Source organism: Polaromonas sp. P4_F4, from assembly GCF_056401355.1.
The window spans coordinates 1-189,597 of sequence record NZ_JBFUJO010000009.1 but is presented as its reverse complement, the minus strand read 5'-3'; the positions used below and the strand labels follow the sequence as shown (position 1 = coordinate 189,597).

Below are 189,597 nucleotides of genomic sequence, written 5' to 3'. Positions count from 1 at the left end.
ATGCGGCCTTCGCGCCAATGCCAAAGCGCCGACACAGCTCGCGCCGGTTGGCGCCTTCTTGCAAGGCCAGTGCCACGAATTCGCGTTTGATGTCCATCAGGTCTCTCGGTTGCCAAGGCATGCCCTTCTCCTTGCGCCAATGGCGCTGAAGAAGTGTTTCCTATGTCTCCGAACACCTGTTGCGTATGTGCCCAGTCCATACAGCGAAGCAAAGAAAAGTAAGTCGCCCGCCGGGGCGAGTCCCGGCCTGCAGCCTCAGGAAGTCCACCCGTCAACATAAAGCCAGCGCCTCCAGACACAACCGCTTGTGTGCCTCACCGCTCGCAGGCCTGATCTCCAGCGCAGGCAAACGCAAGCCGTAGTCCAGCCCCAGTTTGTCGGCCAGCAAAACCCACGCGCAAAGCCGCGAAAGCTTTTGCTCGACACCCGCAGAACCCGCCTGCATGAAATCCAGCCAGAGCTCATGGCGTTGGGCCTGCTGGGTGTCGCGCACCACCAGGCCGTTGCCCTGCTCGTCGGCCTTCGCCGCTTTTTTCCAGACCACCAGTTTCATCGGGTCGCCGCGCCGGTAGCTGCGGATGCCGTCGAACTCGCCCGTGCTCTGCGCCCGCGCGGCGGCTGCGGCACCGCCGGAGCGCGGCTCGCCCGGGGGCAGTGGCGGCGGGTGCAGTTCAGGCGCGGGGTAGACCAGGAGCTGGGCCGCCGGCCGCCAGACCGTCCAGACCCGGAAGGTGCCGAGCGGGAAGCGTGTTTCCGCTGTTAGTGTGGGCAAGCGGTGCACACCGCGCCGCGGCGGCGTGAAGGCCACCTGCACCACGCTGCTGCCTTGCGCCGGCACATCGGTCCAGGCCCAGTGCTGCTTGCGGCCTTTATGTGCATCCACATCGTGCGGATTGAGCACGCTCAGGCCGATGCCATGGCGCGCGGCCCGCCTGGTGTTTGTGAGTTTGATGTCAAAGGAGGCGGTCGCTCCGGCGTATTGAGCGGGTGGCGCCATCAAATTCATGGCAAGCCCGCGCAGGGTGCCATGGCACACATGCATGCCCACCAGCGCACTGCCGGCCAGCAAAAACGTCAGCAGGTAGCCCAGGTTGAGCTGGTAATTGATCGAGGCGACCAGCAGCACCAGCAGGGTCACGCCCAGCATCAACCCCGCACGCGTGGGCAGGATGTAGACATTGCGCTGTGTCAGCATGACGCTGTCGGTGAAGGGCAGCTTGCCCTGCCACCATGTCTGGAAACGGCCCCTGATAAAAGACAGGGGGTTGGGGATGAGCGCCAGAGCGGCCATGAAGAACGGGTTTTCCTGATTCGGGGGTCAGGGCAAGGGCACGGCTTCCAGCATCGCACGTACCTGCTCCACAGAGCCGCGACCGGCGTCGCTCACGGGAAGGAGGCGGTGCGCGGTGGTCTGCGGCAGCACGGCGGCGATGTCGTCGGGGGCGACATAATCGCGGCCGTCCAGGAATGCCTGCGCCTTGGCGGCGCGCATGACGGCGATGCCCGCCCGCGGGCTCAGGCCCTGCAGAAACCAGCGACCCGAGCGCGTGGCCGCCACCAGATCCTGCAGGTAGTTCAGCAAGGGGTCCGCGGCATGCACCTGCGCGACCAGCTGTTGCAGCTCCAGCAGGTCGTGCGGGGCCAGCAGCGTCGGCAGCTTGTCGACCATCTCGCGCCGGTCGTTGCCCCGGAGCAGTTCCCGTTCGGCGGCGCGGTCGGGGTAGCCCAGCGAGATACGCATGTGAAAACGGTCCAGCTGCGACTCGGGCAGGGCATAGGTGCCCAGCTGGTCGTGCGGGTTTTGCGTGGCAATCACAAAAAACGGCACAGGCAGCGGACGCGTTTCGCCCTCCACCGTGACCTGCTTTTCCTCCATGGCCTCCAGCAGCGCACTCTGCGTTTTCGGGCTGGCCCGGTTGATTTCGTCGGCCAGCAGCACCTGGGCAAACAGGGGACCGCGATGAAAGACAAAACTTTCTTTCTGGCGCTCGTAAATCGAGACACCCGACAAATCGCTGGGCATCAAATCGGCTGTGAACTGCACGCGGGAAAACTGCAGGCCGAACGAGCGCGACAGCGCATGGGCGAGGGTGGTTTTGCCCACCCCGGGAACGTCTTCAATCAGCAGATGGCCTCCCGCGAGCAGGCAGGCGACGCAGTCCTGCACCTGCGCGTGCTTGCCGACAATGACCGTGTTAAGCTGATTCAGGAGCGCTTGAAGTTTTTCTTTGACATTCATGTCGTCAACCTTACCGCAAAATTTTCATGCTATGAACGCGACTGGTTATTTCACTCACAAAGACTGCCGGATGCACGAGATGGGTCCGGGGCATCCTGAATGCCCCGAGCGGCTCGACGCCATTGAAGACCAGCTGCTGGCCTCGGGCGTTGGTGATGCGCTGGACCGGCGCGAGGCGCCGCTGGCTGCACTGGGCGACATCGAGCTGGCGCACGACCGCATGATGGTGGCGGCGATCCGCGGCCTGAGCGATCACTTGACCGATGACATTGACGCGGGCGGTCCGGCCTACGCGCAGATTGATCCGGACACCGCCCTCAACGTGCATACCTGGAACGCCGCCTTGCGGGCTGCGGGCGCCGCGCTCGCGGCCACCGACAGCGTGATGGCCGGCGAAATCGAAAACGCCTTTTGCGCCGTGCGCCCGCCGGGGCACCATGCCTGCCACAACAAGGCCATGGGGTTTTGCATTTTCAACAGCGTCGCCATTGCGGCCAAATATGCCCTGGAGCGCCACGGGCTCAAACGCGTGGCGGTGGTCGATTTCGACGTGCACCATGGCAACGGCACCGAAGACATCCTCAGCGGCGATGAGCGTGTACTGATGGTGGGTTTTTTCCAGCATCCCTTTTACCCCTACAGCGGCGCTGACACGCATGCCAGCAACATGGTCAACCTGCCAGTGCCGGCCTACACCAAGGGAATGGAGGTGCGCGAACTGATCGAGGCGCACTGGATCCCGCGCCTGGAAGCCTTCAGGCCCGAGATGATTTTCATCAGTGCCGGCTTCGATGCACACCGCGATGACGAGCTGGGCCAGCTGGGACTGGTGGAGCAGGACTATGCCTGGATCACCCAGCGCATCAAGGATGTGGCCAGGCGCCATGCGCAGGGCCGCATCGTGTCGTCGCTCGAAGGCGGCTACAACCTGCGGGCGCTGGCGCGCAGCGTCGAAGCGCATATCCGTGTGCTGGCCGATTTGTAGGCAGCCTCGTGCGCGCCGCCCATCGCCGCGCGCTGAGCCGTGTGAACGGATTCCCGGCCTCGGCGAGGGAACTCCCGGCTTCATTGAAAAAGTTGAACAACGTTGAATCAAGTTGAACAAAGGAAACCGCAATGGCCAGCGCCGGCGCCCTGAATCCTGCCAATGCCTCACTCGTCCGTCCAGCGGCCCGCATCGACAACCTGGATGCCTGGTTCTCAGCCCTGACCCAGTCCTCCGCGCTGACTGAGCTGGCTTCGCTGATCGCCTGTGCCCTGCTGGCCTGGTTGGTGGTGCGGGTGGCCAGCCGTGCGCGGCACAGTGCTGATGAGTCGTCCATCCTGTTTGGCCGGCGCATTGTTGACGGCGTGCTTTTCCCTCTGCTGCTTTTGTTTTTTGCCTATGCGGTACAGGCGCTGCTGGCGCGGATGTTTCCGCTGGCGGTTTTCAGGGTGGCCATTCCGGTGCTGCTGGCGCTGGCGCTGATTCGCCTGGGCGTCAAGGTGCTGCAGGTGGCATTCAAAAATGCGCCGCTGGTGCGGGCGATGGAGCGCACGTTTTCATGGTTGGCCTGGATCGCCATGGTGCTCTGGGTCAGCGGCCTGCTGCCGGTGATTCTCGAGGAGCTGGACGGTATCAAGTGGAAGGTCGGCAACTCGACCCTGTCGGTGCGCACCATGCTCGAGGGCACGCTGACGGCAGGGGTGGTGCTTTTGATCGCGTTGTGGATTTCCTCGGCGCTGGAGGCGCGCCTGCTGCGCTCGGCCACTGGCGGCGAGTTGTCCCTGCGCAAGGCGGTGAGCAATGCCGTGCGGGCGGTGCTGATGTTTGTGGGCCTGTTGCTCGCGCTCTCGTCGGTGGGCATTGACCTGACGGCGCTGTCGGTGCTGGGCGGTGCGATTGGCGTCGGTGTGGGCTTTGGCCTGCAAAAGCTGGCTGCCAGTTATGTGAGCGGTTTTGTGATGCTGGCCGAGCGCAGCGTGCGCATCGGGGACAACGTGCGTGTCGATACCTTCGAAGGCCGCATCACCGACATCAACGCCCGCTACACCGTCGTGCGGGCACCGTCCGGTCGCGAATCCATCGTGCCCAACGAGATGTTCATCAGCAACCGCATCGAAAATCTTTCGCTGAGTGATTTGCGGGTACTGCAGTCCACCGTGGTGTCGGTGGGCTATGACAGCGATGTGGCGCTGGTGATGCGTTTGCTGGCCGAAGCGGCGCTCAAGCAGGAGCGCGTGCTGCGCGATCCCGTGCCTTCCGTGAACCTGACCAATTTCGGGGCCGATGGGCTGGAGTTCACGCTGAACTACTGGATGACCGACCCCGAAAATGGCCAGCAAAACCTGCGTTCCAGCATCAACCTCGCGGTGCTGAAGGCCCTGCGTGAGAACGGCGTCGAGATTCCATATCCGCAGCGGGTGATTCACACGCGTGCCAGCGCCGCGGAGGGCGTCAGGCCTTCCTGAGGCGCCGGAGCGCGGGAAGGCCGGTGCCTTCGGGGTGCTTCCAATTGACGCCTGCACGACAGTTGTTTGGTGGAGATGCTCTAATTCCACAGGGGGAGCCATTTATAATGAAATAGAACGACCGTTCTTTTTTTTGCTTGCTGCCGTGGCGGATAACCCTCCGGGCAACAAGTTGGCCGCCCGCACCACGAAGGCCGCAGCATAGAATGCAAGGCTTACGTTTACGTCAACGTCAATTAACAAACTCTGGAGCCCTGAAATGAAGGTCTTGGTACCCGTCAAGCGTGTAGTCGATTACAACGTGAAAGTCCGCGTCAAATCGGACGGCACCGGCGTCGACATCGCCAACGTCAAGATGAGCATGAACCCGTTTGACGAGATTGCCGTCGAAGAGGCGACCCGCCTGAAGGAAAAGGGCGTCGTGACCGAAGTCATCGCCGTGAGCTGCGGCGTGCTGCAGTGCCAGGAAACCCTGCGCACCGCCATGGCGATCGGCGCCGACCGCGCCATCCTGGTCGAGACCGCCGAAGAGCTGCAGCCGCTGGCCGTGGCCAAGCTGCTGAAAGCCCTGGTCGACAAGGAGCAGCCCCAACTGGTGATTCTGGGCAAGCAGGCCATTGATGATGACTGCAACCAGACCGGCCAGATGCTCGCCGCCCTGCTGGGCTGGCCCCAGGCGACCTTTGCCTCCAAGGTCGAAGTCGAAGGCGGCCAGGCCAAAGTGACCCGCGAAGTCGACGGCGGCCTGGAAACGCTGGCCCTCACGCTGCCCGCCATCATCACCACCGACCTGCGTTTGAACGAGCCGCGCTATGTGACGCTGCCCAACATCATGAAGGCCAAGAAAAAGCAGCTCGACAACTTCAAACCCGAAGACCTGGGTGTGGACGTCAAGCCGCGCATCAAGACCCTCAAGGTCAGCGAGCCGCCCAAGCGCAGCGCCGGTGTCAAGGTGGCCGACGTGGCCGCCCTGGTGGACAAACTCAAAAACGAAGCGAAGGTGATCTAAATGACCGCACTTGTAATTGCCGAACACGACAACGCCAGCATCAAGCCCGCCACCCTCAACACCGTGACCGCCGCTGCCCAGTGTGGTGGCGAGGTGCATGTGCTGGTCGCCGGCAAGGGTGCCGAAGCTGCAGCCCAGGCCGCCTCCAAAATAGCCGGTGTCGCCAAAGTCATCCACGTCGATGGCGTGCACTTTGAGCACGGCCTGGCGGAAAACATGGCCGCGCAGGTGGTCGCCATCGCCGGCAGCTATTCGCACATCCTGTTTCCGGCCACCGCCTCGGGCAAGAACATCGCCCCCCGCGTGGCCGCCACGCTGGACGTTGGCCAGATTTCCGACATCACCAAGGTCGATGCGGTGGATACCTTTGAGCGCCCCATCTATGCCGGCAATGCGATTGCCATTGTGCAAAGCCTGGACGCCACCAAGGTCATCACCGTGCGCACTACGGGCTTCGATGCGGCAGCGGCCACGGGCGGCTCGGCCGCCGTGGAAACGCTGGCCGGCGTGGCCGACAGCGGCAAGTCGTCGTTTGTCGGCTCCGAGATCGCCAAGAGCGACCGCCCCGAGCTGACCGCCGCCAAGATCATCGTGTCGGGCGGCCGTGCGCTGGGTTCTGCCGAGAAGTTCAACGAAGTCATGATGCCGCTGGCTGACAAGCTGGGCGCCGCATTGGGTGCCAGCCGCGCCGCGGTCGAYGCGGGCTATGCCCCCAACGACTGGCAAGTGGGCCAGACCGGCAAGATCGTGGCGCCGCAGTTGTACATCGCSGCCGGCATCTCGGGCGCCATCCAGCACCTGGCCGGCATGAAGGACAGCAAGGTCATCGTGGCCATCAACAAGGACCCGGAAGCGCCTATCTTCAGCGTTGCTGATTACGGGCTGGAGGCTGACCTGTTCACCGCTGTACCGGAACTGGTTGCAGCTTTGTGACCCCTTAACTCCCTCCCCCGCTGGGGGAGGGCAGGGGTGGGGGCAGTGCGGCGCCAGGCCCCCATCCCAACCTTCCCCCAGCGGGGGAAGGGGAAAAAACGGAGACAAAAAATGAGCTACATCGCCCCTCTTAAGGACATGCTGTTTGATATCAAGCACCTGGCCCGCATCGACCAGGTCGCGCAAATTCCCGGCTTTGAAGACGCCGGATTTGAGACGGCGCAGGCGGTGCTTGAAGAGTGCGCCAAGTTCAACCAGGACGTGCTGTCGCCGCTGAACTGGGAGGGCGACAAAAATCCTTCGAGCTGGAAAGATGGCGTGGTCACCACCACCCCTGGCTTCAAGCAGGCCTTCAAACAATACGCGGAAGGTGGTTGGCAGGGCCTGCAGCATCCGGCCGAGTTTGGCGGCCAGGGCCTGCCCAAGACCATAGGCGCGGCCTGTGGCGAGATGCTCAATTCGGCCAACATGAGTTTTGCCCTGTGCCCGCTGCTCAGTGACGGCGCCATCGAAGCCCTGCTGACGGCCGGCTCCGATGATTTGAAGGCGGTCTATCTTGAAAAGCTGGTCAGCGGACAGTGGACCGGCACCATGAACCTGACCGAGCCGCAGGCGGGCTCTGATCTCGCCATGGTGCGCAGCCGCGCAGAACCGCAGCCCGATGGTACCTACAAGGTGTTCGGCACCAAGATATTCATCACCTATGGTGAGCACGACATGGCCGAGAACATCGTGCACCTGGTGCTGGCGCGCGTGACCGGCGCACCCGAAGGCGTGAAGGGCATCAGCCTTTTTGTCGTGCCCAAGTTTTTGGTCAACAAGGACGGCTCCCTGGGTGCGCGCAACGATGTGCACTGCGTCAGCATCGAGCACAAGCTGGGCATCAAGGCATCGCCCACGGCCGTGCTGCAGTATGGCGACCACGGCGGCGCCGTCGGCTACCTCGTCGGTGAAGAAAACCGCGGGCTTGAGTACATGTTCATCATGATGAATGCGGCGCGCTATGCCGTTGGCATGCAGGGCATTGCCGTGGCCGAGCGTTCCTACCAGAAGGCGGTGAGCTTTGCCCGGGAGCGCGTGCAGAGCCGCCCCGTTGACGGATCGATCAAAGCCAGTGCGCCCATCATCCATCATCCCGACGTCAAACGCATGCTGATGACCATGCGCGGCTACATCGAAGGGTGCCGCGCCATGGCCTCGGTCGCGGCAGCGGCCTACGATGCATCACACCACCATCCCGATGCCGAGGTGCGCAAACAAAACCTGGCCTTCTACGAATTTATGGTGCCGCTGGTCAAGGGCTACAGCACCGAGATGAGCCTGGAAGTCACGTCGCTGGGCGTACAGGTTCACGGCGGCATGGGTTTTATTGAAGAAACCGGCGCTGCGCAATACATGCGCGATGCAAAAATCCTGACGATTTACGAAGGCACGACGGCCATCCAGGCCAACGACCTGGTGGGCCGCAAGACATCCCGCGATGGCGGCCAGACAGCCAAGGCGATTGCCAAGCAGATTGAAGCGACCGAAAACGAACTGATCCGGCAGGGCAATGCCGATGCGGTGGCGGTGGCCAGACGGCTGAAGGCCGCCCGGGAAGCATTTGTGGATGTGGTCGAATTTGTCGCGGGCAACACCAAGGCCAGCCCGAACGCCGTTTTTGCCGGTAGCGTTCCCTACCTCATGCTGGCAGGCAATGTGGTGGCCGGCTGGCAGATGGCGCGTTCGATGCTGGTGGCCCAGGAGCAGCTTGCCCAGGGCGTGGACGCCGATTTCATGAAGGCCAAAATCACCACCGCCCGTTTTTATGCCGACCACCTGCTGACCAAGGCTCCCGGTGTGCGCGACAGCATTGTTGAAGGTGCGGACTGCGTGACTGCACTGGCGCTGGAAGCGTTTTAAAACCTCAATCGCTATTACGCTATCACGCTATTAATGTGATAGCTATCTGCGCCTGTTTCTTGCCTGTTTCTCGACTGTTTTCAATGGGCCAGAGACCTGTTTTTTTAATATTTCTGCTTCACTGACCTGTTGAAAGACGCCATGTCCAGACTCCCCGCGCCGCTGAACAATCTGCCGCTGCCCATCATCGGTTCGCCGCTGTTCATCATCAGCAACCCCAAGCTGGTGATCGAGCAATGCAAGGCCGGCGTGGTCGGCGCCATGCCCGCGCTCAATGCACGTCCTGCCGCGCAGCTCGAGGACTGGCTGGCCGAGATCACCGAGACCCTGGCGGCGTACAACAAGGCGAATCCCGACAAGCCCGCCGCGCCGTTTGCCATCAACCAGATCGTGCACAAGTCCAACGACCGGCTGGAGCACGACATGGCGCTGTGCGTGAAGTACAAGGTGCCCATCTACATCACCAGCCTGGGCGCGCGCGAAGACATCAACGCCGCAGCCCACAGCTACGGCGGCGTGGTGCTGCACGACATCATCAACAACAAGCATGCGCGCAAGGCGATTGAAAAAGGTGCGGATGGCCTGATCGCCGTGGCGGCCGGCGCCGGTGGCCATGCGGGCGTCAAGAGCCCGTTCGCCCTGATCCAGGAAATTCGGCAGTGGTTTGACGGCCCGTTGGCGCTGTCGGGCTCCATCTCCACCGGTGGCGCAGTGCTGGCCGCGCGCGCCATGGGCGCCGATTTTGCGTACATCGGTTCGGCGTTTATCGCCACGGAAGAAGCCCGGGCCTCCGACGCCTACAAGCAGGCGATCGTCGAAGGCAATTCTGACGACATCATTTACAGCAACCTTTTTACCGGCGTGCACGGCAACTACCTGGCCCCGTCGATTCGCGCCGCGGGCATGGACCCCGAGAACCTGCCCGAGAGCGATGCGAGCAAGATGAACTTTGGCGGCGACAAGTCCAAGGCCTGGAAGGACATCTGGGGTTGCGGCCAGGGCATCGGACCGGTCAGCAAAGTGCAGAGCGCCGCCGGTTTCGTCGCCCAGCTCAAGCGCGAGTACGAAGAAGCGCGCATTCGGCTGGCGCTCTAGTCCCCGTCACGCTCGCTGGCGTTCATCCCGGCCTTCATGCGTTCAACCGACCAGCGTCTGCACGGTATTGATACCCTCAAGGGCATTGCCTGCGCACTGATCGTCTGGCACCACCTGGCTTTTTATGGGCCGATGTCGGACGTGGTTCACACGGCGGTGCCGGGCCTGATAGGCTGGCTTTACGACTATGGCCGCATGGCGGTGCAGGTGTTCCTGGTGGTGGGCGGCTTTCTGGCTGCCAGTTCGCTGGCACCCGAGGGCAGCGCGGTTTTCTCGCAACCGGGCCGGCTGATGCTTCGCCGATACCGCCGGCTGGTGCCGCCCTATCTGGTGGCGCTGGCTGTGTGCGTGCTGGTGGCCGCGTTGGTGCGGCCGTGGTTTGCGCACCCGTCTGTGCCTGCTGCGCCGAGTTTGCTGCAGGTGGTCGCCCACGTGCTGCTGCTGCAGGATGTGCTGGGCCAGGAGGCCCTGTCGGCGGGTGTCTGGTACGTGGCGATCGATTTTCAGCTGTTCGTCAGCAGCGTGCTGGTGTTCGCTTTTGCACGCAGGCTGCAGCAGCGCTGGTCGCAGACGCCTGCGCACCTCGGCGTGGGCCTGATGCTGTTGCTGGGAGCGGCGTCGCTGTTCTTCTTCAACCGCCACGCCGGGCTGGACGTCACAGCGCTGTATTTTCTCGGCTCTTACGCCCTGGGCATGCTGGCTTTCTGGGCGTCGCGGGTGGCAGGCAAGGCCCAACAGGCGCAGTGGCTGTTGGCCATTGTCCTGCTCGGCGTGGCGGCTTTGCTGCTTGATTTCAGGGGCCGTATTGCCCTGGCGCTGGTGGTGGCGCTGGGCCTGGTGTGGCTGCAAACAAGCGCTGTTTCCCGGCAATGGCGGGAGCCCCGCTGGCTGTTGCAGCTTGGCCAGATCTCGTACTCGGTGTTTCTGATTCACTTCCCGGTGTGCCTGCTGGTCAATGCCGTGGTGAATTATTTCTGGCCGACCCAGTTGATCGCCAACACGCTGGGCTTGTTTATCGCTTTCCTGCTGTCTCTGCTGGCGGGCGCGGTGCTGTACAGAAGCGTTGAATCCCGCCAGCTACCTGCACGCGGCGCGGTCAAGGCGCGACCCCTTTCACCATAACTCCCGCATCTGAGGCTTTTTCTCGCTCCCTCGCCCTTTGGGAGAGGGTTGGGGTGAGGGCCAGCAGCGTATAAAAAACCGCAGTCTTTCGCATCGGCCGCAGCGCTGTCAAATCAATAGCAATTGCATTTCCGGCTCTCCGCTCAACGCCTGAACATGTCCAGCTTCAATTCAGAGGGCTCGCCCAGCCATGAGGCATGGGTCGTGTGATCGGCCAGGTTATCGCCCGTGACGCCATGCACGAACACATCAAGCCCGTTGCGGTGTTGCTCCAGCCACGGGATCAGGCGCTCAAACTGGACACGGTCAAATGCCAGCTGGCAGCTCCAGTGCGGGTGCGGTCCAATCTCACGTTCATGCACACGGCCGACGGCCACCCCGAACAGCTCACCTGCCTGCTCGCACAGCGCTCGGGCCTGCGCCACGGTGGCGGGGCCAAAATAAACATGGGCGTGGTAGCGGTCGTGGACGTTTTCGGGGCGCTTGGTCATGGTTGGTGGCCAAAAAGTGAATGCATGGGCAATTGTCCTGTCATCCGCTTTCCCCGCCGCGACCGCGGGGTTTACAGGCCCGCCAGAAAGGTCATCTCGGGCAGGTGCGCAGCCGGATCTTGCTGCCGGGCCTGCGCGTGGGTTGTTTTCACGAGTTGCCGGCAGTGGTCGAGGTCCGTCACCTGAAAAAGAAACAAAACCTCGGCGGGATCTTCGGCGTTTTGCCACAGGTGCTCCAGGTACATGCCCTGCTCGGCATGGCTGGCTGCATCCTTGTCGAGCTGCGCCTTCACATCCGCCAGCCGGGCGCCGCGCAGTTTTGCCAGTACATGAGCCATGTGAACCTCCGGTACAAATCAGCATTATGAAACCGCTCCAGGCGGGCTGCAGGCCGCTTGCCGGCTGGCAGAGAATTCAATATACTGTACATAAATACAGTATTTATCCAGCTGCCCAAGTGCTTGTTTATTGACGCCAAAAACACGGCCAGCCAGGCCGTTTGAGTCCCATGACCGAGGTCAAAATCCCCCTCCATGCCATCAAGGGCCGGGGCAGCGCCACGCGCATTGCACACCGGTTCGAGAAAAATGCGCGCGATGCCTACGACGATGGCTGGGGCACCTTGCAAGATGCAACAGGCGATGCAACCGGCGATGTGATCGGCGAGGTTCCGCGTATTGAGACGGAAGTGATGATGGAAGACGCCCGCAGCGCCATTTCGCACAACGATTCTCCCGACATCTTCTTCGACTACGGCCTGAACCCCTACCGGGGCTGCGAGCATGGCTGCGTCTATTGCTATGCGCGGCCCACGCACAGCTACCTCAACCTTTCGCCCGGCCTGGACTTTGAGACGAAGATCATCGCCAAGCGCAACATTGCCGCGGTGCTGCGAGCCGACCTCGGCAAACGCAGCTACGTGCCCAAACTGCTCAACATCGGTTCGGCGACAGACTGCTACCAGCCCGTGGAGCGCGAACTGCGGCTCACACGAGGCGTGATCGAAGTCCTGCAGGAGGCGCGCCATCCGTTTTCACTGGTCACCAAATCCAGCGGTGTCGAACGAGACCTCGATTTGATCGTGCCCATGGCGGCCGATCGGCTGGCTGCCGTCTATGTGACCATCACCACGCTGGACGGCGAACTGGCACGCAAGCTGGAGCCGCGCGCCGCAGCGCCACACCGCCGGCTGCGCACCATCGAGAGGCTCGCCGCCGAAGGCGTGCCGGTGGGCGTGAGCGTGGCGCCGCAGATTCCCTTTGTCAATGACGACATGGAGCAGGTGCTCACGGCCGCCTGGCAAGCGGGCGCGCGCACCGCGTTCTACACCGTCATTCGCCTCCCATGGGAGGTCGCGCCTATCTTCAAGGAGTGGCTGGAGCTGCACTACCCACAGCGTGCCTCACGCATCATGGCGCGCATTCACGAGATGCGCGGCGGCAAGGACTATGACAGCGATTTCGCTTCGCGCATGAAGGGTGCGGGCCTGTGGGCCGACCTGATACGCCAGCGTTTTGAGAAAACCTGCAGCCGGCTGGGCTTTAACCGCCAGCGCATTGAACTGGATTTGAGCCAGTTCAGGCCGCCGGGGGCGGCGGGGCAGGGCAGCCTGTTTTGAGGCGGCGCGCCGGCAATTCGGTGCGCGGGCTATAGTCCAAAAAGTGTCTGAAAAAGCAGCGTGCGTTTGGCCGACCTGGCCTGCAGGGCACGCCACCGTTTGAAAGTAAAAGGAGTTCACCTTGGCGCTCGAGTGGAAGTATTCATCGGAAGGCATGCATGGGGAGGACTGGGAAGCGCTCTCCAACCTTTACCGGGTGGCGCCTCTGGGCGAGAAGAAACCGGCCGACCTTCAGGTCGTGTTTTCCAACAGCATGTTCAAGTGCTTTGTGTATGACGCCGGCACGCTGATTGCCGCCGGCCGCGCCGTGGCGGACGGCAAGGACTGCTCTTACATCTGCGACATCGCGGTAGCGCCGGAGCGGCAGGGTTCCGGCTTGGGCAAAGAGATGGTTGCGGCGCTGGTGCGGCTTTCCAAAGGCCACAAGAAGGTCATCCTGTACGCGGTGCCCGGCAAGGAGCCGTTTTACCGCAAGCTCGGGTTCAAGCGCATGGCGACGGCCATGGCCATTTTTGCGAACCAGGAACAGGCGCTCAAGGACGGTTTGCTCAATGAAACCTGAAAGCGCATTGCCGGGCAGCACCCCGACAAGCTTGCGCAGGTTGTGATGTGACACGACACGTGGAAAGCCTTCGAATCCTTGTCAGCCTTCACGACCAGGCGCTGCGCCTCTACTGTGGCGGTGTGCTTGTGCGCGCGTATCCGGTATCGACCGCCAGGAACGGCCCCGGCGAACTGGAAGGCAGCGCCTGCACGCCGCGGGGCGCTCACGTCATTCGGGCAAAGATAGGCGCGGGCTGCGAGGCAGGGACAGTTTTTGTCGCACGCAGACCCACGGGGGAGATGTTTTCAGCAGGGCTGGCCGAGGCGAATCCGGACAGGGACTGGATCCTGACCCGCATTCTCTGGCTCTGCGGCCGCGAGCCGGGCAAGAACCGCTTTGGCGCGGTCGACACCATGCGCCGGTACATCTACATCCACGGATGCCCGGACGGCCTGCCCATGGGCGAGCCCTTGTCTCACGGTTGCGTGCGCATGAGAAACGCGGACATCATGGAACTGTTCGACCTCGTGGAGCCCGGCACCGAGGTATGGATTCAGGCCGGGCCGGCTGCTGATGCCGATCCGCCCGGCACCCCGGCGCCACGCTAGCGCAGGTAGCTGCGGTTCAGCCGCACTTCCAGCTTTTTCTGCAGCGTTTCAAACGATGCGCTCATGGCCCAGTAAATCGCAGCCGCCGCCAGGTACAGCGGGAAGGGCTGGAAGGTGGTGGCAATGACTTCCTTGGTGGCCAGCATCAGTTCGCCCACGGCAATCACCGAGACCAGCGAGGTGTCCTTGATCAGGCTGATCAGGCTGTTGGACAGGCTGGGAACGGCCAGCCGCAGGGCTTGCGGGCCGATGACGTAGCGCAGCGTTTGCGCCTGTGTGAGGCCCAGGCTGCGGGCGGCATTCCACTGCCCGTGCTCCACACCATTGATCGCCCCACGAATCGTTTCCGACAGGTAAGCGCCGACGTTGAGGCTCAACCCCAGGATGCCCGCCGTGATCGGGTCGAACTGGATACCAATGCTGGGCAGGCCGAAGTAAATCACAAACAGCTGCACCAGCAGCGGCGTGCCGCGCATGCAGCTGACATACAGCGCGGCAAACTGCGCCAGGCCGGGCATCTTCGCCAGCCGTGTGATGGCCACAAAGGTGCCGATGACGGCACCAAAAAAAACCGACGCCACGGCCAGCAGCAGCGTCCATGCCGCGCCCTTGAGCATCAGTGGTAAAGCGTCCCCCAGCAGCTGGGTCACAGCAGTCAAGTCCATGGCAGTCTCCGCAAATAAAAACCCCGGCATCATGCCGGGGTGCTTCAGACATTGGGTGCGCTCGGAGCGCACGCTGAATGAATGTTACTGGGTTCTGATGGGATCTTGCAGGGGCTTACTTGGCCACGGGTGGTTTGCTCACGTCACGGTCAAACCATTTGTTCGAAATTTTGGCGAAGCTGCCGTCTGCCTGCAGATCAGCCAGCGCCTTGTCGATGGCGGTCTTGAACTTGGGGTTGTTCTTGACGAAAGGAATGCCAGATTTCTCCAGCTCGCCCACGGGCGCACCGGGCTTGAGGGGCAGCTTGGTCTGCTTGACGATATAGGGAATCAGCAGGCTGTCGTTCAGCGCCGCGTCGATGCGGCCCAAGGCCAGGTCCTGCAGGTATTCCTGCGCGCCGGGATAGGTTTTGATGTCGATGTCGCCAACCTTCTTGGCCATGTCGGCAAAGTTGGTGCCCTGGCCCAAGCCGAGCTTTTTGCCCTTGAGGTCAGCCAGCGTCTTGAAGACGCGCTTTTCGTCCTTGCGGATGATCAGCTGCGGGCTGGAAATGGTGTAGGGCTCGGAGAAATCAAAGGTTTCCTTGCGCTTGTCGGTGATCCCGACCTGGTTGATGACCACATCGTATTTGCCGGCCTGCAAGCCTGCGAGGATGGCGCTCCACTCGCTGGTGGTGAATTCGGCTTTGACGCCGAGCTTTTGCGCCAGCGCATTGGCAAGCTCCACTTCAAAACCGGCGAGCTTGTCGTTTTCCTTGTAGTTGAAAGGCGGGTAAGTGCCTTCCAGCGCCACTTTCAGCGTGCCGCGCTGCTTCACGGTGTCCAGCAAATCGGCGGCGCTGGCAATGCTGGCGCCCAGGGCCAAGGTGACAAGAAGTGTGGAGGCGAGCGCTTTGCGGATATTCATATTCTTCATTTGAATAATGTATTTTTAGTTGAGATGAAAATGAATATTAAATAAATGCGCAACAAGCGGCTGCTGCTGGCCTAAAAACCCTATGCCGCGCCAGGATGATTCGTCAGGACGAATCAGGACGAGTTAGTGCGCAACGTCTGCGCGTGCACACTGCCGGGACCACGGTTGGCGCAGCCGGCATAGATATCGAGCGCGGGCTGGTAGACGCTGGTCTGCACCTTCATCAGGCCCAGCACCGAGTGAAAGTAATTGTCATGGCTCACCGGCGCATCGAGCTGCTGCTTGAGGCAGGCTGTGGTGATACTGCTGCGCTGTTCGAATTCCGGTGACAGCCAGGTGATCCAGGGCACGCGCTTTTGCACGTCGGGCGCCATCCCGTAGGGCATGCCGTGCAGGTAGAGGTTGTTTTCGCCCAGGGACTCGCCGTGGTCGGCCACATACAGCATGGCGGGCGAGTTGTGCGCCTCCTGCGTTTTGAGCCACCGAATGGCGGACCCAAGCAGATGGTCGGCGTAGACAACGCTGTTGTCATAGGCATTCATCAGTTCATCGCGTCCGCAGCTTTGCAGGGCGTTGTTAATGCATTCGGGCAAGAATTTTTTGAAGGCCGGTGGTGAACGCTGGTAGTAAGCCGGGCCGTGGCCGCCGATCTGGTGCATCACCACAACCACACCCCTGGCCCTGCGTTCTGCGGGCAGGGTAGCGATGCGTTCATCAATGTTTTGCAGCATCACCTCATCAAAGCATTCCCCGCCGTCGCACAGGCTGGGCACTTTCAGGTTGGCGGTGTCCACGCTGGCGACCCTGTCGCATACCCCCTTGCAGCCCGACTGGTTGTCAATCCAGAGCACGGCCAAGCCGGCATGCTGCAGGACGTCGAGCAGGCCTTCGTAATTGGCCGGCCGTGAGTCGTAAGCTTCGCGCCCGAAGTTGGAAAACATGCAGGGCACCGAAGCCGCTGTGCTGGTGCCGCAGGACCAGGCGTTGCGCTGGCTGGCAATGTTTTCCCGGGCCAGCTCCGGTGTGGTGGCGCGCCGATAGCCATTGATCGCGAAATTGCCGCTGCGTGCGGTTTCACCCAGCACCAGCAGCAACAGCGGCGGTTTGGTGGTGGCCGTGTCGCTGGCAGCGAGCCTTGCGTCCTCGCCCAGGGGCAAGACGATGGATTCATTGCGCTGGAAGGGCTGGGCTGCAACCCTTCCCAGTGCGTAAAAGGAATTGAGTGGATTGATCAGGTAGCGCACATGCGTGTAGTTGCGCATGACCGAAGCGATGCTCTGGAAGAAGAGCATCACAACGAGCACCAGCACGGCGCATGCGGTGACCAGGGTCATGGCGTTGGACAGCAGCTGACGCGCGGGGCTTTGCGTCCGGATTTTTTGCCGCCACAGGAAATAGCCGGGCAAACCCGCCAGTGCCAGCACAGTCGCCGGCAGGTGCCAGTTCAGCAGGTCGCGTGTTTCGCGCACATCGGTTTGCAGCAGGTTGACCATCATGGTCTTGTCGATGACCACGCCATAGGCCAGCATGAAGTAGGCGCCCAGGGCGGCAGACACCAGAAAGAGCGTGATGGCCGGCTTCAGGGTCCAGCGCCAGGCCAGCAGGCTGAGCAATGCGGCTGTCGACAGCGCGATCACCAGCGCCAGCGCCAGGCTGATGGTGAGAACCTCGCCCCTGCTCAGGTCGGGCAAGCGCGCGAGCTCACGCCACAGTGCGATGTTGCAAACGGTGGCGATCCAGAGGCTGGACAGGATGACCATCCACAGCGGCCGGATACCCGCGCGCGAGGGGGCGGCGTTTGCAGGCATTGACCTGGACACCGGACTGAACGCAGACGCAGAGCCCGAGGGGAGGGAGAGCAGCGGCATAGCGCCGCAGTGTATTTTGGGCGACTTAAGAGACGCTTAAGAGAGGCTCAGAGACGTCGGAAGGAGCCGAAGATGCCCGGAAGGTGCCTGGAAAGTACCCAAGAAATGCTTGGGGCCGGTCAGGGTCAAGGCAGTAGCTGGCCGGCATGGTGTTTCAGGTGGTCGGCCATGAAGGAGGCAATGAAGTAATAACCGTGGTCGTAGCCCGGGTGCCGGCGCAGGGTCAGCGGCTGTCCCGCAGATGTACAGGCGGCTTCAAACAGCTGCGGGTGCAACTGCTCGGCCAGGAATTTGTCGGCCAGGCCCTGGTCAATCAGGATGCCGCCGGGGTAAGGGGCGGTAGGGGCGGTACGCAGGCTGCCCATGAGCGCCGTCGCATCGTGCCGGGCCCAGCCGGACTCATCGGCACCGAGGTAAGCCGTGAAGGCCTTGCGTCCCCACGGGCACTGGCTGGGAGCGCAGATGGGGGCGAAAGCCGACACCGACCTGAAAAGATCGCGGTGCCTGAGTGCCAGCGTCAGGGCGCCGTGGCCGCCCATGGAATGGCCGAAGATACCGATGCGGTCCGCGTCCAGCGGCAGGGCGCTGGTCAGCAGCGGCAGCAATTCTGCCGTGAGATAGCTCTCCATGCGGTAATGGGTGGCCCACGGCGCCTGCGTGGCATCCAGGTAAAAGCCGGCCCCGACACCCAGGTCCCAATTAGCAGTTTCGCCCGGTACGTTGGCGCCGCGCGGGCTGGTGTCGGGCGCGATCAACGCCAGGCCCAGCTCGGCCGCCATGCGCTGCGCGCCGGCCTTGACCATGAAGGTCTCCTCGTTGCAGGTCAGGCCCGCGAGGTATATCAGGGCCGGCACCGGGCCCTGTTGCGCCTCGCGCGGCAGGAACACCGAGAAGCGCATCGGCAGGCCGATCTCGCGCGAGGCGCGCTCGTAAAAGCTTTGCGTGCCGCCGAAGCAGCGGTGTTCGGAGAGGGTCTTCAGGCTGTCGGTCATTGGCCGATGTTGCCATGCACGAGGTCGCGCACGGCATCGACAAAGGCCTGCGGTTTTTCCTGCGGCAGGTTGTGGCCGGCGCCCTGCGCGACGCGATGCTCGTGCCGGCCGATGAAATGGTGGCCGAGGTCGGCGGTGCCGCCGACCGGCATCACGCCGTCATCGGTGCCGTCGAAGGTGATGCTCGGCACGCTGATGTCCGGCAGCTCAGCGAGGCGGGCTTGCAAAGCCGCGTACGCCGGATCGCCGGCCACCAGCCCATGGCGATGGCGGTAGGAGTGGATCACGATGTCGACGAAATCGGGGTTGTCGAAGGCGGCTGCGCTGCGCTCGTAGGTCGCGTCGTCGAAGGGCCAGATCGGCGACCACATGCGCCACAGCAGCTTGCACAGCGCGCGCCGGTTCTGCGCCAGCCCGGCGCGGCCGCGTTCGGCATGGAAGTAGTACTGGTACCAGTACCGCGCCTCGTTTTCCGGCGCAATGGGCTGTTTCGCAGCGGCGATGTTCTGGATCTTGTAGCTGTTGACCGAGATCAGGCCGGCGCAGCGCTCGGGCCACAGTGCCGCGGCCACGCAAGCTGCGGTTCCGCCTCAGTCGTAGCCTGCGAGCACCGCGCGCGGGATGACCAGCGCATCGAGCAAGTCCCGCACGTCRGCACCGATCGCGGCCTGCTCGCCCGAGCGCGGCGTGTTTGCATCGGCGAACTGGGTCGGGCCGAAGCCGCGCAGGTAGGGCACGACGACGCGGCAGCCCTCGGCCGCGAGCTGCGGCGCCACCTCGACGTAGGACTGCACGTCGTAGGGAAAGCCGTGCAGCAGCAGCACCGGTGGCCCGTCGGACGGCCCGCTTTCATGGAAGGCGACATTGAGTACGCCGGCCTGCACGCGGCGCAGGCTGCCCAGAGCGTTTTCATTCATAGAGCACCACTCCCCGGATCGACTCGCCGCGCTTCATCAGGTCGAAACCCTTGTTGATGTCTTCCAGCGGCATGGTGTGGGTGATCAGGTCGTCGATGTTGATCTTGCCCTCCATGTACCAGTCGACGATCTTCGGCACGTCGGTGCGGCCACGCGCGCCGCCGAAGGCCGAGCCCTCCCACTTGCGGCCGGTGACCAGCTGGAAGGGGCGCGTGCTGATTTCCGCACCGGCCTCGGCCACGCCGATGATGATGCTGCGGCCCCAGCCCTTGTGGGTGCACTCCAGCGCCTGCCGCATGACTTTCGTGTTGCCAATGCATTCAAAGCTGTAGTCGGCACCGCCGTCGGTCAGTTGCACGATGGCATCGACAATATTTTCATGGTCTTTCGGGTTCAGGAAGTGGGTCATGCCGAACTTGCGGGCCATGGCTTCCCGCGCCGGGTTCAGGTCCACACCAATGATCTTGTCGGCGCCCACCATCTTCGCGCCCTGGATCACATTCAGGCCGATGCCGCCTAGGCCGAACACCACCACGTTGGCGCCGGCTTCCACCTTGGCCGTGAAGATCACCGCGCCTATGCCGGTGGTCACGCCGCAGCCGATGTAGCAGACCTTGTCAAACGGTGCATCCTCGCGGATTTTGGCCAGCGAGATCTCGGGGGCGACGGTGTAGTTGCTGAAGGTGGAAGTACCCATGTAGTGGAAGATGGGCTGGCCGTCCAGGCTGAAGCGGCTGGTGGCGTCGGGCATCAGGCCCTTGCCCTGGGTGCCGCGGATCAGCTGGCACAGATTGGTTTTGCGCGAGAGGCAGAACTTGCACTGGCGGCATTCCGGCGTGTACAGCGGAATGACGTGGTCGCCCTTCTTGAGCGTGGTCACGCCCGGGCCGACATCCACCACGATGCCCGCGCCTTCGTGGCCCAGGATGGCCGGGAAGATGCCCTCCGGGTCGGCACCCGACAGCGTGTAGTAATCGGTGTGGCAAATGCCGGTGGCCTTGATCTCGACCAGCACCTCGCCGAACTTCGGGCCTTGGAGGTCGACGGTTTCAATGGTGAGGGGCTGGCCTGATTTCCAGGCAACGGCGGCTTTGGTTTTCATGGTGATGGGGCTTGCGTTGGGGGTGGGCGGAGGGGCGTTGCAGTGCGTAAGGCACTATAAGCCAGTCCCCCGGCCCGGGGCCTGAAAGGTGTTTCATTTTGAGAAAACCCGGGGCGGCGCCGGCCCTCAAAAAAGAAATGCCGCCTGGCTCCCGGAAAGGGAGCGCAGGCGGCCATCGATGAGAGGGCCGGCAAGCAAAAAGGCTTGCCGGTCGGGGCGGGCCTGAGAACCTGTTTACGATCTAAACGAGGCCGCGTTGGGATGCAATCGGGATGAGTGGGCCGCCCGGGACCGCCGCATGGGGCTAATGCCCATGCAAGGGTCTGGGTGGCTCAATCGCCCGACCGCACAGCCGGCCGGCTGTGCGTCGTGCGGCTGCCCCCATGGGGATGCAAACGCGACCGCGTTTGCGTCACCCCAACCCGAAGGGCAAGCGCCTTCTCGGGCGGTCTGCGGCGTTGCGGCGCTTACCCATAGCCCAAGCTATGGGCGGCGCACCGCGCCTTGCATCCCATCCCGAGAAGGTGCTTGCGCGGCCCCGTTTAGATCGTAAGCAGGTTCTTACCGGCCGGCTTCTTTCAGGTATTGCGTACGCGCGGCGATGGCGGTGTCGGTGAAGTCGGTGAACACGCCGTCCACGCCGAGCTGGTAATAGGCCAGGTACTCGTTGGCGCCATCACCCTTGTAGTCGGCAGCCAGGCGGCGCGACTCGTTGCGGAAGGTGAAGGGATGGACAAACAGGCCGGCCTTGTGGGCGTCTGCAATGAGGCTGGTGGCCTGGGTTGAGCTGGCATCGGCATCGTTGACCTTGCCGTCGCCATTGATGTCCATTGCCTTGCCGTTCGCGCCCATCGTGCCCTTGATGCCGATGATGAAACGCTTCCAGGGGCCGATGCCGTCGGCATAGGTCTTGATCTCGGCCAGGCCCGCAGGCGTGACCATGGCGTCAAAAAAGCGCTTGTCGCCCGCCTTGGTCCAGTCATAAGGGCGGTCGCTCGGTACGGCAAAGGTGACGGTGCCGGTCTTCATGTCAACGCCATCGCCGTCGATGAGCTGGATCAGGCGCGTGTTCAGGCCCTTGCTCTTCATGTACTTCAGGCTGCCCGGTTCAAACGACTGCACGAAGATGGGGGCCGTCTTGCTGTTCCAGCCTGCGGTGTTGATGATGGCGATCAGCTTGTCTTCCAGCGGCAGGCCCAGTTCGCGGAAATAGGTCGGATTTTTGGTTTCCGGATAGACCGCAATCGTGCGGCCGGTCTTGATGGATTGGGCTTTGGCCAGATCCACCACGTCCTGGAAGGTCGGCACCTTGTACTGGCCGTTGAACTGCTGGGGGCGCTCGGCATCGGTCGAGATGGCGCCCAGCGTCCGGATTTCGGCCAGCGTGAAGTCGTTGCTGAACCAGCCGGTCTGCGTCTCGCCGTCCACCTGGATAGTCTTTTTGCGTGAGGCAAATTCGGGGTGCTTGGCCACGTCGGTGCTGATGGCCAGGTTGGGGTCATGGCGGGTGATCAGTACGCCGTCTTTGGTCGAGACCAGGTCCATCTCGATCACATCGGCGCCGAGTTCAATGGCGCGCACGTAGGCTTCCAGCGTTTCTTCCGGTACATAGCCCGACGCGCCGCGGTGGGCAATCACCAGAGGCGCCCTGCCATCGAGTGTGGGCGGGCCGGCGCTGGGGTGTGTGCCCGGCATGCTGCAGGCGCCCAGCATGACGCTGGCGCCTGCCAGTGTGAGCCAGCCGATGTATTGCCGTGTGTGAATTTTGGTCGATATCGCCATGACGTCCTTCCCTGGTTAAAAAGGCGATCGTAGGCGCGGTATGACGACAGCGGTGTGACAGTCACAAGGCGTTGCAGATACACATGCAGATACGCGGATACGCATTCGCAGGAGACCCCATGAAAAATGCCGGAACAAGTCCGGCATGTGGATGGGGTAGGGCGGGGGCGGCTGAAGTCAGCGCTGCAGCCGACGCCCGGGTCGCGCCGGCGATGGGCGATGGATCAGGCGCTGAAGAAATTCTTCAGCTTGTCGGCCCAGCCCTCTTCGCTGGGCGAATGCCTGGCGCCGCCTTTTTTCAGCGATTCGTCGAGTTCCTTCAGCAGCTTGCGCTGGTGCTCTGTGAGCTTCACCGGCGTCTCTACCGTGATGTGGCAGTACAGGTCCCCGGGATAGCTGGAGCGCACCCCTTTGATGCCCTTGCCGCGCAGCCGGAACTGCTTGGCGGCCTGGGTGCCTTCCGGAATGTCAATCGCGGCCTTGCCAGCCAATGTGGGCACTTCGATCTCTCCGCCCAATGCCGCGGTGGTGAAGCTGATCGGCACCGCGCAGTGCAGGTCGTCACCGTCGCGCTCAAAAATCTCGTGCTTCTTGATCCGGATTTCAATATACAGGTCACCGGGCGGGCCGCCATTGGTGCCCGGTTCGCCGTTGCCGGTGGAACGGATGCGCATGCCGTCATCGATGCCCGCCGGGATTTTGACTTCCAGCGTTTTGTTGTTCTTGGTCTTGCCAACGCCGTGGCAGGCCACGCAGGGTTCGGGAATCAATTTACCCGTGCCCTTGCATTGCGGGCAGGTCTGCTGCACGCTGAAAAATCCCTGGCGCATCTGCACCACGCCATGGCCATGACAGGTCGTGCAGGTCACCACTTTGGTGCCGGGCTTGGCGCCCGAACCGTGGCAGGTGTTGCAGTCGTCCCAGCTGGGAATGCGGATCTGGGCTTCCTTGCCATGCGCTGCTTCTTCCAGTGTGATTTCCATCGCGTAGCTCAGGTCGCCGCCACGGTACACCTGGCGGCCGCCGCGTTGATGCCCGCCGCGCTGGCCACCGAACACATCGCCGAAGATGTCGCCGAACGCCTCGGCAAAGCCACCAAAACCTTCAGCACCAGGGCCGCCGCCCCGCATATTGGGGTCCACACCCGCATGGCCGTACTGGTCGTAGGCCATGCGTTTGTTTTCGTCGGAAAGTACCTCGTAGGCCTCTTTGGCTTCCTTGAATTTTTCTTCGGAAATCTTGGTGTCACCCTGGTTGCGGTCAGGATGGTGCTTCATCGCGAGCTTGCGATACGCTTTCTTGATGTCGTCGTCACTGGCGTTCTTGGGGACGCCCAGCGTGTCGTAATAATCTTTTTTGGCCATGGCAGGTGGGTCAGGAAATCTTCGTTAACAGGGTTCTTGGGCTGTCAATCACAACAGTGCACAAAACAACAGGGCACAAAACAACGGTGCACAAACGCAGCGGACGAGGCAAACGAGACAGAAGCCGGAATCGGTTGACGCTGCATGAATGGGCCGAAAACGCAAAAGCGGAAATCCGGGATTGCTCCTGGTTTCCGCCTTGCAGCATGCAGTTATCGCGCCAATTCAGGGCCGCCTGTCGTCAGGTCTTGTTTCTTCTCAGCCCTTTTTGACTTCCTTGACTTCGGCGTCCACCACGTTGTCGTCGGCCGGTTTGGCATGGGCCTGCTCGGCACCTGCCCCGCCTGCCGCTGCCTCAGCGCCAGCTGCCTGGGATGACTGCATGTCGGCGTACATTTTTTCGCCCAGCTTCTGGCTGGCTTCCATCAGGGCCGTGTTCTTCGCTTCAATGGCGGCCTTGTCGTCGCCCTTGAGTGCTTCTTCCATGTCCTTGATGGCGGCCTCGATTTTTTCCTTCTCGCCGGCTTCCAGCTTGTCGCCATACTCGCCCAGCGATTTGCGCACGCTGTGCACCATGGCTTCGGCGTTGTTCTTGGCCTGCACGAACTCGACTTTTTTCTTGTCTTCTTCGGCGTTCAGTTCGGCATCCTTCACCATCTGCTGGATCTCGGCTTCAGACAAACCGGAGTTGGCCTTGATGGTGATCTTGTTTTCCTTGCCGGTGCCCTTGTCCTTGGCGCCGACGTGCAGGATGCCGTTGGCGTCGATGTCGAAGGACACTTCAATTTGCGGCGTGCCGCGCGCTGCCGGCGGAATGCCTTCGAGGTTGAATTCGCCCAAGGCCTTGTTGCCCGAGGCGATTTCACGTTCGCCCTGGAACACCTTGATGGTCACGGCAGGCTGGTTGTCTTCAGCCGTCGAGAAAGTCTGTGCAAACTTCGTCGGGATGGTCGTGTTTTTCTTGATCATCTTGGTCATCACGCCGCCCATGGTTTCGATACCGAGGGAGAGCGGGGTAACGTCGAGCAGCAACACGTCGGTGCGGTCGCCCGACAGCACCTGGCCTTGAATCGCGGCACCCACGGCCACGGCTTCGTCGGGGTTCACGTCCTTGCGCGGCTCCTTGCCAAACAACGCCTTGACCATTTCCTGCACCTTGGGCATTCGCGTCTGGCCGCCGACCAGAATCACGTCGTGGATGTCGGAAATCGACACGCCCGCATCCTTGATGGCGGTACGGCAGGGCGCAAGGGTGCGCTCGAGCAGCTCTTCCACCAGGGCTTCCAGCTTGGCGCGGGACAGCTTGATGTTCAGGTGTTTGGGGCCTGAGGCATCGGCGGTGATGTAGGGCAGGTTGATGTCGGTCTGCGCGCTGTTGGACAGCTCGATTTTGGCTTTCTCGGCAGCCTCCTTCAGGCGCTGCAGGGCCAGCACGTCCTTGCTCAGGTCCACGCCTTGCTCTTTTTTGAACTCGGCAATGATGTGGTCGATGATGCGCTGGTCGAAGTCTTCACCGCCCAGGAAGGTGTCGCCATTGGTGGACAGCACTTCAAACTGTTTTTCACCGTCAACGTCGGCAATTTCGATGATGGAGATGTCGAAGGTACCGCCGCCCAGGTCATACACGGCAATCTTGCGGTCGCCCTTTTCCTGCTTGTCCAGTCCGAAGGCCAGGGCTGCAGCGGTGGGCTCGTTGATGATGCGCTTGACTTCCAGGCCGGCAATGCGACCGGCGTCTTTGGTGGCCTGGCGCTGCGCGTCGTTGAAATAGGCCGGCACCGTGATCACGGCTTCGGTGACGGGCTCGCCGAGGTAATCTTCGGCGGTCTTTTTCATTTTGCGCAGAATGTCGGCGCTGACCTGCTGGGCCGAGATCTGCTTGCCGCGCACTTCGACCCAGGCATCGCCGTTGTCGGCAGCCGCGATCTTGTAGGGCATGAGGTTGATGTCCTTCTGGACTTCCTTCTCGGTAAACTTGCGGCCGATCAGGCGCTTGATCGCGTACAAGGTGTTCTTGGCATTGGTGACCGCCTGGCGCTTGGCCGACGCACCCACCAGCACCTCGCCATCTTCCTGGTAGGCGACGATGGACGGGGTCGTGCGCGCGCCCTCCGAGTTTTCAATCACGCGGGGCGTGTTGCCTTCCATGATGGACACGCAGCTGTTGGTGGTGCCCAGGTCGATGCCGATGATTCTTCCCATGATTTACTCCTGCTTTTTTGATTCGTTGACGATTGGATAGTGGTGTGGCTGATGGCTCAGCCGTGTGAACGACTATGTTGATGACTTGTGGATAACTTGTGCGAGTTCAAGTGCTTCAGCCTGATTTATGCGTTTATTTCGGCGCGGTTACGGTGACCAGGGCGGGTCGCAGCACGCGGTCCGAAATCAGGTAGCCTTTTTGCAGCACGCTGACCACGGTGTTGGCTTCCTGCTCGGCCGGCACCATGCTGATCGCCTGGTGCTGGTGAGGGTCGAACCGGCTGCCGCTGGTGGGGTTGATTTCCACGACCTTGTTGCGCTCGAGGGCGGTTTTGAGCTGCTTGAGCGTGGCGTTTGCACCCTCGTGGATCTGTTCGGGCGTGGCGTCCTTGTGCGCCAGGCCGGCCTCCAGGCTGTCGATGACGGGAAGCAGGCTTTCCGCAAAGCTTTCGAGGGCGAATTTGCGCGCCTTGGCAATTTCGTCTTCAGCGCGGCGGCGGGCATTTTCCGTCTCGGCCTTGGCGCGCAGGTAGCTGTCGGCCAGGTCGGTGTTTTTGGCCTGCAGGGTGGCCAGTTCAGCCTGGGCTTGGGTCAGTGCATCAAACTCGTTGGCGGCTTGGGCGGCTTCCAGCTCTTCGGGACTCGGAGCTCCGGTAAGTGGTTGATTTTGCTCGGGTTGGGTATTTTCAGACATGCTCGAAGACAAGGTTTAAGCTAACAAGCGGGTTAGCTGGGGGTTACAAAGCCCTTTTCAAGACAAGGGATTCGGTTTTAGGGCCGAAATTTTGGCGATGTGGCGGGCGCGGCCCCGTTCCGGGTGGCCCATCCTTGATCCGCTGCTTCAGCGGGGCTGCCGGGAATTGTAATTGCCAGGCGGGCGGCAGCGGAAAAGTTCCGGTTTGTGCCCGGTTTGGACGTGTGCGCGCCATGCGAACAAAGCCCCTTCACGCCTGAAAAATGGGTCGCTGCCCACAGGGCTCAGCCGGGTGAAGGGTTTTGCATTCGCATGATCAGTTCGCGCTTGTTGTCGCGGCTGCGGTGGGCATGCTCGCGCATCAGGGCTTCGGCACGTCCGCCTTCACCCGCGAGCAGCGCAGCCAGTACGTCTTCATGGTCGCTTTGCGCCCGCGCGATGAACCCGAATTCAAGCAGCGGCAGCATGCCGTTGAGGCTCAGGGCGCCGGCGCCGGCCATGGGTGTCTTGCTCACATGGGCCAGCGCAGAGGTGAGGGTGCTGTTGCCGGCGGCCTGTACCAATGCATTGTGAAACCGCGCATTCATGGGCACCCAGCGGGCCGCATCAATGACATGGCCGGCGGCTTGGGCGTGTTGCAGCAGCAGCCGGCCTTCGTCCACGCAGGCCTGCAATTCGTCACGGACGCTGGCCTTCAGGCCGCGCTCGGCCACCGTTCTGGCGGCCATTCCTTCGAGCACGCCACGCACATCGACGGCGTTGGCGATTTCGTCTACCGTGAACTGGCGAACCCGAAAGCCGCGGGTGGGCAGGCGCTCGAGCAAGCCTTCCTTTTCCAGTTCGCCGAGCGCGATGCGGATCGGGGTGCGCGACACCGCCAGTTGCGCCGACAGCTCCAGCTCAACCATGCGATTCCCGGGGGCTACCTCGCCACTGAGGATTTTTCGCCTCAGTTCACGGGTGGTGTAGTCGATCTGGGATGACATCGGCGGGCCTTCATAAAGTGTGGTGTGGTGTGGTGTGTGGGTCGGAAGTCGCCATACCGATAAGAAAAAGAAAGAAGGCATTATTGCATGCAATAAATCGGAAAATAAGGGTTTAACCGGATAAAAACACAGATATTGCATGCAAAAATATAAGGTAACTAAGAATAGTTTGTGCCCACCTGGGCCCAGCCCAGTGATTACCAGTCCTTTCGGAAGACGCCATGACCCCGCCCCACTTCAAGCAGCTGCAACTCCCAATCAAATCCATCACCCAATCCATCACCCGCCTGGCCTGGGTCTGTGGTGTGGCGCTGGCCACGCTCGTGCCTGCCGTGCAGGGCCAGCCGGTCGCCGCTTATCCCAACAAGCCCATCAGGCTGATTGTTCCGTTTCCTGCCGGTGGTGGTGGCGACACGCTGGCGCGCCTGGTCATGCTGCGCGCCGCCAAAGAACTTGGCCAGCCCATCGTGGTGGAAAACCTGGGGGGTGCGGGCGGTAATGTAGGCAGCGTCACCGCCGCGAAAGCCCCTGCTGATGGCTATACCCTGCTGTATGGCACCAACGGTACGCATGCCATCAACCATGCCATCTACAAGTCGCCAGGGTTTGATCCGGTGCGCGATTTTGAACCGGTGAGCCAGCTCACGCGCATTGCCGCCATGGTGGTGGTCAGGCCCACGCTGCAGGTCAACTCGATGGCCGAACTCACCCGGCTGCTCAAAGCCCACCCCGGAAAATACACGTTTGGTTCCGCGGGCAATGGCACCACCTCACACCTCGCGGGTGAAATCTACAAATCCCGTGCGGGACTGGCTGTCGTCCATATTCCCTACCGCGGCGGTGCGCAGGCCATGACCGACCTGATCGGTGGACAGGTGGACCTGATGATTGAGGTGATGCCCAATGCGGCGCCACAGGCCAAAAGCGGGCGCGTCAAGCCCCTGGCCGTGACCACTGGCACGCGCGTTGCCGGCTGGCCCGATCTACCCACCCTGGCCGAGTCGGGTCTCCCGGGCCTGGACGTCAGCGCCTGGGACGCGATCTTTGTACCGGCCGGTACGCCGCGGCCTGTGGTTGATCGCCTGAATCTGGCTATTCATAAAGCGCTGGCCGACCCTGAACTGCGCAACCAGCTGCAGTCGCGCGGGGCCGAAGTGGCGCCCGGCACACCCGAAGAGCTGGCCCGGCACATGGCCAGCAGCCGGATGCTCTGGGGCGATGCCGTCAGACGTTCGGGCGCTGCGCTTGACTGAGCCTTTATTCCTTGATTGATTGATTCCTTGATTGATTCCCTGTATTCCGTTCAGACCTGATTGCCATGAAACCTGCCTACTCCGAAATCGCATCTTCCGGCCGCGCTGCGGGCGACCTGTTGGCTGGATTGCCGCAGCCCCTGAATCCCGTCATCACGCAGACAAAAAATTATTTTGCCGCGCTGGAGAATTTTCAACGCACCTTTGCCTTCAGGCAGGGCGACAAAGTGCTGTTGCTGACCGACCCACTGCTCGACACGCGGGTGGCCGATGCTGTCATGGGCCTGGCGCGCGCGCGTGGCGCGACGGTACGGCAGTACATGGAAACCACCAGTCAGGTGACCGAGGTGCCCGAGTCGGTCAAGGTGCTGGTGGCCGAGGCCGACTTTGTGGTGTCGACCTGGTTCTGTTCGATTTTCGATCCGTTTTTTATTGCCCGGCGCGCGGCGGGCCAGCGCTGGGTCAAGATCACGTATTTCCGCGATCTCGATCTGCTGCATACACCGCAGGCGCGTTTTCCGGCGGAGTTGATCGGCGAAATCATTCGCGCCACAGCCAGGCGTTATCCGGCCGGCCAGGATTTCACGGTAAAGTTTTCAGATGTGCGGGGCAGCGATTTTTCCATTCAATACACGCCCGAGATGCGCGAGTTGCTGCTCGCCCACAACCGCTGGCGCGGCAAAATGTTTGCCGACGAGCCGGGTTGCTATGTGCATTACCTGCCCACCCATGGCCCCAACCTGTGGGACCGCACGGCGCATCGTAACGACGCACAGGCGCCTGTCGCAATGTCGGGCACGTTTTACCCCCAGTGGGCGGTTGGATTTGAAAAACCGTTCGAGGGACGCATAGGCTGCCGGTTTGAAAGTGACACCATCGTGGAAGTCACGGGCGAATGCCGCGAAGCCGGCATCCTGCGCGAAATGCTGGTGGGCGGCCGGTTGATCGAGCTGGGTTGCGGTTTCAATCCGAAGGCGCCGCGCCACACGATTTACCCCGCCGGCTCCAACGCGCCGGGAGCGCTTCACTTTGGCATTGATCTGGCCCGCCCAAGCGACTACATATTGCGCACCATGCCTCAGTGGGAAGAGCCGCCCGTTCACATGGATCTGGTCGCGCTGGACAGCACGGTGACAGTGGGGGACGAGCCGCTGATCGACGGCGGTTTTTTATGTGGACTGCGCGACCCGGCCGTCAGGGCGGCGGCTGAAAAATTTGGCAATCCGGTCGAGCTGCTGGAAACCGCTGTCTGAGAAACCGCGGTCTGAATTACGAGGTCAAGACAGGGGAAGGCGCACGGCCTGCCTCGTCAAGGCTCGTGGAGCCGCCCTGGACGCGCCGCGCGCAAGGGCTGTTATGGTCTGCTATTTTTTCTTGACGATGCTGACTTTGGTCTGGTTGACGACCCACTTGCCGGCGAACGCCTGCAGGTCGTTCAGGCGCTTGAGCAGGTCGGCGCCCAGCGTGGTCACCGTGTAGCCATCGCTGCCGTGGCCGAGCAGGCCGGCGGCGCGCAATTCCTTGATCCGGGTGTTGAGGGTGTTGGGGGTGATGCTGCCAATGCTGTCTTGCAGAAGGCGGAACGTCTGGGGGTGGCCGTCTTTCAGGGCCCACAACACGCGCAGTGCATAGCGTGCTTCCAGCAGTTCAAGCAACTGGCTGACAGCTGCATTTTCTTTGGCGCTCATTGTTATCTCCTCTGGTCACAATCGGGTCACGGTCAGGCTGCGGCAGCCTGGCAAGCAAAAAGCTTGCGCCAAATATAACGCAATTTCTGCGCTGCTACTAGTTTTATAGCTACCTATGCCCGTACAGTTTAGCCTTGCAGCCGAAAAGACTTGAAAAGTTGCGGCGAATGCGCTTGCGTTTGTGTTTTCTGGCACGGCATGCCAGGCGCCCGGCTTCCAGGCATCACAGATAGATTTTCTGCAGCAGGCGGAGCAGGGTTTTGCGCTCTGCCGCCGTCAGGCGGGCGGCGGCGTCGGACTCCAGCGCCTGCGCCGTGCGTTCCGCGTCATGCATCAGCGCCTGTCCGCTGGCGGTCAGGTGCAGGCCCACTGCCCGGCCGTCATTGGGATGGGGCTGGCGGGTCAGCAGTGAGCGGTTTTCCAGCGACTTGATCATGCCCACCAGATTGGGCGGCTGGATGTTGAGCGTCGCGCAAAGCTGGCGTGACGTGATGCCGGGGTTGTGATGAATGAGGGAAAGGACCGAAAAGTCCACGGGTCGCAACCCATAGACGGCCATTTGTTTCAGGAATGCGTCGATGATGACCAGCGCCGCGCGCCGTGCGTTGTAACCGATCAGGCCTTCCAGGTAGGTGGTCTTGACCTTTTCGACGGCGGGGGCGGGAGATTTTTCGGGCATGAGCTTGAAGGTGAAGAAGGTTCCGGCCGGTCCAGTTTCAGATTTGCGTGGTGTCCAGCCTGTCCCTGATGATACGCATGCGCATGTCGAATTCCGGGAGCACCCAGCGGCGCAGGGCAGTTGCGGGCGCCGTCCAGCGCCCGGCATCGTCGCCGGAGGCCGGAGGCGTCACGGTTGATTCGATCTGGTCCCAGGCCCAGCCCAGCAGTGCCAGTGTGAGCGCGCGCAGGTAGTCATCCGCAACCCAGTAGGGCAGTTCGGGGCTGCCGGGAGCGGCCTGCGCCAGTTCAGCAGCGAGCAGGCGCAGCCCAGCGAAGCGGCCCAACAGCTCGGCGTGCGCGGCGTTACCGGCATCCAGTTCGTCACCCAGCTCCTGTAGCAGCGCCGACAGGGCCGCGCCGCCATCCGGCAACACTTTGCGTACCAGCAGGTCAATGGCCTGGACCTCGTTCGTGCCTTCGTAGATCATGGTCACGCGCGAGTCGCGCACGATCTGCTCGATGCCCCATTCCTTCACGTAGCCATGGCCGCCGAATACCTGCAGGCATTCGCTGGCGCCGTGGAATGCCTGGCTGGTGAGTGCGGCTTTGAGCACCGGCGTGACCAGGCTGCACCAGCGCTGGGCACTGCCCTGGCGCGCGGCATCGGGATGGTGCCTGGCGATGTCGAGTTCGATGCCGGTCTTGTAGGCCAGCACGCGGCCGCCGTCGATCCACGCGCGCTGGGTGTCCAGGATGCGGCGGATGGCGGGATGCCCGGCAATCAAATCAGCAGTCATTGGCGCCCCCACGCTTGCCGCTTCGCGTGCTGCGCTGCCCCCCGAGGGGGCCTGAGCGCCTTGGGGCGGCCCGGCGACGCTCAACGCCGAATTGCCGCGCCCGGGTACGCGCATCTGGCGGCGCTCACGGGCGTAGGCGCCGGCCTTCTGCCACGCGGCGTCGAGCAGGCCGATGCCCTGCAGCGCCACATGCAGCCGTGCCGCGTTCATCATCACGAACATGGCGTTCAGGCCGCGGCCGGGCTCGCCGACGATCCAGCCCTTTGCGTCGTCAAAGCGCATGACGCAGGTGGGGCTGCCGTGCAAGCCCATCTTTTCCTCGATGCGTTCGCAATGCACCGGGCTGCGCGTGCCATCGGGCATGAACTTCGGCACCAGGAACAGCGACAGGCCTTTCGGGCCGGGTGGCGCTTCAATGCCAGGTCCATGCAGGCGCGCCAGCACCAGGTGCACGATGTTGTCGGTCAGATCATGCTCACCGCCGGAGATGAAGATTTTGGTGCCACTGAGCAGGAAACTGCCATCGGGCTGCGGCAGGGCCTTGGTGCGCAGCAGGCCGAGGTCGCTGCCCGCGTGGGGTTCCGTCAGGCACATGGTCGCCAGCCATTCGCCGGTGGCGATTTTGGTCAGGTAACGCGCCTTCAGGTCGTCGCTGCCGTGGTGCTTCAGGCACTCGTAGGCGCCATGCAGCAGGCCCGGCGCCATGGTCCAGCCGTGGTTGGCGGCGCTGAGCATTTCATAGAGCACGGCTTCGAGCAGGGCGGGCAGGCCCTGGCCGCCATCTTCGGGCGCGCACGCCAGCGCGGGCCAACCCGCTTGCCAGAAAGCCTGGTAAGCGTCCTTGAACCCGGGCGGTGCGATGACTGTGCCATCCACAAACTTGCAGCCGATGGCATCACCGACACCTTGCAGCGGCGCGACCTCTTGCGTGACGAATTTCCCCGCCTCGTCCAGCACCTGCCGCATCAGCTCGATATCGCAGTCCGCATGGGGCTCAAGCGCCTGCAGCTGTGCAGGGGCTTTGAGCACATCGTGAAGAATGAAGCAGATATCGTGCAGATGGGGCTGGTAGTTCATGCGCAAAGGTCTCTACGCTTAGAACCTGTGGTTGATGCCCACCATCGTCCCGGTCTGCGATCCACCCAAAGCGGGGTTGCTGCCCGGTGCACCGCCACTTACAGAAACGTTGGTCAGGCTATCGTTGCGAATCGTGCCGATTTGAGCGTACAAGGTCGTACGTTTCGATAACTTGTACAGCGATCGCACCGCCAGCAGGGTGGAGTCAAAGTTGTCGACATTCTTGTAGTTCAGCTTGGCGAGAGTTCCGTCAATCGTCCAGGCCGGAGAGACCGGGTAAGAGGCTGCGACGTACCAAAGGTCGCTTTTGGGTCGCGTCGCGCTGCCGTCGTTGTTGCGGCGAATGACACCACCGCCGACTTTGACGCTGGCCAGGTTCACGTATCCGTTCACCATCAGCCGGGAGTCGGATTTGGAACTGCTGGTCAGGCCGGCAGGCAGCACCACATCCGTAGCGCTGGCAGGCGTGCGGCCGTTCAGTTCGTCATAAGCCAATGCTGCACCCCAGGTCGTGGTGTCGTATTTCACCATGGCCGACCACTCGCGGCATGCCTTGGAATCAGCCCCGCTTTCGCCTGCGCAATTGGTTCCAGCAGGCGATGGACCTGCATTGACGGTGTCACGGCCCAGGCTGTAGGTAGCGCCTACGGTGAAGTCGCTGAATTTGCCTTTGTACGCAATCGAATTGTCGATGCGTGAATTGGGGATGTAGCTGTCCAGAGAGCCGAGTCCATAGATGCTGGGCCCCACAATATCCGAATCCAGCAGGGACCAGAACAGCATGGTCCATTGACGGCCCAGCGTGACCGCGCCCCAATCACCACTGAGTCCCACCGTCGACTGGCGTCCGAACAGGCGGCCACCTTGGCCCGAAGCGCCTGTGTCCGGGGCAAAACCCATTTCAAGCGTGTAGATGGCGCTCAAGCCGCCGCCAAGATCTTCCGTGCCACGCATGCCCACCCGGGAAGGAAGGATGCCGGTATTGGAGGGCATGCGCGTGATGCGGCCGCCGGCCGGCGCGACGTTGCTGACAGACTCGACGCCAGCATCGATGATGCCGTAAAGGCTGACGCTTTGCGCTTGAACGGCACCTGCGGTGGCCAGTCCGGCCAGTCCGGTCAGGGTGATGAGGGAGGAAATTTTCATGCTTGTCTCGTGGTGGTTGTGGTGGTTGATTTTTCGACCAGGCCATTCCCGGAATGTCGTTGCTCAGTGGCGACTGAATCTTTCAGCGGATTCACAAGTTCCCGGAATGTCATTGGCCTCTAACAGCTGAAATTTGAACCCCCTGCAGCATCGCAACAGTGGGCTGGTAGTGCATGGATCGCCGTCGCGACTCGTCAGTCAGGCATCAGGATTCGGCAGTGAAGCCGATTTTCTTGATCAGCGGACCCCAGCGGTCAAACTCAATTTTTTGGCTGCGCGCCATGTCTTCAGGGCTGCCACCAAACGGGATCAATCCCACCACCGTCAACGAATCAATGACGGATTTGTCCTTGATCGCGAGGTTGATCGCGGCATTGGCTGCGGCAACAACAGCCGTAGGGGTTTTCGCAGGCGCGTAAAAACCGAACCACTCTTCGACTGTCAGGTCGGCAAAGCCCTGCTCGGCGAAGGTCGCGACTTCGGGTACGAACGGCGAACGCTGTTTTCCGGATGTTGCCAGGAGGCGCAGCTTGCCGGCCTTGTGGTTGGGAATGAAATCGCCGTGCGGTGTGACCATCGCGGCGAGCTGTCCGCCAACAACATCGGTCACACCAGGCACTGACCCACGGTAGGGCACGTGCTTGAGCTCAACGTTGTTGTTCATGCCCAGCAAGGCACCAATGAAGTGAGGGGTTGAGCCGGCCGCGGGTGAGCCATAGCTGGCGTCTTTCGGGTTGGCCCTGGCCCATGCGAGAAAGTCCTGGACGTTCTTGACCGAGGCAGGCACAAGGGGCCCGACGGCCAGGCCATGATGCATCACGGAGGCGGTCCCCACGGGTACAAAGTCCTTGAACGGGTCATAAGCCAGTTTTTTGTAGATGTGCGGATACAGCGACATGCATGAGAACGGTGTCATCGCCAGCACAGACCCGTCCGCCGCGGCCATCTTGAGCCCTTCCAGCGCAATGCGGCCACCGGCTCCGGCCTTGGTGTCCACGATCGCGTTGGTTTTGGCGTAAGCGGTACCGCCGAGCCTGTCGCCTACGCGGCGCGCGCAAATGTCGCCTGAGCTGCCGGCCGGAAAGCCGTAAAGAATCTTGACCTGCTCCAGCGCCTGCGCGAAGGCGGAAAAAGGCGCGAGGCCGGCGGTCGCTGCTGCGAGCGCCGCCGAGGTCTGAATGAAATTGCGACGTGTTTGCATGAAATGTCTCCTTGTAGTTAGGTAGGCGAGGGAAGCGAATGGATCAGTGGAAGGCAAGCGCATCAAGACTCGGCGAAGAGCCCGAGGGTCTTGATCAGGCGGCGCCATTCCTCTGCGTCCGTCCCGAGCAGGTCGGCCGATTGCGCCATGCTGCGCGCCACGTCTGGTTGCGGGCAGGCGGCGGCGCGGTGTGTCGTCATGGGCTTGTCTCGTTGATTTAAAAATGCAGGTTCTTGAAGATCAATGGGCTCAGCTACTCAACGCACCTGGCCTTGATGTCGTCCGGAATCGGGATGGCCTTGATGCGGTCGGGTTCGCCCGCTGGGCGTACCACGAAGGCGCGGGTTTCGCGGCCTTCGCATAACACCTCTTCGCCGCGCTTGACGATGTGTTTCTGGATGAACACCTTGTCGCGCCACTCCTCGACGCTGGTGTGGATGTGCAGCGTCTGGCCGTAGGTGGCGGGGCGCATGAATTTGGTGTGGATCTCCAGCAGGGGCGTGCCGACGATGCCGGTGGTCTTGACGAGTTCACGCCAGGGCGGCACGCCGCATTCCATGAAAAAGTGCAGCGAGGCGGCGTCCATCCACTTCGAAAAGTTGGGGAAGAACACGATGCCGGCAGGGTCGCAGTCGCCGAACTGCACCTTGATGTCGTAGACGGTGGTTTTGCTCATGAGGGGCTCCCGGGTCAGCGTGGCGCCATGCGCAGAGCGCCGTCGAGACGAATCACTTCGCCGTTCAGGTGCATGTTGGTGACGATGTGGCTGGCCAGTTGGGCGAACTCTTCCGGTTTGCCCAGGCGTGGAGGAAACGGGATGCTCTCGGCCAGCGACTGCTGCACCGGCTCGGGCAGGGTTCGCATCAGCGGTGTCGCAAACAGGCCGGGGGCGATGGTGCAAACCCGAATGCCGTGCTGCGCCAGATCGCGGGCCATGGGTAAGGTCATGCCGACAACGCCGCTCTTGGATGCGCTGTAGGCTTGCTGGCCGACCTGGCCATCAAAGGCGGCCACCGAGGCGGTGAATACCATCACGCCGCGCTCGCCGTCTTCCAGCGGTGCCAGCTTGGCGCACTCTGCCGCAAACAGGCGGGCTGCGTTGTAGGTGCCGACCAGATTGACGCTCACCACGCGCACAAAGTCCTCCAGCGGGGCGGGTGAGCCGTCGCGGCCGACCACGCGCCTGGCAGTGCCAATACCGGCAATGCTCATCAGGATGCGGGCCGGGCCATGCGCGGCAGTGGCTTTGGCCATGGCTGCCTGCAGGCTTTCGGTGTCGGTGATGTCGCATTGGCAGGCGACGGCGCTGCCATCCCCGTGCGCCGCGTTGATCCCGGCGGCCACCTTGTCGGCGTTGGCGAGGTTGACGTCAAGCACTGCGACTTTTGCGCCCAGGCCGGCGAGTTCGCGCGCAGTGGCTTCGCCGAGCCCGGAGCCGCCGCCCGTGACAAGGGCGGCTTGTCCTTGAATATTCATGTCAGGCTTTCAAAAATTCTGGTTTGCTACTGGTTTGCTATTTAGTGACGCAAGGGCATTTACAGGAGGAGATGTCCAATGCGTCCAATGCTCGTCAGGCCGCGCCCGGGTTTTCCAGAAGCAGCGCAATGCCTTGTCCACCACCGACGCAGGCCGACGAGATGCCGTAACGCACGCCGGCACGCTGCATCTCGCGCGCCAGCGTGATGGTCAGGCGCACACCGGTAGCGGCCAGCGGGTGGCCCAGTGCGATGGCGCCGCCGTTGACGTTGAGCCTGGTCATGTCCAGCCCCAGTTCGCGGCCCACGGCCAGCGTCTGCGCACCCTGGGCTTCGTTGATCTCGAAACGGCCAATCTGGTCCAATGTGAGTCCGCAGCGCGCCAGCAGCAGGCGGATCGCGGGTGCCGGGCCTATGCCCATGATCTCGGGCGGCACGCCCACGGCGGCTGCGGCGACCACGCGTGCGAGTGGCTTTTTGTCATGGGCCCTGGCATAGTTGCCAGACGCCACGATGGCCGCGGCAGCGGCATCGACCAGCGCCGCGCTGTTGCCGCCGGTCTGCACGCCGCCTTCATACACGGGGCGGAGTTTGGCCAGCACTTCGGGCGGGGAGATGCGGGCGTGGGTGTCCTGCGCCACCTCGGTGATCTTGCCCTGCAGCGTGATGCCGCGCGGCTTGTAGCCTTCGAGTTCAAATTTTTCGGTGACCACGGGTGCAATTTCGCCGGCATGAAAGCCCGCCTGCTGCGCGGCGACAGCCTTGGCAAATGACTGCGAGGCGAATTCGTCCACCTGCTCGCGCGTGATGCCGTATTTCTTCGCCAGGTTCTCGGCGGTCTGGATCATGTTGATGCCGGCCGCCGGGTCTTTGAGCGCCTCCCACATGAAGTCCTTGAAGCCCACTGGCGCGCCGAGCTTGAAGCCGTTGCGGTGGTCAAACGCTGCAATCGGGTTGCGTGTCATGCTCTCGGTGCCGACCAGCAGCGCGGCCTCGGCAGTGCCGCTCTGGATTTGTTCCCCCGCCTGGCGAAACAGCTCAAAACCCGTTCCGCAAATGCGCTGCACCATGATGGCCGGCACTTCCATGGGCACGCCGGCATACAGGCCGATGTGACGCGGGAGAACAAACTGGTCAAAGTCACCGGGTGCCATGTTGCCGGCAATCACCGAATCGATGTGCTCAGCGCTGACGCCCGCGCGGTGCAGCACGGCGCGTGCTGCCTTGATACCCAGATCGGTCGGCGATACGTGGCCCAGGGCACCGCAGTAATCGACCAGGGGGGTGCGAACGCCATCGAGCATCCAGACATCGTCGAACGCGTTGAAAAATCCTTTGGAGGTCATGAGCGGCTTTCGATGTTTTCAGAGGGAGGGCTTGACGATGTAGCGCAGTTCATCGGCATGCAGGGCCACCACGGTTTCGGCCCGATGCGTCAGCACGGCGCGCTGGTTGATGGAACCCTTGTCGGTGATCTCGCCGCGGTCAATGGTGGGAGGGTCTGGCAGCAGACACAGGCGTGCGATGCGGTTGGCGCTACCGGTAGCCGATCGTGCGAGCTCATCCACCACCTTCTGGAATTGCGCCAGCACGCCGGGGCTGTTCAGTACATCGGCCATGGGCGCGTTGGCGTCCAGGCCACTCAAGGCCCTCACGGCCTGGGTAGGAAACACCATGGCGCCCACCTCCTTCATATTGAGCCCAGTCAGTACCGCGTCCTGAATGTAGGGCGCACCGGCCGCAATGATTTTTCCGCGCAGCGGCCCCACGCTGACGAAGGTGCCGGTGGCGAGCTTGAAGTCCTCGGCGATGCGGCCATCGAACCTGAGGCCCAGGTGGATGTCGGTCTCGTCAATCCATTTGACCGCGTCGCCAGTGCAGAGAAATCCTTCTTCATCAAAGGCCTTGGCGGTCTCCGTGGCGTCGCGCCAGAAGCCCGGCGTGATGTTGGGGCCCTTGTAGCGCACCTCGATCTTGCCTTGCACGTCTACCAGCTTGAGTTCCATGCCGGGTGCCGGCACCCCGATGTCGCCGGCTTTCACGCTGGAGTTGGTCACGAAGATCGCGAACGGCCCGGACTCGGTCATGCCAAGGCCCGTGGCCATCACGATGCGCTCGCCGATTTCCTTTTCCTGGGATTCATACAGGCTGTCCCACACCGCCTGGGCCAGCGCGGCGCCTGCGTAGAAGAACATGCGGACGCGCGACAGCAGCTTGCCACGCAAGGCGTCGTCCGTCTTCATCGCGTCGGCAATGGCCTCGAAGCCGGTCGGCACGTTGAAATAGATCGTGGGCGCAATTTCGCGCAGATTGCGCAGCGTCTCATGCATCAGCGCTGGCGTGGGCTTGCCGTCGTCGATGTACAGGGTGCCGCCATGGAACACGACCATGCCGAAATTGTGGTTGCCACCAAAGGTGTGGTTCCAGGGCAGCCAGTCCACCAGCACGGGCGGCGCCTCGGTCAGCACCGGCATGGACTGGGCCATCTGCTGCTGGTTGGCGCACCACATACGCTGCGTGTTGATCACGGCCTTGGGTAGTTTGGTCGAACCGCTGGTGAAGAGAAACTTCACAATCGTGTCCGGACCGGTAGCCTGCATGGCCTCATCCACGGCCGGCGTGGCCATTGTTTCAACCAGGTCAGAAAACGGCGTTGTCTCACGCCCGGCGACCTTGCCGGCCGTCAGCACGACCTCCACGTCGGCGCCGACTGTGGCCGTGATGGCCTTGCCATAGCGTGAGGCATCCGCAGCAAAGACCAGTCCCGGCGTGACCGTCTTCAGCACATGGCGCAGTTTGGCGTAGTCCTGGCTGACGAGGGAGTAGGGGGGCGAGGTCGGCACGAAAGGCACGCCGGCCACCATGCAGCCCAGCGCCAGTAGCGCGTGTTCGAGGTCGTTCTCGGACAGGATGACCACCGGGCGTTCCGCGCTCAGGCCGCGGTTGACCAGCGCCTGGGCGATACTGCGTGCGCTGGCCCAGGCTTGTGCGTAGCTCACATGCCGCCAGTTACCCGTGCTGCCATCGGCAAGCTTTTCGCGACGCGCCATGAAGATGCGGCCGGGCGCCACCTGCGCCCAGTACTGCATGCGGTCCGTCATGCGGATGGGGTAGTCCAGCAGGGGTTGCTCGGCGCGCAGGTAGTGCACGCCAGGCGCACCGTCGCGCAGATTGACGCGGGTGACGCCAAAAGTCAGGGGGCGAAATTTCGGGCTCGTCATGCTTGTCTCTTCCGGGGGCGTTGCGTTTTATTTTTTTGCTGTTGGGTTGGGTTGGGTTGTGTGGTCGCGTTGTGCCGCGCTGTGTCAGGTTTTTTGCACCTTGTCGGCCCGGCCCTCGAGGAAGGCGCGAACACGGTCCTTGGCCTCCGGCGCGCTTTGGGCAATCGCCGCCATCAAGGCTTCCGTCAGGTAGCCCTGCTCGGCCGGCTGCTCGGCAATCCGGGGCAGGGCATGCATCAGTGCGTAATTCGTCAGAGGGGCGTTTTGCGCCACACGCGCGGCCAGTTCCATGGCCTTGTCAAAGGCCTGGCCTTCGGGCACCAGGTACTGCGCGAAGCCGGCGCGTTCGCCGTCTTGCGCGGTGTAGACCCGGCCGGTCAGCATCATGTCGGTCATGCGTGCGACGCCGATCAGTTTGGGGATACGGACCGATCCGCCGCCGCCGACAAAAATGCCACGGGAACCTTCCGGCAGCGCATAGAAGGTGGACTCGTCGGCGACGCGGATGTGGCAGGCGCTGGCCAACTCCAGCCCGCCGCCGACCACGGCGCCTTGCAGCGCGGCAATCACCGGAACCGGGCCGAACTGCACCCGTTCGAGCGCGGCGTGCCACATGCGCGAATGGTGCATGCCCTGGCCCGCGTCGCGCTCCTGCAGTTCGCCCAGGTCCAGGCCGGCGCAGAAGTGCGCGCCTTCGCCGTGGATCACGGCAGCACGGATGGTCGTGGGCAGTTTTTCGAAGATGTCACGCAAGGCCAGGATCAGGCTGTCGTTGACGGCGTTGCGTTTGGCAGCGCGGCTCAGGCGGATCACCGCGATCTCCTGGTGGTCGCCGCGAATGTCAAGCTGGATGTCGGTGGAAGAGGTGTTGGACGTCATGGTCAGATTTTTTTCGAAGTGAATGAATTGTGGTTATAAAACATAACTAATTCAATTGTCTTTCTTGCTTGTTTTCTCGGTGTTTACCCGCAGATCGAGTAAAGATCCGGACCCGGTCATCGGAGGGAAGCGCGGCGACCAGGGGCGGGGCGGCTCGTATGAGCCGGGCGCAAATGCCCTTGGGATGAATCGGGGGGAGGGGGGGCGTGCTTACGCAGGAGACGGGAGCGAAACGCCGGTGTTCATCTCCATCACACCCCCGGTACGGAAATGCAGAAATGGGGCAGTTGATTTTTGCCTGCCACTTGTTCGCTGGCGCCGCTACCTGACCGATGAAGCAGCCCTGAAATCAAACGCCGCGGACACAGCGGGGCCAGCGGGTGATTCGCCGTATTTGATGAAATCGGGACGTTGGGGCCCGCGGAACTGCGGCAGTGTTTGGAGGCGGGGCAGGGCCGATGGTGGTCGGCGGATGAAGTCACTTAGTTGTATGTTGTCGTACAACGTATAGACTTCGCACACCCACCAACCGTTATGCCCTCATAAGTGCCGCCGTGACGGTACCGCCGCGACGAGTCAGCCCTGGGTCGTGCGCCCCTCCGGGGTCTGCATCGCGAGCACGTTGTTGCCTCGGCGCAGGCGTTCGCGGCTGTTGGACAGGTGTGTCCGCATGGCGGCGCGTGCGGCCTCGGCATCCTGATTGCTGATCGCGCTGTAAATGCTTTCATGCTCGCTATGGACGCGCTCCAGGTAATTCAGGCGGCCCTCTGGCGCCTGGTGCACGATGCTCACGCGCGTGCGCGGAATGATCATGGTGCCCAGGTAGGTCATCAGATCGGCAAAGTGCCGGTTGCCTGTGGAGCGGGCGACTTCCATATGAAACTGGAAGTCGGGCGGCACCGCGTCGGAGTCATCGTTGATGGAGTCCTGAAAGGCGCGCAGTGCATTTTTCATGGCCAGCAGGTTTTCAGGCGTTCTCCTCTGTGCAGCCAGGCCTGCAGCCTCGGTTTCAAGGCTGATGCGCAACTCCAGCACCGAAATCACATCGGCCACCGTGGCGAAGTCTTCCGCCATGATCTTGAAGTTGCCGGTCTCTTGCGGCGGTAGCACAAAGGTGCCTATGCCATGCCGGGTTTCGACCAGGCCAGACGCCTGGAGCCTGGACAGCGACTCCCGAACCACGGTGCGGCTGACATCGAACCGGGCCATGATTTCCGCCTCGGTGGGGAGCTTGGCGCCGGGCTTCAACTGCCCGTCCCGGATGCTGGCGGCCAGGCTTTCAACGATTTCGCCGACCAGCCCGCGCGGGCGGCGCATGCGAAGCGGCGCCTCGTGAGGGGGCGGCATATCGGGCTCGGGTTGGCTAAGGGTTTTCCTTGAATTCATTAAAAAACCGTTGACAAGCTAAAGAAGGGATTGGAGAATTCCAGTCGTCAGACAACCTATGACTGATGAGATGTTGGGTTGACTTTAACAAACTTCAAAAAAAAGTCCAGTTGCAATTGGCAATTGGATCCGGAATGCCAAAAATGACCATCAAAGTTCATGAAAAACTGCTGTTGACCGGCGCCGCGGGCGGTTTGGGCAAAGCCCTGCGCGAGCGTCTCAAGGCCAATTGTTCGGTGCTCCGGCTGTCCGATGTCCAGCCTTTCGGCGATGCCGCTGCGGGCGAAGAAGTGGTGCTGGCCGATCTGGCCGATGCGGCGGCCGTCAATGAGATGGTGAAGGGGGTGGATGCCATCGTTCACCTGGGCGGCGTGTCCGTCGAAGGGCCGTTCGGGCCCATTCTGCAGGCCAATATCCTGGGCGCCTACAACCTCTACGAGGCTGCGCGCAAACACGGCGTCAAACGCGTGGTGTTTGCCAGCTCCAACCACGTCACCGGCTTTTACCGCCAGGACCAGACGATCACTGCGGATCATCCGCCGCGGCCCGACGGCTTTTATGGGCTGAGCAAGGCTTTTGGGGAAGACCTGGCACGCCTCTACTTTGACCGCTACGGCATTGAAACCGCCTGCGTGCGCATCGGCTCTTCATTTCCCGAGCCGAGGGACCGCCGCATGCTGGCCACCTGGCTGAGCTATGACGACCTGCACCGCCTCATCACGGCCTGCCTGACAACGCCGGTGCTGGGCCACAGCATCATCTTCGGCATGTCGGATAACGCGGTCACCTGGTGGGACAACAGCCGCGCACGCCATATCGGCTATGTGCCGAAAGACAGCTCGGATGTTTTCCGCGATGCGGTTTACGCGCGCACTCCCCAGCCGGATCTGAACGATCCGGTTGCCCAGTACCAGGGCGGTGGTTTTGTCGTGGCCGGTCCTTTTGGCGATTGAAGGCATGAGCATCATCACGAGTGCGACGCAGGCCGAGCTACTGCTCGATGCGCGCAATGCCACGGGCGAAAGCCCGGTATGGCGTGCCGACGAGCAGGCGCTGTATTGGGTCGATATTCCTGCGCGCACGCTGTGCCGCTGGCAGGCCGACACAGGGCGTACCAGCCACTGGCTGGCGCCCGAAATGCTGGCCTGCATCGCCTCGCGGGGTCCGCAGGCCGGCTGGGTGGCAGGCATGGAAACCGGTGTGTTTGAACTGCAGCCGCATGAAGACGGCCGTCTGGATGTCCGGCTGCTGGCCGGGGTGCGGCATGCGCAGGCCGGCATGCGCTTCAACGATGGCCGCTGCGACCGCCAGGGGCGCTTTCTGGCTGGCACCATGGTGCTCGACATGGCATTGGGGGCTGCGGCAGGGTGCCTCTACAGCCTCGAAAAGAACAGCGAGAACAGCGGACCAAAAAAACTCCTGGGTGGCTTCATCACGCCCAATGGCTTGGCTTTCAGCCCGGACGGGCGCACCATGTACCTGTCGGATTCCCATCCATCAGTGCAGACCATCTGGGCATTTGATTACGACACTGATAGCGGCACACCGTCTAATCAGCGGGTGTTTGTTGACATGAACCCGCTGCCGGGGCGGCCCGACGGCGCCGCTGTCGACGAGGATGGCTGTTACTGGATTTGCGGCAATGACGCCGGTCTGGTTCACCGCTTCACGCCCGCCGGCAAGCTGGACCGCTCCATTGCAGTTCCGGCCGCCAAGCCTGCGATGTGTTGCTTTGGCGGCCCTCGCATAGACCAGCTTTTCATCACCACGATCACCCCTGCGCAACCCGTGGCGGGCTATGACCCGGCACTGGCGGGCGCGGTGTTCGTGGCTCATCCCGGCGTTCGCGGCATTGCCGAAACGCCGTTTTCGCAGTAGCTTTCCCATTTCAACGCGCAACCATAACTCAGGAGACATCGCATCATGACAAACAGAACTCCCCGCATTTCGGCTATTCGCTCGGCCGCCCTTGCCGCTTTGCTGGCGGGCCTCGGCATGGGTGCTGCCCAGGCCGTCGAGTTCCGCTCGGCCGATACGCACAACGCCGATGACTACCCCACCGTGGCCGCTGTCAAGTACATGGGTGAACTGCTCGAGAAAAAGAGCGGCGGCAAGCACAAGATCAAGGTCTTTAACAAGCAGGCCCTCGGCAGCGAGAAGGAAACCATCGACCAGGTCAAGATTGGCGCGCTCGACTTCACGCGCGTCAATGTCGGCCCGATGAACGCCATCTGCCCGTTGACCCAGGTGCCGACGATGCCGTTTTTGTTCAGCTCCATTGCGCACATGCGCAAGTCGCTCGACGGCCCGGTCGGTGACGAGATCCTGAAGAGCTGTGAGTCCGCCGGTTTCATCGGCCTGGCGTTTTATGACAGCGGTGCGCGCTCGATCTACGCCAAAAAGCCGATCAAGACCGTCGCTGATGCCAAGGGCCTGAAGATCCGCGTCCAGCAGTCGGACCTGTGGGTCGCGCTGGTCAGCGCGATGGGCGCCAACGCCACGCCCATGCCTTATGGCGAGGTCTATACCGGCCTGAAGACCGGCCTGATTGACGCCGCCGAGAACAACATTCCGTCGTTCGATACGGCCAAGCACGTGGAAGCCGTGAAGGTCTATTCCAAGACCGAGCATTCGATGGCGCCCGAGATCCTGGTGATGTCGAAGGTGATCTATGACAAGCTGCCCAAGGCCGAGCAGGACATGATCCGCGCGGCGGCCAAGGAGTCGGTGGCATTTGAGCGCCAGAAGTGGGATGAGCAGGAAGCGAAGTCATTGGCCAATGTCAAGGCTGCTGGCGCCGAGATCGTGGAAGTGGACAAGAAGTCGTTCCAGGCCGTGATGGGCCCGGTCTACGACAAGTTCATGACCACGCCAGACATGAAGCGCCTCGTCAAGGCGGTTCAGGACACCAAGTAAACCTGCGGGGCAGGCCACGCCTCCTGCCGCAAGGCGRGGGGCTCCTGTCTTCCCTTCCTTTGCGGGGAGGTGGGACGGTCAGGTCAGAAAAAGATTAATCCATGTACACAAAATTTTGCGCGACGCTGTCCAAAGTCAGCCTGGCTCTGGCTGTGATCGGACTGCTCGCGGTTGTCCTGTGCGTCCAATGGCAGGTGATCGGACGCTACATTCTCAATGACACGCCGACCTGGGCCGAGGCACTGGCCCTGTTGCTGGTGCTGTTCGTCACCGCATTCGGCCTGGCGGTCGGCGTGCGCGACGCCGGCCACATTGGCCTGGAGTCCCTCGTCGTGCTGCTGCCCGAGAAATGGCAGCACCGCATCGAAATACTGATTCATTTTCTTGTTGGCAGCTTTGGTGCGCTGATGGTCTACGGCGGCTGGTTATGGATGGCCGCGAAATGGGACGAAAAGAAACCCATGTTGCCCGTCCCGGACGGAATCGACTATTTGCCGATGGTGATTGCCGGCGTGCTGATCGTCCTGTTTTCAATTGAACATGTGATCGCGCTGCTGCGCGGCCAAGTAGTGGAGCCCGCATGGAACTGACCGTACTCGCCCTGAGCTTCACGCTCTTCCTCGTGATTGGTGTGCCGGTCGCGTTTGCGATCGGTCTGTCATCCGTGGCCACCATCATTGCCGCGGGTCTTCCGGTTGCGGTGGTGTTCCAGAAAATGGTTGGCGGCATGCAGGTGTTCTCGTTCCTGGCCATTCCGTTTTTTGTCTTCGCCGGCGAGCTGATGCTCTACGGCGGCATTGCCGAGCGCATCGTGCGCTTCGCCAACAGCCTGGTCGGCCACGTGCGCGGGGGCCTGGGCATGAGCAACGTGATCGGTTGCACGCTGTTCGGTGGTGTCGCTGGCTCGCCACTGGCTGACGTGTCGGCGATGGGCTCGGTGATGATCCCGCTGATGAAGAAGGAAGGCTATGACGCCGACTATGCGGTCAACGTCACCACGCACGCCGCGCTGGTCGGCGCCATCATGCCGACCTCGCACAACATGATCATCTTCACGCTGGCCACCTCCGGGATCGCCTCGGTCAGCGTGCTGAGCCTGATCCTCGCGGGCCTGGTTCCTGCGGTGATCCTGACCCTGTGCAACCTCGGCGCGGCTTACTACGTGGCCGTCAAGCGCGGCTACCCCACACGCGGCGCTTTCCCCGGCTGGGGTGAGGTGTTGCGTGCCTTCGGTGCTTCGCTGCCGGGCCTGCTGGTGGTGGTGATCATCCTCGCCGGTATTTTGTCGGGCGCATTCACGGCCACCGAGTCGGCATCGATCGCCGTGGCCTGGGCGCTGGCGATCACGGTGTTTGTCTACAAGACGCTGACGTGGGAGAACTTCCTCAAGGCCTGCACCAAGGCTTGCAAGACGACCGGTGTGGTCCTGCTGCTGATTGGCATCTCGGCCGCCTTTGGCTACTTCATGGCGCTGTACGAGGTGCCGCAGCTGACCGGCGAGCTGATGAAGTCGGTGAGCAGCGAGCCCTGGGTCATCTTCCTGATGATCAATGTGCTGCTGTTCGTGCTCGGCACCTTTCTCGACATGGCGGCGACCATCCTGATCTGCACGCCGATCTTCATGCCGATTGCGATGCAGTTCGGCATGGACCCGGTGCAGTTCGGCATCGTGATGCTGATCAACTGCGCGCTCGGGCTGAACACGCCGCCGGTCGGGACGGTGCAATTCGTCGGCTGCGCCATCGGCGGCATCTCGGTCGGCCAGGTGATGCGTTCGATCGCCCCCTTCTACGGCGCGCTCGGTCTCTGCCTGCTGCTCGTGACTTATGTGCCGGCTTTCTCGTTGTGGTTGCCGGCGCTGTACAAGTAAGCGTTTTCGTTTGAAGATAGTCTCACCATGACCAATCCTCCTGCACAGGCCGCATCGCAGGCCACATCTCAGGCTGCGTCGCGGGCCGAGCCGCAGGCTGTCCCGGGCACCGCGACAAAGAAGGTCCCGCTGTACATCACCATGCACGATCACGACAACGTCGCGATCGTGGCCAACGACGGCGGGTTGCCGGCCGGCAGCGTCTTCGCCAGCGGCTTGCGGCTGTGCGAGCAGGTGCCGCAGGGGCACAAGGTCGCGCTGGTCGACCTGCCCAAGGGCACCGCGGTGCTGCGTTACAACGTGCCGATCGGCTATGCGCTCAAGGACATCCCGGCCGGGAGCTGGGTGCATGAGCGGCTGCTTGAGATGCCCTCGGCACGCGAGCTCGACAATTTGCCCATCGCCACCGTGCGGCCGCCGGTGCTGCCACCGCTGGAGGGCTATACCTTTGAGGGCTACCGCAACCCGGACGGATCGGTCGGCAGCCGCAACATCCTTGCCATCACCACGACCGTGCAGTGTGTGGCGGGCGTGGTGGAATTTGCCGTCAAGCGCATCAAGGATGAATTGCTGCCGCGCTTCCCGAACGTGGACGACGTGGTGGGCCTGGAGCACACCTACGGATGCGGCGTGGCCATCGACGCGCCGGACGCGATCATCCCGATCCGCACCTTGCGCAACATCACGCTCAACCCGAATTTCGGTGGCGAGGTGATGGTGGTGAGCCTGGGCTGCGAAAAGCTCCAGCCCGAGCGCCTGCTGCCGCCCGGCACCATCCAGATCGTCGACGAACGCAATGTGGCCGATGTCGGCGTCAGCGCCGAGGCCGAGCTGGATGTGGTCTGCCTGCAAGCCGAGCATCACGTGGGCTTCATGTCGATGATCGACTCCATCATGGACACGGCCTTGCTGCACCTGGAGCGGCTCGATGCCCGCCGGCGCGAAACCGTCCCCGCCAGTGAACTGGTGGTGGGTGTGCAGTGCGGCGGCAGCGATGCCTTTTCTGGCGTGACGGCCAATCCGGCAGTTGGTTTTGCCACCGATTTGCTGGTGCGCGCCGGTGCCACGGTGATGTTTTCCGAGACCACCGAGGTCCGGGACGGCATCGACCAGCTCACCTCGCGTGCCGCCACGCCCGAAGTCGCCGAAGCGATGATCCGGGAGATGGCCTGGTACGACGCTTACCTGCAAAAGGGACGGGTTGACCGCAGCGCCAACACCACGCCCGGCAACAAAAAGGGCGGCCTGTCCAACATCGTCGAAAAAGCCATGGGCTCCATCGTGAAGTCGGGCACGGCGCCGATTAGCGGCGTGCTGTCGCCGGGTGAAAAAGTCAGGCAGAAAGGCCTGATTTATGCGGCCACGCCGGCCAGTGACTTCATTTGCGGCACGCTGCAGCTGGCGGCTGGCATCAACCTGCACATTTTCACAACGGGACGCGGCACGCCGTACGGGCTGGCGGAGGTACCGGTGATCAAGGTGGCCACGCGCAGCGACCTGGCCCGGCGCTGGCATGACCTGATGGACGTGAACGCCGGCCGTATTGCCGACGGCGAGGCCACCATCGAAGAGCTTGGCTGGGAGCTGTTTCACCTCATGCTGGAAGTTGCCAGTGGCCGCAAGAAAACCTGGGCGGAGCACTGGAAACTGCACAACGCGCTGGTTCTTTTCAATCCGGCGCCCATTACCTGAACCTGAACCTGAACCTGAATCTGAATCTGACGCTTCACAGGAAGAATTCACATGACCCAAACCACACCTTACCAATCCTTTCCCAACAGTTTCAAACGCGACCTGCTGGCCGGCAAGCGGCTGATTGGCTGCTGGTCGTCGCTGTCCAACGCCATCACCACCGAGGTCCTCGGCGTGGCCGGCTTCGACTGGGTGCTGCTGGACGGCGAGCATTCGCCAAACGACGTGGCCACCTTCATTCCGCAGCTGATGGCGCTCAAGGACAGCGTGACCGCGCCAGTGGTGCGGCCTTCGTCCAACAACGTGGTCGAAATCAAGCGGCTGCTGGACGCTGGTTTCTACAACTTTCTCATCCCCTTCGTGGAGAGCGCCGATGAAGCGCGCCGCGCTGTTTCTGCCACGCGTTACCCGCCGCAGGGCATCCGGGGCGTGTCGGTGTCCCAGCGCAGCAATCGTTATGGCACGGTGGTCGATTACTTCAAGCTGGTCAACGAGCAGATCTGCGTGATGGTGCAGATCGAGAGCCGTGCCGGCATCGCCGCCACGCGCGAAATTGCCGCGCTGGACGGGGTGGACTGCATCTTCGTCGGCCCCTCGGATCTGGCGGCCGGCCTGGGCCACCTGGGCAACGCGGGCCACCCCGACGTGCAAGCCGCCATTGCCGCCGTGTTTGCCGATGCCAAAGCCAGCGGCAAGCCCATCGGCATCCTGGCCCCCGTTGAAGCCGATGCGCGCCGCTACATGGAGATGGGCGCCACGTTTGTGGGTGTCGGAAGCGACCTGGGCACCTTCCGCTCGGCCACGCAGGCCCTGCGCGACCGTTACCGCGCCTGACGGACACTTTTTTAAATCACTTTGACTGGAGTCATTCAATGAGCAAGCTTGGTTTTATCGGCCTGGGCATCATGGGAGCGCCGATGGCGTCCCACCTGATCAATGCAGGGCATGAAGTTTTTCTGCACACGCGCAGCAAGGTACCTGCCGACCTGCTCACGGGCAAGGCGAAAGCCTGCGGTTCCATCCGCGAAGTGGCCGAGCAGGCCGACATCATTTTTCTGATGCTGCCGGACACACCCGATGTGGCCAAAGTGCTGTTTGGTGAAAACGGCGTGGCCTCCGGTTTGACCAAAGGCAAGACGGTCGTCGACATGAGTTCCATCTCGCCGATGGAGACCAAGGAATTTGCCAAGAAAATCAATGCACTGGATTGCGACTACCTCGATGCGCCGGTATCGGGCGGTGAAGTGGGCGCCAAAGCCGCCAGCCTCACCATCATGGTGGGTGGTCCCGACGCGGTATTTGAACGCGTGCGGCCGCTGTTTGAGTTGATGGGCAAGAACATCACGCTGGTGGGTGGCAATGGCGACGGGCAAACCTGCAAGGTGGCCAACCAGATCATTGTGGCGCTGAACATCGCGGCTGTCGGCGAAGCGTTGCTGTTTGCCAGCAAGGCCGGGGCCGACCCTGCCAAAGTGCGCCAGGCGCTGATGGGCGGTTTTGCTTCTTCCCGCATTCTGGAGGTGCACGGCGAGCGCATGATCAAGCGGACTTTTGCGCCTGGCTTCCGGATTGGCCTGCACCAGAAGGATTTGAACCTGGCGCTGGCCGGCGCGAGAACCCTGGGTGTAGCCTTGCCGCAAACCGCAGGGGCGGCGCAACTGATGCAGGCCTGCAGTGCCAACGGCATGCAGGACCTCGACCACTCCGCGCTGGTACGCGCACTGGAACTCATGGCCAATCACCAGGTCGCCTGAGTTCAAGGATTTCATGACCGCAGGCTGAGGCCGGGAGCGGTTTTTTCAAACAACGAGCAGGAGACGTCATGTCCATTAATCGAAGAGAACTTGTCGGTGCTTCCCTGGCCCTGGGTTGTGGTGCGCTGGGGCTCGGCGCGGCCAGCGCGCAAACGCCGAACTGGCCACTCAAGCCCATCAGGCTGGTGGTTCCCTACCCGCCGGGCGGATCGTCGGACATCATTGCGCGTGCGATTGCCCAGCCCTTGTCCGACGCCCTCAAGCAAAGCGTCATCGTTGACAACAAGGCCGGCGCCAATGGCAATCTGGGCGCGGATTTTGTGGCGAAGTCTGCACCCGACGGCTATACGCTGCTGCTCTGCGACACCGGCGCGCTGGCCATCAGCCCGTCGGTCTACACCAAGCTGGGGTTTGATCCCTCCAAGGATCTGCGCGGCGTGACCATGCTGGCGTATTCACCTCATTTGCTGGTGGTGCACCCCTCCGTGCCGGCCAACAACCTCAAGGAGCTGGTGGAGTTGTCGAAGCGGTCGAATATCAATTTTGCGGTGACCGCCATGGGCAGCGCGCCGCACCTGGCGGGGGTTGCGGTGGAGCGCGCCAGCGGCGCCAAGTGGCAATACATCCCCTACAAGGGTGGCTCGCAAGCGATCACCGACACCATCGCCGGCCAGACGCAGGTCCTGATGAATGGCATGCTGGCTACCTTGCCGCACGTGCAAAGCGGCAAGCTCAAGATACTGGGTGTTTCCAAGAGCACGCGCATGCCGCTGATCGGCAACGTCCCGACCTTGTCCGAGCAGGGGATCACCAATTTTGAATCCGGAACCTGGCAGGGACTGCTGCTTGCCAATGGCACACCAGCCGCCATCGTGAGCCGGCTCAATACTGAGCTCATCAAGATCATCCGCAGCCCGGACATCCGTGCCAAACTGGCGGGCCAGGGCGCTGAGGTGGTGACCATGACGTCGGCCCAACAGGATGACTTTTTCAACCGAGAGAAAAGCCGTTGGGCCAAGGTCGTCACGGACGCGGGCATCAAGCTGGACTAGTTGCTGGACTCGCTACTGGCCGGGTTGCAGTGACCGTCGATTGACATTGCGCCGAAGGAGAGTTGCCATTTCTCAGCACAACAACAGCGTCTCATCATCACCGCCGCTCGCCGCAGCATTGCTGGATCCGGCACGCTTTGACGGTGAAGTCGTTGGCAAACCCGTCCGTTTGTTCACGCTGCGCAATCGGCGGGGCATGGTGGCGGGCATCACCAGTTATGGCGCCAAGATTGAGCAGTTGCTGGTCCCGGACCGCGCTGGCCGGCTGGACGACGTGGTGCTGGGCTACGACTGCCTGGATGCCGTGGTGAAGGGCGCTCCCTCCATGGGTGCATTTGTGGGGCGTTATGCCGGGCGCATTGAGAATGCCCGCTTCACACTCGCCGGAACCGCGCATGTGCTGACGGCCAACAACGGCAGACATTGCCTGCACGGCGGGCTGAAGGGGTCGCGCTTTCGCGTCTTCGATGCCGTGCAGCACGACGACGCCAGCGTTGAAATGCGCTATCTATTCGCCGATGGCGAAGAGGGCTTCCCCGGTGCGATGGCGCTGCGTCTCGTGTACAGCCTCACCGAAGCCAATGAGCTGCAACTGGACTACGAAGCCCTGGCCCTGGACAAACCCACGGTAGCCAGTTTCACCACACATGCTTTTTTCAACCTGAATGGCGAGGCCAGCGGCAGTGCTCTGGGCCATGAGGTGATGATTTGTGCGGAGCGTTACTTCGGGATGACGGCGGACCTCATCGCAACGGGGGACATCCTGCCGGTGGCCGGTACGTCCTTTGATTTTCGCCAGGCCACCGTGCTCAGTACGCGGGTGCACGGCGCGCCGCTGCAGGCTGGCGCCAGAATGCCGGCAATCGATGCGGTCGATGGCTACGACAGCTGTTTTTTGCTGGACCACCCCGCCGACGGCACGCTGGCCCTGTGCGCCCGCGTTCGCGCACCGGAAAGCGGCCGCGTGATGGAAGTCTGGTCAACCGAGCCGGCCCTGCAGTTCTACAGCGGCTTGCAGCCGCAAGAGCCATTGGCGGGAGGCCCGGGCAAGGGCGGCCGGACTTACTTTCAGCAGCAAGGACTGTGCTTTGAGCCGCAGGCTTATCCCAACGCACCCAACAGGCCGGCATTTCCTTCGGCGGTGTATGAGCCCGGTCAACGCCGTGCGGGCCGTACGGTTTACCGTTTCAGCACGGACTAGGGCCACCGTAGACACCTGCAATACCAAGGCCTACAAGGTCTGGAAACCGATGAACCCGGGCGTGAGATGACTTTGTTGCTTCATCTCCCGGCAACGACTTGCCACAATGCTTCCGCCGGCGCGGCCAGGGCGGCGCGCTGGCGGTAAAGGCGGATGTCGACGGGAATATGCCATTGGGAGCTGCCGGCCGCCAGCAGTTTCCCGGTACTGAGTTCGTCCTTGATCAGACTCTGGGGCAGCCACGCAATGCCTCGTCCTTCCATCACCATGGTTTTCAGCAGCACCGCGTGGTGGGCGGTGAACACGGTGGTAAACGGTTCTTCTTCAAGGGCCGAAGGCATCAGGGCGCGCATGATGCGCCCCAGCCCGGATTCCTGGCTGTAAGTCAGGATGGGTTGAGTTTTTTTCAATGAATCGTCGATCCAGTACTGCGGTTTCCCGCTGGCAAGAGGTGCCGCCACAGGAAGCAGGACGTCGTCGCTGACGCGCGCAAACGCAAACTGGATGTCGTCGAGACGGCAGGGTACCGACGAATGGCCGTGGCAGAGCAAAAACTGAACGCGCCGCTGCAGCATCAGTTCCTCGCAGGCAACCAGGTTGTCTGAAATCATCTGGATGGGCCCCAGCCGCAACTGCGCCTCGATGCCGCTGAGCCAGCTGGGGAAAAACGTCAACGACAGGACGTGCGTGGCGGCAAAACGCAGGCTGATGGCGGCCTGCTCATGGGCCGCACGGGCCTTGAGTCGCGATACCTCCAGCCGTTGCAGCAGGTCGTCCACGGAAGGGTGGAAGCGTTTGCCCGCTTCGGTCAGCGATACCGGGTGGGCACTGCGGTCAAACAGATCAACGCCGACCCATTCTTCGAGTGATTTGATGTGACGGCTGAACGCGGGCTGCGCGATGGCGCGCACCTGCGCCGCGCGGGAGAAATTGCCGCTGTCGGCCAGCGCCAGGAAGTCTTCCAGCCATTCAAGATCAAGCGGTCGGTTGCCGGGGCCCATAAATGAATAGTTCTATGCGTTTCGAGTATTGGACGTGTTGCACGGGCTGGCTGATCATTCGGCATCTTTTCATCAATCTACAACTCAGGAGCTTCCATGCCAACCATCGCCAATTATCGGGGGATTATTCCCGCCATCGCCTGCCCGTTTACCCCCGACAACCGGATTGACGAACCCGCTTTGCGCCGCCTCGCCTCCTGGCTCGCCAGCCACAAAGGTGTGGTGGCCGTGATGACCAATGGCCACACCGGTGAAGTGTTTTCGCTCACACCGATTGAACGCGCCCAGGTCACGCGCATCGTGGCCGACGAGCTCAAGGGACGCATGCCCGTCATTTCCTCGATTGTCTGCGAAGGCCTGACAGAAGCCGCAGAGCATGCGCGGCTGGCCAAGGAAGCAGGCGCCCAGGCACTGGATGTGATGCCGCCCCACCACTGGTTGCGTTTTGGTTTTCATTCGGATCACGCGCTGCAGTACTTCGATGCCATCTGGCAAGCCTCGAAGCTTGACCTGGTGTGCCACGTTTATCCCGCCCGGACTCAGGCCTCGTATTCGTCGGAGTTGCTGGCCGATCTGGCGCGCCTGCCCTACGTGCAGGCCTTCAAGGTAGGCCAGCGCGAGATGAGCAAATATGCGCGCGACATCAAGGCGATCCGCGATGCCGACGCCTCCAAGGCGATTCTGACCTGCCACGACGAGTACCTGCTGGCCTCCATGGTGCAGGGCGTGGACGGCGCGCTGGTGGGTTTCGCCAGCTGCATTCCCCAGCTCATCATCGACCTGTTTGAAGCCGTCAAGGAAGGCGACCTGCACAAGGCCATGAAGATCCAGGGGCTCATCACCCCGATCAAGGAGGCCGTCTACGGCGCGGGTGAGCCTACCGGCGAAGCCCATGCCCGCATGAAAGCCGCCATGAAATTTGCCGGTGTGCTGGAGAGCGCGCATGTGCGCCCACCAACCCATGCACCGTCTGCCGCAGAAAACGAGATGATCCGCCTGGCCGTCGCCAACGCGGGTCTTCTCAGGTAAGTTTCAGCCCCGCCATTCGAGGAGACACACACCATGAAACGCCAACAATTCCTTCGCACCCTGATCGCCACCGCCTTGCTCGGTGTCAGCGCCGCCTCCATGGCACAAGCCTGGCCGGCCAAGTCGGTCAAGCTGATCATTCCGTTTCCGCCGGGCGGCACGCTGGACACCGTGGGCCGCATGCTGGCCCAAAAGCTGACAGAGCAGACAGGCCAGAGTTTTTTTGTGGAGAACAAGCCAGGCGGCCAGGGCATGATTGGCGGCGATGCGGTGGCCAAGGCGCCGGCCGACGGCTACACCCTGCTGTTTAACGCGTCCACTTTCACCACCGCCCCGATGACGGTCAAGTCGGCGCCCTACGACGTGACGCGCGACTTTGTGCCGGTGGCGCTGGTCGCCAAGGCGCCGCTGTCGATCGCCATCAACAAGAACCTGCCGGTGCAAGACCTCAAGGGTCTGATCGCCTACGGCAAGGCGAACCCCGGCAAGCTGTCGTTTGCCATCGGCTCGACCGGTTCGGCCGGGCACTTGTCCACCGAACTGCTGCGCCGCTCGGGCAACCTGGACTTGCTGATCGTGCCTTACAAAGGCACGGCGCCCGCATTCCAGGACCTGATTGGTGGCCAGATCAGCGGTTTTGTGGACCCCATCCTGGGCTCGTTCAGCTTCTACAAGACTGGCATGCTCAAGGTCATTGCCGTGACCTCGGCGGCGCGGGTGTCCACCCTGCCCGAGGTGCCCACGGTGGGCGAAACCATCCCCGGTTACGAGTTTTACAGCTGGTACGGCGTGTGGGGTCCGGCCAAGCTGCCGGCTGACATTGCACAGCGTCTGAACGCCGAGGTCAACAAGGCGCTGAACGGCGAGATGCGCGAGAAGCTGGTGCAGCAGGGCCTGCTGGTGGGCGGCGGCTCGATGGACGACTTTGCGCGCTTCCAGCGTGACGACATGGCCAGGTCCGCCAAGATCATTGCCGAAGGGGGCATCCGTGCCGAGTGACATGCCGGCTCAAGCCGCTACCGGGTCCCACGTGCTGGTCACCGGCAGCAGCTCGGGCATTGGGCTGGCGATTGCACGGCACTTGCTGGAGCAGGGGTGGCGGGTCAGTGGCTGGGACCTGGCGGCGCCTGCGCTGGTGCATGCGAACTTCACACCTGTCACTGTGGACCTGGCGAGCGCCGACAGCATTGACCAGGCTCTCCAAGCGCTCCAGGCCTTGCCAACCCAGCCGCCGGTGACGGCACTGGTACATGCGGCGGGCTGGATGCGCACGGCCCCACTGGGCGGGCTCGACTTGCAGGCCGGCGAAGCCATGTGGCGCCTGCACGTGCAGGCTGCTGCACAGCTGGCGCAGGCACTGGTGCCCGCCATGGCCAGCCGTGGCCTGGGTCGGGTGGTGCTGATCGGCAGCCGTGTGGCTCAGGGCATGGCCGGGCGCAGCCAGTATGCGGCGGTAAAAGCCGCGTTGATTGCGATGGCGCGCAGTTGGGCCGCCGAGGTGGCGGCCAGCGGCGTGACGGTGAACGTGGTTTCTCCGGCTGCCACGCAGACCGCCATGCTGAGCGACCCGGCGCGCGCCGGCAGCGCGCCCCAGCTACCGCCCATAGGCCGCTACATCGACCCGGCCGAAGTGGCCGCCCTGGTGTCTTTTCTGCTGTCTTCCCAGGCTGCGGCCATCACCGGGCAAGACCTTCAAATTTGCGGCGGCGCTTCGCTGCCGCGCTAAGGAACTTATTTCATGAAAATTATTGACATCATCGAATCGACCCGACCCATCAAGTCGGACATCCGCAACGCCTACATCGACTTCTCCAAGATGACACTCAGCCTGGTGGCGGTGGTGACGGACGTGGTGCGGGACGGCAAGCCCGTGATTGGCTATGGCTTTAATTCCAACGGCCGTTATGGCCAGGGCAGCCTGATCCGTGAACGGTTTCGCCCTCGCGTGCTGGAGGCGGCGCCGGCCACGCTGCTGGATGAAAGTGGTGGCAACATCGATCCGCACAAGGTCTGGGCCTGCATGATGTCCAACGAAAAGCCTGGCGGCCATGGTGAGCGTTCCGTGGCCGTGGGCACCATCGACATGGCGGTGTGGGACGCTGTGGCCAAGATTGAACAAAAGCCGCTGCATGAACTGCTGGCGCAGCGCTACGGCAACGGCCAGGCCAATCCGCGCGTCTTCGTTTATGCGGCGGGCGGTTACTACCATCCCGGCAAGGGCCTGGACGGCTTGCGCCGCGAGATGATCAGTTACCTGGAGCGCGGCTACTCGGTCGTCAAGATGAAGATTGGCGGAGCCTCTCTTGCGGAAGACATGGAGCGCATCGAATCCGTGCTCAAGCTGCTCCAGCCGGGGCAGCAACTCGCGGTCGATGCCAACGGCCGTTTTGATCTGCCCACGGCCATCGCCTATGGCAAGGCGCTTTCCGCCTACCCGCTGTTCTGGTACGAGGAAGCGGGCGACCCGCTGGATTACGAACTCCAGGCTCGGCTGGGCGAGGTGTACCAGGGCAGCCTGGCCACCGGGGAAAACCTGTTCTCCATGCAGGACGCGCGCAACCTGATCCGGCACGGCGGGATGCGGCCCGACCGCGATTGGCTGCAGTTCGACTGTGCGCTCAGCTATGGCCTGGTCGAGTACCTGCGCACACTGGACATGCTGAAGGCTCATGGCTGGTCGCCCAGCCGCTGCATTCCGCATGGCGGCCACCAGATGTCGCTGGCCATTGCCGCCGGCCTGGGCCTGGGCGGCAACGAGTCCTACCCGGACCTGTTCCAGCCCTACGGCGGCTTCCCGGATGGCGTGAAGGTCGACAAAGGCTACGTGACACTGCCCAGCTTGCCTGGCATCGGGTTCGAGGGCAAGGCGGATCTGTACCGTGAAATGCGCGCGCTATCCAACTGAACAGCGAAGCCGGCTCACCCTCACCCCAACCCTCTCCCAAAGGGCGAGGGAGAAAGAAAAGCGTATTGCACGTATTACTGAGCCGAGTAGTTACCTGGCCAGCGGGTCGTATTCAGGTGGTTCATGGGGCTTATGGGGCTTATGGGGCTATTCGCCCAGGTTCGGCGTGAGGAACGCCCCCCGGGCAATGGAGGGGGACGAAGGCTGCGCATGCACTGTTGCAGCATCGTCACCCTTGAGTGTCCCGACCGAGTACAGCGCGCCGGGCGCATTGCGTGTTTGCTGGAATTCGGCCAGGCTCTGACCGCGCATGGCGGCGTAGATATGCAGGTTGCTGATGCCCAGAACCGCGCCCCACTTTTCCAGCACGAAAAAAATCACGCCGTAATGGATCAGGCCGCGCCAGTCGCGCGCGCGCAGCAGGCCGCTTTCCTCATCGGTCAGGCCTGCGGCGGCATAGGCGGTTTCTTCATCCTGCAAAAAGGCCTGCCGGTGGGCCGGCTGCGTCATGGCATGCAAAAAGCGGTTGATGCGAAGCGCCTTGACGCTGCGTGCCAGCGCGTAGGGGTAGGTGCCGGCCAGTTGTTCGGCGCCCTGCAGTTGCAATTGCGATTGATGCAAGTGGCGCTGTACTTCACCCGCCACGGGTGGGTGGCTGCGGTTTTCGTAGATGGCGGTGGCGATGCCCGTCATGGACGGCAGGTAGTAGCTTTGGTGGACTTTGCGTACCGATGCGGACAAGGCTCCGCGCATCACCAGCCACATGATGACTTCGGCCCCTTCCGCGCCCCCCAGCTCGACCAGTTCGGCCTGGGTCAGGTCGGCCAGGCGCTCGGGGTCGTGCTCGATGAGATCCAGAAACGTCTGGTCCCAGGCCGGGTTGTTGAAGCCCGCGCGCTCGCCGTGCACCTGGTGCGACAGGCCGCCTGTCGCCACGATGGCGATGCGCAGTGGCTCGGGGTAACTTTCGATCGCGCGGCGCAGCGCCTTGCCCAGCTCGAAGCAGCGCCGCGCAGTCGGCATGGGAAACTGCAGCACGCCCACCTGCAGCGGGATGATCGGAAGCGGCCAGCCACCCCCTGGACCCGGTTCGTGGGGCAGCAGCAGCGACAGCGGTGAAAAGCAGCCGTGGTCCAGCGCCCGGCCCTGGAAGAAGGACAGGTCGAAGGCATCGGCCATGACCGACTGGCCAATGTGCGCGGCAAGCAGCGGGTGGCCGGCAATGGGCGGCAGGCCGCGGGTGCCGCCCCCTTCGTCGGCCACCGGATACTGCTCCCCCACGCCCAGTGAAAACGCCGAGTAGTGGTCCAAAAAGAAGGAGCTGATGTGATCGTTGTAGATCACCACCAAGGCATCGGGTTTTTGCTCGGCAAGCCAGCGGCGCGGCGGCTCGAAGGCCTCGAAAATGGGCGCCCACACCGGATCCGCCTGCTTGCCGCTGTCCAGCGCAAAGCCGATGGTGGGCGTGTGTGAGGCGGCAACTGCGCCAAGTAGGGTGGCCATGGGGAATATCTCTGTGAAACGTCGCGTGAGTGGGGGGAGCGGGGGTGTGAGTGGGGTGTCCTGTCAGTCCAGCGATGCCCTGGTTTTGCGGATCACCTCGGCAAAACGGGTGGACTCGGCCTGGATGTATTGGCCAAACTGCTCGCGTGTCTGCGGAAACAACTCGTAGCCGAATGACAGGTACTTTTCCTTGATGTCCGGCTCGGACAGGGCTTTTTCAATGTCTTTCTGGATTTTCTCGGTCACCGCCTTGGGCAGGCCACGTGGCGCTGCAATGGCGGTCCAGCCGCTGACCTCGAATCCGGCAGGTCCGCCCGCTTCTGCGACTGTCGGCACATCGGGGTAGGCGGGAATCCGCCGAGGAGCGGCGACCGCCAGGAAGCGGAGTTTGCCGGCCCGGTAGAGCGGGCCTGCGGTGGCGCTGGTGCCTAGCGAAAACGCCAGATCACCGGTTGCAACCGCGGTGTAGAGCTGTGACGTTTCCTTGAAAATAATGTGCTCCATTTGGGTTGCGGTCACGGTGGTAAACAGCGCCGAGCCAAGATGGACCGGATTGCCTACAGACCAGGAACCGTAGTTGAGTTGTCCCGGGCGGGCCTTGGCGTCGGCGATCAGGTCACCCACATTTTTGTAGGGGCTGTTGGTGGCAACCGTCGCGAAAAAGTAAGTCTTGAACAGCGGCAGGATGGGATCAAAGTCCTTCTGCGCGTCATACGGCAGTTTCTTGAACAGATGGGGATAGGCCGACAGGTGGACGTTGTCCAGCTGGATCAGGTCGTGCCCATCGGACGCTCCCCGCTTGAAGGCATCAATGGCAATGAAACCGTTGCCGCCTGGCTTGTTTTCCACGATGACGGGCTTGCCCCAGGTACGCGACAGCTTGTCAGCCACCATGCGCAACACCCCTTCAGGTCCGCTGCCCACGGGGAACGGCGTGATGATGCGGACAGGTTTGGTCGGGAAGTCCTGGGCGCCCACATGGCTGGCCGCCAGCAAACCCAGGAATGGCAATAGCAGGCAGGCTTTAACACGACGGTTCATGCCGGGTCTCCAAAAATATTGAGATGAATGCGGGGTTGACATTGCCCCATATTGTGAGAAGTCCGCCTTCCGCTGATAAGCGCTACGGGACGCTAGCAGTTATAGCGATTTGGAATAGTCAAACTTCAGCCATTCAATAAATCAGAGGTATGCCCTGGTTTGATGCCTTGATTTTTAAATGCGATAGTCCTGTTTGGCTATCCATTTTGCTATGTTTTTGATAGCTGTCTACGCCCGCAACTGCCGGGCTATAGGATCAAAATCATGATGAAATTGCCCGTGCCGATGACATCGGGTAGGGCGTCAGGCACGTTCCAGCCGCTCAGAGGTCTCTCAGAGGTATTTGGCAGCGACCTCTCGCAGCAGTCGCTGCGAGGTTTGTTGCGTCAGGGTGGACGGGCGGCGTGCACTGGTGGCAAGCGACACCTCGATGCGCAATGGGGCATCGCCAATCTGGCGCAGCGTAAAAGCCGACGGCCGCAGCGAACTGGCCACCGCGTTACGGCTCAAAATGGCATGGCCAGCGCCGTCAGCCACCAGGTCCAGAATGGCCGAGACGCCATCAATTTCAAGTGCAATGGTCGGCCTTAAGGCTGCTCCGGCGAGTTCAGACTCCACCCGCATCCGGATGGCGTTGGGCCGACTCGGGATCACCAGCGGCAAGCTCGCCAATGCCGGAAGGGTGATGGGCTGGGAGGGCGGGTCCTCATGCGGCCCCGGTGGACGGGCCTGCACCAGCAACAGCTCCTCCTCCATCAGCGGGCTGATCTCGATGTCGCCCGTGGGCTGAGCGTTGTACAGCACGGCAAGGTCGAGTCGACCGTTAACCAGGTCTTCCTGGAGGGCCACTGACAAGCCTTCGCTGATCGAAATGGTGGCGTCCGGCATTTGCGCACGAAACGCGCGTGTCAGCGGCACCGTCAGCGCCCGCGCCAGGCTGGGGGGCAAGCCGATGGCCACGCGCCCGTCGAGTGCGCCGCGCACCCGGCCCAGTTCTTCTCTCGCACGCGCCACCTGGTGCAGAATGCCGCGCGCATGCGCCAGCAGTAGCTGGCCGGCTTCGGTGGGCGCCGCGCCGCGGCCGTTGCGTATCAACAGGTTCTGGCGCAACTCCACTTCCAGCAGGCGCACCTGCCGGCTCAGCGCCGGCTGAGCAATGTCCAGCGCAAGGGCCGCGCGGGTGAAGCTGCCGAGTTCGGCCACCCTGACAAAGTATTCGAGCTGTTTGAGGTCCATGGGTTGTTTGGATGGCGAGACAAACATTATGCTGGTTTGTTATAGCTGCTAGCGGGCGTGGCGGCTTTCCCTGGTGCGGCGCTGGCGACAAAATCAGCCCCATGGTTGTTGGACTTCAAGCTGTCGTTGCCCCCACGCGGGGCGTACCCGTATGAGCGCCGCTCTCCGTGGAATCTCTTCCATGGCCACCCGCCAGCTGCTGGCCGAGTTGACGGCGGCCTGGGAGCAAAGCTCGGGCTGCGCCACCAGCATCGAATCGGTCGGTGGTGTGGATGCGGTGCGCCGCGTCCAGGCCGGTGAGCCTTTCGATATCGTGGTCCTTGCATCGGACGCCATCGACAAACTCACCGCCGGCGGATTCCTGGTGGCCGGCAGCAAGGTCGACCTGGCCGACTCGGGCGTGGCCGTCTGCGTGCGCGCCGGCGCGCCGTGGCCTGACATCAGTTCCGAAGATGCGTTGCGGCGCGCCGTGCTGGCCGCGCGAAGCATAGGCTACTCCACCGGGCCCAGCGGCGTTGCGCTGATCGAGCTGTTCGAGCGCTGGGGCATGGCCGCCGATGTCCGGCAAAAGGCCGTGCAGCCGTCCGCGGGTGTGCCGGTTGGCGGGTTGGTGGCGCGAGGCGAGGTCGAGCTGGGTTTCCAGCAATTGAGCGAGTTGATGCATCTCGAGGGAATCGCCGTGGTCGGCCCGCTGCCCGACGCCGTCCAGATCACCACCACCTTCTCGGCAGGCCTGGGGCCTGCCTCCACGCAGCGCGACGCCGTGCGCCGGATGCTGGCCTTCATGGCTTCGCCGGAGGCGGCAGAGGCGAAACGCCGCCATGGCATGGCCCCGCCTGAATCCCGCTGATCCACACCCACTGAACCCCAAGGAAAAAAATGAGCCTGATCATTGACTGCCACGGCCACTACACCACGGCCCCCAAGGCGCTGGAGAACTGGCGTAACCGGCAAATCGCCGGCATCAAGGACCCGTCCCTTAGCCCCAAGGTGAGCGAGCTGAAAATCAGCGACGACGAATTGCGCGAGAGCATCGAGCAAAACCAGCTGCGTCTCATGAATGAGCGCGGCTCCGACCTCACCATCTTCAGCCCGCGCGCCAGCTTCATGGCCCACCACATCGGCGACTTCAATGTGTCGGCCACCTGGGCGGCGATTTGCAACGAGCTGTGCTTTCGCGTGAGCCAGCTCTTTCCGGACCACTTTATTCCCGCCGCCATGCTGCCCCAGTCGCCCGGCGTGGACCCTGCGACCTGCATTCCCGAGCTGGAAAAATGCGTCAGGGAATTCGGCAATGTCGGCATCAACCTGAATCCGGATCCGTCTGGCGGCCACTGGACCTCACCGCCTTTGAGTGACAGGCAGTGGTATCCCCTCTACGAAAAAATGGTGGAATACGACATCCCCGCCATGATCCATGTGTCCACCAGCTGCAACGCCTGCTTTCACACCACCGGCGCGCATTACCTGAACGCCGACACCACGGCTTTCATGCAGTGCCTCACGTCGGACCTGTTCAGGGACTTCCCCACGCTGAAGTTCCTCATTCCCCATGGCGGCGGTGCTGTGCCTTACCACTGGGGGCGTTTCCGTGGCTTGGCCCAGGAACTCAAAAAACCTTTGCTCACAGAGCATCTGCTGGGCAACATCTACTTTGACACCTGCGTGTACCACCAGCCGGGCATTGATCTGCTCAACACCGTGATTCCGGTCAGGAACGTGTTGTTTGCCAGCGAGATGATCGGCGCCGTGCGTGGCATCGACCCCGAAACCGGCCACTATTACGACGATACCAGGCGCTACATTGAAGCGTCAAAAATTCTGAGCAACGAAGACCGTCACCAGATTTACGAAGGCAACGCGCGCCGCGTGTTCACGCGTCTGGACACGGCTCTCAAACTGAAAGGCAAATGATCATGAGCATGTACCAGTTAGGCATTGTCAAGCGCAACATCGTTCGCGCCGACAAGGCTGCCGTCGAAAAGCTTTCGCGTTTTGGTGTGGCGACCCTTCACGAGGCCATGGGCCGCATCGGTTTGATGAAGCCTTACATGCGTCCTGTTTACCCAGGCGCGCGCCTTTGCGGCACGGCCGTGACGATTTTGCTGCAGCCCGGCGACAACTGGATGATGCATGTGGCGGCCGAGCAGTTGCAGCCCGGCGATGTGGCCGTGGCCGCCTGCACCACCGACAATCTCGATGGTTTTTTTGGCGATCTGCTGGCCACCTCGTTCCAGGCACGCGGTGCCAGGGGGCTGATCATTGATGGCGGTGTACGCGACATTGACGAACTCGAAAAAATGCGCTTCCCGGTATTCAGCCGCGCCATTCACGCCAAGGGCACCATCAAGGCCACGCTCGGCTCGGTCAATATTCCGGTGGTGTGCGCCGGTGCCCTGGTCAATCCGGGTGACGTGGTGATCGCCGACACCGATGGCGTGGTGGTGGTGCCTGCCGCCATGGCCCGGCAAGTGGCGGATGCGGCGGAGAAGCGCGAAAGCTTCGAAGGCGAAAAACGCGAGAAGTTCGCCGCTGGCGTGTTGGGTCTGGACATGTACAACATGCGCGAGCCGCTGGAAAAGGCCGGTCTCCGGTACATCGATTGAACACCATGACATGGCAAAAATTCTCCTGCCGCAGCGGCCTGGCCGTCGTGACGGTTGTTCACTCTCGTTCCTTGTTTACCCGGAAATCAGCATCATGAAAATTACATTTCTTCGCTCCGGCCTTATTGGCCTGATGGGCCTGCTGGCCGCTGCCACGGCTGCGCTGCCACTGCAGGTATCGGCACAAGCCTTTCCGTCCCGGCCCGTAAAAATCGTCGTCGGTTATTCCGCCGGCGGTGCGGTGGACATCGTCGCGCGCACCCTGGGCCAGAGTCTGGCCGGCAGCCTGGGCCAGCCCTTCATCGTAGACAACAAGCCGGGCGCGGGCACCAACATCGCGGTGAAGCAGGTCATCGATGCGCCGGCCGACGGCTACACCCTGATGCTGGCGGCCAATGCGCTGGCGGCCAACATGGCCTTGTACCAGCCCGCACCGTTTGACGCCGAGCGTGATCTGGTGGCGATCTCGCTGGTGGGCCGCGTGCCTGTGGTGATTGCGGCCAACACCGGCGTTGCTTATGCCTCGGTCAGCAAGCTGATCGACGCCGCCAAAGCCAAGCCGGGTTCGATTGCGTTTGCCAGCCCTGGCAACGGTTCCACACCGCACATGGCGGCGGAGCTGTTTGCGCGCGCGGCCGGCCTGCAGCTGCAGCACATTCCTTACCGGGGCGGGGCGCAGGCCATCACCGACGTGATCGGTGGCCAGGTGCCGCTGCTGGCCATGAATGCGCTGGAAGTGCGCCCGCATGTGATCAGCGGCAAGCTCAAGGTGCTGGCCGTGCTCAGTGCGAATCGTTCGTCGATTTTCCCCGACGTTCCAACAATTGCCGAGTCCGGCTTTCCCGGTTTCGAAGCCTCCGTCTGGTATGCGCTGATGGCGCCGGCTGCCACGCCCAAAGCTGTCGTGGCCCAGCTGCACGCCGAGGTGCAGAAAGCCCTCAAGACCCCCGAAGTGCAGCAGCGCATGACGGCCGTGGGTGGCGAGGTCCTTCCCGGCAGCATGGCCATGGTTGCCGGCCTGATCCACAGCGAGCGCCAGCGTTACGACAAGCTGGTGCGTGAAGCCGGCATCAAACCCGATTGAGGCCAGATGATGGTTTTTGACAAAACGCCGGGCTGGCTGGACTGGTACGCCGGCCCCAGCAAACCACACTTCCAGTTGCCGCCAGGCAGTGTGGACGCGCATTGCCATGTGTTCGGCCCGGGCAGCGAATTTCCGTTCGCAGCCGGGCGCAAGTACACGCCTTGTGATGCGGGCAGGCAGCAACTGTTTGCCCTGCGCGACCAGTTGGGCTTCGATAAAAACGTGATCGTGCAAGCCACCTGCCACGGCGCCGACAACCGTGCGCTGCTGGATGCGCTCAGGCATTCGGAGGGCCGCGCGCGCGGCGTGGTCACGGTCAAGCGCAGCATCAGCGACGAGGAGCTGCTAAACATGCACACGGCCGGCGTGCGCGGCGTGCGCTTCAATTTCGTCAAGCGCCTGGTGGACTTCACGCCCAAAGACGAGTTGATGGAGATCGCCGCGCGCATTGCGCCGCTGGGCTGGCACGTGGTGATTTATTTCGAGGCGGTGGATCTGCCCGAACTGTGGGACTTTTTTACGGCGCTGCCGACCACGGTGGTGGTGGACCACATGGGCCGGCCTGACGTGAGCCAGCCAGTCGACGGCCCGGCGTTCGGGCTGTTCATGAAGTTCATGACCGACCACCCTCATGTCTGGTCCAAGGTGAGCTGTCCGGAGCGGCTCAGCGTTGGCGGCCCGCCCGCGCTGAACGGCGAGCAGCACGCCTATAGCGACGTCGTGCCGTTCGCCCGCCGCATCGTTGAGACCTTCCCCGACCGTGTGCTCTGGGGCACCGACTGGCCGCACCCCAACCTGAAGGACCACATGCCCGACGACGGCCTGTTGGTGGATTTCATTCCCCACATTGCCCCCACGCCGGAACTGCAGAAAAAACTGCTGGTGGACAACCCGACCCGGCTGTACTGGTCCTGAGAGCGGAAGTGGGCGCGCCGCGATTGCTACGGTTTTGATAGCCGCTTGCGCCCATCGTGAAAGGGCTGGAGGCTGAAGGCTTGTAATTCCCCATGAAAAAAGCCGCAGCCCGTTAAAACGGAGTGCGGCTTTTGTTTTGGCGCGTTCGATGCGTTTTAAAGCGTGTCGATAAAGCTGCGCAGCTTGTCGCTGCGGCTCGGGTGCTTGAGCTTGCGCAGGGCCTTGGCTTCGATCTGGCGGATGCGCTCGCGCGTCACGTCAAATTGCTTGCCGACTTCTTCCAGCGTGTGGTCGGTCGACATCTCGATGCCGAAACGCATGCGCAGCACCTTGGCTTCGCGCGGTGTCAGGCTGTCGAGGATGTCTTTCACCACATCGCGCAGGCCGGCCTGCATCGCGGCTTCCAGCGGTGCGGTGTTGGCGCTGTCTTCGATGAAGTCGCCCAGGTGCGAATCGTCATCGTCACCGATCGGCGTTTCCATGGAGATCGGCTCCTTGGCGATCTTCATGATCTTGCGGATCTTGTCTTCAGGAATCTCCATCTTCGCGGCCAGGATGCTGGCGTCGGGCTCAAAGCCGAACTCTTGCAGGTGCTGGCGCGACAGGCGGTTCATCTTGTTGATGGTCTCGATCATGTGCACCGGGATGCGGATGGTGCGGGCCTGGTCCGCGATCGAGCGCGTGATGGCCTGGCGAATCCACCAGGTGGCGTAGGTCGAGAATTTGTAGCCGCGGCGGTACTCAAACTTGTCCACGGCTTTCATCAAACCGATGTTGCCCTCCTGGATCAGATCCAGGAACTGCAGGCCACGGTTGGTGTATTTTTTGGCAATCGAGATCACCAGGCGCAAATTGGCCTCGATCATCTCTTTCTTCGCATCGCGCGAGTTGGACTCGCCTTCGTTCATGCGCTTGTTGATGTCCTTGAGCTGGCCCAGGGGCACCACCACGCGGGCCTGCAATTCGGCCAGCTTGGTCTGCAGTTCCTGAATCGGCGGAATATTGCGCGCCATCACGACAGACCAAGGTTTGCCCGAGGCGACCTGTTTTTCAACCCACTTGAGGTTGAGCAGGTTGGGCGGGAAATCCTTGATAAAGGTTTCCTGCGGCATACCGCACTTCTCGACGATGATGCGGCGCAGCTCGCGCTCTTTCTTGCGTACGTCCAGCACCTGGCCGCGCAGCATGTCGCAGAGCTTTTCAATGGTCTTGGCGGTAAAACGCACGGTCATCAGCTCGTCGCTCAGGGCCTTTTGCGCCTTCACATAAGCCGGCGTGCCGTAGCCTTCCTTGTCGTAGGTCTTGTGCACCTTCTCGAACAGGCTGGCGATTTTGTCAAAGCGGCTGAGGGCTTCTTTTTTGAGCTCTTCGAGTTTCTTGGTCAGGGCCTTGGAGCCGCCCTTGCCATCGTCGTCGTCTTCTTCGTCGAACTCGTCAAAGTCCTCTTCGGCCACATAGTCGTCGGCTTCGTTGGGGTTGGAGAAACCGTCAACCACCGTCGAGATCACGATCTTGCCTTCGCGGATTTCCTCGCCCAGCCGCATGATTTCCGCGATGGTGGCAGGGCTCTCCGAGATGGCTTCCATCATGCGCATGAGGCCGCCCTCGATGCGCTTGGCAATCTCGATCTCGCCTTCACGGGTCAGCAGCTCGACCGTGCCCATTTCACGCATGTACATGCGCACAGGGTCGGTCGTGCGGCCGAATTCGCTGTCCACGGTGGACAGGGCGGCTTCGGCTTCTTCTTCGGCTTCTTCTTCCGTGGCCACGGTCGGGCCGGTGTTGTTCAGCAGCAGGGTTTCGGCGTCCGGCGCCTGCTCGTACACGGCCACGCCCATGTCATTGAGCATGTTGACGACGACTTCCAGCGTCTCGGCGTCGACCAGCTTGTCAGGCAGGTGGTCGGAAATTTCGCCGTGCGTGAGGTAGCCGCGGGTCTTGCCGAGCTTGATCAGGGTTTTCAGGCGCATGCGGCGCTTGAGCATGTCTTCTTCCGACAGCACCGTCTCGTCCAGGCCGAATTCCTTCATCAAGGCACGTTCTTTGGCCTTGCTGATTTTCATGCGCAGCGGCTTGACCTTTTCGGTGGTCTCCGCGACGGGCTCGCCGACCAGATCGTCTTCAATGTCGGACAGGTCGAGGTCTTCTCCCACCTTGGCTGCGCCCGCGTTCTTGGGCTTGCGGCCGCGCTTGGCGCCGGTGCTTGCAGGTGCGCTATCGGCTGCTGCGGGGTTTTTCGGCGGGCGACCGGGCTTTTTCTTCACGGGCACGTCGGCAACGGCTGCAACAGGCTTGGATTCGGGGCTGGACTTTGTCGGCACGGCAGGGACTTTCTTCAGGGACGTATCAGGTTTCGCGGATTTCAGGGGCGTTTTGCTCACCGGGGCATTCGGGGTACTGGCTTTAGCAGATATGGCGGGTTTTCCGGGTTTTTCAACCTTGACGCTCTGGGGGGCATGCCTTGCGGCCGGTTTGGCAGCGGGTTTCGCTGTCGTTTTGGCTGTCGGCATCACGGCAGCTTTGGACTGCGTGGTTTGCGGCTTTTTTGGCTTCTTGGACTTGCCGGACGTGGCACTAGGCATGAGACCTCCAGATGGCGGGATTGTTATGAAATATCTATCAGCTACCAGTCAACAAAAATGCGCCGCGCGCCTGACCGCAGTCAAAGCACAGGTGGCAAAAATTCAGAGTCAAAAAAAGAAGATTGAAAAACAGGCCAGCCGGGGACCGGAGCACGCGGCTGGTTGCGTTTTCAGGCAAGTTGTTTGGGCGAACATTTGGTGTGCAGTCCTTGCGGGAAGGTGGCCGTCTCGTGTCTGAGTTCCCTTGGTTGAAGGGGGCCGGTGCCGGAGGTGTTGCTGTCGCGCTTGCCGTCGAAAGTCGGATTATACCCTGATGCCTGTTTTTTGGGCAATAAAAACCTGTTTTTTCAGCTTTTTTTGAGGTTGGCTTCCAGCAGTTCCTGGTAGCGCTGTCGGGCTGCAGGATCTTTCGTGACCAGCGGCACCAGCTCGTCCATTTCGCGCTGGCGTTCGAGCCTGACAAGCTGATCCAGGATGCTTCTGACCTCATCCCAGTCGCATTCGATACCTTCCGGTATTTGCGCGATTTGCGCGATGGCGTGCTTTTCGTGGGGGTGGTCACGCAGGCCTTCGCGCAGCGCGGCCCAGGGTTGCGGGCCGTGCTCGTGAAGCTGGCTTTCCAGCCACACAAACAGCGGCCCGTGCGGCGCCGGCAACGCCAGCAGCAGGTGATGCTCTTCGGTGCTGAGCTGGTCCCAGCTCTGCGGCTCGGTCAGCAGCAGCCGCAGGACGCGGTCTTCACGGCTGGCCGGCAGGATGCGGCCCGCTACGCGGCGTGGCGCCCGGCTGGCGCCGCCCGACGACCGCCCGGCGCGCTGCGCTGACATGGCGGGCGGCGGGAAATACGGCTCGGAAGAGGCATAGTCGGCCTCCTCGCGCAGGTCCGGTACGTAGCCTGCATAGTCGGGGACGTCGTGGCTTTTGCCGGAATCCGAGGGCAAATCCGGTCTATGGTCTTTATTGGGCGGGCGCTTGCTGCTATTGTTTTTATAGCTGTTTTTGTAACCTGCGGAGGCGGGCTGCCAAAGCTGCAGCAACTCGCGGCTGTCAATCATCACCTGGTCGGCGATTTCGGCCAGCAGCTGGCGCTTCAGGGCGCCGTCGGGCAACAGGCTCCACAGCGGGCGGGCGTTGCTGGCCATGTGGGCGCGGCCTTCCGCCGTGTCCAGGTCGCAGCCGTCGGCAGCGGCTTCGAGCAGGAAGCGGCTCAGCGGGACGGCCTTGCTGACGTAAGCCGCAAAACCTTCCTTGCCGTGTTCGCGGATGTAGCTGTCCGGGTCGTGCTCGGTTGGCAGGAACAGGAATTTGACAGTGCGTACGTCAGTGGCAAAGGGCAGGGCCGCGTCCAGCGCCTTGCGCGCGGCGCGGCGACCGGCGCCGTCACCATCGAAGCTGAAGACGACCGAGTCGGTGAAGCGAAACAGCTTTTGCACATGGTCGGCGGTACAGGCCGTGCCCAGGGTGGCCACGGCATTGGCAAAACCCAGCTGGGCCAGTGCGACCACGTCCATGTAACCTTCGGTGACCAGTGCGTAACCGTGCTCGCGCAGGGCCGTGCGGGCTTCAAAGAGACCATAAAGCTCGCGCCCCTTGCTGAACACCGGGGTTTCGGGTGAGTTCAGGTATTTGGGCTTTTCGTCACCCAGCACGCGGCCGCCAAAGCCAATGCATTCGCCCTTGACGTTGCGGATGGGAAACATGACCCGGTCGCGGAAGCGGTCATAGCGCTTGGCTTCACCGCCCGCGTTTGCCTCGCCCGCCTCGCCGGTGATCACCAGGCCGCTTTCCACCAGCAGCGGGTCGTTGTAGTCGGGAAATACGCTGGCCAGGCTGCGCCAGCCCTCCGGTGCGTAACCGAGCCCAAAAGTCCTGGCGATCTCGCCCGACAGGCCGCGGCCCTTGAAGTACGCGATGGCCCGCTCGGAGCCGCGCAGGTGCTTGATGTAGGCCATGGCGGCTTTTTCCAGCACGCTGGTCAGGGTGGCCTGCTGTTCGCGCATCTGTGCCGCCTTGGCCCTGTCCTGGGGCGACACGTCATCTTCGGGCACCTGCAGGCCGTATTGCTGGGCCAGGTCCTTCACGGCTTCGATGAAGCTCATGCCGGCATGCTCCATCAGGAAGCTGATGACATTGCCGTTTTTGCCGCAGCCGAAGCAGTGGTAGAACTGCTTGGACGGGCTGACGCTGAAGGAGGGCGACTTTTCCCCGTGAAACGGGCACAGGCCCATGAAATTGGCGCCGCCCTTTTTCAGCTGGACGTGGCGACCCACAATGTCCACCACGTCAGCCCGCGCGAGCAGCTCCTGGAGGAATGATTGGGGAATGGCCATGGGACGATTGTAGGGAATGGCCCCACGCTCCGCCGCTGCGCGGGTCGCTGCCCCCCGAGGGGGCCGTCTTTTCCTTGGGGCGGCCCGGCGGAAGAGTGATCCCAGGGCCGCCCGAGGCTCAATCCCCCATCACCACGCCTTCGCGGCGCGGGTCGGCGCCGCCCAGCCACACCGGCGTGCCATGGGCCTGGCCGCCGTGTTCCGTCAGGAATTTGATGGCATTGCCACTCGCGCCGTAGCCGAAGCAGTGGTAGAACTATTTGGTCGGGCTGACTGAAAACGAAGGTGATTTTTCGCCGTGAAAGGGGCACAGCCCCATGAAATTGGCGCCGCCTTTCTTGAGCTGCACATGGCGGCCAACAATATACACGATGTCGGCGCGAGCCAACAGCTCCTGGATGAATGATGAGGGAATGGCCATGGGTCGAAAAAAGTGAACACCAATTTAAACATAGGTGTGGGGATGCGATGCACGACAGGCCGGCGGGTAAGGCCGGCCGCGCATAATGAACTCAACCACTTATTCGCCCTGCGCACTGTGGGGCATCTCATGATGACTCTTGGACCGCAGGCCGCCTATGTGCTCAGCCATCCCGGCGCCTTTGCGCTGCGGACACTCAAGGGTTTTCGTGCCAATCAGGGTCTGCTGCTGGCCGGCGCCGTGGCTTATTACGCCCTGCTGTCGATTGTTCCGCTGCTCATCCTCATGGCGATTGCGCTGTCGCATGTGATTGAGCAGTCGGCACTGCTGGAAGCGCTGGGCCGTTACATCGGCTGGATCGCGCCGGGACAGTCCGAATTCATTGTCGGCGAACTGGCCAATTTTCTGGCGCATCGCGAAGTCATGGGTTGGCTTTTGCTGGGCACCATGCTGTTTTTCAGTTCACTGGCGTTCACCGTGCTTGAAAACGCCATGTCGGTGATCTTCTTGCACCGCGTGGCCATTCGTCGGCGCCATTTTCTGGTTTCTGCCGTGCTGCCCTACTGTTACATCCTGTGCCTGGGGCTGGGCCTGCTGCTGGTGACGCTGGTCTCGGGCAGTTTGCAGGTCCTGGGTGAAAAAAGTCTGGAATTTCTGGGTTACAGCTGGTCGCTCGACGGATTCTCGGGCGTGCTGCTGTACCTGCTCGGCTTGGGCGGCGAGATACTTCTGCTGACATCGGTGTACATGGTGATGCCGGTGGGCAAGCCGTCACTGCGCCACGCGCTGATTGGCGGGGTCACGGCTGCGCTGCTTTGGGAAGTGACGCGCCATGCCTTGGTCTGGTACTTTGGCACGCTGTCGCAAGTGGGTCTGGTGTATGGCTCACTGACCACCGCCATCGTGGTTTTGCTGAGCCTGGAAATCGCCGCCACGCTGTTGTTGCTGGGCGCGCAGGTCATTTCCGAATATGAGCGCATCGGCACAGTCGGGCAAAACGCCCCGCCTGTACCGATGCGGACGGGTTAGGGCCCTAGTCCGCAAGTCGCCGCTTCAGCCGCGACCGCGACAGCCTCGCCCGCTCAATCCCCCATCACCACGCCTTCGCGGCGCGGGTCGGCGCCACCCAGCCACACCGGCGTGCCATGGGCCTGGCCGCGCGCGATGGCCTGCAGGCCGCTGGTCATGTTCATTTCGCGCACCTCGGCGCCGCGTGCCCTCAAGGCCTCAACGGTGGCGGGTGCGAAACGCTTTTCTTCCAGCAGGCTGGGGCCATTGAGCGAGCCAAAGTTGGGCAGGTCAATCGCCTGCTGCGGCAGCAGGCCCCAGTGCAGTACGCCGTACAGCGTTTTGGCCGTGTAGTGAATGATCAGCGCGCCGCCCGGGCTGCCGCCACTCATCACCAACTGGCCGGTGGCTTTGTCAAACACCAGCGTCGGTGCCATCGACGAGCGGGGGCGCTTGCCGGCCTGCACGCGGTTGGCCACCGGTTTGCCTTCGGCATCCGTCGGGGCAAAGCTGAAGTCGGTCAGTTCATTGTTCAGCAAAAAGCCACCCGCCTTGCCGGTGCCGCCATCGGTCATCAGGCGCGCGCCAAACGCGTCTTCAATCGTCGTGGTCATGGCAATCGCATTGCCATAGCCGTCAACGATGCTGATGTGCGAGGTGCCGTACTCGGGCTGATCGGGCATGGGCGCGTAGGCGGTTGTGATCGCACCCGGCACGCCCGGTTTGGCTGTCTTCATGCTCTGGCCGCCCGCTTGCTGCTGGATCAGTTTGGCGCGTTCGCTCAGGTAGGTCGGGGCCAGCAGGCTCATCCAGCTGCCGCCGGGGGGCTGCACAAAATCGGGGTCACCGAGGTACTGACCACGGTCGGCAAAGGCCAGGCGCGCGGCCTCGGTGTAAAGGTGCAACCAGTCGGCCGACGGCGTGGGCGCCACCGTGCCAGGCACACCGCCCATGCCACTGGCCAGTGGCAGCGTAGCGGCGTTGGTGTTGCCCAAAATCCCGAGAATCTGCCCCACGGCGATGGCACCGGAACTCGGTGGCGGCATGCCGCAGAGGCGATAGGTCTTGCCGGCAGCGCTGTAGTCCGAGCAGATCGGGTCGCGCTTTTTGGCCTGGTAGCCGGCCAGGTCGCTCAAGGCCAGTTTGCCGGGGTTGGTCGGGTGGCTCTGCACCTTGCTCACGATGGCCTGCGCGACCGGGCCTTGCAGCAGCGCGCTGGAGCCCTTGCCGGCGATCTGCCGCAGCACATCGGCGAATGCCGGGTTGCGCAAGGTGGAACCCACATCCACCGGGCTGCCATCAGGTTTGTAGAAGTAAGCTGCCGCAACCGGATCGTTCTTCAGGTATTTTTCATCCTTGAGCAAGGTGTTCAGGCGCGCGCTGACCTTGAAACCGCCTTCGGCCAGCTGGATGGCGGGCACAAAGAGCTGGGCCCAGGGCAGCTTGCCGTACTGCTTGTGCGCCATCTCCAGCATACGCACCGTACCGGGTGTGCCGACCGAACGGCCACCGACCACGCCCTCATAAAACTGCATCGGCTTGCCGTCGGCGCCGAGAAAGAGCTTTTCGTCCACCGCCGCAGGCGCGGTCTCGCGGCCATCAAACGCCTCGACCTTGCTGCCACTGGAGTGCAGCAAAAACGCGCCGCCGCCAATACCGCTGGACTGCGGCTCCACCAGACTCAGCACCATTTGCACCGCAATGGCCGCATCGATCGCCGAGCCGCCGGCTTTCAGGACCTGGTAACCGGCGTCGGTGGCCAGCGGGTTAGCCGCGGCCACCGCAAATTTGCTGGTGGCCCAGCCGGGTTTTTGGGTGTAACCCGATGAACCTTCAGGCTGTGCCGGGACGGTGTAGCTGAACTGGCTGGAGGGGCTGGGAGTACTGGCACAAGCCGCAAGCAGGGCGGCAAGCGCGACGGAGGTCAACAGGCGTTTCATGCATTCTCCTCTGGGTTTTTGATGAGCTGCCATGTTACGCCTGCCGGGCCGTCTGCCCGCGATGTCCGACCTCAGCGGGGCGCCAGCCGGATCGCCCCGTCGAGGCGGATCACCTCGCCGTTGAGCATGTCGTTTTCGATAATGTGCTTGGCCAGTCGGGCGTAGTCCTGAGGGGTTCCCAGGCGCGAAGGGAAGGGCACGCCGGCGGCCAGCGAGTCCTGCACCTCCTGCGGCATGCTGAACAGCATGGGCGTGCCGAAGATGCCGGGGGCAATCGTCATGTTGCGGATGCCGTTGCGTGCCAGGTCGCGGGCAATCGGCAAGGTCATGCCGACGATGCCGCCCTTGGACGCGCTGTACGCTGCCTGGCCAATCTGCCCGTCATAGGCCGCGACCGAGGCGGTGGAAATCAGCACGCCGCGCTCACCGGTCGCTTCTGGCTCGTTCTTGCACATCGCGTCGGCCGCCAGCCGGATCATGTTGAAGCTGCCGATCAGGTTGACGGTGACGGTCTTGCTGAACAGGGCCAGGCCGTGCGCGCCATTTTTGCCCACGGTTTTTTCGGCAGGCGCGATGCCGGCGCAATTGACCAGGCCCATCAGCTTGCCCATGGATACGGCCTTGGCCACCACGGCCTGGCCGTCGGCTTCCTGGCTGACGTCGCAGGGCACAAAGGCGGCTTTGCCTTCCCCGAGTTCTTTGGCAATCGCCTCGCCCTTGTCGGCCTGCATGTCGGCAATCACCACCTTGGCGCCGTTGGCGACCAGCATGCGTGCCGTTCCTTCGCCCAGACCTGACGCGCCGCCGGTGACGATAAATACTTTGCCTGCGATATCCATGGCTTGTTCCTTGAAATAAAAGAATGGAAAAAAGAGAAGGGAAAACGTTGACGTTGACGTAAACGTCAATTATGGCCCATGAAAAAAGCCCGGTCACCAAAAAGATGACCGGGCTTTGCCGGGTAACTGCGCCCTGGGGCTTGCCTAGCTTACTTGTAGCCTACGCGATCAAGCATCTGCTGCACCTTCAGCTGGTTGCCGCCCACGGCGCTGATGGGAATGGTTTCCGACTTGAAGTTGCCGCCCGTCATGGCTTGCAGCGCCGGGTTGCTGACTTTCACGCTGGCCACGGCGGGCCATTCGTTGTTGCCGTTGGCAAAGTAGTTTTGCGCATCGGCGCTGGCCATGTATTCCATGAACTTGATGGCGTTGGCAGTGTTCTTTGCATTTTTGGCAACGGCTGCGCCCGCAATGTTCACGTGCGTGCCCCAGCTGTCCTGGTTGGGAAACACCACGCCGACGCGGTCGGCCACCACTTTGTCTTCAGGTGCGCTGGAGCGCATGATGCGCGCCAGGTAATAGGTGTTGGTCAGCGCAATGCCGCACTCGCCGCTGGCCACCGCCTTGATCTGGTCGCTGTCGCCGCCCTTGGGGTCGCGTGCCATGTTGGCCACCAGGCCCTTGAGCCAGGCCTCCGCTTTGGCCTCGCCCAGGTGCTCGGTCACGGCGCCAAACAGCGAGAGGTTGTAGGGGTGTGAACCCGAGCGGGTGCACAGCAGGCCCTTGTTTTTCGGGTCGGCCAGCTCTTCGTAGGTGTCCACGTCTGCTTTCTTGACCTTCAGCTTGTCATACACCACCACGCGCGCGCGGGTGGAGAAACCGAACCAGGTCGTGCCTTCGGCCGTTTCCTTGGCGCGCAGCTTGGCCGGAATGGCGGCTTCCAGCGCGGGGGACTTGATGGGCTTGAACAGGCCGTCCACGTCGCCTTTCCAGAGGCGGGCAGCGTCAACCAGCAAAATCACGTCGGCGGGGGAGGCCGTGCCTTCAGCCTTCAGGCGCGCCAGAATGCCCGCATCATCGGCATCCACACGGTTGACCTTGATACCGGTGGCCTTGGTGAAGTTGGTGTACAGCGCTTCATCGGTCTGGTAGTGGCGTGCAGAATACAGATTGACGACCTGTTCCTGGGCACTGGTCTGGGCATTGACACTGGCTGCGGCGCCAAAGAAGGCTGCGGCGGCCAGCGCAAGGCAGGCCAGTGAAGGAGCTTTTTTGAGCATGTTGGGAAAATCCTGAAAGGTTGGAACGGAGTGAGTGTAATACAAACGCGAATTATTCTCAATTGCCTTGGCTTCGGACGCAAGGCTCGCGGCAGCGCTGCTTCAGGTCCACGGGGGTGGAGGAGTGGGCCTGGCTGGCGCATGGCGCTGGCTTGGGGCATGGTGCTGCTGGCCGGTTGTGCAGCGCCACCCGGACCGCCGGGCCGGGCGCCCGCGCCACCCGCACCAGCGGCTGAGGTCGTGACCAAAAAGCCCCTGAAAATCGGCCTGGCGCTGGGCGGAGGCGCGGCGCGGGGATTTGCCCATGTGGGGGTGATTGCGGTGCTTGAAGAAGCCGGGCTCAAGCCCCACTACGTGGTCGGCACCTCGGCCGGCAGCCTGGTGGCTGCGCTTTATGCCAGCGGCAAAACCAGTGCCCAGTTGCAACAGACCGCCTTGAACATGCAGGAGGTCGCCATCACCGACTGGATGCTGCCGATTGTGGGGCGGGGCATGTTTCGCGGCGAGGCCCTGGCGCGCCATGTCAATGAGTTGCTGGCGGGCCGTCTGATTGAAGACATGCCCGTTCCGCTGGGTATTGTGGCCACCGACCTGAACAGCGGTCAGGCCGTGCTGTTCCAGCGCGGAGACACCGGCACGGCGGTACGGGCATCGAGCGCTGTCCCGGCGGTCTTTGTGCCCGTCAGGATCAATGGCCGTGAATATGTTGATGGCGGCCTGGTGTCGCCGGTGCCGGTGCGTTTTGCCCGGCAGATGGGTGCCGACGTGGTGATTGCGGTTGATATTTCCAGCCCGCCGGAGGCCAACCCGGCCGGCGATACGCTGCAGATCCTGCTGCAGACCTTTGCCATCATGGGTAAAAGCATCAACCACTACGAACTGAAGGACGCTGATGTGGTGGTGCGGCCTTCGCTGGCCGGCCTGAAGAGCGCCGACTTTTCAGCCCGGCAACGCGCCATCGATTCGGGCCGGGCCGCCATGCTCGCGGCGCTGCCTGCGCTGCGGGCCAAGCTGGAGGCCGGGGTGGTGCCGGCGCATTGAGGAAGGCTGCTTATTGAGCTTATTGAGCTTGTCGCGAGTGGCCGGGTGACCCTTGCGGCCGCAGGAGGCGGTTGCAGGAGGCGGTTACGGGAGACAGTTTCAAGCCCGTTGGAACAAAAAAAAAGCCCCGTCTTTCGACAGGGCTTCAAGGGGTCCGTGAACTGAATTTCTGAAAGGACCCGAGGAGACAACTGGTTGGAAGTGCTGCTTGGTCAAAAGGCCAAACAGGTTTTCGGTAGCAGGCTCCGTGAGAGTGGGCGTTTGCGCTGCGAAGTGTTTAGCCCCGCAGCGCAACATGCGCCGGTCTCGACGAATTAACGCTTTTTGGAGACAGTCTTGGAAGCGTTCACGGCAGAGGTAGCCACCGTGTTGAAGTTGGCTTCAGCGATGTCGCTGGCTTGTTTGACGGCTTTTTGCACGGACTCAAACGCGTTGTTGGCAGCAGCCACGGCGCTTTTCATCACGGCCACAGCGGTCTCGGAGCCAGCAGGTGCGTTCTTGGCGGCGTTGTCAACGATGCCAACAAATTTCTTCTGTGCGTCGGCAGCCTGGCCTTCAAAAGTCTTGCTCAGTTCAGCGCCAGCGGCAGAAGCGATGTCATAGAGGTGGCGGCTGTAAGCGGCGGTTTTCTCGGCCAGGGGCTGAACCAGGCCAGCTTGCAGGGCCAGCAGTTCCTGTGCGTCTTTGGCACCGAGGACGGCTTGCGTGTGGTTGGCGGTTTCAGCCAGGGCAGCCTTGGTGGCTTGCACGTTCAGTTCGACCAGTTTCTCAACGCCTTCGAAGGCTTTGTGGGTCAGACCAAACAGGGTTTCGATGTTTGCTTTGTGGGATGCCAGGATCTGTTCAGCGGTCAACATAAATTAATCTCCAATAAGGTTGATGAGGGACGGTAGTTGCTTTGCGCTGAATTGCTGCACTGCAACATAGGCTCAATTATAGGGAGCGGCCGCACGATGGCAAGCATTTTTTGCTGCAGTGCACCATTTTTTTAGGGGCAATGCCCTAGTTTGGGCTTTTCCCATATCCATGGGTCTCATGCTCCGTGGGCCTCATGCCGGGGGCCTTTCACGCGCTCGCGCGCTTCAGGCCACAATGGCAACTCGGCGCTGTGCGCTCGACGACGCAGCAACGGTTTTTTTTGCGCTCCTCTCTGGCCTACTCCCATCTTGCAAGCTTTCTACGCCGACAACTTCGTGCTGCCGCTGCCGCCCGGGCATCGGTTTCCCATGGGCAAATACAAGTTGTTGCGGGACCGTCTCATCCATGAGTTGCCCCGTGTGCAAATGATGCAGGCGCCGGCCGCCAGCGACGGCGAACTCGCCCTGGTGCATACGCCTGCCTACATAGAGGCCATCACCCATGGCACCTTGCCGTCGCCAGCCCAGCGCGAGATCGGATTTCCGTGGAGCCCCGGGATGGCCGAACGGGCACGCCGCTCGGCCGGAGCCACGGTGGCTGCGGCGCGGGTTGCGCTGGGGCTGGGCGCAGATACCCAGCGGCAGGGCATTGCCGCCAATATGGCAGGCGGCACGCACCATGCCTATGCGCACAAGGGCAGTGGTTTTTGCGTGTTCAATGACTCGGCGGTGACGGCCCGGCTGATGCAGGCAGAGTGGGGCCGCCGGAATCGCTCTGAGCGCAAGCCCTTGCGGGTGGCCGTGATTGATCTGGACGTGCACCAGGGCAACGGTACCGCCCACATCTTTGCCAACGATCCCAGTGTTTTCACGCTGTCATTGCACGGCCAGAAGAATTTTCCGTTCCGCAAGGAGGCGAGCGACCTGGATGTGGAGCTGCCCGATGGTTGCACTGACGCGCCGTATCTGCATGCGCTCGAGCATGCGCTCGACGAACTCGATCGGCGCTTTGAGCCCGGCCTCGTGGTGTTTCTGGCCGGTGCCGATCCATTTGAGGGTGACCGGCTGGGGCGTCTGGCGCTGAGCTTTGATGGGCTGGAAGCCCGCGACCGCCGCGTCTTTGACTGGGCCTGGCAGCGCCGCATTCCCCTGACCTTTTCAATGGCAGGCGGCTATGGCGTGAACATTGATGAAACCGTGCAGGTGCAGATGAACACCTACCGCGTGGCGCTCGAGTACTGGGCCAAATGGAATCCCTGATCAATCCCCTGAAAGGTCAACCGGGGCGGCAATATCAAGTGAGGTCTTCACCAGCAGGGGCCGCGGAACCGGCTCAGCCGGGCCGCAGGCGCAGCGCCCCCTCGGGGGGCAGCGAACCACACGAAGTGGGGAGCGTGGGGGCTGGCAAAATAACCCTCATGACGTCCCCGATGCGCCCCCAGGCAGAACTCCGCAGTGCATACAAAGCTTTTCGCGACATCGGCACGCGCTGGTCGGACAACGATCTGTATGGCCATGTCAACAACGTCATTTACTACAGCTGGTTTGACACGGCCGTCAACGGCTTGCTGATTGAACGCGGCGCCCTGGACATCCATGCGGGCAGCGTGATTGGCCTGGTGGTTGAGACCCAGTGCAATTACTTCGCCCCTCTCGCGTTTCCCGAGCCGGTGGTGGCGGGCATTCGGGTGGCCCACCTGGGCGCGTCCAGTGTGCGCTACGAAGTGGCGCTGTTCCCGCAGGATGATGCGCAGGCCTGTGCGGCCAAAGGCCATTTCATCCATGTGTATGTCGACCGTGCCACGCGCCGCCCGGTACCCTTGCCCCCTCAATTACTCTGCGTACTGGAGACCCTCAAGTGAAGCAAGCTGTTTTTCCTTCCCCTCCTGTTGTGGCCGGCGACTTTGCCGCAATCGACGCCTCCGGTAGCGTGTTTGCCCATCCCGTCAACGCGGTGGACCACGCCATCGAAAGCCGCCAGTCGATGCGCGACTTCCTGCCGACGCCGGTGCCCCGCGCCACCATCGAGCACCTGCTGGAGATCGCCAGCCGCGCGCCCTCGGGCACCAATACCCAGCCGTGGAAAGTCTATGTGCTGCAGGGCGCCGCCCGCAACACGCTGGTGGACAAGGTCTGCCGCGCCCATGATGCCCTGCGGGCCAATCCTGAACTGGCCGCCGAGTACAAGGAGGAATACGACTATTACCCCGAAAAATGGGTGTCGCCCTACATCGACCGGCGCCGTGAAAACGGCTGGGGCCTGTACGGGCTGCTGGGCATCACCAAAGGCGACAAGGACAGGATGCATGCGCAGCACCAGCGCAACTTCCGGTTTTTTGATGCACCGGTGGGCCTGATGTTCACGCTGGACCGCGTGATGGGGCGCGGCTCGCTGCTGGACTATGGCGCCTTCCTGCAAAGCCTCATGGTGGCCGCGCGCGGCCATGGCCTGCACACCTGCCCGCAGGCGGCGTGGAACGGCTTTGCCAAAATCATCCTGCCGCACATCGGCGCGGGGGCTGACGAGATGCTGGTCTGCGGTATGTCGCTGGGTTATGCGGACGAGGCGGCGCTGGTCAATACCTTCCGCACGCCGCGGGTAGCGGCTTCTGAATTCACGACCTGGCTTGATTAGTGGCCCCCACGCTTGTCGCTTCGCGTACTGCGCTGCCCCCCGAGGGGGCCGCTGCGCCTGCGGCCCGGCAAAGCCGGTTCCGCGGCCCCGGCTTGATCTGGATTGAAGCCCACGCTTGCTCACGGCGTGTAGCTATCGAGGCCTTGCAGGCCGCGGCTTGCGAGACGCTTCGCCTCCTATGTGCTCCAGAGAAGTGATCGCGTGACGGTTTCCGTGGTCCAGCTGCTGGGCGGGCTGTCGTACGCGACCACGCTGTTCCTGATGGCGGCGGGCCTGACGTTGATTTTCGGCGTCACGCGCATCGTCAATTTTGCGCATGGCAGTTTCTTCATGCTGGGTGCGCTGTTCACGGCGCACTGGGTCACCGAGTGGTTTCCCGCCTGGGGAGACAGTGCGCCGCTTTATCTGCTGGCCATTCTTTTGGGCGCCGCCTGCGCCGGACTGGTAGGCGCTCTGGCCGATTTCCTTCTTCTGCGGCGGATGAGCGGGGCACCGGAGTTGTACCAGCTGGTTGCCACGTTCGGCCTGACGCTGGCGCTGCATGACGCCATGCAGTGGGGCTTTGGCCCCGACGAGGTGTTTGCGCCGCGCTTTCCGGGGCTGAAAGGCTCACTGCAGATCGGCGAAGAGTTCTTTCCGGTGTACCAGCTCGTGATGATTGCGTTGGGCCCCCTGGTGTGGCTGGGCCTGCACCTGCTGCTGCGTCACTCGCTGTTTGGCCGGCGCCTGCGCGCCGCCACGCAAGACCGCGCCATGCTGGCGGCGCTCGGTGTCAATCCCAAACCGCTGATGCTGGGTGCGGTGGTCCTCGGCTGCACGCTGGCGGGTCTGGGCGGGGCCTTGCAGTTGCCCCGTGAACCGGCGCACCTGCAAATGGACATGAACGTGATTGTGGAGACCTTTGTCGTGGTCGTCACGGGCGGCCTGGGCAGCATAGGGGGTGCGTTTGTGGCGGCCTTGCTGATCGGCCTCGTGCATGCCCTGGGCATCGCCGTGCTTCCGCAGGCCACGCTGGTCATCGTCTTTTTGACCATGGCGGCGGTGCTGGTGCTCCGGCCCCAGGGGCTCAATGGTCTGTCGGTGGCTTCGCTGGAGGGCGTGCGCGAGCCGGCGCAGCGGTTTCGCGGCCTGGGTCTGGGGCGCTTCTGGACCGGCGCCATTGTCGCGGTGGTGGCGCTGCTGTCGGGCCTGGCCTGGCTGGGTGGGCCTTACTGGCAAACGCTGGCCGCCGATGCCTTGATCCTCACGATTTTTGGCATCAGTTTGCAGTCGATGATGGCGCTTGGCGGCCTGGTCAGCTTTGGCCATGCCGCTTTTTTTGCACTGGGCGGCTATGGTGCGGCCCTGTCGCACAGCCTGTGGGGTGCATCGCTGCCGGTTGCCCTGGCGACGGGTTGCGTTGCGGCCCTGGTGGTCGCCGCCGTGTTTGGCGCTGCGGTGGTGCGCAGCGCCGGGGTGTACCTGGCCATGCTGTCGCTGGCGCTGGCACAGGTGATCTGGGCCGGGGCCACCCAGTGGGTCAGCCTCACCGGAGGCGACAACGGCCTGATCGGGCTGGCCCTGGTGGAAGAGGAGGGCCGGCCGCTGTTTTTCGCGCTGCTGGTGGTGCTGGCGCTGGCTTGCGTGTTGGCGCTGCGCCTGCTGAGCCGGTCGGTCATGGGGGCGGCGCTGCAAGCTGTGCGCGACGCGCCCGCGCGGGCGGCCGCTTCCGGCTTGCCCGTGGGCTGGCTCAAGTACCGCGTCTTTCTGGAGAGTGCGGTGCTGGCAGGCCTTGCCGGCGGCCTGTTTGCCGCGCACAAGGGCGCGGTGTTTCCCTCCATCGCCGCGGTGGCTACCTCGGTGGATGCCTTGCTGGTGGTTTTGCTCGGCGGCGTTCACCAGCTTTGGGGCGCCGTGGTGGGCAGCGCCGTGCTGAGCTACGCCAGCGCCGAACTGGGCCGTGAAGTGACGTACTGGCGCGGGTTGTTGGGTGTCTTCATCATGCTGGTGATGGTGGCCTCACCGTCGGGTTTGCTGGGTCTGCTGGGCAGCCGTACCCGCCCCCGCCCCGCCGACCGTGCAACAGGGAGGGCGGGCTGATGCTGCAGGTTCAGCAACTGGTCAAGCACTTTGACGGTATCCGGGCGGTCGATGGCGTGAGCTTTCAGGTCTCGGCAGGCGAGTGCGTGGCGCTGATCGGGCCCAACGGGGCCGGCAAGTCGACCTGCTTTGCCTGCATTGCAGGCCAATATCCGCTCACCGGCGGCCACATCATGTGGAACGGCCAGGCGCTGGATCGGCTGGCGCCTGCTGCCCGTCTGGCGCGCGGCGTGGCACGCACCTTTCAGGTCGCGCAGGTTTTCGAAGCCCTCACGGCGCTGCAAAATGTGCAGCTGGCGGCGCAGGCGGGTCAAGCGGGTCAAGTGGGTCAAGTGGGTAAAGGGGGGCACGCGATTTCCGCGTTCAAGCGCCTGGATGGGCAGTCCCGCGAGGCGTCGCAGGCGCTGCTGGCGCAGACCGGCCTAGGGGCGCTGGCCGATGCGCCGGTGCTGAGCCTGCCTTATGGCGCCAAAAAGCGGCTGGAACTGGCTGTGGCGCTGGCTGCACGCCCACGGCTGCTGCTGCTTGACGAACCTGCCGCCGGCCTGGCCGAGGAAGAGCGGGCGGGCCTGATGCATCTGGTCAAAAGTCTGGCGGCTCAAGCCGGGCAGGGGATGGCCGTGCTCTACACGGAGCACAACATGGATGCGGTGGCAGGTGTGGCCGACCGGGTGCTGGTGCTGATAGAGGGGCGGCTGGCGGCGCAGGGTTCATTTGAGGAGATCTCCCGCGACAGCACGGTGCGCAGGCGCTATCTGGGTGAGGGTGCTGCTCATGCCTGAGGTGCGCACGGATGTTCCTGCTGACGTGTCGCTTGGCTTGCAAATTGGCGTGCAAACGGGGCAGGCAGACGTGCAAATGGACATGGACGTGCAGATGGACGTGCAAATGGACGTGGAGGGGCTCAATGCCTTTTATGGCCCTGCGCAGGCGCTGTTCGGCATTTCGCTGCAGGTCCGGCAGGGGGAATTTGTCGTGCTGCAGGGCCTGAATGGGGCCGGCAAGTCGACGCTGCTGAAAGCCTTGATGGGGCTGGAGGTGCGCACCGAGGGCCGCATCAGTTACCAGACGGAAGCGGGCCGCGCCGACATTGGGCGCTGGGAGACATACCGGCGGGCGCGCGCAGGCCTGGGCTATGTGGCCGAGGACCGGCGGCTTTTCACCGGCCTCACGGTCCGCGAGAATCTGGCGGTGGCCGCAGGCCGGGACGCGGCGGCGCATGAGGCCAGGGCGCTCGATTTGTTTCCGGTGCTCAAGACCATGCTGAAGCGGCCCGCAGCCCACATGAGCGGTGGCGAGCAGCAGATGCTGGCCATTGCCCGCACGCTCATGACCGGGCCGCGAATCCTGCTGCTCGATGAGCCTTGCGAAGGCATTGCGCCGGTGCTGGTGGAGTCCATCCGCGATGCCTTGCTGGCCCTCAAGTCAAACGGCATGCCCATGCTGGTGGTGGAGCAAAACCAGCTGCTGGCCGCCAGCGCCGACAGGGTGCTTCGGCTGGTTGCGGGTAAAGTCAGGGGTTCGTGAAAATACGCCTGTGCTCTTCCATGGGTTTTTCTTTTTTTTTCGGGATTTTTGGCTGCTTCCCCTCTTTTTCCTCCTCATTTTTTTCCATTTTCAAAAGGACATCGATATGACTACCACTACCACTTCATCAGGACTGCAATATGAAGACACCGTGCTGGGCACCGGTGCCATTGCCAAGGCGGGGCAGCATGTCAAGGTGCATTACACCGGCTGGCTCTACAACGGCGGCGTGCAGGGCGCCAAGTTCGACTCCAGCAAGGACCGCGGCCAGCCTTTCGAGTTCTCCCTCGGTGCGGGCCAGGTCATCCGCGGCTGGGACGAGGGCGTGCAGGGCATGTCCGTGGGGGGCACGCGCCGCCTGATCATTCCGGCAGACCTGGGCTATGGTGCGCGCGGCGCCGGCGGGGTGATTCCGCCCAACGCCACCCTGCTCTTTGAAGTGGACCTGCTCGGCACCTGACCATCTCCATTTCGATCCCGTCACGCGGCAAAGCCTTCACCATGATCATCACCAGCCTGCTCGACACCGACCTGTACAAGTTCACCATGATGCAGGTGGTGTTGCACCAGTTTCCCGGTGCCGAGGTGGAGTACCGGTTCAAGTGCCGCAATGCCGGCGCGTCCGGCATAGGCGACCTTGCACCGTATGTGAACGAGATTCGCGAAGAAGTCCGCGGGCTGTGCAGTTTGCGCTTTCAGGATGCCGAACTAGCCTACCTGAAAGCCATGCGTTTTATCAAGAGCGACTTTGTCGATTTTCTCGGCATCTTCCGGCTCAACGAGAAATACGTGAGTGTGATGGCCCTGCCGTCCGGCGAGATCGAGGTGTCCATCAAGGGCCCGTGGCTGCACACCATCCTGTTTGAAATTCCGGTGCTGGCCATCATCAACGAGGTCTACTTTCGCAATACGCAAAAGCAGCCCGACTTGACGGAAGGCCGCAAACGCCTGGACACCAAGATACTGGAGTTGCAGGCAGACGGCCTGCGCGAGCTCAAGATCGCCGATTACGGCACGCGCCGGCGTTTCGGCAAGGTCTGGCACGAGGAGGTGTTGCGCACGCTGGTGACCCGCCTGGGCACGGGCATGTCGGGCCAGCTTGCGGGGAGCAGCAATGTGCTGTTTGCCATGAAGCTGGGCCTGACGCCGCTGGGCACCATGGCGCACGAGTACCTGCAGGCGTGCCAGGCACTCGGGCCGCGGCTGCGGGACAGCCAGGTCTTCGGTTTTGAATCATGGGCCCGGGAGTACCGGGGCGACCTGGGGATTGCGCTGTCGGACGTGTACGGCATGAGTGCCTTCCTGCGCGATTTCGACATGTACTTCTGCAAGCTGTTTGACGGTGCCCGCCATGACAGCGGCGACCCGTTCGAGTGGGGCGAGCGCATGCTGGCGCACTACGTCAAAAACCGCGTCGATCCCAGAACCAAGACGCTGATCTTCAGCGACGCGCTCACCGTGCCGCGCACCATTGAGCTGTACCAGCAGTTCAGGGGGCGCTGCCAGCTGGCTTTCGGCATAGGCACCAACCTGACCAACGACCTCGGTTACGAGCCGCTGCAGATCGTCATCAAGATGATCCGCTGCAATGGCCAGCCGGTAGCCAAACTCTCGGACACGCCGTCAAAAAACATGTGCGAGGACGAAAAGTACCTGGCCTATCTGCGTCAGGTCTTCGAGATTGGCTGATGCCGGTATCCGGCGTTTCGCCAGGCGCAATGGCTACCTGGCGAGGGCCTGGCTTTGCCCGCTGGCCAGCGAGCGCGGGGGCATGCCTGCCACGAAAGCTCTGGTGAGAAGTTGAATAAATGAATAAAAGAATGAGGAGACAACAATGAGAGTTTTGCGCTGGTGTGCCGCCCTGGCCCTGCTGTGCTGTTTGCCCGGGCTGGCATTGGCCACCGAGATCGACGGTACCAGGCTGCCCTGGATATGGGCGATCCCCTTTGTGGGCATTTTGCTGTCGATTGCCGTGATGCCGCTCGTGCTTCCGGATTTTTGGCATCACCATTTCGGCAAGGTTTCCGCGGCCTGGACGCTGGCATTTTTTCTGCCGTTTGCCGCCGTATTTGGTCCGGCTCTGGCGGGCAGCAGTTTTGTGCATGCGCTGCTGGCCGAATACATTCCCTTCATCGTCTTGCTGACCGCGCTGTATACCGTCTCCGGCGGCATTTTCATTCGTGGCAACCTGCATGGAAGCCCGGGCCTCAACACCGCGATTCTGGCAATCGGCACCCTGCTTGCCAGCCTGATGGGCACCACCGGCGCGTCCATGTTGATGATCCGCCCGCTGATTCGGGCCAATGACAACCGGGTTCACAAGGCGCATGTGGTGGTGTTCTTCATTTTCCTGGTGTCCAATGCCGGTGGCTCGCTGACGCCGCTGGGAGACCCGCCCCTGTTTCTCGGTTTTCTGAAGGGCGTCGATTTCTTCTGGACCGTCAGCCACATCTTTCCGGAAACGTTCTTTTTGGCGGGCAGCCTGCTGGGTATTTTTTACCTGCTGGATCGCTGGTATTACAGCAAGGAGGGGGTGCTGCCGGTCGATCCCACGCCCGACACCCGTGCCATCGGCTTTGACGGGACGCCGAACTTCGGCTTGCTGGCCGCCATCGTGGCGCTGGTGCTTCTCAGCGGCTTCTGGAAGTCTGCCGTGGTGTTCAATGTGCTGGGCACCGAGGTGGGCCTGCCGGGCCTGCTGCGCGACGCCGGCCTCGTGGTGGTGACCTTGATATCCCTGCGCATCACGCCGGCCAGCGTTCATGAGGACAACCAGTTTTCATGGGGGCCGATGCAGGAGGTTGCCAAGCTGTTTGCCGGCATCTTTTTGACCATCATCCCGGTCATCGCCATGCTCAAGGCGGGCATCCATGGCCCGTTCAGCGCAATCATCTCGGCCGTGACGCGGCCCGATGGTCAGCCTGATCCGGCCATGTACTTCTGGGCTACTGGGGCGCTGAGTTCTTTCCTGGACAATGCGCCGACCTATCTGGTGTTCTTCAACACGGCGGGCGGCGACCCCCAAGCGCTGATGACAGCGATGGCTCCTACGCTGGCGGCCATTTCGGCCGGCGCGGTGTTCATGGGTGCCAACTCCTACATTGGCAATGCGCCCAACCTGATGGTCAAGGCCGTCGCAGAAGACCGCGGCGTGCGGATGCCCGGCTTTTTTGGCTATATGGCCTGGTCGGGCGCGGTGCTGATTCCGCTGTTCATCATCATGACCTTCATCTGGTTCTAGTCAACCATTTCAGATTGACCATTCAAGCCAACCATTCAACCGTTCAAGCAAAGAAAGTCGAGATATTCTCATGAGCAAACCCAAAATTCTGGTCGCACGAGCCGTCTTTCCCGAGGTGATCGCCCGCCTGGAGCAGCATTTCGAGGTGCAGGCCAACCAGGACGATCAAACCTGGTCCAAGGCTGAACTCACTGAACGTCTGCGTGACAAGGACGGCGCCTTCACCACCGGCGGTGACCGCATTGACGCAGAGGTCCTTGCCGCTTGCCCCCGGCTCAAAATCTGCGCCAACATGGCGGTGGGCTATAACAACTTTGATGTCGATGCCATGACAGCGGCCAAGGTGCTGGCCACCAACGCGCCCGATGTCCTGACGGAAACCACGGCGGACTTCGGCTTTGCATTGCTGATGGCCACCGCCCGTCGCATCACCGAGAGCGAACACTACCTGCGGGCCGGCAAGTGGACCAAGTGGAGCTACGACATGTTTGCCGGCTCCGACATTCACGGCGCCACACTGGGCATTCTGGGCATGGGCCGCATCGGGCAGGGCATCGCCAAACGTGGCGCGCTCGGGTTTGGCATGAAGGTGATTTACCACAACCGTTCGCGCCTGGAGGCCGCACTGGAAGCTGAATGCAAGGCCAGCTATGTGAGCAAGGAGGAGCTGCTCAAGACCGCCGACCACCTGGTGCTGGTGCTGCCATACTCGCCGGCCTCCCATCACACCATAGGCGCGGCCGAGCTGGCCCTGATGAAACCGACGGCCACGCTGATCAACATTGCGCGCGGCGGCATTGTGGATGACGCCGCCCTGGCCGCCGCCCTGCGCGACAGGCGCATCGCCGCTGCCGGTCTGGATGTGTTCGAAGGCGAACCCAAGGTGCATCCTGATCTGCTGACCGTGCCCAATGTGGTGCTGACGCCCCACATCGCCAGCGCCACCGTGCCCACACGACTGGCGATGGCCAACCTGGCGGCAGACAACCTGATCGCTTTCTTCGATGGAAAAAAGCCCCTGACTCCGCTGAATCCTGCGGTGTTGACTGTCCAATAAATAGCAACATAAATAGCGAACTGCAGACCCGATGGACTACTGGTTGATGATCATTCTGCTGCTGGCCAACCTGCTGTTGCTGGTCTGGCTGCTGGTGCGCAAGCCCGCCGACAGTGGCCGTACCGAATTGCTGGCCGGCATGGCGGCGGGCCACGACCGCGTGGAGCGTGAACTGCGGCGCGAAATCACCGACAGTGCGCGCAACGGCCGCCAGGAACTTGCGAGCACCTTTGCCACTTTTCAGCAGACGCTGGTGCAGCAGAGCGCCGAAGCCATACGCACGCAAAACACGCAGATCGATGCGTTTGCGCAGCAACTTGCGCTGCTGCAAAAAACCTTGTCGGATACCCTGACGACGCAGCTGCAATCCGTCAGCGAGTCCAATGCCCGGCGCATGGTCGAGGTGCGCGAAACGCTGGAAAAACAGCTCGCGCAACTGCAGCAGACCAACTCGGCCAAGCTCGACGAGATGCGCAAGACGGTGGATGAAAAGCTGCAGACCACGCTGGAGACGCGACTGGGCGAGAGCTTCAAGCAGGTGGCAGATCGGCTTGAGCAGGTGCACAAAGGATTGGGCGAGATGCAGACGCTGGCGCAGGGCGTGGGCGACCTCAAGCATTTGCTGACCAATGTCAAGACGCGCGGTATTTTTGGCGAGGCCCAGCTGTCGGCCCTGCTGGAGCAGGTATTCACGGTCGACCAGTACGCGGCCCAGGTGATTACCCGGCGTGGCGGCAAGAACCCGGTCGACTTTGCCATCAAGCTGCCGGGCCGGTCCGACGCCGGCGATCCCCTGTGGTTGCCGATTGATGCGAAATTTCCCAACGAGGACTACGAGCGCCTGCTCGATGCGCAGCAGCGCGCCGATGTGCTGGGCGCGGAAGTGGCCGGCAAGGCGCTGGAAGTCCGGATCCGGCTTGAAGCCAGGTCGATATCTGAAAAATACATTGAGCCGCCATACACCACCGACTTCGCCATCCTGTTCCTGCCCACGGAGGGCCTCTACGCGGAAGTGCTGCGCCGCCCCGGCCTGATGGAGAGCCTGCAGCGCGACCACCGCATCACCCTGGCCGGCCCCACGACGCTGCTGGCCATGCTGACCTCCCTGCAGATGGGCTTCAGGACGCTGGCCCTTGAAAAGCGCTCCAGCGAAGTGTGGCAGGTGCTCGGTGCGGTGAAGACCGAATTCAGCAAGTTCGGTGATGTGCTGGCCAAGGTGAAATCGCAAACCGAAACCGTCCTCAACACCTTGAGCAGCGCCGAGCAGCGCAGCCGTGTGATGGGCAAGGCCCTGCGCAATGTCGAGGCCTTGCCGGACGCCGAGTCGGCCCGGCTGATTCCGATGGACAAGGATTTGGATGAGAGTTGAGTTGCGTTGCCTTGCGTTGCATGACCCGTCCCCTATGACCGGTCCTGCATGACCCGTGAATTGGCCCGCCTGATCCTGGCGCAGATCTGCCTGCATGCCTGCATGGCCGGCACACGCATGGCGGCACCGCTGCTGGCGCTGCGTGAAGGCTATAGTCCTGCGGCGGTTGGTGTGTTGCTCGCGCTTTTTGCCGTGACCCAGGTGTTTCTGGCCCTGCCTGCAGGCCGCTTTGCCGATCGGCACGGCCTCAAGCGCCCCATGGGCTTCAGTGTGATGGCCGCCGTGGCAGGTGCCAGCGCCGCCGTGGCCTTTCCGGTGTTCCCGGTGCTGTGCTTGGCCGCATTGCTGACAGGCGGTGCTACGGGGGCCGCGGTTATTTCACTGCAACGCCATGTCGGGCGCGCGGCATCCGGGCCTTTGCAACTGAGGCAGGTTTTCAGCTGGCTGTCGATTGGCCCCGCCGTTTCCAATTTTGTCGGGCCTTTCACGGCCGGGCTGCTGATCGACCATGCGGGAGCCGCGCCCGGCAGCCTGGAAGGCTATCGGGCGGCTTTTTTCCTGATGGCGGTGTTGCCCATCACCAGCTGGTTTCTGGTCCGGCGGACGCGTGAACTGCCGCCGGTGATCGCGGCGACCGGTGGCACGCAACCCAAAGCCTGGGACCTGCTGCGCGAATCCACGTTTCGCCGACTCATGCTGGTGAACTGGTTTTTGTCGTCCTGCTGGGATGTGCACACCTTTGTCGTGCCGGTGCTAGGTTTTGAACGAGGCATCAGCGCCTCGGTCATCGGCTCCATCCTGGGGGCCTTTGCCGTCGCCGCGGCTGTCATCCGCATGCTGATGCCCCTGTTGGCCGCCCACCTGCGGGAGTGGCGCGTGCTGGCGGGCGCCATGCTGGCGACGGCAGTCCTGTTTGCGATTTACCCCTTGATGCAGTCGGCGCTTGGCATGGGTATCTGCTCGGTGCTGCTGGGCTTTGCCCTCGGCACGGTACAGCCCATGATCATGAGCATGCTGCACCAGATCACACCGGAAGCGCGCCACGGCGAGGCGCTGGGGCTGCGGCTGATGGCGATCAATGCCTCCAGTGTGCTGATGCCCATGCTGTTTGGTTTCGCCGGCGCCCTGGTAGGCATTGCGGGTGTCTTCTGGGCCACCGGTGCGCTGGTGGGAGCCGGGTCGCGCACGGCCTGGCTGCTGCAGCACAGCCTGCCATCCCATGACGGGCACTCCGGGCAGAGTCCGCCTCGGCGGTGACCCGCGTGACGCACCGTCTTACACGAAGTGAAAGAGCGGGGCGGTGTTTCTGCGCCGCGCATCGCCGCGGGGAACAAGCGCCGCCGGGCGAACGCGAAAGCACCGGCCGTCGTTATAGCTGGTAAAAGCCCTTGATCGCGTCCCAGGCGGCCTGCGGCTCGTCGACATACTGGAACAGCTTGAGGTCTTCCGGTGAAATCGCGCCTTCTTCGATCAGTACGTCAAAGTTGAAGAGCCGCTTCCAGTACTCGGAACCGAAGAGCACGATGGGTACCGGCTTGGCCTTGCCGGTTTGCACCAGCGTGATGACCTCGAACAGTTCATCGAGCGTTCCGAACCCCCCTGGAAAAGCCACCAGCGCCTTGGCGCGCATCATGAAATGCATTTTGCGCAGGGCGAAGTAGTGGAACTTGAAGTTCGCTGAAGGTGAGATGTAGGGGTTGGACGATTGCTCGTGGGGCAACACAATATTGAGTCCCACCGTCAGCGCTCCCATTTCCTGGGCACCGCGGTTGGCCGCCTCCATGATGCCGGGGCCGCCACCGGTACAGATGAAGAGTTGCTCGGATGGCGGGCGATGGTTGCTGTAGGTCGCAACCAGGCGCGCGAACAGGCGTGCCTGGTCATAGTAGTGCGCATTGCGCGCATGGCGGCGGGCCAGCGTGAGCGCCGCCTCGTCGCCGCTTTCCTCGGCCAGTTTCACGCTCACACTGGCCTGTTCGGGTGCGGGGAATCGCGCACTGCCGAACACCACGATGGTGTTTTCAATGCCTTGCTCGTGCTGCTCCAGGTCGGGTTTGAGCAACTCCAGCTGAAAACGGATACCGCGGGTTTCGCGCCGGAGTAAAAATTCCGGGTCGGCAAATGCCAGCCGGTTGGCATCTGCGTGTAGGGCATAACCCTGGTTGGAATGCGCCTGCAGCTCCGCCCAGGCATCAGCCAGCCGGCTGCCGGATAAGTCTTGTGTTTGGTCCATAAGCCATTGTCAACGATTGGGGCGGCGGCGTGCAGGGTCAGCCTGAAGTAAAAAAGGCTCCGTGAGGAGCCTTTTTGAGCCGAGGGCAAGCCCTCTTTTTACACGCGCTTGCGGTACTCGCCGGTGCGGGTGTCGATTTCCACGACATCGCCTTGCGCCACAAAAATCGGCACACCGATTTCAAAGCCGGTAGCGATCTTGGCGGGTTTCAGGACCTTGCCCGAGGTATCGCCTTTGACGGCGGGCTCGGTCCAGGTGATTTCGCGCTGGACGCTGGTAGGCACCTCGACGGAAATGGCCTTGCCGTCATAGAACACCACTTCGAGTTCCATGCCGTCTTGCAGGTAGTTCAGCGAGTCGCCCATGTTTTCGGCTTCGACTTCGTACTGGTTGTACTCGGAGTCCATGCAGATGTACATGGGGTCGGCGAAGTAGGAGTAGGTGCAATCCTTCTTGTCGAGGATGACCTGGTCCATCTTGTCATCGGCCTTGAACACGACTTCGGTGTTGAAGTTGGCGATCAGGCTTTTGAGCTTCATGCGCACGGTGGCGGAGTTGCGCCCACCGCGGCTGTATTCGGTCTTGAGCACCACCATCGGGTCTTTGCCGTGCATGATGACATTGCCAGCGCGTATTTCTTGAGCGATTTTCATAGCAGTTCTACTTGAGGGTAGGCCGCCGAACGCTTGCACCTGTGTGCGGTTCTGCGGCGGGTTGTGCGGCTCGCCCAACAGGCTGATCCGCAAAGCCTTTGATTTTAACGGTTTTTTGCCACAAATTCGAGCAGGCGGCAACCCAGATCATCCTGCGCCAGCAGGCGGGACCGGGCTGCCAGTGTGGTTATTTGCCACGCCGGCAAGTCCGGCGCCGGGCAGGCACCGCCGGCCAGTTCGATTTCGTCCGCATTCCAGTGCGCATGAAAGGCCCGCAATGAAGGAGGGGCATCCAGCATGTCGAGAAAGGCGTGCAGCTTGGCCTGGTGTGCGTCATCGTGCTGTGGGTAGATTTGCCAAATGAAAGGTTTGCCGGCCCAGAGGGCGCGCACCACGGAGTCTTCACCGCGTACAAAATTTAGGTCGCAGGCCCACAGCAGGTGGTCGAACTGCGCTTGTGGCAGCAGCTTCAGGTGTGAAATGGATAGCAATTTGTGACCGTTTGCCACGGGTTGGGGCCAATTTTCATGACTCAAAGCGGCTTTCACGGCATTCCCCGCCCGTCCGGCCGCTACCAGCAGGCGCACCGGCTGGCCCTCAAGGCCGTGCGCCGCAAAATGCGCCAGCAGGCCTGGGAGCGCGGACGGCTCGTAACAAAACAGCGAAACCAGCTTTTCGCCGCGCCATGGGATGGACTGGGCTGCCAGCCAGGCAGCGCGGTCAAACCCGGCCTGGCGTTCAGCCAGGCCGGGCTCGCGCAGCAGGCCTCCGGTCGAAGGAGTGAAGCCGGGGTAAAAAAACCATTTGATCCAGCCGGCGGCCGGTCCGCCCTGCACGGGTGAAGGCATGGCGTGGCAGCGTTCCACATAGGGCTCGGCGGACAGGTATTCGAGGTTGATCCAGACAGGTTTTTTGCCGCCAGCCCCTGCACGCCGGGCGCAAGCAGTTATGAATTCAGGCGCAATTTCGCAGCCGAAGGCTTCGATCATCACGTCGGATGGCTGGTGGTCAAGCGCGGCCGTGGCCAGGTCCAGCGGCTCGCGCCAGGGCAGCACGCGAACGCCCTCGCAACCGTCGGGGGCCATCCAGCCCAATGCCGACGCATCATCGACCCATAGCCGCACCTGGTCGCCGCGCAAGGCCAGGTCGCAGGCCAGGCGCCAGCACACGCCGATGTCCCCGAAGTTGTCGATGACCTTGCAAAAAATATCCCAAAACCGCACGTCAGCCATGCAGGTATTGTGATGCCAGGCGGAGGGCCCCCACTGCCCAACTGCGCAACTGCCCAATGGCGCCACGGGCTGGCTGCGTCCGGTCTGCCGGTGAATATTGCCCGAACGGCTTGAAGCGCAGGCGTGGACGCTGTAAACACCGGGTCTGTGGCTATGCTTGCGTGCTGTAGTGCAATGCGATGGGGATGCGAAGTCCAGTGTGGCAAGAGGAGGAAAGCCCATGACACCCAGGCAATTGATCGTTTGCTGCGACGGCACCAACAACAACCTCACGGGTGGCAGCCACGACACCAACGTGACCAAGCTGTGCGACCTGCTGGCACCTGAAGCCGGCGGCCAGCTCCTCTATTACGACCCCGGCGTGGGCAACCCGGGCGAGTTGCCGGGCGCGACGGTGTCGGACAGCATCAGTCGTCGCTACGAACGTCTGTACGGGCTGGCGTTTGGCAAGGGCATCTACGAAAACATCGCCGAGGCCTACCTGTTTCTCATGCGCCACTACCGGGCCGGTGACCAGATTTTTTTGTACGGATTTTCACGCGGCGCCTTCACCGCGCGCTGCATTGGCGGCCTGGTCACGCAATTCGGTCTGCTTCGGCCCGAAATGGACGGCCTGGTACCCACGCTCCTGCATGTCTATTTTTCCGACCGGGAAAAAGGCAAAGACGAGTACCGGCGGATCAGGGACCAGATCAGTGAGCTGTTTTGCGCCGGTGACAGCCGGTTTGCCCCGATCTGGTTTGTCGGCGTGTGGGATACCGTGGCATCCGTCGGTGCGCCCTTCCTCAGCCGGACCATCACCGCGTCGCCCACCATCGTGGGCAAGCGCTTCCATCATGTGCGCCAGGCGCTGGCGCTGGACGAGTACCGGCGCTCCTTCGAGCCCCGTCCCTATTACATCGACCCGGCTTTCGACTATGCGGCGCACGGGCAAAGCATCCGGCAGCTGTGGTTTTCAGGCGCGCACTGTGACGTGGGCGGCGGCTACGTCACCTCGGCCGCGCGGCTGTCCAATGAGTCGCTGCAATGGATGCTGGAAGAGTCTGTGGCGTGCGGGCTGCGCTTGCCGGCCAGCCTGTTGACCGCATTGGGCCAGGTGGATGCCCAGGCTGTGCTGGACGCCCAGAGAACGACGACCGGTTTGCCGCCTTTCATGGCCGTGCCGCAGGTGCACAGCGAGACCCGCGAGACACCCCTCTGGGCGTTGACCGGCCTGCAACAGCGCAATCCGCATGGGGTGGAAGACCCGAGCGGAATCACCTTGCCGGCCTACCCGGTAGAGCACCCCTGCGTCGCGCAATTGAAGCTGTCCTTTCCCGCCGACACGGTGTGGGTCAAATCGCGCCCGCTGTTCGGGTTGGCCGTCGCGGCGTTGTTGCTGCTGGCTTTCTGGTCAGCGGCCGGCGGGCTGTTGAGCGGGGGCATCTCCCCGGGCACGATGTCCCTGTGGCAATGCCTGAAGGTTCTTGTCACCGCGCTGCCGGAGGCCGCAGCCGCCAACCTGGCGCTCGCGCGCTGGCAGGTCGGCTGGTGGCTGTCGTGGACCTACCCCACGGCAAGCCTGCCTGCCTTTGGGTCCGTGGCGGGGGCACTGTTGGCCGATCTGGGCGTGATCGCCGCCTACGCCTACCTTGTTTCGCGCGGGATGACCTGGGCGTTTGCCCGCGTGGCCGGGCTGCGCCGGGCTTTTCAGCGGCCGTCGGCGGCGCTCAATCTCCTGGGCCTGAGCGGCTTGCTCATGGTTGCGGCCGATCTGGCAGAAAACCTGTTCACCGTGATGATTGTTTGTTGGTTTCCGGCTTCATTTCTTCCCCAGGCAGAAGTGTTGGCGGGGCTGGCAATGACGGCCGCCACGCTGGCCAAGTGGGCCGGACTGGCAGGCTGCGCCGCGTTGCTGGCCTGGGGCGCTGCCAGCCAGTGGCGTGCCGGACGTCCCGCCGAGAGCTGAAAAGCCACGGGGCAGCGGCAAGCCGGCGGCATAACGGGCCGCGCATCTGGCAGTGCTTGTCTCGTCCGCAGTGCGGGATTGCCGCGCACGGCAAAATACAGGTATGCCCCAAAACACGACCGCCGACCATACCCCCGAGCTGCTCGCCGAAGTGGCGGCATTGCCTGCGATGCCCGGCGTGTACCGTTACTTCGACGCTGACGGCGGCGTGCTCTATGTTGGCAAGGCGCGCAACCTGAAGAAGCGGGTGTCCAGCTATTTCCAGAAAAACCATGGCGCCACGCGCATCGGCCACATGGTGACCAAGATCGTTCGCATGGAAACCACGGTGGTGCGATCGGAGGCCGAGGCGCTTTTGCTGGAAAACAACCTGATCAAGACGCTCAACCCGAAATACAACATCCTGTTTCGGGACGACAAAAGTTACCCCTACCTCAAGCTGACCGCGACGCAGAAGAAGGAGGAGGGCAGTGCCCCGGCGGCAACGGCTTTTCCGCGCATTGCCTACTACCGCGGCGCGGTGGAGAAGAAGCACCATTACTTCGGCCCTTACCCCAGCGCGTGGGCGGTGAAGGACACGATGTTGCTGCTGCAAAAAGTGTTCAGGCTGCGCACCTGCGAAGACACGGTATTCAACAACCGGACGCGCCCCTGCCTGCTGTACCAGATCAAGCGCTGCTCGGCGCCGTGTGTGGGCCATGTGTCGCCCGAACAGTACGCGCTGGACACGGCCAATGCCGAGCGGTTTTTGCAGGGCCAGACGCAGGAAATCCTGACCGAGCTGGAAAAGAAAATGCTGGCACATGCCGACCGGCTGGAGTTTGAGCAGGCTGCCGAGCTGCGCAACCAGATGTCGGCGCTGTCCAAGGTGCTGCACCAGCAATCCATGGAGATCGGCGGCGACAAGGATGTGGACATCCTGGCGGTGAAAGTGCAGGGCGGCAAAGCCTGTGTCAACCTGGCCATGGTGCGTGGCGGCCGTCATCTGGGCGACCGGCCCTACTTTCCGACGCATGTGGAGAACGCCACCGATGTGGCCGCGCTGGATGCGCAGGTCGATGAAGCAGGCGCCGGCAGCGAGGGGCCTGAAAGCGATGTGGCCAGCGAAGCCGTTGCCAGCGCGCCGACGCGGCCCGTCAAGACGCTTGAAGCGCTGGTGCTGGAGGCTTTCATTGCACAGCACTACATTGACGTGCCCGTGCCGCCCACCCTGGTGTGCAGCGAGCCGGTGGACAAAGACCTGATCGCCGCGCTCATCGCGCAAACCGGCAGCAAGATCACGGCCATTCACCAGCCGCGCGAACAGCGCCGCATCTGGCTCGACATGGCCCAGAAAAATGCCGCCCTCCAGCTCGCGCGCCTGCTGGCCGAGCAGGGCTCGCAACAGGCGCGCACACGCGCCCTGGCCGAAGCGCTGGACCTGTCGCTGGACAACCTGGATGCCCTGCGCATCGAGTGCTTTGACATCTCGCATACCGCGGGAGAGTCGACGCAGGCTTCGTGCGTGGTGTTTCAGGGGCACAAGATGCAGAACAGCGAGTACCGCCGCTACAACATCGAAGGCATCACCCCCGGTGACGACTACGCGGCCATGCGGCAGGTGCTGACGCGCCGCTACACCAAGCTGGCCGAAGCCGCGCGCAATGGCAACGCCAAGCTGCCCGACCTGGTGCTGGTCGATGGCGGCAAGGGGCAGGTGTCTATGGCGCGCGAGGTGTTTGCGGAGTTGGGCCTGGACCTGGGGCTGATCGCCGGCGTTGAAAAAGGCGAGGGTCGCAAGGTCGGGCTGGAGGAGCTGGTCTTTGCCGACGGGCGCGAGAAGGTCTACCTGGGCCGTGATTCCGCCGCGCTGATGCTGATTGCGCAGATCAGGGACGAGGCCCACCGCTTTGCCATCACCGGCATGCGCGCGAGGCGGGCCAAGGTCCGCGTGGGCGGCAGCAAGCTTGAAGACATTGCGGGCATTGGTCCCAAGCGGCGCGCCAGCCTGCTGCAGCGCTTTGGGGGTATTCGCGGCATTGCGTCGGCCAGCGCCGAAGACATTGCCACGGTGGACGGCATTTCGAAAGACCTGGCTGAGGAAATCTACCGCGCCCTGCATTGATGGCGTCGCCTGGGGCTGTGCAGACCTGTGCAGATGTTTTTGCGCAACGAAGTGCACCGATTTGGTGAGCCTGGAGCACTACTTTGGCAGGGGTTCGCGGCTCGTGCCAAAATCAGGGCCATGTTTCTGACCATCCCGACGCTGATGACCTGGACCCGCATTGTTGCGATTCCACTGATCGTGGGGGTTTTCTACCTGAACATCGCCCCCGCTGAGCGCAACCTGATCGCCACCGTGATGTTCATTGTGTTCGCCGCCACTGACTGGCTGGACGGCTTTTTGGCGCGCCGGCTGAACCAGACTTCTTCCTTTGGGGCATTCCTTGACCCGGTGGCCGACAAGTTTCTGGTGTGTGCGTCGCTGCTGGTGCTGGTGCATCTGCAGCGTGCGGATGTGTTTGTGGCGCTCATCATCATTGGGCGGGAGATTGCCATTTCGGCGCTGCGCGAATGGATGGCGCTGATAGGTGCCACCAAGAGTGTTGCCGTGCACATGCTGGGCAAGGTCAAGACCACCGTGCAGATGATTGCCATTCCCTTCCTGCTGTTTGACGGCATGCTGCTGGGGATGATCAACACCCACGTCTGGGGCACCTGGCTGATCTGGATCTCGGCCATCCTGACGGTTTGGTCCATGATTTACTACCTGCAAAAAGCCATACCGGAAATCCGGGCGCGGGCCAAATAACCCGCCGTGAGGTCTTCTCCCGCTGACGGTGTCCTGATCCGGGCCATGCCCACCGTGTTCGTGCTGATCTGGAGCACCGGCTTCATCGTCGCCAAATACGGCTTGCCGTATGCACCGCCGCTGACCTTCCTGGCGATCCGTTATTTCCTCTCCATTGCCTGCTTCCTGATCTGGATCTGGCTGGCGCGCGCGTCGTGGCCGCGGGAAGGCCTGCAATGGCTGCACCTGGCCGTCACCGGCATGCTGATGCAGGCAGGCTACCTGGGCGGTGTCTGGGTCGCGGTGAAGGCTGGCATGGGTTCGGGCCTGACGGCGCTGATCGTCGGCTTGCAGCCGGTGCTGACAGCGCTGTGGGTGTCGTGGGTGGCCTCTGGCGACGCCGCGCAGCCGGCCTCCAAAGTCACGTCCCGGCAATGGATGGGGCTGGCGCTGGGCCTGGGTGGCTTGCTGCTGGTGGTGTCACACAAATTGGGGGGCGGCCATGAAGTGACGAGACTGACGCTGGCCGCCACGCTGTTTGCGCTGTTTTGCATCACCACCGGCACGCTGTATCAGAAGCGCTTTGTCAAAACTACCGACGTGCGCTCTGCCGGTGCGGTCCAGATGGGCGCGGCCCTGCTCGTGACCTTGCCGCTGGTCTTTTTTGAAACCGGGGCGATTGTCTGGAACCACCAGTTTGTGGGGGCGATGGCCTGGTCGGTGCTGGTGCTCACGCTGGGCGGCAGTTCACTGCTGTATTTGCTGATCCAGCGCGGCGCGGCCACGTCGGTGACCAGCCTGCTTTACCTGGTGCCGCCCACGACGGCCCTGATGGCCTGGCTGCTGTTTGATGAGGCCATCACCATGACCACCGTGGTGGGTACGGCGCTCACCGCGCTGGGCGTGAGCTTCGTGGTGAGGTCCGCGAAGCCTCCGGCGGCGTCGTAGCGAAGGAACGCCTGCGGGTATCCGTCACCGTACTGTTTTTCCACGGTGCACCCTGAAACTGGGCGAGCAAAAAGTCAACCAGCAGGCGGATACGCCGCGGTGAATCGGGCCGGAAGGGGGCCAGCCAGTGAATATCGGCATCGGGCATGGCGTAGCCCGGCAGCACGCGCACCAGCTCGCCGGACGCCAGTTGGGGTGCAATATCCCAGAGGCTGCGCAGCATGATGCCGCGGCCCTCGACACACCAGTCACGTACCAGTTCACCCGAGTTGCTCGACAGCGGCCCGCGTACCCGCACCCGCGCCGGTGTTTTTTCGCGCTCCTTGTGCAGCGGCCAGACATCAAAGCGCTGGCCGGTGGCATTGCCGTTTTCGCGCACGATCAGGCAGGTGTGGCGCTGCAAGTCTTCCAGGCTGGCCGGTGCGCCGTGTTGCCGGATGTAGCGGGGCGATGCCACCAGCACGCGCTGATTGCGCGCCAGCCGGCGTGAGACCCATTGCGCCGCCTGCCGGCCTTCAACTTCCCACAGCCAGATGGCGCCGTCAAATCCGCCCTCCGCCAGGTCGGGCAATTGCTCGGTCAGTTGCAACTGGATCTCGATGCGCGGATAGCGCTCCTGAAAGTCGGCCAGCGCCGGGCCCAGCCATAAACGCCCGAAGCCAAACGTCGCTGCCAGCCGGATCAAACCCGTGGGCTCCGACTGGCGCTCCTGGAGCTCGGCTTCCAGCGCGGTAAAGCCCTGCAGCAGTGCGAGGGCACGTTCGCACATGGTCTCGCCCTCGGCCGTTGCGCTGACGCGCCGGGTGGTGCGTTGGAACAGTCGTTGGCCCAGGCGGGCCTCCAGCGCGGCAAGCCGCTTGGTCACCACGGGCGGCGCCACATCGAGGCTGAGGGCGGCCGCCGTCAGACTGCCGTGCTCTCGGACGGCCAGTACCAGCTCCAGATCGCTGCGATCCATTCATTCCTTTAAAGAAATAATCAATTGCCTGATTATTGCTTGAATCGGAGGCCCTGGTTCTGCAAAATCGATCGAGAATCACACAAACCCAAGATATCTGCATGCAATTCATTGCCAGTCAGCGCGCCGGCGCTGGAAAAAACCGATCGCCCAAAAGGGAATCAAGGCTGACTGATGTTTGAGAGCTTTTCCTCCTCCGAGATCAATGGACCCGCCGGTGCTCTGCGTACCTTGCGGGGAGGCCATGGTGCGCCGCTGCTGTTGCTGCATGGTCACCCTCAAACGCATGTGATGTGGCACGCGGTGGCCGATGAGCTGGCCAAGGTGTTTACCGTGGTCCTGATGGATTTGCGCGGCTACGGCGATTCAGCCCGGGTCGGCGCCGACCCGGAACATCACGCTTATTCCAAGCGGGCGATGGCGCTGGATGCCGTGGCGGTGATGCGCCACCATGGGTTTGACCGCTTTCAGGTACTGGCCCATGACCGCGGCGCGCGCGTGGCGCATCGCCTTGCGGTGGACCATCCCGCCATGGTGCAACGGCTGATGCTGCTGGACATTGCACCAACGCTGGGCATGTATGAGAACACGTCCGATGCTTTTGCACGCGCTTACTGGCACTGGTTCTTCCTGATCCAGCCGCCGCCGTTGCCTGAAGCCCTGATCGAGTCCGATCCGGTGCGTTATCTGAGAAGCGTGATGGGCAAGCGCCATGCCGGCCTCGGGGCGTTTGCACCGGCTGCGCTGGCCGAGTACGAACGCTGTGCGCAAATCCCCGGAACCGCCGTGAGCATTTGCGAAGACTATCGGGCCTCGGCCACGATTGACCTGGACCATGACCGCGCTGACCGAACGGCAGGACACCGGCTGGCGCAGCCGCTGCGCGTGCTGTGGGGCGCGCATGGCGCCGTGGGCCAGTGCTTCGATGTGCTCGGCCTCTGGCGGGAACGTGCCCGCGACGTCTCGGGGATGAGCCTGCCGTGCGGGCACTATATTGCGGAAGAGGCGCCAGTATTGTTGCTGGAACAAGCCCTGAATTTTTTCGAAACTTAAACCAGAGGACCACATCATGAGCATCACCACGACAAACCAGGCCAGCAAGAAGAGAATCGCAGTCATCGCCGGTGACGGCATCGGCAAGGAAACAATGCCCGAGGGCGTTCGCGTGCTGGATGCGGCGGCGCGCAAATTCGGCATCGACCTGCACTTTGACCACTTCGATTTTTCCAGCTGGGACTATTACGAAAAGCACGGCCAGATGATGCCGGACAACTGGAAAGACCAGATTGGCGGGCACGACGCGATTTACTTTGGCGCGGTGGGTTGGCCCGAGAAAATTGCCGACCATGTATCGCTGTGGGGGTCGCTGCTTTTGTTCAGACGCGAGTTTGACCAGTACATCAACCTGCGGCCGGCGCGACTGATGCCCGGCATCATCGCGCCAGTGGTCCGGCGTGATGGCAGCCCACGGCAACCCGGTGAGATTGATTTTTACATCGTTCGTGAAAATACCGAGGGCGAATACTCCAGCATCGGCGGCAGGGCGTTTCCCGGCACCGATCGGGAGTTTGTATTGCAGGAGTCTGTCTTCACGCGGGTCGGCGTTGACCGCGTGCTGAAGTTTGCGTTTGAGCTGGCCCAGTCCCGGCCCAAAAAGCACCTGACCAGCGCGACCAAGTCCAATGGCATTTCAATCTCCATGCCTTACTGGGATGAACGGGTGGCAGAAATGGCCAAGAGCTATCCGGCGATTCAACTCGACAAGTTTCACATTGACATCCTGACCGCGCATTTTGTGCAGCGCCCGGATTTTTTCGATGTGGTGGTGGCCAGCAATCTGTTCGGCGACATCCTGAGCGACCTGGGGCCGGCCTGCACCGGCACGATCGGCATTGCACCGAGCGCCAACCTGAATCCGGAGCGCAAGTTCCCCTCGCTGTTCGAGCCGGTGCATGGCTCGGCGCCGGATATCGCGGGGCGAAACCTTGCCAATCCCATTGGCCAGATATGGTGCGGTGCCATGATGATGGAGTTCCTGGGACACAAGGAGGCGCATGACGCCATTCTTGCCGCGATTGAGAAAGTGCTGCGCCCCGACAGCGGTGCGCCGCGCACACCCGACCTGGGTGGCAAGGCCGGCACGGCGGATGTCGGCAAGGCTGTGGTGGCTGCGCTGGCAGAGGTGTAACGGCGTTTTGTCAAGCACGAAAATTACGCGTTGTACTTATGATTAACTGATTAAAGCGGGAAAAAACCGACTAGAATCCGCCTCCGCACGTTGTAAAAACCCGATGCTGTATTGACACGTTAGAAGTCCATGGCTCTAATGGCAATCAGCAGAAAACCTGCACATGCCGCTCCCGCTGACACCCCCATCGTGGTGTCCCGGGAGATATTTTTTAGAGACAAACAGATTAACTTTTTATCAACGAGGGGCTCCTTGTGAACAAGACTGAACTGATCGAGCACATTGCCAAACATGCTGACATTTCCAAAGCTGCCGCTACGCGCGCGCTGGAGTCAACCATTGGTGCTGTGAAAACCACCCTGAAAAAAGGAGGCTCCGTGTCTCTGGTGGGTTTTGGTACTTTTGCCGTGGGTAAACGCGCTGCCCGCACTGGCCGCAACCCGCGCACCGGCGATGCGATTAAAATCAAGGCTGCCAAGGTTCCAAAGTTTCGTCCGGGCAAGGCGCTCAAAGACGCTTTGAACTGATGCAGAGGTTTAAGGTGGGGTGCTTAGCTCAGTTGGTAGAGCAGCGCCCTTACACGGCGTAGGTCGGCGGTTCGAGCCCGTCAGCACCCACCACCCAATGAAAAAGGCGAACGAGGTTCGCCTTTTTTGTTGTGGGCCCCTGGTTTTATCGGTAAAGCAGTCAGTCGTACAGGAAATTCGAGATGTTTGATTTCATTCGCAAGCACACCAAAGTCACCATGGCCTTGCTGTTTTTGCTGATTGTTCCGTCCTTTATTTTGTTTGGCCTGGATGGCTACAACCGATCGAGGGAACAAGGCGTGACGGTTGCCAGGGTGGATGGAAAAGACATCATCCAGTCAGAATGGGACCGGGCCCATCAGCGGGAAGTCGAACGGTTGAGGGCGTCCATGCCTTCGCTGGACGCCAAGCTGCTGGACTCACCGCAGGCCCGCTATGCGACGCTGGAGCGCTTGGTGCGTGATCGCGTGATCGCCGCTGCAGCCGACAAGTTCAAGCTCTCCATCAGTGACCAGCGGCTGGCGCGCGAGCTTCAGCAAAGTCCCGAGATTGCGTCATTGCGCCGGCCTGATGGCACGCTCGACATGGAGCGCTATCGCCAGGTGCTGGGCAGCCAGGGCATGAGCCCCGAAATGTTCGAGGCCAATGTGCGTGCCGATCTGGCGAATCGCCAGGTGCTGGTGGGTATTGGTGTCAGCGGCTTTTCTTCCAGTTCCGCGGCTGACCTTGCGCTCAATGCCTATTTCGAAAAACGCGAAATTCAACTCGCCCGTTTCAATGCGGCCGATTTCGCAACGAAGCTCAGCCCGACGGATGCCGATCTTGATCAGTTTTACAAGGCGAATGAAAAGCTCTTTCAGGCGCCGGAACAGGCAACTATCGAGTACCTGGTGCTGGATCTGGATACGGTCAAAAAAAGTATCAGCATCAATGAAGCGGACCTGAAAACTTATTACGAGCAAAACCTTCAACGGCTGAGCGGTGCCGAAGAGCGACGAGCCAGCCATATCCTGATTACCTCGCCCAAGACGGCACCGGCTGCGGACCGGCAGAAAGCCAAGGCCAAAGCGGAGGAGCTGCTGGCAGCCGTCAAAAAATCTCCCGATACCTTTGCGGACCTGGCGCGCAAGAATTCGCAGGACCCGGGTTCCGCTCCCAATGGCGGAGACCTTGATTTTTTTGCCCGGGGTGCCATGGTCAAGCCTTTTGAGGATGCGGCCTTCTCGATGAAAAAAGGGGAGATCAGTGCTGTGGTGGAGTCCGAGTTTGGCTTTCACATCATCAGGCTCACCGACATCAAGACGCCCAAGCAGCGCAGTTTTGAGGAGATGAAGCCTGAACTGGAAGCCGATCTGAAGAAGCAGCAGGCCCAGAAGAAGTTTTCTGAAACTGCGGAAGCCTTCACCAACGGCGTGTATGAGCAGGCAGACAGCCTCAAGCCGGTCGCCGAGCGTCTCAAGCTGGACATCAAAACGGCCCGCAACGTGACGCGCCAGCCGCCAGCCGGTACAACGGGTCTGCTCGCCAATCCGAAATTCCTCAACGCACTGTTCGCGCCCGACGCAGTCGAGAAAAAACGCAATACCGAAGCCATCGAAGTAGCGCCCAGCCAGTTGGTCTCGGGCCGCATCCTTCAGTACACCCCGGCACGCACCCAGCCTTTTGCCGAGGTGAAAGACATCGTGCGCCAGCGCTGGCTGGCCCAGCGCAGCGCGGAAGAGGCGCGCAAGGAAGGTCTCGCCAAACTGGCCGCCTGGAAGAGCGCTCCGGCTTCCGCCGTGCTGGGGGCACCGGTACTGGTGTCACGTGAGCAAACCCAGAACCAGCCGGTTCAGGTGATTGATGCGGCACTGCGCGCCGATGCGAGCGCCTTGCCGGTATTTACCGGTGTTGATCTGGGGACTCAGGGCTACGCCATCGTGAAGGTGGCTAAAGTGGTGCCCCGCGATGCGCCAATTGAGGCTGCCGCCAAACAGGAGCGCAACCAGTACGCCCAATGGTGGACGTCTGCCGAGAGTCTGGCTTATTACAACGGGCTGAAGGAACGCTTCAAGGCGGAAATCCTGGTCGCAAAGCCCGCATCTGGCAATACAGATGCGGTCGTGACGCAATAAACGTCGGCTGCTTTGCCGTTATAATGTGAAGTTCTGGTGGCTGTAGCTCAGTTGGTAGAGTCCAGGATTGTGATTCCTGTTGTCGTGGGTTCGAGCCCCATCAGCCACCCCAGTATTTAAAAAAATCCCGCATGCGAAAGCATGTGGGATTTTTTTTGCCCCTATCGCTGGTTTGAAGCAGGGGGTAGGCTTGCATGATTCCGCGTCCTGGGATAACAATCTGTCACGGCAGGTCAGGGGGAAATGGTTTGCACCAGCTCCTGATGAAAAGCCAGGGAGAAACAAGATTCATGTATTTCTGCCAGGTCAGGCGTTTGTCATCGTGTTCATGATGAGACTTGAGGCCCAGAAAGAAAACCAGCTCCACGCTCCCTTTCAATGCAGCGCTGATCGCGCTATCCAGTATGCCGTCCACGAGATGTCTGCTCTTGGTTGCTGTCGCATTATTCGGGGCAGCCGCGCCTGCGGTCGAGTCCTGGCTGACCATCGTGGGAGAGCCTGGCTCTCCCGGCAGCCACTATATCCAGGTCAACCCGGCCCAGATTGACATCAAGGGTGACATACGCATGATTCCGGTCCGGATCAGCCGGGCTACCACTTGGACCACCGAAGATGGCATTCAGTTTCGTTCTGCAGAGGCTGAGGTTCTGATCGACTGCGACCGGCAAATGGCCCGTTATTTGAATGCGGCTTTTTATACCGAACCCGACTTTCAGGGGCAGGCTTTCAAGGTTTTGAGCTACGGTAAGGAAGACATGCGTCTCGTGGCTTTCAGGGACATTGGCGAGGACCTGAATGCCCGCATCATCAAGGCAGCCTGCAGCGTTAAAAACGTGACAAGCAAATAAAAGTCAAAAGTCAAAAGTCAAAAAAATCGCAGAACACGTAGTGTGCCTGGCCTTGGCAGGCTTCGCGGCTTGTCAGCTCATAAGCGGGGCGAAGTTGGAGGTGCGCCAATACTCCCGGACCTGCTGGAGCCTTTCTTCAAAATCGTGGTAGTTAAGCGGCTTGCTCACGAAGCTGTTGAGGCCGCCTTTAAATGCGCGCACCGCTTCGGATTGCTCACTCACCAGGGTCAGCATCACGACCGGAACAAAAAACGTCCGGGGATCCTCCCGCATGCGCCGCATCACCTCCAGGCCGCTCAGCTTGGGCAACCCCAGATCCAACAGGACCAGTTCGGGCTGGTTGTTGGCATTTCGGTCTTTATACACACCCTCGCAAAATAAATAGTCGAGGGCCTCGCGTCCATCCCGGGCAACCACGATGTCATGGGGCACCCCGTTTTGTTGCAGCGTGGTCAAGGTCAATTCGAGGTGGTCGGTATTGTCCTCTACCACCAGCATCGTTGGTGTGCTCATTGGCTGCTCCTCAGTAATGAGTCTTCAATATACCTTTTAAATGTGTTGCGGTAACTGATGGTATTGATCGTGCAAGTCAAAACTGCGAAAAATGCCCGCATCGACGGAATTTTTCGCGAAACTTTAAAAATCTGTCAGTTCTATTGGTTTTGTTGATATTTTGTTAATTTTTGTCAGTTAACCATTACCAGTTTGCCTTTGACCTCCCGGGAGCCCATGCGGGCATAAGCCGCCTTGAGTTCAGCCATGGGCATGGTGCGGTCGATTGCTGGTTTGATCTTGCCCTCGGCGTACCAGCGGGCCAGTTCGGCCATCATGGCGGCGTTGGCCTTGGGCTCACGTCTGGCAAAGTCACCCCAGAACACGCCAACGATCGAGGCACCTTTGAGCAGCGTGAGGTTCAGCGGCAGCGAGGGAATGGGGCCTGATGCAAAACCAACCACCAGGTAACGGCCGCGCCAGGCGATCGAGCGGAATGCCGGCTCGGCAAAGTCGCCTCCCACCGGGTCATAAATCACGTCCGGGCCTTTGCCGCCGGTCAGTGTCTTGATTTCATCGCGCAGATTTTTGCTGGTGTAGTTGATGGTGGCATCCGCGCCGAGGGAGCTGCAAAACGCGCATTTCTCATCCGTCGAGGCGGCGGCAATCACGCGGGCGCCGGCTGCCTTGGCGATCTGGATGGCGGCGGTGCCGACGCCTCCCGCAGCGCCGAGCACCAGCACCGTTTCACCCGCCTTCAGTTGCCCGCGGTCCATCAGCGCATGCCAGGACGTGGCGTAGATCATGATGAAGGCGGCTGCGTCCACGTGCGAAAACCCGGCGGGCAAGGGCATGCACAGGGCTGCCGGCGCAATGGTGTGTGTGCCGAAACCACCGGTTCCCGACAGGCAGGCTACGTTCTGGCCTGCCTGCAGGTGCTTCACGCCTTCGCCCACGGCCTGCACGACGCCGGCATACTCGGAGCCGGGCACGAAGGGCAGGGGCGGCTTGATCTGGTACTTGTTTTGCACGATCAGCAGGTCGGGGAAGTTGAGGCTGGCGGCCCTGATTTCAATCAGCACTTCACCCTCCCCGGGTTGCGGCGTCGGTAGCTCTTTCCAGGTCAGGGCGTCTACGCCAGTGGGGTTTTCACAAAGCCAGGCTTGCATGGGATGTCTCCGGAGATGGGGCCAAGGGGGAAGGGCAAACGGGGAGGAAAAACGGGGAGGAAAACGGGACGAAAAACCGGAACTGATTGCTCTCACGACATCATAGGCAAAGCCGTGATTCCCGGGCTGGCAAAACAGGTCCGGGCTGTCGCAGCCGTGACCCGTAAAATCACTGTATGAAAATCCTCATTTGCAACGACGACGGTTACCAGGCCTCCGGCATCATCGCCCTGTACGAGGCGCTCAGGACCGTCGCTGATGTCGAGGTCGTGGCGCCCGAGCAAAACAACAGTGCCAAATCGAATGCGCTGACCCTGCACTCGCCGATGTATGTGCAAACGGCCGCCAACGGTTTTCGTTATATCAACGGCACGCCTGCCGATTGCGTGCATATTGCCCTGACGGGCCTGCTGGGCTACCGGCCGGATCTCGTGGTCTCGGGCATCAATAATGGCGCCAACATGGGCGACGACACGATTTATTCCGGCACGGTGGGCGCCGCGATGGAAGGTTATCTCTTTGGCATTCCTTCCATCGCGTTTTCGCAGACGGAAAAGGGCTGGGCCCACATCGAGGTCGCGGCCCGGCGTGCGCGCGACTTGGTGGAACAATTGATGCCTTCCCTGGAGGTGGTGGCTGAAGGTGCGCAGCCGGCGCTGGCGCCGTGGCTGCTCAATGTGAACATTCCCAACTTGCCGGACGATCAGATCCAGGGCGTCAAGGTGGCGCGGCTGGGGCGCCGCCACGCGGCCGAGCGCGTCATCACGCAGACCAGCCCGCGTGGCGAGACCATGTACTGGATCGGCGGAGCCGGGCCCGCCAAGGAGGCGGGCGAGGGGACCGACTTCTACGCAACCAGCCAGAAATTTGTTTCGATCACACCGCTTCACGTGGACTTGACCGATTACGAGCGTTTGCCTTATTGGGAGCAGGCGGTGGCCCGGCTGGCACAGGCGAATTGACTGCAGACGCATGAAATCCAGCTTCAAACCTCCGTTCAATCCCACTGTCAAAGCGCCTGCCGTGGCGAGCCGTCCAGCATTTCCAGTGCGGTTAAAACCCGGGGAGGGCGTACCGTCTGCTACCAAATTGGCTGCTGCTCCTGCTCGTCTTCCGGTCGATGCCGCTAAAAATGGCGTCAGGAAATCGATGCCAGCGGCCCCCCCCCCTGGCGGTGTCGGACTGGATTCCCACGCGGTGCGCACGCGCATGGTGCACAAGCTCGCCGCACAGGGGGTATCAGACGCCCGGGTGCTGGCGGCCATGGGCCTGGTGGAACGCCATCGCTTCGTCGACACCGCACTGGTCAACCAGGCCTACGAGGACACCAGTCTGCCGATCGGCCTGGGCCAGACCATCTCCAAGCCCAATGTGGTGGCGCGCATGCTGGAGTTGCTTTGTCAGGGCGCTGCGGGCAAGCTGGGACGCGTGCTGGAGATCGGTACCGGCTGCGGCTACCAGGCCGCCGTACTCAGCCACCTCGCAACCGAGGTCTATAGCATCGAGCGCTTGCGTGGATTGCATGACAAGGCCCGGGAAAACCTGCGGACTTTGCGGCTGCCCAATCTCCACCTGTTGTTTGGTGATGGCATGATCGGGTACCCCAAGGGAGCACCCTACGCGGCAATTATTGCGGCGGCCGGTGGTGAGGCCATTCCGCCCGCCTGGGTGGAGCAACTGGCCGTTGGCGGGCGTCTTGTCGCGCCCCTGCAAACTGCCGCCGGTGTGCAGGCGCTGGTGGTAGTGGACAAAACTCCCCAGGGCGTCAAGCAGACATTGCTGGAAGCAGTCCATTTTGTACCTTTAAAATCGGGTACGAGCTGAAGATGGCTTGAACAGCCCATGAAGATCTCATGAAATATCCCATGAAGATCAAGTCCATATTGAAGTCACTATTGAAGTCAAGAAGACGAAAGAACCAATGAAGCAAACCTCCAGGTCGAACAGCGCAAAGTCTGTCGTCATCTCAGGCGCTGGCCAGGGCATCCGCACCCGGCTGGCCAATTTGACGCTGCCGTGCGCATTGGCGGCCACCCTGCTGCTGGCAGCGGGCTGCGCCTCGCGCTCCCCCACCCACGCGCCGGTTGAAGATCGCGGTACGGGGCTGTCGCGCCAGCTTCCCTCTGCAACCGATTCCGCCAATCTCAAACAGCCACCGGGCTTTGAAAATGCCGGAAAACCGGGTTATTACACCGTTAAACCCGGTGACACCATGATCCGCATTGGCCTGGAAAGCGGCCAGAACTGGCGCGACATCGTGCGCTGGAACAACCTTGAAAATCCCAACGTGATTGAAGTTGGGCAAGTGCTTCGTGTCGTACCGCCCGCCAGCGAGAACCCGCTTGTGGTCACGCGGCCGGTGTCGCCCGGCTCGGCCACCAGCGCAACAGCCGTCGCACCGGCACAGGCTGTCAGCGGCGCCCGGCCTGCATCGGCGCCCGCCAGTGCGAGCGCTGCACCGGCTGCCGCCCCGGCCGCTGCGTCCAGCGGCACACCTGCGGCTGTGGGGGACGAAGACGTGGGGTGGATCTGGCCAGCCCAGGGCACCTTACTCATGGGGTTTGACGAGGCCAAAAACAAGGGCGTTGATATCGCAGGCAAGGCTGGTGATGCGGTGCTTGCCTCTGCCGATGGCCGCGTGGTGTACGCCGGTGCGGGCCTGCGGGGTTACGGCAACCTGGTCATCCTCAAGCACAACAACACCTTCCTCACGGCTTATGCGCACAACCAGACGCTGCTGGTCAAGGAAGACCAGACGGTCAAAAAGGGCCAGAAGATTGCCGAGATGGGCAATACAGACGCTGATCGTGTGAAGCTGCATTTTGAAATCCGCCGCCAGGGCAAACCTGTGGATCCGGCGAAGTACCTGCCCGCCAAGTAGTTCTCGCTTGCAGGTCACGCTTGCCTCGTCGAAAAGCCCCGCACCGCGGGGCTTTTTTTTTTCCTGGCAGGAGCGGACATACGGAAGGCAGACCGTAGTCGTTCTGGTTGAATCAAAAATTCGATTGCAGCCCATGTTTCATGGGCATAGTTCGCTATTTTATTGATAGCTGATTGTTTGACCCGTTCAACGCCGGGGATCAGGAAGTTGGGACAATTTCGTCGTAACCCCTGCCCTTGAATTCGAGCAGATCCACGCCGTGGCCAAAAGGGTCTGCCAACCCGGCAATTCGGCCCCAGGCGCGCTCGGCCACTGGCATTTCCAGTACTGCACCATGGGCCTGCAGCCTTCTCACAGCCGCTTCAATGTCCTGGACCACAAAGTCCAGGTGCACGGGCGTCCAGTGGCGGCCGTAGTGCCGCGTGCCGGTGCTACCGGCCACTGGCCGGGTGCCCGCGGCATTGAGCAGCAGGTCTATCGGGCTGCCTGCGCCCAGGATTTCCACGAAATCGCTCTTGAAACGGCGGCCAACGTGCAGGCCCAGGCCACTCGTGTAAAACGCGATGGCCCGGTCCATGTCATCAACATCGATGCAGATACGCAGTTCCATGCCGCAACCTTCCTGTCTGTTGTGGGGAGTCTGGAAATGGTACTGCGAACGGTATTGCGGTGCGGCTCAATGTGCGGCGCCCGTTCCAACCACGACGCTGAACCCTGCGGACATTGCTCCGGAGTCGGACCTGAGACAATTCAGGTATGACCGATGAAAAATTGAATGACCACACTGTGAAAGCGCCTGAATACCTGCCTGACATCCTCACCGTGGAGTCCCTAGACATGGAGGCGCAGGGCATTGCCCATCGGGCTGATGGCAAGGTTGTGTTCATCGAGGGTGCGCTGCCTTCTGAGCGCGTGACCGCCAACGTGTACCGCAAGAAAAGCAGCTTTGAGAAAGCGGTGGTGATGGCAATTCACCGCGAGTCCTCTCAGCGTGTGCGCCCCGCTTGCCCGCACTTCGGCCTGCATACCGGTGCCTGTGGCGGCTGCAAGATGCAGCACCTCCATGTGGGCGCGCAAGTCGCCGTCAAGCAGCGCGTGCTGGAAGACAACCTCTGGCACATCGGCAAGGTGAAGGCAGACAACCTGCTCAGGCCCATAGAGGGGCCCGCCTGGGAATACCGCTACCGCGCGCGCCTGTCGGTGCGCTATGTGCGTAAAAAAAATGCGGTGCTGGTTGGTTTTCACGAGCGCAAGAGCAGTTATGTGGCCGACATGACGCAATGCCATGTGGTGCCCCGGCACGTCAGCGACATGCTGGTGCCGCTGCGTGAACTGATTGCCGGCATGGATGCCAAAGAGACCCTGCCGCAAATCGAGCTCGCCTGCGGCGATACCGTCACGGCCATGGTGCTGCGCCACATGGAGCCGCTCAGCAGCGGCGACCTGGCACGGTTGCGCGCTTTCGCGGCGCAGCACCCGGGCCTGCAGTGGTGGCTGCAGCCGGGTGGCCTGGAGAGCGTGGAGCTGCTCGACGAGGGCGCACCGGAATTGAGCTACGACCTTCCCGAGTTCGGCATCACCATGCCATTCAAGCCGACCGATTTCACGCAGGTGAATCCGCACATCAACCAGGTGCTGGTGTCGCGGGCACTGCGCCTGTTGGCCGTGCAGCCGCATGAGCGCGTGATCGACTGGTTTTGCGGTCTGGGAAATTTCACGCTGCCCCTCGCGACACGCGCGCGCGAAGTGCTGGGTATCGAGGGCAGTGAGGCTCTGGTGGCGCGCTCCCGCCAGAACTTCAAGAAGAACCGGGCCGAGTCTTCGGTAAGAAGGGCGTTGTCTGCGACTGAATTTGTAGCCAGAAATCTTTTTGAAATGACGCCTGCGATGCTGGTGCAGGATGGTGCGGCCGACAAATGGCTGGTTGACCCGCCGCGAGAGGGCGCATTCGAGCTGTTCAAGTCGTTGGCGGCGCTGCATCAGCAAATGGTGACAGGCGTGCCCTGCGACGACGGGGAACAGCAACAAAGCCTGGTGCTGGGTGACTGGACGCCGCCCCAGCGCATTGTTTACGTGAGCTGCAACCCGGCGACCCTGGCGCGCGATGCGGGCGTATTGGTGGAGAGCGGCGCTTACCGCTGCACGCTGGCCGGTGTGGTGAACATGTTTCCCCACACAGCGCACGTGGAGAGCATCGCCGTATTCGAACGGGCATGAAAAAAGGGCCTGAAGGCCCTTTTTTCAGAGGCGGGGGCGCATCGTCAGTCGCGCTCGCCGCCAAAGATGCCAAGCAGGGCCAGCAGCGCCTGGAACACATTGAACAGGTCGAGGTACAGCGCCAGCGTGGCGCTGATGTAGTTGGTTTCGCCGCCGTCCAGGATCTGCTTGAGGTCGTACAGCATGTAGGCGCTGAAAATTGCGATCACGGCCACCGAGATGGCCATCATGCCGGCCGTGGAGCCCACAAAAATGTTGATGATGCTGCCGATCATCACGACGACGGCACCGACAAAAAGCCATTTGCCCAAGCCGGAGATGTCGCGCTTGATCACGCTGGCCAGCGACGCCATGACAAAGAACACGCCGGCGGTGCCACCCATGGCGGTCATGATCAGTTCGGAGCCGTTTTTGAAGCCCAGGATCATGCCGATCATGCGCGACAGCATCAGGCCCATGAAGAAGGTAAAGCCCAACAGCACTGGCACGCCTGCGGCCGAGTTCTTGGTCTTTTCGATCGCGAACATGAAGCCGAACGCACCGCCCAGGAACACGATCAGACCGAGGCCACCCGTGAGCGAAAGGGTAATGCCGGTTGCCACGCCCAGCCAGGCGCCCAGCACGGTTGGCAGCAGGCTCAGGGCCAACAGCCAATAGGTGTTGCGCAGCACCTTGTTGCGCTGCAGGGCGGACGAGGCCGAGCCATAGTCGAGGGTCTGAACATTGTCATTCATGAAAAGCGTCTCCAGAGAGCCTGCAAATGCAGACAGAGTCATTTTAGGGGTCACCCCGTGTTTTTCAATGGCCGTGCACAGCCCACCTCCTACTTTTTGTAAGGGTTCTACAAGCTAATTTTGGGGCAATCGCAGCGCGGAAGGCTCTCAAATTTGCGTATGCTCGACGTTCTTGCCAACACAATCCCGGAAAACCATGAAATCAAAAGCAGTGCTTGAATTCGCCGACGTCAAGGCCATCGCCGCCGCCGCCGAGGCCGAAGCCCTTAAAAATAGCTGGGCCGTGACCATTGCCATCGTCGATGACGGCGGCCACCTGCTGCACCTGCAGCGCCTTGATGGCGCGCCACCCATCTCTTCCCATATCGCACCGTCCAAGGCCAATACCGCCGCCATGGGGTGCCGCGAGAGCAAGGTTTATGAAGATGTCATCAATGGTGGCCGCATGTCCTTCCTGTCAGCGCCTTACGTCCAGGGCATGCTCGAAGGTGGGGTGCCGATTGTCAAGGATGGGCAGTGCATCGGTGCTGTCGGTGTGAGCGGTGTGAAATCCAGCGAGGATGCGCAGATTGCGCGGGCCGGGATCGCGGCCATCGGCCTGTGAGAGGTCTTGATCCGGCGCTGGCATGAAATGCAAGCTGCCAAAAAAGAAAAAGCCGACCTCAGGGTCGGTTTTTTTGTTTTCCATGCACCTGGTGGCATTGCGCATGGAGAGCAGTCGTGCAGTCGTGCGGTTTTCGGGGAATAGCGACGGTGATCGAGAAAAAAAGCCTGGCTAAGCGACCCCTTGAAGGGTCCGTGGCTGGCTAAAAACGATCTTGGGAGCCCGCTACAGGCTCCGGATCGCCCCACGATGAAACGGATGTGGCTACGGCTTGAAACCGCCCTGGCGCTGCGCTTACTTGGTCAGAATCAATTTGCCCAGGCGTGTGGCCTGCAGGCGGTAAGTCGAGCCGTTGTGACTGATAGCCACTGTTTTTTGACCGCGCAAAATTTCATGACTGTCCAGGCAGCAGGATGGGGCTACGGCACCGCCCGACCCGGCTCCTGGATGCGCGAGTGTGCCAGCGGATGGGTTCTCGTTGTCTGAAGTAGGCAGGGCTGGGGACATGATGGTTTAAACCTGTTTGCGCTTTGTTGAGTAAATGATAACCATTCTCATTTAAAAATCAAGGTGATTTCATCCAAACTGCGCCGTTGTGCGTATTTTTCTGCGGTGAATTTGTTAAAGCTTGTGCGGCCGTCTTGCGGTGCAGCTGGAAATCAGTTCCTGGGCTCGGTGATAAACCCGATTTTTCGCAAGCCTGCCTGCTGGGCAGCCGCCATGGCCTGGGCAACGCGTTCGTAGCGAACCGATTTGTCGCCGCGGATATGCAGGTCAGGCTGTGGATTTTGGGCCGCTGCAGCCTTCAGTCGCGGCGTAAGGTCTTCGTCGGTGATGGCGGTTTCGTTCAGGAAATAGCTGCCTTGCGCATCCACGCTCAGGCGTACCGTTTCCGGCTTGATGTTTTGCGCCTCGTTGGTGGCCCGCGGCAGGTCAATGTTGACGGAGTGCTTCATCACCGGGACCGTGATGATGAAGATGATGAGCAGCACCAGCATGATGTCCACCATGGGTGTCATGTTGATCTCGTTCATTACATCATCGGTGTCGTCTTGGGTTCCAAAGGCCATGGTGTTTCTCGATCACTGAAAATTAGCCTGGCGCGAGGGTGCGACAGGACGATTGGGTTTGCAGGTTGAAACGCCGGGCTCAGGCTTTCTTCATGGGAACGACATTGGCCGGGCCGTTGCTGGTGATGCGTGCACCGGTCACAAAGTAGGCGTGCAGGTCGTGGGCAAAGCGGCTGAGCTTTTGCAAGATGCCCTTGTTGCCGCGCACCAGCGCGTTGTAACCCAGCACCGCCGGAATTGCCACGGCCAGTCCGAGGGCTGTCATGATCAGCGCCTCGCCGATGGGGCCTGCCACCTTGTCGATGGTCGCCTGGCCTGCCGCGCCTATGGACAGCAGCGCATGGTAAATGCCCCAGACCGTGCCGAAGAGGCCGACAAAGGGCGCGGTGGAGCCGACTGAAGCGAGGATGGCCAGACCGGACTGCAGCCGGGCGGTGAATTCGTCGATGGTGTTGCGCAGCGTGCGCGTGACCCAGTCGCTCACATCCAGCGCATCATGCAGATGCGCCTTGGTGTTGCGGTGGTGGAGCGTGGCTTCACGGCCTTCCAGCGCCAGTTGGCGGAACGGGTTGGTGGGGTCTGCGCCCAGCTTGGTCAGGCCTGCTGCGAAATCTTCGCTGTGCCAGAAGTCTTCAGCAGCCCTGGCAATTTTCTTGTACTTGATCAGGTCCAGTGTCTTGATGATGATGACCATCCACGAGGCGAGCGACATGGCGAGCAGCAGCAGTGCCACCGATTTGGTGACGATGTCGCCCTGGCTCCAGACGTTGGCAAGGCCAAATTGGGAATTCATGAATCAATACTCCACAGTTCAAATTAGTCGCTGAGGTTCCATACAACAGGAACGTTAAAAGGCATGGCTTCGGCAACGCCATTGCGCTTGCCGGGCACGTAGCGCCAGCCCATGACAGCGTCGTAGGCGGCTTTGTCGAGGCGGGAAAAGCCGCTCGACCTGACCAGTCTGGCGCGCTGCGGCTTCCCGTCAACACCGATCCAGACTTCGTGCACGGCCGTGCCTGTTTCTCCCATGCGCCGGCTCAAGGCAGGGTAAGGCGGTTTCGGGTTTTGCAGGTAGTCGGCGTCGCTCGAAGGCAGTTGCACCGCGGCCGGCGCTGGTGGGGCAGGGGCGGCGGCGGGCGCTGCCGCTACGGCTGCAGGCGCTGCGGGGAGGGGCGGCGTGATGGCGCCCGTTGGGGCATCAGGGGATGGGGTGGGGTCTGTGATGGCCAGCGGCTGCGGTTGCAGGGGAGCTCTGGCGATGGTCTTTTTCTGCGCGACGACCGGCGTGGGTGGCACCGGCGGCAGCGGCTCCGCCTTGGGGGCAGGTGGATCGACAAATTGGGACAGCACTTCGGCGGGCACCACCAGCTCCGCAGCGCGCATGAGCAGGCCGCTTTGCAGCGCCCAGATAAAACCAATATGCAGGGCCACCACCACCAGGGCAATCACCGCATTGCGGCTAAGAGGCTGGCGCGGCGCGTCTGCCCCGGGGGGGCGGGCGCCTGTGAAAGCAGTGGCATTCATTGCGGAATGGATTGGGTATGCAGGGCCACAAGCGTGCCACAGGTTGGGTCAAGAGGAGCGGCGGAAGATCCACCACGCAGAAACAATCACCAGTATCAGGCTGATGGGGAGAGCTGCAAAGAGGGTTGCGACGTGTTCCATGAGCTGCCTTCCGGAGATTGGTTGGCTAGCTTGATATTGGCCGTCGGGCAGCTTGCGCTGCACTGGGCCACCACGTCTCGGGCGCAACCTTCGCATTGGCCGCACTGGGTGGCCACGCCGAGTTCAAACTGGATTTCGTCAAAGCCCAGGCCGGCGCGGGCATGGCGGGCAATTTCACGGTCAGAGACTCGGCGGCAGACGCAAACGATCATGGAGGGGCTTGGCTGTGGGTTGATGGGTTCAATCAGTGGTTCAATTATAAATGCGAATCTATCGCATTTGCAATCATGCCCCGGCTTATTGTCCGGGTATTTGGTCAATCAGTTTGGGCGTCATGGGTAAAAAGCGCTTTTTACCCATACAAGATCGAGCCAAGATTGAGTCAATAAGCTATCAAAAATATAGCGATGAATTGCCGAAGCCGGCGGGGAAAACCCCAAAAAATGGCGTCAGTCCCGGGTGTGCCCTGCGTGGAAAGGCCGACGCCTCAAACGTCGGCCCACATGCGCAGCAGGTTGTGGTAGCAGCCGGTCAGCCGGACCACTTCCGGACTCTCCGCGCCTCCTTGCGTTGTCCTGTCGAGTTCTTTTTGGCGCAGCGAGGTGATGGCCATGTCCATTTCATAAAGGAGCCGGCGCTGGGCATCGGAGCGGACCATGCTTTCGATCCAGAAAAAGCATGCCAGACGTTCGCCACGCGTGACGGGCTCCACGCGGTGCACCGAGGTGCCCGGGTACATCACGAGGTCGCCGGCCTCGAACTTGATGCGCTGCTCGCCGTAGGTGTCCTGCACCACCAGCTCGCCACCGTCGTAGCTGGCCGGATCGCTGAGAAACAAGGTGCAGGAAATATCGGTGCGCACGTGGCGTGCCGTGGCGGCATGGGTGCGCACGGCGTTGTCGATATGGTTGCCGAAGTGGTTGGCGCCCCCACCGTAGCGGTTGAAGAGCGGCGGGTACACCGATTTGGGCAGGGCTCCGGTCACAAACATCGGGTTGCGGGCGAGGGCCACCGAGACAATGTGGCGCGCCTGCTGGGCTGCGGGCTGCTCCTCGGGCAACTGCAGGTTGTTTTTGACCGTGCCGCTCTGGCTGCCTGCCGTGATTCGGCCGTCTGCCCAGTCGGCCGCCAGGATCAGCTGGCGGACCTGGGCGAGTTCGTCTGGCTGGAGGGCTTGAGGAATGCGAAGCAACATGGTGTCATTTCCAAATGGAATCGGGCACCCCCCGCTGTGCCTGGAGGTGCCCGAAGTTTAAAGCGCAGTTTTAGGGTGAACAGACCCTAATCGTTGCGCCTCAGAACTTGCTGGTCAAGGTCAGGTGCACGGTACGTTCCGCACCGGGTGCGGCGAAGCCGCGGTACAGCGTGTTGTAGTACACCTTGTCGAACAGGTTGTCGATGTTGAGCTTGACGGTATTGCCTTCGTTGATGCGGTACTCCACCAGCGCATCGGCCTTGACGTAGCCGGGCGCGCGGTTGGTGGTCGTCACGCTGTTGGCGGGCTTGTTTTGGCTCACGGCGGTAAAGCCGCCACCGATACGCCATTTGTCGCTGATGCGATAGGTCGTGAACAGGTTGGCCTGGCGGCTGGGGCTCAGGCCCGGGTTCTGCCCGACTTCGGCGAGGCCGGCGGCGTTCGAGCCCGACTGGTCAATCACCGCGCGCAGGAAACCGAGTCCTGCGAAGACGTCCCACTGCGGCGTGATGCGACCCGCCACTTCAAACTCCAGCGCATCGGTGTGGCGCTTGCCGGACAGCAGGTAGGAGTTGTTGGCCGTATCGATGTCGGTATTGCGCTCGTTGTACTTTTCAGTGCGTGCCAGTGCCGTGCGCAAGGACAGGTCGCCGCCATACAGTTCCCACTTGACGCCGATCTCCATGTTGCGGCTGCTCTCAGGCGGTGTGTTGGCCGACCGCGGGTCAAACTGGTAGAGGTCGCCCGATGTGTTGAACGAGGTGCCATACGCGGCGTAGTAGCTCACCTCTTCGTTCGGCTGGTACATCAGGCCGACGCGTTTGCTCAGGAGGTTGTCCGAGCGTGAGAGCGGGGTATTGTTGGGGGCTGTGTTGCCGGAGCGGTCAAAGTCGCCCTGGAAGCGGTCCAGGCGCAAACCGGCGACCACCTTCCAGTAAGGCGTCAGGTCGATCGTGTCCTGCACGTACAGGCCCAGTGTCGTGGCCGTGAATTGCGTCGCCACCTGCTCGATCAGGTTGCCGCTGATGCCGGCGCTGCTTGGGTTTCCAACGGTGGTGGACGGTTTGGTGGCAATCAGCGAGGGATAGGTCGAGCGGCTTGAATTTTCAACCGCGTATTCGGCTCCCACCAGCAGGCTGTTCTTGCGGCCAAACCATTGGGTGCTGGTGAGGTAGTCGGTTTGCAGGAAGGTGTGGTGCTCCTTGCCTGCCTTGGCATTGGTGCGCCTGTTCACCACCGTGTCGGGATTGATGTTGGACACGGTGGTGCCGGCGGCGAAGCTGGACTGCGTGGCCCACATGGCGCGGGAGTAGTAACCGTCGCGCAGCGTGGTTTTCAGGCTGCTGCCGTCGGTCCAGCGGTGGGTGTGCGACAGCGTCAGCGCGTCCGCCTTGTCGTTCTGGAAATCGCTGTCCAGGCCATACCAGTACTTGTTGGTGGGCGAGGGGGCCGGGCGGCCTTCGAGCCAGGCAAAGCCCCAGTCGGGCTTGTCGTTGTAATGCAGGTGGTAGTAGCTGACCTGGAATTCGTTGGCGGTGCCTATGCCAAAGCGGTAGTCCAGCGCCAGGCCGCGGCGATGGGTGGAAGCGCCGGCGTTGTCTCCGCGGCCATCGCTGTCGGTCGTCATGGCGTTGATGCGCAGGGCCGCATCGTCGTCCAGCTTGAAGTTGAAATCGCCTTGCAAGCGCTGGTAATTGTCGGTCCCGATGGTGGCGTTGATCTCGTGTTCCGTGATCAGGCGCGGCTGTTTGCTGACCTGGTTGATGATGCCGCCGGTCGAGCCGCGGCCAAACAGCATGGAAGCCGCGCCGCGCAGTACTTCGACGCGATCAGTATTGAAAGTGTCGCGGTTGTACTGGGCAATGTCGCGCATGCCGTCCTGGTAGATATCGCCCGCAGCGCTGAAGCCGCGCAGGCGAATGTTGTCGCCCACCCGGCCGCCTTCGCCCGCTTCAAAGGTGATGCCAATGACATTTTCGAGCGCGCTCTTGAAGCTGTCCTTGCCCTGGTCGTGAATCAGCTTTTCGTTCACAACGGTCAGTGATTGCGGAATGTCCTTGGCGGGCACCGGCACCTTGCCGACGCTGGTGATGCCGCTCTGGTAGGTCTGTGCCGCGCGGTCACGGGTTCCGGTGACCGTTACGGGGGCGAGGGTTTTGCCTTCGGCCTGCGTGGACGTGGCGGGGGCGGCGGAGGTGGATGCTGCGGTATCCGTGCTCGTGGTGGCGGGAACGCTTTGTGCCCAGCCGGAAACCGAAACAGCCAGCATCAGCGCGCCGAGGGGCAGCAGGGCTTTGTCGGACGATGCGCTGGGTGGGGGCGTTGCGCCCGCTAGCAGTGAGTGGTTGCCAGCGCCGGGGCGGGATTTTTGTTTGCGCACAAGGCGTGCGGCGCGGTCGGAAGGGTGTGCCAAGAGGGCCTCCAAGCATGATTCGGCCTTTTGTCGCGGCCGGACCGGGTTTCAGGAAATAGCTTGGCTGTTCTCGAGGCTGTCCCATGGGGACGCGAGTTTGGCTGGCTCGTAAAGTTCGTCTCCAAGTGTATGCCAAATGATAATGATTCGTAATAGCTTTAATGCAAAAGTTGCGCAAAAACAACCCGAATCAGGTCGGATATCGCCTTTGACGCCATAGGCGTGTGTGGGGTATGTGGGCGTCTGAACGAAAAAAGAGGGCTCTTCGGGCCCCCTTTTTTAGCGCGCCAGGTCCAGGCTATTGGCCCGGAACGTGCCGCAGTGGTGTGTATCGCGCTTAGCGCTTAGCTGACCTCGCCCATCTGGCTTTGCAGGTAGTTCTGCACGCCAACCTTGTCGACCAGTTCGATCTGGGTCTCGAGAAAGTCAATGTGCTCTTCCGTGTCGTCGAGGATTTCCTGCAGCAGGTCGCGCGAGACATAGTCGCGCACGGTCTCGCAATGGGCAATGCCGTCCTTGATCGTGGCTTGGGCGCCTTGCTCGCTCTTCAGGTCGCAGTTCAGCGCTTCCAGCACGTCTTCACCGATCATCAGCTTGCCCAGATCCTGCAGGTTGGGCAGGCCCTCGAGCACGAAGATGCGGTCCATCAGCTTGTCGGCATGCTTCATTTCGCCGATGGATTCCTCGTATTCCTTCTTGGCCAGCTTGTCCAGGCCCCAGTGTTTGTACATCCGGTAGTGCAGGAAGTACTGGTTGATGGCAGTCAGCTCGTTTTTGAGCTGGGCCTGCAGGTGGGCAATGACTTGGGCGTCGCCTTTCATGGGAGATCCTTCTGGTTTTTTTGGACGAATTCCATTGTCTTCAGACCGGCCGGGTTCGGCAAGCAAAATGCCATGACCCTACGGGTGCGTTTTGAGGGCGAATGGGATTGATAGGCGTTCTTCTTTGCAGAAACATTGCTGCCGGTTATGCCGGCCATGTCGGCGATGTCGGCGATGTCGGCGATGCCAGCCAGCTGGCGCAGGGCTTCAGGCTGCCGGTGCTGAAGTGCGGATCAGGTGATCGAAAGCGCTCAGCGCGGCCTTTGCGCCTTCGCCTGCCGCGATGATGATCTGCTTGAAAGGCACGGTCGTCACATCGCCGGCTGCAAATACGCCAGGCACAGAGGTCTGGCCCTTGGCATCCACCACGATCTCGCCATGCCGGGACAACTCAACCACGCCCTTGAGCCAGTCGGTGTTGGGCACCAGACCGATCTGGATGAACACGCCTTCCAGTTCGACCGTCTTCAACTCGCCACTTGCACGGTCCTTGTAGATGAGGCCGTTGACCTTCTGGTCACCGGTGATCTCGGTGGTCTGCGCATGGGTGAACACGGTCACGTTCTTCAGGCTGGCGAGCTTGCGCTGCAGCACGGCATCGGCACGCAGCGCAGTGTCGAACTCGATCAGCGTCACATGCCCGACGATGCCGGCCAGATCGATCGCCGCTTCGACACCGGAGTTGCCGCCGCCTATCACCGCCACGCGCTTGCCCTTGAACAATGGGCCGTCGCAGTGCGGGCAGTAGGCCACACCCTTGTTTTTGTACTCGCGCTCGCCCGGCACGTTGATGTTGCGCCAGCGCGCTCCGGTCGAGATGACGATCGATTTGCTTTTGAGCGAGGCACCGCTTTCAAGCTGGATCTCGATCAGGTCCTTGCCCGGTCCGGTATTCGGAACCAGCGCCTTGGCGCGCTGCAGGTTCATGATGTCGACGTCATAGTTGCGCACATGTTCTTCCAGCGCGTGCGCGAATTTCGGCCCCTCGGTTTCCTTGATCGAGATGAAGTTCTCGATGCCCATCGTGTCCAGCACCTGGCCGCCAAAGCGCTCCGACGCCACGCCCGTGCGGATGCCTTTGCGCGCGGCGTACACCGCCGCTGCGGCGCCGGCCGGGCCACCGCCGACGATCAGCACGTCGAACGGGTCCTTGGCGGCGATTTTGGCCGCTTCCTGTTCCACACCGCTGGTGTCGATTTTTGCCAGGATTTCTTCCAGGCTCATGCGGCCCTGGCCGAACTCGGTGCCATTCAGGAATACGGTCGGCACGGCCATGATCTGGCGCTCCTTGACCTCGTCCTGGAACAGCCCGCCTTCAATCATCGTGGTGCGGATGCGTGGGTTCTGCACCGCCATCAGGTTCAGCGCCTGGACCACGTCGGGGCAGTTGTGGCAGGTGAGTGAAACATAAATCTCGAACTCGAAATCGCCGTCGAGCCCACGAATCTGCTCCAGCACGGCCTGCTCGACTTTCGGCGGGTAGCCGCCGACCTGCAGCAGCGCGAGGACCAGCGAGGTGAATTCATGGCCCATGGGCAGGCCGGCAAAGCGCGGGCCGTGGTTCTCGCTCGGGCGGTTGATCGAAAACGAGGGCTTGCGATGTTTGTCGTCGCGGCTTTCGGTCACCTTGACCAGCGGGGACGAGTCGGCGATGTCCTTGAGCAGCGACTGCAGCTCGCCCGAGGCCTTGCTGTCGTCGAGCGAGGCAACGATTTCGATCGGCTGCGTGGCGCGCTCGAGGTAACTCTTCAGTTGGGCTTTGGTGCTGGCGTCGAGCATGGGGAACTCACTTTTCGAATGCATGGGGGAATAAAAAAGCCCGGGAGCTGGCGCGCCCGGGCTTGGCGCAAACAGCTTGGGCTTAGATCTTGCCGACCAGGTCGAGCGAAGGCTTCAGCGTTTCGGCGCCTTCCGTCCACTTGGCGGGGCAAACTTCACCGGGGTGGGCGGCCACGTACTGGGCAGCCTTCACGCGGCGCAGCAGTTCGGCAGCGTCACGGCCGATGCCGTTGTCGTGCACTTCGATGGTCTTGATCTTGCCTGCCGGGTCAATCACGAAGGTGCCGCGGTAGGCCAGGCCTGCGTCTTCACCTTCTTCGATCAGCACCTGGAAAGCGCGGGACAGCTGCTGGCTGGGGTCGCCGATCAGCGGGTACTGGACCTTGCGGATGGTGTCGGAGGTGTCGTGCCAGGCCTTGTGGGTGAAGTGGGTGTCGGTCGACACGCCGTAAATCTGCACGCCCAGCTTCTGGAATTCTGCGTAATGGTCGGCCAGGTCACCCAGTTCGGTGGGGCAGACAAAGGTGAAGTCGGCGGGGTAGAACACCACGACGGACCAATGGCCCTTGAAGTTCTCGTTGCTCACCGGCACGAACTTGCCATTGTGATATGCGGTGGCCTTGAAGGGAATGATTTCGGTGTTGATCAGGGACATTTTTGCTTTCTATGGCTTGGTTAAAAAAATACTTGAGTGCTTGCGTTGAGCGCTTGCGAATTGATAGTGTATATCTTCTCATTTATTTATTTCGATAGGTATTTACTATTTATCGAATTGCCACTCACTATGCTTTCTCTTGATCCGCGGTTGCGGCGGGCTATTTTTGCATCGAATTGTTGCGAATGAGAGTTATTCGCGCATACTTTCGTCGCATTTTGTGAGTCAGCCACGTGGCGCTGCAGTGATCACTTGCAGCACCGCGCCTTCTACACGCTCTCGGGCGGTGAAAAGGCACGGGTTCACCTGGCGCACGCTGGCGAAAATGTGGCTGTATGTCGATATCAGTGGGCGTAACGAGCTGCAAAAATGATAGCGACTGCAGCTCCGGGTGAGCTGGAAAATAGATTTCGGCAGTCAGTACTCCAGCCGCTCCGGCCGGATTTCCTGCAGGATGGTGGTGGAAATCTCTTCGATGGACTTGGTGGTGGTGGACAGCCAGCGTATGCCTTCGCGCCGCATCATGGCTTCGGCTTCGTGGATTTCCTCGCGGCAGTTCTCAAGGCTGGCGTACTTGGAGTTGGGCCGGCGTTCGTTGCGGATCTGGGCCAGGCGCTCGGGAGCAATCGTCAGGCCAAAAATCTTTCTTCGGTGCGGCACCAGGGCGGGCGGTAGCTGGCGGCGCTCAAAGTCCTCCGGAATCAGCGGGTAGTTGGAGGCCTTGAGCCCGTACTGCATGGCGAGGTACAGCGAGGTCGGCGTCTTGCCGCTGCGGCTCACGCCCACCAGAATCACGTCAGAGCCCGCCAGGTCCTTGTTGCTCTGGCCGTCGTCGTGGGCCAGCGAGAAGTTGATCGCCTCGATCCGGTCGTCGTATTCCTTGCTTTTGGAGGCATCCGAAAAGCGGCCCACCCGGTGGTTGGACTTGATGCCCAGCTCGCTTTCAAGCGGCGCCACAAACATGCCAAACATGTCCAGCAGCATGCCGTTGCAGTGGGTTTTGATGACGGCCAGGATCTCCATGTTCACCAGCGTCGTAAACACAATGGGCCGCTTGCCTTCCACTTCCGCCGCGTGGTTGATCTGCCGGATGGCCTGGTGGGCCTTGTCCACGCTGTCGATAAACGGCAGCCGGACATGGCGGGGCTTGAACTCAAACTGCGCCAGGATGGCGTTACCAAAGGTTTCGGCGGTAATGCCAGTGCCGTCGGAGATGAAAAACACGGTGCGTTGGGACATGGTGGGCGTCTGTCTGATTGAAAGCTGGGTGAAAGGCTGACGCGGCACATCCGGCCGCAGGCCCCTACAATCGTGGCAATTATCCCGATTGTCACGCCATGCCCCGCCACAACCCCTTCAAACAACAACAAGGTTGCTTGCCGCGCATGGTGAATTCCCCGGTTTTTAAACCTCCCGGAGTATTTTCATGTCCAACCTGTTTGAGGCGACCGCCCTGGTCGTACCGTTTGAAAACCTGAGAATGACAGATGTCGAGGCCGTTGGCGGCAAAAACGCCAGCCTCGGCGAGATGATCTCGCAGTTGCCCACAGGCCCGCAAGGCGTGCGGGTGCCTACGGGTTTTGCCACCACCGCGCACGCTTTCCGGGTGTTCCTGGCCTACGACGGGCTGGATAAAAAAATCAATGCACTGCTCGATGCGCTTGACACCGACGACGTGCGCGCGCTGGCGGAGGCCGGCGCCAAAATTCGCGCCCTGGTCGAAGCCCAGCCTTTCCCGCCCGACTTCGAGCAAGCCGTTCGCGCCAGTTTTGCCACCCTGAGCGCCGGAAATGCGCAGGCCAGCTTTGCCGTGCGTTCGTCCGCCACGGCCGAAGACCTGCCCGACGCTTCCTTTGCCGGCCAGCAGGAAACCTTCCTGAATGTCGTCGGCATCGACGATGTGCTGCACAAGATGAAAGAGGTGTTTGCCTCGCTCTATAACGACCGTGCCATCAGCTACCGCGTGCACAAGGGCTTTGCCCATGCCGACGTGGCCCTGTCGGCCGGCGTGCAGCGCATGGTGCGCAGCGATCTCGGCGCAGCCGGGGTGATGTTCACCATCGACACCGAGAGCGGTTTTGAAGACGTGGTCTTCATCACCTCCAGTTACGGGTTGGGCGAAACGGTGGTGCAGGGCGCGGTGAACCCTGACGAGTTCTACGTGCACAAGCCCATGCTCGAGGCAGGCAATCGTGCCGTGATTCGTCGCAACCTGGGTTCCAAGCTGCTGCAGATGGAGTTCACCACGGCCGAGGAGAAAAAAGCCGGCGGCAAGCTCGTCAAGACCACCGACGTGCCCGCAGAACTGCGCAACCGCTATTCGCTGAGCGACGAAGACGTCGAGCAACTCGCCCGTTACGCGGTCATCATCGAAAAACACTATGGCCGCGCCATGGACATCGAGTGGGGCAAGGACGGCACCGACGGCCAGCTCTACATCCTGCAGGCCCGCCCCGAGACGGTGAAAAGCCAGTCCAAGGGCAAGGCCGAGCAGCGCTACAAGCTCAAGGGCACCGGCACCGTGCTGGCCGAAGGCCGCGCGATCGGCCAGAAGATCGGCACCGGCCCGGTTCGCATCGTGCACAACATCAGCGAGATGGACCAGGTTCAGCCTGGCGACATTCTGGTGACGGACATGACCGACCCCAACTGGGAGCCAGTGATGAAGCGCGCCAGCGCCATCGTGACCAACCGCGGCGGGCGCACCTGCCACGCGGCCATCATTGCGCGCGAGCTGGGCATTCCCGCGGTGGTGGGCTGTGGCGATGCCACCGAGCGGCTGGTGGACGGCATGCTGGTGACGGTCAGCTGCGCCGAAGGCGACACCGGCAACATCTACGACGGCTTGCTGGAAACCGAAGTGACCGAGGTGCAGCGCGGCACGATGCCGCCGATCGACCTGAAGATCACGATGAACGTCGGCAACCCGCAGCTGGCTTTTGATTTTTGCCAGATTCCCAACCATGGCGTTGGCCTGGCGCGGCTGGAATTCATCATCAACAACAATATCGGCGTGCACCCCAAGGCGATTCTCGACTACCCGAATGTCGATGCGGACCTGAAAAAGGCGGTGGAAAGTGTGGCGCGCGGCCATGCGTCGCCACGCGCTTTTTACGTGGACAAGGTGGCCGAAGGCATCGCGACCATTGGCGCGGCTTTCTGGCCCAAGCCGGTGATCGTGCGTTTGTCCGATTTCAAGTCCAACGAATACCGCAAGCTGATTGGTGGTTCGCGTTACGAGCCGGAGGAGGAAAACCCGATGCTGGGTTTCCGCGGTGCATCGCGTTACCTCAGCCCGGATTTTGGTGAAGCCTTTGCCATGGAGTGCGAAGCGCTCAAGCGCGTTCGCAATGACATGGGCCTCGTCAACGTCGAGGTCATGGTGCCTTTTGTCCGCACCCTGGGACAGGCCAAAAAGGTGACCGACCTGCTGGCACAACATGGCCTGAAACGCGGTGAGCAGGGCCTGCGCGTGATCATGATGTGCGAGGTGCCGAGCAACGCCGTGCTGGCCGACCAGTTCCTCGAATACTTCGACGGGTTTTCCATAGGCTCGAACGACCTGACCCAGCTGACGCTGGGACTGGACCGTGACTCGGGCCTGGAGATTCTGGCCACGGACTTTGACGAGCGCGACCCCGCCGTCAAGGCCTTGCTGAGCCAGGCCATCAGCGCCTGCAGGCGACAGGGCAAGTACGTCGGTATCTGCGGCCAGGGTCCCAGCGATCATCCGGACTTTGCACTCTGGCTCAAGGAGCAGGGCATCGGCTCGATTTCGCTGAACCCGGACACCGTGATAGACACCTGGAAGCGCTTGGCCAAATGATGCTGATCAGCCGATGCTGATGCGTTGAGTCTGCTGGCAGTTTGCCGGCAGTCAGTGGCAACCGAGGGAAAACCCCCGGTTGCTTGAATGCACACGGTAAGCAACTGGCAAGCCCTCCGATGACAATCGGGGGCATTGCCCCTAAATGCCATGCTTGCTGTTGTCACCACTGTCAAACTGCTCACCGAGATCGCACTGCTCGCGCTGTTGGGCCAGTGGGTGATAGGCCTGCTGTCAGGTCAGGCCCGCGATCACAACCCGTTTTATCGCCTGCTGCAAGTGGTGGGGCGCCCCTGGGTACGGGCGGCACGCTGGCTCGCGCCCCGGGTGGTGCTGGACCGCCATCTGCCGTTGGTGGCCGGTTTGGTCCTGCTGTTCATCTGGGGTGGCGCAGCCATCGCCAAGGTCGCGATTTGCCTGCAGATCGGCGTGGTGCTGTGCAAATGAAGGTGGCGCTGAATTCGCTGAACTATCACTTTCTGAGAGTGCAGGCAGTGGCCCTGCTTGCGGCCGGAAACCGCGCGCGCGCACTGGCAGGATTTGAGCGGATGCTGCGGCTAAGACCACTGGATCGCTATGCGCTCGCCAGCCGGGCCCATGTGCTGGCAGCGTTGAAAAATTATGACGAGGCGGCGGCGAGCCTGCACCAGCTCACCCGCGCCTGGCCGCAGGACGCACCTGCCTGGTTCAACCTGGGCTATGTGCTGCAGCATGCCGGGCAGCATGAATCTGCTGAGGCCGCGTTTCGCAGTGCCCTGGCACTGGATGAGCGCATGGACCGTGCGTGGTACGGCCTGGCGCTGGCCCTGATCCACCGGCGGCAGTTTCATGCGGCGGTGCAGCCCCTGGAAATGAACACGGCATTGCAGCCCATGAGTCCCCACGGCTGGTACTGGCTGGCGCAGGTTCGCCTGGAACTGGGCCAGCCCGAAAAAGCCCGGAAAATCATCGACCACCTCCGCCAGTTTGAGCCCCGGGTGGCCGCGCAACTGGAAGGCGAATACGGCTTGCAAGTCAGGCCCGGCCAGCCGGCGCGCGCAGGGCAGGCCCCTGGCGCGGCAATGAGTGTGACGGGCAATGCAGCTCACTGACAACCATCGCCGCTACTGGCGCAAGAACCTCGCCCTGACGGCCGCGCTGTTGCTGATCTGGTTTGCCGTCACGTTTGGCGTGAGTTACTTCGCGCGGGCCTTAAGCTTCACTTTTTTTGGCTGGCCCTTCAGTTTCTGGATGGGGGCGCAGGGCGCTTTGCTGGTGTATTGCCTCATCATCGGGTTTTATGCGTGGTGCATGAACCGTCTCGACATTGAGCACGACGTGGCAGACCTTGCGGATGGAGAGCACTGAACCATGGCCGGATTTTTCGGATCCCGGGACGGGATCGGCCTCTCGAAGCGGCAGTTCAAGACCCAGCTGAACCGGGTGTACTGCTGGTACACGGTAGGTCTGGTGCTGTTTGTGGCCGTGCTCGCCGGCCTGGAGCGCATGGGCATGCCACGGTTGTGGATAGGTTCCACCTTCCTGATGGCCACCATTGGCCTGTATGCGGGTATCGGGATCATGAGCCGCACCACCGACGCCGCGGAATATTACGTGGCGGGCCGCCGTGTCCCGGCTGTCTACAACGGCATGGCGACCGGTGCCGACTGGATGTCGGCGGCGTCGTTCATCGGCCTGGCAGGAACCCTGTACCTCACGGGTTACAGCGGTCTGGCCTTCATCATGGGCTGGACGGGCGGCTATTGCCTGGTCGCCCTGGTGCTGGCTCCCTACCTGCGCAAGTTTGGCCAGTTCACCATCCCGGATTTCCTGGGCGAGCGCTACGGCGGAAACCTGCCCAGGCTCATCGGGGTGATGGCCGCCATCCTGTGCTCCTTCACCTACCTGGTGGCCCAGATTTATGGCGTCGGCCTGATCACGTCCTATCTCACGGGCATTGCGTTCGAACTCGGGATTTTCCTCGGCCTGGGCGGTATTTTGGTGTGCTCATTCCTGGGCGGAATGCGCGCCGTGACCTGGACGCAGGTAGCCCAGTACATCATTTTGGTGGTGGCCTACCTGATTCCGGTGATCTGGCTGTCGGCCAAGCAGACCGGCGTCCCCGTGCCGCAACTGGTTTATGGCTATCAGCTGGAGAAGGTCACCGCCCGGGAAAAACAGCTGGTCGATGATCCCGGCGAGCAGCAGGTGCGAGCCCTGTTCCGGCAGCGCTCGGAGGCCCTGGCCGACAAGATCGGGCATCCGGCGGCTTCGCTGGCTGCCGACAAGCTGGCTGCCAGCAAGAAGATGGAAGAGTTGAAGAGCGGTAATGCCTCCGTTGCACAGGTTTCCTCAGCGGCCAGGGCGCTGGCGGCGATGCCTAAAAACGAGGCCGCGGCGGTTCGCAGCTGGTCGGCCGCCAAAGCCGTCGCGGACATCAAAAGCCAGCCGCTCAACGGCATGCCGCCACACGCGGCCCAGTTTTCCGGCGACCCGGAGGGAACGCCGAAAGAAAGAGAGATTTACGACACGTCGCGCCGGAATTTCCTGGCGCTGGTCTTTTGCCTCATGGTGGGGACTGCCGCTTTGCCGCACATCCTGATGCGGTATTACACCGTCCCCAGCGTGCGGGAGGCGCGTCAGTCCGTCACATGGTCCCTGTTTTTTATCTGCCTGCTGTACTTCACGGCGCCGGCGTTGGCCGTGCTGGTGAAATATGAAATCTTCACCGTGCTGGTGGGCATGCCGTTTGACCACCTGCCGGCCTGGATCAACACCTGGAGCAAGGTGGACCCGTCGCTGCTGTCGGTGACCGATGTCAACAGGGACAACATCCTGCAACTCAATGAAATGACGGTCGGCGGCGACGTCATTGTGCTGCTCACCCCCGAGCTTGCCGGCCTGCCTTACGTTATTTCCGGGCTGGTGGCGGCCGGCGGTCTGGCGGCTGCGCTCTCCACGGCAGACGGCCTGCTGCTGACGATTGCCAATGCGCTGGGCCATGACGTGTATTACAAGATGATCGACCCCAACGCCTCGACGGTCAGCCGGGTGACGGTGTCCAAAATCCTGCTGCTCATCGTGGCCTTAACGGCGGCCTACGTGGCGGCCCAAAAACCGGCCGACATCCTGTTTCTCGTGTCGGCGGCATTTTCCTTTGCGGCGGCCTCATTTTTTCCGGCACTGAGCCTGGGCATTTTCTGGAAACGCGCGACCGGCATTGCGGCGGTGCTGGGCATGGTGTCGGGCCTGGGTGTGACGTCCTACTACATGCTGACCACCCAGCCCTGGCTGCGCGAGGCCTTCGGCATCACCTCACCCATCCAGCTCTGGTGGGGCATTGATCCCATTTCCGCGGGGCTATTTGGCGTTCCGGTCGGGTTTGCCGTGATCGTGCTGGTGAGCCTGGTAACCCGGCCACCCCCCCAGAAAGCCCGCGATCTGGTGGATCACGTGCGTTATCCGGACCTGAAAAGCCTTTAGGTTCAGGTTTTCGGGCGTCGTCCATCCTCCTTGGCGCGTTCCCCTGGCATGCCGTCTGCCGGTGGAGGTTCGCCCTGGAAGTACCTCCCTGCGTCACTTGAACACCTGAATTTGCACCCGGGGCCGCCAACCGGCTATAATCATGGGCTTCGCCTTGCTGCACCCTTAACGACGCTGGGGCAGCTTCAATCAACCACAAGGAGAGTTTATGCGTCACTATGAGATCGTCTTGCTGATCCATCCGGATCAAAGCGAGCAAGTGCCAGCCATGCTGGAACGTTACAAGGGCATGATCACCGCCGGCGGTGGAAAAGTGCATCGTGTTGAAGATTGGGGCCGTCGCCAGCTGGTGTACCTGATCCAGAAACTCGCCAAAGCCCACTACCTCTGCATCAACATCGAAGCCAGCCAGGCCGTGATGGAAGAAATTGAACACGCGTTCAAGTTCAACGATGCCGTGCTGCGCCACCTGACCGTGGTCAAGAAAAAGGCCGAAACCGGCCCATCCCTCATGATGCGCAACGTCGAGAGGGAAGAAGCCCGTAAAGCCCAACAGCAGGAGTATGCGGCTTAATAGCCACCATGCTGTTGAACGCCTCGCTGCCGCGCAGCTGCCATTGAGCAAAAGCCCGCAGTGAACCACGTTGAACTGACCGCCTGTATCGCCGAGGCAAGTCCTCTTCGCTACACGCCCGCTGGAATCCCTGCCGCCAATTTCGTCCTCGAACACGAGTCCGAAATCGTCGAAGCAGGTGTTGCCAGACAGGTCAAATTGACGGTCAGGGCGGTTGCCTTCGGAACGCTGGCTGAGCAATCAGCCAAGTCTCCGCTAGGCAAGCCCTTCAGGTTCACCGGTTTCCTCATCAATGCGCGCACCAGCAAAGGCGTTGTTTTTCATATTCAAGCCCTAGAACAAGTTTCTGAGCAAGTACTGAACCCAATTTAAGGAGTCCATCATGGCCGGACCAAAACGTTTCAACAAAGACAAGCGCCCCAAGCGCAATACCCAATCCCTGCTGTTCAAGCGCAAGCGTTTTTGCCGCTTCACAGCCGCTGGCGTTGAAGAAATCGACTACAAGGACATCGACACCCTGCGCGATTTCGTCGCCGAAAACGGAAAAATCATCCCCGCACGCCTGACCGGCACGCGCGCGATTTTCCAGCGCCAGATCAACACCGCCGTCAAGCGCGCTCGCTTCCTCGCGATGCTGCCTTACAGCGACCAGCACCGTAGCCTGTAAGGAGCACGACCATGCAAATTATTCTGCTCGACAAAGTCGTGAACCTGGGCAATCTGGGTGAAGTCGTCAAAGTCAAAGACGGCTATGCACGCAACTTCCTGATCCCTTCCGGCCGTGCCCGTCGCGCCACGGAAGCCAACAAGGCCGAGTTCGAAGCCAAGCGCGTTGAGCTTGAAAAAGCCGCCGCCGCCAAGCTCGCCGAAATGCAGGCTCAGGGCGAAAAGCTCGGTGGTACTACCATCAAGCTCACGCAAAAAGCTGGTGTGGATGGCCGCCTGTTTGGCTCGGTCACCAACCACGACATCTCGGCTGAGCTGACCAAGCAGGGCTTCCCCGTCGCCAAGTCGCAAATCCGCATGCCCAACGGCCCGCTGAAGACCGTGGGCGACCATGCTGTCAGCGTGGCACTGCACACTGACGTGGCAGTTGACATCACCGTGACGGTTTACGGCGAAACCGCTTAAATCCGGTTACGCTGCTAAAAAAGCCGCTCTTCGGAGCGGCTTTTTTGTTGGGACGGCCCGTTCCGGGTTGTACACACGTACATCCGGCAATCCCACTGAATTTCCCCCGCTTATCCACAGCCTTATCCCGGGTGCTTTCGCGCTGTCGGCGTAGTATTTAGCACCTTCCCAGGAAACCCATGTCCGCTTTACTTTCCACTTTTGACGATCCCGGCTACAGCCCTGACCGCCAGATTGCCCAGTTGCGCATTCCACCGCACTCCATCGAAGGCGAATCCAGCGTACTGGGGGGCTTGCTGCTCGACAACGGCGCCTGGGACCGCGTGGGCGACCTGCTGACCGATGAAGATTTCTATCGCCACGAGCACAAGCTGATTTACGCCGCTGTCGGCACGCTCATCAACGCTTCCAAGCCGGCCGATATCATCACGGTATACGAGCACCTGCAGAACCAGGGCAAGGCTGACGAGGTGGGCGGATTGGGCTATTTGAACTCGCTCGCGCAGTATGTGCCGAGCGCCAGCAACATCCGCCGCTATGCAGAGATCGTGCGGGAGCGCTCCATCCTGCGCAAGCTGGTGTCCGCCTCCGACGAAATCTCCACCAACGCCTTCAACCCGCAAGGCAAGGATGTCGCCACCATCCTCGACGAGGCCGAGCAGAAGATCTTCAAGATTGGCGAGCAGGGCTCGCGCATGAAGGAAGGCTTCCAGAGCATGGACACGCTGGTCGTCAGCCTGCTCGATCGCGTGACCGAAATGGCCGAGAACCCGCAGGACGTCACCGGCGTGCCCACAGGTTTCTACGATTTGGATCGCATGACCTCCGGCTTCCAGGCCGGCGATCTGGTGATTCTTGCGGCCCGCCCGTCCATGGGTAAGACCGCACTGGCCATCAACATCGCCGAGCATGTCGCGCTCAACGAGGGCCTGCCCGTGGCCGTGTTCTCCATGGAAATGGGCGCCTCCCAGCTTGCCGTGCGTATCGTTGGTTCCATCGGCCGCATCGACCAGACCCATTTGCGCACCGGCGGCCTGACCGATGAGGAGTGGCCGCGCCTGACCGAAGCGATTGAAAAGCTGCGCACCGTCTCGCTGCACATCGACGAAACGCCCGGCCTGACGGTGAGCGAGCTGCGCGCCAACGCCCGGCGCCTGGCGCGGCAGTGCGGCAAGCTCGGCCTCATCGTGGTCGACTATCTGCAGCTCATGAGCGTCTCCGGTGGCATGGCCGAGGAGAACCGTGCCACCGCCGTCGGTGAGATTTCACGCGGCCTGAAGATGCTGGCCAAAGAGTTGCAGTGCCCCGTGATTGCGTTGTCGCAGCTCAGCCGCGGCGTAGAGTCCCGCACCGACAAACGCCCCATGATGAGCGACCTGCGCGAATCCGGCGCCATCGAGCAGGACGCCGACATCATCATGTTCATCTACCGCGACGAGTACTACACCAAAGAGGCCTGCAAGGAGCCGGGTGTGGCCGAGGTCATCATCAGCAAGCAGCGTAACGGCCCTACGGGCACGGTGAAGCTGGCGTTTATCAACCGCATTACCAAGTTTGAAAGCCTGGCCAGCGGGTCGAGCGGGGACTTCTAGGAGCCTGTCGGGCTTGGGGCGTCGAGCGAAAATCGGCCCCGGCGAGGACAGTTTTTGCCGGATTTGCAGGCCCATAGCCCCGCTATGGGACAAGGGGATGGTGAAAAATGGACCACTGCGGTCGATTTGCAGCCGACGCCCCAAGCCCGACAGGCTCCCAGACGCAGGCACGAACAGTTGCGCTGAAAGGCCGCTTTCAGGGGCCGGCAAGCATGGCTTGCGCCAGCGCGGTCATGGCGGCCACGCTGTGGTTTTGCGGCTGCAGCACCCGCGCCGTTTCGTAATGCGCAAAGTTGCGCCGCATCGACTGCAGGTACACCGGGTCGTAGTGCTTGACCAGCAGTTCGCGAACCACCGAGGCCACGTCGCCGGCGCGGGCCCGTGCCTGCCAGTCCTGCACGGTTTCCTTGCCGCGGGCCTCGGTCAGGGCGCCCAGCCGGTCGCAGAAAAAGTCGATGTCCTTGACAAAAAAATCATAGTCTTCCAGCAGCAGTGCCACCCGTTCCTCCTCGGGCAGTTCCAGCTGCAGGCAGGGGCTGGCACGCATGGCGGCAATCAGCCCTTCGGGCACGGCTACATTGCCGACTTTTTTGCTTTCGCTTTCAATGTACACCGGGCGAGTCGGGTCAAAGCTGCGCAAGGCGGCCCAGATGCGGCTGTCAAAGGCTTTCTGGCTGGGCTGCGGTGAACCGGGAATCATGCCCAGCACCGAGCTGCGGTGATTGGCCAGGGCTTCGAGGTCCAGCACCTGGGCGCCTTGGGCCGCCAGCGCGTGGAGCAGGCGGGTCTTGCCCGAACCCGTGGTGCCGCAAACCACCTGGTAGCTGTGGCGTGCTGCCAGTTGCGGTAGATCCGCCACCAGCGCGGCCCGGAAAGCCTTGTAACCGCCATCGACCAGGGTGACCTTGAAGCCGATCTGGTCGAGGATGAGCGCCAGCGAGCCGCTGCGTTTGCCGCCGCGCCAGCAATACACCAGCGGCTGCCATTCCCGGGGTTTGTCCAGCACCTCGCGCTCAATGTGGGCGGCGATGTTTTTGGCCACCAGGGCCGCACCCTGCTTTTTGGCTTCAAACGCGCTGATCTGCTTGTACTGGGTGCCGACTATTTTTCGCTCGTCGTCATTCAGGCTGGGCCAGTTGATGGCGCCCGGCAGGTGGTCTTCCGCATATTCCCCCTCGCTGCGGGCGTCAATGATGGCGGAAAAACCGCCCAGTTTGCCGAGTGCGTCCTCGGCGGAAATGCGTTCGAGGCTCACTTGATCAGTTTCTTCAGTTCGGGCCAGACATTGGCCAGCATCCTGGCTTGCGACTGCTCGTTGGGGTGAATGCGGTCGGCCTGGAAGTTGGCGACAGGGTCGGCTGCGTCGGCCACACCTTGGAGGAAGAAGGGCACCAGCGCGACTTTTTCGGTCCTGGCCACTTTCGGGAACAGGCCGGCAAAGCCAGCCCCATAAGCGCCGCCGTAGTTGGGCGGCACCTGCATTCCCACCAGGAGCACTTTGGCACCCGCTTTTTTGGACGCTTGCGTCATGGCCGTCAGGTTTTTCTCGGTCATGTCCAGCGGCAGGCCGCGCAGGGCGTCGTTACCGCCCAGCTCGATCACCACCGTGTCAGGTTTGTGCTGCGCCAGCAGGGCCGGCAGGCGCGAGCGCCCGCCGGAGGTGGTGTCGCCGCTGATGCTGGCGTTGACGACTCTGGCGGCTTTCCTTTCGCCGGCCAGCTGCTTTTCCAGCAGCGGTACCCAGCCGGTGCCGCGCTTGAGGCCGTATTCGGCGCTCAGCGAATCGCCAACGATCAAAATGGTGTGCGATGTTGGGGCGGCCTGCGCCGGTTGCGCAGGGGCCAGCCCGGGCGCGCCCATGAGCACTGCGATCAGCAGCGTGCCGAATGGTTTTAGCAGCCGGGCCGCCGGCATCCGCGCAAGCTTGGTAAAGTCTGATTTCAAGTTTTCTGACAAGGCTGACATGTTTGAACCCGCAGTGACTGTCGTGAGCGACGCTTCGTGCGCGCCGGCTTCCCCGACTCCTTCAATTATTTCCGTTGAGCATGTTTTCAAGTCGGTGAGCGACTCGACCGGCACACTGACCATTTTGCGCGATATTGATTTCTCGCTGGCGCCTAAGGAAACTGCCGCTATTGTCGGCGCCTCCGGTTCCGGCAAGAGCACGCTGCTGTCCATCATCGCCGGGCTTGATACGCCGTCCCAAGGCACGGTGCGGATGGCGGGGCAAGACCTGTTTGCCCTCAATGAGGACGACCGTGCGGCGCTGCGCGCCCGCGAAGTGGGTTTTGTGTTCCAGAATTTTCAGCTCATGGGCAATCTGACGGCACTGGAAAACGTCATGTTGCCGCTGGAGCTGGCCGATCAACGAAATGCCCGTGCGCTGGCGACCGACATGCTCAAACGGGTGGGTCTGGGCGAGCGGCTGGGCCATTATCCCAAAGTGCTGTCGGGCGGCGAGCAGCAGCGCGTGGCGCTGGCGCGGGCCTTCGTCGTGCAGCCCGCCGTGCTGCTGGCCGACGAGCCGACCGGCAGCCTTGACTTTGCCACCGGCGAAACCGTGATGGCGCTGATGTTTGAACTCAACCAGGAACTGGGTACGACGCTGGTGCTGGTTACGCACGACCCGATGATTGCCGCACGCTGCGAGCGGCGCATCACCATTGATGCCGGGCGGATAGTCAAGGCTTGATGGACAAAACGATCCTGGGCCAGGTAATACGCTCCCCCTTTGTCTTTGCTATTGCTGGTCCGGCAATTTGACGGCGGGCAGGGTGGCCGATGGGCCCGTCGGCACGAGCAGTGATAATCGGGTATGTCTTCTTCCCCCAAAGTTCTTTTTGGCTTTCATGCCGTGGGTGTGCGTCTTAAAACCGCCCCCCAATCGGTTCTGGAGGTTTTTTTCGATGCCTCGCGCCGCGATGCCCGCATGCGCCAGTTCACCGACCGCGCCCGCGAAGCCGGCGTTCGCCTGATTGAGTCCGACGGCCTGCGACTGGCCAAAATGTGCGGCAGCCATGGCCACCAGGGTGTTGTCGCCCGCGTCGATGCGGTGGCCCAGGTCAAATCACTCGATGAGCTGCTGGAGCAACTGGAAGAGGCCGGCACCGCGCAGCCGCTGCTGCTGGTGCTCGACGGCGTGACCGATCCGCACAACCTGGGTGCCTGCCTGCGGGTGGCCGACGGCGCGGGCGCCCATGCCGTGATCGCGCCCAAGGACCATGCCGCCGGCATCAACGCCACGGTGGCCAAGGTGGCCAGTGGCGCGGCCGAGACCATGCCTTATTTCATGGTCACCAACCTGGCCCGCACGCTGGGCGAGCTCAAGGAGCGCAACATCTGGTGCATAGGCACGAGCGATGACGCCCCCAAAACGATTTACGACGTGGACCTCAAGGGCCCGGTTGCACTGGTGCTCGGCGCCGAAGGGGAGGGCATGCGCCAGCTCACGCGCAAGACCTGCGACGAACTGGTCAGCATTCCGATGCGCGGAGCTGTCGAAAGCCTCAACGTGTCGGTGGCCAGCGGCGTTTGCCTGTACGAAGCACTGCGCCAGCGCAGCTGACCGGGCTTTTGTCGCCCGCATTTTCCTGGAGATGCCCACCATGAGCTTCCGTTACCTGATTGCTCCCGTTTTCATGGCTGCCAGTGCGGTAGCCCTATTGGCTTCCTGTACCCAGGAGCAGCAAAACAAGATCAGCCGCGACATCCAGAACTGGACCGGCACCAACGGCGTGCTGGAGTTTTATGCGGGCGACAAGCTGATGCGCCGCTTCATCAAGATTGACAAACTGAGCACCGCCATGGGCACCGATGACAACAAGGCGCGCTCCTACCGGTTTGGGTATGGCGTGCTGGATGAAAACCTGAACATGGTTGCCGACGCCGGCGAGAAAAAGGTGTATTTCGAGGTCAGCGACTACGGCTCGAACTACATCTTTTTCGAGAACCCCCACTAGGCCAAGCCTGACCTGATCCAGCAGGTCCGGCCCAGGGCAGATCAAACCCTGGATGTGGCCCGGATCACGCTCAGATCAATCCGAACCAGCCGAGCGCAGCGCCTGCCGCCAGCAGCCAGAGCAGGTGAATCCTGGTGCGCCAGACGATCAGCGCGGTGGTGCCGCTCAGTAACCACACGGGCCAGTTTTGCGCAACGCTGTTGCCCGCCTTGCCGTTGGCGCCCGCCAGGATGCAGCCGGTGGCAATCAGCAGCGCCACCACGATGGGCGCCATGCCCTGCTTGAAGGCGCGCACTGCCCGCATCTCCCGATTTCTGTGGCCCCACTGGGCCGCCGTGTAAGTGAGCACGGTGCTGGGGATGAGAATGCCCAGCAAGGCGAGAAAGACGCCCATTAGGCCGGAGAGCATGCCGCCCGCATTCATGCCCACGTTCCAGCCGAGCAGGGCGATGAACAGGACATTCGGGCCGGGTGCCGCCTGCGCAATGGCAATGGAGGCGTTGAATTGGGCGTCGGTCAGCCAGTGCTGCTTGTCCACCAGAAACCGGTGCATGTCGGGCGCCGTGCTGATGGCGCCTCCGATCGACAGCAGCGACAGCGACAGGTAGTGCAAAAACAGCTCAAACCATTCATGCGCGCCGAAAACCAGGTGGGGCGCATTGGTCATGGCTTGAGCCTGTAGAGGGCCGCCACGCAGGCCACCCCGCCCAGCCCGGGCAGCACATAGGCCATCGGCCAGCGCAGCAGGGCGATGGCGGCAAAGGTTGCCACGCCGAACACGGCGCACAGGCGCAGTCCCAGCACGTTTTTGGCCAGCGCGCCAGACAGCCGCATGCCGGTTGCCGCAATCAGGCCGGCGGCCACTGCCGCCATGCCGCGCAGGGCACCCGCCACGCCTGGATGCGCCGCAAACTGGGCATACAGCACAGCCAGCAGCAACACCAGCACCAGCGGCACGGTCAGCATGCCCGCGAGCGCCGCCATCGCACCCTTGAGGCCGAAGTAGCGCCCACCCACCATCAGTGACAGGTTCACCACGTTGGGCCCCGGCATGATTTGTGCCACCGCCCAGTCTTCGATGAATTCTTCACGCGTCATCCAGCGCTTTTTTTCCACCAGGTCGCGCTGCACGACCGCCAGCACGCCGCCAAAGCCCTGCAGGGCCAGCAATGTGAATGAGACAAACAGGTCGGTGAGGGATTTGGGTTGCGGGCGCACTTCCGCGGGCAGGGAACTCATGGCCTGATTATCGTCGTTCACCCTGCGCACGGTGGTCTCCTAGGACGACAGGGGACTGCTGTCATCGATGCTGGCCAGCAGGCGTTCCCGCCCCGACAGTACATGACGTTCAGCAGCCGATTTCGCCCTGGCTTTGGCCCCCTTGATGATGGCCTCGTAAATCGTCCGGTGCTCGATGTTGGAGCGCCGCATGTTTCCGGGTGAGTTGAAGTAGCGCCGCCTGAACAGGTGCAGCTCCTTGACATAGTCGTCATAAGTTTCATGGGCTCGCTGGTTGTTGGACAGGCGCAGGATCAGCGCGTGGAATTGCAGGTTCAGGTCGTAATAAAGATCGGAGTCTTCAGCGTCGCAGGCCGCATCCATCTGTGCGAGAAGCCGCTCAAACTGCTGCTTGTGTTCTTCGTTGACATGTTCCGTTGCGCGTTCGGCCGCAAAGCCGAAGACCAGTGCCCGGAGCTCATAGATCTCCAGCATTTCGCGCACCGAAATCTGCCGCACGAAGACACCGCGGTTGACGACAGCCTTGACGATGCCCAGGCCCGTCAGCATTCGGATGGCCTCGCGGATGGGGCCGCGGCTGGTACCCATGCGCAGCGCCAGTGCGGCCTCGTTCAGGCGCTCCCCGGGCTTGAGTGCGCCGGTGTAAATCAGGTGCTTGAGCTCTTCCGCAATGAAGAGCGGCAGTCCCTGTTCGGGCTTTTCTTTGGGTGAGGTCATGGCTGAAGGGGTCGGGGCCGCGCGAATTGTGCGCATGCCACCTTGTGCAGGAATGGTACCTGAAAAAATTCTGCCAGAAGACGAATTGCCGAAAAGTGTTATCTATAGTAAAAAAAGTGTTGACACTTGTCGTTAATATAGATGACACTTGCGCCTGTTTTTGCCTCCCTTCAATCCTGGATTTCCCCTCATGCCTCATTTGCCAGCCTCTTCCGCACTCCAGCGCTTTCGCGTGGTGGATCTCACCCAGGTCCGGGCCGGCCCGACGGCCTGCCGCCAGCTGGCCGACTGGGGCGCCGACGTCATCCAGGTCCAGATGCCCGAGCACATGCGCGGCGATGACACGCTGGGCGGGCAGGAAGGCTCCGACTACCAGTACACCCACCGCAACAAGCGTTCCATTACCCTGAACCTGAAAGAGGAGGAGGGCATCTGCGTGCTCAAGCGCCTGATTGGCGGGGCCGACGTGGTGGTGGAGAACTTCCGTCCCGACGTGAAATTCCGCCTGGGCATCGACTACGAAACCCTGAAGCCGGACAACCCGGGTCTGGTGTATGCCAGCATCTCGGGCTTTGGCCAGTCGGGCCCGCTGGCTACGCGCCCCGGTTTTGACCAGATTGCCCAGGGCATGGGCGGCCTGATGTCGGTGACCGGCCTGGCCGAGCAAGGGCCGATGCGCGTGGGCATTCCCATCGCAGACCTGTGCGCCGGCATATTTGCGGCGCAGGGCATCCTGGTGGCGTTGCTGGAACGCGAAACCTCGGGCAAGGGCCAGTGGTTGCACACCTCCTTGCTGGAGTCCATGGTCTACATGATGGACTTCCAGACCTCGCGCTGGCTGATCGACGGTGAAGTCGCCACGCAGGCCGGCAACTTTCACCCCACCAGCATTCCGACCGGGGTCTACAAGGCGCGCGACGGCTATATGAACATTGCCGTGTTCGGCTCCAAGATCTGGGAGCGCTTTTGCGAGATCCTGGGCGCGCCCCAGTGGGTCAGCGACGAGCGCTACAAGGACAAGGCGGGGCGCTCGGTGAACCGCGACGCGCTCAACGCCGAAATCAATCGGCTGCTGGCCGCGCAGGACCGCGCCTACTGGATCGAACGCCTGAACAACGGCGGCGTGGCCTGCGGCCTGATCAACAATGTGCAGGAAGCCTTTGAGGAGCCGCAGATCAAGCACCTCAACATGGTCAAGGATGTGGTGTCCGTGCACTTGGGGGCGCAGCGCCTGGTGGGCCAACCCATGCAACTGGAACGCACGCCCAGCACCATTGCCCGCGCCGCGCCGCGCCGTGGCGAGCATACCGAGGAAATCCTGACCGAAATGGGTTTAAGCGCCGGCGACCTAGCGCGCATGAAATCAACTGGAGTGTATTGATGACAACCGTGAGCTATGACTCCTCTACCGAACGCGTGCAGACCTGGCTGGACGCTTCCACGCTGCATATCCGCTTCAACAATCCGGCCCGCCATAACGCACTGTCGGTCGACATGTGGGAGGCCGTTCCGCCTTTGCTGGCGCAGGCCGAAACCGACGACCGGGTGCGTCTGGTAGTGTTCTCGGGCGCCGGCGAGAAAGCGTTTGTATCGGGCGCCGACATCTCGCAATTTGAAGACATGCGTGCCGCCCGGGAAGCCGTGACCCGCTACGAACAGATGGCGGAGAACGCGCTGATGGGCATCCACCGCTTCAGCAAGCCCACGCTGTCGTGCATACGCGGCTTTTGTATCGGCGGCGGCGTGAATGTGGCGATCAGCTGCGACATCCGCATTGCCTCCACCGACTCGGTGTTTTCCATTCCCGCGGCCCGCCTCGGTCTTGGCTACCGCTACTCGGCGATGAAAAACCTGGTGGACCTGATCGGTCCCGGCGCTGCAAAAGACCTGTTTTTCACTGCCCGCAAGATTGACGCCGACGAGGCCAAATCGCTGGGCCTGATTTCGCGCGTGTGCGAGCCCGAGCAGCTGCCGGCGCTGCTGGCGGAATACACCTCGGCCCTGGCCGCCAATGCCCCCTTGACGGTACGCGCGGGCAAGGCCATCACGGCGGAAATCCTCAAACCTTCACCCCAGCTGGACCTGGACCTGTGCCAGCGCCTGATTCGCGGCTGTTTTGACAGCGCCGACTATGTCGAGGGCCGCAAGGCCTTCATGGAAAAACGTAAACCGGCCTTCACCGGGAAATAACCGACGTCTGGGCCGGCCGCCCGGCCACACCCCCACCGACATCGACACCGATACCGACATCGAAAGAGAGCGAACGAATGCAGTCTTACTGGATGCAAATGACCGCGGATCACGCCACGCTGGAACTGCGTGACGTACCCCAACCCGAGCCGGGAGCCGGCCAGGTGCTGGTGCGGCTTCACGCCGCCAGCCTGAACCGCGGCGAGTTCATCGTCGGCCATGGCCTGCATGGCAAGCCCGGCAGCGCCAAGGCGGTGGGCATGGAGGGGGCGGGCGAGGTGGTCGGGCTTGGTGCCGGCGTGAACAGCCTGAAAGTGGGCGACAGGGTGATGGGCCGCTGCCCCGGGACGTTTTCCGAATATGCCCTGATGGATGTACGCGAGGCCATGATCATGCCGGCCAGCCTGTCCTGGGAGGAAGCCGCCAGCATTCCGCTGACCTTCCTGGTGGTCTACGACATGCTGGTGCTGCAGGGGCGTCTTGCCGCCGATGAATGGCTGCTGATCAACGGCGTGTCGTCGGGTGTCGGCGTCGCCGCCCTGCAAACCGCCAAGGCCCTGGGCGCGAAAGTGATTGGCACGTCCGGCTCGGCCGACAAGCTGGCGCGCCTCAAGCCGCTGGGCCTGGATGTGGGCCTGTGCACACGTTCTGCCGATTTTTACGATGCCGTGATGCAGGCCACCGGCGGCAAAGGCGTGAACCTGGTCGTCAATACGGTGGGCGGCTCGGTGTTTGCGGAAAACGTTCGCTGCACGGCCTTCCAGGGCCGGCTGGCCACGGTCGGCTATGTCGATGGGGTGCTCAAGGCCGAGATCGATATTGAAGCCCTGCATGCCCGCCGGCTGACGCTCTTCGGTGTGTCCAACAAGCTGCGCACACCCGAGCAGCGCGCGTTGGCCGTGCCGGGCTTTGTGGCCGATGTGGTGCCTGCCATTGCGGCGGGCCGCATCAAGCCGCTGCTGGATCGCGTTTTTCCGTTTGGAGAGCTCGCCGCAGCCAAAGCCCACATGGAGTCCAACCAGCATCTGGGCAAGATCGTGCTGGCCATGCCCTGAACCGCGAACGCATTAGACGCGTACACAAATAAAGGAGACATTCAACATGAAAAAAACAAATATCTTCTCGGCGTTGGTCCTCGGCGGCCTCGCGCTGAGTCTCAGCGCTGGCGCCTGGGCCCAGGCGCCCGCCTATCCCGTCAAGCCGATTCGCCTGCTGGTCGGCTTCGCGCCCGGCGGTGCGGCGGATTACGTAGCGCGGGCCATGGGTGATGCGCTGGGCAAGGCCATGGGCCAGCCCATCGTGGTTGAAAACCGCGCGGGCGCCGGATCGAGCATCGCCGCAGAGGCAGCGGCCAAGTCCGCGCCGGACGGCTACACCTTGTTGATCGCCAGCCCGAGCAGCATGTCGGTCAATCCGGCACTCAATCCCAAGCTGGGTTACAGCGCCCGCGACCTCACCCCCATCACCAAGGTGAGCAGCTCGCCGCTGGTGATTGCAGCGAATCCGGCCCTCGGCATCAACTCGGTGCAAGACCTGATTGCCCGGGCCAAAGCGGCGCCCGGCACACTCAACTACGCTACCTCCGGCAACGGCTCGGCGCCGCACCTGGGCGCCGCGCTGTTCCTTCAGGTCACCGGCGTGCAGATGACGCACATTCCGTTTCGTGGCGGCGGCCCGGCGATTCAATCGGTGATCGCGGGCGACACGCAACTGACGTTTGGCACGCCGCCGTCGGTGCTGCCCATGGTGCAGGCCGGCCGTCTGCGCGGGCTGGCGGTGAGCACCCGCGAACGCACGGCGCTGGTTCCCGGCATTGCGGGCATGGTCGAGGCGGGCCTGCCTGAATACAGCATTGAGTTCTGGTATGGCCTTTTTGTGCCGGCGGCCACGCCTCCGGCCATCGTCAGGAAAATATTTGAAGCCACCACCAGGGCAATGCAACAGCCTTCGGTCAAGGCCGCGCTGGCGCGCGAGGGTACCGACGTGTCGCTTTCCCAGTCGCCTGAGCAGTTCGCAGCCTTCCTGAACGACGACGCCAAATTCTGGGTCAAGCTGGTCAAGGACGCGGGCGTCAAGCTCGAGTGAAGGCCGGGTGGGGGTGGATGGGCGAGAAGCGATGCTCGCGGCCCGCCATGGGCTGAAGGGTTAAAAGTCATTTGCGGTTTCAGCCCTCGTGGAATTGCAAGCAGGTGTTGCAAATTCAGCGTCAGTGGTGAACGCTTCACGGCAGCCCGGTGCTGCATCCCAACGTTATGCAAAAACACAAGCTGGTGAGAAAATGGCATTGGCCAACGCCGCTGACCGTTCGTCCGATCAACTAGTCTGAGAGCCTGTAACTGGCGCAAGATGAAATACGCTGATCTGGTGGTCGGTCAGCCCTGAGACTGGAGGGCACATCATGCTAACCAGAACAGAAGATAAAGTGCGGCGCCTGTTCGACGACGTCATGGCGTGCGCGCGCGAGCGCCTGCCGGATGCGGCGTTTGCGGTATTCGAGCCGTTCCTGAACCACTACTACGGTCAGGCCGATGAGGAAGACGTACTCAGCCGCAGCATTGCCGACCTGTACGGCGCCGCGATGGCGCACTGGCAGTTGGCGCGCAAGTTCTCACCGGGCAGCGCGCGCGTGCGCGTGTACAACCCGGGGCTGGAGCAGCACGGCTGGTACTCCGATCACACGGTGATCGAGATCGTCAACGACGACATGCCGTTCCTGGTCGATTCGGTGACGATGGAAGTCAACCGGCTCGGGCTCACGCTGCATGCGGCGGTGCATCCTGTGTTCCGCGTCTGGCGCGAGGCCGGTGGCCAGATCGTGAATGTGCAGGCGGCCAGCGAGCAGGGCGATGCCGAATCCGACGGGTCGGCGCTGGAATCCTATATCCACCTGGAGGTGGATCGCCGTACCGAGGCAGCGCGACTGGAGGAGCTGACGGCCGGCCTGATCAAGGTTCTGGGCGACGTGCGGGCGGCGGTGGAGGACTGGCCCCGGATGCTGGAGACGACCCGGCGCACGATCGCGGACCTGGTCGCGCGCGAGCAGGCAGCCGGCCCGGCGCAGATTGAAGCCGCGGAGGTCGCGGAAACTGCAGAAGCCAGGGCTTTCCTCGAATGGATGGCTGACGATCATTTCACCTACCTCGGCTGTCGCGACTACCAGTCGCTTGTGCGGGACGGCGTCTACTACCTGCAGGGTGTCGCGGGTTCCGGCCAGGGCATCCTGCGCGAGGCCTTGCGCGACCCGGCCACGCCCGACCTGACCCGGCTGCCGGCCGGCGTGCAGCGCATCGTCGACTCGCCGTCGCCGATTTTCGTCACCAAGGCCAATTCGCGCTCGACCGTGCACCGGCCAGGCTACCTTGACTATGTCGGCGTCAAGCTGTTCGACGCCGACGGCAAGTTGTTTGGCGAACGCCGCTTCCTCGGCCTCTACACCTCCATCGTCTACCGGGTCGCGACCGACGAGATCCCGTTGGTGCGGCGCAAGGTCGCCCACGTCATGAGCCGCGCCGGCTTTCTGCCCAAGGGCCATCTCGCCAAAACGCTGCTCACGATACTTGAGCAGTACCCGCGCGACGAACTGTTCCAGATCGACGACAGCGAACTGTATGAAATCGCGCTCGGCATCCTGCGCTTGCAGGAGCGCCAGCGCACCCGGCTGTTCGTGCGCCGCGACCGCTTCGACCGCTTTGTGTCCTGCATGGTGTTCGTCCCGCGCGAGAAGTTCAATACCGATCTGCGCCTGCGGATCCAGAGCCTGCTGCTGGACGCCTTCCGCGGCGTGAGCGCCGAGTTCACACCGCAGCTGTCGGAATCGATGCTGGCGCGCATCTACATCATGGTGCGGACCCAGCCGGGCAATGTTCCGGAAGTCGATGTGCGGGAGCTGGAAGCACGTATCGTCGAAACCACCCACCGCTGGCAGGACGAGCTGGCCCACGCGCTGCTGGAAGGCTGCGGAGAGGAGCGCGGCAACCGGTTGCTGCGCCGCTGGGGCGGCTCGTTCCCGGCCGGCTTTCGCGAGGACTATGCGGCGCGCACCGCGGTGCGCGACATCGAGCTGATGGAAAGTGTGCAGGGCGGCCAGCCAGAGGGCGAGCCGGCCGCGCTCGCGATGAACCTGTACCGACCGATCGAGGCGGCACCGGGTTCGCTGCGCTTCAAGGTCTACCGCGCCGGACAGCCGGTCGCGTTGTCGCAGAGCCTGCCCATGCTCGAGCACTTGGGTGTCCGGGTGAACGAGGAGCGCCCCTATTGCATCGAGCCGCGGGATGCGCAAGCCGTGTGGGTGCACGACTTTGGCATGGAGCTCGCCGACGGCGCCGAGATCGAGATCGACCGCATCAAGGCGCTGTTCGAGGACGCGTTCGCGCGCGCCTGGGGCGGCGAAATCGAGAACGACGACTTCAACCGGCTGGTGTTGCGCGCGCAACTGGCCTGGCGCGAAGTCGCGATCCTGCGCGCCTATGCACGCTACCTGCGCCAGGTCGGCTCGACCTTCAGCGACGCCTATGTCGAGCGCGCGCTGACCGGCAACCCGGCGATTGCGCGCAAACTGGTCGAGCTGTTCCTCGCGCGCTTCGACCCGGCGCAAGGCGAGGAGCGCGACGCACGGACGCAGGCGCTGCAAAACAACATCGCGAATGCGCTCGATCAGGTGCCCAACCTCGACGAGGACCGCATCCTGCGCCAGTTCCTCGGCGTGATCGAGGCGACCACGCGCAGCAACTATTTCCAGCGCGCGGCCGACGGCGGGCTCAAACCCTATCTGTCGTTCAAGTTCGACCCGGCGCGCGTGCCCGGCCTGCCCGAGCCCAAGCCGATGTTCGAGATCTGGGTCTATGCGCCACGGGTCGAGGGCGTGCACCTGCGCGGCGGCCGCGTCGCACGCGGAGGGCTGCGCTGGTCCGACCGGCGCGAGGACTTCCGCACCGAGGTGCTGGGGCTGGTCAAGGCGCAGATGGTGAAGAACGCGGTGATTGTGCCGGTCGGCTCCAAGGGCGGCTTTGTCGTGAAAAATCCGCCGTCCGTGACCGACCGCGACGCGTACATGAAGGAAGGCGTCGCCTGCTACCAGACCTTCCTGCGCGGGCTGCTCGACCTCACCGACAACCTGGTCGGCGCGCAGGTGGTGCCGCCCGCGGACGTGGTGCGCCACGATCCGGACGACCCCTACCTGGTGGTTGCGGCCGACAAGGGCACGGCGACCTTCTCCGACTATGCGAACGCGATCTCGGCCGAATACGGATTCTGGCTGGACGACGCATTCGCCTCGGGCGGCTCGGTGGGCTACGACCACAAGAAGATGGCAATCACCGCGCGCGGCGTCTGGGAGTCGGTCAAGCGGCACTTCCGGGAATTGGGTGTTGACACCCAGACCACCAACTTCTCGGCGATCGGTATCGGCGACATGTCGGGCGACGTGCTCGGCAACGGTATGCTGCTGTCGCACCATATCCGGCTGCTCGCGGCGTTCGACCACCGCCACATCTTCCTCGACCCCAATCCTGATACCGAGGCGAGCTTTCACGAGCGCGAGCGCCTGTTCGCGCTGCCGCGTTCGAGCTGGGCCGACTACGATCCCTCGCTCATCTCGGCCGGCGGCGGCGTATTTGCGCGCAGCGCGAAGGTGATCCCGCTCACGCCTGAAGTGCGCGCGGCGCTCGAGCTGGAAGGCGACGAGATCACGCCGAATGATCTGATCCGCATGATCCTGAAGGCACCGGTCGACCTGCTCTACAACGGCGGTATCGGCACCTATGTGAAGGCCGGCCGCGAGACCCATGCCCAGGTTGGCGACCGGGCGAACGACGCGATCCGCGTTAACGGCGCCGAGCTGCGCTGCAAGGTGGTTGCCGAGGGCGGCAACCTCGGCTGCACCCAGCTCGGGCGCATTGAGTACGCGCAGCACGGCGGGCGCATTTATACCGACGCGATCGACAACTCGGCCGGCGTCGACTGCTCGGATCACGAGGTCAACATCAAGATCTTGCTGGGCCTGGTGGTCACCGACGGCGAGATGACCAGCAAACAGCGCAACAAGCTGCTCGCCGAGATGACCGACGAGGTCGGCGAGCTGGTGCTGAGCGACAACTACTATCAGACCCAGGCGCTGTCAGTCGCCCATAGGCGTGCGGCAGTGCTGCTGGAGCCCGAGGCGCGGCTGATCCGCCATCTGGAACGCGCCGGCCGGCTCAAACGCAAAATCGAGTTCCTGCCGCCCGACGAGGAAATTGAAGAACGCAAGACCGCGAAACAGGGGCTCACTTCGCCCGAGCGCGCGGTGCTGCTCGCCTACGGAAAGATGTGGCTGTACGACACGCTGCTCGCGTCCGACCTGCCGGATGATCCCTTCGTCGCCCATGTGCTGGCCGACTACTTCCCGCAGCCCCTGCGCGAGCGCTACGGCGACACGATGCAGCACCATCCGCTCAAGCGCGAGATCATCGCGACCTACCTGACCAACACGCTGACCAACCGCGTCGGTGCGACCCTGGTGCACCAGCTCGCGGAGGAAACCGATGCAGCCCCGGCCGACATCGTGCGCGCCTGCATCATCGCGCGCGCGGTGTTCGGGCTGGAGGACATCTGGCAGGGCATCGATGCGCTCGACAACCAGGTGCCGGATGCGCTGCAGGCGCAGATGCTGACAGATACCGGCCAGTTGATCGAGCGTGCCAGCCTGTGGTTCCTGCGCCACCGGGTCGAACGCAGCGCGATCGAGGCGGCGGTCGCGCGCTTTCGCGCGGCAGCCGACCTGGTCGGCCCGCAGCTTGCGACCTTGCTGGCGCCGGACGATGCGGCGGCACAGGGCGCGCGGCGCGACGAGTTGGTGCAGGCCGGGGTGCCGGCCGAACTCGCGCGGCGTGTCGCGGGTGCGGACAGCATCGCCGCCGTGCTCGACATCGCGGAAGTCGCGGCCGCTTGCGAGCGCCAGCTCGAACTGGTCGCCAGCCTTTATTTTGCGCTCGACCTGCATCTGAACCACGGCTGGATACGCGAGCGCGTGAGCGCGCTGCCGGCCGACACCCACTGGCAGATGCTGGCGCGCGCCGCGCTGTTCGACGACCTGGCCGCGCTCAAGCGTGCGCTGACAACCAGCGTGATCCGGCTTTCACCGACTCTGGAAACGCCCCAGGCGCTGATCGCCGCCTGGCAGGCGCACAACCAGGTGCCGCTGGAGCGCTACCGGCGCTTTCTTGCCGAGCAGCAGGCAGCAGGCACGGTGGACCTGGCCATGCTGTCGGTGGCGATGCGGGAGATGCGAATGATCGAGGGGGTGTGAGGGGTGGGCTGGACCACACTTCCCATGCCTTAGAACCTGTTTACGATCTAAACGAGGCCGCGTTGGGGTGCAATCGGGATGAGTGGGGCGCCCGGGACCGCCGCATGGGCTAGTGCCCATGCAAGGGCTCGGGTGGCTCAATCGCCCGACTGCACAGCCGGCCGGCTGTGCGTCGTGCGGCTGCCCCATGGGGATGCAAACGCGACCGCGTTTGCGTCACCCCAACCCGAAGGGCAAGCGCCTTCTCGGGCGGTCTGCGGCGTTGCGGCGCTTGCCCATAGCCCGAGCTATGGGCGGCGCGCCTTGCATCCCATCCCGAGAAGGTGCTTGCGCGGCCCCGTTTAGATCGTAAACAGGTTCTTACAGCCGCAACTCCCAGGTTTCACCCACGAGGTCATGCCCGAAGCCGTGGTAGGGCTCGCTTTTAACCAGCCGGAAGCCCCGTTTGGCGTAGATAGCGCGCGCCGCGTCCAGGCAGCTATTGGTCCAGAGCCGCATTTTCTGGTAGCCCTTGCGGCGGGCAAACGCGATGCATTCATCCGTGAGGCGTCCGCCCAGGCCCAGACCGCGCGCCTCCGGGGTGAGGATCAACATGCGTAACTGGGCCACGGTGGCTGATTTGCGCACCACAAACACCGCGCCGGCCCGCTCGCCGTCGAGTTCTGCGATCCAGCATTTCTCGGAATCCGGCAGGAAGTTTTTAAGGTATTTGCCGGTGATGTCGGCCACCAGCGCTTCGAACTCGCAGTTCCAGTCGTATTCACGTGCGTAAATTTCGCCGTGCTGCTGTACCACCCAGCCCATGTCGCCGGGCTGTGGATCGCGCAGCACAATGGTGCGGGTGGGGGCGAGTTCGGCGGCTGGCGCCAGCAGGTGCTCAATGGCGGCCATGGCGTTGACCAGTTTTTGCTGCGCATCGGGCGCCAGCGTTGCCAGCAAAGCCGCTGCCTCTTCGCTGGATTTTTTTTGCAAGGGCGCAAACGCCTTGTGACCGGCTGCCGTGAGCGCCAGCAGGCTTTGCCGGGCATCTGCCACGGACGGCACGCGCGTCAGCCAGCCTTTGCTTTCAAAACGGCGCAGGATGCGGCTCAGGTAACCGGGGTCGAGCGCCAGGTCGCGCCCCAGTTCGGAGGCCGTGGGTTGGTCGCGGTGTGCCAGTTCGTAGAGCACCCGTACCTCGGTGAGCGAAAGTTCGCTGCCCAGATAGGGGTCGAGCACGCCGATGCGTTGGGTGTAAAAACGGTTAAAGCCGCGGACGGCTTCGACGTGGCCCGCGGCAGATGGGAGTGGTGTGGAGGGCTTTGACAATGCCATGCGGCCATCGTCAATCAATTAGTTGACTTTGTCAAATAATTGAACTTTGAAATCTTTTTTTTTGCGACCGGCAACTCAAACCGACATGCCGCCCGACACCTCGATGACCGCGCCATTGATGTAGCTGGCCTCGTCGCTTGCCAGAAAGGCGTAGACGTTGGCGATTTCCTCGGGCTGCCCCAGCCGCTTGAGCGGTACATGCGCTTCCATCTCTTTCAGGACCTTCTCGGGAATGGTGTTCAGGATGGGCGTGGCAATGAAGCCAGGCGCCACGGCATTCACGCGCACGCCCTTGGGACCGAGCTCGCGGCTCCAGGTTTTGGTGAAACCGATCACGCCGAACTTGCTGGCCGCATAGTTGGTCTGGCCGAAGTTGCCGTAAATGCCCACCACCGAACTGGCGTTGAGGATCACGCCCCGGCCCTGCGCCACCATGGTGTCCGCCACAGCCTGGGCGCAATGAAACACGCCGCGCAGGTTGACGTCAATCACGCGGTCGAACTGCTCCAGTGTCATTTTTTGCAGCCGCGCATCCTGCGTGATACCGGCATTGTTGACCAGCACGTCAATGCGGCCGAACTGGTCCTTGACCTGCTTCACCACGGCATCGACCATGGCGCGCTGCGTGACGTCCATCACATGGCCGACGGCTTGCGCGCCCAGTGCCTGGCACGCCCTGACAGCCTCGTCAACACCGGGTTGCCGGACGTCGCAGACGATGACGATGGCGCCTTCGCGGGCGAATTTGATGGCGGTGGCCAGGCCTATGCCTTGCGCCGCGCCGGTGATGATGCTTACCTTGTTCTGGAGTCGTTGCATGAGAGGGTGAGGTTGGTTGAAGGAAATCGGTTCAAGGTTCAATAGACATAGACGATCGACGGCTGGTGCCTGCCCGGGGCATTCCTGACGGTACGGGTCAGCATAAAGCCTGGGCCGGATTTTGCCGCCACTTCATTACAACGCCGAATGAGGTCATCCGGGGTTGAATCCATTGCGGCGCTGCAGTTCCGCAGCGCGCGGAGGGCTGCGTGGAGGAATGCTTCGGCCATGCGATTTTCCCCACGGGGGCTTGGGGCTTCGGCCTCAAGGCGCAGGACACCGCCGAGCTCTTCTTCAACGACGTGAGGGTGCCGGCTGGCCATCTGCTGGGCGGCGAGGCGCATGAGAACAAGGGATTTATCTGCCTGATGGAGCCGCTGCCGTGGGAGCGCCTGCAAATCGCCACCACGGCCGTTTCGGCGGCGCAGGCCGCCATTGACTGGACGCAGGCCTATGTGAAGGAGCGCAAGGTGTGCGGTCAGCCCGTGGCCAACTACCAGAACACGCGCTACAAACTGGCCGAGATGCAAGCCGAAGTGCAGGTGGCGCGTGTGTTTGTCGACAAATGCAGTCATGGACGAATGCGTGCAGTTTTTTTGGTGGCTACGGTTACATGTGGGAATACCCGATCACCCGCGATCACCCGCGATCACCCGCGCCTATGCTGACGCCCGCGTGAGCTGTAACAAAGATTCGTTTGTCCGCGCCGTCTTTTGTGCACGCCGGCAGGCCGTGAGATGCCGTCCTACGCAAGGACGGGACAGTTTCAGCGGCCAATCACTAAAACTGGGTATTCCCAAAACCTTTATTTCTGTTTCAATAAAAACTGTTTCTTTCACTTCTGCTTGAGGAGGGGTTTTATATGCGATTCGATCTTTTTCATACACGCGTGGATGCCCATATTCGGAAAGCCCAGGAGTATTTGCAGGCGGCCAATCTGGCCCGCATCGAGCACCAGATAGCGGCGGACCATCATCTTGCGCTGGCATCGATGTATGCGCAGCGCGTGATCTGGCTTGAACAGGAATTGTCCGAATCGGTTTCACGGTTTAGCCCGTCTTTTCGGGGCGTCGTGTCCGTGGCAGCCGAAGGTGCCAAACGCGGCCCGGAATCCGTTGTGAGCCTGCAGCGGAGCGCCCCGGTCGGAAATGGTTGAGGGGCGCTAGCCCCTCCGCGGCGCTGCGCTGGCCTTCAGCAGGCGCCGGTGGTCAGGACGGGTCTTTGCTGCGTGTGCGGCTGACGGCGCTGAAAATGCCGATGCCGAGAAGTATCAGTGCACCGATGCCGATATACAGGTGTGGTATGCCCGCTACCACCGCGCCCCAGATCACGCCGCAGAGGAAGATCACGAAACCGATCATGTAGAGTGCAAAAGACATGGTTTTTCTCCGGGAAGTTGTCGTTTCACTATGCGTGGCGGAACACTCCCGATGTATCGGGGGGAGGCGCTGATAGGTGTCAGTGCGGGCCTACTGAAGGCCTTGGCCTGACCGCGGTCGGAGCCGGACAGGCGGCACAAGGACGTCGGGTGGATGGATAGGCGGATGGCCTCCCGGTGGCCCTTCAAGTAACCGTACGCCGCACCTGCATATTGCCCGCGCCATGACAAGGCGCGGCCGTTCCACGTAAAAATCGCGCCTGCAGACCCGTCATATCCACTGTTTGACAAGGCGGTCCACACCGGGCGATCCTTCCGTGGACTTGTCATGCAGGCGAGCTGGCGACCTTGCGTGAAAAATGAAATGAGAACGACACACCATGACCATCCCCCTCAAAATCGATTTCGTCTCTGATGTTTCCTGCCCATGGTGCGTGATCGGGCTTAAATCGCTGGACCAGGCGCTGGCGCGGGTCGGCAAAGACATCACGGCCGAGCTGCATTTCCAGCCATTTGAGCTCAACCCCCAGATGACGGCCGAGGGCCAGGAAATCACCGAGCACATCACGCAAAAGTACGGCATCACGCCCGAGCAGGCCCAAGCGAACCGCGAAAATATCCGGGTACGGGGCGCGCAGCTGGGCTTCAAATTCAGCATGGCGGACGAGCCGGGCGGTGGCCGCAGCCGCATTTACAACACCTTTGATGCACACCGCCTGCTCCACTGGGCCGAGCTGCAGGGCGAGGGCAGGCAGAAGGCGCTGAAAGAGGCACTGTTCAAGGCTTACTTCACCGATGGACAGAGTCCCGGTTCGCACGAGGTGCTGGCGCGGGTGGCGGGCGAAGTGGGCCTGGATGCCGAGCGCGCGCGGAACATCCTGGCGTCATCCGAATACGCCGATGAGGTGCGCGAGCGCGAGCAGTTCTACCTGAGCCAGGGCATCCATTCGGTGCCGGCCGTCATCATCAATGACCGCCACCTGATCTCTGGCGGGCAGCCCCCTGAAGTGTTTGAACAGGCCCTGCGCCAGATCGCGGCGGCGGGCTGACATTCCGGACTCAGGCTGCTGGACCGCCTTCGCGACGATCGAGCACTTCAAACCGGCCCGACTGCCGGAACCATTCCTTGCCATTGGACGCAAAGCCCACCGCGGTGCCGTCCCGAAGATTGAGCACCACCGTGAGCGTGTAGCCGCTGTCGGCTGACAGGTAGGACACCACATGCACGTCGTCTGACACCTTCACGGCGGCACTGGCCTTGTCGTGGTGCTCGCTGGCGTCCGGGTTGTCCGCGCTGCGCCAGGTGACGCGGCCATTGGGCTCAAAGGTATGTTCAAACGTCCGGCCTTTGGCCGGGCCGTCGCTGAAGGTCCATCTCAGGGTTTTGCCGTGGAGTGAACTGGCTAGGGTTGATTTCGCCATTGCATTGACCTCCGGAAAAAACGAAAAGGCGCCTGCACCTGGTGGCGCCCTTCTTTCATGCTGCTTCAGTGTCTCAGTGTCCGTCGGCTCGAAAAACCGGAGGTGTCAGACCGTGGCCAACTTCATGTAGGACAAGATGAAACCCGGTTTAAACCCCGGTTAAACCCCGGTTTGAACCTGGTTGGTCTGGAATTATTTTCTCTGCCCGATGAGGTGGACACCTGAGACCGCGTTCTCGCCTCTTGCCTTTATTGCTATGAAATACATAGTTCTTTATGTCCGTCCGGCATGGGCTAAAGTGGCGTTTCCCGTCATTTCACATACTGCCCACACTCTGCCAACCCACCCACCGGGGGAGTTTCATGTCATACGAACTTCATTACTGGCCCGGCATTCAGGGACGCGGCGAATTTGTGCGCCTGGCGCTGGAAGCCGCAGGCGCCGACTACGTTGATGTGGCGCGCGATCGCCAGGGCGAAAAAGCCGGGCAGGGCATGGCGGCCATGATGCATGTCATGGACAGCCCCGATGTGCTGCACCCACCGTTTGCTCCGCCTTTCCTGGTGCACGGCAAGGTCATCGTGGGGCAGACGGCGGCGATTTTGCTGTACCTCGGCCCCCGCCTCGGGCTGGTCGGCAAGAGCGAGGTTCAGCGCGTGTGGACGCACCAGCTGCAGCTGACCATTGCCGACGTCGTCGCCGAGGCCCATGACACGCACCACCCGATTGCCACCGGCCTCTACTACGAGGACCAGAAGCCGGAGGCCGTCCGGCGTGCAAAGGAGTTTCGCGAGGCGCGCGTGCCCAAATTCCTGGCCTGGTTTGAAAGCGTGCTGGCGCGCAACCGCCGGGGTAGTCGCCATCTGGTGGGTGGGCGGTTGAGCTACGCGGACCTGTCGCTTTTCCAACTGGTGGCGGGCCTGCAATACGCCTTTCCCAAGGCCAGCCGGCGCGCGCTAAAAAAGGCGCCGTGTGTTGCAGCCCTGCACGACAGCGTGGCGCAGCATCGCCGCGTGGCGGCCTACCTGGCCAGCGAGCGACGCATTGCATTCAATGAAGACTGCATCTTTCGCCGCTACCCGGAACTCGACAGCTGACGAACGCATGCCCGCCTGCATGTTTCATGCCTCATGCTTCAACCTCATGTTTCAATCTGGTTGCTACTGATTTAATAGCTGTTAGCCCAATTCTTTATGGGCTACTGAGCTGTTTTCATTCGACGGGAGAGAGGTCGATATTGCAGTGTCCAGAGGTGGGGCCGACCCCGTGCAGACCCCTATGTGACCTATGCAAGTGCGGCGCGGTCTTCTCCTACAAATCTGTCTGTGCTTGCCTGACCGCAGCGGCACCTTGTGCGCGCCATGATGGATTACGTGCTGCTGATACCAGGGTGCCCAGCGTAGTCATGACCAGGTCAAGGCCATGCGCGCCAGCCTGAAGGCAGCGCACTAAAAGAAAAATGACTTTAGAGAGGATTCAGTTCGCTGGCGCCCAAGACTTTGTTGCTGGCACTCGAGGCTCGGCACACCGGGGGCAGCATGCAAGGCTGCCCCTTTTTTTCTCCGGCCGCGGTTAGTTTTTCAGGCGACTTCCGCAATCGACCTGCGCATCGAGTTGCCGGCCTTCGCGTGAATAGTCGCTCTCGGTCACCTTGCAACCCGAGGCTTGCTCGATGGCCTGCACCAGCGCGGCGCGGGTAGAGGGTTTGCTGGCTGGAGGGGGTGTCACCAGGTTGGTGGAAATGGCGGTCCAGGTGCCGGCAGTCAACTGGCTGAGCACGTAGGACTCACCCTCGACGCTGACCCTGTGCCCGGCGGGCGAAGACATCCATGTGCAGGCGCCCACCAGGCAGAGGACAGCCAGCGCGATCAAGGCTTTCATGCGCTGGCCGGGCGAGGTGCCAACACCATGGCGATGGGCGTCGTGGAGGGGGCAACGGCAGCCTTGGGTTCCGGCACCTGGGGTGGGAGCTTGGGCGACTTGGTATTATCCGGGCAGCCCGCCAGCAGCATTGCGGCCAGGCTCAATGGCAAGAGGTATTTCATGAGGTCTCCAGCGCAATCGTCTTGCGGTACTGAAATCATAGGCCGCCATGCGGCGCCATGCCAGTGCGCAGCGTCAACTTGCGGCAAAGGCCTACACGGCCAGCCGTGCAAAAGCCGGCTGGGTTACCGGGTTATCGGGCGCAGCCGCAGCCTAGGCAACACCCATGCGCCGCAACGCTTCGCTGAGGCTTTGGGGCGGTGGCTGTTCGCTGGCCGGGGTGGCGCATTGTTGTTGTAGTGATGGTGGTGCGTGGGGTGTCGGCGCCGCGATGCCGGGGCTTTCCGTGGGCCGGCAGTTCCCCAACTCGGCCGCACGGCGGCGGCCTTCTGTCTGGAGGTAGGCGGTCAGATCCATTTCATCGCGCGGTTCCATGTGGCTCTCCTGGTTCGCACTGAAAGCCCTCGCGCGTGGGGCTTCGATGCGTAAATTGATTCACAGTCGGGTGGCCTCGCCGGCCTGTCGGCCCCGGCCCCGGGACCGATGCCAAGGGGCGTTGCCGGCCTGCGGATGATTGGCCTGCTTGTCCTGCCGGTCGCTCTCGTTGGTCTGGGTGGTTTGGTGGCTTGGGTCAGGCTGATGGGTCTGCTGGGTTTGGTGGGTTTGCTCGGTCTGGTGGTTCTGTTCGGTTTCGGTGGTTTGCTCGGTGGATTCCATGAGGTGCTCCTGCGGTAGGCAACGAAAATCGCCTGAAATAACCCATGACAATTCAATATGGCAATTTAGCGGCGATGATTCTGATTGGCTGTCGGGGCAAGGATGCTGCTGGTGTAGGAGGCCGATGACAGCTGGCGAAGTGCTTGCCCTGCCGTCAATGGGTGGGTGGCTTGAAGCCCAGTTTTTTCATCGCCGCAGCCAGGCTGTTGGCGCAGGCGTCATAGTCCTTCCAGGGCTGGTTGCCGGTGGCCAGGCGCCCACCTGTCGTCGTCGTGGTCCAGTGCGCGCCGCCGGTGAGCGAAGCCAGTTCATCCCACGCCACCGGTATCGAAACCCCCAGCCCCGGCCGCGCGCGCGCCGACCAGGCCGAGACGGTCGTGGCGCCGAAACCGTTGCGCAAGTAGTCCACAAATATCTTGCCGACCCGGTTTTTGGGGCCGCTCTTCGCCACGAAGCGTTGCGGCAAAACACCTGCCAGGTGTTTCACGATGGCGTGCGAGAAATCCTTCACCGTGTCGAAGTCGTAGTTGCGCCTCAGCGGCACCACGACGTGCAGGCCTTTGCCTCCGCTGGTTTTCAGAAAACTGGCCAGTCCCAGCTCATCCAGAAGAGAGTGCACCAGCTGCGCGGCCTCCTGCATCTCCGGCCAGCCAACCTTTTCGCCGGGGTCCAGGTCGAAGGTCATGCGGTCAGGCTTGCGAATGGCGCGGCTGGTCGCGTTCCAGGTGTGGAATTCCACGGCATTGACTTGCGCGGCTTCCAGCAGGGCCGCTACAGAAGGGATCTCGAGCAGCGGTTCATGTCCCGGGTCCAGCGCCGGGTCGAGCAGCTTGATACCGGGAATGGCTGTGGCTTCCGCGTGTTTCTGGAAAAACAGCTCACCCCCGACGCCTGCCGGCGCGCGAACCAGGGCAACCGGGCGCCCCTTGAGGTGCGGCAGCATGAGCGGGGCGACAGCGGCGTAGTGCTCCACCATGGCTTGCTTGGTGAAGCCGGTGGTTTTGTCGATCACGCGGTCGGGATGCGTGATGCGCACGGACTCAGGAGCCTTGCCAGGGGCCTTGTCAGGGGGTTTTCGGCTGGTGGGGCCTGGTGTGGCAGCGTCTTGCGGCATGTCGGAGCCTTTCCGGGGGGTGACTGGTGATGTGGGCGTCTCACGGAGGATGTTTTTGGCCGGCTTGTCGGTGCGAAGTCCCTGGAACACGGGGTGGCGGATATGGCCGCCGTGGGTCCATTCGCCAAACGCCACTTCGGCCAGCAGTTGCGGCTTCACCCATTGCCCTTTGACGCCTGCCGGCAGCGCGGCAAACGGGCTGCGCTCTCTGTGCAGCGTTGACAGCCGCTCCTTGAGGCTGCGCAGCGTCTCGACATTGAAGCCTGTGCCCACATTGCCGGCGTACTGGAGCTTGCCCTGCGCATCGTGCACGCCCAGCAGCAGGGCTCCCAGGCCAGTGCGGGAGCCTTTGGGCTCGGTGTAGCCGCCAATCACAAACTCCTGGCGCAGCTGGGTTTTGAGCTTGATCCAGTCGGGCGAGCGGCGCGAGACGTAGGGCGAGGCTGCGCGCTTGCCGATCACGCCTTCCAGGCCCAGGCGCTGGGCCGAGTTGATCAGGTCTTGCGGGGGCTGGTCAAACGCCTCGCTGAAACGGATGCTGTCCTGCGGATTGCGCGTCAGGGCCGTGCGCAGGATTTCGCGCCGCTGTGTCAGCGGCACCTGGCGCAGGTCCAACCCATCGTAAAACGGCAGGTCGAACACGTAATAGAGAATATCTGCCGTGCTGGCGCTGTCGAAGGCGTTTTGCAGCGCGCCAAAGCTGGGCAGGCTCTGCTCATTCATCACCACAATTTCGCCGTCCAGCCAGGCGGAGCGCATGCCCAGTTGTGCAACGGCTTTGGCCAGCCTGGGCAACCTGGCGGTCCAGTCGTTGCCGTTGCGCGTCATGCAGCGCACCGAGTCCCCCTCGATGCGGGTGAGCAGCCGGTAGCCATCAAACTTGATTTCGTAGATCCAGTCTTGCGGGTCGGCAGGCACGCGGTTGACCAGCGTGGCCAGTTCCGGGGCCAGCGTGCCGGGCAGCCCGGATTTCACCGCGCCTTCGGGAATGCCTTTGGGAATGTTTTTACCGGACCGTGCGTTGGCCGCCGTTGTTCTGGTGGGCTTCCTGGTCTTGCTTTCAGGCGCTGTTTTTTTGGTGCGCGCAGCGCGAAGGGCGCCCTGTGTTTCGGTGGCTGCCTTGCCAGGCAGGGGCTTGCCGGAAAGCACGCTGTCGGGCAGCGCCTGGAGTACATCAAATACCTGCTCGGGGCGTGCGTGGTCGTCCTGCTCCTTGATCAGCAGCCAGGGTTCATGGCTTTCCCCGGCATGGCCGTGCATGCGCACCAGCGTCCAGCCTCCCTTGAGCTTTTCACCGTGCAGTTCAAATTTGAGCTTGCCGTTCTTCAGGCCTGCGGCCGGGTCGCCCGTCGGCGCCCAGAGCCCGCGGTCCCACACAATGACGTGGCCGGCACCGTACTGCCCGGGTGGAATGGTGCCTTCAAAGCCGGCATAGGCCATCGGGTGATCTTCGACATGCACGGCCATGCGTTTGACGGCCGGATCCAGGCTCGGCCCTTTGGGAATCGCCCAACTCTTCAGCGAGCCCTGCAGCTCCAGCCGAAAGTCGTAGTGCAGGCTGCGCGCGGCATGCTTCTGGACCACAAACCTCAGCGCCTTGGCGGAGCGCTCGCCTCCTGTGGCGGGCTCGGGCGTCTGCTTGAAGTCGCGCCTGGCGCGGTAGGTTTTCAGCAGGTCCTCGGCGGCCATGGCGCGGGCGTGTTCATGGGCAGGTTTTCAGGCAGCCCGCTTGCCGTGCGCGCGCGAAGCGGCTTTTGCCGTACCCTTGCGGGCGGTCGTGCGGACGGTTGTGCGGGTGGCCGTCCTGGGGCGGGCTTCGGGCTTGGGGGTCTCCTTGCCATCTGCCCCATCTGCCGCGGCCGCTGCGCCGCCCTTGCGCAGGCTGCGCTGGAGCAATTCGGTGAGGTCGAGGATGGTGGCGCCCGAACGTCCGGCGGAATCCTCCGCCTTTTGAGGCTGCTCCACGGTTTCGATCTTGCCTTCCCTGGCCTTGCGTTCGACCAGGGCCATGATTTCGTCCCTGAACGAGTCCCTGAATTTTCCCGGATCCCAGGTCTCCGTCATGTCATTGACGAGCTGTTTGGCCATGGACAGTTCGCGCGCCGACAGCCCGGCCGCCTTCGCGCCCTCGGGTGGAAGGTCCAGGTCTTCCCAGGAGCGGATTTCTTCGCCCCAGCGCATCAGGTTCAGGATGAGACCGGGTCCGGAGGGCACCAGCACGGCCAGGTGTTGCTTGGTCTGGATCACCACCCGCGCGATGCCGACCCGCTGCGTGTCAAGCAGGGTGTCACGCAGCAGGGCATAGACTTTTTGCCCTTTGTTGATGGGCGCGATGTAGTAGGGCCGCTCCAGGTAGATAAAGGGAATTTCCGTATTGGCAACGAAACTTTCGATCTCGATCGTCTGGGTCGTCTTGGGATAAGCCCCGGCAATTTCCTCTGCAGACAGGACCACATACTGGTCATCCTGGTATTTGATGCCCTTGACGATGTTTTCCCGGCTGATTTCCTTGCCGGTCTTTTTGTTGATGCGTTTGTAGCCAACCGGGTCCATGCTGCGTTTGTCCAGCCAGTCAAAATCGATACCGCTGTCGGACGTGGCCGCATGCAGCGCCACGGGGATGTGGACCAGCCCAAAGCTGATGGCACCTTTCCATAGAGTGCGTGAAGCCATTGCCAGCTCCTTCCGGTTGTGCCGTACTGCGTCAGCCGCCCCTGCCGGCGGCGGTGCCGTGAATGCTTTCCCGCAAACCGCGCAGACGCAGATGGTGTTGCAGTAGATGGTGTTGCAGTGTGTCAGCCATGTGGTTTGACCATGTGTGTTTAACCATGTGTTTTGTCATGGGTGCTCATGGCGAGCCATGGTGAACGAGGACGGACATAGTTTCACTTTCCCAAAGTGGTTGGCAGTTGCCTGTCGGCTGCCATGCGCCTGTGCCGTAGGACAGCGACCCCTTTGATTTGCGGCGCCATGCCACCCCCGCGGCAACCAGGCTGGCCGCCTGGCAGGCATGTCGTCCCATGCCCGCTGGCCACACCGGGTTTGTCCTACGATGGCGCGGTTTTGCCCCGCCGACAATTACCCTTTTGATCTACAGGAATTGATCATGCCCCTGCACCTCCATCGTCAAGCAAGCCGTATTTCCCGTGCTGCCGTCATGGTGGCGGCTGTGACCGCCATCACCGGCTGCGGCTTGATGGATCGCCAGTCCAACCTGGTGGCGTTCACCACCCAGCTACGGGCTGCCAACGAGGTCCCGCCCAACGCCAGCCGGGCTACCGGCTCGGTCGATGCGGTGTTCAATAAGGACACCAACCTGTTTCGCTGGAAAGCCAGCTTCAGCGGACTGACCGGGCCCGCCACGGCCGCCCACTTTCATGGCCCTGCTGCCATTGGTGCCAACGCGGGAGTTGCCTTGCCCTGGCAGGGCCCCATCGTGAGCCCGCTGGAAGGGCGGGCCACGCTGACGCCGGCACAGGCTGCCGACCTGATGGCGGGGCGCTGGTACGCCAATGTTCACACGGTGGCCAACCCCGGAGGCGAAATACGTGGCCAGATGACGGTGCGCAACTAGTGGATAGTGGGCGGTGGGTAGCGGCCTGATGGTTTCGCTGCACTCCTGACCGTTTTCCGCCTCGGGCCGGGGACGCCTCGCAGCGGGCAAAACCCATCCTGAAAAAATGGTTGCGCGCGCAACCTGATTGATTTATAGTTGCGCTCGCAACCATAAATCAATCGGGACAAACGCATCGTGACCACTCCACTTTCCACTCACTGGCCCGACAGGGTTCCTGTGCTGATTGCCGGCGGCGGACCTGTCGGCATGAGCCTGGCGGCCCTGCTCGGACGCCACGGCATCGCCAGTCTTGTGATTGAAGCCGATGACGGCTATTGCGCCGGCAGCCGGGCGATTTGCATGTCGCGCCGCTCGCAGGAAATACTGGGCTGGGTCGGCGCCGACCAGCCGCTGGTCGAGAAGGGCTTGTCCTGGGTCGGCGGGCGCAGTTATTTTCGCGACCGGGAAGTGCTGCATTTCCAGATGCCGAGCGAGCCGACACAGCGCTTCGCGCCCATGGTCAACATCCAGCAGTTCTATGCCGAGGAGTTCGCCCACAAGGCAGCACTGGCGCAGGGCGGCCTGGTCGACGTGCGCTGGTCCAGCAAGGTGACCGCGGTCCGGCCGCAAGCGGATGGCGCGCAAGTAGATGTCCAGGCCGCCGATGGGATGCACACGGTGCAGGCTGACTGGGTTGTGGCCTGTGACGGGGGCCGCAGCACGGTGCGCGAGCAGCTCGGGCTGCAACTGGAAGGCACCCAGTACGAAGGCCGCTACGTCATCGTGGACGTGGTGCAGAAAACCCGCCGCGCGGTGGAGCGTCTCGCCTGGTTTGACCCGCCGTCCAACCCCGGCTCGACCATTCTGATGCACCGCCAGCCCGATGATGTCTGGCGCATCGACTACCAGATTCGTGACGACGAGGATCCGGTGGAAGCCGTGAAGCCTGAAAACGTGCTGCCGCGCGTGCAAAGCCATCTTTCGATGATTGGCGAGGACGAGCCCTGGGAGCCGCTGTGGATTTCGATCTACAACGCCAAGTGCCTCACCTTGCCCAGCTACCGCCATGGCCGTGTGCTGTTTGCCGGCGATGCGGCCCACCTGGTGCCGATTTTCGGGGTGCGCGGACTCAACTCGGGCCTAGACGATGCGGCCAACCTGGCCTGGAAGCTGGCGCTGGTGCAACAGGGGCGGGCGGCGGACTCCCTGCTGGACAGCTATTCCACCGAGCGCGTGCATGCCACCCGAGAGAACATTGCCTACGGCGCCAAAAGCACGGAATTCATGGCGCCGCCCAATTACGGTTTCAAGCTGCTGCGCGAGGCGGCGCTGCGCCTGGCCACCGAAGACGCAGCCGTCAATTCGCTGCTCAACCCACGCCAGTCCACACCCGTTGAATATGTGGGCTCACCACTGAATCTGCCTTCGCAGGAGGGCGCGCCTCAGGCCGGTCCCCGCGCCGGCATGCCCGCACCCGAGGCCAGGTTGCGCGGCACCAGCGGCCACGTCCACCTGACGTCGTGCTTCGGTGGTGGTTTTGTGGTGCTGTATTTCGCGCAACATGGCCGGCTGCCGGACGAGATCGCCGCGTTGGCCGCGCCCGGGGAGGGCGGTCCCGCCGCGGTCCGCGTGATCTGCATTGCCAGCCAGGGTGAGCCTGACGTGAACACGCTGGTCGACGAGTCCGGGCAAGCCCAGGAGCGTTACGGCGCGGCCGACGGCTCGGCGTGGCTGGTGCGGCCTGACGGGTACCTGATGGGATGCTGGACGGGCACACCAGCCGCCGCTGTTCAGGCAGCCCTGAAGCCTTTTCAGCAACACTTCACCGCCGGTCTGACCCGTCCGCTGTGATGCCGCAGGAAATAACCATGACCACCACCAGCACCACCACCATCACCGGGACCAGTACCGCCGCCGTCGCCAGCGCCGCCAACGCTGACCATCTTGATCAGACCTACACGGCACTCGCAGAGGCGACAGCCCGTGTGGGCGAGGCCAGGGCTCCGCTGTTTCTGGCCACGCTGTCCCTCGCACTGCTCAGCCGCCAGGCCAATGCCGGCGAAGCACTGGCGCTGATTGCCCAGGCCGAGCGCCTGGCCGGTACCTGATTTTTCTGCCGCGCTACCGACTGCTACCGATTCATTTCTGTCTGGAGACAACATGCAAAACCTTCCCGCTTTCATCCGCCGTTCGATGGCGCTCCTGGCCTTGGCCGCAACGGCCGCCTCGGCGCAAAACTTTCCCACCCGGCCCATCGAGTGGGTGGTGCCTTACCCCGCCGGTGGTGGTTCCGACGTGGTGGCTCGCTCGCTGACTGAAGCGATGGGCAGCGCGCTGGGGCAACCGATCGTCATCAACAACAAGCCGGGCGCCGCCACCAACATCGGCGCTGACTATGTGGCCCATGCCAAACCGGACGGCTACACGGTTCTGACCGGCGACACCGCCACGCTGGCCGCGAATCCGGCGCTCTACACCAAGCTGAGCTACAGCGCCGAAAAAGACCTGGCGCCCATCGGCCTGCTGGCCCGCTTTCCCATGATCCTGGTGGTCAACCCGGCGATTCCCGTGAAGAACCTGGCCGAATTCACGGCCTGGGCCAAGACCCAGAAGTCGGGGGTCAGCTACGCCACACCGGGCGCGGGCAGCCCGCACCACCTGGCAACGGAACTGTTTCGCGGCAAGACCGGATTGAACCTGGTGCATGTTCCGTACCGCGGTGCGGCGCCGGCGGTGCAGGATGTGACGGGTGGCCAGCTGCCCTTCATGTTTGTCGATACGGCCAGCGGCATGGCTTTCATCAATGCGGGGCGCCTGCGTCCCATCGGCATTGCCAGTCCGCGCCGCGTGAAGAACTTCGAAACCATTCCCACGCTGGATGAGCAGGGCCTCAAGGGCTTTGAGGCCTATGCCTGGCAAGGTCTGGTGGCACCGGCCGGAACGCCCGCCGACGTGATCGGTAAACTGAACAAAACGCTGGTGGACGCGCTCAATTCCACATCGGTGAAAGCACGCTTCCAGGTTCTGGGGCTGGAGCCCACGCCCAGCACGCCGGCCCAGATGGCTGCTTATGCCAAGGCCGAACGCGAAAAGTGGGCGCAGGTGATTCGCGCCAGCGGCATCAAGCTGGACTGAACATGAACAAGCCGGACTGACCATGATCAAGCTCGACAGGACCCTGACTTACCGCCTGCATTTGCTGCACAAGCTGACCGACATTGAAAGTCAGCGAGCCTATGTGGCCGGGGCAGGGCTGTCCATGAGCGACGGCCGCTGCCTCACGGCGGTGGGCACTTTTGCGCCGCTGTCGGTTAACGACTTGGCCAAAAAGGCCAACCTGAACAAGGGGCAGGCCAGCCGGGCCGCGCAGTCGCTGGTCGACCAGGGCCTGGTGCTCAAGGCTGCCAGCCCGACGGACGGACGCGGCGTGGTGCTGACGCTCACGCCCAAGGGCAAGGCGGCATGGCAGCGCGCCATGCAGGTGGTGGGGCAGCGAAACCAGGAGATTTTCAATGTGCTGAGCGCTGCCGAGCGGACCCAGCTCAGCGATTTTTTCGACCGCCTGATCGATCAGGCCCGGGCCAATGGCGACGCTGCTGATGACGCCGCTGATTGAAATTCAGATTGAGATTCACTTTGGAGAGATGCGATGAACACAGACGCCTTGTGCTACCAGTCCGGTTTTGGCAACGAATTTGTCAGTGAAGCCGTTGCGGGCGCCTTGCCCGAGGGCCGTAACAGCCCGCAGCGCGCGCCCCATGACCTGTACACCGAGCTGTTGTCGGGCACCGCCTTCACGGCGCCGCGCGCCGAGAATCGCCGCAGCTGGCTGTACCGCCGCCAGCCGTCTGTGGTCAGCGGCGCTTACCAGGCCTATGCACAGCCGCAGTGGACGACCGGTGCGGCGGGCGGCATGGCCGTTGCGCCCGACCCGCTGCGCTGGAACCCGTTTGCCATTCCGGCCGAGGCTCTGGACTTTGTGGACGGCATGCGCACCGTGGCGGCCAACGGCGATGCCGAGGCCCAAAACGGCATGGCCGCGCATGTGTATGTGGCCAACCAGTCCATGTCGCAGCGCGCGCTGGTCAATGCCGACGGTGAAATGCTGCTGGTACCGCAGCAGGGCCGGCTGGTGCTGACCACTGAACTCGGCCTGCTGGCGGTCAGGCCCGGCGAGGTGGCCGTGGTGCCGCGCGGCATGGCCTTCAGCGTGGCACTGCCGGACGGCGCTTCACGCGGCTACGTCTGCGAGAACTATGGTGCGCATTTCCGCCTGCCGGAACTGGGACCGATCGGCTCCAATGGCCTGGCCAATGCACGGGATTTCATGGCGCCCACGGCGGCTTTTGAAGACGCTGGCGCACCGGCCGGCGGTTTCGAAATCATCAAGAAATTTGGCGGCCGCTTATGGACGGCGATGCAGCCGTGCAGCCCATTCAACGTGGTCGCATGGCACGGCAACCTGGTGCCGTACAAATACGACACCGCCCATTTCATGACGATTGGCTCCATCAGTTACGACCATCCGGACCCGTCCATTTTCACGGTGCTGACTTCGCCATCGGACACCCCCGGCACGGCCAATTGTGACTTCGTGATCTTCCCGCCGCGCTGGCTGGTGGCCGAAAACACCTTCCGTCCGCCCTGGTATCACCGCAACCTCATGAGCGAATTCATGGGGCTGGTGTATGGCCAGTATGACGCCAAGCCCGAAGGCTTCAAGCCGGGCGGCGCTTCGCTGCACAACTGCATGGTTCCGCACGGCCCCGACGCCGAGGCCTTTGAGAAAGCCAGCACCGGCGAGCTGGCGCCGCACAAGCTGGACAACACGCTGGCTTTCATGTTTGAAAGCCGCTACCGCTTTATTCCCACCGCATTCGCCATGGAAGGCGGTGCGCTGGATACCGGTTACCTCAGTTGCTGGACTGGCCTCAAGGATCAATTCAAGCCCTGAGCTTTTTGCACAACTTCGCACGGCTCATCACCCCCTTCAAGGCGCCACGGCGTCAAGGATTTGCATCATGAATGATTTGGTCAATGCCACCCACGACCCGGCGCTTCGCAGCTGGGTGACTTCTGCCAACGCGGCGGACACCGACTTTCCGATCCAGAACCTGCCGTTCGGCCGTTTCCGGCGCACCGGCAGCACGGAGGCCTTTCGCATTGGCGTTGCCATTGGCGACCAGGCGCTCGACCTGAAAGCCGCCGGCCTCATCGCCACGGATGACATGAACGCCTTGATGGCCATGGGCGCAGCGGGGCGCCAGACCCTGCGCGCGGCGATTTCCGAAGGCCTGCGCGAGGGCAGCCGCAACGAGGCGGCATGGCTCAGCGCCCTGCTGCCGCAGGCGGAGCTTGAAATGGCCTTGCCCTGCCATATCGGCGACTACACCGACTTCTATACCGGCATTCACCATGCCACCACCGTTGGCAAGCTGTTTCGCCCTGATGCGCCGCTGTTGCCCAACTACAAGTGGGTGCCGATTGGCTACCACGGCCGTGCATCCTCGATTGGGGTGAGTGGGCAGTCGTTTCCGCGCCCGCTGGGCCAGACCAAGGGCCCCAACGAAGAAGTGCCGGTTTTACGGCCCAGTCACCGGCTGGACTACGAACTTGAACTGGGCGTTTTCATGGGGCAGGGCAATGCGCTCGGCGACCGACTCACGATGGACCAGGCGGAGGCTCACGCCTTTGGCATGGTGCTGCTCAATGACTGGTCGGCGCGCGATGTGCAGGCCTGGGAATACCAGCCACTGGGGCCCTTCCTGGCCAAGAACTTTGCCAGCACCATTTCCCCCTGGATCGTGACGATGGAGGCTTTGGCGCCTTTTCGTGCGCCCTTCGTGCGACCCGAGGGTGACCCGCAGCCATTGCCTTACCTCGACTCGCCGGGCAACCGCCAGCAAGGCGGTATCGATGTGGAACTCGAGGTCTGGCTGCAGACCCAGGCCATGCGCGATGCCGGTCAGGGTCCGGAGCGCCTGTCGCAGTCCAGCTTTCGCGATGCCTACTGGACAGTGGCGCAAATGATCACGCACCACACCATCAACGGCTGCAACCTGCAGGCGGGCGACCTGCTGGGCTCCGGCACGCTGTCGGGCGCCAAGCCCGAGCAGGCCGGCTCGCTGCTGGAACTGAACTCAGGCGGAAAGAACCCGCTGACGCTGGCCAATGGGGAAACGCGCACCTTCCTCGAAGACGGTGACTCCATCATCCTGCGCGGCTACTGTGTGCGTACCGGTTTCCGTCGCATCGGCTTTGGCGATTGCCAGGGCCGGGTGCTGCCTGCGCGCGGCTGACAGCAGCCCTGCGGAGCGCGGGTCTTGCTGGTTGCTATTTGTTTAATAGCGTCATGTTCAAGTGTTCATTKGGATGGTGCCTGATTTTTGGATGAATTCTGGCCCTTTTCCCAGGTTCGCCCTGAAGGTGCACCCCGAACCGGGCAGACGCCTGACTGGGCGCTTTCACCACGCCGCAGGCAGTTTGTAGGGCTTAAATGCCGATTAAAGAGGCAAAAGTGAGGGTAAACCTTACAATCGAGGGTTACCTACGCCCCTCATGAACGCCCCCATCGACGTCTCCTTCTTCACGCGCGCCGCCAAGCCGCTGACCAGTTACCGCAAGTACTGGGCGGCCCGTTTCGGCACGGCGAAGTTTCTGCCCACCAGCCGGGCCGAGATGGAAGCGCTTGGCTGGGACAGCTGCGACATCATCATCGTCACCGGCGACGCCTATGTCGATCACCCGAGCTTTGGCATGGCGGTGATCGGCCGCATGCTCGAAGCACAGGGCTTTCGCGTCGGCATCATTGCGCAGCCAGAGTGGCAGAGTGCCGACCCCTTCAGGGTGCTGGGCAAGCCCAACCTGTTCTTCGGCGTGACCGCCGGCAACATGGATTCGATGATCAACCGCTACACGGCCGATCACAAGATTCGCAGCGATGACGCTTACACACCGGGTGATGTAGGCGGCAAGCGGCCCGACCGCGCGGCGCTGGTGTATTCGCAGCGCTGCAAAGAGGCGTTCAAGGACGTGCCCATCATCCTGGGCGGCATTGAGGGCTCGCTGCGCCGCATCGCGCACTACGACTACTGGTCCGACAAGGTGCGCCGCAGTGTGGTGGTTGATTCGAAATGTGATTTGCTGCTGTATGGCAACGCCGAGCGCGCAATTGTCGAGATCGCGCACCGCCTGGCCGCCAAAGAACCCGTGGCCAGCATGACGGACATTCGCGGCACCGCCTTCATTCGCCGCAGCGGCGATGAAACGGCGCAGGGCTGGTTCGAGATCGACTCGACCAGCGTCGACACCCCGGGCCGCGTCGAGGCGCATGTCAATCCTTACCTGATGATTTCGGAGCAGGCCAAAGAGCAGGGCGCCACCTGCGCCCGCGAAGACGAGGCCGCTGAAGTGGCGATGAAGGCCGAGGCCAATGCCAAAGCAGCGGTATTACCCCCTCTCCCCCTGGGAGAGGGCAGGGGTGAGGGCGCGGCGAAGCCGCTTCAGGCCCTTGCTGGCGCACAGGCTGCCGTCAAGGCAAATGCGGGGAGCCCTCACCCTAACCCTCTCCCAAAGGGAGAGGGGAAAAAAGAGGGAGGCATCCAGGCCAACCCGGCCATCAAGCCGCTCACCTTCGTTCCCAACCCCAGCCTTCCGCACATGCAGGGCAAGATCAAGGTCCCGCCGCGCGACCGCTCGGTGATCCGCCTGCCGTCGTACGAGCAGGTCAGAAGCGACCCGGTGCTGTACGCCCACGCCAACCGCGTGCTGCATCTCGAAACCAATCCCGGTAATGCGCGGGCGCTGGTGCAGGCCCATGGTGAAGGCGCCACCGCGCGCGACGTGTGGATCAACCCGCCGCCCATCCCGCTGACCACGGCCGAGATGGACTATGTGTTCGATTTGCCTTACGCACGTTCGCCACACCCGGTGTATGCCGACGAAAACGGCAGCCACGACCACGCCACCAAGATCCCGGCGTGGGAGATGATCCGCTTCAGCGTGAACATCATGCGCGGCTGCTTTGGCGGCTGCACCTTCTGCTCCATCACCGAGCACGAAGGCCGCATCATCCAGAGCCGCTCCGAAGACTCGGTGATCCGCGAGATTGAAGCCATCCGCGACACCGTCAAGGGTTTTACCGGTGCAATTTCAGACCTGGGCGGCCCAACCGCCAACATGTACCGCATCGGCTGCAAGTCGCCCGAGATCGAGGCGGCCTGCCGCAAGCCCTCCTGCGTGTACCCGGGCATCTGCTCCAACCTCAATACCGACCACAACCCGCTGATCAAGATGTACCGCCGCGCGCGGGCACTGAAGGGCGTGAAGAAAATCCTCATCAGCTCCGGCCTGCGCTACGACCTGGCCGTGCAAAGCCCCGAGTACGTGAAAGAGCTTGTCACGCACCATGTCGGCGGCTACCTCAAGATCGCGCCCGAGCACACCGAGCAGGGTCCGCTCACCAAGATGATGAAGCCCGGCATCGGCAGCTATGACAAGTTCAAGCAGATGTTCGACAAGTACAGTCTTGAGGCCGGCAAGAAGCAGTTCCTGATTCCCTACTTCATCGCGGCCCACCCGGGCACCAGCGACGAAGACATGATGAACCTGGCGATCTGGCTCAAGAAAAACGGCTTTCGCGCCGACCAGGTGCAGACCTTTTACCCGTCACCAATGGCCACGGCCACGACGATGTACCACACCAACAAGAACCCGCTGCGCAAGATCACGCGCGACAGCGAAACGGTGGACATCGTGCGCGGCGAGCGCCGCCGCCGGTTGCACAAGGCGTTTTTGCGCTACCACGACCCCAACAACTGGCCGGTACTGCGCGAAGCGCTGAAAGCCATGGGTCGCGCCGATTTGATCGGCAACGGCAAACACCATTTGATCCCGACCTTCCAGCCGCTGACCGATGGCAGTTATCAGAGCGCGCGCCGCAAGAACTCGACCACCGTGGCGCTGAAGACCCCCACGCCGGTCAAGGGCCGCATCTTGACGCAGCACACCGGGCTGCCGCCGCGCGACAACGGTTCGGGCAAGGTCGCCGGCAAGCCGCCGGTGCGCAAGGCACGCTGATACTGTCTTGTCATTGCGGGCCTGACCTGCACTGCTGGATCACAACGAGTGGTGGTTTGTGCGGTGTGGATCCAGGGTCGAGTCCGGGATGACAGAAGCAGAAAAGTGCCTAGGGCTACGCTGAATAAGCCCCGTCAAAGAGCCCATGCGGGTCAATGACGGAGCGATTGTGTTCAAACGGGTCGCTGAGCGACCTTCCTTGAGGCCCCCTGGGCCTGTTTCTTGGGCCTTTCGGCCCGTTTTCCGCCCTCATGGGCGCACCTGTGCCATCAGCCGTTGTCGGCTGAGGTAGATGTTGGCCAGCGCCAATGCCGTAAAGGCGCGTGTAGCGTTCTTGGCCAGCCCGCGGTAGCACACCTTGCCAAATCCCCACAGCCGTTTGACCACGCCGAACACATGTTCCACCCGCGCCCGGATGCGTGACTTGCTGCGGTTTTTGATTTTGACCGCTTCGTCCACGATGCCGTTGCGCCGCGTGCGCTGGTTCGTGAAGTCTTTGGCCATGGGCGCCTTGCCCTCAATCAGCGTCTTCTGGCTGGCATAGGCCGAGTCACCGTACACACGCCGCTCTTGCCCATGCAGCAAGTCAGGCAGCGGGTGCTTGTCATGCACATTGGCCGCTGTGACCACGGCGCTGTGCGCCAAGCCGCTTTGGCTGTCCACCCCGATGTGCAGCTTCATGCCGAAATACCATTGTTTGCCCTTGCGGGTTTGATGCATCTCGGGGTCGCGCGCCTTGTCCGCGTTCTTGGTCGAACTGGGCGCACCGATGATGGTGGCATCCACGATGGTGCCGGTGCTGAGCTTGAAGCCTCGAGCCTGCAGTTCTTGCCCTACCTTGGCGAACAGAGCCTCGCCCAGCTTGTTGTCGTTGAGCAGGCGTCGAAACTTGAGCATGGTGGTGGCGTCGGGTACCGGCTCTCGGCCCAGATCGATGCCCACGAAACGGCGCAGGCTGGCACTGTCGTACAGCGCCTCCTCGCAGGCCAGATCGGCCAGGTTGAACCAATGCTGGATAAGGTGAATGCGCAGCATGCGCTCCAGGCCAATGGGCGGGCGTCCGTTGCCGGCCTTGGGATAGTGCGGCGCGATGACTTCGCACAGGGCTGACCATGGCACGATCGCGTCCATGGTCTTGAGGAACTCTTCCCGCCGCGTGGGCTTGCGGAACTGTTCGAATCCCAATCCTTGATCGGCTGCCATTGCCAGGCTTTGTTGTTTCATCGTCAAGTAACGCCTCTCCCTCAATTGCCGTGGACCTTAATCAGCATTGCCCTAGCTGAGCCGTTTCGCCGCCTTTCCTCAGGAAAAATCGACCTCCAGCCCTTATCCTGCTGGCGCCAGCAGCTATCAAATAAGTAGCGTCTCTGGCTCCGGCATCCATCGCTGCAGCGCTGAAAGTGAGCCTCGTTTTACAGCGAGGCCATGCCACGAGACCGCAGCCTGCTGCAGCACACCACCACATCGAAGGTGGAGCGCGTGGTCTTGCATGCCGTGCCAGTGCAGTGGAGCCCCAGCTCCGAAACGGCCCCCATCCCGCGGGCCGGGCAAGCGGTTAGATAAACCGGCTGAGAAATGCTCTTGTCCGTGGATGCTGGGGATTGCAGAGCACCTCTGCCGGCCGGCCTTGTTCAACGACGACGCCACCGTCCATGAAGACGACGCGATCGGCCGCCTCCTTGGCAAATCCAATCTCATGTGTGACGACGATCATGGTGAGGCCTTGGTCGGCCAGGTCGCGCATGGTGGCCAACACCTCTCCGACCAGTTCCGGGTCGAGGGCCGAGGTCGGCTCGTCAAACAGAATCAAGGTAGGCTGGATGGCGAGCGCTCGGGCGATAGCCACCCGCTGTTGCTGGCCGCCCGAAAGCTGGCGTGGGTAGGCCTGTGTCTTCTCGCTGAGGCCGACCTTTTCCAGCAATTCAAGGGCCCGTGCACGGGATTCGGTTTTGCCGCGGCCGTGCACGCCAACAGGGGCTTCCATGATGTTCTCCAGCACCGTCATATGTGGGTACAGGTTGAACTGCTGAAAGACCATGCCGATATCGCGGCGTTGGTGCGCAATCGCTCGCGGGGACAGGCGGTGCAATCGTTCGCCGCGAAGTTCGTAGCCTATCTGCTGGTCACCGACGGTGATGGAGCCCTGATCCATCGTCTCCAGGTGATTGATGCAGCGCAAGAAGGTGGATTTCCCTGAGCCGGAGGGGCCCAGAATGACGACCACTTCGCCCGCCTGGACATCCATGTCGATGCCCTTGAGCACTTCGTTGTCGCCAAAGCGCTTGTGGACATTGCGTGCCCGTACCAGGGGCTTGCCCGTTTCCGCGGCTTGCGGGATTGGCGTGGTCATACCTTGGCCTCCTGTTCGCCCTTGGCGTAATAGCGCTCGATGGCGCTCTGGCCCACATTCAGGACGGTTGTGATCAGCAGATACCAGACCACGGCAACCATCAGCAATGGGATCACCTGGAACGTAGCGTTGTAGATGTTCTGAACAGAATGCAACAGGTCGCCCATGGCAATCACGCTGACGATGGACGTCGCCTTGACCATGCTGATGAGTTGGTTGCCGGTGGGCGGTACGATGGAGCGCATCGCCTGCGGAATCACAATTCTGCGCAGGACGCGGTTGCGTGTCATGCCGAAAGCCAGGGCCGTTTCCATCTGGCGTGAATCCACCGAGATAAGACCGGCCCGGATGATTTCCGCCATGTAGGCAGCCTCATTGAGCGCCAGCCCGGTGATGGCGGCAGTCAGTGGCGTGATCAGGTCATTGGTGTTCCACGTTGCGAACGTCGGGCCCCACGGGATCCCCAGCGACAGCGTGGGAAACAGCGTGGAGAGGTTGTACCAAAATAGCAGCTGCACCAGCAGTGGCAGGCCCCGAAAGAGCCAGACATAGAGCCCGGCAAAGCCGCGCAGGAATGGGTTGTCCGAGATACGGGCAATGGCCAGGACAAGCCCGATAGCAACCCCTATGACCATGGCCACAAGCGTCAGCCCGAGTGTCACCAAAAGCCCGTTGATCACGTTTTTTTCGGCGAGGAATTTACCGACAACCTCCCATTCAAAATTCTTGTTGGTGACAAGAATCCAGACGAGCTGGAGCGCCAACAGACAAAGCACACTGACACCCAACAGGCGGCCATAGTTACGCGAGACATGCGCATGGGCCACATTGCGTTGCCGGGCCTCCGCTACGGGATCAGCGACTCCCCGATGCAGAGCCTGGATGGCCTTGCTCATTTAGCCAGTTTCCCTGCCAGATTGACGCCTGGCGTCTTGAGCATGTTGTCGCCCAAGCCCCATTTTTTCATGATGATGGCGTAGGTGCCGTTGCCATTGAGCTTTCGCATGGCTTCCAGGACGACCTCACCCAGGACCGAACCCTTCTGAACCACCGCGCCCTGGTAGAGATCATCAAAGCCATTTTTCTTGCCAATGCCCGTCAACTCCAAAGCGCCGTTGGCTTGCTGGACAAAGTAAGTCAGCGGGGCATGGGAGGAAAAGAAGGTGTCGGCCCGCTTGGCGTTCACGGCCAGGATGGATGTCGGCTGATCTGCATACGCCTGGACTTCGACGGCAGGCTTGTTGGCGGTGGTGCAGGCAATGGATTGCTGCCGGATGACTTTTTCTGCGGACCCTCCGGCCATCACGGCCACTTTGCCGCCACAGGTGTCTTCCAGTCCGTTGATGCCCTTGGGATTTCCTTTGGGTACGGCGAAGACCACGTATTCCTGCACAAAATCGATGAAGTCAACAGACGCTTCACGGTCGACAAAATCACCGATGGGCCCCATGGAAAACTGGTAGCGCCCCGACTTGATCCCCAGCAGCAGACCGGACAGGCCATTGACGGGTGCAAGGTTGATCTTGACGCCCAGTATTTCGCTCAAGGCCTTGATGAAATCTGCACTGGCGCCAGTCATGGACTGGCTGCCGGTCACGATGGTGTACGGAGGAAAAGAGCCATTGTTGGCCGCGGTCATCTCTCCGGCGGCAAGAATCTCGGCCGGCAGTTTGGCGCGCAGCCTGGCATCCAGGGGCTGAACCGGGATCTTGACTTCCTGAGCGTAAACCGTGGAGCCGGCCAGTACGGCGGCGACGAATGCAGTGCAAAACAGGTGGCGGGTAAACATGGCGAATATCCTTTGTAGTGGCAATGATGGCAATCAGTCGACCCTGTTTTTGAGCACCGGCTTGTCGAAGCGCCGGTTTTCGAGCACCGGCAACACCATCTTGGCATGTGCGATGCGTGCGGGGTCAAGCTCGGCAAATAGCAGTGCCGGGGCTTCGGCTGCACCCGCAATGGTGACCCCTAGCGGATCGATCACCCGGCTGTTGCCGATATTGCGTTCCCCGCACTCGCCAACCGCCACCATATAGCATGTGTTTTCCAGTGCACGTGCGGTCACCAGCACCTCCCAGTGCATTTCCTTGAGCGGCCCTTTCACCCAAGCCGCTGGCAAGACCAGCACATCGGCGCCATCCAGCGCGAGCCGGCGAGCCAGTTCAGGAAACCGCACGTCGTAACAGGTCATGAGGCCGACTTTCATGCCGGCAACCTCCACCAGCGGCGGAACGTCCAGGCCGGGCGTGACGTTGGCGGACTCCTTGGCCGAGAAAGCATCATAGAGATGAAGCTTGCGATATTGGGCCAGGATCTCCCCATTGCGGATGGCAATTAGCACGTTCCAGACCCGACCTTCGACATTCGACGGGACATGCACGCTCATCATCGTGGTGAGCGGATTGCCACGGCTTGCGCTTAACAGTTGACTGACAAAGGGGCCGTCGAGTGCTTGCGCGGCCTTGCGGACCAGATCGGGATCCGCAATATCCCGGGCGAGGATGCCTTCTGGCAGGACGAGGAGATCTGCGCCCTTCGACAGGGATTGCGCCATCAGGCTCAGGCAGGTTTTCAAATTTTCTGGCCAGTCCCGGCTTACGGCAAATTGGCCCAGTGCGACTTTCAGCATGCTTGGTTTCCTTCAACTTTGATTTAAGTGGCATTGGTTTAAGCGGCTTCACCGGGGAACAGATCGGCCGGATTCAACAAACCTGGCGTGATTTCCTGCGCATGCAGTTCCTGGCAAAAGTCCGTCAGCATGCGTTCATTGGCCTTGAAGCCGCTCGCGTTCCAGTTGCCTGGCAGATCGCGTGCACTTTGCCGGATTTCGTCCAGAATCCAGGGCGTGGTATCCGCATATTTCATGCGCTTTTCCATCCATACACGGCTGGACTCCGCAAAAAGTGCGCCCAGGGCCTGCGGTATCCAAGGGTGTTCGGCCACGATGGCGGGCTTGAGCCCCAGCAGGTGAATGCCCGGCATGTAACCTACTTCCTTGAAGTAGGCCACCTCTGCCGCGCGGCAGTCGGACTGCAGCGTGCGCAGGCCGGAGCCGGGCTCGAAAAATCTTGCCGGCATGAACGGCGTAAAAACGGCATCCAGCGCACCCTCGCGCAACAGGTCGACAAGCGGGCGTTCACCCGGCGCGATGCTGATACGCCCAGGGCGGCCGAAACCGTTGAGACGCTCCTGGATGGGATGGTCTTCAGACAGGCGTCCGACGAACCATTCGGCATCTGCGATTTCCACCCCTTCCCGGCGCAGCAGGGCACGTGTCCAGGTATTGCCGGAGTCTTGCCACCCCGTCATTCCGATGCGCTTGCCGGCGAGCGCGCGCAACTCGGTGAGCGGGCTCGCCGCGGTGGTGATGATGCAGTGCTGGCGAAATCCCCGCATGATGAAGTACGGAATCCCGACGATGGAGGTGTCACCGCGGGCCCGGCTTTGTGCATAGCGGCTAAGCGACATTTCGCCACCGTCATAACGCGGATCCGTCGCCAGATTGTTTTCCAATGCGTTGACACGATGGAGTTCCAGGTTAAACCGATTTGAGCGCACATCGCCAAGCACCAGTGGGGTGATGAAATCCCAGTCACGTACCGCGAGTTTGATGCTGATTTCCACTGCAATCCTTGTCTGAAAGAGGTGATTAATTTGGGCTGACAAAGTCATTGGGGATGACTTCTTGAGATGAATATTAAATGTTTAAAATTATTTGTACTATATAATTTTTGTTACTGAACAAAGTATTTTCCCTATGCACCAAAACATTACGGCGGCGCACCTTGGTGCGTCATTAAAAGGCCTTGCAACCCGCGCGATGGCCGTCAAAATGGCCGCTTTGATCCGTTCTGGTGCCATTCCCATTGGCTCCCAATTACCCTCCGTTCGGGATCTTGCCGAGGCGATGGGCGTCAGCCCGGCAACGGTTTCGGCCGTCTGGCAAGAGTTGCGACGGCATAAAGTCATTGCGGGTATGGGGCGCAACGGGGTATGGGTCTGCGGCAACAAACCGTCACCAAGACCCGCACGCTTTGAAAGCGTCGGTAATTTTGGCCAACATATCGTTGCCGATCTCACCTACGCCTCGCCTGATCCTGCGCTCCTGCCTGATTTGTCCCAGGCCTTGTTGCAGGGGGTGAAAACTCCGCAATTGAACAGCTACCGACGCGACCCCATTACGCAGGCGCTGCGTGAAGCGGTGACGTCACGCTGGGCGTATCCGGCAGAGGCCTTTATGGCCACGAATGGCGGGTTTGACGGCGTATTGATGACGTTACAGGCGCTGCTGATGCCAGGATCGGCGGTCGCCATTGAAGACCCCACCACGGCGCGCCTGCTCGATATTCTGGATCACATCGGCGCGGACGTGATTCCTGTGGCCTGTGACGAAGACGGGCCGAAGGCCGACTCACTGGCGGCAGCACTCCAGAAAAAACCAGCCGCCTTTATCTACCAGCCCCGCACGCACGCGATATGCAGCCATAGCGTGAGCGCGCAACGCATGCAGGAGCTGGCCAAGGTGTTGAAAAATAGCGAAACCCTGATCATCGAGGATGACGGTATCGGGGATGTTTCATCCCAAGCTGCAGTGAGCCTGGGTATGCACTATCCAGATCGCACGGTCCACATCGTGTCATATTCCAAATCCCTGGGGCCGGACCTGCGTTTGGCGGTTCTTTCGGGTTCGAAGGAAGCGGTGGAGCAGATTCAGGCCTACCGGAATTTTGGGGCCAGCTGGACCAGCCGCATTCAGCAGGATGCGGTCGCCTGGATGCTGAATGATCCGGGCAGCTTGGCTGCGGTGGCCAACGCCAAAGAGGTGTATGCTGCGCGTCGCAACCGTTTGATTGAGGCCTTGAAGCCACTGGGAATCAGGGTGCCCGGTCAGGACGGACTGAGTGTCTGGATTGCGGTGCCTTCGGAACAGTTCGCCATGGTCACGCTGGCAGTCCGTGGATTCGCGGTGTTCCCCGGTTCCAGGTTCGGCATCAAGCCGCATTCACACATTCGCGTCGGCACCAGTTTGCCGATGGAGCATGTGGCTTCCCTTGTGGAAGCGATTGCCCTTTGCATGCATGCAATATGAGTCGGCCAAGCATCCCTGCCTCCCCAGCCCCGAGCGTCAGACAGCTCGTCAAGCCCGGCGATTCGATGCCAAGCAGGTTGCCAGCCCTGGCACACCGTGCTCCACCGGGCTTTGAATCAGGAAGTCCCTGGCCGCTTCTTGCAGTGCCTGGATTTTGAGGCGGATGGCCATACCATCCATCAAGGCAACCGCGAAACGATCATCGCTGTGCGGATCGGGCGCAAGTGCTATGGGCACTATGATGTCGCCCATGCACCTCCAGCTTTCTCCCCCCTCCGCAACTCTGTAATGCACCCGGCTTGACGCCGGGCTGCGCATGCGGCTGCGCTATGTTCTGCACGAACGGCGCACAGCTTTGAGTTGACGCGCCTGCTCCCTTGATCTGGCAACAAAGCCCTGCGGGCAGGCGCATGGATGGAGAAATTTTTTCATGAAAACCCAGACATCGGCCACCCTGGCCTGGGGCGGCGTCTTGCTTGCGGGCGTCTTGTGGGGCGTGGGCGCGCTGGTCGCCCAGTCTGTGATGGCTGGCGGCATGGCGCCGTACAGCCTGTCTCTGGCGCGCTTTGCGCTCGGCTTGCCGCTCTTGTGGTGGTGGCACTGGCGGCAAGTGGCGCCGGGAAAAAATGCAGGGAAAAGATTGGGCGAGTGGCGGCAATTGCCCTGGCGCGAACGGGGGCTGATTGTGGGCACGGGTCTGGCGATGGCCATGAATGTGACCAGCTGGTTTGCCGGCATCACCTACATCGGGGCAGCCTTGCCCACCGTGATTTCAATCTGCTGCGCACCGGTGATCGTCGCTTTGCTGTCCGTGTCGCGCGGCTATGAGCGCGCCAGCGGGCGGCTGGTGGCGGCGCTGGTCCTGGCATTGGGCGGGGTCGGGCTGATCGTGATGCCTGCGGAGGGCCTGAGCCTGCCGAAGGACTACGCCGTGGGCCTCGCCTGGTCATTTGCTTCAGCGGGCCTTTATTCCGTGGTGGTGCTGGGCAATGCGCGCATGCCTGCGTATGTGCCGGCGGTCAGCGCCTCGGCCTGGAGCATGACGGTGGCTGCGCTACTGATGCTGGTGCTGGCCAGCGCGCAAGGCCTGACCTGGCCGCGCGACACCACCGCCTGGCTGCAGGTGGGCTACACCGGTGTGTTCACCACCTCGATTGCCTACCTGGCATTTGCCTGGGGCGCGCGCCGCCTGTCGCCGACGGCGACGGTGGTGGGCACGCTGATTGAACCGCTGGTGGCTGCGGTGGCGGCGGCGTGGTTGTTTTCCCAACCGCTGACAGGGCAGCAGGGGCTGGGGGCTTTGCTGCTGGGTGCGGCCATGCTGTTACTGGCACGCCGGCACCCAGCTTGAAGGGGCCAGAGAGCCTGTAAAGCTATGTATTCAGCAGCGAGTTCTGCAAGGGTCTCCAGAACAGCCAACCCGTCAGGACCATGCAGTGCAACACCACGGTGGCCCAGTAGGTCGTGCGGAAAGACTCCTTGCTCGATTTGTGCCGCAGGATGTGCTGGGCGAACCAGGCACCGGGCCAGCCGCCCAGCAGGCCGAACAGATGCAGCGTGTTTTCCGCGGTGCGCCACTGGCCTTTTTGCGCCGCGTATTTGTCGGTCCAGTAAACGAAGAACGTGATGAGATTCAGCAGCAGGGCTATTGCCAGCGTCAGCATCGGCAAGCGACTTGCCCAGATGCCCCACCCGATCAGCATGGTCCAGGCTAGCATGAGGAGCAGGGCGGGGCCGGCGGGGGCGGTGGCCGGGGTCACGGTTGAACGCCGCGGCAGGTGCTGCGGGCGGTTGGCGTTGCGGCTACTCCGGGTGGCCTGAGCAGGCACCCTGCGCGCAGGTGCGCCAACGGGCGCAACACGCGGAGCATAAGCCGCAGCCTGAACGGCCATCGCGCGTGGCCCCTTGCCGCCGACGTGAATTTCCTCAAATGTGACTATCAATCCCTCGTGGGGCGCTGCTGTGCCACGAAAATCCTTCGCATGGAAAAAAATATCGGCGCTTGCGACCGCGCTGCGAATGAATCCGAATCCGCGCGCCGCGTCCCAGCGCACGATCGTTCCTTGTTGTCTCATGGGCTGATCTGATTTGTAATGGCTGGCTTATTTGGCCAGTGTATGCAGCGGAATATCTTTCTCTGCCGCCAGCTTGTCCAGCTCCTTGCGCGTCTTGCCCAGCAGCCAGCCTGCTATCGCCTGATGCGTCGCGGGTGCAAACATCGCCTTCATGCCGGACCTCTCAACACCCGCAGCCGCGCACAGGCCGGCTGCAAAATGCGGCTCCAGCGCCGCCACGGTCACCCGCCCATCCTTGCACGGGTAGACGCGGTAGCCGGCGTGGCCGCCGCCAACGGCCGCGCCGGGCTGGGTCAGGCCCCAGGCTCGCGGCAGGGCCAGGTAGCCTGCGGCGCCTGAAAGGGCCACCTCCAGGTATAGGCCTTTGGCTTTGCTGCGCTGGTGCATCACGGCCTGCAGGACGGCCTCGCTGGCCATCAGTGAGCCGCCCATGTCGGCGTAGAGCGTTGCGGGCAATTCGAGTCCGGTGACCAGGTCGTTTTCGGCCAGGTAGGTGAGGTCGTGGCCGGGCTCTTCGGCGCGCTCGCCCGGGCTGCCGACGATGGCGACCTGGCTCAGGTGCGGGTGCTGCTTGTGCAACGCCTTCCAGGTCAGCCCCAGTTTGGCCAGTGCCGATGGCCGGAAGGAGGTGAGCAGCACGTCGGCTTTGGCCAGCTCGCGGTGCAGCAGCTTCTGGCCGCGTTCGGTCTTGAGGTCGGCCACACTGGTGCGCACGCCGGCGTGCAGTGCGGCGTAGGCCGTGGCGTTGTACTGCTTCATCGGATCGCCTGATGCGCCGGCGGGTGCGCCTGGGGGCGCGGGCGGTTCCAGCTTCACGCAGCTGGCACCCATCCGGCGGCAGCGCATCAGCGCCGCAGGGCCGGGCAGGTTGAGCGCCAGGCTGACCACGCGCACGCCCTTGAGCGACTGAAGTGGGGCGGGGGTTTTGCGGGAGGGAGGCAAGTCAGAAGGCGGCATGGGTGGGGACCTGGAGGGACAGGAGGCTGATTATGGGTGAGCCCGGCGTGGTTCGCTGGCACCTGTCAGCCCGCCCCGGAGCCCACCTCGTGCCGGGCACTTGTTGAACGGCCATTCGCCGCCGTCAACCGGCCCCCGGCCAATCAAGCCGCTTAGGGCACTGCTACTCAAACCACTCCGGTCACAGCGGCAGGCCGACGTAGTTTTCTGCCAGCGCGGTGGAGGCCGCTTGCGAGTGAATCAGGTAGTCCAGTTCCGCCTCCTGGATCTTCTCCCCAAAGCCGCCTGAATCGGGAAACTTGTGCATCAGCGAGGTGAACCACCACGAGAAGCGCACGGCCTTCCAGACCCGGCGCAGGCAGGTGTCCGAGTAGGCGTTGATACCGCCTTCGCTGCCCGCATAAAACTCTGTCAGCGCGCGTGCCAGGTAACCGACGTCGCTGGCGGCCAGGTTCAGGCCCTTGGCGCCGGTGGGCGGCACGATGTGGGCGGCGTCGCCCGCCAGAAAGAGTCGGCCGAAGCGCATGGGTTCGGCGACAAAGCTGCGCAGGGGGGCAATGCTTTTTTCAATCGACGGGCCCGTTTGCAGCTTGTCCGCGAGATCGGGCGCCAGGCGTCGTCGCAACTCGTCCCAGAAGGCCTGGTCGCTCCAGTTCTCGACCTTGTCATCGAGTGAGCACTGCAGGTAGTAGCGGCTGCGTGTGTGGCTGCGCATGCTGCACAGCGCAAAGCCGCGTGCGTGGTTGGTGTAGACCAGCTCGTGGGAGACGGGCGGCGTGTCGGTCAGCATGCCCAGCCAGCCAAACGGGTAGATGCGCTCAAAGGTCTGCAGCGCACTCGCCGGCACGCTGGCGCGGCTCACACCGTGGTAGCCGTCACAGCCGGCAATGAAGTCGCACTCGACCTCATGCGCGATGCCATGCTGCATGTAGCGCACCTTGGGGCGCTCGCCGTCAAAGTCGTGCAGGCTCACCTGCTCTGCCTCGTAGGCGGTCGCCAGGCCCGCTGCGGCGCGGGCGTCCATCAGGTCGCGGGTCACCTCGGTCTGGCCATAGACCATGACCTGCTTGCCGCCGGTGAGGTGGTGCAGGTCAATGCGGTGATGGGCACCTCCGAAGTCGAGCGAGAAGCCGCCGTGCAGCAGGCCTTCGCGGTGCATGCGCGCACCGACGCCCGCCTCGTCGAGCAGATCGGTCGTGCCTTGTTCCAGCACGCCGGCGCGTATGCGGCCCAGCACATACTCGCGGCTGTGCCGCTCAATCACGATGGCATCTATGCCGGCCTTGTGCAGCAGCTGGCCCAGCAAATGCCCGGCCGGGCCACCACCCACAATCGCTACCTGTACTCGCATGGTCGTCTCCTGTGCCTCTTCAAGGCATGTTGTCCTGGGTTCCAAGCGTAGGCTGCTGCGCGCCGCAGGGCTAGAGGCCGCGGGCGCCATTGCACGATGTTTGGCGCACTTGTGCGATGATCGCGCAATGGTCACTGCAAAAACCGTTTCCCCTTCCCAGGGGCACTTTCAGATCGCCAAGGCCGACATGATCGAAGGCATGGCCAAGGGCATGGCGGTGCTGGAGAGTTTTGACACCCAGCGCCAGCGCCTCAATGCCACGCTGGCGGCCGAGCGCGCCGGCATCACGCGGGCGGCCGCGCGCCGCCATTTGCTGACGCTGACGCACCTCGGTTATCTTGAAACGGACGGCAGCTATTTCTGGCTGGCAGCCAAGGTGCTGCGGTTTTCAGGCAGCTACCTGGCGACGGCACGCCTGCCGCGTGCCGTGCAACCCACCCTCAACCGGCTCGCCGCCCAGACCCAGGAGTCGTTTTCAGTCGTGGTGCTGGACGGCGACGAGATTGTCATCATCGGGCGCAGCGGGTTTGAGTGGAAGACGTTCACCGACGGCAAGACCGCACCGGCCCGGCTGCTGGCTTATGGCCTGCATCTGGGGGCGCGTTTGCCGGCGCACGCGACCTCGACCGGCCGGGTGTTGCTGGCTGCCAAGACCAAAAGCGAGTTCAACGCATGGCTCAAGGCCAGGACCGAAGCCGGCAGCCTGGCCCGGCTGACGCTGCACACGACGACCGATCCCCGCAAGCTCCGGGCGCTGATTGACCAGGTGCGTCTTGACGACTACTGCGTCGCCAGTGAAGAGCATGAGCTCGGCGTCCATGCGCTGGCCGTGCCGCTGCGCGACATGCAGGGGCGGACGGTGGCTGCGCTCAATGTGGTGTCGTCCCCGCAGCGGACGACGCCCGACGCGCTGCGGCGCGATCTGCTGCCCTTGCTGCTGGACGCTGCGCGCGAACTGCGGCCCCTGTTATAGAGGCAGGCTGCGATAGAGACAGGCTGCGGCTCACAACTCCTCGCCCGGCAGTGTGAAAAAGAATGTCGCCCCCTTGTCTGGCGCCGACTCGGCCCAGATGCGGCCACGGTGGCGCGCAATCACCCGGGCCACGGTAGCCAGCCCGACGCCGGTTCCGGCATATTCCGACACGCTGTGCAGCCGCTGAAAGGTGCCAAACAGCTTGTCGGCATAGGCCATGTCGAAGCCGGCGCCGTTATCGCGTACAAAGAACGCGCCCTGCGCCGTTGACCGGCCAACCGTGATCGTGGCCTGGGCCCGGCGTGAACTGAACTTCCAGGCATTGCCCAGCAGGTTTTCCATGACGGAGCGGAGCAGCCGGCCGTCACCGTGCACGAGCAGTCCAGGTTCGATGCTGCAGACGGCCTGGCGCGTGCGCTCGCCGGCCTGCAAGCGCTCAAGAATTTCGCTGGCAATGGCGCTCAGGTCTACAGCTTCGTGCCGCAGTTCGAGGCGCGCCACATGCGCCAGCGACAGCAGGCCTTCGATCAACTGGCCCATCTGGCCGACACCGGACTGGATTCGGGTGAGGTAGTGCTGCAGCTTCTTGCCCTGGTTGCCCTGGTTGCCGTGGAGCTCCTTGGCCAGCAGGCGGCTGAAACCGTCGACCGTCGTCAGCGGTGAGCGCAGGTCGTGGGAGACCGAGTATGAGAAGGCTTCAAGCTCTGCGTTGGACAGCCGCAGGGCGGTCTCGATTGCCTTGATCTCGGTGATGTCGGCGTCGATGCCGACCCAGAAGATGACTTCACCGCGTTCATTGCGCACCGGCGATGCGCGGTATGACATGGTGTGGTAGGCGCCGTTCCTGGCACGCAGCCGCCGCATCCCGGTGAACAGGGTGGGCTCTGCGCTGGGCACCCGCCAGTTTTGTGTCGCGGCAGCCACGTCGTCCGGATGCACGAGCCCGACCCAGCCGTGGCCGTGCCAGTCGGGCGGTGCACCACCGACGAGCTCATACCAGGCCCGGCTGAAAAAGGTGGCGGCGCCCGCCGGATCCACGGTCCAGATTGGCTGGGGCGCCTGCTCGGTCAGGGTGCGGAACAGCGCCTCCTGCCGCGACAGTTCACCGCTGCGCTGGATGATTTTTTCTTCGAGCCCGCTGTTCAGGTCCTTGACCTGGGACAACAGGTTCACGTTGTCAATCGCGATCGAGGCAAGCTGGGCCAGTTCCGTGGCCACGTATTCGTCCTGCTGCGTGAATTCACCCTCGAACTTGTCCGACAAATGCAGCAAGCCGATGTTGCCGCCATCGCGGCCGGTCAGCGGCACGGCCAGCCAGCCGCGCAGGGCCTGGTGTTGCCCGGCGGTCGTGTTGATCCCGCACCAGCGCGGATCGGCCTGCAGTTCGGCCTGGGTCAGCCGCACGGCACGCCGGGTCTCACAGGCCATGGCATGGATGCCTGTGCCCTCGGGGCTGTCGGTCCAATGCGGCTGGCCCCCATATTTGTCGGACAGCGACCGGGCCATGATGGCCTGCGTCCCTTTGCCTTCACGCAGCAGACTGATGGCCGACTGGTGTGCGCCGATGATGGCGCGGGACTGCTCGGCCACTTCCTGCATCATGGTGTCCAGTGCCTGATGCTGCGTGATGGCCTGGGCTGCATCCGCAACACGCTGCAGGGTCTGCAGGTAAGCCTGGACCTCCTGCTCGGCCCTGACCCGCAAGGTGATGTCGAACGCCACGGCAAATACCGCGTCTCGCCCGCCGTAGCGGATCACCCGACGGATCAGTTCCACCGGGAACTCGGTGCCGTCTTTTTGCCGGTGCATCCAGAATTCGGGGGTGTCCATCGGCAGGCCGGCAGCCATGAGTTGCCGCAGGCGTGCCTGCTCGGCAGCGGGGAGCAGGTCTGCGGGCGTCATGGTGACGAATTCTTCGCGTGAATAGCCGTAGAGCCGGATCGCCGTGTCGTTGACGGCGATGTGGTGATTGTCTTGCCTGTCCATGACCCACATCGGCACCGGCGCGGCATCGAACAATGCCGCATGGCGCTGTTCGCTCTCGAGCAGGGCCTGTGCGGCCAGCTTGCGTTCCGTAATGTCCTGCAGCGCGCCGTGCATGCGTGTGATGGTGTCCTTGTCATCGCGCACTGCCTGGCCCATCGAACGCACCCACACCGTGCGTCCGGCGGGCGTGAGCATTTCCAGTTCCACGTCGAAGGGCGTGCCGTGATTCAGGCAATCCTGCGCCACTTTCGTGGCCAGTTCACGCCACTGGGGTGCGCAAAGGCCTATGGCTGACTCCAGTGTTGGCGCAGTGCCCTTTGGCAACCCGAGAATGTGGGAGGCTTCATCGGACCAGATGAAGCGCATGTCGGGGAGCTCCAGCGCCCAGCCGCCGAGCCTGGAAATGTGCCCCGCGATGCGCATCAAGCCGGTTTGGACCTGGAGCGTTGCCTCGGCCCGTTTGAGTTCATCGACGTCGGTCGAGGTGCAGTACCAGGAGACGATGCGTTCGGCGCGGTCGCGGTTTGGCGTGGCGCGCACCAGTTGCCAGCGGTAACTACCGTCCTTGCAGCGCAGGCGATGTTCGTTGGGACGGCTCTGGCCGGTGTCCAGCATGTGCCGCATGTCGTCCATGGTTCGCTGAAGGTCGTCGGGATGGACGTGGTCGAGCCAGCCGCCCCTCAGCGCCGCCTCCAGGGGCTCGCCGGTCACCTCGCACCATTGGTCGCTGACGAAGGTCAGCCTGCCGTTGCCATCGGTGATAAACACGATCTGTGGCATGGCCTGGGCCAATTGGCGAAAGCGCAAGTCGGTGCCCGCGCGTTTGCGTGACTGCCAATACAGCAGCATCGACAGCAAAACCACCGTTGCCGCAGCGGCCAGCCAGATTACGGATGACAGCGTGGCAAAGCGCCTCCAGGGCTCCAGGACATCGTCATACAGGGGGGCGACCGTGACGAGCATCCCGCTGTACGGCGAGAGTGTGCGGTAAGAGACGACGCGCTCACGGGCGTCGACTGCGCTGGCAACGGTAAATGTGCCCTGCGGGCCGAGGGGAAGATGTTTGGTGAACAGGGGCTGGGTGGAAAAAAACTTGCCCATGGCCTGCTCATCGATCGGGCTGCGCATCATGAGCAGGCCATCGCTGCGAAACAGTGCGATCGCACCGCCTGCGCCCAGGTCGATATCCCGCCAGAGGGTGTCGAAGTAGGGTGGCTCCACCGCTGCGACGATCACGCCCGTCAGTTCCCCGCTGGCCGAGCGCAGGGGGCGCGAGGCGCTGATCAGCCAGGTGCCGGTAGTGCGGCTGCGCACCGGGGCGCCGATGTGAAAGCCCGTGGCCGGGCGCTGTTGGTAGATCTGGAAATACTCGCGGTCCGCCAGTTGGGCGCCGATGTTGCCGGTGTCCGAATCAAAAACAATGCGGCCGTGGCGGTCCAGTATCCAGAGGGCGCGTGCGAAAGGCAGCTCCTTAAGCTGCTCGCGCAGCATGGCCCGGCCGGAATCCTCGGTCAGCCGCTTTTCCGCTTCGAGCGCCTGCAGCCGGCTGGCAGCCAGTTGCAGGCGCTGGTCGGCGGCCTGGAAGGTGCGGCTGGTCTGCTCTGCAATCACCTGCGCCAGCGACCGGGTCAGCTTCTCGCCGGCTAGGAGGGCTTCGTTTCGCAGGTAAAACAAGGCGACTGCAACCACGCAACCCGACACGACGATGAGGGCGGTGGCCGTCCAGATGATCTGGCGCCCCGCGGATGCATACCGTTCGGGGTCTTGTGGGAAATGGGACTGCCGGAAGGGCGCGTCTTGCCAGGGCCACCGCATGCGTCCCGACCTTTCAGTTTGCCCTGTCACCAGGTCCTGCGGGTGACTGTGGCCAGTTGCTCAGTAAGCGGCGATGATGCCATGCGGGGAGCGCTTTGTCGATTGCGCCTGCGTGCTGCTCAAACGCCCAGATACAGCTCCAGCAGTTCAGGCCTGGCATGCAGCTCGGCCGAGCTGCCCTCAAAGACCACCTCCCCCTTGAGCAGGATCACATTGCGGTCGGTGATCTGCGTGACATGCTTCCAGTTCTTGTCCACGATCACGCTGGAGATGCCGGTTTCCCGCACCAGCTGGCAGATGCGCCAGATGTCCCGGGCAATCAGCGGCGCCAGGCCCTCGGTCGCCTCATCCAGGATCAGCACATCCGGATTCGTCATCAGCGCCCGGCCGATGGTCAGCATCTGCTGCTCCCCACCCGACAGCTGCTGCCCGCCATGGCTAAGGCGCTCCTTCAGGCGCGGAAAGGTCTCCAGCACCCGCTCATAGGTCCAGTCGCGCTGGCCCCGCGTGCCCGCGCGCGCCGCCATCTTCAGGTTCTCCACCACGCTCAGGTTGCCGAAGATGCCCCGGCCCTCCGGCACATAGGCCACGCCCAGCCGCGACACCTCATACGGCGCCCGGCCCAGCATCGGCCGGCCCATGATGTCGATCGAGCCGGCCCGCGGCCTGACCAGCCCCATCAGGCTCTTGAGCAAGGTGCTCTTGCCCATGCCATTGCGCCCCATCAGGCCAATCGTCTCACCGCGCGCCACCCGAAAGTTGATGCCGCGCAGGATGTGGCTGGCGCCGTAATAGGTGTGGATGTCTTTCGCCTCAATCAACAAATCGGTGTTCATGTGTGTTCTTCTCCGAGGTAGGCGGCCTGCACCCCGGCATCGGCCCGGATCTGCGCCGGCGAGCCACTGGCGATCACCTGGCCGTTGACCATCACCGTCAGCTGGTCGGCCAGCGCAAACACCGCATCCATGTCGTGCTCCACCAGCAGCATGCCGTGCTCCTGCTTCAGCGCCAGCAGCAGCGCCACCATGCGCTCGGCCTCCGCCACCCCCATGCCCGCCAGCGGCTCGTCCAGCAGCAGCACCTGCGGCTCGGTCGCCAGCGTCATGGCGATCTCCAGCTGGCGCTGCTCGCCGTGGCTGATGGTGCCGGCGATGCTGTGCCGGCGGCTTTGCAGCCCGGCCAGCTCCAGCGCCCGTTCGGCGCGGCCGTTGATGGAGGCCATCCGGCCGGCGCGCTGCAGCCAGCGCCCGGCATGCGGCTCGCGCGACTGCGCGGCCAGCCGCACGTTCTCCCAGAC

Annotated in this window: 178 protein-coding genes, 2 tRNA genes and 4 pseudogenes; 96 read left to right on the top strand and 88 right to left on the bottom strand. The window is 62.4% G+C overall.

Going from position 1 to position 189,597, the window contains the following annotated elements:
* From AC1DUR_RS12275 to AC1DUR_RS12265, 3 genes and pseudogenes are all read right to left on the bottom strand, one after another.
* A pseudogene (locus AC1DUR_RS12275) lies at positions 1-121 on the bottom strand (IS481 family transposase); the annotation flags it as partial.
* Between the two features lie 150 nt (positions 122-271).
* The gene (locus tag AC1DUR_RS12270) at positions 272-1,291 is read right to left on the bottom strand and encodes a DUF58 domain-containing protein (RefSeq protein ID WP_477717519.1); all 1,020 of its coding nucleotides are present in this window, start codon (positions 1,289-1,291) and stop codon (positions 272-274) included.
* A gap of 27 nt (positions 1,292-1,318) precedes the next feature.
* Entirely contained in the window at positions 1,319-2,239 is a 921-nt protein-coding gene (locus AC1DUR_RS12265; protein WP_477717518.1) for an AAA family ATPase, read from the bottom strand.
* Between the two features lie 31 nt (positions 2,240-2,270).
* Between AC1DUR_RS12265 and AC1DUR_RS12260 the strand changes: the two genes are divergently transcribed.
* The 7 genes from AC1DUR_RS12260 to AC1DUR_RS12230 all read left to right on the top strand — a co-directional run bounded on the left by AC1DUR_RS12260 (position 2,271) and on the right by AC1DUR_RS12230 (position 10,751).
* Entirely contained in the window at positions 2,271-3,224 is a 954-nt protein-coding gene (locus AC1DUR_RS12260; RefSeq protein ID WP_477717517.1) for a histone deacetylase family protein, read from the top strand.
* Positions 3,225-3,355: 131 nt separating this feature from the next.
* Positions 3,356-4,690 (top strand): mechanosensitive ion channel family protein, encoded by a 1,335-nt coding sequence (locus tag AC1DUR_RS12255; protein ID WP_477717516.1) that lies wholly within the window; start codon positions 3,356-3,358, stop codon positions 4,688-4,690.
* 259 nt (positions 4,691-4,949) lie between these two features.
* Positions 4,950-5,699: an electron transfer flavoprotein subunit beta/FixA family protein gene (locus tag AC1DUR_RS12250; protein ID WP_477717515.1), complete on the top strand. Its 750-nt coding sequence runs from the start codon at positions 4,950-4,952 to the stop codon at positions 5,697-5,699.
* Positions 5,700-6,632: an electron transfer flavoprotein subunit alpha/FixB family protein gene (locus AC1DUR_RS12245; protein WP_477717514.1), complete on the top strand. Its 933-nt coding sequence runs from the start codon at positions 5,700-5,702 to the stop codon at positions 6,630-6,632. It abuts the gene before it with no gap.
* Between the two features lie 111 nt (positions 6,633-6,743).
* Positions 6,744-8,534 carry an acyl-CoA dehydrogenase C-terminal domain-containing protein gene (locus AC1DUR_RS12240; RefSeq protein ID WP_477717513.1) on the top strand — a complete coding sequence of 597 codons (1,791 nt, stop codon included), beginning with the start codon at positions 6,744-6,746 and terminating at the stop codon, positions 8,532-8,534.
* 141 nt (positions 8,535-8,675) lie between these two features.
* Positions 8,676-9,629, top strand: a complete 954-nt coding sequence (locus AC1DUR_RS12235; RefSeq protein ID WP_477717512.1) for an NAD(P)H-dependent flavin oxidoreductase — start codon at positions 8,676-8,678, stop codon at positions 9,627-9,629.
* Positions 9,630-9,665: 36 nt separating this feature from the next.
* Positions 9,666-10,751 (top strand): acyltransferase family protein, encoded by a 1,086-nt coding sequence (locus AC1DUR_RS12230; RefSeq protein ID WP_477717511.1) that lies wholly within the window; start codon positions 9,666-9,668, stop codon positions 10,749-10,751.
* 143 nt (positions 10,752-10,894) lie between these two features.
* On the opposite strand, the gene AC1DUR_RS12225 is transcribed toward AC1DUR_RS12230, so the two are convergent.
* Together AC1DUR_RS12225 and AC1DUR_RS12220 are read right to left on the bottom strand one after the other, a co-directional pair.
* On the bottom strand, positions 10,895-11,242 hold the full coding sequence (locus AC1DUR_RS12225) for a DOPA 4,5-dioxygenase family protein (protein ID WP_477717510.1): 348 nt from the start codon (positions 11,240-11,242) through the stop codon (positions 10,895-10,897).
* Between the two features lie 71 nt (positions 11,243-11,313).
* Entirely contained in the window at positions 11,314-11,580 is a 267-nt protein-coding gene (locus AC1DUR_RS12220) for a hypothetical protein (protein ID WP_477717509.1), read from the bottom strand.
* A gap of 170 nt (positions 11,581-11,750) precedes the next feature.
* Here AC1DUR_RS12220 and AC1DUR_RS12215 point away from each other — a divergent pair, with 170 nt between their 5' ends.
* The 3 genes from AC1DUR_RS12215 (at position 11,751) to AC1DUR_RS12205 (ending at position 14,012) form a co-directional block, all read left to right on the top strand.
* The gene (locus tag AC1DUR_RS12215) at positions 11,751-12,860 is read left to right on the top strand and encodes a PA0069 family radical SAM protein (RefSeq protein WP_477717508.1); all 1,110 of its coding nucleotides are present in this window, start codon (positions 11,751-11,753) and stop codon (positions 12,858-12,860) included.
* Between the two features lie 121 nt (positions 12,861-12,981).
* A complete protein-coding gene (locus AC1DUR_RS12210) occupies positions 12,982-13,422 on the top strand; it encodes a GNAT family N-acetyltransferase (protein ID WP_477717507.1) in 441 nt (146 codons plus the stop codon).
* A gap of 59 nt (positions 13,423-13,481) precedes the next feature.
* Positions 13,482-14,012: a L,D-transpeptidase family protein gene (locus AC1DUR_RS12205; protein ID WP_477717506.1), complete on the top strand. Its 531-nt coding sequence runs from the start codon at positions 13,482-13,484 to the stop codon at positions 14,010-14,012.
* Here the strand turns inward: AC1DUR_RS12205 and AC1DUR_RS12200 are convergent.
* The 12 genes from AC1DUR_RS12200 to AC1DUR_RS12145 form a co-directional block, all read right to left on the bottom strand.
* Positions 14,009-14,677, bottom strand: coding sequence for an amino acid ABC transporter permease (locus tag AC1DUR_RS12200; protein ID WP_477717505.1), 669 nt, complete (start codon positions 14,675-14,677; stop codon positions 14,009-14,011). The two genes, AC1DUR_RS12205 and AC1DUR_RS12200, sit on opposite strands and share 4 nt — an antisense overlap.
* Positions 14,678-14,792: 115 nt before the next feature.
* Positions 14,793-15,593: a transporter substrate-binding domain-containing protein gene (locus AC1DUR_RS12195; protein WP_477717504.1), complete on the bottom strand. Its 801-nt coding sequence runs from the start codon at positions 15,591-15,593 to the stop codon at positions 14,793-14,795.
* Between the two features lie 113 nt (positions 15,594-15,706).
* Positions 15,707-17,401, bottom strand: coding sequence for a phosphoethanolamine transferase (locus AC1DUR_RS12190; RefSeq protein WP_477717503.1), 1,695 nt, complete (start codon positions 17,399-17,401; stop codon positions 15,707-15,709).
* A gap of 185 nt (positions 17,402-17,586) precedes the next feature.
* Positions 17,587-18,453 carry an S-formylglutathione hydrolase gene (gene fghA / locus AC1DUR_RS12185; protein ID WP_477717502.1) on the bottom strand — a complete coding sequence of 289 codons (867 nt, stop codon included), beginning with the start codon at positions 18,451-18,453 and terminating at the stop codon, positions 17,587-17,589.
* Positions 18,450-19,025, bottom strand: a complete 576-nt coding sequence (locus AC1DUR_RS12180) for an alpha/beta hydrolase (RefSeq protein ID WP_477717501.1) — start codon at positions 19,023-19,025, stop codon at positions 18,450-18,452. Before AC1DUR_RS12180 ends, fghA begins: the two co-directional genes overlap by 4 nt.
* 18 nt (positions 19,026-19,043) lie before the next feature.
* The gene (locus AC1DUR_RS12175) at positions 19,044-19,370 is read right to left on the bottom strand and encodes an alpha/beta fold hydrolase (RefSeq protein ID WP_477717500.1); all 327 of its coding nucleotides are present in this window, start codon (positions 19,368-19,370) and stop codon (positions 19,044-19,046) included.
* Positions 19,363-20,472 carry an S-(hydroxymethyl)glutathione dehydrogenase/class III alcohol dehydrogenase gene (locus AC1DUR_RS12170; protein ID WP_477717499.1) on the bottom strand — a complete coding sequence of 370 codons (1,110 nt, stop codon included), beginning with the start codon at positions 20,470-20,472 and terminating at the stop codon, positions 19,363-19,365. The genes AC1DUR_RS12175 and AC1DUR_RS12170 overlap by 8 nt, the downstream gene beginning before the upstream one ends.
* Before the next feature lie 561 nt (positions 20,473-21,033).
* Positions 21,034-22,254: a glycerophosphodiester phosphodiesterase gene (locus AC1DUR_RS12165; protein WP_477717498.1), complete on the bottom strand. Its 1,221-nt coding sequence runs from the start codon at positions 22,252-22,254 to the stop codon at positions 21,034-21,036.
* 224 nt (positions 22,255-22,478) lie between these two features.
* A complete protein-coding gene (dnaJ, locus tag AC1DUR_RS12160; protein WP_477717497.1) occupies positions 22,479-23,618 on the bottom strand; it encodes a molecular chaperone DnaJ in 1,140 nt (379 codons plus the stop codon).
* 258 nt (positions 23,619-23,876) lie between these two features.
* Positions 23,877-25,820, bottom strand: coding sequence for a molecular chaperone DnaK (gene dnaK, locus AC1DUR_RS12155; protein WP_477717496.1), 1,944 nt, complete (start codon positions 25,818-25,820; stop codon positions 23,877-23,879).
* A 133-nt stretch (positions 25,821-25,953) separates the two neighbouring features.
* Positions 25,954-26,514, bottom strand: a complete 561-nt coding sequence (grpE, locus tag AC1DUR_RS12150) for a nucleotide exchange factor GrpE (RefSeq protein ID WP_477717495.1) — start codon at positions 26,512-26,514, stop codon at positions 25,954-25,956.
* 284 nt (positions 26,515-26,798) lie between these two features.
* Positions 26,799-27,500, bottom strand: a complete 702-nt coding sequence (locus AC1DUR_RS12145) for a GntR family transcriptional regulator (protein WP_477717494.1) — start codon at positions 27,498-27,500, stop codon at positions 26,799-26,801.
* A gap of 221 nt (positions 27,501-27,721) precedes the next feature.
* Here AC1DUR_RS12145 and AC1DUR_RS12140 point away from each other — a divergent pair, with 221 nt between their 5' ends.
* Together AC1DUR_RS12140 and AC1DUR_RS12135 are read left to right on the top strand one after the other, a co-directional pair.
* Positions 27,722-28,753, top strand: a complete 1,032-nt coding sequence (locus AC1DUR_RS12140) for a Bug family tripartite tricarboxylate transporter substrate binding protein (RefSeq protein WP_477717493.1) — start codon at positions 27,722-27,724, stop codon at positions 28,751-28,753.
* Positions 28,754-28,818: 65 nt separating this feature from the next.
* Entirely contained in the window at positions 28,819-30,006 is a 1,188-nt protein-coding gene (locus AC1DUR_RS12135; protein WP_477717492.1) for a hypothetical protein, read from the top strand.
* Positions 30,007-30,117: 111 nt separating this feature from the next.
* Here the strand turns inward: AC1DUR_RS12135 and AC1DUR_RS12130 are convergent, their stop codons facing one another.
* The 12 genes from AC1DUR_RS12130 to AC1DUR_RS12075 form a co-directional block, all read right to left on the bottom strand.
* Positions 30,118-30,441 carry a winged helix-turn-helix transcriptional regulator gene (locus AC1DUR_RS12130; protein WP_477717491.1) on the bottom strand — a complete coding sequence of 108 codons (324 nt, stop codon included), beginning with the start codon at positions 30,439-30,441 and terminating at the stop codon, positions 30,118-30,120.
* A 223-nt stretch (positions 30,442-30,664) separates the two neighbouring features.
* Positions 30,665-31,120, bottom strand: a complete 456-nt coding sequence (locus tag AC1DUR_RS12125; protein ID WP_477717490.1) for a MarR family winged helix-turn-helix transcriptional regulator — start codon at positions 31,118-31,120, stop codon at positions 30,665-30,667.
* A gap of 37 nt (positions 31,121-31,157) precedes the next feature.
* The gene (locus AC1DUR_RS12120) at positions 31,158-32,975 is read right to left on the bottom strand and encodes an acyl-CoA dehydrogenase family protein (RefSeq protein ID WP_477717489.1); all 1,818 of its coding nucleotides are present in this window, start codon (positions 32,973-32,975) and stop codon (positions 31,158-31,160) included.
* 18 nt (positions 32,976-32,993) lie between these two features.
* Positions 32,994-34,121 (bottom strand): porin, encoded by a 1,128-nt coding sequence (locus tag AC1DUR_RS12115; RefSeq protein WP_477717488.1) that lies wholly within the window; start codon positions 34,119-34,121, stop codon positions 32,994-32,996.
* 205 nt (positions 34,122-34,326) lie between these two features.
* Complete coding sequence (locus AC1DUR_RS12110) at positions 34,327-35,322, bottom strand: Bug family tripartite tricarboxylate transporter substrate binding protein (protein WP_477717487.1); 996 nt, start codon at positions 35,320-35,322, stop codon at positions 34,327-34,329.
* 62 nt (positions 35,323-35,384) lie between these two features.
* Positions 35,385-35,522 (bottom strand): hypothetical protein, encoded by a 138-nt coding sequence (locus tag AC1DUR_RS12105; RefSeq protein WP_477717486.1) that lies wholly within the window; start codon positions 35,520-35,522, stop codon positions 35,385-35,387.
* A gap of 53 nt (positions 35,523-35,575) precedes the next feature.
* A complete protein-coding gene (locus tag AC1DUR_RS12100) occupies positions 35,576-35,998 on the bottom strand; it encodes an acyl-CoA thioesterase (protein ID WP_477717485.1) in 423 nt (140 codons plus the stop codon).
* 14 nt (positions 35,999-36,012) lie between these two features.
* Positions 36,013-36,798 carry an SDR family NAD(P)-dependent oxidoreductase gene (locus AC1DUR_RS12095; protein WP_477717484.1) on the bottom strand — a complete coding sequence of 262 codons (786 nt, stop codon included), beginning with the start codon at positions 36,796-36,798 and terminating at the stop codon, positions 36,013-36,015.
* Positions 36,799-36,892: 94 nt separating this feature from the next.
* Positions 36,893-38,143 (bottom strand): thiolase family protein, encoded by a 1,251-nt coding sequence (locus AC1DUR_RS12090; RefSeq protein ID WP_477717483.1) that lies wholly within the window; start codon positions 38,141-38,143, stop codon positions 36,893-36,895.
* 18 nt (positions 38,144-38,161) lie between these two features.
* Entirely contained in the window at positions 38,162-40,018 is a 1,857-nt protein-coding gene (locus tag AC1DUR_RS12085) for a feruloyl-CoA synthase (protein WP_477717482.1), read from the bottom strand.
* A gap of 84 nt (positions 40,019-40,102) precedes the next feature.
* Positions 40,103-40,897 (bottom strand): crotonase/enoyl-CoA hydratase family protein, encoded by a 795-nt coding sequence (locus tag AC1DUR_RS12080; RefSeq protein ID WP_477717481.1) that lies wholly within the window; start codon positions 40,895-40,897, stop codon positions 40,103-40,105.
* A 576-nt stretch (positions 40,898-41,473) separates the two neighbouring features.
* A complete protein-coding gene (locus AC1DUR_RS12075) occupies positions 41,474-42,244 on the bottom strand; it encodes a FadR/GntR family transcriptional regulator (RefSeq protein WP_477717480.1) in 771 nt (256 codons plus the stop codon).
* A 182-nt stretch (positions 42,245-42,426) separates the two neighbouring features.
* Here AC1DUR_RS12075 and AC1DUR_RS12070 point away from each other — a divergent pair, with 182 nt between their 5' ends.
* The 10 genes from AC1DUR_RS12070 to AC1DUR_RS12025 all read left to right on the top strand — a co-directional run bounded on the left by AC1DUR_RS12070 (position 42,427) and on the right by AC1DUR_RS12025 (position 52,768).
* Positions 42,427-43,236: an NAD-dependent epimerase/dehydratase family protein gene (locus AC1DUR_RS12070; protein ID WP_477717479.1), complete on the top strand. Its 810-nt coding sequence runs from the start codon at positions 42,427-42,429 to the stop codon at positions 43,234-43,236.
* A 4-nt stretch (positions 43,237-43,240) separates the two neighbouring features.
* Entirely contained in the window at positions 43,241-44,161 is a 921-nt protein-coding gene (locus AC1DUR_RS12065; RefSeq protein WP_477717478.1) for an SMP-30/gluconolactonase/LRE family protein, read from the top strand.
* Between the two features lie 45 nt (positions 44,162-44,206).
* Positions 44,207-45,199, top strand: coding sequence for a TRAP transporter substrate-binding protein (locus AC1DUR_RS12060; RefSeq protein ID WP_477717477.1), 993 nt, complete (start codon positions 44,207-44,209; stop codon positions 45,197-45,199).
* Positions 45,200-45,300: 101 nt separating this feature from the next.
* A complete protein-coding gene (locus AC1DUR_RS12055) occupies positions 45,301-45,789 on the top strand; it encodes a TRAP transporter small permease (protein WP_477717476.1) in 489 nt (162 codons plus the stop codon).
* Positions 45,780-47,069, top strand: coding sequence for a TRAP transporter large permease (locus AC1DUR_RS12050; protein WP_477717475.1), 1,290 nt, complete (start codon positions 45,780-45,782; stop codon positions 47,067-47,069). The genes AC1DUR_RS12055 and AC1DUR_RS12050 overlap by 10 nt, the downstream gene beginning before the upstream one ends.
* Before the next feature lie 141 nt (positions 47,070-47,210).
* Positions 47,211-48,761 (top strand): galactarate dehydratase, encoded by a 1,551-nt coding sequence (garD, locus tag AC1DUR_RS12045; RefSeq protein WP_477717530.1) that lies wholly within the window; start codon positions 47,211-47,213, stop codon positions 48,759-48,761.
* 51 nt (positions 48,762-48,812) lie between these two features.
* Complete coding sequence (gene garL / locus AC1DUR_RS12040) at positions 48,813-49,595, top strand: 2-dehydro-3-deoxyglucarate aldolase (protein WP_477717474.1); 783 nt, start codon at positions 48,813-48,815, stop codon at positions 49,593-49,595.
* A 38-nt stretch (positions 49,596-49,633) separates the two neighbouring features.
* Positions 49,634-50,515, top strand: coding sequence for a 2-hydroxy-3-oxopropionate reductase (glxR, locus tag AC1DUR_RS12035; RefSeq protein ID WP_477717473.1), 882 nt, complete (start codon positions 49,634-49,636; stop codon positions 50,513-50,515).
* A 68-nt stretch (positions 50,516-50,583) separates the two neighbouring features.
* Positions 50,584-51,567 (top strand): Bug family tripartite tricarboxylate transporter substrate binding protein, encoded by a 984-nt coding sequence (locus AC1DUR_RS12030; RefSeq protein WP_477717472.1) that lies wholly within the window; start codon positions 50,584-50,586, stop codon positions 51,565-51,567.
* A 40-nt stretch (positions 51,568-51,607) separates the two neighbouring features.
* Positions 51,608-52,768 (top strand): aldose epimerase family protein, encoded by a 1,161-nt coding sequence (locus AC1DUR_RS12025; protein WP_477717471.1) that lies wholly within the window; start codon positions 51,608-51,610, stop codon positions 52,766-52,768.
* 80 nt (positions 52,769-52,848) lie between these two features.
* Here AC1DUR_RS12025 and AC1DUR_RS12020 read toward each other — a convergent pair whose 3' ends face one another.
* Positions 52,849-53,769 (bottom strand): LysR family transcriptional regulator, encoded by a 921-nt coding sequence (locus AC1DUR_RS12020; RefSeq protein WP_477717470.1) that lies wholly within the window; start codon positions 53,767-53,769, stop codon positions 52,849-52,851.
* Positions 53,770-53,865: 96 nt separating this feature from the next.
* Here AC1DUR_RS12020 and AC1DUR_RS12015 point away from each other — a divergent pair, with 96 nt between their 5' ends.
* From AC1DUR_RS12015 to AC1DUR_RS12000, 4 genes are read left to right on the top strand one after another with little or no spacing between them, the layout of a single operon-like run.
* Positions 53,866-54,798 carry a dihydrodipicolinate synthase family protein gene (locus AC1DUR_RS12015; RefSeq protein ID WP_477717469.1) on the top strand — a complete coding sequence of 311 codons (933 nt, stop codon included), beginning with the start codon at positions 53,866-53,868 and terminating at the stop codon, positions 54,796-54,798.
* 33 nt (positions 54,799-54,831) lie between these two features.
* Complete coding sequence (locus AC1DUR_RS12010; RefSeq protein WP_477717468.1) at positions 54,832-55,797, top strand: Bug family tripartite tricarboxylate transporter substrate binding protein; 966 nt, start codon at positions 54,832-54,834, stop codon at positions 55,795-55,797.
* Between the two features lies 1 nt (position 55,798).
* Complete coding sequence (locus AC1DUR_RS12005; RefSeq protein WP_477717467.1) at positions 55,799-56,524, top strand: SDR family NAD(P)-dependent oxidoreductase; 726 nt, start codon at positions 55,799-55,801, stop codon at positions 56,522-56,524.
* Positions 56,525-56,536: 12 nt separating this feature from the next.
* A complete protein-coding gene (locus tag AC1DUR_RS12000; RefSeq protein WP_477717466.1) occupies positions 56,537-57,703 on the top strand; it encodes a mandelate racemase/muconate lactonizing enzyme family protein in 1,167 nt (388 codons plus the stop codon).
* A 147-nt stretch (positions 57,704-57,850) separates the two neighbouring features.
* Here the strand turns inward: AC1DUR_RS12000 and AC1DUR_RS11995 are convergent, their stop codons facing one another.
* From AC1DUR_RS11995 to AC1DUR_RS11985, 3 genes are all read right to left on the bottom strand, one after another.
* Entirely contained in the window at positions 57,851-59,206 is a 1,356-nt protein-coding gene (locus tag AC1DUR_RS11995; protein ID WP_477717465.1) for a gallate dioxygenase, read from the bottom strand.
* A gap of 63 nt (positions 59,207-59,269) precedes the next feature.
* Positions 59,270-60,247 carry a Bug family tripartite tricarboxylate transporter substrate binding protein gene (locus AC1DUR_RS11990; RefSeq protein WP_477717464.1) on the bottom strand — a complete coding sequence of 326 codons (978 nt, stop codon included), beginning with the start codon at positions 60,245-60,247 and terminating at the stop codon, positions 59,270-59,272.
* 333 nt (positions 60,248-60,580) lie between these two features.
* Positions 60,581-61,483, bottom strand: coding sequence for a LysR substrate-binding domain-containing protein (locus tag AC1DUR_RS11985; protein WP_477717463.1), 903 nt, complete (start codon positions 61,481-61,483; stop codon positions 60,581-60,583).
* 181 nt (positions 61,484-61,664) lie between these two features.
* Between AC1DUR_RS11985 and AC1DUR_RS11980 the strand changes: the two genes are divergently transcribed.
* From AC1DUR_RS11980 to AC1DUR_RS11960, 5 genes are all read left to right on the top strand, one after another.
* Positions 61,665-62,333 (top strand): substrate-binding domain-containing protein, encoded by a 669-nt coding sequence (locus AC1DUR_RS11980; protein ID WP_477717462.1) that lies wholly within the window; start codon positions 61,665-61,667, stop codon positions 62,331-62,333.
* A gap of 35 nt (positions 62,334-62,368) precedes the next feature.
* Positions 62,369-63,397: an amidohydrolase family protein gene (locus AC1DUR_RS11975; protein WP_477717529.1), complete on the top strand. Its 1,029-nt coding sequence runs from the start codon at positions 62,369-62,371 to the stop codon at positions 63,395-63,397.
* 8 nt (positions 63,398-63,405) lie between these two features.
* A complete protein-coding gene (gene ligK, locus AC1DUR_RS11970) occupies positions 63,406-64,089 on the top strand; it encodes a 4-carboxy-4-hydroxy-2-oxoadipate aldolase/oxaloacetate decarboxylase (protein WP_477717461.1) in 684 nt (227 codons plus the stop codon).
* Positions 64,090-64,183: 94 nt separating this feature from the next.
* Positions 64,184-65,173: a tripartite tricarboxylate transporter substrate binding protein gene (locus AC1DUR_RS11965; RefSeq protein WP_477717460.1), complete on the top strand. Its 990-nt coding sequence runs from the start codon at positions 64,184-64,186 to the stop codon at positions 65,171-65,173.
* A gap of 6 nt (positions 65,174-65,179) precedes the next feature.
* A complete protein-coding gene (locus AC1DUR_RS11960; protein WP_477717459.1) occupies positions 65,180-66,088 on the top strand; it encodes an amidohydrolase family protein in 909 nt (302 codons plus the stop codon).
* A 155-nt stretch (positions 66,089-66,243) separates the two neighbouring features.
* On the opposite strand, the gene rpoD is transcribed toward AC1DUR_RS11960, so the two are convergent.
* On the bottom strand, positions 66,244-68,409 hold the full coding sequence (gene rpoD, locus AC1DUR_RS11955; RefSeq protein WP_477717458.1) for an RNA polymerase sigma factor RpoD: 2,166 nt from the start codon (positions 68,407-68,409) through the stop codon (positions 66,244-66,246).
* Between rpoD and AC1DUR_RS11950 the strand changes: the two genes are divergently transcribed.
* The gene (locus tag AC1DUR_RS11950; protein WP_477717457.1) at positions 68,381-68,908 is read left to right on the top strand and encodes a hypothetical protein; all 528 of its coding nucleotides are present in this window, start codon (positions 68,381-68,383) and stop codon (positions 68,906-68,908) included. The genes rpoD and AC1DUR_RS11950 overlap by 29 nt on opposite strands.
* A 109-nt stretch (positions 68,909-69,017) precedes the next feature.
* Here AC1DUR_RS11950 and dnaG read toward each other — a convergent pair whose 3' ends face one another.
* Both dnaG and AC1DUR_RS11940 read right to left on the bottom strand, forming a co-directional pair.
* A complete protein-coding gene (gene dnaG / locus AC1DUR_RS11945) occupies positions 69,018-71,000 on the bottom strand; it encodes a DNA primase (protein WP_477717456.1) in 1,983 nt (660 codons plus the stop codon).
* 190 nt (positions 71,001-71,190) lie between these two features.
* Positions 71,191-71,421 (bottom strand): annotated as a pseudogene (locus tag AC1DUR_RS11940) (CHC2 zinc finger domain-containing protein); the annotation flags it as partial.
* Positions 71,422-71,550: 129 nt separating this feature from the next.
* Here AC1DUR_RS11940 and AC1DUR_RS11935 point away from each other — a divergent pair.
* Positions 71,551-72,450 (top strand): YihY/virulence factor BrkB family protein, encoded by a 900-nt coding sequence (locus tag AC1DUR_RS11935; protein WP_477717455.1) that lies wholly within the window; start codon positions 71,551-71,553, stop codon positions 72,448-72,450.
* Between the two features lie 53 nt (positions 72,451-72,503).
* Here the strand turns inward: AC1DUR_RS11935 and AC1DUR_RS11930 are convergent, their stop codons facing one another.
* The 3 genes from AC1DUR_RS11930 to AC1DUR_RS11920 all read right to left on the bottom strand — a co-directional run bounded on the left by AC1DUR_RS11930 (position 72,504) and on the right by AC1DUR_RS11920 (position 76,428).
* Positions 72,504-74,369: a gamma-glutamyltransferase family protein gene (locus AC1DUR_RS11930; RefSeq protein ID WP_477717454.1), complete on the bottom strand. Its 1,866-nt coding sequence runs from the start codon at positions 74,367-74,369 to the stop codon at positions 72,504-72,506.
* A 71-nt stretch (positions 74,370-74,440) separates the two neighbouring features.
* On the bottom strand, positions 74,441-75,208 hold the full coding sequence (locus AC1DUR_RS11925) for a 3-hydroxyacyl-CoA dehydrogenase (RefSeq protein WP_477717453.1): 768 nt from the start codon (positions 75,206-75,208) through the stop codon (positions 74,441-74,443).
* 149 nt (positions 75,209-75,357) lie between these two features.
* A complete protein-coding gene (locus AC1DUR_RS11920; protein ID WP_477717452.1) occupies positions 75,358-76,428 on the bottom strand; it encodes an extracellular solute-binding protein in 1,071 nt (356 codons plus the stop codon).
* Positions 76,429-76,569: 141 nt separating this feature from the next.
* On the opposite strand from AC1DUR_RS11920, the gene AC1DUR_RS11915 reads away from it, so the two are divergent.
* Positions 76,570-77,469, top strand: coding sequence for a patatin-like phospholipase family protein (locus AC1DUR_RS11915; protein ID WP_477717451.1), 900 nt, complete (start codon positions 76,570-76,572; stop codon positions 77,467-77,469).
* Between the two features lie 314 nt (positions 77,470-77,783).
* Here AC1DUR_RS11915 and AC1DUR_RS11910 read toward each other — a convergent pair whose 3' ends face one another.
* Positions 77,784-78,326, bottom strand: coding sequence for a phasin family protein (locus AC1DUR_RS11910; RefSeq protein WP_477717450.1), 543 nt, complete (start codon positions 78,324-78,326; stop codon positions 77,784-77,786).
* Positions 78,327-78,635: 309 nt separating this feature from the next.
* Here AC1DUR_RS11910 and AC1DUR_RS11905 point away from each other — a divergent pair, with 309 nt between their 5' ends.
* From AC1DUR_RS11905 to AC1DUR_RS11850, 12 genes are all read left to right on the top strand, one after another.
* Complete coding sequence (locus AC1DUR_RS11905) at positions 78,636-79,586, top strand: histone deacetylase family protein (protein ID WP_477717449.1); 951 nt, start codon at positions 78,636-78,638, stop codon at positions 79,584-79,586.
* Positions 79,587-79,744: 158 nt separating this feature from the next.
* A complete protein-coding gene (locus AC1DUR_RS11900; RefSeq protein WP_477717448.1) occupies positions 79,745-80,188 on the top strand; it encodes an acyl-CoA thioesterase in 444 nt (147 codons plus the stop codon).
* 50 nt (positions 80,189-80,238) lie between these two features.
* Positions 80,239-80,961 (top strand): nitroreductase, encoded by a 723-nt coding sequence (locus tag AC1DUR_RS11895; RefSeq protein WP_477717528.1) that lies wholly within the window; start codon positions 80,239-80,241, stop codon positions 80,959-80,961.
* Between the two features lie 201 nt (positions 80,962-81,162).
* Positions 81,163-83,040 carry an ABC transporter permease gene (locus AC1DUR_RS11890; RefSeq protein WP_477717447.1) on the top strand — a complete coding sequence of 626 codons (1,878 nt, stop codon included), beginning with the start codon at positions 81,163-81,165 and terminating at the stop codon, positions 83,038-83,040.
* Positions 83,040-83,822, top strand: a complete 783-nt coding sequence (locus AC1DUR_RS11885; protein WP_477717446.1) for an ABC transporter ATP-binding protein — start codon at positions 83,040-83,042, stop codon at positions 83,820-83,822. The genes AC1DUR_RS11890 and AC1DUR_RS11885 overlap by 1 nt, the downstream gene beginning before the upstream one ends.
* A 76-nt stretch (positions 83,823-83,898) precedes the next feature.
* Positions 83,899-84,567, top strand: a complete 669-nt coding sequence (locus AC1DUR_RS11880) for an ABC transporter ATP-binding protein (RefSeq protein ID WP_477717527.1) — start codon at positions 83,899-83,901, stop codon at positions 84,565-84,567.
* A 106-nt stretch (positions 84,568-84,673) separates the two neighbouring features.
* Positions 84,674-85,027: an FKBP-type peptidyl-prolyl cis-trans isomerase gene (locus AC1DUR_RS11875; protein ID WP_477717445.1), complete on the top strand. Its 354-nt coding sequence runs from the start codon at positions 84,674-84,676 to the stop codon at positions 85,025-85,027.
* Between the two features lie 41 nt (positions 85,028-85,068).
* Positions 85,069-86,256, top strand: a complete 1,188-nt coding sequence (gene pncB, locus AC1DUR_RS11870; protein WP_477717444.1) for a nicotinate phosphoribosyltransferase — start codon at positions 85,069-85,071, stop codon at positions 86,254-86,256.
* A gap of 145 nt (positions 86,257-86,401) precedes the next feature.
* Positions 86,402-87,808 carry a sodium:proton antiporter gene (locus tag AC1DUR_RS11865; protein ID WP_477717443.1) on the top strand — a complete coding sequence of 469 codons (1,407 nt, stop codon included), beginning with the start codon at positions 86,402-86,404 and terminating at the stop codon, positions 87,806-87,808.
* Between the two features lie 70 nt (positions 87,809-87,878).
* Positions 87,879-88,865 (top strand): 2-hydroxyacid dehydrogenase, encoded by a 987-nt coding sequence (locus tag AC1DUR_RS11860; protein WP_477717442.1) that lies wholly within the window; start codon positions 87,879-87,881, stop codon positions 88,863-88,865.
* A gap of 31 nt (positions 88,866-88,896) precedes the next feature.
* Positions 88,897-90,234: a DNA recombination protein RmuC gene (gene rmuC / locus AC1DUR_RS11855; protein ID WP_477717441.1), complete on the top strand. Its 1,338-nt coding sequence runs from the start codon at positions 88,897-88,899 to the stop codon at positions 90,232-90,234.
* Between the two features lie 48 nt (positions 90,235-90,282).
* On the top strand, positions 90,283-91,491 hold the full coding sequence (locus tag AC1DUR_RS11850; RefSeq protein WP_477717440.1) for an MFS transporter: 1,209 nt from the start codon (positions 90,283-90,285) through the stop codon (positions 91,489-91,491).
* 112 nt (positions 91,492-91,603) lie between these two features.
* Here AC1DUR_RS11850 and AC1DUR_RS11845 read toward each other — a convergent pair whose 3' ends face one another.
* From AC1DUR_RS11845 to earP, 3 genes are all read right to left on the bottom strand, one after another.
* Entirely contained in the window at positions 91,604-92,467 is an 864-nt protein-coding gene (locus tag AC1DUR_RS11845; RefSeq protein WP_477717439.1) for an LOG family protein, read from the bottom strand.
* A gap of 98 nt (positions 92,468-92,565) precedes the next feature.
* A complete protein-coding gene (gene efp, locus AC1DUR_RS11840; protein ID WP_477717438.1) occupies positions 92,566-93,120 on the bottom strand; it encodes an elongation factor P in 555 nt (184 codons plus the stop codon).
* A gap of 104 nt (positions 93,121-93,224) precedes the next feature.
* Positions 93,225-94,352, bottom strand: a complete 1,128-nt coding sequence (earP, locus tag AC1DUR_RS11835) for an elongation factor P maturation arginine rhamnosyltransferase EarP (protein ID WP_477717437.1) — start codon at positions 94,350-94,352, stop codon at positions 93,225-93,227.
* 220 nt (positions 94,353-94,572) lie between these two features.
* Here earP and AC1DUR_RS11830 point away from each other — a divergent pair, with 220 nt between their 5' ends.
* The 4 genes from AC1DUR_RS11830 to AC1DUR_RS11815 all read left to right on the top strand — a co-directional run bounded on the left by AC1DUR_RS11830 (position 94,573) and on the right by AC1DUR_RS11815 (position 100,018).
* Positions 94,573-96,300 carry a DUF2235 domain-containing protein gene (locus tag AC1DUR_RS11830; protein ID WP_477717436.1) on the top strand — a complete coding sequence of 576 codons (1,728 nt, stop codon included), beginning with the start codon at positions 94,573-94,575 and terminating at the stop codon, positions 96,298-96,300.
* Between the two features lie 103 nt (positions 96,301-96,403).
* On the top strand, positions 96,404-98,404 hold the full coding sequence (gene uvrC, locus AC1DUR_RS11825; RefSeq protein ID WP_477717435.1) for an excinuclease ABC subunit UvrC: 2,001 nt from the start codon (positions 96,404-96,406) through the stop codon (positions 98,402-98,404).
* 120 nt (positions 98,405-98,524) lie between these two features.
* On the top strand, positions 98,525-99,091 hold the full coding sequence (gene pgsA / locus AC1DUR_RS11820; RefSeq protein ID WP_011483980.1) for a CDP-diacylglycerol--glycerol-3-phosphate 3-phosphatidyltransferase: 567 nt from the start codon (positions 98,525-98,527) through the stop codon (positions 99,089-99,091).
* Positions 99,092-99,136: 45 nt separating this feature from the next.
* Entirely contained in the window at positions 99,137-100,018 is an 882-nt protein-coding gene (locus AC1DUR_RS11815; RefSeq protein ID WP_477717434.1) for a DMT family transporter, read from the top strand.
* On the opposite strand, the gene AC1DUR_RS11810 is transcribed toward AC1DUR_RS11815, so the two are convergent.
* Positions 99,960-100,976: a LysR family transcriptional regulator gene (locus AC1DUR_RS11810; protein ID WP_477717433.1), complete on the bottom strand. Its 1,017-nt coding sequence runs from the start codon at positions 100,974-100,976 to the stop codon at positions 99,960-99,962. The two genes, AC1DUR_RS11815 and AC1DUR_RS11810, sit on opposite strands and share 59 nt — an antisense overlap.
* A gap of 174 nt (positions 100,977-101,150) precedes the next feature.
* Here AC1DUR_RS11810 and AC1DUR_RS11805 point away from each other — a divergent pair, with 174 nt between their 5' ends.
* From AC1DUR_RS11805 to AC1DUR_RS11780, 6 genes are all read left to right on the top strand, one after another.
* A complete protein-coding gene (locus tag AC1DUR_RS11805; RefSeq protein WP_477717432.1) occupies positions 101,151-102,029 on the top strand; it encodes an alpha/beta fold hydrolase in 879 nt (292 codons plus the stop codon).
* Positions 102,030-102,045: 16 nt separating this feature from the next.
* Complete coding sequence (locus tag AC1DUR_RS11800; RefSeq protein ID WP_477717431.1) at positions 102,046-103,164, top strand: tartrate dehydrogenase; 1,119 nt, start codon at positions 102,046-102,048, stop codon at positions 103,162-103,164.
* A 254-nt stretch (positions 103,165-103,418) separates the two neighbouring features.
* Positions 103,419-103,691: an HU family DNA-binding protein gene (locus AC1DUR_RS11795; RefSeq protein WP_007874140.1), complete on the top strand. Its 273-nt coding sequence runs from the start codon at positions 103,419-103,421 to the stop codon at positions 103,689-103,691.
* 17 nt (positions 103,692-103,708) lie between these two features.
* Positions 103,709-103,784: transfer RNA gene (locus AC1DUR_RS11790), tRNA-Val, on the top strand.
* 89 nt (positions 103,785-103,873) lie between these two features.
* Positions 103,874-105,805, top strand: coding sequence for a SurA N-terminal domain-containing protein (locus AC1DUR_RS11785; RefSeq protein ID WP_477717430.1), 1,932 nt, complete (start codon positions 103,874-103,876; stop codon positions 105,803-105,805).
* Between the two features lie 36 nt (positions 105,806-105,841).
* Positions 105,842-105,917: transfer RNA gene (locus AC1DUR_RS11780), tRNA-His, on the top strand.
* Between the two features lie 111 nt (positions 105,918-106,028).
* Here the strand turns inward: AC1DUR_RS11780 and AC1DUR_RS11775 are convergent.
* On the bottom strand, positions 106,029-106,220 hold the full coding sequence (locus tag AC1DUR_RS11775) for a hypothetical protein (RefSeq protein ID WP_477717429.1): 192 nt from the start codon (positions 106,218-106,220) through the stop codon (positions 106,029-106,031).
* A gap of 13 nt (positions 106,221-106,233) precedes the next feature.
* On the opposite strand from AC1DUR_RS11775, the gene AC1DUR_RS11770 reads away from it, so the two are divergent.
* Positions 106,234-106,653, top strand: a complete 420-nt coding sequence (locus AC1DUR_RS11770; RefSeq protein WP_477717428.1) for a surface-adhesin E family protein — start codon at positions 106,234-106,236, stop codon at positions 106,651-106,653.
* Positions 106,654-106,725: 72 nt separating this feature from the next.
* On the opposite strand, the gene AC1DUR_RS11765 is transcribed toward AC1DUR_RS11770, so the two are convergent.
* Positions 106,726-107,166 carry a response regulator gene (locus AC1DUR_RS11765; protein WP_477717427.1) on the bottom strand — a complete coding sequence of 147 codons (441 nt, stop codon included), beginning with the start codon at positions 107,164-107,166 and terminating at the stop codon, positions 106,726-106,728.
* A 173-nt stretch (positions 107,167-107,339) separates the two neighbouring features.
* Complete coding sequence (locus tag AC1DUR_RS11760) at positions 107,340-108,314, bottom strand: NADPH:quinone oxidoreductase family protein (RefSeq protein ID WP_477717426.1); 975 nt, start codon at positions 108,312-108,314, stop codon at positions 107,340-107,342.
* Positions 108,315-108,490: 176 nt separating this feature from the next.
* Here AC1DUR_RS11760 and surE point away from each other — a divergent pair, with 176 nt between their 5' ends.
* The 3 genes from surE to AC1DUR_RS11745 all read left to right on the top strand — a co-directional run bounded on the left by surE (position 108,491) and on the right by AC1DUR_RS11745 (position 111,195).
* Positions 108,491-109,276, top strand: a complete 786-nt coding sequence (surE, locus tag AC1DUR_RS11755) for a 5'/3'-nucleotidase SurE (RefSeq protein ID WP_477717425.1) — start codon at positions 108,491-108,493, stop codon at positions 109,274-109,276.
* Between the two features lie 10 nt (positions 109,277-109,286).
* Positions 109,287-110,138, top strand: coding sequence for a protein-L-isoaspartate(D-aspartate) O-methyltransferase (locus tag AC1DUR_RS11750; RefSeq protein WP_477717424.1), 852 nt, complete (start codon positions 109,287-109,289; stop codon positions 110,136-110,138).
* 97 nt (positions 110,139-110,235) lie between these two features.
* On the top strand, positions 110,236-111,195 hold the full coding sequence (locus AC1DUR_RS11745) for a peptidoglycan DD-metalloendopeptidase family protein (protein WP_477717423.1): 960 nt from the start codon (positions 110,236-110,238) through the stop codon (positions 111,193-111,195).
* 199 nt (positions 111,196-111,394) lie between these two features.
* On the opposite strand, the gene AC1DUR_RS11740 is transcribed toward AC1DUR_RS11745, so the two are convergent.
* Positions 111,395-111,805 (bottom strand): VOC family protein, encoded by a 411-nt coding sequence (locus AC1DUR_RS11740; protein ID WP_477717422.1) that lies wholly within the window; start codon positions 111,803-111,805, stop codon positions 111,395-111,397.
* Positions 111,806-111,951: 146 nt separating this feature from the next.
* Here AC1DUR_RS11740 and rlmD point away from each other — a divergent pair, with 146 nt between their 5' ends.
* Positions 111,952-113,412: a 23S rRNA (uracil(1939)-C(5))-methyltransferase RlmD gene (gene rlmD, locus AC1DUR_RS11735; protein WP_477717421.1), complete on the top strand. Its 1,461-nt coding sequence runs from the start codon at positions 111,952-111,954 to the stop codon at positions 113,410-113,412.
* Between the two features lie 44 nt (positions 113,413-113,456).
* Here rlmD and AC1DUR_RS11730 read toward each other — a convergent pair whose 3' ends face one another.
* Positions 113,457-114,146, bottom strand: a complete 690-nt coding sequence (locus AC1DUR_RS11730; RefSeq protein ID WP_477717420.1) for a Bax inhibitor-1/YccA family protein — start codon at positions 114,144-114,146, stop codon at positions 113,457-113,459.
* Positions 114,147-114,342: 196 nt separating this feature from the next.
* Between AC1DUR_RS11730 and AC1DUR_RS11725 the strand changes: the two genes are divergently transcribed.
* A complete protein-coding gene (locus AC1DUR_RS11725; RefSeq protein WP_477717419.1) occupies positions 114,343-114,750 on the top strand; it encodes a GlcG/HbpS family heme-binding protein in 408 nt (135 codons plus the stop codon).
* Between the two features lie 294 nt (positions 114,751-115,044).
* Here AC1DUR_RS11725 and hemP read toward each other — a convergent pair whose 3' ends face one another.
* The 5 genes from hemP to AC1DUR_RS11700 all read right to left on the bottom strand — a co-directional run bounded on the left by hemP (position 115,045) and on the right by AC1DUR_RS11700 (position 117,697).
* Positions 115,045-115,257 (bottom strand): hemin uptake protein HemP, encoded by a 213-nt coding sequence (gene hemP / locus AC1DUR_RS11720; protein ID WP_477717418.1) that lies wholly within the window; start codon positions 115,255-115,257, stop codon positions 115,045-115,047.
* Between the two features lie 152 nt (positions 115,258-115,409).
* Positions 115,410-115,820, bottom strand: a complete 411-nt coding sequence (locus AC1DUR_RS11715) for an ExbD/TolR family protein (RefSeq protein ID WP_477717417.1) — start codon at positions 115,818-115,820, stop codon at positions 115,410-115,412.
* Positions 115,821-115,899: 79 nt separating this feature from the next.
* Complete coding sequence (locus AC1DUR_RS11710) at positions 115,900-116,613, bottom strand: MotA/TolQ/ExbB proton channel family protein (RefSeq protein WP_477717416.1); 714 nt, start codon at positions 116,611-116,613, stop codon at positions 115,900-115,902.
* A gap of 23 nt (positions 116,614-116,636) precedes the next feature.
* The gene (locus AC1DUR_RS11705) at positions 116,637-117,344 is read right to left on the bottom strand and encodes an energy transducer TonB (protein ID WP_477717415.1); all 708 of its coding nucleotides are present in this window, start codon (positions 117,342-117,344) and stop codon (positions 116,637-116,639) included.
* A gap of 95 nt (positions 117,345-117,439) precedes the next feature.
* A complete protein-coding gene (locus AC1DUR_RS11700) occupies positions 117,440-117,697 on the bottom strand; it encodes a (2Fe-2S)-binding protein (RefSeq protein ID WP_477717414.1) in 258 nt (85 codons plus the stop codon).
* On the opposite strand from AC1DUR_RS11700, the gene AC1DUR_RS11695 reads away from it, so the two are divergent.
* On the top strand, positions 117,581-117,874 hold the full coding sequence (locus tag AC1DUR_RS11695; RefSeq protein WP_477717531.1) for a hypothetical protein: 294 nt from the start codon (positions 117,581-117,583) through the stop codon (positions 117,872-117,874). The genes AC1DUR_RS11700 and AC1DUR_RS11695 overlap by 117 nt on opposite strands.
* 98 nt (positions 117,875-117,972) lie before the next feature.
* Here the strand turns inward: AC1DUR_RS11695 and AC1DUR_RS11690 are convergent, their stop codons facing one another.
* The 6 genes from AC1DUR_RS11690 to ppsR form a co-directional block, all read right to left on the bottom strand.
* Positions 117,973-118,680 carry a Fe2+-dependent dioxygenase gene (locus AC1DUR_RS11690; protein ID WP_477717413.1) on the bottom strand — a complete coding sequence of 236 codons (708 nt, stop codon included), beginning with the start codon at positions 118,678-118,680 and terminating at the stop codon, positions 117,973-117,975.
* Positions 118,681-118,780: 100 nt separating this feature from the next.
* Positions 118,781-121,093: a TonB-dependent receptor gene (locus AC1DUR_RS11685; RefSeq protein WP_477717412.1), complete on the bottom strand. Its 2,313-nt coding sequence runs from the start codon at positions 121,091-121,093 to the stop codon at positions 118,781-118,783.
* 344 nt (positions 121,094-121,437) lie between these two features.
* Positions 121,438-121,914 carry a bacterioferritin gene (gene bfr / locus AC1DUR_RS11680; protein ID WP_477717411.1) on the bottom strand — a complete coding sequence of 159 codons (477 nt, stop codon included), beginning with the start codon at positions 121,912-121,914 and terminating at the stop codon, positions 121,438-121,440.
* Positions 121,915-122,121: 207 nt separating this feature from the next.
* Positions 122,122-123,693 carry an alkyl hydroperoxide reductase subunit F gene (gene ahpF / locus AC1DUR_RS11675; protein WP_477717410.1) on the bottom strand — a complete coding sequence of 524 codons (1,572 nt, stop codon included), beginning with the start codon at positions 123,691-123,693 and terminating at the stop codon, positions 122,122-122,124.
* Positions 123,694-123,775: 82 nt separating this feature from the next.
* Complete coding sequence (gene ahpC / locus AC1DUR_RS11670; RefSeq protein ID WP_477717409.1) at positions 123,776-124,348, bottom strand: alkyl hydroperoxide reductase subunit C; 573 nt, start codon at positions 124,346-124,348, stop codon at positions 123,776-123,778.
* Positions 124,349-124,765: 417 nt separating this feature from the next.
* Positions 124,766-125,587 (bottom strand): posphoenolpyruvate synthetase regulatory kinase/phosphorylase PpsR, encoded by an 822-nt coding sequence (ppsR, locus tag AC1DUR_RS11665; protein ID WP_477717408.1) that lies wholly within the window; start codon positions 125,585-125,587, stop codon positions 124,766-124,768.
* Between the two features lie 187 nt (positions 125,588-125,774).
* Here ppsR and ppsA point away from each other — a divergent pair, with 187 nt between their 5' ends.
* From ppsA to dnaB, 10 genes are all read left to right on the top strand, one after another.
* A complete protein-coding gene (gene ppsA / locus AC1DUR_RS11660; RefSeq protein ID WP_477717407.1) occupies positions 125,775-128,174 on the top strand; it encodes a phosphoenolpyruvate synthase in 2,400 nt (799 codons plus the stop codon).
* A gap of 150 nt (positions 128,175-128,324) precedes the next feature.
* The gene (locus AC1DUR_RS11655) at positions 128,325-128,621 is read left to right on the top strand and encodes a hypothetical protein (RefSeq protein WP_477717406.1); all 297 of its coding nucleotides are present in this window, start codon (positions 128,325-128,327) and stop codon (positions 128,619-128,621) included.
* Positions 128,618-129,265: a tetratricopeptide repeat protein gene (locus AC1DUR_RS11650; protein WP_477717405.1), complete on the top strand. Its 648-nt coding sequence runs from the start codon at positions 128,618-128,620 to the stop codon at positions 129,263-129,265. Before AC1DUR_RS11655 ends, AC1DUR_RS11650 begins: the two co-directional genes overlap by 4 nt.
* On the top strand, positions 129,252-129,521 hold the full coding sequence (locus AC1DUR_RS11645; RefSeq protein WP_477717404.1) for a DUF4212 domain-containing protein: 270 nt from the start codon (positions 129,252-129,254) through the stop codon (positions 129,519-129,521). Before AC1DUR_RS11650 ends, AC1DUR_RS11645 begins: the two co-directional genes overlap by 14 nt.
* Before the next feature lie 3 nt (positions 129,522-129,524).
* Complete coding sequence (locus AC1DUR_RS11640) at positions 129,525-131,636, top strand: sodium:solute symporter family protein (protein ID WP_477717403.1); 2,112 nt, start codon at positions 129,525-129,527, stop codon at positions 131,634-131,636.
* A gap of 208 nt (positions 131,637-131,844) precedes the next feature.
* Entirely contained in the window at positions 131,845-132,210 is a 366-nt protein-coding gene (rpsF, locus tag AC1DUR_RS11635) for a 30S ribosomal protein S6 (protein WP_007871089.1), read from the top strand.
* Positions 132,211-132,270: 60 nt separating this feature from the next.
* Positions 132,271-132,582 carry a primosomal replication protein N gene (gene priB / locus AC1DUR_RS11630; RefSeq protein WP_477717402.1) on the top strand — a complete coding sequence of 104 codons (312 nt, stop codon included), beginning with the start codon at positions 132,271-132,273 and terminating at the stop codon, positions 132,580-132,582.
* Positions 132,583-132,592: 10 nt separating this feature from the next.
* A complete protein-coding gene (gene rpsR / locus AC1DUR_RS11625) occupies positions 132,593-132,877 on the top strand; it encodes a 30S ribosomal protein S18 (protein WP_011483947.1) in 285 nt (94 codons plus the stop codon).
* 11 nt (positions 132,878-132,888) lie between these two features.
* On the top strand, positions 132,889-133,341 hold the full coding sequence (gene rplI, locus AC1DUR_RS11620) for a 50S ribosomal protein L9 (protein ID WP_477717401.1): 453 nt from the start codon (positions 132,889-132,891) through the stop codon (positions 133,339-133,341).
* A 179-nt stretch (positions 133,342-133,520) separates the two neighbouring features.
* Positions 133,521-134,933: a replicative DNA helicase gene (dnaB, locus tag AC1DUR_RS11615; protein ID WP_477717400.1), complete on the top strand. Its 1,413-nt coding sequence runs from the start codon at positions 133,521-133,523 to the stop codon at positions 134,931-134,933.
* Positions 134,934-135,129: 196 nt separating this feature from the next.
* On the opposite strand, the gene mnmH is transcribed toward dnaB, so the two are convergent.
* Both mnmH and AC1DUR_RS11605 read right to left on the bottom strand, forming a co-directional pair.
* Positions 135,130-136,188: a tRNA 2-selenouridine(34) synthase MnmH gene (mnmH, locus tag AC1DUR_RS11610; protein WP_477717399.1), complete on the bottom strand. Its 1,059-nt coding sequence runs from the start codon at positions 136,186-136,188 to the stop codon at positions 135,130-135,132.
* Complete coding sequence (locus AC1DUR_RS11605; RefSeq protein WP_477717526.1) at positions 136,185-136,793, bottom strand: arylesterase; 609 nt, start codon at positions 136,791-136,793, stop codon at positions 136,185-136,187. The genes mnmH and AC1DUR_RS11605 overlap by 4 nt, the downstream gene beginning before the upstream one ends.
* A 217-nt stretch (positions 136,794-137,010) precedes the next feature.
* On the opposite strand from AC1DUR_RS11605, the pseudogene AC1DUR_RS11600 reads away from it, so the two are divergent.
* The 3 genes and pseudogenes from AC1DUR_RS11600 to AC1DUR_RS11590 form a co-directional block, all read left to right on the top strand.
* Positions 137,011-137,625, top strand: a pseudogene (locus tag AC1DUR_RS11600) (ABC transporter ATP-binding protein); the annotation flags it as partial.
* A gap of 123 nt (positions 137,626-137,748) precedes the next feature.
* Positions 137,749-138,498: a 23S rRNA (guanosine(2251)-2'-O)-methyltransferase RlmB gene (gene rlmB / locus AC1DUR_RS11595; protein WP_041388857.1), complete on the top strand. Its 750-nt coding sequence runs from the start codon at positions 137,749-137,751 to the stop codon at positions 138,496-138,498.
* 40 nt (positions 138,499-138,538) lie between these two features.
* Positions 138,539-138,892, top strand: coding sequence for a hypothetical protein (locus AC1DUR_RS11590; RefSeq protein WP_477717398.1), 354 nt, complete (start codon positions 138,539-138,541; stop codon positions 138,890-138,892).
* A gap of 70 nt (positions 138,893-138,962) precedes the next feature.
* Here AC1DUR_RS11590 and AC1DUR_RS11585 read toward each other — a convergent pair whose 3' ends face one another.
* From AC1DUR_RS11585 to AC1DUR_RS11575, 3 genes are read right to left on the bottom strand one after another with little or no spacing between them, the layout of a single operon-like run.
* Entirely contained in the window at positions 138,963-139,559 is a 597-nt protein-coding gene (locus tag AC1DUR_RS11585) for a chromate transporter (RefSeq protein WP_477717397.1), read from the bottom strand.
* Complete coding sequence (locus AC1DUR_RS11580; protein ID WP_477717396.1) at positions 139,556-140,131, bottom strand: chromate transporter; 576 nt, start codon at positions 140,129-140,131, stop codon at positions 139,556-139,558. Before AC1DUR_RS11580 ends, AC1DUR_RS11585 begins: the two co-directional genes overlap by 4 nt.
* Positions 140,132-140,170: 39 nt before the next feature.
* A complete protein-coding gene (locus tag AC1DUR_RS11575) occupies positions 140,171-140,848 on the bottom strand; it encodes a GntR family transcriptional regulator (RefSeq protein ID WP_477717395.1) in 678 nt (225 codons plus the stop codon).
* 190 nt (positions 140,849-141,038) lie between these two features.
* On the opposite strand from AC1DUR_RS11575, the gene AC1DUR_RS11570 reads away from it, so the two are divergent.
* The 5 genes from AC1DUR_RS11570 to AC1DUR_RS11550 all read left to right on the top strand — a co-directional run bounded on the left by AC1DUR_RS11570 (position 141,039) and on the right by AC1DUR_RS11550 (position 150,323).
* On the top strand, positions 141,039-142,229 hold the full coding sequence (locus AC1DUR_RS11570) for a CaiB/BaiF CoA transferase family protein (protein WP_477717394.1): 1,191 nt from the start codon (positions 141,039-141,041) through the stop codon (positions 142,227-142,229).
* Entirely contained in the window at positions 142,229-143,038 is an 810-nt protein-coding gene (locus AC1DUR_RS11565) for an enoyl-CoA hydratase (protein ID WP_477721646.1), read from the top strand. Before AC1DUR_RS11570 ends, AC1DUR_RS11565 begins: the two co-directional genes overlap by 1 nt.
* A gap of 98 nt (positions 143,039-143,136) precedes the next feature.
* Positions 143,137-144,093 (top strand): zinc-binding dehydrogenase, encoded by a 957-nt coding sequence (locus AC1DUR_RS11560; RefSeq protein ID WP_477717392.1) that lies wholly within the window; start codon positions 143,137-143,139, stop codon positions 144,091-144,093.
* A gap of 46 nt (positions 144,094-144,139) precedes the next feature.
* Entirely contained in the window at positions 144,140-145,123 is a 984-nt protein-coding gene (locus tag AC1DUR_RS11555) for a tripartite tricarboxylate transporter substrate binding protein (RefSeq protein WP_477717391.1), read from the top strand.
* 313 nt (positions 145,124-145,436) lie between these two features.
* Entirely contained in the window at positions 145,437-150,323 is a 4,887-nt protein-coding gene (locus AC1DUR_RS11550; RefSeq protein ID WP_477717390.1) for an NAD-glutamate dehydrogenase, read from the top strand.
* Between the two features lie 360 nt (positions 150,324-150,683).
* Here the strand turns inward: AC1DUR_RS11550 and AC1DUR_RS11545 are convergent, their stop codons facing one another.
* Together AC1DUR_RS11545 and fabG are read right to left on the bottom strand one after the other, a co-directional pair.
* Positions 150,684-151,637 carry a bifunctional helix-turn-helix transcriptional regulator/GNAT family N-acetyltransferase gene (locus AC1DUR_RS11545; protein ID WP_477717389.1) on the bottom strand — a complete coding sequence of 318 codons (954 nt, stop codon included), beginning with the start codon at positions 151,635-151,637 and terminating at the stop codon, positions 150,684-150,686.
* A 75-nt stretch (positions 151,638-151,712) separates the two neighbouring features.
* Positions 151,713-152,456, bottom strand: coding sequence for a 3-oxoacyl-ACP reductase FabG (gene fabG, locus AC1DUR_RS11540; protein ID WP_477717388.1), 744 nt, complete (start codon positions 152,454-152,456; stop codon positions 151,713-151,715).
* 260 nt (positions 152,457-152,716) lie between these two features.
* Here fabG and AC1DUR_RS11535 point away from each other — a divergent pair.
* Both AC1DUR_RS11535 and AC1DUR_RS11530 read left to right on the top strand, forming a co-directional pair.
* Positions 152,717-153,093, top strand: a pseudogene (locus tag AC1DUR_RS11535) (acyl-CoA dehydrogenase family protein); the annotation flags it as partial.
* A gap of 225 nt (positions 153,094-153,318) precedes the next feature.
* Positions 153,319-153,612 carry a hypothetical protein gene (locus AC1DUR_RS11530; protein ID WP_477717387.1) on the top strand — a complete coding sequence of 98 codons (294 nt, stop codon included), beginning with the start codon at positions 153,319-153,321 and terminating at the stop codon, positions 153,610-153,612.
* A 52-nt stretch (positions 153,613-153,664) separates the two neighbouring features.
* On the opposite strand, the gene AC1DUR_RS11525 is transcribed toward AC1DUR_RS11530, so the two are convergent.
* Positions 153,665-153,835, bottom strand: coding sequence for a hypothetical protein (locus tag AC1DUR_RS11525; protein ID WP_477717386.1), 171 nt, complete (start codon positions 153,833-153,835; stop codon positions 153,665-153,667).
* Between the two features lie 379 nt (positions 153,836-154,214).
* Here AC1DUR_RS11525 and AC1DUR_RS11520 point away from each other — a divergent pair, with 379 nt between their 5' ends.
* A complete protein-coding gene (locus AC1DUR_RS11520) occupies positions 154,215-154,883 on the top strand; it encodes a DsbA family oxidoreductase (protein ID WP_477717385.1) in 669 nt (222 codons plus the stop codon).
* 10 nt (positions 154,884-154,893) lie between these two features.
* On the opposite strand, the gene AC1DUR_RS11515 is transcribed toward AC1DUR_RS11520, so the two are convergent.
* A complete protein-coding gene (locus AC1DUR_RS11515) occupies positions 154,894-155,256 on the bottom strand; it encodes a MoaF N-terminal domain-containing protein (protein ID WP_477717384.1) in 363 nt (120 codons plus the stop codon).
* A 362-nt stretch (positions 155,257-155,618) separates the two neighbouring features.
* Between AC1DUR_RS11515 and AC1DUR_RS11510 the strand changes: the two genes are divergently transcribed.
* A complete protein-coding gene (locus AC1DUR_RS11510; RefSeq protein ID WP_477717383.1) occupies positions 155,619-156,353 on the top strand; it encodes a glutathione S-transferase in 735 nt (244 codons plus the stop codon).
* Positions 156,354-156,828: 475 nt separating this feature from the next.
* Here AC1DUR_RS11510 and AC1DUR_RS11505 read toward each other — a convergent pair whose 3' ends face one another.
* From AC1DUR_RS11505 to ku, 6 genes are all read right to left on the bottom strand, one after another.
* Complete coding sequence (locus AC1DUR_RS11505; RefSeq protein WP_477717382.1) at positions 156,829-157,137, bottom strand: hypothetical protein; 309 nt, start codon at positions 157,135-157,137, stop codon at positions 156,829-156,831.
* Positions 157,134-157,301 carry a hypothetical protein gene (locus tag AC1DUR_RS11500; RefSeq protein ID WP_477717381.1) on the bottom strand — a complete coding sequence of 56 codons (168 nt, stop codon included), beginning with the start codon at positions 157,299-157,301 and terminating at the stop codon, positions 157,134-157,136. The genes AC1DUR_RS11505 and AC1DUR_RS11500 overlap by 4 nt, the downstream gene beginning before the upstream one ends.
* 151 nt (positions 157,302-157,452) lie before the next feature.
* Positions 157,453-157,674 carry a hypothetical protein gene (locus AC1DUR_RS11495; RefSeq protein ID WP_477717380.1) on the bottom strand — a complete coding sequence of 74 codons (222 nt, stop codon included), beginning with the start codon at positions 157,672-157,674 and terminating at the stop codon, positions 157,453-157,455.
* Positions 157,675-157,734: 60 nt separating this feature from the next.
* Complete coding sequence (locus AC1DUR_RS11490) at positions 157,735-157,956, bottom strand: hypothetical protein (RefSeq protein WP_477717379.1); 222 nt, start codon at positions 157,954-157,956, stop codon at positions 157,735-157,737.
* A gap of 154 nt (positions 157,957-158,110) precedes the next feature.
* The gene (gene ligD / locus AC1DUR_RS11485) at positions 158,111-160,759 is read right to left on the bottom strand and encodes a DNA ligase D (protein WP_477717378.1); all 2,649 of its coding nucleotides are present in this window, start codon (positions 160,757-160,759) and stop codon (positions 158,111-158,113) included.
* A gap of 27 nt (positions 160,760-160,786) precedes the next feature.
* Positions 160,787-161,743, bottom strand: coding sequence for a non-homologous end joining protein Ku (gene ku, locus AC1DUR_RS11480; RefSeq protein WP_477717377.1), 957 nt, complete (start codon positions 161,741-161,743; stop codon positions 160,787-160,789).
* Between the two features lie 433 nt (positions 161,744-162,176).
* Between ku and AC1DUR_RS11475 the strand changes: the two genes are divergently transcribed.
* From AC1DUR_RS11475 to AC1DUR_RS11440, 8 genes are all read left to right on the top strand, one after another.
* Complete coding sequence (locus AC1DUR_RS11475; protein WP_477717376.1) at positions 162,177-162,644, top strand: CHRD domain-containing protein; 468 nt, start codon at positions 162,177-162,179, stop codon at positions 162,642-162,644.
* 249 nt (positions 162,645-162,893) lie between these two features.
* Positions 162,894-164,477, top strand: a complete 1,584-nt coding sequence (locus tag AC1DUR_RS11470) for an FAD-dependent oxidoreductase (RefSeq protein ID WP_477717525.1) — start codon at positions 162,894-162,896, stop codon at positions 164,475-164,477.
* A gap of 17 nt (positions 164,478-164,494) precedes the next feature.
* Positions 164,495-164,734 carry a hypothetical protein gene (locus AC1DUR_RS11465; RefSeq protein WP_477717375.1) on the top strand — a complete coding sequence of 80 codons (240 nt, stop codon included), beginning with the start codon at positions 164,495-164,497 and terminating at the stop codon, positions 164,732-164,734.
* A 52-nt stretch (positions 164,735-164,786) separates the two neighbouring features.
* On the top strand, positions 164,787-165,761 hold the full coding sequence (locus AC1DUR_RS11460) for a Bug family tripartite tricarboxylate transporter substrate binding protein (protein WP_477717374.1): 975 nt from the start codon (positions 164,787-164,789) through the stop codon (positions 165,759-165,761).
* A gap of 22 nt (positions 165,762-165,783) precedes the next feature.
* Complete coding sequence (locus AC1DUR_RS11455) at positions 165,784-166,242, top strand: MarR family winged helix-turn-helix transcriptional regulator (protein WP_477717373.1); 459 nt, start codon at positions 165,784-165,786, stop codon at positions 166,240-166,242.
* Positions 166,243-166,275: 33 nt separating this feature from the next.
* Positions 166,276-167,580 carry a homogentisate 1,2-dioxygenase gene (gene hmgA / locus AC1DUR_RS11450; protein WP_477717372.1) on the top strand — a complete coding sequence of 435 codons (1,305 nt, stop codon included), beginning with the start codon at positions 166,276-166,278 and terminating at the stop codon, positions 167,578-167,580.
* A 67-nt stretch (positions 167,581-167,647) separates the two neighbouring features.
* Entirely contained in the window at positions 167,648-168,925 is a 1,278-nt protein-coding gene (gene fahA / locus AC1DUR_RS11445; protein ID WP_477717371.1) for a fumarylacetoacetase, read from the top strand.
* 259 nt (positions 168,926-169,184) lie between these two features.
* On the top strand, positions 169,185-171,704 hold the full coding sequence (locus AC1DUR_RS11440; RefSeq protein WP_477717370.1) for a YgiQ family radical SAM protein: 2,520 nt from the start codon (positions 169,185-169,187) through the stop codon (positions 171,702-171,704).
* A 249-nt stretch (positions 171,705-171,953) separates the two neighbouring features.
* Here AC1DUR_RS11440 and AC1DUR_RS11435 read toward each other — a convergent pair whose 3' ends face one another.
* The 6 genes from AC1DUR_RS11435 to AC1DUR_RS11410 form a co-directional block, all read right to left on the bottom strand.
* Positions 171,954-172,928: an IS5 family transposase gene (locus tag AC1DUR_RS11435; protein WP_477717369.1), complete on the bottom strand. Its 975-nt coding sequence runs from the start codon at positions 172,926-172,928 to the stop codon at positions 171,954-171,956.
* Positions 172,929-173,259: 331 nt separating this feature from the next.
* Positions 173,260-174,054: an amino acid ABC transporter ATP-binding protein gene (locus tag AC1DUR_RS11430; RefSeq protein ID WP_477717368.1), complete on the bottom strand. Its 795-nt coding sequence runs from the start codon at positions 174,052-174,054 to the stop codon at positions 173,260-173,262.
* A complete protein-coding gene (locus AC1DUR_RS11425; RefSeq protein WP_477717367.1) occupies positions 174,051-174,950 on the bottom strand; it encodes an amino acid ABC transporter permease in 900 nt (299 codons plus the stop codon). Before AC1DUR_RS11425 ends, AC1DUR_RS11430 begins: the two co-directional genes overlap by 4 nt.
* On the bottom strand, positions 174,947-175,843 hold the full coding sequence (locus AC1DUR_RS11420) for an ABC transporter substrate-binding protein (RefSeq protein WP_477717366.1): 897 nt from the start codon (positions 175,841-175,843) through the stop codon (positions 174,947-174,949). The genes AC1DUR_RS11425 and AC1DUR_RS11420 overlap by 4 nt, the downstream gene beginning before the upstream one ends.
* 33 nt (positions 175,844-175,876) lie before the next feature.
* Complete coding sequence (locus AC1DUR_RS11415; RefSeq protein WP_477717365.1) at positions 175,877-176,683, bottom strand: deaminated glutathione amidase; 807 nt, start codon at positions 176,681-176,683, stop codon at positions 175,877-175,879.
* A gap of 38 nt (positions 176,684-176,721) precedes the next feature.
* Entirely contained in the window at positions 176,722-177,678 is a 957-nt protein-coding gene (locus tag AC1DUR_RS11410) for a substrate-binding domain-containing protein (protein ID WP_477717364.1), read from the bottom strand.
* 133 nt (positions 177,679-177,811) lie between these two features.
* Between AC1DUR_RS11410 and AC1DUR_RS11405 the strand changes: the two genes are divergently transcribed.
* Positions 177,812-179,143 carry an aminotransferase-like domain-containing protein gene (locus AC1DUR_RS11405; protein ID WP_477717363.1) on the top strand — a complete coding sequence of 444 codons (1,332 nt, stop codon included), beginning with the start codon at positions 177,812-177,814 and terminating at the stop codon, positions 179,141-179,143.
* Between the two features lie 48 nt (positions 179,144-179,191).
* Here the strand turns inward: AC1DUR_RS11405 and AC1DUR_RS11400 are convergent, their stop codons facing one another.
* The gene (locus tag AC1DUR_RS11400) at positions 179,192-179,395 is read right to left on the bottom strand and encodes a hypothetical protein (protein WP_477717362.1); all 204 of its coding nucleotides are present in this window, start codon (positions 179,393-179,395) and stop codon (positions 179,192-179,194) included.
* A gap of 178 nt (positions 179,396-179,573) precedes the next feature.
* On the opposite strand from AC1DUR_RS11400, the gene AC1DUR_RS11395 reads away from it, so the two are divergent.
* A complete protein-coding gene (locus tag AC1DUR_RS11395; protein WP_477717361.1) occupies positions 179,574-180,494 on the top strand; it encodes a DMT family transporter in 921 nt (306 codons plus the stop codon).
* Positions 180,495-180,516: 22 nt separating this feature from the next.
* On the opposite strand, the gene AC1DUR_RS11390 is transcribed toward AC1DUR_RS11395, so the two are convergent.
* The 3 genes from AC1DUR_RS11390 to pobA form a co-directional block, all read right to left on the bottom strand.
* Positions 180,517-181,197 carry a DUF1294 domain-containing protein gene (locus tag AC1DUR_RS11390; protein ID WP_477717360.1) on the bottom strand — a complete coding sequence of 227 codons (681 nt, stop codon included), beginning with the start codon at positions 181,195-181,197 and terminating at the stop codon, positions 180,517-180,519.
* Positions 181,198-181,245: 48 nt separating this feature from the next.
* Positions 181,246-182,175, bottom strand: a complete 930-nt coding sequence (locus AC1DUR_RS11385; RefSeq protein WP_477717359.1) for a CoA transferase — start codon at positions 182,173-182,175, stop codon at positions 181,246-181,248.
* Positions 182,176-182,356: 181 nt separating this feature from the next.
* Positions 182,357-183,526, bottom strand: coding sequence for a 4-hydroxybenzoate 3-monooxygenase (pobA, locus tag AC1DUR_RS11380; RefSeq protein WP_477717358.1), 1,170 nt, complete (start codon positions 183,524-183,526; stop codon positions 182,357-182,359).
* A gap of 127 nt (positions 183,527-183,653) precedes the next feature.
* Here pobA and AC1DUR_RS11375 point away from each other — a divergent pair, with 127 nt between their 5' ends.
* Positions 183,654-184,499: an IclR family transcriptional regulator domain-containing protein gene (locus AC1DUR_RS11375; protein WP_477717357.1), complete on the top strand. Its 846-nt coding sequence runs from the start codon at positions 183,654-183,656 to the stop codon at positions 184,497-184,499.
* Between the two features lie 30 nt (positions 184,500-184,529).
* Here AC1DUR_RS11375 and AC1DUR_RS11370 read toward each other — a convergent pair whose 3' ends face one another.
* From AC1DUR_RS11370 to AC1DUR_RS11360, 3 genes are all read right to left on the bottom strand, one after another.
* Positions 184,530-188,300, bottom strand: coding sequence for a PAS domain S-box protein (locus AC1DUR_RS11370; RefSeq protein ID WP_477717356.1), 3,771 nt, complete (start codon positions 188,298-188,300; stop codon positions 184,530-184,532).
* A 119-nt stretch (positions 188,301-188,419) separates the two neighbouring features.
* Positions 188,420-189,136: an ABC transporter ATP-binding protein gene (locus AC1DUR_RS11365; protein WP_477717355.1), complete on the bottom strand. Its 717-nt coding sequence runs from the start codon at positions 189,134-189,136 to the stop codon at positions 188,420-188,422.
* On the bottom strand, positions 189,133-189,597 hold a 465-nt coding region (locus AC1DUR_RS11360), incomplete at its 5' end, for an ABC transporter ATP-binding protein C-terminal domain-containing protein (RefSeq protein ID WP_477721645.1). The genes AC1DUR_RS11365 and AC1DUR_RS11360, both read right to left, overlap by 4 nt.

Bases quoted from the DNA above. Each gene is read 5' to 3' on its own strand.
- uvrC (WP_477717435.1), top strand. From the start codon at position 96,404: ATGCCCCAAAACACGACCGCCGACCATACCCCCGAGCTGCTCGCCGAA.
- AC1DUR_RS11605 (WP_477717526.1), bottom strand. From the start codon at position 136,793: ATGGGCGCGCCCGGGCTGGCCCCTGCGCAACCGGCGCAGGCCGCCCCA.
- AC1DUR_RS11440 (WP_477717370.1), top strand. From the start codon at position 169,185: ATGAACGCCCCCATCGACGTCTCCTTCTTCACGCGCGCCGCCAAGCCG.
- AC1DUR_RS11995 (WP_477717465.1), bottom strand. From the start codon at position 59,206: ATGGCCACCCTACTTGGCGCAGTTGCCGCCTCACACACGCCCACCATC.
- pncB (WP_477717444.1), top strand. From the start codon at position 85,069: ATGATCATCACCAGCCTGCTCGACACCGACCTGTACAAGTTCACCATG.
- AC1DUR_RS12000 (WP_477717466.1), top strand. From the start codon at position 56,537: ATGAAAATTATTGACATCATCGAATCGACCCGACCCATCAAGTCGGAC.
- AC1DUR_RS11650 (WP_477717405.1), top strand. From the start codon at position 128,618: ATGAAGGTGGCGCTGAATTCGCTGAACTATCACTTTCTGAGAGTGCAG.
- AC1DUR_RS11385 (WP_477717359.1), bottom strand. From the start codon at position 182,175: ATGCCGCCTTCTGACTTGCCTCCCTCCCGCAAAACCCCCGCCCCACTT.
- surE (WP_477717425.1), top strand. From the start codon at position 108,491: ATGAAAATCCTCATTTGCAACGACGACGGTTACCAGGCCTCCGGCATC.
- AC1DUR_RS12100 (WP_477717485.1), bottom strand. From the start codon at position 35,998: ATGAGCAAAACCACCGTCTACGACATCAAGGTGCAGTTCGGCGACTGC.
- AC1DUR_RS11915 (WP_477717451.1), top strand. From the start codon at position 76,570: ATGGCGCTGGCTTGGGGCATGGTGCTGCTGGCCGGTTGTGCAGCGCCA.
- AC1DUR_RS11925 (WP_477717453.1), bottom strand. From the start codon at position 75,208: ATGGATATCGCAGGCAAAGTATTTATCGTCACCGGCGGCGCGTCAGGT.
- AC1DUR_RS11420 (WP_477717366.1), bottom strand. From the start codon at position 175,843: ATGTTTACCCGCCACCTGTTTTGCACTGCATTCGTCGCCGCCGTACTG.
- efp (WP_477717438.1), bottom strand. From the start codon at position 93,120: ATGAAAATCGCTCAAGAAATACGCGCTGGCAATGTCATCATGCACGGC.
- grpE (WP_477717495.1), bottom strand. From the start codon at position 26,514: ATGTCTGAAAATACCCAACCCGAGCAAAATCAACCACTTACCGGAGCT.
- AC1DUR_RS11570 (WP_477717394.1), top strand. From the start codon at position 141,039: ATGCCTCATTTGCCAGCCTCTTCCGCACTCCAGCGCTTTCGCGTGGTG.
- bfr (WP_477717411.1), bottom strand. From the start codon at position 121,914: ATGAAAGGCGACGCCCAAGTCATTGCCCACCTGCAGGCCCAGCTCAAA.
- AC1DUR_RS12070 (WP_477717479.1), top strand. From the start codon at position 42,427: ATGACCATCAAAGTTCATGAAAAACTGCTGTTGACCGGCGCCGCGGGC.
- AC1DUR_RS12165 (WP_477717498.1), bottom strand. From the start codon at position 22,254: ATGGCGATATCGACCAAAATTCACACACGGCAATACATCGGCTGGCTC.
- AC1DUR_RS11560 (WP_477717392.1), top strand. From the start codon at position 143,137: ATGACCGCGGATCACGCCACGCTGGAACTGCGTGACGTACCCCAACCC.
- ligK (WP_477717461.1), top strand. From the start codon at position 63,406: ATGTACCAGTTAGGCATTGTCAAGCGCAACATCGTTCGCGCCGACAAG.
- AC1DUR_RS11500 (WP_477717381.1), bottom strand. From the start codon at position 157,301: ATGAAATACCTCTTGCCATTGAGCCTGGCCGCAATGCTGCTGGCGGGC.
- AC1DUR_RS11455 (WP_477717373.1), top strand. From the start codon at position 165,784: ATGATCAAGCTCGACAGGACCCTGACTTACCGCCTGCATTTGCTGCAC.
- AC1DUR_RS12010 (WP_477717468.1), top strand. From the start codon at position 54,832: ATGAAACGCCAACAATTCCTTCGCACCCTGATCGCCACCGCCTTGCTC.
- AC1DUR_RS12090 (WP_477717483.1), bottom strand. From the start codon at position 38,143: ATGACCTCCAAAGGATTTTTCAACGCGTTCGACGATGTCTGGATGCTC.
- AC1DUR_RS12135 (WP_477717492.1), top strand. From the start codon at position 28,819: ATGAAACCTGCCTACTCCGAAATCGCATCTTCCGGCCGCGCTGCGGGC.
- rlmB (WP_041388857.1), top strand. From the start codon at position 137,749: ATGTCTTCTTCCCCCAAAGTTCTTTTTGGCTTTCATGCCGTGGGTGTG.
- AC1DUR_RS11875 (WP_477717445.1), top strand. From the start codon at position 84,674: ATGACTACCACTACCACTTCATCAGGACTGCAATATGAAGACACCGTG.
- AC1DUR_RS11760 (WP_477717426.1), bottom strand. From the start codon at position 108,314: ATGCAAGCCTGGCTTTGTGAAAACCCCACTGGCGTAGACGCCCTGACC.
- hmgA (WP_477717372.1), top strand. From the start codon at position 166,276: ATGAACACAGACGCCTTGTGCTACCAGTCCGGTTTTGGCAACGAATTT.
- fghA (WP_477717502.1), bottom strand. From the start codon at position 18,453: ATGACCGACAGCCTGAAGACCCTCTCCGAACACCGCTGCTTCGGCGGC.
- ahpC (WP_477717409.1), bottom strand. From the start codon at position 124,348: ATGTCCCTGATCAACACCGAAATCATTCCCTTCAAGGCCACCGCATAT.
- AC1DUR_RS12260 (WP_477717517.1), top strand. From the start codon at position 2,271: ATGAACGCGACTGGTTATTTCACTCACAAAGACTGCCGGATGCACGAG.
- garL (WP_477717474.1), top strand. From the start codon at position 48,813: ATGACCCAAACCACACCTTACCAATCCTTTCCCAACAGTTTCAAACGC.
- AC1DUR_RS11980 (WP_477717462.1), top strand. From the start codon at position 61,665: ATGGCCACCCGCCAGCTGCTGGCCGAGTTGACGGCGGCCTGGGAGCAA.
- AC1DUR_RS11530 (WP_477717387.1), top strand. From the start codon at position 153,319: ATGCGATTCGATCTTTTTCATACACGCGTGGATGCCCATATTCGGAAA.
- AC1DUR_RS12200 (WP_477717505.1), bottom strand. From the start codon at position 14,677: ATGGACTTGACTGCTGTGACCCAGCTGCTGGGGGACGCTTTACCACTG.
- AC1DUR_RS12110 (WP_477717487.1), bottom strand. From the start codon at position 35,322: ATGCAAACACGTCGCAATTTCATTCAGACCTCGGCGGCGCTCGCAGCA.
- AC1DUR_RS11640 (WP_477717403.1), top strand. From the start codon at position 129,525: ATGGCCGGATTTTTCGGATCCCGGGACGGGATCGGCCTCTCGAAGCGG.
- AC1DUR_RS11725 (WP_477717419.1), top strand. From the start codon at position 114,343: ATGAAATCAAAAGCAGTGCTTGAATTCGCCGACGTCAAGGCCATCGCC.
- AC1DUR_RS11465 (WP_477717375.1), top strand. From the start codon at position 164,495: ATGACCACCACCAGCACCACCACCATCACCGGGACCAGTACCGCCGCC.
- AC1DUR_RS12235 (WP_477717512.1), top strand. From the start codon at position 8,676: ATGTCCAGACTCCCCGCGCCGCTGAACAATCTGCCGCTGCCCATCATC.
- AC1DUR_RS11580 (WP_477717396.1), bottom strand. From the start codon at position 140,131: ATGAGTTCCCTGCCCGCGGAAGTGCGCCCGCAACCCAAATCCCTCACC.
- AC1DUR_RS11985 (WP_477717463.1), bottom strand. From the start codon at position 61,483: ATGGACCTCAAACAGCTCGAATACTTTGTCAGGGTGGCCGAACTCGGC.
- AC1DUR_RS12095 (WP_477717484.1), bottom strand. From the start codon at position 36,798: ATGAATATTCAAGGACAAGCCGCCCTTGTCACGGGCGGCGGCTCCGGG.
- AC1DUR_RS11710 (WP_477717416.1), bottom strand. From the start codon at position 116,613: ATGAATTCCCAATTTGGCCTTGCCAACGTCTGGAGCCAGGGCGACATC.
- AC1DUR_RS11930 (WP_477717454.1), bottom strand. From the start codon at position 74,369: ATGAAACGCCTGTTGACCTCCGTCGCGCTTGCCGCCCTGCTTGCGGCT.
- AC1DUR_RS12125 (WP_477717490.1), bottom strand. From the start codon at position 31,120: ATGCCCGAAAAATCTCCCGCCCCCGCCGTCGAAAAGGTCAAGACCACC.
- AC1DUR_RS11505 (WP_477717382.1), bottom strand. From the start codon at position 157,137: ATGAAAGCCTTGATCGCGCTGGCTGTCCTCTGCCTGGTGGGCGCCTGC.
- AC1DUR_RS11900 (WP_477717448.1), top strand. From the start codon at position 79,745: ATGACGTCCCCGATGCGCCCCCAGGCAGAACTCCGCAGTGCATACAAA.
- AC1DUR_RS12230 (WP_477717511.1), top strand. From the start codon at position 9,666: ATGCGTTCAACCGACCAGCGTCTGCACGGTATTGATACCCTCAAGGGC.
- AC1DUR_RS11965 (WP_477717460.1), top strand. From the start codon at position 64,184: ATGAAAATTACATTTCTTCGCTCCGGCCTTATTGGCCTGATGGGCCTG.
- AC1DUR_RS11850 (WP_477717440.1), top strand. From the start codon at position 90,283: ATGACCCGTGAATTGGCCCGCCTGATCCTGGCGCAGATCTGCCTGCAT.
- AC1DUR_RS11375 (WP_477717357.1), top strand. From the start codon at position 183,654: ATGGTCACTGCAAAAACCGTTTCCCCTTCCCAGGGGCACTTTCAGATC.
- AC1DUR_RS11400 (WP_477717362.1), bottom strand. From the start codon at position 179,395: ATGGGCGACATCATAGTGCCCATAGCACTTGCGCCCGATCCGCACAGC.
- AC1DUR_RS12075 (WP_477717480.1), bottom strand. From the start codon at position 42,244: ATGCCGCCCCCTCACGAGGCGCCGCTTCGCATGCGCCGCCCGCGCGGG.
- AC1DUR_RS11690 (WP_477717413.1), bottom strand. From the start codon at position 118,680: ATGTTGCTTCGCATTCCTCAAGCCCTCCAGCCAGACGAACTCGCCCAG.
- AC1DUR_RS12140 (WP_477717493.1), top strand. From the start codon at position 27,722: ATGACCCCGCCCCACTTCAAGCAGCTGCAACTCCCAATCAAATCCATC.
- ppsR (WP_477717408.1), bottom strand. From the start codon at position 125,587: ATGTCCCAACGCACCGTGTTTTTCATCTCCGACGGCACTGGCATTACC.
- AC1DUR_RS12055 (WP_477717476.1), top strand. From the start codon at position 45,301: ATGTACACAAAATTTTGCGCGACGCTGTCCAAAGTCAGCCTGGCTCTG.
- AC1DUR_RS11920 (WP_477717452.1), bottom strand. From the start codon at position 76,428: ATGCTCAAAAAAGCTCCTTCACTGGCCTGCCTTGCGCTGGCCGCCGCA.
- rplI (WP_477717401.1), top strand. From the start codon at position 132,889: ATGCAAATTATTCTGCTCGACAAAGTCGTGAACCTGGGCAATCTGGGT.
- AC1DUR_RS11885 (WP_477717446.1), top strand. From the start codon at position 83,040: ATGCTGCAGGTTCAGCAACTGGTCAAGCACTTTGACGGTATCCGGGCG.
- pgsA (WP_011483980.1), top strand. From the start codon at position 98,525: ATGTTTCTGACCATCCCGACGCTGATGACCTGGACCCGCATTGTTGCG.
- AC1DUR_RS11555 (WP_477717391.1), top strand. From the start codon at position 144,140: ATGAAAAAAACAAATATCTTCTCGGCGTTGGTCCTCGGCGGCCTCGCG.
- AC1DUR_RS11490 (WP_477717379.1), bottom strand. From the start codon at position 157,956: ATGGAATCCACCGAGCAAACCACCGAAACCGAACAGAACCACCAGACC.
- AC1DUR_RS11740 (WP_477717422.1), bottom strand. From the start codon at position 111,805: ATGGAACTGCGTATCTGCATCGATGTTGATGACATGGACCGGGCCATC.
- fabG (WP_477717388.1), bottom strand. From the start codon at position 152,456: ATGCAACGACTCCAGAACAAGGTAAGCATCATCACCGGCGCGGCGCAA.
- AC1DUR_RS11585 (WP_477717397.1), bottom strand. From the start codon at position 139,559: ATGACCAATGCGCCCCACCTGGTTTTCGGCGCGCATGAATGGTTTGAG.
- AC1DUR_RS12005 (WP_477717467.1), top strand. From the start codon at position 55,799: ATGCCGGCTCAAGCCGCTACCGGGTCCCACGTGCTGGTCACCGGCAGC.
- hemP (WP_477717418.1), bottom strand. From the start codon at position 115,257: ATGTCCCCAGCCCTGCCTACTTCAGACAACGAGAACCCATCCGCTGGC.
- AC1DUR_RS12050 (WP_477717475.1), top strand. From the start codon at position 45,780: ATGGAACTGACCGTACTCGCCCTGAGCTTCACGCTCTTCCTCGTGATT.
- rpsF (WP_007871089.1), top strand. From the start codon at position 131,845: ATGCGTCACTATGAGATCGTCTTGCTGATCCATCCGGATCAAAGCGAG.
- AC1DUR_RS12020 (WP_477717470.1), bottom strand. From the start codon at position 53,769: ATGGGCCCCGGCAACCGACCGCTTGATCTTGAATGGCTGGAAGACTTC.
- AC1DUR_RS11705 (WP_477717415.1), bottom strand. From the start codon at position 117,344: ATGAATGCCACTGCTTTCACAGGCGCCCGCCCCCCCGGGGCAGACGCG.
- AC1DUR_RS12120 (WP_477717489.1), bottom strand. From the start codon at position 32,975: ATGAACTACCAGCCCCATCTGCACGATATCTGCTTCATTCTTCACGAT.
- AC1DUR_RS12170 (WP_477717499.1), bottom strand. From the start codon at position 20,472: ATGAAAACCAAAGCCGCCGTTGCCTGGAAATCAGGCCAGCCCCTCACC.
- ahpF (WP_477717410.1), bottom strand. From the start codon at position 123,693: ATGCTCGACGCCAGCACCAAAGCCCAACTGAAGAGTTACCTCGAGCGC.
- AC1DUR_RS11525 (WP_477717386.1), bottom strand. From the start codon at position 153,835: ATGTCTTTTGCACTCTACATGATCGGTTTCGTGATCTTCCTCTGCGGC.
- AC1DUR_RS12145 (WP_477717494.1), bottom strand. From the start codon at position 27,500: ATGTCATCCCAGATCGACTACACCACCCGTGAACTGAGGCGAAAAATC.
- AC1DUR_RS11645 (WP_477717404.1), top strand. From the start codon at position 129,252: ATGCAGCTCACTGACAACCATCGCCGCTACTGGCGCAAGAACCTCGCC.
- dnaG (WP_477717456.1), bottom strand. From the start codon at position 71,000: ATGGCCATTCCCCAATCATTCCTCCAGGAGCTGCTCGCGCGGGCTGAC.
- AC1DUR_RS11415 (WP_477717365.1), bottom strand. From the start codon at position 176,683: ATGCTGAAAGTCGCACTGGGCCAATTTGCCGTAAGCCGGGACTGGCCA.
- AC1DUR_RS11435 (WP_477717369.1), bottom strand. From the start codon at position 172,928: ATGAAACAACAAAGCCTGGCAATGGCAGCCGATCAAGGATTGGGATTC.
- AC1DUR_RS11545 (WP_477717389.1), bottom strand. From the start codon at position 151,637: ATGGCATTGTCAAAGCCCTCCACACCACTCCCATCTGCCGCGGGCCAC.
- ligD (WP_477717378.1), bottom strand. From the start codon at position 160,759: ATGGCCGCCGAGGACCTGCTGAAAACCTACCGCGCCAGGCGCGACTTC.
- AC1DUR_RS11550 (WP_477717390.1), top strand. From the start codon at position 145,437: ATGCTAACCAGAACAGAAGATAAAGTGCGGCGCCTGTTCGACGACGTC.
- AC1DUR_RS11745 (WP_477717423.1), top strand. From the start codon at position 110,236: ATGAAGCAAACCTCCAGGTCGAACAGCGCAAAGTCTGTCGTCATCTCA.
- AC1DUR_RS11575 (WP_477717395.1), bottom strand. From the start codon at position 140,848: ATGACCTCACCCAAAGAAAAGCCCGAACAGGGACTGCCGCTCTTCATT.
- AC1DUR_RS12270 (WP_477717519.1), bottom strand. From the start codon at position 1,291: ATGGCCGCTCTGGCGCTCATCCCCAACCCCCTGTCTTTTATCAGGGGC.
- garD (WP_477717530.1), top strand. From the start codon at position 47,211: ATGCACGATCACGACAACGTCGCGATCGTGGCCAACGACGGCGGGTTG.
- AC1DUR_RS12115 (WP_477717488.1), bottom strand. From the start codon at position 34,121: ATGAAAATTTCCTCCCTCATCACCCTGACCGGACTGGCCGGACTGGCC.
- pobA (WP_477717358.1), bottom strand. From the start codon at position 183,526: ATGCGAGTACAGGTAGCGATTGTGGGTGGTGGCCCGGCCGGGCATTTG.
- AC1DUR_RS12225 (WP_477717510.1), bottom strand. From the start codon at position 11,242: ATGACCAAGCGCCCCGAAAACGTCCACGACCGCTACCACGCCCATGTT.
- AC1DUR_RS11750 (WP_477717424.1), top strand. From the start codon at position 109,287: ATGAAATCCAGCTTCAAACCTCCGTTCAATCCCACTGTCAAAGCGCCT.
- AC1DUR_RS11845 (WP_477717439.1), bottom strand. From the start codon at position 92,467: ATGGACCAAACACAAGACTTATCCGGCAGCCGGCTGGCTGATGCCTGG.
- ku (WP_477717377.1), bottom strand. From the start codon at position 161,743: ATGGCTTCACGCACTCTATGGAAAGGTGCCATCAGCTTTGGGCTGGTC.
- AC1DUR_RS11510 (WP_477717383.1), top strand. From the start codon at position 155,619: ATGTCATACGAACTTCATTACTGGCCCGGCATTCAGGGACGCGGCGAA.
- AC1DUR_RS11405 (WP_477717363.1), top strand. From the start codon at position 177,812: ATGCACCAAAACATTACGGCGGCGCACCTTGGTGCGTCATTAAAAGGC.
- AC1DUR_RS11800 (WP_477717431.1), top strand. From the start codon at position 102,046: ATGAGCATCACCACGACAAACCAGGCCAGCAAGAAGAGAATCGCAGTC.
- AC1DUR_RS11960 (WP_477717459.1), top strand. From the start codon at position 65,180: ATGATGGTTTTTGACAAAACGCCGGGCTGGCTGGACTGGTACGCCGGC.
- AC1DUR_RS12085 (WP_477717482.1), bottom strand. From the start codon at position 40,018: ATGACGAGCCCGAAATTTCGCCCCCTGACTTTTGGCGTCACCCGCGTC.
- rlmD (WP_477717421.1), top strand. From the start codon at position 111,952: ATGACCGATGAAAAATTGAATGACCACACTGTGAAAGCGCCTGAATAC.
- AC1DUR_RS11765 (WP_477717427.1), bottom strand. From the start codon at position 107,166: ATGAGCACACCAACGATGCTGGTGGTAGAGGACAATACCGACCACCTC.
- AC1DUR_RS11460 (WP_477717374.1), top strand. From the start codon at position 164,787: ATGCAAAACCTTCCCGCTTTCATCCGCCGTTCGATGGCGCTCCTGGCC.
- AC1DUR_RS11515 (WP_477717384.1), bottom strand. From the start codon at position 155,256: ATGGCGAAATCAACCCTAGCCAGTTCACTCCACGGCAAAACCCTGAGA.
- ppsA (WP_477717407.1), top strand. From the start codon at position 125,775: ATGTCCAACCTGTTTGAGGCGACCGCCCTGGTCGTACCGTTTGAAAAC.
- AC1DUR_RS11565 (WP_477721646.1), top strand. From the start codon at position 142,229: ATGACAACCGTGAGCTATGACTCCTCTACCGAACGCGTGCAGACCTGG.
- AC1DUR_RS11495 (WP_477717380.1), bottom strand. From the start codon at position 157,674: ATGGAACCGCGCGATGAAATGGATCTGACCGCCTACCTCCAGACAGAA.
- glxR (WP_477717473.1), top strand. From the start codon at position 49,634: ATGAGCAAGCTTGGTTTTATCGGCCTGGGCATCATGGGAGCGCCGATG.
- AC1DUR_RS12255 (WP_477717516.1), top strand. From the start codon at position 3,356: ATGGCCAGCGCCGGCGCCCTGAATCCTGCCAATGCCTCACTCGTCCGT.
- AC1DUR_RS11805 (WP_477717432.1), top strand. From the start codon at position 101,151: ATGTTTGAGAGCTTTTCCTCCTCCGAGATCAATGGACCCGCCGGTGCT.
- AC1DUR_RS12220 (WP_477717509.1), bottom strand. From the start codon at position 11,580: ATGGCTCATGTACTGGCAAAACTGCGCGGCGCCCGGCTGGCGGATGTG.
- AC1DUR_RS11935 (WP_477717455.1), top strand. From the start codon at position 71,551: ATGATGACTCTTGGACCGCAGGCCGCCTATGTGCTCAGCCATCCCGGC.
- AC1DUR_RS12215 (WP_477717508.1), top strand. From the start codon at position 11,751: ATGACCGAGGTCAAAATCCCCCTCCATGCCATCAAGGGCCGGGGCAGC.
- fahA (WP_477717371.1), top strand. From the start codon at position 167,648: ATGAATGATTTGGTCAATGCCACCCACGACCCGGCGCTTCGCAGCTGG.
- AC1DUR_RS11395 (WP_477717361.1), top strand. From the start codon at position 179,574: ATGAAAACCCAGACATCGGCCACCCTGGCCTGGGGCGGCGTCTTGCTT.
- AC1DUR_RS12080 (WP_477717481.1), bottom strand. From the start codon at position 40,897: ATGACGTCCAACACCTCTTCCACCGACATCCAGCTTGACATTCGCGGC.
- AC1DUR_RS12130 (WP_477717491.1), bottom strand. From the start codon at position 30,441: ATGAGCGCCAAAGAAAATGCAGCTGTCAGCCAGTTGCTTGAACTGCTG.
- AC1DUR_RS11810 (WP_477717433.1), bottom strand. From the start codon at position 100,976: ATGGATCGCAGCGATCTGGAGCTGGTACTGGCCGTCCGAGAGCACGGC.
- AC1DUR_RS11590 (WP_477717398.1), top strand. From the start codon at position 138,539: ATGAGCTTCCGTTACCTGATTGCTCCCGTTTTCATGGCTGCCAGTGCG.
- AC1DUR_RS11430 (WP_477717368.1), bottom strand. From the start codon at position 174,054: ATGACCACGCCAATCCCGCAAGCCGCGGAAACGGGCAAGCCCCTGGTA.
- AC1DUR_RS11880 (WP_477717527.1), top strand. From the start codon at position 83,899: ATGGACATGGACGTGCAGATGGACGTGCAAATGGACGTGGAGGGGCTC.
- AC1DUR_RS11470 (WP_477717525.1), top strand. From the start codon at position 162,894: ATGAGCCTGGCGGCCCTGCTCGGACGCCACGGCATCGCCAGTCTTGTG.
- AC1DUR_RS12060 (WP_477717477.1), top strand. From the start codon at position 44,207: ATGACAAACAGAACTCCCCGCATTTCGGCTATTCGCTCGGCCGCCCTT.
- AC1DUR_RS11815 (WP_477717434.1), top strand. From the start codon at position 99,137: ATGCCCACCGTGTTCGTGCTGATCTGGAGCACCGGCTTCATCGTCGCC.
- AC1DUR_RS11425 (WP_477717367.1), bottom strand. From the start codon at position 174,950: ATGAGCAAGGCCATCCAGGCTCTGCATCGGGGAGTCGCTGATCCCGTA.
- AC1DUR_RS11700 (WP_477717414.1), bottom strand. From the start codon at position 117,697: ATGATCGTTTGCGTCTGCCGCCGAGTCTCTGACCGTGAAATTGCCCGC.
- AC1DUR_RS11520 (WP_477717385.1), top strand. From the start codon at position 154,215: ATGACCATCCCCCTCAAAATCGATTTCGTCTCTGATGTTTCCTGCCCA.
- AC1DUR_RS12065 (WP_477717478.1), top strand. From the start codon at position 43,241: ATGAGCATCATCACGAGTGCGACGCAGGCCGAGCTACTGCTCGATGCG.
- AC1DUR_RS12030 (WP_477717472.1), top strand. From the start codon at position 50,584: ATGTCCATTAATCGAAGAGAACTTGTCGGTGCTTCCCTGGCCCTGGGT.
- AC1DUR_RS12105 (WP_477717486.1), bottom strand. From the start codon at position 35,522: ATGACGACACACCGCGCCGCCGCCTGCCCGCAACCAGACGTGGCGCGC.
- AC1DUR_RS11370 (WP_477717356.1), bottom strand. From the start codon at position 188,300: ATGCGGTGGCCCTGGCAAGACGCGCCCTTCCGGCAGTCCCATTTCCCA.
- AC1DUR_RS11910 (WP_477717450.1), bottom strand. From the start codon at position 78,326: ATGTTGACCGCTGAACAGATCCTGGCATCCCACAAAGCAAACATCGAA.
- AC1DUR_RS11365 (WP_477717355.1), bottom strand. From the start codon at position 189,136: ATGAACACCGATTTGTTGATTGAGGCGAAAGACATCCACACCTATTAC.
- dnaB (WP_477717400.1), top strand. From the start codon at position 133,521: ATGTCCGCTTTACTTTCCACTTTTGACGATCCCGGCTACAGCCCTGAC.
- AC1DUR_RS12190 (WP_477717503.1), bottom strand. From the start codon at position 17,401: ATGCCTGCAAACGCCGCCCCCTCGCGCGCGGGTATCCGGCCGCTGTGG.
- earP (WP_477717437.1), bottom strand. From the start codon at position 94,352: ATGGCTGACGTGCGGTTTTGGGATATTTTTTGCAAGGTCATCGACAAC.
- AC1DUR_RS12195 (WP_477717504.1), bottom strand. From the start codon at position 15,593: ATGAAGAATATGAATATCCGCAAAGCGCTCGCCTCCACACTTCTTGTC.
- AC1DUR_RS12265 (WP_477717518.1), bottom strand. From the start codon at position 2,239: ATGAATGTCAAAGAAAAACTTCAAGCGCTCCTGAATCAGCTTAACACG.
- AC1DUR_RS12015 (WP_477717469.1), top strand. From the start codon at position 53,866: ATGCCAACCATCGCCAATTATCGGGGGATTATTCCCGCCATCGCCTGC.
- AC1DUR_RS11715 (WP_477717417.1), bottom strand. From the start codon at position 115,820: ATGGCCTTTGGAACCCAAGACGACACCGATGATGTAATGAACGAGATC.
- dnaK (WP_477717496.1), bottom strand. From the start codon at position 25,820: ATGGGAAGAATCATCGGCATCGACCTGGGCACCACCAACAGCTGCGTG.
- rmuC (WP_477717441.1), top strand. From the start codon at position 88,897: ATGGACTACTGGTTGATGATCATTCTGCTGCTGGCCAACCTGCTGTTG.
- AC1DUR_RS11655 (WP_477717406.1), top strand. From the start codon at position 128,325: ATGCTTGCTGTTGTCACCACTGTCAAACTGCTCACCGAGATCGCACTG.
- AC1DUR_RS11730 (WP_477717420.1), bottom strand. From the start codon at position 114,146: ATGAATGACAATGTTCAGACCCTCGACTATGGCTCGGCCTCGTCCGCC.
- AC1DUR_RS11865 (WP_477717443.1), top strand. From the start codon at position 86,402: ATGAGAGTTTTGCGCTGGTGTGCCGCCCTGGCCCTGCTGTGCTGTTTG.
- rpsR (WP_011483947.1), top strand. From the start codon at position 132,593: ATGGCCGGACCAAAACGTTTCAACAAAGACAAGCGCCCCAAGCGCAAT.
- AC1DUR_RS12240 (WP_477717513.1), top strand. From the start codon at position 6,744: ATGAGCTACATCGCCCCTCTTAAGGACATGCTGTTTGATATCAAGCAC.
- AC1DUR_RS11860 (WP_477717442.1), top strand. From the start codon at position 87,879: ATGAGCAAACCCAAAATTCTGGTCGCACGAGCCGTCTTTCCCGAGGTG.
- AC1DUR_RS11785 (WP_477717430.1), top strand. From the start codon at position 103,874: ATGTTTGATTTCATTCGCAAGCACACCAAAGTCACCATGGCCTTGCTG.
- AC1DUR_RS11830 (WP_477717436.1), top strand. From the start codon at position 94,573: ATGACACCCAGGCAATTGATCGTTTGCTGCGACGGCACCAACAACAAC.
- dnaJ (WP_477717497.1), bottom strand. From the start codon at position 23,618: ATGGCCAAAAAAGATTATTACGACACGCTGGGCGTCCCCAAGAACGCC.
- AC1DUR_RS12250 (WP_477717515.1), top strand. From the start codon at position 4,950: ATGAAGGTCTTGGTACCCGTCAAGCGTGTAGTCGATTACAACGTGAAA.
- AC1DUR_RS11990 (WP_477717464.1), bottom strand. From the start codon at position 60,247: ATGAACCGTCGTGTTAAAGCCTGCCTGCTATTGCCATTCCTGGGTTTG.
- AC1DUR_RS11475 (WP_477717376.1), top strand. From the start codon at position 162,177: ATGCCCCTGCACCTCCATCGTCAAGCAAGCCGTATTTCCCGTGCTGCC.